Source organism: Neiella litorisoli, from assembly GCF_014773395.1.
GTDB classification, from domain to species: domain Bacteria; phylum Pseudomonadota; class Gammaproteobacteria; order Enterobacterales; family Neiellaceae; genus Neiella; species Neiella litorisoli.
This window is the reverse complement of sequence record NZ_JACXAF010000004.1, coordinates 57,402-228,831: the sequence shown is the minus strand read 5'-3', so window position 1 is coordinate 228,831 and position 171,430 is coordinate 57,402. Positions and strand designations below refer to the sequence as shown.

The 171,430-nt window shown below is 49.8% G+C and carries 103 protein-coding genes and 3 tRNA genes (1 of these 106 running past the window's edge); 50 read left to right on the top strand and 56 right to left on the bottom strand.

From position 1 onward, the window contains the following. Window positions 1-125 precede the first annotated feature (125 nt). The 5 genes from fur to IC617_RS04680 form a co-directional block, all read right to left on the bottom strand. On the bottom strand, window positions 126-560 hold the full coding sequence (gene fur, locus IC617_RS04700) for a ferric iron uptake transcriptional regulator (RefSeq protein WP_191143832.1): 435 nt from the start codon (window positions 558-560) through the stop codon (window positions 126-128). A 154-nt stretch (window positions 561-714) separates the two neighbouring features. Beyond that, window positions 715-1,239, bottom strand: a complete 525-nt coding sequence (gene fldA, locus IC617_RS04695) for a flavodoxin FldA (protein ID WP_191143813.1) — start codon at window positions 1,237-1,239, stop codon at window positions 715-717. 31 nt (window positions 1,240-1,270) lie between these two features. Beyond that, window positions 1,271-1,561 (bottom strand): LexA regulated protein, encoded by a 291-nt coding sequence (ybfE, locus tag IC617_RS04690; RefSeq protein WP_191143812.1) that lies wholly within the window; start codon window positions 1,559-1,561, stop codon window positions 1,271-1,273. 4 nt (window positions 1,562-1,565) lie between these two features. Further along, the gene (locus tag IC617_RS04685; RefSeq protein WP_087505267.1) at window positions 1,566-1,802 is read right to left on the bottom strand and encodes a DUF2788 domain-containing protein; all 237 of its coding nucleotides are present in this window, start codon (window positions 1,800-1,802) and stop codon (window positions 1,566-1,568) included. Window positions 1,803-1,854: 52 nt separating this feature from the next. Next, a complete protein-coding gene (locus IC617_RS04680) occupies window positions 1,855-2,622 on the bottom strand; it encodes an alpha/beta fold hydrolase (protein WP_224745781.1) in 768 nt (255 codons plus the stop codon). A gap of 170 nt (window positions 2,623-2,792) precedes the next feature. On the opposite strand from IC617_RS04680, the gene seqA reads away from it, so the two are divergent. From seqA to IC617_RS04660, 4 genes are all read left to right on the top strand, one after another. Beyond that, entirely contained in the window at window positions 2,793-3,302 is a 510-nt protein-coding gene (gene seqA, locus IC617_RS04675; protein ID WP_191143811.1) for a replication initiation negative regulator SeqA, read from the top strand. Window positions 3,303-3,321: 19 nt separating this feature from the next. After that, entirely contained in the window at window positions 3,322-4,974 is a 1,653-nt protein-coding gene (gene pgm / locus IC617_RS04670; RefSeq protein WP_191143810.1) for a phosphoglucomutase (alpha-D-glucose-1,6-bisphosphate-dependent), read from the top strand. Window positions 4,975-5,191: 217 nt separating this feature from the next. Then, the gene (locus tag IC617_RS04665) at window positions 5,192-7,747 is read left to right on the top strand and encodes a glycogen/starch/alpha-glucan phosphorylase (protein ID WP_191143809.1); all 2,556 of its coding nucleotides are present in this window, start codon (window positions 5,192-5,194) and stop codon (window positions 7,745-7,747) included. A gap of 213 nt (window positions 7,748-7,960) precedes the next feature. Further along, the gene (locus IC617_RS04660) at window positions 7,961-9,523 is read left to right on the top strand and encodes a sensor histidine kinase (protein WP_191143808.1); all 1,563 of its coding nucleotides are present in this window, start codon (window positions 7,961-7,963) and stop codon (window positions 9,521-9,523) included. A gap of 58 nt (window positions 9,524-9,581) precedes the next feature. Here IC617_RS04660 and IC617_RS04655 read toward each other — a convergent pair whose 3' ends face one another. Continuing rightward, a complete protein-coding gene (locus tag IC617_RS04655; RefSeq protein ID WP_191143807.1) occupies window positions 9,582-11,516 on the bottom strand; it encodes an exoribonuclease II in 1,935 nt (644 codons plus the stop codon). 242 nt (window positions 11,517-11,758) lie between these two features. Here IC617_RS04655 and astE point away from each other — a divergent pair, with 242 nt between their 5' ends. The 3 genes from astE to IC617_RS04640 all read left to right on the top strand — a co-directional run bounded on the left by astE (window position 11,759) and on the right by IC617_RS04640 (window position 16,421). Further along, window positions 11,759-12,778 (top strand): succinylglutamate desuccinylase, encoded by a 1,020-nt coding sequence (astE, locus tag IC617_RS04650; RefSeq protein ID WP_191143806.1) that lies wholly within the window; start codon window positions 11,759-11,761, stop codon window positions 12,776-12,778. Between the two features lie 147 nt (window positions 12,779-12,925). Further along, window positions 12,926-15,997 (top strand): D-2-hydroxyglutarate dehydrogenase YdiJ, encoded by a 3,072-nt coding sequence (ydiJ, locus tag IC617_RS04645; protein WP_369410362.1) that lies wholly within the window; start codon window positions 12,926-12,928, stop codon window positions 15,995-15,997. A 25-nt stretch (window positions 15,998-16,022) separates the two neighbouring features. After that, on the top strand, window positions 16,023-16,421 hold the full coding sequence (locus IC617_RS04640) for a GFA family protein (protein WP_191143805.1): 399 nt from the start codon (window positions 16,023-16,025) through the stop codon (window positions 16,419-16,421). Here IC617_RS04640 and IC617_RS04635 read toward each other — a convergent pair. The 4 genes from IC617_RS04635 to ubiT all read right to left on the bottom strand — a co-directional run bounded on the left by IC617_RS04635 (window position 16,418) and on the right by ubiT (window position 22,317). Then, on the bottom strand, window positions 16,418-18,364 hold the full coding sequence (locus IC617_RS04635) for a YfiR/HmsC family protein (RefSeq protein ID WP_191143804.1): 1,947 nt from the start codon (window positions 18,362-18,364) through the stop codon (window positions 16,418-16,420). The two genes, IC617_RS04640 and IC617_RS04635, sit on opposite strands and share 4 nt — an antisense overlap. A gap of 13 nt (window positions 18,365-18,377) precedes the next feature. After that, window positions 18,378-20,399 carry a TonB-dependent receptor plug domain-containing protein gene (locus IC617_RS04630; protein ID WP_191143803.1) on the bottom strand — a complete coding sequence of 674 codons (2,022 nt, stop codon included), beginning with the start codon at window positions 20,397-20,399 and terminating at the stop codon, window positions 18,378-18,380. A gap of 184 nt (window positions 20,400-20,583) precedes the next feature. Next, window positions 20,584-21,693, bottom strand: a complete 1,110-nt coding sequence (locus tag IC617_RS04625) for a PLP-dependent cysteine synthase family protein (protein WP_191143829.1) — start codon at window positions 21,691-21,693, stop codon at window positions 20,584-20,586. A 96-nt stretch (window positions 21,694-21,789) separates the two neighbouring features. Beyond that, on the bottom strand, window positions 21,790-22,317 hold the full coding sequence (ubiT, locus tag IC617_RS04620; RefSeq protein WP_191143802.1) for a ubiquinone anaerobic biosynthesis accessory factor UbiT: 528 nt from the start codon (window positions 22,315-22,317) through the stop codon (window positions 21,790-21,792). Window positions 22,318-22,451: 134 nt separating this feature from the next. Between ubiT and ubiU the strand changes: the two genes are divergently transcribed. The 8 genes from ubiU (at window position 22,452) to IC617_RS04580 (ending at window position 28,113) form a co-directional block, all read left to right on the top strand. Beyond that, window positions 22,452-23,450 carry a ubiquinone anaerobic biosynthesis protein UbiU gene (gene ubiU, locus IC617_RS04615; protein WP_191143828.1) on the top strand — a complete coding sequence of 333 codons (999 nt, stop codon included), beginning with the start codon at window positions 22,452-22,454 and terminating at the stop codon, window positions 23,448-23,450. Window positions 23,451-23,460: 10 nt separating this feature from the next. Next, window positions 23,461-24,354: a U32 family peptidase gene (locus IC617_RS04610; protein WP_224745780.1), complete on the top strand. Its 894-nt coding sequence runs from the start codon at window positions 23,461-23,463 to the stop codon at window positions 24,352-24,354. Between the two features lie 211 nt (window positions 24,355-24,565). Then, complete coding sequence (uvrY, locus tag IC617_RS04605) at window positions 24,566-25,219, top strand: UvrY/SirA/GacA family response regulator transcription factor (protein WP_191143801.1); 654 nt, start codon at window positions 24,566-24,568, stop codon at window positions 25,217-25,219. A 3-nt stretch (window positions 25,220-25,222) separates the two neighbouring features. Next, a complete protein-coding gene (gene uvrC / locus IC617_RS04600; protein WP_191143800.1) occupies window positions 25,223-27,079 on the top strand; it encodes an excinuclease ABC subunit UvrC in 1,857 nt (618 codons plus the stop codon). A 61-nt stretch (window positions 27,080-27,140) separates the two neighbouring features. Beyond that, complete coding sequence (gene pgsA / locus IC617_RS04595) at window positions 27,141-27,689, top strand: CDP-diacylglycerol--glycerol-3-phosphate 3-phosphatidyltransferase (RefSeq protein WP_191143799.1); 549 nt, start codon at window positions 27,141-27,143, stop codon at window positions 27,687-27,689. Window positions 27,690-27,823: 134 nt separating this feature from the next. Continuing rightward, window positions 27,824-27,899 (top strand) — tRNA-Gly (locus IC617_RS04590). Window positions 27,900-27,936: 37 nt separating this feature from the next. Beyond that, window positions 27,937-28,010, top strand: a tRNA-Cys gene (locus IC617_RS04585). A 16-nt stretch (window positions 28,011-28,026) separates the two neighbouring features. Then, window positions 28,027-28,113, top strand: a tRNA-Leu gene (locus tag IC617_RS04580). Between the two features lie 284 nt (window positions 28,114-28,397). On the opposite strand, the gene IC617_RS04575 is transcribed toward IC617_RS04580, so the two are convergent. Further along, window positions 28,398-29,111, bottom strand: a complete 714-nt coding sequence (locus IC617_RS04575; protein WP_191143798.1) for a phospholipase D-like domain-containing protein — start codon at window positions 29,109-29,111, stop codon at window positions 28,398-28,400. A 557-nt stretch (window positions 29,112-29,668) separates the two neighbouring features. Beyond that, complete coding sequence (locus IC617_RS04570) at window positions 29,669-32,770, bottom strand: FG-GAP-like repeat-containing protein (RefSeq protein WP_191143797.1); 3,102 nt, start codon at window positions 32,768-32,770, stop codon at window positions 29,669-29,671. 347 nt (window positions 32,771-33,117) lie between these two features. On the opposite strand from IC617_RS04570, the gene IC617_RS04565 reads away from it, so the two are divergent. The 5 genes from IC617_RS04565 (at window position 33,118) to IC617_RS04545 (ending at window position 42,387) form a co-directional block, all read left to right on the top strand. Further along, window positions 33,118-34,578: a circularly permuted type 2 ATP-grasp protein gene (locus tag IC617_RS04565; protein ID WP_191143796.1), complete on the top strand. Its 1,461-nt coding sequence runs from the start codon at window positions 33,118-33,120 to the stop codon at window positions 34,576-34,578. Continuing rightward, complete coding sequence (locus tag IC617_RS04560; RefSeq protein ID WP_224745779.1) at window positions 34,575-35,513, top strand: alpha-E domain-containing protein; 939 nt, start codon at window positions 34,575-34,577, stop codon at window positions 35,511-35,513. Before IC617_RS04565 ends, IC617_RS04560 begins: the two co-directional genes overlap by 4 nt. An 18-nt stretch (window positions 35,514-35,531) precedes the next feature. Continuing rightward, complete coding sequence (locus IC617_RS04555) at window positions 35,532-38,846, top strand: transglutaminase family protein (protein WP_191143795.1); 3,315 nt, start codon at window positions 35,532-35,534, stop codon at window positions 38,844-38,846. A 122-nt stretch (window positions 38,847-38,968) separates the two neighbouring features. Continuing rightward, on the top strand, window positions 38,969-41,506 hold the full coding sequence (locus IC617_RS04550; RefSeq protein WP_191143794.1) for a circularly permuted type 2 ATP-grasp protein: 2,538 nt from the start codon (window positions 38,969-38,971) through the stop codon (window positions 41,504-41,506). Continuing rightward, the gene (locus IC617_RS04545; protein ID WP_191143793.1) at window positions 41,503-42,387 is read left to right on the top strand and encodes a transglutaminase family protein; all 885 of its coding nucleotides are present in this window, start codon (window positions 41,503-41,505) and stop codon (window positions 42,385-42,387) included. Before IC617_RS04550 ends, IC617_RS04545 begins: the two co-directional genes overlap by 4 nt. Before the next feature lie 61 nt (window positions 42,388-42,448). Here IC617_RS04545 and IC617_RS04540 read toward each other — a convergent pair whose 3' ends face one another. The 9 genes from IC617_RS04540 to IC617_RS04500 form a co-directional block, all read right to left on the bottom strand. Next, entirely contained in the window at window positions 42,449-44,104 is a 1,656-nt protein-coding gene (locus tag IC617_RS04540; protein ID WP_191143792.1) for a SulP family inorganic anion transporter, read from the bottom strand. A 179-nt stretch (window positions 44,105-44,283) separates the two neighbouring features. Continuing rightward, window positions 44,284-47,466, bottom strand: coding sequence for a TonB-dependent receptor (locus IC617_RS04535; RefSeq protein ID WP_224745777.1), 3,183 nt, complete (start codon window positions 47,464-47,466; stop codon window positions 44,284-44,286). Window positions 47,467-48,388: 922 nt separating this feature from the next. Further along, the gene (locus IC617_RS04530) at window positions 48,389-50,746 is read right to left on the bottom strand and encodes an alpha-L-rhamnosidase-related protein (RefSeq protein ID WP_369410360.1); all 2,358 of its coding nucleotides are present in this window, start codon (window positions 50,744-50,746) and stop codon (window positions 48,389-48,391) included. A gap of 469 nt (window positions 50,747-51,215) precedes the next feature. Then, window positions 51,216-52,517, bottom strand: coding sequence for an alginate lyase family protein (locus IC617_RS04525; protein ID WP_191143791.1), 1,302 nt, complete (start codon window positions 52,515-52,517; stop codon window positions 51,216-51,218). Window positions 52,518-52,560: 43 nt separating this feature from the next. Next, complete coding sequence (locus IC617_RS04520; protein WP_191143790.1) at window positions 52,561-54,108, bottom strand: BNR-4 repeat-containing protein; 1,548 nt, start codon at window positions 54,106-54,108, stop codon at window positions 52,561-52,563. 89 nt (window positions 54,109-54,197) lie between these two features. Next, entirely contained in the window at window positions 54,198-57,896 is a 3,699-nt protein-coding gene (locus tag IC617_RS04515; RefSeq protein WP_224745776.1) for a glycosyl hydrolase, read from the bottom strand. 134 nt (window positions 57,897-58,030) lie between these two features. After that, window positions 58,031-61,291 (bottom strand): glycosyl hydrolase, encoded by a 3,261-nt coding sequence (locus tag IC617_RS04510; RefSeq protein ID WP_191143789.1) that lies wholly within the window; start codon window positions 61,289-61,291, stop codon window positions 58,031-58,033. A 375-nt stretch (window positions 61,292-61,666) separates the two neighbouring features. Beyond that, the gene (locus IC617_RS04505; protein WP_191143788.1) at window positions 61,667-63,391 is read right to left on the bottom strand and encodes a LamG-like jellyroll fold domain-containing protein; all 1,725 of its coding nucleotides are present in this window, start codon (window positions 63,389-63,391) and stop codon (window positions 61,667-61,669) included. After that, complete coding sequence (locus IC617_RS04500) at window positions 63,388-63,978, bottom strand: sigma-70 family RNA polymerase sigma factor (RefSeq protein ID WP_369410359.1); 591 nt, start codon at window positions 63,976-63,978, stop codon at window positions 63,388-63,390. Before IC617_RS04500 ends, IC617_RS04505 begins: the two co-directional genes overlap by 4 nt. Window positions 63,979-64,163: 185 nt before the next feature. On the opposite strand from IC617_RS04500, the gene IC617_RS04495 reads away from it, so the two are divergent. Beyond that, on the top strand, window positions 64,164-67,487 hold the full coding sequence (locus tag IC617_RS04495) for a glycosyl hydrolase (RefSeq protein ID WP_191143787.1): 3,324 nt from the start codon (window positions 64,164-64,166) through the stop codon (window positions 67,485-67,487). 75 nt (window positions 67,488-67,562) lie between these two features. Further along, on the top strand, window positions 67,563-68,975 hold the full coding sequence (locus tag IC617_RS04490; protein ID WP_191143786.1) for an L-fucose/L-arabinose isomerase family protein: 1,413 nt from the start codon (window positions 67,563-67,565) through the stop codon (window positions 68,973-68,975). Window positions 68,976-68,988: 13 nt separating this feature from the next. On the opposite strand, the gene IC617_RS19030 is transcribed toward IC617_RS04490, so the two are convergent. The 5 genes from IC617_RS19030 to IC617_RS04465 all read right to left on the bottom strand — a co-directional run bounded on the left by IC617_RS19030 (window position 68,989) and on the right by IC617_RS04465 (window position 75,020). Beyond that, complete coding sequence (locus tag IC617_RS19030) at window positions 68,989-70,689, bottom strand: LamG-like jellyroll fold domain-containing protein (protein WP_191143785.1); 1,701 nt, start codon at window positions 70,687-70,689, stop codon at window positions 68,989-68,991. Continuing rightward, window positions 70,686-71,252, bottom strand: coding sequence for a sigma-70 family RNA polymerase sigma factor (locus tag IC617_RS04480; protein ID WP_191143784.1), 567 nt, complete (start codon window positions 71,250-71,252; stop codon window positions 70,686-70,688). The genes IC617_RS19030 and IC617_RS04480 overlap by 4 nt, the downstream gene beginning before the upstream one ends. A gap of 117 nt (window positions 71,253-71,369) precedes the next feature. Next, entirely contained in the window at window positions 71,370-73,109 is a 1,740-nt protein-coding gene (locus tag IC617_RS04475; RefSeq protein WP_191143783.1) for a hypothetical protein, read from the bottom strand. A gap of 84 nt (window positions 73,110-73,193) precedes the next feature. Then, on the bottom strand, window positions 73,194-73,817 hold the full coding sequence (locus IC617_RS04470; RefSeq protein WP_191143782.1) for a 3-keto-disaccharide hydrolase: 624 nt from the start codon (window positions 73,815-73,817) through the stop codon (window positions 73,194-73,196). Between the two features lie 186 nt (window positions 73,818-74,003). Beyond that, the gene (locus IC617_RS04465; RefSeq protein ID WP_191143781.1) at window positions 74,004-75,020 is read right to left on the bottom strand and encodes a LacI family DNA-binding transcriptional regulator; all 1,017 of its coding nucleotides are present in this window, start codon (window positions 75,018-75,020) and stop codon (window positions 74,004-74,006) included. Window positions 75,021-75,269: 249 nt separating this feature from the next. Here IC617_RS04465 and IC617_RS04460 point away from each other — a divergent pair, with 249 nt between their 5' ends. From IC617_RS04460 to IC617_RS04445, 4 genes are all read left to right on the top strand, one after another. Then, window positions 75,270-76,313 carry a UDP-glucose--hexose-1-phosphate uridylyltransferase gene (locus IC617_RS04460; protein WP_191143780.1) on the top strand — a complete coding sequence of 348 codons (1,044 nt, stop codon included), beginning with the start codon at window positions 75,270-75,272 and terminating at the stop codon, window positions 76,311-76,313. Window positions 76,314-76,320: 7 nt separating this feature from the next. Further along, the gene (gene galK, locus IC617_RS04455) at window positions 76,321-77,535 is read left to right on the top strand and encodes a galactokinase (protein ID WP_191143779.1); all 1,215 of its coding nucleotides are present in this window, start codon (window positions 76,321-76,323) and stop codon (window positions 77,533-77,535) included. A gap of 2 nt (window positions 77,536-77,537) precedes the next feature. Continuing rightward, window positions 77,538-79,100, top strand: coding sequence for a sodium/sugar symporter (locus IC617_RS04450; RefSeq protein WP_191143778.1), 1,563 nt, complete (start codon window positions 77,538-77,540; stop codon window positions 79,098-79,100). Window positions 79,101-79,353: 253 nt separating this feature from the next. Next, on the top strand, window positions 79,354-81,663 hold the full coding sequence (locus IC617_RS04445) for a BNR-4 repeat-containing protein (protein ID WP_191143777.1): 2,310 nt from the start codon (window positions 79,354-79,356) through the stop codon (window positions 81,661-81,663). 85 nt (window positions 81,664-81,748) lie between these two features. On the opposite strand, the gene IC617_RS04440 is transcribed toward IC617_RS04445, so the two are convergent. Beyond that, a complete protein-coding gene (locus tag IC617_RS04440) occupies window positions 81,749-82,525 on the bottom strand; it encodes an SDR family NAD(P)-dependent oxidoreductase (protein ID WP_191143776.1) in 777 nt (258 codons plus the stop codon). 236 nt (window positions 82,526-82,761) lie between these two features. On the opposite strand from IC617_RS04440, the gene IC617_RS04435 reads away from it, so the two are divergent. The 9 genes from IC617_RS04435 to IC617_RS04395 all read left to right on the top strand — a co-directional run bounded on the left by IC617_RS04435 (window position 82,762) and on the right by IC617_RS04395 (window position 102,471). After that, window positions 82,762-83,994 carry a glycoside hydrolase family 88 protein gene (locus IC617_RS04435; protein WP_224745775.1) on the top strand — a complete coding sequence of 411 codons (1,233 nt, stop codon included), beginning with the start codon at window positions 82,762-82,764 and terminating at the stop codon, window positions 83,992-83,994. A gap of 359 nt (window positions 83,995-84,353) precedes the next feature. Beyond that, window positions 84,354-85,367: a 2-keto-3-deoxygluconate transporter gene (kdgT, locus tag IC617_RS04430; protein WP_191143775.1), complete on the top strand. Its 1,014-nt coding sequence runs from the start codon at window positions 84,354-84,356 to the stop codon at window positions 85,365-85,367. Window positions 85,368-85,855: 488 nt separating this feature from the next. Further along, window positions 85,856-87,271: a sulfatase-like hydrolase/transferase gene (locus IC617_RS04425; protein WP_191143774.1), complete on the top strand. Its 1,416-nt coding sequence runs from the start codon at window positions 85,856-85,858 to the stop codon at window positions 87,269-87,271. Window positions 87,272-87,291: 20 nt separating this feature from the next. Further along, on the top strand, window positions 87,292-88,752 hold the full coding sequence (locus tag IC617_RS04420) for a BNR-4 repeat-containing protein (RefSeq protein WP_191143773.1): 1,461 nt from the start codon (window positions 87,292-87,294) through the stop codon (window positions 88,750-88,752). Between the two features lie 48 nt (window positions 88,753-88,800). After that, window positions 88,801-90,048, top strand: coding sequence for a glycoside hydrolase family 88/105 protein (locus IC617_RS04415; protein ID WP_191143772.1), 1,248 nt, complete (start codon window positions 88,801-88,803; stop codon window positions 90,046-90,048). A 614-nt stretch (window positions 90,049-90,662) separates the two neighbouring features. Next, entirely contained in the window at window positions 90,663-93,875 is a 3,213-nt protein-coding gene (locus tag IC617_RS04410) for a TonB-dependent receptor (protein WP_191143771.1), read from the top strand. Between the two features lie 743 nt (window positions 93,876-94,618). Then, window positions 94,619-97,831 (top strand): TonB-dependent receptor, encoded by a 3,213-nt coding sequence (locus tag IC617_RS04405; protein ID WP_224745774.1) that lies wholly within the window; start codon window positions 94,619-94,621, stop codon window positions 97,829-97,831. Window positions 97,832-98,135: 304 nt separating this feature from the next. Then, window positions 98,136-100,751, top strand: coding sequence for an endo-acting ulvan lysase-like protein (locus tag IC617_RS04400; protein ID WP_191143770.1), 2,616 nt, complete (start codon window positions 98,136-98,138; stop codon window positions 100,749-100,751). A 49-nt stretch (window positions 100,752-100,800) separates the two neighbouring features. Then, window positions 100,801-102,471, top strand: a complete 1,671-nt coding sequence (locus tag IC617_RS04395; protein ID WP_191143769.1) for a glycosyl hydrolase family 28-related protein — start codon at window positions 100,801-100,803, stop codon at window positions 102,469-102,471. 123 nt (window positions 102,472-102,594) lie between these two features. On the opposite strand, the gene IC617_RS04390 is transcribed toward IC617_RS04395, so the two are convergent. Genes IC617_RS04390 through IC617_RS04375 form a run of 4 tightly spaced genes read right to left on the bottom strand, consistent with a single transcriptional unit; the run spans window position 102,595 to window position 105,641 of the window. After that, window positions 102,595-103,149, bottom strand: coding sequence for a BMC domain-containing protein (locus IC617_RS04390; protein WP_191143768.1), 555 nt, complete (start codon window positions 103,147-103,149; stop codon window positions 102,595-102,597). Further along, entirely contained in the window at window positions 103,139-104,488 is a 1,350-nt protein-coding gene (locus IC617_RS04385) for a 4Fe-4S dicluster domain-containing protein (protein WP_191143767.1), read from the bottom strand. Before IC617_RS04385 ends, IC617_RS04390 begins: the two co-directional genes overlap by 11 nt. Window positions 104,489-104,535: 47 nt before the next feature. Continuing rightward, entirely contained in the window at window positions 104,536-105,087 is a 552-nt protein-coding gene (locus IC617_RS04380; RefSeq protein WP_191143766.1) for a BMC domain-containing protein, read from the bottom strand. A 20-nt stretch (window positions 105,088-105,107) separates the two neighbouring features. After that, a complete protein-coding gene (locus IC617_RS04375; RefSeq protein WP_191143765.1) occupies window positions 105,108-105,641 on the bottom strand; it encodes a hypothetical protein in 534 nt (177 codons plus the stop codon). Between IC617_RS04375 and IC617_RS04370 the strand changes: the two genes are divergently transcribed. The 3 genes from IC617_RS04370 (at window position 105,610) to IC617_RS04360 (ending at window position 110,952) form a co-directional block, all read left to right on the top strand. Next, window positions 105,610-106,380 carry a tetratricopeptide repeat protein gene (locus IC617_RS04370; protein ID WP_191143764.1) on the top strand — a complete coding sequence of 257 codons (771 nt, stop codon included), beginning with the start codon at window positions 105,610-105,612 and terminating at the stop codon, window positions 106,378-106,380. The genes IC617_RS04375 and IC617_RS04370 overlap by 32 nt on opposite strands. Before the next feature lie 53 nt (window positions 106,381-106,433). After that, on the top strand, window positions 106,434-109,226 hold the full coding sequence (locus IC617_RS04365) for an alpha-L-rhamnosidase (protein ID WP_191143763.1): 2,793 nt from the start codon (window positions 106,434-106,436) through the stop codon (window positions 109,224-109,226). 289 nt (window positions 109,227-109,515) lie between these two features. After that, the gene (locus IC617_RS04360) at window positions 109,516-110,952 is read left to right on the top strand and encodes a sugar porter family MFS transporter (RefSeq protein WP_191143762.1); all 1,437 of its coding nucleotides are present in this window, start codon (window positions 109,516-109,518) and stop codon (window positions 110,950-110,952) included. A 410-nt stretch (window positions 110,953-111,362) separates the two neighbouring features. On the opposite strand, the gene IC617_RS18940 is transcribed toward IC617_RS04360, so the two are convergent. The 3 genes from IC617_RS18940 to lldD form a co-directional block, all read right to left on the bottom strand. Next, window positions 111,363-111,494, bottom strand: a complete 132-nt coding sequence (locus IC617_RS18940) for a hypothetical protein (RefSeq protein WP_255522911.1) — start codon at window positions 111,492-111,494, stop codon at window positions 111,363-111,365. A 716-nt stretch (window positions 111,495-112,210) separates the two neighbouring features. Next, window positions 112,211-114,403 carry a bifunctional rhamnulose-1-phosphate aldolase/short-chain dehydrogenase gene (locus IC617_RS04355; protein WP_191143761.1) on the bottom strand — a complete coding sequence of 731 codons (2,193 nt, stop codon included), beginning with the start codon at window positions 114,401-114,403 and terminating at the stop codon, window positions 112,211-112,213. 371 nt (window positions 114,404-114,774) lie between these two features. Beyond that, a complete protein-coding gene (lldD, locus tag IC617_RS04350; RefSeq protein WP_191143760.1) occupies window positions 114,775-115,914 on the bottom strand; it encodes an FMN-dependent L-lactate dehydrogenase LldD in 1,140 nt (379 codons plus the stop codon). A gap of 104 nt (window positions 115,915-116,018) precedes the next feature. On the opposite strand from lldD, the gene IC617_RS04345 reads away from it, so the two are divergent. The 6 genes from IC617_RS04345 to IC617_RS04320 all read left to right on the top strand — a co-directional run bounded on the left by IC617_RS04345 (window position 116,019) and on the right by IC617_RS04320 (window position 126,880). Further along, window positions 116,019-116,945 carry a LysR family transcriptional regulator gene (locus IC617_RS04345; RefSeq protein ID WP_191143759.1) on the top strand — a complete coding sequence of 309 codons (927 nt, stop codon included), beginning with the start codon at window positions 116,019-116,021 and terminating at the stop codon, window positions 116,943-116,945. Between the two features lie 209 nt (window positions 116,946-117,154). Further along, window positions 117,155-120,415, top strand: coding sequence for a glycoside hydrolase family 2 TIM barrel-domain containing protein (locus tag IC617_RS04340; RefSeq protein ID WP_191143758.1), 3,261 nt, complete (start codon window positions 117,155-117,157; stop codon window positions 120,413-120,415). Window positions 120,416-120,547: 132 nt separating this feature from the next. Then, the gene (locus IC617_RS04335; RefSeq protein WP_191143757.1) at window positions 120,548-122,578 is read left to right on the top strand and encodes a methyl-accepting chemotaxis protein; all 2,031 of its coding nucleotides are present in this window, start codon (window positions 120,548-120,550) and stop codon (window positions 122,576-122,578) included. 42 nt (window positions 122,579-122,620) lie between these two features. Next, window positions 122,621-124,084, top strand: a complete 1,464-nt coding sequence (locus tag IC617_RS04330; RefSeq protein ID WP_369410358.1) for a sulfatase — start codon at window positions 122,621-122,623, stop codon at window positions 124,082-124,084. 36 nt (window positions 124,085-124,120) lie between these two features. After that, the gene (locus tag IC617_RS04325; protein ID WP_369410357.1) at window positions 124,121-125,701 is read left to right on the top strand and encodes an arylsulfatase; all 1,581 of its coding nucleotides are present in this window, start codon (window positions 124,121-124,123) and stop codon (window positions 125,699-125,701) included. Window positions 125,702-125,788: 87 nt separating this feature from the next. After that, on the top strand, window positions 125,789-126,880 hold the full coding sequence (locus tag IC617_RS04320; protein WP_191143755.1) for a TonB family protein: 1,092 nt from the start codon (window positions 125,789-125,791) through the stop codon (window positions 126,878-126,880). Between the two features lie 53 nt (window positions 126,881-126,933). Here the strand turns inward: IC617_RS04320 and IC617_RS04315 are convergent, their stop codons facing one another. The 11 genes from IC617_RS04315 to IC617_RS04265 all read right to left on the bottom strand — a co-directional run bounded on the left by IC617_RS04315 (window position 126,934) and on the right by IC617_RS04265 (window position 141,668). Beyond that, on the bottom strand, window positions 126,934-127,140 hold the full coding sequence (locus tag IC617_RS04315) for a PLDc N-terminal domain-containing protein (protein WP_191143754.1): 207 nt from the start codon (window positions 127,138-127,140) through the stop codon (window positions 126,934-126,936). Window positions 127,141-127,270: 130 nt separating this feature from the next. Further along, window positions 127,271-127,723 carry a hypothetical protein gene (locus IC617_RS04310; RefSeq protein WP_191143753.1) on the bottom strand — a complete coding sequence of 151 codons (453 nt, stop codon included), beginning with the start codon at window positions 127,721-127,723 and terminating at the stop codon, window positions 127,271-127,273. Window positions 127,724-127,772: 49 nt separating this feature from the next. Then, entirely contained in the window at window positions 127,773-128,045 is a 273-nt protein-coding gene (locus IC617_RS04305; protein ID WP_191143752.1) for a hypothetical protein, read from the bottom strand. 326 nt (window positions 128,046-128,371) lie between these two features. Beyond that, window positions 128,372-129,352: an alpha/beta hydrolase gene (locus IC617_RS04300; RefSeq protein ID WP_191143751.1), complete on the bottom strand. Its 981-nt coding sequence runs from the start codon at window positions 129,350-129,352 to the stop codon at window positions 128,372-128,374. Further along, window positions 129,330-131,363 (bottom strand): methyl-accepting chemotaxis protein, encoded by a 2,034-nt coding sequence (locus IC617_RS04295; RefSeq protein WP_191143750.1) that lies wholly within the window; start codon window positions 131,361-131,363, stop codon window positions 129,330-129,332. The genes IC617_RS04300 and IC617_RS04295 overlap by 23 nt, the downstream gene beginning before the upstream one ends. Window positions 131,364-131,593: 230 nt before the next feature. After that, window positions 131,594-133,093, bottom strand: coding sequence for a sulfatase-like hydrolase/transferase (locus tag IC617_RS04290; protein ID WP_191143749.1), 1,500 nt, complete (start codon window positions 133,091-133,093; stop codon window positions 131,594-131,596). A gap of 50 nt (window positions 133,094-133,143) precedes the next feature. Then, window positions 133,144-135,198: a methyl-accepting chemotaxis protein gene (locus IC617_RS04285; RefSeq protein ID WP_191143748.1), complete on the bottom strand. Its 2,055-nt coding sequence runs from the start codon at window positions 135,196-135,198 to the stop codon at window positions 133,144-133,146. Window positions 135,199-135,219: 21 nt separating this feature from the next. Next, window positions 135,220-137,010 (bottom strand): sulfatase family protein, encoded by a 1,791-nt coding sequence (locus IC617_RS04280; protein ID WP_224745772.1) that lies wholly within the window; start codon window positions 137,008-137,010, stop codon window positions 135,220-135,222. Window positions 137,011-137,144: 134 nt separating this feature from the next. Further along, on the bottom strand, window positions 137,145-138,929 hold the full coding sequence (locus IC617_RS04275) for a glycoside hydrolase family 43 protein (protein ID WP_191143747.1): 1,785 nt from the start codon (window positions 138,927-138,929) through the stop codon (window positions 137,145-137,147). A 57-nt stretch (window positions 138,930-138,986) separates the two neighbouring features. After that, complete coding sequence (locus IC617_RS04270) at window positions 138,987-140,429, bottom strand: sulfatase family protein (RefSeq protein WP_369410356.1); 1,443 nt, start codon at window positions 140,427-140,429, stop codon at window positions 138,987-138,989. 90 nt (window positions 140,430-140,519) lie between these two features. Continuing rightward, window positions 140,520-141,668, bottom strand: coding sequence for a hypothetical protein (locus tag IC617_RS04265; protein ID WP_191143746.1), 1,149 nt, complete (start codon window positions 141,666-141,668; stop codon window positions 140,520-140,522). A gap of 244 nt (window positions 141,669-141,912) precedes the next feature. Here IC617_RS04265 and IC617_RS04260 point away from each other — a divergent pair, with 244 nt between their 5' ends. Then, window positions 141,913-144,078 (top strand): hypothetical protein, encoded by a 2,166-nt coding sequence (locus IC617_RS04260; RefSeq protein WP_224745771.1) that lies wholly within the window; start codon window positions 141,913-141,915, stop codon window positions 144,076-144,078. A 76-nt stretch (window positions 144,079-144,154) separates the two neighbouring features. On the opposite strand, the gene aldA is transcribed toward IC617_RS04260, so the two are convergent. The 6 genes from aldA to IC617_RS04230 all read right to left on the bottom strand — a co-directional run bounded on the left by aldA (window position 144,155) and on the right by IC617_RS04230 (window position 151,267). Further along, window positions 144,155-145,588 (bottom strand): aldehyde dehydrogenase, encoded by a 1,434-nt coding sequence (gene aldA / locus IC617_RS04255; protein ID WP_191143745.1) that lies wholly within the window; start codon window positions 145,586-145,588, stop codon window positions 144,155-144,157. 210 nt (window positions 145,589-145,798) lie between these two features. Further along, a complete protein-coding gene (locus tag IC617_RS04250) occupies window positions 145,799-147,211 on the bottom strand; it encodes a BNR repeat-containing protein (RefSeq protein ID WP_191143744.1) in 1,413 nt (470 codons plus the stop codon). Window positions 147,212-147,298: 87 nt separating this feature from the next. Beyond that, window positions 147,299-148,420 carry a substrate-binding domain-containing protein gene (locus IC617_RS04245; protein ID WP_191143743.1) on the bottom strand — a complete coding sequence of 374 codons (1,122 nt, stop codon included), beginning with the start codon at window positions 148,418-148,420 and terminating at the stop codon, window positions 147,299-147,301. A gap of 39 nt (window positions 148,421-148,459) precedes the next feature. After that, window positions 148,460-149,677 carry an alginate lyase family protein gene (locus tag IC617_RS04240; RefSeq protein WP_191143742.1) on the bottom strand — a complete coding sequence of 406 codons (1,218 nt, stop codon included), beginning with the start codon at window positions 149,675-149,677 and terminating at the stop codon, window positions 148,460-148,462. Window positions 149,678-149,748: 71 nt separating this feature from the next. Then, window positions 149,749-150,408, bottom strand: a complete 660-nt coding sequence (locus IC617_RS04235) for an HAD-IA family hydrolase (RefSeq protein ID WP_191143741.1) — start codon at window positions 150,406-150,408, stop codon at window positions 149,749-149,751. Window positions 150,409-150,451: 43 nt separating this feature from the next. Continuing rightward, on the bottom strand, window positions 150,452-151,267 hold the full coding sequence (locus tag IC617_RS04230; protein ID WP_191143740.1) for a transporter substrate-binding domain-containing protein: 816 nt from the start codon (window positions 151,265-151,267) through the stop codon (window positions 150,452-150,454). 324 nt (window positions 151,268-151,591) lie between these two features. Between IC617_RS04230 and IC617_RS04225 the strand changes: the two genes are divergently transcribed. The 5 genes from IC617_RS04225 to IC617_RS04205 all read left to right on the top strand — a co-directional run bounded on the left by IC617_RS04225 (window position 151,592) and on the right by IC617_RS04205 (window position 165,119). After that, complete coding sequence (locus IC617_RS04225) at window positions 151,592-154,453, top strand: family 78 glycoside hydrolase catalytic domain (protein WP_224745770.1); 2,862 nt, start codon at window positions 151,592-151,594, stop codon at window positions 154,451-154,453. A 136-nt stretch (window positions 154,454-154,589) separates the two neighbouring features. Further along, entirely contained in the window at window positions 154,590-157,943 is a 3,354-nt protein-coding gene (gene recC / locus IC617_RS04220) for an exodeoxyribonuclease V subunit gamma (protein WP_191143739.1), read from the top strand. Further along, the gene (recB, locus tag IC617_RS04215; protein ID WP_191143738.1) at window positions 157,940-161,506 is read left to right on the top strand and encodes an exodeoxyribonuclease V subunit beta; all 3,567 of its coding nucleotides are present in this window, start codon (window positions 157,940-157,942) and stop codon (window positions 161,504-161,506) included. Before recC ends, recB begins: the two co-directional genes overlap by 4 nt. Then, the gene (gene recD / locus IC617_RS04210; RefSeq protein ID WP_191143737.1) at window positions 161,503-163,395 is read left to right on the top strand and encodes an exodeoxyribonuclease V subunit alpha; all 1,893 of its coding nucleotides are present in this window, start codon (window positions 161,503-161,505) and stop codon (window positions 163,393-163,395) included. The genes recB and recD overlap by 4 nt, the downstream gene beginning before the upstream one ends. 62 nt (window positions 163,396-163,457) lie before the next feature. Then, window positions 163,458-165,119 (top strand): L,D-transpeptidase family protein, encoded by a 1,662-nt coding sequence (locus tag IC617_RS04205; RefSeq protein WP_191143736.1) that lies wholly within the window; start codon window positions 163,458-163,460, stop codon window positions 165,117-165,119. 7 nt (window positions 165,120-165,126) lie between these two features. On the opposite strand, the gene IC617_RS04200 is transcribed toward IC617_RS04205, so the two are convergent. The 5 genes from IC617_RS04200 to metH all read right to left on the bottom strand — a co-directional run. Then, window positions 165,127-165,393: a PGPGW domain-containing protein gene (locus IC617_RS04200; protein ID WP_191143735.1), complete on the bottom strand. Its 267-nt coding sequence runs from the start codon at window positions 165,391-165,393 to the stop codon at window positions 165,127-165,129. A gap of 112 nt (window positions 165,394-165,505) precedes the next feature. Next, a complete protein-coding gene (gene hutC, locus IC617_RS04195; RefSeq protein WP_191143734.1) occupies window positions 165,506-166,192 on the bottom strand; it encodes a histidine utilization transcriptional repressor HutC in 687 nt (228 codons plus the stop codon). Window positions 166,193-166,296: 104 nt separating this feature from the next. Further along, a complete protein-coding gene (locus tag IC617_RS04190) occupies window positions 166,297-167,004 on the bottom strand; it encodes a substrate-binding periplasmic protein (RefSeq protein WP_191143733.1) in 708 nt (235 codons plus the stop codon). Continuing rightward, window positions 166,992-168,722 carry an ABC transporter substrate-binding protein gene (locus IC617_RS04185; RefSeq protein WP_191143732.1) on the bottom strand — a complete coding sequence of 577 codons (1,731 nt, stop codon included), beginning with the start codon at window positions 168,720-168,722 and terminating at the stop codon, window positions 166,992-166,994. Before IC617_RS04185 ends, IC617_RS04190 begins: the two co-directional genes overlap by 13 nt. Before the next feature lie 200 nt (window positions 168,723-168,922). Then, window positions 168,923-171,430, bottom strand: partial view of a methionine synthase gene (gene metH / locus IC617_RS04180; protein WP_191143731.1) — the 3' portion only. Its footprint extends 1,182 nt past the window's final position; only the last 2,508 of its 3,690 coding nucleotides appear in the window; its start codon lies off the right edge, out of view; the stop codon is at window positions 168,923-168,925.

Genomic DNA, 171,430 nt, shown 5'->3' with positions numbered 1-171,430 from the left:
AGAAAAAGGTCCTAACTGAAGAAGTTAAGACCTTTATATAGCCTGCGGAAGATCGGTCAACCGATCAGTTTGTCGTTAACTGATCGGCATTAGCCATATCGGCCGTTTTTTTATGTCTGACTCAGTTAGTCACAATCGCCATGCTCACAATGGCCATCGCTGCTGCGACCATACAAATAAAGGCTGTGGTTGGTCAGCGTGATATTATGCGCTTTGGCAATTTCGTGCTGTCGCTGCTCAATCACTTCATCAGAAAACTCGATGACTTTGCCACAATCTAAGCACACCAAGTGGTCGTGGTGTTCTTGGCTTGCCAGTTCAAACACTGATTTGCCGCCTTCGAAGTGGTGGCGAGTGACAATGCCGGCATCATCAAATTGGTTCAGAACGCGGTAAACCGTGGCTAAGCCAATTTCCTCTCCTTGATCAATCAACTTTTTATAAACATCTTCTGCGCTGATGTGCTGATTGTCAGGATCCTGCAGCATTTCTAAGATTTTAATGCGTGGCAGTGTTACTTTCAGGCCCGCTTTTTTAAGGGCCAGATTTTCATCTGTCATCATGTAGTCTTTGTAGGGTTTTTATAGTTCGGCTCATTATAGACACTACGGAGCCAAAATAAACCTACAACCTTTGTGTTTTCTGATTCAAAGCAAATAAAAAATTCTGAATTAGTGCAATAACTTGCGAACAAAATGAAACATATTCAGGTGATTACTGTAATTCTTCCAAGCACATTTCTTGGTAGATTTGCGCGGCCCATGCTTTAACGCGCTCGTCGGTCAGTTCAGGCTGACGATCTTCATCAATGCCCAGACCGACGAAGTGATCATCATCGGCTAAACCTTTTGACGCTTCAAAGTCATAGCCTTCGGTTGGCCACAGACCCACTAGGGTAGCGCCGCGAGCTTCGACGATATCGCGGATCATGCCCATCGCATCAAGGAAGTATTCGGCGTAGTCTTCTTGATCGCCACAACCGAAAATACCGACCAGCTTGTCTTCAAATGACAAGGATTCCAGATCAGGGAAAAAGTCATCCCAGTCGCATTGCGCTTCGCCGTAATACCAAGTGGGGATGCCAAACAGCAAAAAGCTGTATTGATCAATGTCTTCTTTGGTTGCTTTGGCGATATCGTGAACATCGCAAATGTTTTTACCTAATTCTTTTTGCAACATATTGGCGACGTTTTCTGTATTACCGGTGTCGCTACCGAAAAAAATACCAACCAGTGACATGTGTTATTCCTGCTTTCTAATCTAGGTACCGTTAATTCTCTTTGTTTATCACGTCATCCATATTTTGACGCAATAACTGTTCAATATACGCAGCTCGACTCAAACCGATTGCTTTTGCTTGCTGGTCTAATTGCTCAACCATGTCAGCGTGAAGTTTGAGTTCAACGCGCTTCAGGCCGTTATTTTTATCTCGTCGCAACTGATTGCGCTTATTGATTTTAATTTGAACTTCGCGCGGTAGAGGATTTGTTTTTGGACGGCCAGGCCGCTTTTCTTCACTAAACAGATCTATTGTAGTGCGATCTGCCAATTGTTTTGCCAAGGCTTTAACCTCCAGTCCCAGTCGCGGTGAAAAAAGCCTTAATCACTCCTTTGGCGATAAAACCTGCGCAACCAAGAAACAACACCAGCCAAACAATAGCGCGACCGAACGCCGGTACCTCGCCACGTTTGAGGACATCATAGATGGCCATGCCAATAAAAAAGAACAACACCGCGAAAAATAGATACAGGCCTAAAGTTTCGATTTGTTGCCAGTGTTCGATTAGCCAGTTTGACTGCATAGTAAATGATTCAAAAATTTAGAGGCGCGACTATATCACAAGCGTTCGGCCATCATCCATTGGCTGACAAGAAAGTCGCAACAATTCGGTTAAAGGCGGCCGGTTTCTGGGCATGTAGCCAGTGACCTGCATCGCTGATTAACTTGGCTTTGCTATTGGCAAAATACTGACTGATTGCCTCTCGGTGTTCGCTCAGAATGTAATCTGACTCGGTACCTTTAATAAATAAGGTGGGCCCGCTGTAGCTGCCATCAAATTGAGGCCAGTCAATCACATCATCATAGCCGGCTAACACCTGTTGCAAGCGCAGTTTCCACTGGCATTGACCGTCTCGCCAGTTGAGGTTTTTCAGCAGGAACTGACGCACACCGGACTCATCGACAAATTGACTCAGTAGTTGATCGGCTTGCTGGCGACTTGATGTCGGTTGCTGCCATAAGGCATTGAGACCAGCGATCACCTGTATGTGATGGCTCTGATAAGCCACAGGAGCTATATCGGCAACCACTAAGCGCCGTACCATTTGCGGTTCAGATAAGGCGTAGGCCATGGCGATTTTTCCGCCCATGGAATGGCCTACTAAATCGACCTGTTGCAGCTCAAGCTCAGCGATTAGCTCAGCCAAATCTTGCGCTTGTTGGCGATAGCTCATGCCATCAATGGTTGGTGATGATCCATGATTGCGGGTATCTATCTGGATCACTCGATAGCCTTGTTCGAGCAAATCGCGGGCAAGATTACCTAAGTTATTCAAGTCACCAAACAAGCCGTGAATAAGGATGACGGCGGGGCCTGAGCCTGACTCTTTATAATGCAGCATGGAAAACGATGATTGACATATTTGGCCGCTATTATGACTAATTCTCATTTGCCAGCAATGATAAATAGCGAGATAAAGCGACCTCAAGTGTCTTCATGGATTGGCATCAGGCATCTATGTATAATCGGGAGCCATTCGACCGAACCCATTCGTAATTCAGAGTCTAACCTATGAAAACCATTGAAGTTGATGATGATTTGTATCAGTACATTGCCAGCCAAACCCAACAAATTGGCGAGAGCGCTTCGGATATTTTACGCCGCCTACTGATGCCGACGACTTCGACTGAAACGACTCCGCAACCGCCGGTAGTAGAAACAGAGCAAGCAGAAAAAGCTGCGGCTACATTTGATTGTGCCGATCTTGATGAGCAAACACTGGCCAATCAGAAAGGTGTGGTCGGCCGCTTTTTGATCATTTTGTCGCATTTGTATCATCAATCGCCGCAGGCATTTGCGGCGGTTTTATCGATTCGCGGACGCGACCGGCTATATTTTGCAGCCAGTAAAAATGAATTATTGGCAGCGGGCAGTAGTACCAACCCTAAAGCGATTGAAGGCTCGCCGTACTGGGTGGTGACCAACAACAATACTGATAAGAAAAAAGCGATTCTTTCAGAGGTGTGTCAAGTGCTTGGCCTGGACGCGGCGCGACAATCACAGCTGATTAACTATTTGTAAGAAAATCCAAGGAAACCTCATGGCTATTCATCCAAGAGCTGGGCAAAAAGCTCAAACTCAAGACTTGTGTAGTATTCCTCGTCTGTTAACGGACTACTACCTGACTAAACCTGATCCAAGAAATGGCGAACATAAGGTTGCCTTTGGTACCTCGGGCCACCGTGGTACAAGCTTGAAGCAATCGTTTACTGAAACGCATATCCTTGCCATCAGCCAAGCGATTGTTGACTACCGCAATGAACAAGGCACCAAAGGCCCGTTGTATTTGGGAATGGATACGCACGCTTTGTCTGAAGCAGCGTTCTGTACTGCCATTGAAGTGTTTGTTGGCAATGGTGTTGAAGTCAGAGTGCAAGAAGGCCGTGGCTACACCCCAACGCCGGTGATCTCTCATGCCATTCTGACCTACAACGCGAACAAGCCGGCGGCATTAGCTGATGGAGTCGTGATCACGCCATCGCATAACCCGCCACAAGACGGTGGTTTTAAATACAATCCACCAAATGGTGGCCCAGCTGACAGCACCGCAACCAAGTGGATTCAAGATCGCGCCAATGAATTAATTGCCGCCGATCTTGAAGGCATTGGTTACACCCCATTTGATGAAGCATGGGAGTCACTGCAGTGCGTCGAGTACGATTATGTCACGCCTTATGTTGATGATTTGAAAAATGTCATCGATATGGATGCGATTAAAAACGCGGGCGTCAAAATTGGCGTTGACCCAATGGGTGGCTCAGGTATTGCCTTCTGGCCTGCGATTGCCAAGACCTATGGTCTCGATATTGAGGTCGTGAACGATCGAGTTGATCCGACCTTCAGCTTTATGACGCTCGATAAAGACGGCAAGATCCGGATGGATTGTTCATCGCCTTACGCCATGGCCAGCCTGATTGATTTGAAAGATGATTTTGATGTTGCAGTGTCGAATGATCCAGATTACGACCGTCATGGCATTGTGACCAAATCAGTTGGTTTGATGAACCCCAACCATTATCTAGCAGTTGCCATTCAATATCTCTGCACCAATCGTCCACAGTGGGCTGATGATTTAGCCATTGGCAAGACATTAGTGTCTAGCTCGATGATTGATTACGTGGCCAATGCACTCAACAAAAACCTCAAAGAAGTACCGGTTGGCTTTAAGTGGTTTGTTGATGGCCTCTACACTGGCGAGTTTGGTTTTGGTGGTGAAGAGAGTGCCGGTGCCTCGTTCTTGCGCAAAGATGGTAGCGTTTGGAGTACCGATAAGGATGGTATTATTTTGGCCTTGCTAGCGGCTGAAATTACCGCTGTGACTGGTAAAGATCCCGGTCAGCATTATCTTGATTTGGTAGAGAAATTTGGCGCACCTGTGTACAAACGCATTGATGCACCAGCAAGCTCTGCACAAAAAGATGTGCTGTCGAATTTGTCCGCTGACATGGTCGAAGCAGATAGCCTTGCAGGTGATGCGATTACGGCTAAGCTTACCCATGCTCCTGGCAATGGCGCAGCGATTGGTGGCTTAAAAGTTGTGACAGAAAAAGGCTGGTTTGCCGCCCGTCCATCCGGCACCGAAGAAATCTATAAAATTTATGCCGAAAGTTTCGTTGGCGAAGAGCACCTCGCTCAAATCCAACAGGAAGCCCAAGAGATTGTGGCGGCCGCTTTCGCGAAAGCAGGGTTGTAATCAATTACATCCTTTTAATAAACCAAAAGTAACCACTGCAGAATTCAAGGTGGTTGCTTTTGGTTGTGTCAAGCTGACTTTTGAGTGATGAAGGTCACTTGCCTGTCCGGATATGCCGTCTATTATGTTGCCAGCAGTATTTAGATTGGAACTCGAACTGATGTTCCTCCTCTAAATCCCCAGTTTTAGGTAATCATCTATTAGGACGGTAATTGGTATGGCAACGAAAAAGGCTACTGGCACAACTACTGCCAGCAAGAAAACTACTACCACCAAAAAAACAACCACTGCAAAAAAAGCTGCTCCAGCACCAACTGCTGAAGGCTTTGCTGTAGATGTATCTGTTGAACAATTTAAAGAAAGCATTGTTCGTAACCTCAACACCACTTTGGGTACCGATGTTGAAAAAGCATCTGACAAAGCATGGTGGGGCGCAACTGCAGCAGCGGTGAACGAACTTGTCTTTTCTCGTCTGAGCCAAACTCAAAAAACTCACCTGAACAAAGATACTCGTGCGGTTCACTACCTGTCACTTGAGTTCTTGATGGGTCGTTTGATGGGTAACAACCTGCAAAGCTTGGGCTTGTTTGAAAATGCTGCGCAAGCATTGAAAGAACTGGGTCACGAAATCACTGATTTGGCCGAAGAAGAGCCAGATATGGCGCTGGGTAACGGTGGCTTGGGCCGTTTGGCTGCTTGTTTCATCGACTCATTGGCGAGCTTGAACTACCCAGCAATCGGTTATGGTATTCACTACGAGCACGGCTTGTTCCGCCAAACAATTCAACAAGGCCGTCAAATCGAGCGTCCAGATTCATGGCGTGAATACGGCAACCCTTGGGAAATCTGCCGTCCAGAATCAACGCAAGAAGTGCCACTATTCGGTTATGTTGAAACCGTATTTGAAAACGATGGTAGCCTGCGCAAAGTATGGCACCCAGGTAGCGTCATTAAAGGTGTGCCATGGGATATTCCAATCGTTGGCTACAAAGGCACAACGGTTAACATTCTGCGCTTGTGGGAAAGCCGCGCGTCAGAATTCTTTGACTGGGATGCATTTAATGCCGGTGCATACAAAGATGCCCAAGGCGAGCAAAACCTGGCTGAAACAGTTTCTAAAGTACTTTACCCGAACGACGAAACCGAAGCTGGTAAGCAGCTGCGTTTGGTTCAACAGTACTTCTTCTGTGCCTGTTCACTAAAAGACATCATGCGTCGCTACAAGCGCGCTCACGGTAACGATTTCAGCAAGTATGCTGAGCAAATCGTTATCCAGTTGAACGATACTCACCCAACAGTGGCGATCCCAGAACTGATGCGCGTCTTTATGGACGAGGAAGGTTTGAACTGGGAAGACGCGTGGGCAATTTGTCAGAACGCCTTTGCATACACCAACCACACCTTGTTGCCTGAAGCACTAGAGAAGTGGCCTGTGTACTTGTTCGAGCGCGTGTTGCCACGTCACTTGGAAATCATTTATGAAATCAACCGTCGTTTCCTCGACGAAGTTGAAGCGCAATGGCCTGGCGATGACGCTAAGAAGATCAAGCTGTCACTGATCGAAGAAGGCGCTCAGCGCATGATCCGCATGGGTAACCTGTGTGTGGTTGGTTCATACAAAGTTAACGGCGTTGCCGCAGTTCACTCTGAGCTGGTTAAATCTGACCTGTTCCCAGAGTTCTACGAAATGTGGCCTGAGAAATTCGTTAACGTCACCAATGGTGTCACGCCACGCCGCTGGTTGAAAGCATGTAACCCACGCCTGTCATCGCTGATCAGTGAAACGATCGGTAGCGACTGGCCAGGTCAGCTCGACAAACTGGTTGCGCTGAAGCCATACGCTGACAAGCCTGCGTTCCAGAAAAAGTACATGCAAGCGAAGCGTGAGAACAAATTGGAGTTGGTCAACACCATTCGTGAACTGACTGGTGTCGAAGTTTCTCCAGACGCAATCTTTGACGTCCTGATCAAGCGTTTGCACGAGTACAAGCGTCAGCACTTGAACTTGCTGCACATCTTGGCTCTGTACCGCCGCTTGTTGGAAAATCCAAACATGGACTTCCACCCAATGGTCTTCCTGTTTGGTGCCAAAGCTGCGCCTGGTTACAAACTGGCGAAAGAAATTATCTACGCTATTAACAAAGTAGCTGACCGCATCAACAACGATCCGCGCATCAAAGACAAACTGAAAGTGGTGTTCCTGCCGAACTACCGCGTCAGCTTGGCCGAAAAACTGATCCCTGCGGCAGACTTGTCTGAGCAAATCTCAACGGCCGGTTACGAAGCCTCTGGTACTGGTAACATGAAGATGGCGCTGAACGGTGCCTTGACCATGGGTACAATGGACGGTGCGAACATCGAAATCGCCGAAGAAGCTGGCGAAGAGAACATGTTCATCTTCGGTCTGTCAGTTGATGAAGTGAAAGAAACCAAAGCCAAGGGCTACAACCCATGGGATTACTACTACGGTAACCCAGAGATCAAAGCGGTTCTGGACTGGTTGGATACGGACTACTTCACCCCAGGTGAGCCAGGTGCATTGTCTGCGATTAAGCGCAGCTTGCTAGACGGCGGCGACCCATACTTAGTATTGGCTGACTTTGAAAGCTACTCAGAAGCACACAAACGCGCTAATGAGATGTACAAAGATCAGAAAGCTTGGGCCAAGAGTGCCATTCTGAATACTGCTCAAATGGGCAAATTCACTTCAGACCGTTCAATCGAAGATTATGTTGAGCGCATCTGGAGCCTGAAAAAGTGTGATGTGAAATAACACACGCTGAGTTGAAAAAAGCCACCGTCGGTGGCTTTTTTTATGTCTGTTGGTTAGGTAATGGGATCACTCAGGCATTGTGAGCAGTTCATTGGGCAACTGGTGTGACCTGCTTCTATAATAGAGCGCTAGATAAGCTGGAAAGTTGTTTTCGCCAGCTGAACATGGCAATTTCACCTATTGAATTGTTTTCATAACAGCAGCTCAGGCCCAATGGAATTGAAAAACAGCGCGCCTCATCGAAGTAGTAACAAGCTTGGACGCAAGGTTCTCATCTACATCATTATCTGCAGCTCAATATTGTCGCTGTTCTCCACTGCTGCGCAGATTTACCGCGATTATGTTCATGATCTTGAAAACATTAAATTACGCTTTGAATCGATTGAGTCGAGTCAGCTCGAATCGCTGATCCTTAACCTGTGGGATTTTAACGATGATATCGTGGCGCAGCATCTGATTGGTATCGTCAACCTACCTGATATTAGCTACGCCAAAATTACCTCGCCGTTGGGGCAAGTCTATGAAGCGGGCGATGGCACGTTGCGCACCGATGTCGCCAAATCCTTTGAATTGTTGTACGAAGGCCAGCACATTGGCACCTTGTTGGTTGAGGCCCATTACGGCGACATCTACAAGCAGTTGAAAACCAAAGCCGGCTTTATCCTGTTAAGTCAGTTCAGTACGACACTGATTGTCGCTCTGTTTATTGGTGCTTTGGTCTACTACTTGATCACGCGCCACGTCTATCGAATTGCCAGTTACAGCAGAGAGTTGAGTATTGATAACCTCAGCAAACCGCTGACATTGGATCGCCGCCGCATCGGCACCGACGAACTGGACGAGTTGGCCCAGTCAATCAACCAGATGCGTGAAACCCTGCGACGCGACGTGGTCCGGCGTCAGCAAGCCGAAGCGCAAGTGCAGCAGATGAACGTGCGACTGGAGGCCAAAGTGCAAGAGCGTACCCGCCTACTTGAAGCCTCCATTGAAGAATTAAAAATGGCGCAAGATAGCCTCATCCAGTCAGAGAAAATGGCCTCGCTTGGTAGTCTGGTTGCTGGCGTATCGCACGAAATCAATACCCCGCTTGGGGTTTGTGTGACAGCCAACTCGAACGTCACGGCGCGGCTCAAGAGCATCGTTGAAGAAATGGAGCAGGGCACTCTAACCAAAGGCAAGTTAGGTAGCTTTTTGGCCTTGCAAACTGAGTCGTGCGACATGATTGATAATAGTTTGCGGCGCGCGGTCGAGCTGATTAGTAACTTTAAGTCCGTAGCCGTCAATCAGTCCAATGACACCTTGCTTGAATGCAACATGAAGGAATTGCTGTTGGAGAGTGTCGCCACGATTCGAACCGTGTTTAAGCGAGAGAACTACCACATCAGCGTGGATGTCGCCGATGATATTGAACTGACCACGTACCCTGGCGTTTGGCATCAAATCCTGACCAACCTCATGGTCAATTCCCACAAACATGCCTTTGAGGGACTCGATGATGGCGAGATTAGTATGGCGCTGGTCGAAAATGATGACGGCATGTGTTTTACCTATCGCGATAATGGCCACGGTATTGCTGCGGAGATCATTGACCGGGTGTTTGATCCATTTGTCACTTCGAAGCGGGGGCAGGGGGGCTCTGGGTTAGGGATGAATATCCTATTCAATTTGGTTCATGCCAAACTCAATGGCAGAGTGTCGGTGAGTAATCTCGACAAGGGCTGCCAATTTGTTATTCAATTCCCCGCGAAACATCGCGCGATTGATGAAGATAGCTAAAACCAAAAAGGCGCGACAGCGCCTTTTGGGTCAAATCTGAAAATAAAGCTTGGCTAAGTTAAATAACTTCTGCCACCAGGCTGCGGCTCACCGTTTTGATTTCACTTAGGCGAACTTTGATTGAATCGGCGAGGCGATATTTCACTTCCCCTTCGATTGAAATCAAACCATCATCAGCGTTGGCTTGCACTTGCTTCTTGTCTGAATGCAATGTTGGCGCTGGGATAAACACCATCGCGCCATTAGCAATCAAGCGCGCTCTCATACCACCTCGGTTGATATCAAAGATCTCGGCATCAAACTCGGTTTTTTCGCTCAGCGCGGTTTGCAAATATTGGGTGTAGAGGAAGTCCGATAAATCGCGCTCTGCGAACCGGTTGCGTTTGCGGCGCTCGGTCAGGTGCTCGGCATCGGCCTTGCTTGGCAACGCCAGTTCAGCATCTTGTCGCAGTACCGCTTTTATCAAACGGTGATTGATCATGTCACCGTACTTTCGAATTGGCGAAGTCCAGGTGCCATAACAGTCAAGGCCCATACCGAAATGCGGTCCGGCTTGAACATCCACTTCGCTGAAACTCTGGAATTTACGTAAGCGCGAATCCAAATAGCCAGTTTCTTGTGCGTTTAACCAACGGCGCAACTGGCAAAATCCAGATAATGACTTCAACGATTCTGCGGTCGCCTCGCCGCCATGTTCGCTAATGAGGGCAACTGCGGTCTCCAATTGTTCATCTTCAAAACCAAGGTGAACGTTATAAATGCCGCCTTCGGCTTTTTGTTGTAACCAAGTTGACACGGCAATGTTGGCAACAATCATCGACTCTTCAATCATGCTATTGGCGATGCGCCGATAATCGGCATGGATTGCTTTGACGCTGGCATCGTCATTTAATTCAAAGCGGTAATCGGGGCGGTCAGGGAAGGTTATCGCGTGCTCATTGCGCCACGCCACTCGTGCTTGTGTCATGGCGTGAAGCGCGTGCAATTGCGTTGCAATGACGTCATCAGCCGGCTGCCAGCTACCACTTTGCTCAAGCCAATCCGAGACATCATCATAGGCCAATTTGTAATGGGAGCGGACTGTCGCCAAGCGGATTTCCGGAGTGCCAACAAGCGCGCCATCGTTGCCTATATCGAGTGTCGCAACCACGGCCGGACGGTCTTCATTTTCAACTAATGAGCACAATTGTTCACTTAAACGCGAGGGGATCATGCTGACATTGCGCGCCGGCAAATAAACGGTAAAAGCGCGATCTTTGGCGGCCTCATCGAGTGCCGATCCTGCGGCGATGTATGCTGTTGGATCGGCGATGGCGACGGTCAATCGCCAGCCCTTGTCGGTGGTTTCGATCGCCAGCGCATCGTCCATGTCTCGGGTTGACGCGCCATCGATGGTAAACATAGCTACATCAGTCAGGTCTTGGCGTGGCAAGCCCTCATCAATGATGTCCAATTGCTCGGGTAGTTCAGGTTCAACAACAGGCAAGTCATGGCGTGCTAGTGTGCATTGCCAAGCTGCATAAGGGTCATCTTTGTCGGCCACTTTATGAATAATGTGCGCATAAAAGCCGTTATCACCTTTAAGAGGGTGGCGTTTTAACTCTGCTAACACCCAATCGCCATCGGCCAATTTTGCCGGCGCTTTAAGGTCGGCTTTGGCATTGATGTTGAGGTTAATGTTGTGATTTTCTGGCGTCACAAACCATTTACCATTGCGGCTTCCCAGAGTAGCGACAAAGCGGGTCACCGCTTGTTGAATCAGCTTCTCCGGCTCGGCTTGGGTTTTGCCGTTTTCACTGCGCACGACGGCACTGACTTTATCGCCATGAATGACCTTTTTCATGAAAGGCGGGGCGATAAAGTGACTGGTTTTTCGGTCGACTTCCAAAAAGCCATAGCCTTTTGCAGTTGCTTTGATGGTTCCTTCTGCGGTTGGCAGAGTTTCACGTATTTCTTGTTTCAACTGCGCGAGCAGCGGATTGTCTTTAAACATGTGGCTACAGCTTTGTTGCTATTGGTTTCGGTCAAAGGCGCAACTATACCGTTATGCGGGCGGGGCTGAAAGCATCGGCAGATGAATTTTGCTTGTCATTGGCGCGTTACAGGCAAATCGCCAATCATTTAGCAAGATGCCATCGCCATGGTGACTTTGGTGTAACATACATAGGGCTTGCTTAAACGAATCAGCAACGATGGATCAATATCTGCCCACCCAAGTGAGAGGATGAACAAATCATGAAGGCATTTGATTTGTTGGAAGCCACGTTAGGCCATGAGATGACTCCAGGCGAATCGTGGCAGGATGACATGAATCTTTGGCAGTGGCTGGATGACGGTATTTTGCGGGTAGAGCCGTTAAAACCTGCCGACAGCCGTAACTGCGATCGCGCCATTGTGTTGTCTTGTGGTATTCATGGCAATGAAACGGCACCGATTGAATTATTGGTTGCCATGGCCAAGCAGTTGTCGGAAACACCGCGCCGGCTACAGGCGAGGGTACTATTTATTCTTGGTAACCCGAAAGCGGTGGTGAATGGCAGTCGATTCGTTGATGAAAACTTGAATCGTTTATTCAGCCCGCAATACAAACAAGCCAAACCGCAAAACCCTGAACAACGCCGAGCTAGCGACTTAATGCGGGCTATCGATGAGTTCTTTAGCTTAGCGGCGCCCCATCAACGCCGCGTCCATTACGACTTGCACACCGCCATTCGTGACTCAAAGCATCCATTTTTCGCTGTTTATCCTCATAGCCCCGAAGGCTTTAGCCGTAACGCTGTCGCCCGCTTACAAGCAGCCGATGTTGATACCGTGCTGTTATCCCATGCCCCTGCCAGCACGTTTAGCCACTACAGTCACTGTTATCATCAGGCCGAAGCCTTTACCGTGGAGTTGGGCAAAGTGAAGCCGTTTGGTGGCAATGACATGAGCAAGCTTGAGCCGCTGAAGCGCTTGCTCGAAGCAATGCTCTATGGCCTGTGGCCAACGCCACAGTTGGATGAGCAGCGCATTAAACTTTTCCGCGTTACCCGCGCCATTCATCGGCAACATCAGGAGTTCTCCTTATCATTTGCCGACGATTTGGCCAATTTCAGCCGTTTCAAAAAAGGTCAGCAACTTGCTCAAGATGGCAATGAAGAGATTGTTGCCGAACATGATGGCGAAGCTATCGTGTTTCCAAACCGTAAAGTCGCAGTCGGCCAACGGGCACTGCTAACCGTGATCCAGTCTGCGCCATCTATCTTGACTGACTAGAGCCTGTTGATCTACTCCGGCCTGTGGCCGTAACACTGGTGAAAAAGCAGCGTATTTGCTAGATTGTGCGCCTGATTTTTCGCCGGTGTTGGCCTGCGCCAATACCGCAATTGAACATGTTTCCAACATGACTGCTGGAGTGCCTTCGTGTCCGATCAAACCACCATCCCTTATTTGCCGCCTCAGGCATCTGTTGAGCCTATCTATATTCGTTATCTCGACGAATTGAAAAAGGCCGGATTTAGTGGCGACATAGAAACTAGTTTTGGTGCCCGTCTGAGTTTGGCGACGGACAACAGTGTCTATCAACAGCTGCCACAAGCGGCTGTATTCCCGCGCTCAACCGCTGACGTGCAATTGGTCGGAAAAGTCGCTTCTCGAGCGGAGTTTGATGCCGTTCGTTTTGGTCCTCGTGGAGGCGGTACTGGCACTAATGGACAATCGCTGACGCCCGGATTGGTAGTCGATTTATCGCGGCACATGAATCAAGTGATTGAAGTGAACCCAGAGCAGAGTTGGGTGACCGTCCAAGGTGGCTTGGTCAAAGATAAGCTCAATGATGCTTTGCGGCCTCATGGCTTCTTCTTTGCGCCCGATTTATCAACGTCAAACCGCGCCACCGTTGGTGGCATGATTAACACCGATGCATCCGGCCAGGGCTCGTTGGTTTACGGCAAAACAAGTGATCATTTGCTGGCGGTGAAAGCCGTACTTGCTGATGGCTCACTGCTTGAAACTCACGCCATGTCGCTTGCTGAAGCGCGGCAAAAAGCGGCTGGCGAGGGCTCCGAAGCGCAGGTTTATCGGCAAGTGCTGGCAAGCTGCGAGCAGCAACGAGAGCTAATCGATCAGACCTTTCCGCCACTCAATCGCTTCTTAACTGGCTATGATCTCAAACACGCCATTGATTGGGAGCAAGAGCTGGTTGATGTTGGGCGCCTGATTGCAGGCTCCGAAGGTTCGCTGGCATTTGTTTGTGAAGCCAAGTTCAACATCACACCGTTACCCAAAATCCGCACCCTAGTGAACGTCAAATATTCAGACTTTGAAGCTGCGCTGCGCAATGCACCGGCTATGGTCGAAGCCAACGCGACTAGCGTTGAGACCGTCGATTCAAAAGTGTTAAATCTGGCGCGGCAAGACGTGGTGTGGCATTCGGTCAGTGATCTGATTGAAGATGTCCCTGGTCATGATATGCAGGGGCTCAACATGGTCGAGTATGCCGACCAAGACGAGCAAGCCCATCAACAGAAAGTTGCCGCACTGACAGCCAAGCTTGATGACATGATCGCCAAACAAGAAGCGGGCGTGATTGGTTATCAGCTCACCTGTGATTTGGCGAGCATTAACCGCATTTATGGCATGCGCAAAAAGGCCGTGGGATTGCTGGGCAAAGCCAAAGGCAGTCGCAAGCCAATTGCTTTTGCCGAAGATACCTGTGTGCCGCCGGAAAATTTAGCCGACTTCATTATGGAGTTTCGTGCCTTGCTCGATTCTCATGATCTGCAATACGGCATGTTTGGTCACGTTGATGCGGGCGTACTGCATGTTCGCCCAGCAATGGATATGTGCGATCCAGAGCAAGAAGTGCTGCTGCGCCAGATTTCTGATCAAGTTGTCGCATTGACCGCCAAGTATCGCGGTTTGATGTGGGGCGAGCACGGCAAAGGGTATCGCTCAGAATACGGCCCTGAGTTTTTTGGCGAGCAGTTGTTTAGCGAGCTGCGCAAAATCAAAGGCGCGTTCGATCCCCTGAACCGAATGAACCCAGGCAAAATTGCGACACCGTTTGACTCCGATGAACAGCTAGTGTCGGTTGATGCCAAGAAACGCGGTGGTTATGACCGACAGATCCCAGTGAATGTCCGCGATAGCTTTACCCAAAGCGTCGATTGTAACGGCAATGGCTTGTGCTTTAACTATGATGTCACTTCGCCAATGTGCCCGTCATACAAGGTCACCGCTGATCGCCGTCATAGCCCCAAAGGGCGCGCTGGGTTGATGCGCGAATGGCTGCGACAAGTGACCGAACTCGGAGCTGATCCTACAACCTTAGAGCAGCAAGCCAGCTCTTTAACGGCACAAGCGAAAGCGACATTCGCCAAGTGGAAGCGGAGCTTTTTCGAGCCTGCCAGCGATGACTTTAACCATGAAGTCATGGATGCCATGAAGGGCTGCTTGGCTTGTAAGGCCTGTACCACGGCGTGCCCAATTAACGTTGATGTGCCAACCTTCCGCGCGCGCTTCATGAATCTTTACTATCAGCGCTATCAGAGGCCGATGCGGGATTACGTGATTGCCACCTCAGAGTGGTACACGCCACTGATGGCCAAAGCGCCTCGATTAGCCAACGCAGTGGTTGGCAATTCGCTCACCAGCTGGCTGAGTGAAAAGACCATCGGGATGGTGGATTTACCATTACTGTCAGTACCGACGTTGAAACAGCGTTTGCATCACAACGCCGCGCTGGCGTTTGAACTTGATGAAATCAAATCATTGTCAGCTGAGGTTCGCAAAGAGCTGGTATTAATCGTTCAAGATCCGTTTACCACTTATTACGATGCCCAAGTGGTCGAAGCGCTGGTGCAGTTTATTTCCGCGATGGGTAAGCAGCCGGTGTTGTTGCCATTCAAACCCAATGGTAAACCGCAGCATATCAAAGGCTTCTTGTCGGCGTTTGCGAAAACAGCTGCCGACGCCGCGGCGTTTCTCAATGAACTCCACGCACTCGATTTACCCATGATTGGCCTCGATCCAGCTTTGGTGATGACCTATCGCGATGAATACAAGCATGCGTTGGGTGATGCCCGTGGCGAGTTTAACGTCATGCTGTTGCAAGAGTGGTTGCTACCACAATTGTCTGCTTTGCCAGCGCAAGCGCCATCGAACAAAAGCTATACCTTGTTCGCCCACTGTACTGAAAAATCTTATCTGCCGACCACCCATGGCGATTGGCAAAAAATCTTCAGCCACTTTGGCGGTGAGGTGAAAAATCAGCCGGTTGGTTGTTGTGGCATGGCCGGTACCTATGGCCACGAAGCGCCAAATCAGCAAAACAGCAAAGAGTTGTATGCCATGAGCTGGGCCGAACCGATGGCGCAAACGCCGCAACATCAAGTGTTGTCGACCGGCTATAGCTGTCGCTCACAAGTGAAGCGGATGGAAGGCTTTAAACCCAAGCACCCAGTCGAAGCGTTACTCGAATTAGTCCAAGTGTAACGACTGAATAACCAAGGAAGATCAAATGAAAGGCGAATGTAATTGCGGCACCGTCAGTTTCGAAATAACCGCTGAAACTAACGATGTCTACATTTGTCACTGCTCTATCTGTCGCAAAGCCACCGGCAGCGGTGGCATTGCGGTGATTGTAGTTGCCAATGACGATTTCCATTGGCTCAGCGGCCAAACTGCCATCAAAACTTGGCACAAACCGGAGCACGATTGGCAAACCAGCTTTTGTTGTCACTGTGGTTCGTCGTTACCTGGTGCCAATGATAGTAAGCGAATGTACGTGCCGGTCGGTTTGCTGTCAGAAGGGGCTGATGATCTCAACGTCGCCCATCATATTTGGGTTGATTCAAAAGCCAGCTGGGAGCAAATAGCGGATTCAGGACAACAACATCCGCAAGCATTTAACGGCTAGTTAGCGGTTTGAGCTGGTAGCTCCTGACTCTCGCTAATTGTATGGGGCAGGTGTATTGCAAATAGCGCACCTTGATCGCTCGATAAACAGTTGATCGTGCCTTGCATTTTGTGGGTGACTAAATTGAAGCAAATATGCAGCCCTAAGCCAGTGCTGCCGGCTTGTCGATTCGTGGTGAAAAACGGCTCGAAGATTTCCCCGTGAATTTCCTGAGCAATACCTGAACCATTATCGGCATAGTGAATGTGAACCCCCAAGTCGTCGCTGCTGACAGAAATCGTGATCTCTGGGTCTTGGGTCTGCTCGAAGCCATGAATAGCTGAATTGCTCGCTAAGCTAGTGAGCACTTGCGAGAGCAACCCAGGATAACTCACCAATTCAATGTCGTTGGTGTCGCAGCAAACCTTGACTGCCACCCGTTGTTGTTTAAATTCACGATGAAATTGCTTAACGGTCTGCTCGATAAATGGCAGCAATGCAAACTGTTTGGGCGTTTCTTTGATTTGCGCCAGTGATACTTGTTTGAAGGTGTTGACGAGTTCCGCAGCTCTATTGAGACTATTCGTTGCCATTTCGGCCGCCGATAGTTGGCCGTCTAATGACGCTTGCAAGGAAGAACGCTTTAATGCATTGGATTGGAAATCTTTTAGCAGCTTTTCGGTAGTTTGAGATAAATAGGTTGTCGCAGTAATGGCCACGCCGAGTGGTGTATTGATCTCATGGGCGATACCCGCGACGAGTTTCGCCAGGGAGGCCATTTTTTGCGCTTCGACTAACTGTTGTTGGGCCGTCAAAAGCTCGGTGTTGACCTCTGCTAATTGAGCATTCTTTTGCTCCAACAATCGATTCATCACTTGCTTTCGCTTTGCTAATCGCCATAGCAGAGCAGCAAACGATGCAATCATAAGTAGTCCCACGATAGCTAGCACCAGAGCGGTCGACTGCCTTTCTAACAAATCGCTTTGGACGTCTAATGCCGTGGTCGATTCAACCACTGTTTGTTCTAGCTCTGCTAGTACCGATTGTTGTTGCTCAATGAGAGTCTGATTGGCTTCGATTTGTTCAGTGAGTGCCGTTTTGTCGATTGATATCTGCGCCAGTTCGCTTTGTTTTCGTTCCAGCTCCTGTCGTTTATCGCCAAGTAACAGAGCCGTTTCATCGAGCTGTTGGCGCTCATGGTTTAGTGCTTGGTTGAGATCGCCAACGGTTGTTTCTAGTTGCAGAAGCTTGCTAGACGCTTTGTCAAAATCCTTATTGATTTGTTGAAGCTGTTGGTTTTTCTCGGTCAGCAGGCGTTCCTTATTGTTTAATGCGCTTTGGCGTTGAGCGACCGATTCATCGAGTTGCTGTACCCGTTGATTGAGTTTTGCAATCAAGTCGCTCGATTCGGACAACCTAAGCGCCATTTCTCGTACCATGGTCGCTACATCAATTTCTGAGCCGCCAAGTAGAACAATCTGTTGGTTGACTGATAACCCCTGATACACCAAGTTGTAGCGGTTGAGGTTAAACGAAATGGTGTTCTGCTCCGTGGTGGTGAAATTAATCCCTATCTGGGTTTGGTCAACCAAGTCTTCCGTGATCAGCAAGGTTGGTGATTGGCTGATTTTTCGGTTGATTCGGGCCACGTCATTGTTGTGGCTGCTGGCGACAACGAGTATATGGGGCGAATGAATATCATTAATGCTGCGTAGCCGGTTGAGGCTAAATTGTTGCTGGCGAGATGATTTGTTGGCCAATTTATCCAAACTCAGCCAAAGCGCTTCATCGTCGCCAAGATAGCCAATTACAAGCGGTTGCGGGTTGCCCGGCCAGCTAACAAATTCAGTAAACTTTGCGACCAGCGCTGCCTTGACATCCGACTCATTGATCGCACCATGAACGTCTCGGACCGCCAACTGCATTAACGCTATCAGTACTACTTGAAAAAAAACTCGCTTCATAACTGTTTGCTAACTAATCAAACGATCGTGTGACTTCAACGACCCAGTGACGCCCTTTGTTGTGCACACCGTTTAAGTCATCGGCAATGGATGGGTTGATGTGCTGTTTGTTCTCAAGATTATTTATAGTCAAGCTTAGTCCCCATTGAGAAGAGAACAGGTACCGAAGCTGAGCGTTCCATAACCAATAGCCGTCAATATTGATAAAGTCACCGCTACTCGTTAGTGATTGGCGATCTGAACGATAAGTACCGCTGAGCCCAAGTTGAAAATCGCTGATTTGTTGGTTGAGTTGCACACTCGCCAAGGTGTCTGATTCGCGAAATGCTGAATCTGGCAAGTCATAGAAATGAGTTGCTGACAGACGCATTCGACTATTACGCCAGCCACTCCAAATGAATTCCGCCTCAACGCCCTTACTTTGTTCGTCATCACCGTTGATTAGGCTGGTGCGTCCATCTATTTCGGCACTGACGATGGGATCTGAGTAACGATTGTAAAAACCATTAATGGTGATCATCATTGATGTGTCGACGTACTGACCGATTAGATCAAAGGTCTTTATTTTCTCACTATCCAGATCTTGGTTGCCAGCGCGGCTGATGCCAGAAAACAGCCCTGTTTCACTCAATTCCGGCGCTCTGAATGCTTCGCCGTAGAGCGCTTTGAACTGCCATGTTGATGACGGTACGTAGACTGCGCCAACACGCGGTGAAAATTGGCTACCGAAATCGCGATAGTGATCTAATCGTCCTCCCGCTATCCAGTTAAAATCGCCAGTAGTGGTTTGCAGTTGAACATAGGCACCATAGAGCGTTGCAGAATCCTCTGCGCCCACTTTGACCATACTGTCTCGGCCCGGATACGAACGGATAGGAATGTTCTGATTCAACACATCATTAACGCTGAAGTTGGTATAGCCCTCGGCACGAGTTTCTTCGCTGCGCTGCCAATCAATGCCGAATTGGGCATTGCTGTGCTCGGTGATTTGCCAGTTGTTATGCCAACCCAGTTTGAATCGATTTGATTCGAGATAACCTGTGCCGTGAAGAGGATCCTCGCTGGCTGGTTCACTAATTGCTGCAAACGCACCTTCTGGAGTGCTTTGATTGCTGTTTTCGATATCCGTGTAAATCGCATCGAAGATAAGGGTCGATTGCAACGTATCGAACAACACTAATTCGTGTTCGGCTAGCAAAAACATCGACTCATATCGGGATTGGTTGTAACGATTGCTAATTCGGCTGGAGTGATAAAAGTCGTCCATATCCAATCGGCGGTGATGCCAGAGCAGTGAAGACGAGCCAGCGGTGAACTTGAGCTGATAGGAAAACTGCGAGTAAGGATCGGATGTGGCGATTTGCTCCGGTGAGAAGGTATCGTCGAGGCGGTAGCTATCGCCATCAGCATCGATAATGTTGGCTTGGAAATCGATAGAGAAATTGTCTTGCTCGATGCGGTGCATGGCGAACAAATCGCCATTGAGTTCATTGCCTGTGGCTAGCGATACCTGTGGCGTTGATTGGCGGGTAATGAGGTTGATGACGCCAGTAAATGCATTACTACCGTAGATTGACGAACCGGGGCCACGGATCACTTCAATGCGCTCAATATGGTGTAACGAGAAGTTCGCTAAGTTAACGGAGTTACCAGAGCGAGGATCGTTGACTGCGTGGCCGTCAAGCAGAAACAGTATCTTTTTTGATGAAGAACCATCGCTTAAAGCCCTTGCGCTTGCTGAGTATTCGTAAGGATGAACGGTATAACGAGCGACCTGATAACCGGGCACGTATGCCAGTACTTCATGAAGATATCGAGCGCCCAATGAGTCAATGTCGCTGCGAGTGAACACAGTGATAGGGGCAGGGATGGTCTGAACGCTTTTTTCGTCTAGGGTGTTGGTGGTGATTTTTACTTGCAGCAGCTCATCAAGCGACAGCTCAAACACATCAACGTCATCGGCACTTACTGAAAAAGGACAGCAAACGCTTAATAGACAACCATTGATAGCAAAGTGTTTTATGGCATCACGCATGTTCCAAGGCCGATCGCAGCAAAGCAGGAATTGATTTCAATCGCTGTCGCAACACGGCAGTGGCGATTCAGCAAATTACACTCTAATCAAATAACTATAGCTGGTCGGCAAGTCTTCGTAGCGACTCGTTCTGGTGTTGAGTTCACAAAGCTTGCTGCAATCTAGCATTCACGTCGATAGCGGATTATGACTCAGTTGATTGCGATGCAAATGCGTCGGGCGCCGCAAAATGACTCGGGAACACACCGTCTAGCAAAATAGACTCAACGATTTGTTGATAGTCGGCAATATCGATTTGCTGGGCCGCCCGCCATTCGGGGTTGTAGTAAGTATCTAGGTAACGATCACCGGCATCACAAATCATGCTCAACATGCTGATCGGCTCGGACCGCTGCGGCATGCTCGCTAACAGCTGCAATGTGGCATACACGTTAGTGCCCGTCGAAGCGCCAACCTTGCGGTTGAGCAACTTCTCCAACACATGAATGGTAGCGATGGATGCGGCATCTGGCACTCGAATCATTTCATCGACCACGGTTGGAATGAATGATGGTTCAACGCGAGGTCTGCCAATTCCTTCAATGCGTGGCTGTTTGTTGGTGGTGATTGAATCATCGCCATTGATGAAGTAATCGAAGAACATCGAATTCTCCGGATCGGCAACACACAAGCGGCTATTAATTTGTTGATAGCGAATATGGCGTCCAATCGTTGCTGCGGTGCCGCCGGTTCCTGCACTGACCACCACCCAATCTGGCACTGGGCTTGGCTCTAGGCTTAGTTGGCGGAACATGGATTCGGCAACATTATTATTGCCGCGCCAGTCTGTGGCGCGCTCGGCATAAGTAAATTGATCAATGTAATGGCCGTCAAGTTTGGCGGCTAAATCGCGCGAAGCCTGATAGACATCGCTGTGCTCAATTAAGTGACAAATGCCGCCATAGTGCTCAATTTGCTGGATCTTTTGTTTTGATGTGCAAGCCGGCATCACGGCGTAAAACGGCAGTCCCAACAAACGCGCAAAGTAAGCTTCTGAGACCGCGGTACTGCCCGAAGAACTTTCAATCACGGGCCGATCTTGACGGATCCAGCCATTGACCAAACCATACAAAAACAATGACCGAGCTAGCCGGTGTTTGAGGCTGCCTGTGGGGTGAGTCGACTCATCTTTCAGGTATAACGTGGCGTTAAGTGCTGGTGGTAAATCGAGTTTGATCAGGTGGGTATCGGCAGAGCGTTGATAATCGGCTTCGATCAACTGAATGGCTTGCTGGGTCCAACGATTTGACTGCATCACAAATTTGGTCCGTCTGTGTATTTCAATGGCCAAGGTTGCAGCACTGGATTGAGTGCTGCAACTTGCTCGGGTAGTGGGTAAATAACCCGAGTATTATGCCTGAGCAGACTGGGCTTGGCTTGTTGAACTTTGCTCCGCTAGCTGGGCTTGCTCGACTAGCGCGGCGGTTTTATCCAGCATAGTGATCAAGAGTTTTGGCAGTTGCTCCCAATCCACCGCATCTAACATGTTTTTCGCTGCCAGGCCCAGCTCTGTGTCACCCGATATCGACAGTTTACGGCGGAAAAACAAGGTGTCTGGGTCGGTTCGGCGCGCAGCAACTAACAACAAATCGGCACTTTCGCCGGCAAATACCACATCGGCATCCACTGATGGTGGCAACACCTGCAGCTGTTCATCAGTCAGGGTGATAATAAACGACAGGGACAAATCCGAGACATCCACTTGTAAGGTGCGCTGCTCTAAGAAATCGAGCTCACCGTCTGCCAGTTGCTCTTGCAACAGTTGCTGCAAAGCGAGTTGCAAAGGGCGGCTGTACCAGTGAAAAGGAAGCGTTTGAATCGGTAATCGAAGAACTTTCGGCGCTTGCATAACGGCGCGGTGGAGTATGGATTTGAGCATAGTTTTTAGGGCTGACAAAAACGATGGGCCATTATAGGCATGAACCGGCCACCTCCTGACGGGGTCAAATCAAAAAACAACAGCTGAGCTGCCGTTACAATCGGGCCTCTTTATGAGTTTTGGAACCTGACATGATGGAACTGCTGAGTCCAGCTGGCTCACTTCCCGCGCTAAAGGCTGCGGTTGACCACGGTGCCGATGCCGTTTATCTCGGCCTCAAAGATGACACCAATGCGCGCCATTTCGCCGGCCTTAATTTCAATGAAAAACGCCTGCAGCAGGCCGTTGAGTACACCGCCAGACATGGCCGCCAACTCCACATCGCGATTAACACCTTTGCCCATCCCGGTCAGGAGCAACGATGGCAATATGCCGCTGACATCGCGGTCAATAGCGGGGCGAATGCACTGATTGTGGCTGATATTGGTGTGCTTGACTACATCGCCAATAAGTATCCGCAAACAGAGCTTCATTTATCCGTGCAAGCCAGCGCCACCAGTAGTGCGGCGATTCGGTATTATCAGAGTGAATTTAACGTCAAACGGGTGGTGTTACCGCGGGTGCTGTCGATGAAGCAGGTGGAGCAGTTGGCAGCGAGCACCGATGTTGAATTGGAAGTGTTTGCCTTTGGTAGCTTGTGCATTATGTCCGAGGGCCGTTGTTACTTGTCCTCGTATCTGACTGGCGAATCACCAAACACCGTGGGCGCTTGCTCACCGGCTAAGTTTGTTCGCTGGCAACCGATGGCCAATGGCGGCATGCAAACGCGATTGAACGATTTGTTAATTGACCAGTTTGGGCCGGATGAACAGGCTGGTTATCCAACCTTGTGTAAAGGCCGTTTCGATGTGGACGGCGAGGTTTATCACGCCCTTGAAGAGCCAACCAGCCTCAATACGATGGCGTTGCTGCCCAAGCTAATTGCGGCCGGTATTGCCGCCGTTAAAATTGAAGGCCGCCAGCGCAGCCCCGCCTATGTGGCCGAAGTGACCAAGGCATGGCGCGCGGCAATCGACCAATGCAAGGCCGATCCGAGCAATTATCAATTGGACCCTGTGCTGGAATCATCCATGGCACAGTTGAGTGAAGGTTGCCAGACTACCCTTGGTGCCTACCACAGAACATGGAAGTAATGGATTAACTATGACGATGCAATTATCTCTGGGCGCGAATCAGTATTACTGGCCCAAACAGACTATTGAACAATTTTATCGTGACATCGCAGATAGCCCAGTACAGCGGGTGTACCTAGGTGAAGCCGTTTGCAGTAAACGCAAAGAGCTCCGTTTATCCGACTGGTTGGCCATTGCCAAAGAGTTGGTGCAAGCGGGCAAACAGGTAAGATTATCGACGCTGGCACTAATCGAAGCACCGCAAGAATTAGACATGATTGTGCCGTACCTTGAGCAAGGTGAGTTGGTGGTCGAAGCCAACGATATTGCCGTGGTGCAATTGGCAAAAGAGCACAAACTGCCATTCGTTGCCGGTTCGGCACTCAATATCTACAACATGACGGCGTTAAAGCGAATGCTCGATGCGGGGATGGTCAGCTGGGTGATGCCCGTTGAATTATCGCGAGACTGGCTCAAAGGAATGCTAGAGCAAGCCACAGCCGAAGGGCTCCGTCAGCGCTTTGATGTCGAGGTGCTGGGTTATGGCCATTTACCTTTGGCTTACTCGGCGCGTTGCTTTACGGCCCGTTCGCTCGATCGGCCAAAAGATCAGTGCAAAAAATGCTGCATTGATTACCCCGATGGTCGCTTGGTTAAAAACCTTGAAGACAAAGCCATGTTTGTATTGAACGGTATCCAAACTCAGTCAGGTTATTGCTACGACCTGAGTAACGATATTGCGTCAATGCAGGGACTGGTTGATTGGTTTCGGATCAGCCCCCAATCGCAGCAGATGAAACAGGTTATTGATCACATCTGGTCGCAATTGGCGAGTCCACAGCAACAAACTCTGGCGCCAGATCATTGTAATGGCTATTGGTGGTCGGTTGCCGGCAAAGAATTAGTGGCATCAAGTAACTGCTAATGCTTTGAGATACGAATAAATTGTTATCAAAATGCTACCTGGCGCTTTATTTTTTGCTTGCGTCAGGAAGCGATGCGCTATACCTTGGCAGGGTTGTTTGTGCTGGCAGTAGGGGCTGCTGGTTATGGCAACATCCCTCTCGCGTTAGGATACGCAGTCCATCAATGTAACGGATACGAACAATAAGCAAAACCGTCTCAGAGGTGTTAGTTTGATCAATGTATTTCTGGTAGACGACCACGAGCTCGTCAGAACAGGAATTAAGCGTATTCTGGAAGAAGTTCGCGGCATAAAAGTTATTGGAGAAGCAGAATCTGGCGAGACCGCCGTTAAGTGGTGTCGGGAGCACGAGCCTGATGTCATTTTAATGGACATGGACATGGACATGCCAGGTATCGGTGGTATTGAAGCCACCAAAAAGATTCTTCGCTACAACCCAGATATCAAAATCATGGTGTTGACCATTCATACCGAAGATCCATTGCCGAGTAAGGTGATGCAAGCCGGTGCGTTTGGCTACCTGTCAAAAAATGCATGCCCAGATGAAGTGATTAATGCCATTCGTCAGGTTCATACTGGCCAACGCTATATCGCGCCTGAAATCGCCCAACAAATCGCGTTATATCGAATCCAACCAGGGGCAAGTGATAATCCGTTTCATGACTTATCAGACCGAGAGCTGCAAATCATGATGATGATCACCCGAGGGGAAAAGGTTCAGGATATTTCTGAGCAATTAAACCTCAGCCCAAAAACCGTCAACAGTTACCGTTATCGCTTGTTCAGCAAGCTTGAGATTAATGGCGATGTTGAGTTGACTCATTTGGCGATTCGCCATGGTATGCTCGACAGCACCAAGCTCTAATCAATGTCGGCGCAAGACCAACAGCCAGTTCAATTTGACGCAAAATCTTTCCTACGCCGGGTGACTCAGTCGCCCGGCGTTTATCGTATGTACGATAGCGAACGTGAAATTATTTACGTTGGCAAAGCACGCAATCTAAAAAATCGCCTCAGCAGTTACTTTCGAACGCAGCAGCTCAACCGCAAAACGCGCGCATTGGTGGCGCAAATTGCCGCTATTGAAGTGACCGTCACGCTGAGTGAAGCCGATGCGCTGATCTTGGAAAATAACCTGATCAAAGCTCATCGACCGCGCTATAACGTGTTGATGCGCGATGACAAATCGTATCCGTATATTCTGTTGAGCGATCATCGCCATCCACGGCTCGCGTTTCATCGAGGCCCTAAGCGCCACAAAGGCAGCTACTTTGGTCCGTTTCCGTCCGGTGGTGCAGTGCGCCACAGCCTCAAATTGCTGCAAAAAGTATTCGCCGTGCGCCAGTGTGAAGATTCTTACTACGCCAATCGCTCGCGGCCTTGTCTGCAGTACCAGCTAAAACGATGCTCCGGTCCTTGTGTCGAGGGCTTGGTGAGTGATGCCGATTACAGCAAACAAGTGGAACACACCCAGCTGTTCTTGCAAGGCAAGCATCAACAATTGATCGAGCAGTTGATGAGTGCCATGGAGCAAGCGTCGATGGCGCTAGAATTTGAGCGGGCGGCGCAGATCCGAGATCAAATTCAATCGCTAAGAACCATTCAAGAACAACAAGGCGTGAGTGGCGAAACTGAAGAAATTGATGTCTTTGCCACTGCCTATGAACACGGCCTGTGCTGTATTCAAGTGCTGTCTATTCGTAATGGTCAGTTATTGGGAAGCCGCAGTTACTTTCCCAAAATTCCGGCTGAAACTGAACGCGACGAGATTGTTGAAAGCTTCATCATGCAGTATTACTTAAGCCACAATAGCGAGCGCCATGTGCCAGCCATTGTGGTTATTGAGTTGCCATCTGAGCGCGCTAGCGTCATTGCCGAGGCGCTGGCAACCGTTACCGAACGCTCAATTCAATTGCGCCAAGGGCAGCGCGGTGAAACTAAAAAATATCTCGAATTAGCGCAAACCAATGCTAATACCACCTTGGCTAACAAGCTTGCCGATCGAACAACCGCAGAGCAGCGTTTCAGTCAGCTGCAGCAGTTACTTGAGCTGGATAAACCCATCCATCGAATGGAATGTTTTGATATCAGCCACACCCAAGGCGATCAGACGGTGGCCTCGTGCGTGGTGTTTAATGGCCAAGGCCCAGCCAATGGCGAATATCGACGCTACAACATTTCTGGCATAACCGCAGGTGATGACTACGCGGCGATGGCGCAGGTGCTCACCCGCCGCTTCAAAAAGCTCGATGATCCCAGCAAAGTGCCGGATTTGTTGATTGTCGATGGCGGCAAGGGCCAGCTTGGTAAAGCACAAGAAGTACTTGAGCAAGTCAACTGGCCAGCAGATTGCGAAGCGCCTTTGCTCATCGGTATTAAAAAGGGCGATAAGCGCAAAGCCCAGTTTGATTCGTTATTGTTATCCGAAACTTGGGAAACCATCGCCGTTGATGCCACCGAGCCGGCAATGCACCTAGTGCAGCATATTCGCGATGAGGCACACCGCTTTGCCATTAGCGGTCATCGCCAACAACGAGGCAAAGCCAAGCGCACCTCAACCCTCGAACAAATTGCCGGTGTTGGCGACAAAAGGCGTCAGGCTTTGTTAAAAAACTTTGGCGGTTTACAAGGAATTAAAGCCGCCAGCGTTGAAACTTTGAGTAAGGTGCCGGGGATATCAAAAGCGCTGGCCCAGCAAATTTACGATCATTTTCATCCGGAATAGGGCGTGTCACAACGCCGCCGTTAGTGTATAAAGGGGGCTGCTGAAACTCGTTATATGCATTATGTTTACGCTTCCGAATATTCTGACTCTTTTTCGTATTTTTCTAATCCCCGTTTTCGTGGTGATGTTCTATCTGCCGGTAGCCGATCAGAACTTCTACGCCATGTTGGTGTTCCTGATTGCTTCTCTGACTGACTATGCCGATGGCTACCTAGCCAGAAAGCTACAGCAAACATCGCCTTTTGGCGCATTCCTCGATCCGGTTGCTGACAAACTCATGGTGGTGGTCGCGCTGGTGCTGGTCGCCGTTGACTTCAACAGCCTGTGGATCACCATTCCGGCGATCATCATGATTGGTCGAGAGATTGTCATTTCGGCGCTGCGAGAATGGATGGCCGAGCTTGGCGAGCGAGCAGCCGTCGCAGTCGGCAATATTGGTAAATGGAAAACCATGGTACAGATGCTGTCGCTGGGCGGCTTGGTATGGCAACAGTCCGAATATATGGTTTATCTGGCAATTGCATTGTTTTATGTCGCGGCGCTACTGACCCTGTGGTCTATGATGATCTATTTGGCGAGCGCATGGCGCTTTATGAAGAAAAGGACATAAAACAGCCAGTTTGTTCAGTTTCTGACTAAACGCCCCAAAAACATAAAAAACTTAAACTGGAGTGGTTGACTGCAAGGTAAATACGGGTAGAATGCCCTCCACGTTTTGAGCACACCACCGCTCAAAAATGTAACGCGGCACTAGCTCAGTTGGTAGAGCGCGACCTTGCCAAGGTCGAGGTCATCGGTTCGAACCCGATGTGCCGCTCCAAACTTTCCTCTTAAGTTTGGTTCTGAACGTCTGTGATGGCGGGTTGGCAGAGTGGCTATGCAGCGGATTGCAAATCCGTGGACCTCGGTTCGACTCCGGGACCCGCCTCCATCACAACTTCCTTGATGCCCGGGTGGTGAAATTGGTAGACACAAGGGATTTAAAATCCCTCGATCGTAAGATCGTGCCGGTTCAAGTCCGGCCCCGGGCACCATTTAAAATCAATCAGTTACAACTTATATGATATCTATTCTCAGTTCCAAGACTGGGATGATAAGCCCGTTTTTGTGTCTTTGTGTCTCGCTAGGATCTTTTTAGCAGCCAGACGTATGAAGATTATTGTCCCTATGAACTCCCTTGCTATCTTCTTCGGTAGTAATTAATTCGTCCCACCTCCGGAAGTAACAGGTAAGGAAATCGATATCTTTCACTGAAAATCAACGAAATTTCTAAGTGGATTTTGTGCTTGGTTTTAGAGGGAAGCTCCCGGCAATGGGACTAAAGAACTTCCTTTGATTCGTCCCATATGAGGTTATATTCGTCTAGCTTCGCCTGAACGACATCTGGAGGAAGCGGGGCTATGTAAGTGGGCTTGGCTTGTGCTGCGTCTTTCAATGATTGCCCTACTACCCAACACTCAAAGTTATCAATGAAAATCACACGGTCATGAATTTTCTTTGTTCTGCGGACCTCAAAGACGTCCCCATATTGCTGATTATATTTGGCCGCTGCATCGATCAACTTTTCTGGAAACTTGTTGCTTAGTAACCGGACATCAACTTGAGTAGCTCTAGAGTTTAGGTATTGGTGGAGGATAGTGTCATCTAAATATGGATCAATTAAAAAAATCGATTTTTCAGCAGCAGATATAATAGCGTTGAGCTTGCGAAATACATCATAAACTTCCCCTGAGCCATAAGCTGCGGCTGTTGCTTGCTCCGTTTCTAAAGGGACATCTAGTTCTAGATCTGATATTGCCCTCTGGACAATGCCAATTATTGTAGAAATATTCTTTGCCCTTGTGGCCGAAAAACTAAGAAAGTCAGCAGATGTTTTTAAGCTTGATGCTTCCAGTACGTCCCATCTGTTTATCAGGGCATGCGCTTGGCCTAACCAAGAGTGATGCTCAATGGATGTCGGAGAATACTCGTTAAAATCCGGGGTACGTTCGTGGAGAGCGCGGAGTTTAGCTAACAGGATGTCCTTATTCATGCGAAAAATCCCTTTTCATAAATATGGATATAGTACATGGTCGAGTGGGAGGCACAAACAAGGAAGATCAATGCTGGTACTTTGTGTCCTGTGTCTTTTTTTGTGTCTTTTGGGCCCGAATGTGGGAGTTGAGCCCTAATGGAACCCTTATAGAATGCGGCCTACAGAAACAAAAGAGGATTTAAAATCCCTCGCTGGTAACAGCGTGCCGGTTCAAGTCCGGCCCCGGCACCATTTCTTGTTTTTCCTCTATTTTTCCCTGTCTCAAAAAGTATCACTTTTCTATTTGAAACAATTAGTTATATTCTTTTGATGTCTCAAGTTGTGTTTTTCAAAGCCACAATATCTCACTCCACTTCAAGGGTTCGCTGCCAATAACTAAACAGTTCGATTTAGCCTTAAGTGACTAAAAACCGCCAATTAGCCATAAACGGCGAAATTGTTATCTGGTTACTAAGCGCAGTGCGAATGCGTTGTAGGTATGTTTGCAGTAAATGAATGATAAAAAGCCCGCTACCGAATAACCGATAGCGGGCTTTGTCGCATTAACAGACCTGTTAATCTGGTTTTGCTATCACTTGCACATTATCGATTGCCGCATCGACCATTTGGCCATCACTGTTGGCAAAGGTCACTCGGAGTTGATAGAAGTGGCCTGTGGGTAACTGATCACTTGGCGTTAAATCATCAAGCGCAAAGTCCATTGACGATTGACCGGCTGTTGTTTTTAGCACCGACGCATCGGTTTTCACCACATCTTTTGCTGGGATCCACTTGTACTTAAAGTGCCGTAACCAGAAGCGCATGCCGCCTTCATCTGAAGCAATCACCGTGTTGCCGCTGCCAGCGTGATAATCAACATCAACATGGATGTTGTCGCCAACAGTGAGCACTTTAAGAGCATCGGCATTTTTAATGGTGACGTACGGCTCTATGTAAGGCTCGACATTAATGGTAAGCGTTTGCGCAAGATCGGCATTTGCTTGCGGGGCAACGCTAATGACCGTTTGTCCGCTGGCGATGGCGTTGATCACGCCTTGTTGGTCGACTGTGGCGACCTCTGGGTTGCTGGAGCGCCAAATCAAGTGACTGTCGTCGGCGTCTTCTGGCTCCAGATTAGCTTCAATTTGGATTTGATCGTCAACGACTAAGTTGGATTTTGGGTAGCTAATGGCCAATGCTTGCAACGGATTTGGATACCATTGCTCGATAGCTAAGGTGATATTGGCTGACAATTGATTGGCGGCGCTGGTGGCTGTGATGGTTGCTTGTTCATTTGCCTGACCAACGGCGGTGACGTGGCCTTGTTGATCGACGGCTAACACCGACTCATCACTCGAGTGCCAAGATAGGCTTGGGTCGGCATTGGCTGGCAACATAGTGATGGCCAGCGCTTTGCTAACGCCTTGGCGAATTTTGTCGTTAGCCTCGCTAAATTGCAGCGATTGCGGATCTAATCGATTGGTGTCAAACACTTGGTTGACTGCTTTGTCGGTTAACTCTGTGGTTTCACCATTGCGCCAGCGCACGGTAATGCGCGATATAGTCTCAGCATCGCCAAGACCAAAGTGAACGATGTTTAGCAAACTTTGCGAGAATACTGAGCCGGCTGAACCAACACGTTTGCGGTATGTTGCATGATTTGTTTCGACAATCACTTCAGCAGAGATGGCATCGACATTTGCTTGGGGTGAATAGCCCACTCGAACCAAGGCATAGTTGCCAGCAAGGTCAGTGTTATTTTGATAGAGATACCATTCTCCATTTTCGCTGCCGCTGAGTAGGTCAACTCGGCCATCAAGATCAAAATCGAAAGCTTGGCCCATATCTCCGTTACCTGGGCCACCGACATCAGCGGCGCCATGCATGGTGACCGTATCGAACCCGCCTTGGCCATTATTCAGCAGTAAGTAGTCAGAAATACGATGACTGATCAGTCCCCAACGATACACCAACAAGTCTTGATGGCTGTCGTTGTTAAAGTCACCTGCAGTCACGCCAAGTGAGTTGCCAACGGGCATGACACCCCATTGTTCAGTGACATCAACAAATTTATCGCCGTCATTGCGGAGCAAGTAATCGGCTTCATTGCGGTTTTGTAATTCAAACTGAGGTTGAAATTCAGTGACTCCCGAGAGACTGAATTTGAAACCCCAGAATTTCATTTCATCGCGCACCAGCGCCGCGCGCCATTTTCCGTTACCTAAGTAACCGAAATAGACGCCATCTTCGGAGATGTCATCTGGCCAGCCGGTAGCGGTTGCTGGATCGATCAACATATCTCCGCCGGAGGGCAGGGCCGTGCGCAGTTTGTCGCGACCAACAAAAATTGGGTACTCGCGGTCGCGATACATCCCAAGAGGCAAGAAGTAGTAGTTGCCAAACTCAATCGAGCCGTTGGCAGTAAAATCAAATTGGTCAACGCCTTTAAAGCCGCGGGTCTTGTATGACATCACCTGATTGATGGGATCAAAATCGGCCCATGGCTTTTCGCCTCGGCCATTTTCAAACTCTTTGCCACGCGCTAAGTAAAGATCTAAATCGCCATCATTGTCGATGTCGATATCGACAATGCCAGAGATCTGCCCTTTATTGGCCAGTTCGCTGGGCACACGATGGGAGACATTGGTAAAGGTAAAATCGCCGTTGCCTTGCCATAGTTCAAGTGGCCCGTACATCACTAAATCGTCAATATGATCGCCGTTGAAATCAGTGATAAGCACCCGAGACTGATGAATGTCTTGAATGCCTTCGACCGACTTGAATCGAAAGTTACTATTGCCGATGTTTTCGTAAAAGAAGTGCTGAGGTTTGCTTTGCGCCAGACTTGTTTCGTTGATGAGCAGCAGATCTAAGTCGCCATCTAAATCCATATCCAACCATTTAGCGCCGCGTCCGCGCCCACCACGGTCAATGCCAACGTCGCCGGTAGTTAACACCAGAGTGCCATCTTTATTGGTGTAGAAGTTGGTTTTTGATGGGTTGGTACCATTGCCGCCACCTTGGGTCACGATCAGATCGAGGTCGCCATCATTGTCGTAATCGCCAGCCGCGGTACCGTGAAGATCATGCATAAACCAACGCGCTAAATCATAGTCGTGACGAGTGACGGTACCATCGCCATTATTCCAATACAGCTTGCTACTCTCGGCATTATGGTTGTTGACGATAAAGTCATAGTCACCGTCATTATCCATATCGGCAATGGTGGGGCCGCCATATTTAATCGAAGTGACCTTATCAATGCCTGCTTGCTCGGATATGTCAGAAAACGTTGGCAGCACAACGCCATCGGCAGGCTCTAAGCTGAGCCGAGTGATGGTCAGATCGGCGTTGTTACTGCGGACTTCCAACTTAGCCAACCCATTGCTTTCAAATACGACCAGGGCGCTGATCGTTTGCTGGCCTTGCTTAGGGATATCCAAGTTATCGATAAGCAAACGATCACCGTGATACACGCTGATATTGGCGTAATCGGCAGGGTTATCGAGTTCGATAACGACGCGTTTGGTCAACTCCCCAGCGATCGGGTAGTCAAAGAATGCGGGCTGAGCAGGTGTGACCTTAGTGGCTTCGGTTGGCGCTTCAGCGTCAATACAACCACTGATGAGCGCCGAAGAAGCGAAAGTGAGCGTTACTAGTTTAAGTAAGTTATTCATTTTATTTGATTAACCATGGCGTGCGAAAACAACAACGAATATAAAAGCGAAAGCCCCAAATCGAGTTAGGGGGTTGTAGTTTACAGACTTAAAAAGTTGTTTATTGTTAACAATGTTTGATTTTACGCGATGATGTGCAACCAGAAGTTATCCAGATAGGTATCATTCCCGCCAGTGACGAACAGGTCGAGGCGGTCGCCGCTCGATAGTTCACAAAGTCTCACTCTTGGTTCGAATTATGCTTAATTAAAATTTTTGCGTTTATCCAATAGTTTGCCCGCGATGACATAAAAACTTGGCTAAAGTGTACGTGCGACGCTTTAGGATTGCCGAGGTAAAGGAAGCCAATGACGATAGCCTGGAACCAGTACGACCCCGCGAAATTTTTTGATGAACTCTACGCCTCAAAGGGCACCCCACGAGACTCCTCAAAACCTTTGATTGATTACCTGCAACAGCTTTCTGTGGACGAAGTGGCCAGCCGCAAAGCGGCGGCAGACCTTACCATTCGTGAAATGGGAGTGTCGTTTACCGTCTACACCGAAGAGGGCAACATCGACCGTGCTTGGCCTTTTGACATCATTCCCCGAACCATCGATAAGAAGCAGTGGGATGTGATTTCTCAGGGGTTAGAGCAGCGTTTGCAGGCGCTCAACCTATTCATTGATGATTTGTACCATGACCAGAAAATCATTAAAGACGGCATTATTCCTGAGTTTGTGCTGAAGCAGTCGAAAAATTACCGCAAAGAATGCGAAGGATTTTCGCCCGCTTTTGGCGTCTGGGCCCATATCTGTGGCACCGATTTGGTGCGTGATACCGATGGTGAGTTTTATGTCCTCGAAGACAACTTGCGAGTGCCATCTGGTGTGTCTTATATGCTGGAAAATCGCTCCATCATGAAGCGCGTACTACCTGAAGTATTTGAAACCATCGACATCGTTCCGGTGAATGATTACCCCGAACAACTGCAAAAAATGCTCAGTTCGTTGTCGCCTCGAAAAGATGTGCGGCCGACTGTGGTGGTGCTGACTCCCGGCATTTTTAATTCGGCTTACTTTGAGCATGCGTTTTTGGCCCAGCAGATGGGCGCTGAGTTGGTCGAAGGCAGCGATTTGGTGGTGCAGGACGATGATTGTGTCTACATGAAAACCATCGCCGGTCTTGAGCGGGTGGATGTGGTTTACCGCCGCATTGATGATCTATTCCTCGATCCGGAGGTGTTTAACGCCGATTCGGTATTGGGCGTGCCCGGACTAATGCGAGCATGGCGCGCCGGCAATGTCGCACTGGCCAATGCGCCAGGAGCAGGGGTCGCCGATGACAAGGTGGTGTATGCCTATGTGCCTGAAGTAATTAAATATTACCTTGACCAAGAGCCCATCATTCCCAACGTCGAAACCTACCTCTGTTATGAGCCTAAACAATGCGACTATGTATTGGCCAATCTCGATAAGCTGGTGGTTAAACCGGCCAATGAGTCGGGAGGCTACGGCATGTTGGTGGGGCCCCATAGTACCAAAAAAGAACGCGAAGCCTTTGCCCAGTTAATTAAGAAAGACCCAAGAAACTACATTGCCCAGCCAACCTTGGGGCTATCAACGGCACCCACGCTGGTCGGCAAAGAAGACTTGGAGCCGCGCCATTTAGATCTGCGCCCGTTTATTCTGCAAGGGCAGAACAGCTACGTCACCAAAGGTGGCCTAACCCGAGTAGCAATGAACAAAGGCTCGCTGGTAGTGAACTCCTCGCAAGGCGGCGGTAGTAAAGATACTTGGATTGTTGATTTTGAAGGAGCGACGAAATGATGCTCTCGCGTGTTGCCGAACGAATTTATTGGAGCTCTCGCTACATTGAGCGAGTCGAGTGTACGGTCAGAATGCTGAGCATTTACGACAACCTGCTGTTCGATCTCCCCAGAAACGTGGTGTTGAGCTGGTACAACCTAATTAAAATCAACAGCCTAGAAAAAGACTTCGCCGAGCGCTATACGGTTCAGGACGAGCGTAATGTGGTCAAATTTATGTTGGGGGATGATACCAATCCATCGTCGGTGATCTCATCGCTGCATTGGCTGCGTGAAAACATCCGCACCACCCGCGACATGATGCTCGAAGAAACATGGGAGCTCACCAATGAGCTGTCGATTTATGTTCAGGAAAACCTGAAAAAGGGCATCAATCGCAGCCAACGTCATGAATTTTTAAATGAGATCATCAAAGGCTGCCTACAAATTCAGGGCTTGCTCTACAGCAATATGCCAACGGATGCGCCTTGGTTATTCCTTAAATTAGGCCGCTATTTGGAGCGAGCTGACATGACCACCCGTAATCTGGATGCCGGTGTCGCGGCAATTATGGAAACCAAGGAAGATGAATTTGCTGTTAACTCAAGGCAGATCATTCTTGGTAATGTTTTGCGCTCGCTTAATGCTGATCAGGCCTACCGACGTCTAACCAAAGCCGCTGTTCACAGCCGCGATGTGATGGATTTTTTGGTTGAGAGCCCAGTATTGCCGCGTGCGTTGAACCACTGCTTAGCCAATATGATTGACAGCGCTGAACAGTTGCCATGTTCAGAACCCTTGCTGCAAGAGCTGTACGCTACTCGTGAACAAGTACTGAACAATGCCAATTATGACCGAATTGACAACCAGTTTCGGGATTACCTGAATGACGTTCAGCTTGCTTTAAATCACCTTCACCTGACCATTTCAGCAACCTGGTTCCCACAGCCAGAATAAGTTCTAAAGGAAGTTGCTATGACAATACGGGTTGCTATTCAGCACGCGACGGCTTACGAGTTTGATAAAGCGGTTGCGCTCTCTCCCCATGTAATTCGGCTCAAACCGGCCCCCCACAGCAGGACGCCGATTCAAGCGTATAGCTTGAAGATCGAGCCACAAGAGCATTTTATTAATTGGCAGCAAGATGCATTTGGCAACTATCTGGCCAGAGTGGTGTTTCCCAACAAGGCCAAGCGGTTGGCTATCGAAGTGGAGGTGATCGCCGAAATGACGGTGATTAACCCGTTCGACTTTTTCTTAGAGGAATATGCCGAGCAGTTCCCGTTTGCCTACCCCGAACAACTGAAAAAAGATCTCGCACCTTATCTGCAATGTCAGCCTCAGGGCAAGCTGTTTGACCAGTTACTGGCAGGTATTGATCGCAGCCCGACTAAGAGCATTGATTTTCTGGTTGCGATGAACCAATTGCTGGAACGTAAAATCAATTACTGCATCCGGATGGAGCCTGGCGTTCAAAGCCCAGAACAAACCTTGGAGCTGGCCAGTGGATCGTGTCGTGATAGCGGTTGGCTGCTGGTGCAGCTGTTTCGTCATTTGGGTTTAGCGGCGCGGTTTGTCTCTGGCTACTTGGTCCAGCTTACTGCTGATGAAAAGTCGCTCGATGGTCCCTCTGGGCCAGAGCAAGACTTTACCGATCTTCACGCGTGGTGCGAGGTATATATTCCCGGCGCTGGTTGGGTCGGGCTGGATCCAACCTCTGGTTTGTTTGCTGGAGAAGGCCACATTCCGCTGGCGTGTACCCCAGATCCTATTTCGGCAGCGCCGATTGAAGGGCTGCTCGACCCGTGTGAAGTCACCTTTGAACACAGCAATAAGGTGACTCGGATCCATGAAGATCCGCGAGTCACCAAACCCTACAGTGACGCGCAGTGGCAACGAATTGATGCGTTAGGCCAGTCGGTCGATGAGCAACTGACTGAGGAGGATGTCCGCTTGACCATGGGCGGCGAGCCAACGTTTGTGTCCATTGATGACATGGAATCTGCACAATGGAATACCGAAGCGCTTGGCGCCGATAAACTCCGTTTAGCGAAAACCCTGTTGCTGAAACTCAGGGATCAGTTCGCTCCGCAAGGCTTGTTGCATTACGGTCAGGGCAAATGGTATCCGGGCGAACCAGTGCCGCGCTGGGCCTTGGGCCTGTTTTGGCGCAAAGACGGCGAGCCCATCTGGCACAATCCACAATGGTTGGCGCGAATCGATCAAGATTATCAGCATACTTTGGCAACGGCGCGTCAGTTTGCTCAGCATTTGGCTGAGTCGTTGGCGCTTGATCCGCGGTTTGTGATCAGTGCTTATGAAGATGCGCTGCACTATTTGCTCGAAGAGCAGAAACTACCGCCAGATATTGATAGTCAGGTCGCCACAGCCAAAGACTCTGCCGACCGCAAGCGCTTGGCAAACGTATTAAGCCAAGGGCTTAACACTGAAGCTGGCTTTGTCCTGCCGTTGGCCTGGGATTGGTCGTCACCATGCTGGCGCAGCGCGCCATGGGCATTTCGCCGTGACAAGCTGTTTTTAACGCCGGGCGACTCGCCGTTAGGGCTGCGCTTGCCGTTAGATCAGCTTAAAACGCCAGAACCAACGGCCCAGCGCGACCCAATGGAACCTCGCGAGTCCCTCGCGCAACAGGCAGCAGGTAGTTATAAGCCGTATCAAGACGACGGCGGCCCAACGATTGGTACCGCCCTTTGTTTGCAAGTCAGAGATGGTAAGTTACATCTGTTTTTACCGCCGCTGACTCACTTAGATCATTATGTTGCGCTGATTCAGACCATTGAGCAGGTTTGCGTTAATTTGGCCTGTCCGGTGGTCATTGAGGGGTATGAGCCGCCGAGTGATCCGCGCTTGCAAAAATTATTGGTGACACCAGATCCCGGTGTCATCGAAGTCAACGTTCACCCGACAGCAAGCTGGCCAGAGCAGGTCGATGTGATGACCCGACTTTATGAAGCTGCGCGTCAGTCTCGGCTGAGCGCCGAGAAGTTTATGCTTGATGGTCGCCATACTGGCACCGGAGGTGGCAATCACATTACGTTAGGCGGTGCCACACCGGTTGACAGCCCGCTACTCAGGCGGCCGCAATTACTGCAAAGTCTGATCACGTTTTGGCAGCATCATCCAAGTTTAAGCTACTTGTTTTCTGGCACATTTATCGGCCCCACCAGTCAGGCGCCGCGAGTCGATGAGGGACGAGATGAAATTCTCTATGAGCTGGAAATTGCATTCTCGCAACTGCCCAGTGGCGACTCGGAGCAACCTTGGCTGATTGACCGAGTGTTGCGCAATTTGCTGATTGATATTACCGGCAATACCCATCGGGCTGAATTTTGTATCGATAAACTGTACGCGCCCGGCAGTGCCAGCGGCCGTTTGGGTTTGTTGGAGTTACGTGGCTTTGAAATGCCGCCGCACAGTCGTATGGCGCTGGTCCAAGCTCTGCTGATCCGAGCATTGTTATTGCGTTTCTGGCGGCAGCCTTATTGCAAGCCGCTAGTGCGCTGGGGCACCTTGCTGCATGACAAGTTCATGTTGCCGCATTTCGTTTGGCAAGACATGGCCGAAGTGGTGGCCGATCTCAATGACCATGGTATTCCGTTCGAACTGGATTGGTTGCGGCCGTTTGAAGAGTTCCGCTTTCCTCATTATGGTCGAGTGAGACGCCAAGGCATTGAAATTGAGTTGCGCTGGGCGATTGAGCCTTGGCATGTCCTCGGAGAAGAAGTCAGCAGCTTTGGCACCGCTCGTTATGTTGACTCCTCGGTCGAGCGAGTGCAGGTCAAAGTATCTGGCCTAACCGATGGTCGTTATCAGCTGTTGTGTAATGGTCATCGAGTGCCCCTTGAGCCAACTGGAAAACAAGGTGAAGCGGTCGCCGGCGTGCGGTATCGTGCTTGGGCGCCGCCGTCGGCGTTGCATCCGACCATTGGTGTCCACACGCCGCTAACCTTTGATTTGTATGATAGCTGGAACAACCGTGCGATTGGCGGCTGTACCTACCATGTCTCGCACCCCGGTGGCCGCAACTATGACACCTTTCCGGTCAATGCCTTCGAAGCCGAAGCGAGACGAGTCAATCGCTACCATGATGTTGGCCACTCACAGGGGGAATATCTGGGGCCGTTCACGCCGCGGCCTGAAGTGGATGCGGTTCGGGAAGTTCGTCAAACCAGTGAAGCGGCAAGCTTCTCGGTCTATCCTGATGACGATCAGTTATTGGATTATCCTCACACCCTCGATTTGCGAATGGTGCCGCCGCACAATGGTTAATGGCATCTACAATGGGGCATGTCATAATGGCGCCGCTATGGTGTCACTGAGGCGCCATTATGGTGCCGTAAGGGCGCTAGTACAGGCACTGACAAACTGGGTTATCAATGCGAGGAGCATAAGTGTCAGACTCTTTTATTACCCCACCGACTGATCCCGCAGCGACGGTTGAGTTCGACGCGAAATTAGGTACGGTGAAGCCGCATTGGCGCTACTTGCTCGATGGTCTGGCTAATTTGGGCGAGGCAGGGCTGGCCGACCGCCAGTTCAAAGCCTACCGAATGCTCCGTGATGATGGCGCCACCTACAACATCTACGACGAGGAAGCTGCGCCATATCGGACCTGGCAACTGGATCTTGTACCGTCCCTGATTGATAGTGATAGCTGGCAGCCCATTGAAGCTGGTTTGCTTGAGCGAGCCGAGCTGTTTAACCTCATATTCAAAGATATCTACGGCGCTAAGCAACTTATTAAACAAGGGGTTATTCCGCCAGAAGTGATTTTTGGCCACCCCGGTTTTATCCGCGCCTGCCATGGCTTAGCGCTGCCCGGCGAGCATGACTTGATCTTACACAGTGCCGATTTGAGCCTGTCGGCCAATGGCCAATGCTGTGTTCTTGCCGATCGCACGCAAGCGCCCAGTGGTGCCGGATATGCGCTGGAAAACCGCACCGTGATGACGCGGGTGCTGCCCAGCTTATTTCGTGACAGTCACGTGCATCGTTTGGCCGGTTTCTTTCAGCGATTACGCACCAAGTTAACCAATCTAGCGCCATCGCAAGAGCAGCCCTGTATCGTACTGATGACGCCTGGGGCACATAATGAAACCTACTTCGAGCATGCTTACTTAGCCAATTACCTGGGCTTTCATTTGGTTCAAAGTGGCGATTTGGTGGTGCGTAACGGCTACGTCTGGATGAAGTCGCTGAGCGGTTTGAAACGAGTCGATGTGATTTGGCGACGGGTCGATGATTGGTATTGCGATCCGGTCGAGTTAAAAGGTGATTCGCAGCTCGGCGTAGCCAGCTTGTTGGAAGTTGCCAGAGCAGGGCGGGTAGCGATCGTCAATCCGCTTGGCAGCGGTGTTTTAGAAAATGCCGCCTTGCTGAGATTTTTGCCCGATATTGGCCGAGCGTTGTTAGGACGCGACCTGCGGCTCAATACCGTGCCAACCTACTGGTGTGGTGACGCTAAAGAGCAGTCTTACGTCCTGGCAAACCTCAGTAATTTGGTGATTAAACGCACTTACCAAAGTAACAGTGAAAGCAGCGTCTGGGGTGGAAATTTAACGGTCAATGAACAACAAGAGTTGGCCGCCAAAATTAAGGCGAACCCAATTTACTATGTTGGCCAGCCGTTGGTGGATGCCCAACAGATCCCAGCATTAACCGCCGCTGGTTTGGAAAATCGACCCTCTATTCTGCGCTCCTTTGCGGTGGCCAGCGATAGCTCGTATACCTTAATGCCGGGCGGTTTAACCCGATTTGCTTCGGCTCCGGAGGCTTCTGCTGGTTTTCGAATTACCAGTCAATCGGGCTCCCACAGTAAAGACACTTGGGTGCTGGCTTCGGAGCAAGAGCGCAAAAGTGATGTTGATCAGCAACTGGCGCGCTCTATTAATCAGGCTGATTTGGAAAGTTTGCCAAGTCGGGTGGTGGAAAACCTGTTTTGGATGGGCCGCTACGCAGAGCGGGCCGAAGCATCGTTGCGTTATTTACGCACTGTGTTTATCACCATTAACGGCGATGAAGAATTATCGCTGACTTGTCGCCGCAATTTACTAGCTGCGGTGACCTTGCAGACCGGCACCGCTCCGGGTTTCATCGATTGCGACGACAGTCTATTGCTCGATCCAGAGCAGGAGCTGCTGAATTTGGTGGCTAATGGCTATATCACCGGTAGTGTCCGCGCCAACTTAAATGCCATGTTGATCTGTGCTGATAATTCCAAGGAGCTGCTGTCCTCGGATATGTTGCGAGTGGTTAATGACATCCATGATGGCGTCAGTGAACTCGACGCCATTCTCAGTCAGAATGCCGTGGCAGGGCCAGAAGAGCTGCTTGATCCGTTAGTCACTACCTTATTGGCACTGTCCGGCTTAGTGCAAGAGAGCATGATCCGCGGGGTTGGCTGGCGCTTCTTGGAAATTGGTCGGCGGCTTGAGCGCACCATACAAACCAGCCAACTGATCCAAGGTTTGGTGGTACCAGAAATGCCCGAAGCGGATCAGAGTGTCGCCATTCAAAGTTTGCTGCTTAGCCATGAAGTATTAATCAGCTATCGCCGCTTGTATGGCGCGCGGATGGGGGTGCAATCGTCGCTCGATCTATTGATGCTGGATATGAGCAATCCACGCTCGCTCAGCTTCCAGTTAGAAAAATTACAAGAGCACCTGCAAGCCTTGCCACGCCAGCATGATACCCGTCATGAATTACCAGCGGAGCAGCGCGCGGCACTCGATGCCAGCATGCAGATCAAAATGACCACCCTCACTGCGCTTAGTGCGCGTGAAAACGGTCGCCGGCAACAGCTGGAAAAAACGTTAAGCCGACTGAACCAATTGCTCGATTCGGTGAGTAACTTTATGAGTGACAAATACTTTGACCACCGCGAGCCATCACAGCAATTGGTTCGTAGTGTTTGGGAGAATCGAGAGTGAAATACAAGATTCGACACATCACCGAATACCTTTATGCCGAGCCGGTCTCCCACTGTTACAACCTCGCTCACCTGATCCCGCGAACCACTCAGCGCCAGCGCTGCCTGTGGTCGCAAGTGCAGGTTCATCCGGTGACAGCAGCATCGGCGAAGCGCGAAGACTACTTTGGCAATCATTGCTATCACTTTGAGATTCAACGGCCCCATGAAAAGCTGATTATTGAATCGTCAAGTGAGGTTGAAACGTCGGCGCAACTGACCGCCAATGAGCTGGATTTTAGCTTCAGTTGTCAGCAAGTCCGTGAACGGATGCAAACTAGCAAGGATCCAGAGTTATTATTGGCGCGGGAATTTATGCTCGACTCGCCGATGATCAAAGCCAGCGATGAACTGCGCGCTTATGCTGAGCCATCGTTTGCCCCTGACCGGCCTTTGCTGTCGGCGGTCATGGAGTTGACCCAGCGTATTTATCGCGAGTTTGATTACTGTCCTGAGGCGACCACGGTGGCAACGCCGTTGTCAGAAGTTCTGGCTCTGAAAAAGGGCGTTTGCCAAGACTTTGCTCACCTACAAATTGGTTGCTTACGCGCTTTAGGATATGCCGCAAAATACGTCTCGGGCTACATTGAGACGCTGCCGCCGCCGGGCCAAGAAAAACTCGTGGGATCAGATGCCAGCCACGCCTGGATCTCGGTGTATTCGCCGGGAGAAGGCTGGATTGAGTTTGACCCCACCAATAACTGTATGGCCCATGAGCAACACATCATTACCGCGTGGGGCAGGGATTATTTTGATGTCACGCCGCTACAAGGGGTGATCTTTGGGGGGGGGGAAAAGCCGGTATTGAATGTCTCGGTTGATGTTGCCCGACTAACCGGCTAAGTGACCGCTGAGCCAACTCAGCGGCGCTGATATGGCTAAATGGCAGCAGACGCCAGCTCGATCAGCTGGCCGTCGCTTGTTCGACTTTTTCCAGCCCTTTTTGCAAGCCCTCGTAGCGTGAACTCACGACGTGGTAATCGTCAATCCAGTCTCGGATCTTCATTTTTTCCAGTTGCTCCATGGTTTGTTCATTTGGACTAAACAAGAACACCTCACAACCGGCTTCTAGGGCATCACGCATGGCATTTTCCAGAGCCAGCGCGACGGTCATATCAATCATAGGCACGGCGCTTAAATCTAAGACCATGACCTTATATTGGTCGATCGCCGCATGTTGTCGCGCAATGGCTTTGGATACGCCAAAGATCATTGGCCCTGACAGATAAAACAGCAGCAATTGGCCTTTGGCTTTATCAAGCAGTTGGCGCTCTTCGGTACTCAGTGGTACCCCATCATCGGCATCGGAAATGGCTTTGACGTTCTTTTCCTGAACTCGGCTTAGCTTCTCAATGGTGATCACGTTCGCCAGAAATACGCCAATCCCGACGGCGTAAATCAGATCGACAAACACGGTTAGAAAAAGCACCCCGTACATAATGCAGGTCGGCACCAGTGATACCGTGTGTGCCCGTTTGATAAAGCTCCAGTCGAGGATGTTAAGGCCAACAAACAAGGCTATACCTGCCAGCACAGCCAGCGGAATGGGTTCGATCAATGGCGCAAACCACAGCACCACAAGCAGTAAGATCACCGCTCGGACAATGCCTGACAAGGGTGAGCGAGCGCCGACCTGCACGTTAACAACGGTGCCCATGGTGGCGCCTGCGCCGGGTAAGCCGCCAAACAAACCCGATACCGTGTTGGCAATCCCTTGTCCCATTAGTTCGCGGTTTGAATCGTGTTCCTGCCGCGTCAAGCTATCAGCAATCACCGCAGTGAGTAGGGTATCGATACAGCCCAAGGTACCGAGAACCAGCGCGTCAACCAGCATTTCGCTGATCAAACTCCACGAAAAGGTCGGCCAGACAATGGATGGCAAACCGCTTGGGATCTCGCCGATACGACGAATGCCGTCGGTGCTAAACAATAGCATTGAGATCAAGGTAACGGCGACCAGTGCGACCAGTTGCGGAGGGATTTGTTTTTTGAATTTTTTCGGCATAAACAACAACACACTGAGTGTCATCAAACCGAGCATGAATTCGCCAAAATGCATGTTGCGGATCAGATCCGGCAATGCCTGAATGGTACCAATGGCACCGCCAGCAGGCGTTGGTTGACCAAGGAACGGGCCGAGTTGCAAGATCACCAAAATGACGCCAACCCCCGACATAAAGCCGGAGATCACGCTATAGGGCATCAGTGTGATGTACTTGCCGAGTTTGAGTGCACCCAGTGCGATTTGGAATACCCCAGCCATCATCACTACGGTGAAGGCCATCGCCAAACCGCCTTCGGGATGTTTGGCCATCATCGAGGTTAATACCGCGGCCATCACCACGGTCATTGGCCCGGTGGGCTCAGAAATTAGGGTTCGGGAGCCACCGAACAACGCGGCGAATAAGCCGACTAAAATTGCGCCCCACAGGCCCGCTTCGGCGCCGGCACCCGATGCAACACCAAAAGCCAGTGCCATTGGCAAGGACACAATTGCCGTGGTCACGCCGCCAAATAGATCGCCCTTTACCTGTACTTGTTCAAACTTTCCTGCAAACAAGGGGACAGCTCCTTATCAAAATTTGGTTTGAATATATCGATAGTGCGCTTGATAACAACCTACAGACTATAGGGTTTATTTTGTCGCGGATGGAGGATTATACCAATCGGCAGTGGTCAAACCATAAAAAAACTCCGGCATGGCGCCGGAGTTTCCAGTGGTCAAAAGGCCAAGAACCTTTAGAACTTACCAGCCAAACTGGCGGTAATTCGGCGGTCCGTCAGACTTTGTTCACACAGCAAGGTGTCTTCGTTGAAACACCATCGAGTGCGGTCTTCCTTGGTTAAGTTAACCCCTTCAATACCAACGGTGAAATTCTCGTTGAGCTGATAGTTGACGCTGGCATTTAACTGGCCACGCGAGCCAACAATGACCGGGATATTGAACCGCATACGGTTCAGCTCTTCGGTAAATTCACTGCGGTAGGTGTAACGCATACGCGCGCTTATATCATACTTCTCGTAGAACAAGGTGAAGTTGTATGAGTGCTTCGACAGCTTGTGCAGCGTGACTCGTTTGGTTACCGGATCATCGGCGGTCGTTTCGGTCTGATGGAAATAATCATCACGGCCAAGGATCTGGTCAATGGCATTCGGGTTGACCGAATCACCCGGCTGTTTGCCCGCTAAACCGGTGGCGTAATAATAGTCATCTAAGCCTTCACCTGAATCCTGATAGGTGTAGTTGGCAATAATACCGAAGCCCGATGCCCAACCCAGCTGATCTTCAAATTCAGAAAAATCATACTGTGCGGCCACTTCGACACCGCTTTGGGTTTCAGTACCGCTGGCATTAAAGCGGCTCTTCTTGGCGACACAAATACCAAAGGTGTCTTCACGAGACGAGAACACATTGTAGTTTTCTGGTGGCACATTGGGGTTGAAAATACCGCCGTTTTCACAAGGTGCTTCAACATCACGCTCGATTTGACCGCCAGCGCCGATTGGCTCATCAGGTGATTCCTCCTGCAACACAATCAAGTTGGTGCGCTCTTTATGGAAGAAACCAATACTCATGAACGCCGACGGCGCAAAGTAGTATTCCAGCGACAAGTCATAGGACCAAATTTCTTCCGGCTCAAGATCTGGGTTACCCACTGTCACCGCAGCAGAAGCCGAGGCACCAAATGAGGTAGAGGTTGATAACCAGTCGAAGTCAGGACGACGAATGTCTTTGCCGATACCGGCTTTCATGTAAAGCCCTTCGCTTAGCTCGGCTGCAATATTGAAACGTGGCAGCACGTAGGAGTAGCTCGAGGACTCCTTCGATGGCGTCACCAGCTCTGTACCATTGATGGTAGACACCTGATTACCATAAGAGTCTAAGTCGGTCTCAATATAGCGTGCTCCGATATTACCGGTAATTGGCACGGTACCCGCTTCAAAGTCGAGGTTCGCTTGCAGGTATAGCGCCCAGGTCTTTTCTTCAATGTCAAAGAATGAAGTTTCGTTGACCGTCGGCTCGGTTAACAGGGTATTCCAACCCCGAGCTTCAGCTGCTGATTTAAAACCACTTGGATCATCGGCGTATTGGGCTTGCAACTCATTGTAAGCATCCATCGAAAAATCAGGATCATTGAGCGCATTGTTGGCGATAATCGCGTTGTTAAAGGTTTCAAACACATAGTCAGGGTTGTTGCGTGAAATGCCATTAGAAACAATCAAATAATCTTTGATGTACAAGTCACGGCTGTCGCCCTTGTTAAAGTTATTGGCTCCGGGTTTGACGATGTCGGCAAACAGATTGGCTCTTGGGCGATTCCAGTTACCAAAGCTGAAGCTTGAGCGCTCGCTACCTTGCTCGTTGGTTGTCTTGTTCCAGCGTACGCCAGCAAGGACGTCAACAAACCATGGGTTGGTGTCAGATATGTCGTAGCTGAAATCGACACGAGCGGCGGTTTCTTTACCTTCTGCGTGCGCCTTACCCTGACCGGTACTGCGCAAAGCATAGTTCGCCGGATCTAACAGCTCTGCCGAAGAGGGGGTTTCCGGCAGACCTTGGGCAATACCAAACTGGAAGGTATCGTTTTTAATTTTGAATTCGGCAGGAGTACCGTTGTCATTTCTGGTATCAGCAGTGACTTGTGGTCCGTTCGGGTTGATAAAGTCCAGCGTGGTGTTAAACGATGGGCTGTTGGTTTCCGAATCGGAGTAGGACACTTCCGCCGCCAAGGTATAGTCTTCGGTGCTGTATTCGCCACCAAAGGCAAACACGCTACTGTCCGTTTCTCGGGCAGAGTTGGAGTTACCGGTCCGCAGGTTCGGGTCGATGGTTTTGCCATCGCCTGATACCCCAACACCCAAGATGCCGCTGGTCACAACGGTTACTTCACCCAGATCGATTTTGCCAGTGACGCCATCAATTTTGCCCAAATCAATGGTTTCAAATCCGGTGTTCGTGGTGTTGTTAATGACTGGTGTGCCACCTGTTCCAGAGAAGAATGCCCGAGAATTATCGTCGGTTGCATCCTGATCATTGAGCGTGGCATCGAAGTACAGGTTGAGGTGCTCAGTTGCTTGCAGCTCAAGGGACGTGGTTAAGTTTTTGGTTTTGTATTCTTTACCACTGAGCGGTTGATCCAAAAACTGGGTGCGCAAGAAATTGAATTCTTCGGCACTGGCCAAGCCTGAATCGGACATCACTGCGCGGTCTCGGTCAAAGCGCGGGTTGGCGGAAGCAACATCCTGCTTGGCATAGCTTGCGGTTGCGACAAAACCCAATTTACCGATTGAGGTTTCCCAGTTATCACCATAGGTGCCGGAAATTTTGGGTTGTGTGGAGTCGGCTAAATCGCTGTGCTCGGCTTGAATTCGGAATTGGATTAAGCGGTCTTTTAAGCTATTACCGCGCAAAGTACGAAGGTTAACAGTACCACCTACTGAACCTTCAATTGTTTTGGCGGTGGATGACTTGGTCACTTCGAGTGACGCAATTAGTGCTGCTGGTAAGTCTTCAAATCGAATACCGGTCCGATCACTACCTGCGCTGACGGTTGAGACGCCATTGATTTCTACTCGGTTAGCGCCAGTACCACGAATTTGAACGCCGGTGCCAACACCATTGGTTCGGTCTATTTGAACGCCGGTGACGTTCTCAAGTACTTCCGCTAAGTTGTTATCTGGTAATTTACCAATATCTTCTGCGTTAATGATTTCAGTAATATTCGCGTTTTCGCGCTTTTCTGATAAGGCCGTGATCAGAGCGCCGCGAATGCCACTGACTTCAATCACTTCAACATCTTCGTTTTGGTTGTTTTCCCCGTTTGGTTCCGCTGCGTGTGCTAATCCTCCTATCACCATTGAGCCCAGTACAGAGGCTACAGCAACACTTAACTTCTTTTTGGTTATTTTACTTTGTTGCATTGATATCGTCCTGTTGTGTAAGGGTAACCTTGTTGGAATTTCCTAAATCCCAATATTTAACCTAAGGGAAAATAAAAATGTTTCAAAAGTTGTTGTTAAAAACTCGTTACGGATCAAATTAAATCATCTGGTCGCACCAGAGGTGTTTTCTTATGTATTCGCTGAAAGCCCTGTTGCACGGGGTTTTTAGGTGATTCATCGCTTTTGTTATCAGCCTAAAATACCCGCCAAGCATTCTTTTATTTAATTTTGTTAACAATAAAAATCCATTTTATATCATCTGTTTAGGTGTTCTTTTGTTGGGGTGTTGGTTTCTTGTTTTGTAAATAAAACATTGTTTCATAAAGATTTATCTATTGGTTTATAACTTGGGTTCTAGTGTTTTATTTATAAGTGGTAGCAGTTGGTTTCTCGGCGGGATAACTACTAATTTGATTTGATGAGATTGAATATGACTAAAAAAGATAAGTAATGGCTTATTGTGATTTTTATATGGAGTGGCGTTGTTTTAATTTTCTACTTGCTTCGTTTGATTCACCTGTTTTCATTTTCATAGATAGCTGATCGCTATTTAAATAATGGGTTATAGGGTTTTTGTTATTTTATTCTGGAGTGAAAATTATTATTTGTTTGGTTGGTAAAATAATTATTTTGGTTGATTTCAACTGTATGAATGCCGACTTTTTAGAATCGTTTTGGGCTTTCTAAACTCCCAAAATGTGATTTTTATACTGTTTTTAGTGATTGAAAGTGATTGTTTTGGGGTTTGTCGAGGTGTGAGTCGCTATGGTGCCACTTTCCTCATCAGGTTCAAATTGTTGAGCGGAGTGGTCAGCAGTATTGTTTGGAATATATATGTTTGGACGTCAATCGATAAGCGCTTACCCCTAATTGGGTAAGCGCTCATACTGGTCAACTCTATTTATTTGGCGACGATAGACCAAACGCCGGGGCTTAGTGTGAATTTAAGGTATTTGTCGTCTTCTCCAACAAACTCAACACCGTCGGTTGATCTGGCGGGCTTGTCTTGTTGCCACGCGACTTTGCCATTGAAGGCGACGCTGTTCAGTTTGAAGTAAGCTTTTGGAATGCCCACAGTCGCTACAGTGCCACTTGGTGAGGTTAGCTCAATTTGCATGCGGTCATCGCTTCGACTGATTTCAAAATCAATATCGCCTTGAACACTCGGCACTTTCTGCTGAACGCGTTTCATGTGCGCCATATTCGGCATGACTTGGTAGGTTTGCCATGCCACTGCAGTAGGCTCGATACCGGCGATGTATTGACTGAGTACCGTGCTTGGCGCATTCCAAGCGTGGTTTTCAGTACCTTTACCTGTCATGTATTCGGTGAGCGTTGAGCGCTCGATATTATCGACCTGAGCGCCATAACGGGCTTTCATTCGAGCAAGGGCGTCATCATAGCGGCCCGCAATAGCCATGGCGTTGTAGACCATCCACTCAAAGTGAGGGCTGGCAAAGTGGTTCGGCACCAGCACGTTATCAACGATTTGTTGATATTGTTCAGGCTCCGCTAAGCCAAACAAAATGGCGATGGCATTTGCGCGATCATCTTTGAATTTGGCGCTGTTACTGCTGAAGTAGCCGTCTTGCCAGTAATGGCGCTGATAGGCCTTTTTAATCGACTTGATTCGCTCATCATAGAACGCCATGTGAGTCTCATCATCGAGTGCCTGAGCCATTTTACGGGCCGACACCAAGGCGCTGTAGTAAAGCGCATTTTGAATGGCGTCGTAGTCAATGGTGTCTTGTGGACCCCAATCGGTCCAATTCCAGGCGCCGTTTCGTTTGGTAGCCAGACCGTTGTCCTTCATCCCCCAAAGTTCAAGGTATTTGTGGACATAGGGATAGGCGAAGGCGAGGGTGTCGAGATCACCCGTGTTGTAGTAATAGTGCCAGATGGCTTGTTCGATGAACTGCAAACTTTGCGCGGGTAACTCACGGAATCGGCCAGGCCCCAATCCGGCGAAGATGCCCGATTCGGAATCGCTGAAGGCCAGCGTTACTTTGATCGCTTTTTTCAGCAAGTCGCGGCCGGGCTTGTCCATCGAGTAGAACAAATAGCTGGCCTGATCGGCGACATCGCCAATCCACAAGCCACGCTCGCGGTCTGGTGTGTCCATGAAGTTATCGCGGGCACAAATGTACAAGGTGTTTTCAGCCATTTGCCAAATACGGGTCATCCAAGGATCGTCGGATTCAAAATGACCCGGTGTCGAGCCAACGCCCGTCCAGCGATACTTTAAACCATGTACTTTGACGCCTTTGGGAATGGTGTACTCGATAATGCGACCATTTAGCCAAGAATAGGACTCAAACTGCTGACGACCGGCCTTGGTGGTGTAGAAGGTCTCAATGGTATTGAGGCGCATGTTCGACTTGATGTGGATCTGCTGACCGGCTTGCGCTTCGATATCAAAGTACGGAGTGAAGTTCTTATTGAAGTCCAGTTTGCACTGAATTGTTTTGCCATCGGCGATAAACGGGAACTTGCTGTCCGGATAGTTGGTGCAGTTGGCCAATCCGTAGTTGTTTAAGATTGGGATTTCACTCGGATATAGACCGTAGTATGGCGCTTTAGGTGGCGTCTTACCTGCTTTGGCTGGCTGCCAATCGGAGTCATCAAAACCCGGCATATACCAAGCATCTTTGCTCCAATCATTCATGTCATTTTGAGCATCGTATTTGATGCTCCAAGCCGCAACGCGGTAAGGGTTTTTCTTGATGACTTTTTTGTCATAAGCCGGGTGGGGCTGCACTTTCCAACTGCTGTCGGTAATGATTTGACGATCACCGACATCGGCCTGAAAGATGAAGCCACCTTTGTTGGAGGAAATGTGGGTGCCTTTTTGGCCATTGTCGCCGTAATACCAAGTGAGGGCGGCAATGGTGTTTTTGCCTTTTTTCAAATAGCGGCCGATGTCGACTTGGTCATAGTATTTGTTCGAGGCGATAGGGAAGAAATCAACCCGCGGAGATGGCTTAACTGGGCTCGGACCGCCGGTATAGCTGCCTTCAAACACGACCAACTCGCCGTTGATCCAAAGCCAGTATTTGGTATCGGCGCTGATGTAGGCGGTGACGTCTGAGCTGACGTCATTCAGTGTGACTTCTTTGCGAAACGCCATCCATGAGTTGGCATCGGTGAATCGTTGCTTTAACCAAATCCATTCGGCATTCCATTCAACAGCCAGACTTTTAAAGCTCATCGACAATAAGATTGTCGTTAGCAAAGCTGGCAACAGTGGTACTTTTTTCACTTAGTGCTCCTAACAGGCTAAATCAATGCTCAGTGACGGCATTGGATTATTTCGTGCTGTTAGGAAAAGGACGGTTAGCAAGAAATTGCTACCCCAAGGGGAATGCTTTTTACTTATGCATAATTCTGCAAGTTTGAAGCAGGACTATCGCTGTCGGATTAACTCCTCTTCCGCGTAGTTACTTCAGTGACGTGCCGGTGCTGACCGGCAACAGTTTAAGGAGCTTCCTTGTCGAAGCCCCTTAAAAATCCCCCCGACATCCCGGCGTTCTCGCCCGCTACGCGGGTTCGTTGCGTTGCTCTTGCACAAAAGCGCCTGCGGAACTCGCCTTATGAAAAGCTAAGGCTCAAACAGTCCTCGGCTTTACCTTTTGCCCAATGCGCTACTCACCGTTCTCAACGGGAAATATAAAAACTGAGCAACTTTAGGCCCAGACAAGAGCAGTCTTCGCTAAGGTGTGCTTGCTAAATTATTGTTCGGTTGTTGGTTGTGGCGCGTAGGTCAAAATGTCTTGTGGGCTGAATTTGTCATAGCCATTCAAACCCTCGGGGAGCACGGTTTCACCCAACAGCAATTCGCTTTTACTGAACATCGGCAGAGCCAGCTTGACCAGTTGGGCATCCGCGCCGCCGCCGGTGATCTGTTGCCATTGCCATTTGTTTTCGCCAGTTAAGTAGGGCACCACAAAGTCATAGCCGGTTTTTAAGCTGACGCCATCTTTGCTGGTATGCGACCACAGATCGATATTGGTGTGACGGCGGCTCAAGTCGGCAATTCGTGCTAACGCCCATAAGTTATTGACGGTGTAGTTCACCGACTTAGTTCTGGCCAATTCCAATGGTTGACTGCCATCCGCGGCAATTTGGGCTGCAATTCGGGTTTCTTTGGTGGCTTCAATTTTTGCTTTCGCCTGCTCCAGTTTGCCCAGATAGATCATTAAGCCAATGGCTTGATAGTCATAGTTGGTGCCATGGTTATTGTGCCGAGTGCTTTCTTGAATGCCGAACTCGCTGGTGGTCAGCCAGGTGTAATAATCATCTAACCATTTGTCCATGACGGCCTTGTCAGCCTTGCTCCACTGGTTGTTACTTTCCAGCAGCTGCACTGTGGTAATCACTTGACCAATATCGGTCCAGTCAATAATGGCGAAGTTAGTGCCGTCCGCTTTGCCCGGAATCGCCTTACCGTGATTGATGTTGGGATTCATTCGGGTTTGTGGATCAACAAACCAGGCTTTAACAATTCGCTTGGCTTTATCGAGGTACTGTTGATCGGCAGAAAAATAGTAGGCCAAGTTGAGTGTGTTCAACGACTTCAACATTTTTAAGCGGCGATTCCAATCGGTTTCTGGGCCTTTGCTGATGGGGTTAAACTGACCATCTTTGTATACCCACGGCAAACCGTCTGGTTTGCTTGGATCAGGCCAATAATAAGAGCCAAGGGTGTAGTAGTCATGAATATCGCCACTTGCCGGTAGCATGGTTTTGTTGGTGACCGGATCGATTGGCTTGTTGAGTTCTTTGTTGGCGAGGGCAATGAGTTTGTTATAAGCCGCTGTATAGCGCTTGTCCTTTGCTGCCAGCGCTTGTTTGGCTAGCTTTAAACGCTGTTCATTCAAATACACCAAGCCAGAGGCTTCAATGTGGGAGGCGGCTGGTGCTGCGGCTGCTTGGCTATTGCCATCGTTTGCCGGCGCCAGACTGAAAGAGTCGGTTTGGCTGCAAGCTGATAGGCCAATTGCTAGAGCTAGTGCGGTGAGTGTTGTTTTCATTGTGTGATGATCTCGTGATGCGTTGAGGTCCATATATCAGCAATTACTGATCGCCGAATAAATTGATGATTTGCAAATAGGTGGTGCGCTGGTCACCTTCACCTTCTGCCAACAGGTAGTAATAGAGCTTGCCGTCGGCAATATAGACTTCACCTTTTTTGTAATTGGCAGCGAGTTTTTTACCTTGATAAACCCGCTTAAAGTCATTAGTGCCGCCTTTGGCTTGCTCGATGTAAGGTTGGCCATTTTCCAAACCGATGATGTAGATGTTGCCGCCAGAGGTGTAAATGTCGTTGGCACCAACAAAATCAGTGGTGGTGATGAACTCATTTTGTCCAGCTGGTTTGTAATGGTGTAAGTGGACGGTGACTTTGTTTTCGGCGTCTTTTACTCGGCTAATGATGTGCACATCGCCATTTTCGGTGATGGTCCAGTCAAAGCCGCCGGTGATCACCACTTTGTTTTTGGCTTGGGTTGTGACCAAATCGCCAGGCTCTGTGACAAAGGCGGGGGCGGCAGCAATCAGCGGTAACTCAATGGGCTCACCCTTATAGTTTTTCCATTCTGACTGGCCCAACGGATCGTCCGAATACATGAAGTAAACGCCGTTCTGATAGCGATATCTGTCCTCTTTATTGTTGAGGCGACGTTGAAAGCCAAACCCGAGTTTGCCGTTAGCAAACTTCATGCGGCCATAGTTGCTCCAGTTGTAGTCCAGACCATTTTCTTTGACGTTGAGCTTATTAATACTTTGAAACGGCTGCCAAATGCCGTTGCCCTTGTAACTGTTGAAAATGCCCTTGCCATCATGAGATGTGCCTTGGCGAATATAGAAAAACAGGTCGCCTTGGTCATTGAGGAAAAATTTCGGGTAGGTCAGTTTGGCGTGAGCATCGTGATCTTCTGCCCCTGTCATCGACAAGTGCTTGTAATCATCCGGCCCTTCGCTGTGGCTGCTGGTGTCTTTAACAAACAAATCTAAATTAAAGTCATCGTCGCTGACGGTGGCTGCACCATCAATGCTGTAGCTATAGCGAAAATAGTCTTTTTCGAAACTGCCATTGCCGCCGGTATCCGAGTGACGGTTGTAAGCATGCAGGTCAAACACCAAGTGGATGGTTTCATCTTTCGGGCTGATCCCCACGGCAATGGTATTGTGGGTTTCGCCAATCCACCAACGACCCACCAAACCAGTGTGTTGATGCGGAAATTCAATGTGTTTCAGTTGCCCAGTTTTTAAGTTCAAGCGCGATAGCATCATGTGGCGGTCGTACTTACCGCCGCGATACCAAGTCATAAACACATAGTGTTTGTAGGTTTTGATGGCATCGCCATGGGGCGAGATGGCCGGACCATATTGGTAGTCATATTTGCCGTTGGGATCATTCTTGGTGTTGAGGGTTTGATGGACATTACCCATTTTCTTGCCATCAAAAAACAACGCGCGGTCGGTAATTTTGGTTTCGCTTTCAAGGTAAATGTTGTCCTTGTTAGCGGCAGCTTGGTTACTTGTCGTGGCGCAGCCGACCATTAGCGCGCTGACGGTGCCAATGGTGACAAATTGCTTCACCGTTTGGATGACTTTAAGCATGTGTTGGTTTTCCCCTAACTATTTCTGTTCGCTTGATGACTGCGCGGTTGCGGTGAACTTGGCTCGAACAGTGAGCCAAGCTCAGGCCATCAATGTGACAATGTTATTGTTCTAATTGGTTTTAGTTGCACAGGACCGATTAACCCCGACGGTTGTAGCGGCGTCTGTTTGTTGATCTTGGTGGCAAAGGTAATTTGGCTTTGAAACTGTTTTGGCTGCGCACTATCGGGCCACTGCTCGGGGTATTTTTGATCGCCCACTAAACGGTTTAGCCACGTCGTTGCTACTTCAATATGCAGTTGGTTGTGGCCCGCTTTCAGGGCGTTGGTAATATCCACTTGTAGCGGTCGGCTCCATAGTTCGCCGAAATCTTTGCCATTGACTTGCACGCGAGCAATCACTCCTACTTCACCTAAATCAAGTAACCAGCGTTGATCTGAGCGCAACAGCTGAGCGTCCAGTTGAAACTCATTGCGGTAGCTCACTACGCCGGAATAATGCTGCAACGCCAACGGCTGTAACTCGGTTAACGACACCAGTTGCGCAAGCTCAAGCTCGGTTGCAACATCTCGGTTTTGTTGCAAAGTGAGCTGCCATGGCTGTTCGAGAACCTTCGGTGAAGGTAAATCATTGACCGATATTTGTTGCTTTTGATTGCTTGTGAATTCTATCTGATAGTTGCCGTTGGCGGCTACATCAAGGATCACATTGCCGCTCGAATCCAAAGCGCTGGACAACCAAGTTGGTATTGCTAGCGACTCGTCAAGCTTGCTAATCGCCTTAATGACAGGCTGTTGCATACTGTTTGCGCTGTTGATAGCGGGCGTGTCGGCCGTCCGGGCAAAAACCACAAAGGTGGACTCCAAACCTTTTAGCGTCATTGGCACTGTGACGCGGCCCTGCTGCTGCAGAAATTGGCCGACTTGTTGGATTTGGCCGGTAACCGCATCCCAACGCTGGGGCGGGCGCAAGTCAGCCTGCGAGCGAAAACTTGGCGCGATGGAGATGTCGGACTCGGACTGGTTGGCAATAAAGTAAATGTCGTGACTGTCGCTTTGGCGATGACTCCAAATCACTGATTCGGGCAAGCCACTGAGGTCTTCAGGGCGCTTTAGTTGTGCCATGATGGTCGCCAAGTCGACCTTGGCTTCCGTGGAATAAAACACCTGACCGTTGCCAAACTGAGCTTGTTTGATCTGATACCCATCTATTTGTTGCCATAACGCATTGGCCAGTTGCGTAACTTTTTTGTCGGCTGCAGGATAGTTTTGCAAGCTCGGTGAGTGGCTCGGCTTCGGGCCATAAATAGCACCGCCATCGGCCACCAGTTGGCTGAGCTTAGTGAGCACTTGAGGCCTCATGGTGGCAAGGTTGGGCAGCACCAACAACTTGAAACGCATGCCGTTGGGTAAGACAAACTCGCCATCTTGTACTGTTAGGCGGTTGAGAATGACTTCGGCGTTAATGAAATCATAGGAATAACCGGCTGGCACCGCAGGTTTTAGCTCACCGGTCATTTTCGGCACATCTTCGCCGATAAAATACATGATGTCGGCGACATAGTTGCCTTGCTGCATCATATAGTTAGCGCGCTTGATGTAATCGAGCCAACTGCCCATGAAATCAAACCATGGGTTATGACGGTTAAACTCAGAGCCAAACCAAGCATTCACACCGGGAAATCGGTCGTCGTAAGCTTGCTGAATATAAACGTGGAGCAGGGTGTGATTAATACCCTCAACAAATGACCAGTCGCCACGCTTTTTAAAGTGCCATGGATGGTTTTTAAATGAGTCGCTGCGGCCGGCGGTGAAGGATTCAGACATCACGGTTTTGTGACCGTAAATGTGCGCCGCAGACGATGCCGCTTTGAGTTCGATTGCGCCTAAGTTGCCCGACGCCCAGAATTCACCACTGACAATATCGGCTTGCCCACCATACTGTAAAAACTCGCCCGGAAAGCCCCAGTGACCGTAGTTTTCCAACCATAATTTTAAGCCATGCTGATGGGCGCGCTCTCGCAGTCCGGCGGTGTATTGGTAAGACACTTTGTCGGCCACCAGTCGGCGCATATCCCATAAGAACCGCTCGCTTTGCTGAGCACTGTTGACGATGCGTCCGGTATAAACGGGCAGGAAGGGGATCGGATCATAACCAAACTGTTGCTGGAACTTATCGGCAAATCCATCGGTCCAGTTTTGTGCGCCTTGCTCGTAGCTATCAACCACGGCGTACTTGAGCGCTCGCCGTTGCTCGGGTTTCATGGTGGTGAGGATCTGGCCGATGTAGGCATCGAAGTGAAATTGAGCGATGGATTTGCTCAGCTTGTCAATTTCCGGCCCTCTGGCATTGGCGCTGGATGGGCCATTGGTGGTGCCGGTCGGTCGCATAAAGTAATGGACCACCGTCCATTGACCTTCGGGCGGATGCCAATTGAGCTGGCCGTTGCTGACAAATTCAGTGACATCTAACACCTGACTGGCGTCAATGGCCATTGCTGGCTCAGACGCGGTTAATGGCGCCGGCCAGATATAACTATCATGTTTCGGCTGCGGGGTTGGGTGAACCTTGGCAAGCTTCTTCTCGACATAGCGCTCAAGCTTGTAGCCAGCCGACAACACCACTTCTTTAAGGCCCGGTACTTGCTCGCTGTTTACCTTGGTTTGTTTGATTGCAGTCAGTGACAGTCGGAACTGTTGCGATTCAACCGGCGCAAAGTTGATGACTATCGGAGCGTCATGATCAGGACCAATCGCCGCTTTATCGCGCGGCCGCTGCAGCGAAAATTCGCGGATCACCTGAAACTCACCGCTGGCAGTTTTGGCCGATAAGGTGGCCTGCGCGGAGAATGGCTGGTGCGGATAAATCGCTAGTGTTTGTGCCCGTAACGGCTGCTGATGGTTAAAATCAATCTGCAGTTCAGCGGCGCTGTTGGCCTCGCTTTTTTGATTGACCAGTTCGCTCGGGAATAGGTAAACCGATTGCGGATCGCCGTCTATCAATGCCTTGCTATCCGACACATCGATAGGGTTCGACAAACCGTGCGATTCAATGCTCATCGTTGTTTGTTGTTGATTCAGTCGCTCCGCTTCACCGGCGGGCGTTTTAAAGGCAATGACTTTAACGCTTTGAGTAAAACCGTCAGGCTCGCTTAGGGTGATTGGCTGATGACTCGGTCCACTGACTTGGTATTCGGTTGAATCCAAATAACGCATGGATTGGTCAAGATTAACCCAAGGACCACCAGATTGGCTCCAGCCTGGCGAGTTGAACAGGCCAATATCAATATCGCAATCGGCCGCTTTTTCGATCGCGAAGCGCAGGTGATCCCACCATTCGTCGCTCAGCGCTGCGACTGAACCATAACCGCCAATACTTGGCTTTAGGTGAATAATGCCGATCAGTGCGGTGCTGATGCCGGCTTTTTGCATTGCCGCTAAATCATTTTCGATGCCGCTTTTGGAAATATGATCGTTCACCCAATACCAATACACCCAAGGTTTAACCGCATCCGGAGGGTTTTGAAAATTGCGTTTGAGTTCGGCTGTTGACGCCTGATAGAAGGATTCCGGCATCGGACTAGAGGGCTGATGGAGCTTGCTAGTTGGCTGCTGCTCAGTTGATTGCTGAAACGTTGCGGGGGCAACTGCTGAATCAGGTGCTGGTTGATGTGGCGCTTCGCCGCAGCTGGCAACTAGCGCCGATATGAAACAAACACCGGCGATGTGAAGTAATCGATGGGCTTTATTGGCGCCCGCGGCGGCGCTCATCAGGTTGTGGCTTGGCATGAATCATTCCAGTCTCCGCTTGCGATTTGCAGCGGACATTGCACTAACAATTAACAAGAAAAGTGGGGCAGAGTGGAATTTGCTACCCCTTTGGATGATTTAATTTGGGGATGATTTAATTTTTGCTCCTTGAATTAGGGCGCGATCAAACGAACTGGGCCGAGTAAGCCGGACGTTTGTAATTCTTTCGGTTGTTTGATGAAGAAGTTAAAGCCGGTGAAGGTGACCCGTTCACTCGCTGGTGGCGGCTCATTGTTGTTTAACCACGCAACTGTATCGCCGGTCATGCTATAGCCGCTGGTATCAGGCAGTGCTTCATCACCAATCAGGCGATTGACCCAAGTGTTGGTGATCGCCACCGTTAACTGGTTTTCGCCAGCTTGAACGGCGCTGCGAATATCAACGGCAAATGGCGGCTTCCATAGCGTCGCCAACGGCTTGCCATTAATACTGACTTGGGCAATTTGCTGGACATCGCCTAAATCCAGATATAGCGGTTGATCACTGTTGGCCTGCTGCTCGCTTAGCGCAAAAGTTTTGTGGTAATTGGCGGTGCCGGAATAGTATTTGATGCCCTCAATGGCGCTATCGGTCCAATCCATTAATTGCTCAAAGCTGACTTTGCTGGGGCCTGCCCATTTGCGATCAAACTCGACCGACCAAGCGCCAGTGAGTTCGCTGATCTGCGCTTCATTGCCACTTTGGTAAACGTCTTTCACCAACTGCGAGTGATTGCCGTTGTAACTTGGTGCATGGTCATCGCGGCGGATGTAAACAAAGCGGCCAGCATAGGGCTCTAACGCCAACTCGGTGATCAGTCGTTTGCCTTGGCGACGATAGCTATTGATTTGTTCAATGCTGCCATCATCAATGTTCCAAATTTCCGGAGTGCCATCGCCATCGCGCAAATCAACGGTCAGCTGTTGAAACGTCGGTTGATCGTTATAGAAGTAATACAAATCGTTGTTGCCAATACGGCGCTGGGCAAAGAACTTCGCCGGAGAGTTGTTGATTAGTAAGTCCGGCTGGTAATCCAACTCAACAATGCTTTGTTCAAGATTAAAGCTGCTGACGATGCCTTTACCATAGCGATTAATGGTGTTGGCGGTATCGCCCCAAAGCTCATCGGCAATGCGATTGAATTCTGCTTGTTGCGGCCATTCGCTGTAGCCAATGACCTGCTTGGGTTTATCGCCAATCACTGTGGCGCCGGCAGCGACCAACTGCTGCACCCGCTTTAGGGTTTTCAGATGTAGGTAGTCGGTTTTATACAGTTGCAGGGCGCGGTAGCGGGTGCCTTCAGGCAATACCAGCCAGCCGTCTTTGACGCTAATTCGATTGAGCAATACATCGGTATTGGTGTAGTCATAGCCAAAACCATCGGGTACGCCCGTATTGTTGCCGTTACCAACTCGCAGTGGTGCTAAGTCGCCCAAGTGGATGAGAAAATCGGCATCTGGTACGCCTTGTTGCAGCAGATAAGAGCCGCGAGCTAAGTAGTCAAACCACGCCGCGCCACCATTGCCCCACCAAGTTTGGGTACGGTCAATGTGAGAGCCAATGGAGTCCATGGTCATGCCGGGCTTGATATGATTGTTGGGCTGGTGAGCAAAGCGATGGAACATGGTTTCGTTAATGCCACGGGCCCACATCTTGTCGCCATAATGCTTGTAAAAGTAGGGGTGACCGTACCAATTGACGGTTCGAATCGAAGTAAAGGATTCAGCCGAAATAATGTTTTTGCCGTAAATGTGGCCAGAAGAAATGGCCGCAGACACTCGGCCATTGTAAACCTGATCGCGAACCCAGAATTCTCCCATCAAACGATCGGCCTGACCGCCTGAGGCCAGTTCATCAAAAGGCCCCCAACCATAAGGTTCGATATAAGATTCCAGACCATATTGCTTGGCCAGCCGAGTAAACTCGCCAAAATAGTTTTCCACCATTAAATCAGACTGGTGCTGACGAAACTCCTGCAAAATGCCGCCGGCGTGCTCAGGGGATTCGATCACGCGGCCGGTCATCAATGGCAGCCAAGGGATGAAGTCGTAGCCAAACTTTGCCTGAAAGCTCTTATCAATGTCTTTAGTCCAGTTTTGGCCGCCGACTTCATAACTGTCAATTTCAGTAGCTTTAAGTGACTGAATGCCTTGCGCTTTGACTTTTTTGACCAGCTTGCCCACGTATTGATCAAAGTGATGGCGCAACGCTTCGGCATCAAATTTATCGACTTCTAAGCCTTCTCCCTCGACCGTTGCGGGGACATTAAAAGCACCGGTGCTGGTGTAGCCAAATCGGAGCACTCGCCAGCTGCCAGCAGGCAATGTAACGCCATTGCTGGGCAGATCACCACGGTTTAGCACTAACACCTCGTCGGCTTTGGTGATAGCTTGCGGATTGATTTGTGGCGCAAGGCTGAGCTTGCCGCGCTCCATTGAATTCATCGACAACCAATCATTGATTCGCGGTACAGACCACAAGTCAAAGCGTTTTAGCGCAATTGGTTTGGTAAACACTAAACGGAAGTATTTAGCGGTGTAGCCATCTTGCTGCTCGCTGACCAACTGTGGGCTAAAGGTCCACATTCGGGCACCGGTTCTTGGTCGGCGCAGTTTCTCAACCACGGTGGTGAAATGAACGCCATCATCGGAAATTTGCAAGGCCGCGTCGCCATGTCGGTTGGGCGTTTCGATTTGCAAACTGCGCAGCGCGGTTGGTTGGTCGAGTTCCACTTGGACCCAGTATTGGTCATCAGCGGTTTTATTAAATGCTAACTCCGTATCCCAATCCTGATCGGCGAGGACGCTGGCATCCAAATTTGGATCGGAAACACTGAGCTTAGCCTTGGCAAAGGCGTTACTTTGATTAAATGGGTTGGCAGGCAGCGCAATCACCGCCACGTCTTGATACAAACCTTCGGCGTAACCCGGCTGCGGTGGCATCACGGTTTGGCCACCTTTGATCGCCAGTTCAGACCAAGTGATGCGTTTCATTGACATCTCAGGTGTGACCCAAGGGCCGCCGCTGGAGGTCCAGCCATCGGCATTGTGAATGCCAAACTCAATGTCATTTTTGTCGGCTTCTGCTGCTGCGTGAACTAGGTGGTCAAAAAAAGCCTCGCTGCCAAAGCGCACTGGGCCACGGGATGAGTAGGGCCAGTTGCGGCGATGGACATGAAAGAATATGGCGCCGCCAATACCGGCATCTTTCATCGCTTTGAAGTCTTCGCTGAACCCCGGTTTGCTGAGGTTGCCGTTCATGGCATGCATCCAGGTTTTCGGCAGGTAAGGTTTCGCTGGGTCTTTAAAGTCTTGCGCCGAGAGTTGTTCGGCGTTGCTGGAAGCACACAGTAAATGGAATGTGACACCGGCAATTAACAGAGCTTTCAAGTTCATGGGGTGTATGGCCTTTAGCGCCCAAAGGGCGGGCAACGATTAGCTTTGCTAAGAAAAGGCCGCAGGCGACAAAATTGCTACCCCTGTATTGAGAAAACAGGGGGAGTTATACCAATCCATGTAGACATTTGCCCACTCAGCGTAACGAGAAAGGCTAGCAATCAAGGCAATGACCGTGTGGCATAGTCATTCTCTGGGATATGGGCATTAACGAAGAGTGCTAGCCTTTATCGAACGCCTGAAAGGAGCGTTCCAGAGCCGCTATTTTGTCGTTATTCTCAGCCAGAATAGAGGCACTATTCATGACTGAAAATGCCTAAAACTATCCGCTCTGGACTCGCTCTGAGTTGAGCAAATGTCTACATGGATTGGTATTTATTTGGTGTCAATGATCTGATGTGGAAGACCGGTGAGCGGATCGAGCTCGATGCGACGATTGGCCGGTAACTGCAAATTGATTTGCTGAGGTAACGGTGTTGAGCTTGGCTCGAATCCGAAGTAACTAAGGCCTTGTTGGCTGTGCTGAAAATGACGCTCAACCATCAATGGCGGCAGGGCGTAATCATAAAATGCCACTTCATCGATTAGGCCGGTAAACGCTTCATTAAACACCCGATCTTTGTCTGGTGGGTTTCTAAATCGCTCAGTTAAGTTTGGCGAATTACCAATGTTGGCGGCACCCGTACCGCCGCTTAGCATTTTCAGACCAGGGGGATATTGGTAATAGGCGAGCATTTCCCCGTTGATATAAATCGCTTTTAGTCCCGAGCTGACATCGTAAGTTGCCACCACATGGAATGTTTTGCCGCTATTAATCTCGGCAAGGGAAGGGCGGCCGTCTACACCGTCCAGCGCCAGTTTCAGTTCGTGATAGCCTTGGCCGACCAAATACAGGCCAAAACTCAGGCTTTCGGCGTAGTCGCCTTGGGGCCGTACAAAGCTTTTATTGGTGTGGTTATGCTGAAAGCTCAGCAACATCCGCAACTCTTTATCGGCTTGATCTTTGCGGAAGATTTCATCCATGTCGCCTTTTTCCGCAGAATAATTGGGCGCAACTAAGGCTTCGATAGTGACGCCGTCAGTCGCCGCAAATGAGCCCGTTGCCGGAGCAATGCCACCGCCGCTACCGACATTAATGCGAGCGTCATAACTATTATCAAATGAATAGCTGTACTTGCCGACCAAGCCGGGCGCTTTGGTCGCGCCTGACGACACGATACCATCCGAGCTGCCAGCCGAATCGATAGCGCGGTCGGTTTGGCCTTCAAATGGCCAATAGTGAGTCGGGCGCCAGCGCTGCGGCAGCAGTACCGTTTGCTTGCCGCTGGTCACGACCGGTTTGAGCGGCCTTAAATCCAATGAGACCGTCGATTCGGAGCCATAGAGACTAAATGTCGGCCCATGCAATATCAGCTTGTGCTGATTGGCGTGGGTAATTGAAATGGCCCCTTGTTTTAACTCCAACTCATGATTGTTGAGAAATTTGACCCGGCTATGGGGCGCCAATTCAATGGTTTCACCGGTCGCCAGTTGCAGGGTCGCTTGATGGTCGGTGTGATACTCGCCAGCGTACAGAGTATGACCATCGATATGACCCAAATTCACAATCGATAAGTTGCCCGAGACAATAGCGGCGCTAAATTCTCGCGGCGTGTGCTGCTCGCCCATTTCATCCAGCCAAAACAGCATGGCGATGAGTAAGCTCGCTAGCATGATAACCAGAGCCACGAATTTGAGGCGAGTGGGGCGCTTGGCGGTTTGTTGGGGTTCTTGTTGGCCGTGTGTTTGCTCTGCGGCTATCGGCTCAGAAACAATCTGCTCCGAAACGCCTGTGAGCGTTGGTGGCTCGATGTCGTTGGCGCTTGAGTTTGGCCGCACGATAAATTCTTCGGTCATCCTCCGATAAACGAATTCCATGGGCGCATCCGCCGCTGATGATAAGCGCACATGCATGCCAAGGTATTTGAGGTAATAGGCTTTGGCCGCAGGGTTGTTGTGTAACAGTTGTTCTAATTGCTGCAGCTGAGATGGTGAGACGGTGTCATCGCAAATCGCATCGGCAATTTCGCGGACCTGTTGGTAGCGATCGTCGAGGCTCATTGGCAATCTCCATCAAGCTTGGGCTCGATGCAGTCAAACAGCTTTTTGCGCAGCTTGTGGATCGCTTTGCGAATGGCATGGATCGAGCGGCCGGTATCATCGGCAATCTGCTGGGCTTTTAGGTTATTGACATAAAACCGAGTGTAAATCTGCTTTAAGGTACTTGGCAGCAAGGCGCAGCAATGTTCTAACCGGTGCCATTGTTGTTCTTGTTGGTGGACGTCCGAATCCATTGTTTCCGAATCCATTGCTGCGACATCTTGTTGCAGCTCATCAAGAAAGCTATCGCTTAACCCCAACGTCAGGCGCTTGTGCTTGCGGCGATAATCACACACTCGATTAAATGCGATGCCGTTGGCCCATTTGGAAAAGTTGGTGCCAAGCTCAAATTTGGCGAAATCTTTCCACAGCGCCATGCTGGTTTCTTGAAAAATATCATCCGCCGCCGCGCGGTTGGTGACAAATGCATAGATGTAGGTGTAGAGCCGGTTTTTGTCGGCATTGAACAAAGCCATAAAGGCAGCTTCTTGGCTGTCAGCCTTTGAAACCTGCCCGCAATTCTGGGCTGCCACGACTTGCTTCGACACTACTACACACCACGTCTCTGTGAAAAAACGAAGCACAGACTATACGACAAAGCGCTCTGCTCGGTAAAAAAAATTACGCCGCTTTCGCCGATGTCACATTTTTTTCTGAAACAGGGTATCAACCTGAAAAATCCCGGCCTTTTCTAACTAGAAGCTCAGAACCATTAACCAAGTGCGCATCCACAATGAATCGATATTTAGTCACCCTTGCCTTAGTTTTTTCAATATTCACCGCTTCGGCCAACTCGCTGGTGGATACCTTTGAATCGCCCAAAGAGACCGATAAACCTTGGGCATTTTGGTATTGGATCAATGGCAATATGACCCAGGAGGGCATCTACGCCGATCTCAAATCGATGGCGGACGCCGGTTTGGGCGGCGTCTTGCTGATGCATATTAACGAGCATGGCATGGTGCCACAGGGACCGGTGCGCTTTCTTTCCGATGACTACCAGCAATTGTTGCAGTTCACCTTTAAAACCGCCGCTGAGCTGAACCTGCAAGTCAATCTCTACAACGGCGAGGGCTGGTCTGTTGCCGGTGGCCCTTGGATTTCACCCGAGCTGGGAATGAAGGAATTGGCGTGGAGCGAGGTGAATATCAGCGATCGCAATCAAGCCATTAAATTTGCCAAATCACATGCCCCGCTTGGCTACTATCAGGACATTGCCACGCTCGCTTTTCCTACGCCAAAAGGCTTTGTTGAGCCCAACTTCCAACAGTTGCTTGATGAGGTGAGGGTTTCTGGCGAAAAGTGGTACCAGCCAAGTGCGGCGAACAAGGCGGTCGACGGTGACTGGAATACCCAAGTGTCGCCAACGCTTGATGAAAAGACCGGCGAAATCTATATCGAACTTGATTTCGAGGAGCCTTACACCTTTCGCAACGCGTTCGTTAAATTTGCCGCCTACGGCATGATGGGGCGCAACTATCTGTTGGTGTCCGATGATGGTGACAATTATCGCGAAGTCGCTTCTGCTCATCGCGGTCAGATTTATGACGACATTGGTTGCTTCCAATTTGAGCCGGTCACAACCCGTCATGCCAAATTGGTGTTCAAGCCAACGGACAACAAACTGCTCTACACGGCAATGCCAAAAGTGCAGGTGTCAGTGCGCGAAATTGCTTTAGATAACCGCCCTCGCATTGATGATTGGTGCAAAAAAGCGGCGCACTCATTCCCGTTCTTCGATCCGAAAGCTGAGCGCCAACAATTCAGTCAGCAAATCGATTCAGCCAATAGTATTGCTCTTGATTCGATTATCGATGTCTCGCATCACCTAGCGACCGATGGCACTCTCAACTGGACCCCACCAAGCGACGAGTGGACCATTATCCGCTTTGGCATGTCGTCGACTGAAGCCATTAATCGACCGGCTTCGCCAGGCGGCGAAGGGCTTGAAGTGGATAAAATGAACGTCCGCGCGTTGGATGTTCACTTTGACAACTACTTAGCAACGGCTAAAAAGCTGGCTGGTGATCAGGTCGGTAAAGCATTCGCCAGCACCCATGCTGATAGCTGGGAAGTCGGGCGCCAAAACTGGACGCAGGATTTTGCTGATACCTTTGAAGCGATGCGCGGTTATTCGCCGATCCGCTATCTGCCAGCAACCTTGGGGTATGTCATTCACCATGACGATCATACCGAGCGCTTTTTATGGGATATGCGCAAAACCATCGCTGATTTAATTGCCGAACGGTTTTATGGCGGCATGACAGAGCGTGCCAATGCCATGGGCATCAAGTTTAGTGCTCAGTCGATGAAGCCCTTTATCGACAACCTCTATGCGTTGGGCCAAACCGATATTATTTATGCCAACAGCAGCTTTGCCGGTATCGAACCTGAGAACAACAAAAAGAATCAGGAGTTTACTTATCTGACGGCAAAAATGACCGCTTCCGCGGGCTCTATCTATGGCCGTCCGGTGCGCTCTGAATCATTCACCGCTAAGCCCGAAGCCAACCGTTGGCTCAATCATCCACAGTATTACAAATCGCAGGCTGATACCGATTTAGCCGCCGGCGTCACCAACATTACGCACCACCTATTTACCCATCAGCCTTGGACCAACTTAGCGCCGGGCATGACTTTGGGATATTGGGGCCTGCATTTTGAACGGACCCAAACCTGGTGGCATGAAATCAATGATTGGAATCAGTACCTGACACGCTCCCAGGGCATGTTAAAGCAGGGCCAGCCGGTGTTTGATATTTTGCATTTGCTCGGCGATGACTCCTCAACCAAATTCGACCGCAGTTTTGTCTATGAAACACTGCCGAAAGGTTATGACTTCGAATTTATTAGCAGTCACGGTTTACTCAACAAGCTCTACGTCAACAGCGATAAAAATTTGGCCTACGCCACTGGGCGCCAGTTCCGTATCTTATCGCTAGCCGATGATGTCTCGATGCGCCCAGAAGTGTTGCTGAAACTCAAGCACTTGCTGAAACAAGGGGCAGTGATTGTTGGTAAAGCGCCAAAACAATCGCCGAGTTTAGCCGGTGGTCTGGCAGCAGAGCGCTCCGTTGCCCAGCTGCGTGATGAGATTTGGGGAGAGCAATTCAGCAGTCAGGTATTCGATTCGATTGAAGCGGCGCTATCGGCGCTCAATATCAAGCCGGATGTGAGCATTTCTGGGACCGATAATCGCATTGTCTGGCGTCACCATCATGTCGCGGAGCAGCAGCTCGATTTCTATTTTGTCAGCAATCTCGATATGAAGCCGACTACTGCCAGCATTGAGTTTCGCGTCACTGGCAAAACGCCCGAGCTGTGGGACCCGATGACGGGTAAACGTCAGCGCATCCGCGACTTTCAACAGCAAGATGGTCGCACTCAAATGGAGCTGAACTTTGAGCAGGTCCAATCCTACTTCGTGGTATTTAGCGAGCAAGCGACAACCGAAAACACGGTCGATCACCGAGATTACCAGCTGACACAAACCATTGATCGCCCTTGGCAGATCGACTTCATCAAAGGGGTGAAAAAGCCGCAGCCGATTGCCATGCCGAGCTTGGTTGATTTGAAAGATCATGCGGTCGCTGACGTCAAATATTTTGCCGGTACCGCTCGCTATCAAACCAGTTTCGAGTTTAGCGGAAGCGCTGAACAGACTGGTAGCAAAGAGTTTGTCCTCGATTTAGGTCAAGTGCATCAGTTCGCTCGGGTTTATCTCAACGGCCACGATTTGGGCTTGAAAATGTGGGCGCCATACCGTTTTGAGGCCAGTCAGCACTTACGCGCAGGCAGCAATCAATTGGTTGTCGAAGTCACTAATTTATGGCCCAACCGATTAATTGGTGACGAACGTCAGTACGCCGATACCGCTAGCTGGAAGGTCAACGGTTATCAAGGCTCGCAATTGGTTGAGTTTCCTGACTGGCTGACTGGCCCATCGCCAAACCAACCGGGCGATCGCAGCACCTTTGCTACTTGGAAACATTGGAGCAAGGACGACGCCTTGATCCCATCTGGTCTGATAGGCCCCGTGAAATTACTTGAGCGATAGCGCCACCAATCGGTTTCGTGCGCTGCGAAATGGCATGTATTAGTGAAAGTGTCGGAAAGCACTAAGGATTGAACAATGAAAACAGGTTTATTTTCGATTGGTTTGGATACCTATTGGCCACAGTTTGATGGCCTTTTAGATAACCTAACCGGCTATCACAATCAGATCCGTGATCAGCTCAATGCCATGGGCACAGATTTGGTTGATGCGGGCATGGTCGATAACCCAGAAAAAGCCCGACAAGCGGCCCAGCTATTTAAGACGGAAGATGTCGATATCATCTTTTTGTTTATCTCCACCTATGCGCTGTCATCAACGGTATTGCCGGTGGTGCAAAAAGCCAAAGTGCCGGTGGTGATGCTTAATATTCAGCCGGTGGCGCAGCTCGATTATGAAACATTTAATGCCATGGGTGATCGCGGCAAAATGACCGGCTTGTGGCTTGAACATTGCCAGTCCTGCTCTTTGCCAGAGCTGGCGTGCGTGTTTAATCGCTCCGGCGTCGATTACCATGTGGTGTCGGGTTATCTGCAAGAAGATTATGTCTGGCAAGAAATCAAAGACTGGGTTGATGCCGCCAAAGTGGCCCACGGTATGCGCGAAAATCGGGTCGGCATCTTAGGCCATTACTACAACGGTATGCTCGATGTTTACAGCGACTTAACCCAACAATCGGCAACTTTTGGTAACCATTTCGAAATCCTTGAAATGTGCGAGTTGTTCGATTTGCGGCAAGCGGTGAGCGATGATGAAGTCAATGCCAAACTGGCCGAGTTTGCAGACAAGTTTGATGTCTCCGCCGAGTGTGAGCAAAGTGAGTTGCAGCGGGCGGCTAAAACCTCCGTGGCGCTCGATAAGCTTATCGCCAAACATCAGCTAGGCTCGATGGCGTATTACTACGAAGGCTCGGGCGAGTATGAAAACATCGTTACCTCTGTCATTGCTGGCAATACCTTGTTGACTGGCAGCAACACGCCGATTGCCGGTGAGTGTGAAATCAAGAACGTGCAAGCGATGAAGATCATGGATCTGTTTGGCGTCGGCGGCTCATTTTCTGAATTCTACCTCTCTGACTTCAAGGATGATGTGGTTTATTTGGGCCATGATGGTCCGGCGCACTTTGCCATTGCTGAAGGGCGGGTCGGACTGGTGCCACTGCCGGTCTATCACGGCAAACCGGGTAAAGGGCTGTCAATTCAAATGACCGTCAAACATGGCCCCGTGACCGTGATGTCAGTTGTGACGCGGCGCGATGGTTCGGTGTTTTTGCAAGTCTGTGAGGGCGAGTCTGTCGCCGGCCCGACGTTGCACATTGGCAACACCAATAGCCGTTATAAGTTCCCAATGGGGGCGCGTGAGTTTATGAATGACTGGTCACGCGGTGGTCCGTCGCACCATTGTGCGATTGGTGTCGGTCATATCGCTTCAAAGATTGAGAAATTTGCCGCCATTGTTGGCATTGAAGTGCGCAAATTGACGGCAGGCTAACGGTCTTCGTTCATTACTCGCTAGCCGGCTTCACATCGCTCACTAAACCAGTCACTGGATCAATAGTGATTCGATGGTGAGCCGGCAGTGGAATAATGAGCGCTTGGGGCAGGCTGGATTGGTTCGGCGTGACATTGAAATAGTTGGCCTGCTGCTGGGTCGATTGATAGTGCTGGCGAACCATATGGGCCGGCAGGGCGAAATCGTAAAAGGCGACTTCATCAATGACGCCCGAATAAGATTCCCTATCGGAATTGGGCGTATTGGGCGAGTTGCCGATGTTGGCCATGCCAGAGCCGCCGCTGAGCATTTTCGAGCCGGCAGGGTAGCGATACCAAGCACCGATTTCACCGTTAATGTAGATAGCCTTGAGGCCCGTTCTGACATCATAGGTGGCAACAATATGATGAGCCTGACCGTCTTTTAAATCGGCCAGTGTTGGCCTGCCATCTTTGCCATCGAGTGGCATGCGTAAGGTGTGGTAGCCCTGACCGACTAAGTACATACCAAAGCCAATGGCTTCGCCGGTAATTCCCTCGGGTTTGATCTGTGCCGTGTCTTTGCTGTTTTGAAAGCTCAGCAACATGCGATGCTCTTGGTCGTGCTGATCTTTTCGGAAGATCTGGTCAATTTCGCCGTGGAGTAACTCGGCTTTTAACTGGCTGTCGTAATGGGGTACCACTAGCGCTTCGATGGTCACACCATCGGTTACCGAAAAACTGCCGGTTGCTGGCGCAGTGCCACCGCCGCTGCCAACGTTGATGCGCGCTTCGGCGCTGTTATCAAACAGAAAGGCTCCATTGCCGATAATGCCGCTAACTTTGCTGGCGCCACTGCCGACAATTCCAGAAGCTTCGCCGGCATAATCGACAACGCGATCACTGCGGCTGTCAAACGGCCAATAATGATTGGGCCGCCACCGCTTGGGTACTAAATGCGCTTCTTGCGCCGTGGTGACTACCGCCGGATCGGCGCCGGTCAGATCGATGGTTACATCACCGCCGCCAGAGTGAAGTTGGAACTGGGGGCCAGCAAAGATGATGTTGTTGCCGGTTGCGTGCTGAAGTGCTAATTGGCCTTGAATCAGTTCAATTTCTGCGGTGTTGTAGAGCTTTAGTTGGGTATCTTTGGCCAGCGCTAAACGCTCGCCAGTTTGCAGCGCTAAGGTCGTGGCTTGTTGGGCGTGATAGAGACCAGGGTAAAGGCGGTTTGCCTCTATCTTGCCAAATCCTTCGATTCGTAAGGTGCCGTTATCCAGTATTTCTGCGAGGTGGTCATCTGAGTTACCTTGCAGCAAAATCAAGGTCACCATGGTCGCCAACAGACCGATAAAAACCCCGAGTAACAACAGCCACTTGTTAAAATGGCGAGCGGCTAATTGTGACAGTGAGGGGGATTCGATGGTTTCTGTCGCCGGCTGGCTCTGGCCAAGCTCGCTTGGTTGAGCGCAGTGCTGGTTTCGACCTTGATGACCAAAGTTCGGGCGGATCACCACTTCATCGACTTGTAGACGACGCCGCACCACCTCCATTGATGGGCCAACATCGGCCAGCATGTGAACGTGCATTTCAATGTATTGGTAGTAAAACTGCTGGGCTTGCTGATCACCGGCCAGCAGTTGTTCAAGCGTAGCGACTTGTTCTGGCGTCGCCTCCTGCGAACAAATGGCGTCGGCGATCATACGGATCTGTTCAAATTGATCGGTGCGATTCACAACAGGCCCTCGCGCTTTTTCTGATCAATGCAATCAAACAGTTTTTTGCGCAATTTTTGCACTGATTTGCGAATAGCAAATACTGAGCGGCCAGTGCGCTCGGCCACAACTGGGGCGCTGGCATTTTCGATATAAAAATCGCAATACAATTGTTGCAAGGTATTTGGAAGTAACGCGCGGCAGGCTTGCAGGGCACGCCAGCGCTTTTCACTTTCGTGACCGAGCGGATCGCTTTGGGCGATGGTAGCAGCGACTTGCTCAGCGAGATCATCGCTTAACCCCAGTTTGAATCGCTTATCGAGACGGCGATAGCTGCGAACTCGGTTAAAGACGATACCATTTGCCCACTTTGAGAAATTGCTGTCGGCTTCAAACTTGTCGAAGTCGCGCCACAGCAGCACGCTGGTCTCCTGAAAAATCTCATCGGCGGCGTCTTTGTCATGGACGAATGCGTAGATGTAGGCGTAAATGCGCCTTTTGTCGGCTTCAAATAGCTGAATAAAGCTATCTGAACGACTGGGCAGCTGAGCGCTATTGCTTGTTAAGGCACCTTTGGCTGACATTCAGGTCACTATCGTTCGGTTCGCGGTCGTTTGGGATATTAAATTGATGCACCTTAAGAACGCGGTGCCAGCTTAGCCGTGAAGACAAGAGGCACCGCGGATGTAGCCAGAGACAAGTTAGCCTTTGGGCTGGAACTTGCCGTCTTGCCACAGATACAAGCGTTGAGCCGCACCTTTGCGAACATTCAAGATCACAGCAACTGTATCCCCTGTTTCATTACGCACCGGACTCATCTCCATGCGCGCTTTAGCGACGCTCAGGTGGTCTTCAACGATGCGCCAGTCTTGGCTGTTAGCATTGGCTCGGCTTGCCGAGGCAAACACCGCATCGCCCTTGCTAGTTTTGTACAGCACCATGGCTTGATTACTAGAGCTATTACCGCCCACCAGTTCGAGGTTGATCATGTTGGCCACTGGTTTACCGGTACTATCGGTCAGGGTGCGATTTTCTGTTCCCGGCAGGGGCTGGCTATGAGTCCACTTGCCATCTGCAAAGGAAGTCATCCGCCACTCTCTAATACCCGGCGCGCGAACCTGATAAGCCACCGCCGCTTGGCCGTTTTCGAGTACTAACGGCGTGGTACTAAAGCTGGTCTCACCATGTTTTTCAGAATCATAAGCCAGCGTCATCTGGTTTGACGCAGCAATGGTGATTGGCAGCGTTAGCTTCTCGTTATTGGCGTTGTAAAAGGTATCGTCAGTGGTGTCGAGCTTCATGTAGTAAGCATTGAGACGACCGTAGTTTTGCTTGTTGTGGATTTCTTTGAAGTTACAGGCATGCCACAAATAGCTAATTGCAATTTCGGTATCTGACACCTTTTCCGGCTTGATGTAATGGGTATCAACGGTAATCGGATCGCCAATTTGCGGCGTTGGCCAAGTGATTTCTACCGGCGGCTCAAAGGTCTTGTTGCCACTTTTCATCTTGTAATAAACCCAAGGTGATTTGTGGGTGCCTGCGCGGGTAAACAAGTAAATATCGCCATTGGCCATTTTGTGGCTGGCGGTGTAAGACGCAAACGGCGTGATGTCGTTGACTTGTTTAAACGAGCTAATGTCGTTGGGCTTTTCTGACACCACATGCAACATCCGGCCGCCGGCGTGTGGCGTGTCGAATGACATTGGATTCAAGCCATCTTCGCGTTCACCACCGTGGCCGCCATAAATGATATGGAAGTGGCCAAGGCTGTCTTGCTCAATGACCGGGCGACCATGGCTGTCGATTTTACGATCGCCTTTGGACAGCGTGCTTTCAGCGGCTTTGTATGGGCCATCCCATTGCTGGGTGGTGAGATCATAACTGGCGATGTAAGGGTCGGTTAACTTGCCCTGATAAACAATGTAGACCTTATTGTTACTGAAATCGTGCCAGCCAGTGTGCGGATTACCCTGTAAATTGTCGCTAAAGTGGCCTGCCGGTAACGCCGGTAATTTGCTTGGTAGCTTTTTCTTTGGCCCCAGATTTTCTTCCGGTAAGGCATAGATTTCACGGAAGCTTTTGCCGGCCGTGTAGGCATCATAAATCGGCTGGTACTCAGGGTATTGGCCATACAGGTACTGGTCAATGCGCCAGCGCCAGTATTCTGCGCTTTCAGGATCTTGTGGGTTAACCAGACCTTGTAGTGCAGCAAAGGTACCGTCGTGGTGAGAATGCTTGATAATCAGTGCGGTTCTTTGCTCGAAAAATGCTTGTTCGGTTAGGGCGCTGGCTGATGTTTCGGTCGCAGCGGTTACCGCACTTTGCGGTGATGAACAGGCCGTTGTTAAGGTGAGTGCTGATGAGCACAGCAGGGCAGGGATGAGTGCTTTGTTTAATTGCAATAGGGTCGCGAGTTTATTGCTTGTTGAATGGTGCATCGCATGGACCTTTGTCAGTCGGTTGATGACGTTACCTCTGGGTGCTAGATCGACCCAGAGGCATCAGCAGGTGCGGGCTGATAATTACAGCTCAAGCACTTCAATTTTGCGGAATTCCAGCAAGCCAAATTCGCCTTGAATACCAATGTGGCCGTCAAGGTTTTTGATACTGGTCGCAGTAGAAATTACTTCACCGTTTAGCTTCACTTCCAGCGTTTCGCCTTTGGCAGTGATCTCATAGGTGTGCCATTGACCGTAAGGCTTGTAGGCGCGCTTCAGTGCTTCTAAATCAAAAGTGTGTTGAAACTCTGGCGCGCCATAAGGCAGCAATTTACCTAAAGCGTTGCCTTCCATGGTGTCCATGGCTTGGACTTGGTAGCCATTGTTGGGATAGCCTTTTTCGTCCTGATGCATGGTTTCTTGAGTGCGCACAAAAATGCCGCTGTTGGCGCGGTCTTCCATGAAACGAAACTCGATGGTCAGCACGTAATCGGAGAATTTTTCATTCGAGCGCAGCCAGCCGGTGCCTCGATTTAACTTGATGACACCATTTGATACCGAAAATTGGCCATTGCTTTCGATGGTCCAGTTGCTTAAATCTGAGCCGTTAAACAGTTCGATCGGCTGATTGTCAGTGGTCGAGCTTGTTGATTGGCAACCGGTTAATGCGATCGTTGCTGCTAGCGCTAAAGTGGAAAGTAGTTTCATCATGAGTCCTTGTTATTTGGGGGCATGACGAATTGCCCCAAAGCGAATTACTAGCGCTAAAATAGCAAGAAGAAAAATCACCAACAATCATGATAAATCAAAATCACTCACAAAAGGTCGTTTTTGTGATCTGGCAAAGATGCGCTGTTCCAGAGATGATTCTCATTTAGCAAAACGCAAGGAAATTCAGCTTGATGACGGCAGCGGTTTGACGGAGTCTCGTTGAATCAGTTCCGGCACATAAGATTGGCTGGCTGCCGTTGACAGCGGCTGACCAAGAGCCATCGCTCGGGCAAGCTGAGCTGCGTGTTTGGCCATTTGTTGAATGGGGTAGCGCAGGGTGGTTAATTTCGGTCTGGAGTATTGAGACAACATGACATCATCAAACCCCAACACTGAAACATCCTGCGGCACCCGATAACCATTTGCCTCGAGTACTGAAATCGCGCCAATGGCCATGGCATCGTTGTAGGCGAATATCGCGCTAAATGGCTTGCCGCTGGCGATTAGTGCTTGGGCGGCGAGCTCGCCACCTCTAAGGCTCGGCTCATGCTTGACGATCAGCGGCTCGTTTGAAGCCTCAATACCACTGTGCTCAACCTCCTCGCGAAAGCCCTGCAAACGCAAATAGGGATCTTCAATTTCATAGTGGCTATTAATCACTGCCAGTTGTTGATGCCCCAGCGACAGTAAATGTCGGGCTGCAATGCGACCCCCTTCGATATTGTCCAGCCAAATGCATTTGTCTTTTACCGCCTCAATGTGGCGGTCAATCAGCACGAATCCGGGAATTTGCTGGCACAGCTCAACCAAAGTGTCATCGGCAATTAATTTTGAGTGGGCGATGATGATATCGCAGCGCTGTTCAATGAGGAGTTGAATGGCTTCTAACTCGGTTTGAGCCGAAATTTTACCGGTACTCAATAGCAGCTGATTGCTGGTTTCTCTGGCCACTTGCTCAACGCCGGTGGCTAACGACGCGAAAAACGGATCGCTGATCTCAGGGATCACCACGCCAATGGTTTTTGATTTGCGCGTGACCAAGGCGCGAGCATTGGCATTGGGGGTGTAACCCAGCTCATGCATGATCTGAATGATTTTGTCTCGGGTTTTGGGGCCAACCTTGGGGCCGTTGTTAACCACGCGCGAAACGGTCGCCGTTGAAACGCCCGCAACCTTCGCTATGTCCTTGATTGTCGTCATCTTATCGTCATTGAGTAAAGCCGTGATGGTGGCTTTTGTTGATCATTCGGCCGAACGCTCAGCGACTTTCGTTGGCTGGCACAAAGCATGATCAACAACATATTTTTAATTAAATTACATCAAATTTAATCATTAGTAATCGTTATTGATCGTTTTTGTTTGTATATTGCGCGTAATTAGTCAATTTAATGGGTTAAACGTTTAACCCAAGTTGACGGAACAAACCAAAAAAGGAAGAAAGCGACCACTATGAGCAGTGTTTTTGACCCGACTGAGCACCCGCATCGTCGATTCAATCCGTTGATCAACGAATGGGTACTGGTGTCGCCGCACAGGGCCAAGCGGCCGTGGCAAGGACAAGTCGAGACTCTTGAGCAAGGGCAAAAGCCCGCGTACGACGAATCGTGTTATTTGTGTCCGGGCAACACGCGTATCAATGGCGAGGTGAACGACAACTACACCACCACCTTTGTGTTTAATAACGATTTTGCTGCACTGAAGCCGGACACACCGAATGCAGCAAGTGATGACCCGTTATTTCGGATGCAAACCGAGCAGGGTGAGAGTCGAGTCATTTGTTTTTCGCCCGATCACAGCAAAACCATACCGCAACTCAGCTGTGATGAGATTGCCAATGTCGTTGCTACCTGGGTCGACCAATGTGCTGAGTTAGGGCAACAGTACCAGTGGGTGCAAGTGTTTGAAAATAAGGGGGCGATGATGGGCTGCTCCAACCCACACCCCCACGGCCAAATCTGGGCACAACAACATTTGCCGACTTTGATAGAAAAGAAACAAAGCAGCCAGCAGCAGTATTTTGAGCGCCAACAAGCGCCGCTATTGGCCGATTACGTGCGCCGAGAATTGGCCAATCAAGAACGCGTTGTAGTAGCCAATGACGACTGGGTCGTGGTGGTGCCCTATTGGGCAGCATGGCCATTTGAAACCCTGCTACTGCCTAAATTCAATGTTGCCCGAATGGTCGATTTAAGTGAGTCGCAGCAATCATCATTGGCTGACATCTTAAAGCAGATCACCATTCGCTATGACAACTTGTTCAATTGCTCATTCCCTTATTCGATGGGCTGGCATGGTGCGCCTTATGACGGTCAAGAACACCCTGAATGGACCCTTCATGCGAGCTTTTTCCCGCCGTTGTTGCGCTCTGCAACGGTCCGCAAGTTCATGGTCGGTTACGAAATGTTGGCCGATATCCAACGTGATTTGACCGCAGAACAAGCCGCAGAGCGCTTGCGTAGTGTGTCGGAAACTCACTTTAGTGAAACAAGGTAAAGGATTTATGTCTCAATTAGTTCAACTGGTGACGAGCGAGTTTGCCAACAAATTTGGCGCCGCTCCGAGTTATCTTCTGCAAGCGCCGGGCCGCGTTAACCTGATTGGTGAGCATACCGATTACAACGATGGTTTTGTGCTGCCCTGCGCCATTAACTTCAAAACGTTGGCTGCTGCTAATAAGCGCGATGATAATGTCGTGCGCGTGTTAGCGCTGGATTGCGACGGCCAAGTGGATGAGTTTTCAGTGAGCCAGCCGATTAGTGAGAGCCCTCAGTTGTGGGCCAACTACATTCGTGGCGTGGTGAAATACTTGCTTGAGCGCGGTTTCCAGCTTGGTGGCGCTGATATTGCCATTGCTGGTGACGTGCCGCGCGGTGCCGGTTTGAGTTCATCTGCTTCATTGGAAGTGGTCATCGGCCAGACCTTTAAGGCTTTGTATCAACTGGATATTAGCCAGCAGGACATTGCCCTAGTCGGTCAGCAAGCCGAGAACCTATTCGTTGGTTGTAATTGCGGCATTATGGATCAGCTGATCTCCGCCAAAGCAGAGCAACAGCACGCGTCACTAATCGATTGCCGAACCCTAGAAACCAAAGCTGTGCCGCTGCCGAGCGGTCATTCCATTGTCATTGTTAATTCCAACAAAAAGCGGGGCTTGGTTGATAGCGAATATAACCTGCGCCGCGAACAGTGCGAGCAAGCCTCGGCAATCCTTGGCGTGAAGGCGCTGCGCGATGTTGACTGGCAGCAATTTGAAGCCAAACAACACTTGTTACCGCCCGTTACTTTGCAGCGTGCTCGTCATGTGGTCAGTGAAAACGAACGCACCCAGCAGGCCGCAATCGCCATGGCCAACAATGACATGAGCCGCTTGCAAGCGCTGATGGCGGAATCTCATCAGTCGATGCGCGACGACTTTGAAATCACGGTGCCAGAAATTGATCTGCTGGTTGCCATCATCAAAGCCGAGATTGGCCAGCGTGGTGGTGTGCGCATGACCGGCGGTGGTTTTGGTGGCTGCGTGGTTGCGATTGTGCCTGATGACATGGTGCAACAGGTCAAGCAAGTGGTGCTGCGCGAGTATCCCAAACGCACCGGATTAACCCCCGATGTGTTCATTTGTTCTGCCGAAATTGGCGCAGGACAACACGATATGCAATTAACTGACTCTGTTATCTCCGCCGAATGTGCCGAAGTAGCAAGTTGTAGCGAGGAATAAAAATGAAACTCCATATGCTGGATACCAGCGTTTTTATCGCCTACGTCATTGGTTTGCTGTTTATTGCGCTGTGGATCTCCCGCGGTAGTAAAAACCATGAACGCAATACCGAAGACTACTTTTTGGCGAGTAAGGCTCTGCCTTGGTGGGCTATCGGTGCGTCACTCATTGCGTCGAATATTTCTGCCGAGCAGATCATCGGTATGTCGGGCTCAGGTTACGCGCTGGGCTTGGCGATTGCATCCTATGAATGGATGTCGGCCATTACCTTGATTTTGGTGGGTAAATATCTGCTACCGATCTTCTTGAAGAATCAAATCTACACCATGCCTCAGTACTTGGAGCAGCGTTTTGATAGCCGAGTTAAGACCGTGCTGGCACTGTTCTGGTTGGCTGTTTACGTGTTCGTGAACCTCACTGCGGTGCTGTGGCTTGGTGGTTTGGCAATCGAAACCGTAGCCGGCGTCGATTGGATGTTCGGGATGATCTTCCTCGCCGTGTTTGCTATTGCCTATTCACTCTATGGTGGTTTGAAGGCGGTTGCTTACACCGATATTTTGCAGGTGGTGCTGCTGGTGTTTGGCGGTCTGTTGCTGTCCTACCTGGCCCTTGATGCGGTCTCTGATGGTCAAGGTGTGATTGCAGGTTTTGGCGTATTGACCGACAAAGTGCCGGGCCATTTCGACATGATCCTCAGCCAAGACAACCCTAACTACATGAACTTGCCGGGGATCTCGGTATTGGTTGGTGGTATGTGGGTGATGAATATTAGTTATTGGGGCTTTAACCAGTACATTATTCAGCGCGCATTAGCGGCCAAAAACACCCAAGAGGCGCAAAAAGGTATTGCTTTTGCGGCGTACTTAAAACTGCTGATGCCAATTATTGTGGTGTTGCCGGGTATTGCTGCGGTGTTGTTGTACCCAGATTTGAGCAAGCCCGATGAAGCTTATCCGTCAATGATGAACTTGATGCCAGTCGGTCTCAAAGGATTGGTGTTCGCCGCCTTAGTGGCTGCAATTGTGTCGAGCTTGGCGTCAATGACCAACAGTATTTCGACCATTTTCACCATGGACATTTACAAGCCATTGCGACCAAATCGCAGCCAAACTCACTACGTCCACGTTGGCCGTATCGCCACCTTGTTGTCGCTGTGTATTGCCTTGTTCACAGCCCAGCCGCTGCTTGGCCAATTTGATCAAGCGTTCCAGTACATCCAAGAATTCACGGGTTTGTTTACCCCAGGCATTGTGGTGATCTTCGTGATGGGTATGTTCTGGAGCAAAACCACGTCGCAGGGCGCTTTGGCGGCAGCATTGGGCTCGGCCGTGTTCTCTGTCGGCTTTAAAGTGCTTTGGCCAGAATTGCCGTTCATGGACCGCATTGGTCTTGTCTTCCTGCTTTGCTTGGCCGCGTCGGTTGTTGTTTCCTTGATGGGCAAACGCACCTGCACAGACAACTCGGTGAGCTTGAGCGAAGTGAGTTTCGACACTGGCAAGTCGTTTAATATCGCTGCCGTTGGCTGTGTCATTATTCTGACCTGCTTCTATGTCACCTGGTGGTAATGAAATTAGCCATCGTTAACTCATAACCGCATTCCGACGACGCCTTAATTCCAGCGATGGAGTTAGGGCGTTTTTTTTGTCGGCTGTGATCAAACACTCAAATGCAAGGGTAAAACAAGCAAATTCGGTCATTACTGGTGAGCAAGCGGGTAGCAATTTGCCGTTTAGCTGCCTGATCTTTCTAAGTAACAAATTAATAACAAAACAGATAACGAAAATTCCACACTCAAAACCAGGAAAGGGTATTCACACAATGAATAACAAGAGTTACCCAATACAGGGCGTAACCAAGCTAGCTGCGGGCTGCTGTGCAAGCTTGCTGCTAATGGCATCAACCGGCGCCAATGCCGCAGTGACATTAGAGTCAACCACCAAAATTGCCGATAATGCGTTGCATTTTGATGGTTACGATATCGACTCCAGCACCTTTAAAAACCAAAACCTGAGCACCCAAGAGCAACAAGATGACAGCCGGTATCACTACAAATTTGGTGGCAGCATTTCTGCCCATGGTGATGCGGTCAAAATCTATAAGCATTATGTGTTCATGACTTGGTATCGTGGTGGTAAAGACGACCGTCACGTCATGCTGTCTCGTCTCAATACCAAAACAGGCAGCGTCAAAACCATTGAGTTTCCCCATCAACATACCGGCTATCAAGGTCGTTGGTGGATTGGTGAATCGCACAACACCATCGGTCTGGCGGTGAGTCCGATTAATGGCACCATCCACATGGTGTACGACATGCACGCCTACGGCGACAAATCAGTGCCGGATAACAAATATGGTGATTTGGAAAAATATCCGGATGAACCGTTTTTAAATGACTATTTCCGTTACAGCTATAGCCTCGCTGGTGCGGCAGAAGTAGCGGATGAAGACTTCACCCTAGTCAAACAGTTTGTGCCTGATACTAGTGAAGTCAGCGAGGGGCCGGATGATTATAAACATCTAGTGATGACTGGCGACCTCGACGATAAGCTCAATTTTTCTGCCTTCACATATCCTAAGTTCTTTGAAACGACCGAAGATGATTTACTGCTCTACATGCGCTGGGGTGGCAACAACAACGGTGCTTATTACTACAACAAGTACGATGCGTCTGCCGAAACGTGGAGCCGCTTTGATCCGTTTAACCATAAAGATCAGAAAAGTCATGGCTTAGACCATAACTGGGGTCTTTACGGCAATATGAAGTATTTTAACGGCAAACTTCGGGTCGGTTTCCAGCGGCGTAGTAGCAACAACAATGATAAGTACATCTACCAAAATGGTATTTATTACGCCTACTTGGATGATCCGGCGACGAACTTATGGCGCGATCACACCGGCAAGCAAATCACTTGGCCGTTGGTCGATGCCGATGAAATCAAGGTTTTCGAGCCGGGCGATTTGGTCAAAACCGAAGACACCTCAGCGAATGGCGCTGGCACACCGCCGGGCAAAGTCTACATTGTTGGTGGTTTTGATTGGGCGATGACCGACAAAGGTGACTTGCACTTTATTCATAAAGTACAAGACCGAGAATTCAACCAAACGGTGTATGGCCACCTCTATAAACCGGCTGGCGCCACTGAATTTATTCACGCTGATGGTATTCCGGGCGCAGAGAGCATTTACGCCGCCGGTGACGATATTTACATCATCGGCTTGCGCGACAAGAAACCCTATGTGCAAAAAGCAGTGGGCGGCACCACCAAGTTTGAAGAAGTGTACAGTGACACCACTACCACAATTAACTTCCAGCACGGCACGGCTTACATTAAAGATGGCAAAGTCTATTACTACTTAATGGAAGCAAAATCAGGTACCGCACGACCACTTCATTTACAAGTGATCGATCTGGGTATTGCAAAGGCGACTGTCAGCCTTGATCTGAGTGAGCCAACTATAGTGCAAGGCTATGACGCCCTGTCAGTAACCGCTGAGGTATCAACGCTAAGCAACAATACCAGTATTGAAAGCGTTGCTTTGTATATTGGTGATACCTTGGTTTCGACGCTCGATGCAGCGCCTTATCAGTGGTCACAAGCCGATGCGGCATTGCAGAACTTAGCACCGGGCAGCTATCAGCTAAAAGTAGTGGCGACCGATGATGGCAACACCAGCAGTGAAGCACTCGCGACTTTGACTGTACTGGATCCAACGCCAACTATTGCGGTGACCGAAGCTCCGGCATCGCTTACCGAAGGCTATCAAAACCTGTCATTTGGCGTTGAGGCAAGCTCACCGATCGCGGGTCGAGCGATTGCCGAGGTGACCTTGTTTGTCAACGGTTCAGAAGTAAGTAGCAAAACTGCAGCGCCATATCAATGGACGCAGGCAGAGTCGTTGTTGGCAACACTGGCGGTTGGCGCGCACACCTTCAAAGCGGTCGTCACCGATAGTGAAGGTGATAGTGCTGAAGCGACCATGACCATCCGAGTGACAGCCAAACCCGCCGAAGGTGGCTCGCCAAGTGCTGGAGGTTCGGGTGGCGGCGGTGGCTCAATGAACCCGTTTGGGCTGCTAATGTTAGCACTGCTTGGTTTGCGCCGAGTAGGGCAGAACAAGGCGGAATAGAGTGTAACTAACGCACTAGCTCTTAACCATAAAAAGCCCGATAGGCACTGATACCATCGGGCTTTTTTTGATCTAAACGCGGCGTTTAGGGCGCGTACTGACCGCCGTTGATATCCAATATCTGGCCGGTGATGTAGCTGCTAGCGGTGTGAGATGCAAAGAATAGGAAAGCCGGCGCACAGTCTTCGCCGGTGCCTAAGCGATTCATTGGAATACCGCTGGCGATGCGCTGGCGCGCCGCTTGATCTTTGTCTGCATGGAAGTTGGTGTCGATAACGCCAGGAGAGACGATGTTGAAGCGAATATTATCGGCGGTAAATTCTTTCACCCAAGCTCGATGAATGTTGTGCAACCAAGCTTTTGCCGCCGCATAAAGGCTCGCGCCTGGGCCGCCGCCTTGTCGCGCGGCAATCGAGCCGGTGCTAATGACCGCTGCTGAGGTGCCACTTTGTTGCGCTGATTGGCGCAAATGAGGAATCGCATATTTGGTGACCATCAACACCGATCGGGTATTAATGTGAGTGACATCGGCAAAGAAAGCATCATCAATCTCCTCGAGACCACGTCGCCCGCCGAGCGCACCGCCATTGTTAACCAGCACATCGATACCGCCAAAATGGCTGACAAAATCATTGACCAACCGCTGGCAGTCATCAGTGTTGCTCAGGTCGGCTTTGAAAAAGGCGATATTGCTGGAATATTGCTGCAGTTCTAACAGTGCTTGCTCGGCATGAACACCATCGCGGTAACTATTAATACCAACGCAAGCGCCCGCCTTGGCAAAGGCTTTTGCAGCGGATAAGCCGATACCTCGGGTTGAGCCGGTGATCAGTACGCGCTTGCCTTTGAGATCGTCAAACATGAGAAGTCCTTGAATAAGTCAATTGGTTGATACAACAGAGTGATATTAGCAGGGTAAGTTCCAAAAATAGTCCATTTACAATTGTCTTACATCACAATTCTTGTTGATATAGTCATAATCGGTCATTAGTGGTCTTTTTCTTTCTTCGGTGTTTTGTTACTTTCACCATTAAATTTCCAGCTTTAACTGACAGCGTCTGCGACAGCTGAAAAGCAACTCCATAACGAAGGTTTCAAATGAACACAAAAATGACTCTTTTGGCATCATCAGTCACCCTGATGTTATCTGCCTGTTCGGCGACTCAAACCGCATCGACTGGTGCTGATAGTAGTGCCGCGCCAATTGCCTGGCCTGAGCAAAATGTCGCTTTTTGTAGCGCCGCGTTAGACAAAGCGACAGAGCAATACGAAGGTTTTCGCACTGCCTATACCGATCCATTGAATATTCCGCGTTCGTTCACCGATGGCAAAACCCGCCAAGATGGCCCAATGGGTTGGACTGCCGGTTTTGTCGGTGGCAGCTTCTGGTACCTGTACGAGCACAACAAACAGGATAGCTGGTTGCAAACGGCAACGACATGGACCGAAGCACTTGAGCCTCAGCAATTTAACCGTAAAACCCATGACATTGGTTTTGTCATGAACAGCACCTTTGGTAATGGTCTGCGCTTGACGGGTAACGAAGCCTATTCGCCGATTCTGCTGAACTCAGCCAAAACCCTGATGGAGCGCTACAACCCTGAGCTGGGTTTAACCTTCTCGTGGAGTTGGGGCAACTGGGAATTCCCTGTGATCATCGACAACATGATGAATCTCGAGTTGTTATTTGAGGCATCGAAAGCCAGCGGTGATCCACGCTATTACGATGCTGCTGTGAGCCACGCAACCGTCACCATGAAGAACCACTTCAGAGAAGATTACAGCTCTTATCATTTGGTCAACTACAGCCGTACGCCGGGCAAGATTAACTGGAAGCAAACCTTCCAGGGCATTGCCGATGATTCATCGTGGGCACGCGGTCAGGGCTGGGGCGCATATGGTTACACCATGGTGTATCGTTACACCAAAGATGAGAAATTCCTCAACCATGCTCGCAACATCGTCAATTACATTTTGACCCACAAGAACATGCCAGAAGATTTGGTGCCGTACTTCGATTATGACGCGCCGGATCGTGACGACATTCGCAACGTGCGTGATTCATCAGCGGCTTCGCTGGTGGCAAGTGCACTGCTTGAGCTCGCGCTGTATGTCGATGAGGCCGAAGCGAAACGCTATCGTGAAGCCGCAATGACGATGCTGCGCAGCCTGTCATCGCCTGAGTACCTCGCCAGCAAAGGTGAAAATGGCCATTTCTTGTTGAAGCAAGCCACCGGTAACTATCCGGCAGATGAAGAGATTAATGGCGCCTTGAACTATGGCGACTACTACTACTTGGAAGCGTTACATCGTTGTAAAGCGACCCTGTAATCGCTTTAAATCAACAGAACCTAGTCATTAATAAGCGGGCAGCCCAGTGGTGGCTGCCCGTTGTCATTTTGGCGGCCCTTAATGCATTCCACGCATGAGTGACGCACTCAATCGCAAGCCAGTGAATCGTGTTCTATGTCGAGACGGATTGGCATCAGACCAAACCCAAATCACATTTTTTACCAAAAACATGATCTGACGATTGGTTTTAGTTATTGGTGAGCGGAAATGACTGGAAATTGTTAAAAGTGCGTGAGAGCATTGGTGCAACCGATTTAATCATTGTTAACGCGCAACGGGGCGCAAACGGTTATCTGTGTGTCGCCCGCGGTTAATTCACATTCAGACGAGAAAACACGATGAAGATAAAGCAAGCTGTTGAACGCGTACCAGGCGGTATGATGTTGGTCCCTCTGTTCTTGGGGGCGGTGATCAATACGCTGGCACCTGATTCTGCGGAATATTTTGGTGGCTTTACCAAAGGTATTATGACCGGGATCCTGCCAATCCTTGCGGTTTGGTTCTTTTGTATCGGGGCAAGTATTGATCTGAGCTCAACCGGTACCGTGTTGAGAAAGTCCGGTACGTTGGTTGTTACCAAGATCGCAACAGCTTGGGTGGTCGCGATTATCGCCGCTAACTTGCTACCAGAGCACGGCATCGAAGCCGGCTTGTTTGCAGGCCTATCAACGCTGGCCATTGTCTCTGCAATGGACATGACCAACGGCGGCCTCTACGCCAGTTTGATGAACCAGTACGGTACTCGTGAAGAGTCCGGCGCATTCATTTTGATGTCATTGGAATCTGGCCCATTGATGACCATGCTGATCCTTGGCTCAGTTGGTGCTGCATCATTCGAACTGCATCACTTCATCGGTGCGGTATTGCCATTCTTGGCCGGCTTTATTCTCGGTAACCTTGATATCAGCTTGCGCGAATTCTTCAGCCGTGCCAGCTCGATTATGATTCCATTTGTTGGCTTTGCATTGGGTAACACCATTAACCTTGGTGTGATCTTCGAGACTGGTTTGCTGGGTATTTTGTTAGGTATTTCAGTTATCGTGATTACGGGTATTCCACTTATCTTTGCTGACCGTTGGATTGGTAAAGGTAACGGTACCGCTGGTGTTGCCGCCTCTTCAACAGCCGGTGCAGCGATTGCCAACCCTGCTGCGATTGCCGCCATTGAACCTAAATTTGCGATTGCCGCTCAAAGCGCCACCGCATTGATTGCGACCAGCGTCATTGTGACCTCCATCATCGTTCCGATTATCACCGCGATGTACAACAAGCGCTACGGCGATCCTGAACAATCGGGTGTTGACGCCATGTCCGATGTTGACGGGCAAACAGCCGAAGTTCACCACCACTAAATCTCCAATAAGTGTTTTGGGCGGGTCACCATGGACGGTACCTGCCCAATATATTCTGACTCCCTTCAATCCCAGCTCTCGATTTTCCTTCACTCGCTTTACCAAGAAACGTCCGCATTCCTAAACATTTCTCTAAGTGCTCCTCTAAATATTCCTCTGATTTTAATTACCGAATAATCAACGCCTCTAGCGATTCTGACTTCACTCTGAGCAGAACAAATGTCTGCATGGTTTGGTATTCACTGACTATTAAAGGTGGTCTGGCAATGGGCGCTGTACTGTTCGATGAAAGGGCAGGATTGCGAAAGCATGATCAATAACATACTTTCAGTCAAAACACGTCACAAATTATCAATAGGAGTCTTTTTCGGTCTGTTGCTTTTGTGTAATATTCCAGTCTAATTACAACAGATTACACAAGTTGATTATTGAGCTGCGAAGCGGGTCAAACAACAACGGTTAATTGAGCCAGTAAAGTAGGGGAAGAAATGAAATTCAGCAACTCTAAGTTGTTAAAAAGCATCCTGGCCGGTGCGATTTTAGCGGGTGCCTCAACGTTATCTCTAGCGGCTGAAAAGCCCAATATTATTTTCATCCTGACCGATGACTTAGGTTTTAATCAGGTTGGTGCTTATGGCGATACGCCAATCAAAACACCAAACCTCGATGCAATGGCTGCCAACGGTATTCGTTTTGACCAAGCTTACGCGGGTAACACCGTGTGTTCACCATCGCGGGTGTCATTGTTTACCGGCCGTGACGGTCGTTACATGAGCAACAACTCCAACACCGTTGAGTTGACCCACAAAGACATCACCTTCGCGCACGTGTTAAAGCACGCAGACTACGACACGGCGCTATTTGGCAAGTACTCGATTGGTCAACAAATGGGCGTCACCGACCCGTTGGCAATGGGCTTTGACACTTGGTACGGCTTGTACTCCATTCTGGAAGGCCACCGTCAGTACCCATTGCATGTTTGGCGTGACAACCAAAAAATTCGGGTGAAAGAAAACGAAGGTGGTCGCAAGGGTGCTTACGCCCAAGAGTTATTCACCAAAGAAGCAATCAAGTTCTTGGAACAAGAACGCGAAAATCCATTCTTTGTGGTGATGACTTATACCGCACCACACGCGGAGTTGGCGGTACCTGAAGAATTCAGCAAGCCTTATCTGGACATGGACGAAACGCCTTATCTCGGCATGAAAGCCGACAAGGCCAACCGTGATAAGTATGCCACTTATTACCCTGAGCCAGTTGAGAAGCCGTTTGCCACCCTAGCGGGCATGGTTTCGTCACTCGACTTTTATGTCGGTAAGCTGCTCGATACGTTAGAGAAGACCGGTGAGCTGGACAACACCATTATTATCTTCACTTCCGACAACGGTCCACACGATGAAGGTGGTGCCGATCCTGTCGCGATGGAAGCTGCAGTGCCATACAAAGGTCAGAAGCGTGACCTGTATGACGGTGGTATCCACGTACCTATGATTGTTCAGTGGCCAGCGCAAATTAAGAAAGGCCGCGTCGATAGCACCCCTTGGTTGTTCGCCGATGTGTTGCCGACCTTGGCTGACCTTGCTGGTGTTGATTTAGACCTGATCCCGCGCGTTCACACCAATGGTGTTTCTATTAAAGGTTTGTTGACTGACTCGCCGGTTGAGATGGAAGAGCGCACCTTGTATTGGGAGTTCTCTAAGCAAGTCGGCGATCCAAACTCGGGCATTATCGGCGATACCTATCAAGCGGCTCGTCGCGGCGCGTGGAAAGCAGTTCGTTATGGTTTCGATCAAAAAGTTGAGCTGTACGATATTGTTCGCGATCCGGGTGAAGCAAACGATTTGTCTGCGAAAAAGCCTGAGCTGACCAAAGAATTCTTCGAACTGTTTGAGCAGTACAAATAGAGCGGAGCGCGAGTTTAACTATGTTGCAGTTAAAACCAATCAAAACGGCGTTTGCCAAACGCTTGGTATTGGCCAGCAGTTTAGTGCTCGCCAGCGCAGCCCTGTCGGGCTGTGCTGGTAGTCTTGATGCACTCACCAGCAGCAATACAGCTGATTACTTTGCCGATAATGGCACTGGTAATCCGTTGGCTGTGGTGCAGCATCCAGCCGGTGAGCATCATAATGGCATTACCTATGTCTCGTATCAGGGGCCGTTTGAAGATCCGTACGTAGCGGCATACAACCATGACACTCAAGAGTGGTTGGGACCGTTTCGTGCTGGCACCAGCGAGCTGGGCCGCCGATTGGGGCGGACTAAGTTTGATAACCATGGTAAGCCGACATTAATTATCGACAATGAAGGCTACATCCATATTTTTTATGGTGGTCATGGTGGCGACAAGCATCATGGTGAGAACCCGTTAGGCAATGTGCACCACGGCGCTAACAAGCATTCTATTTCCAAGCGTCCCTATGATATTTCCGAGTGGGATGAGGTCGATAACATCTCTGTATTCGGCACCTACAATCAGGCGCTGAAAATGGATAACGGTGATATTTACTTGTTCTATCGTCATGGTGCCCACCGCAGTGATTGGGTGTATCAAAAGTCAACCGACAACGGTCGTAGCTTTGATGCGCCGGTTTCGTTCTTGAAACACAAGCGCCGCGATGATCTGAAAGCCGTCGATAGCTGGTATGCCTGGGTTGGTCATGGTGAAGGCGATGATTTGATTGTCAGCTTTGACTATCACTTGTGCTGGGATGTTGATGCCACTAAACGAGGCCACACCACTGAGCGTCACGATGCTCACTTTATGGTGTTTGATACCCAAACCGACACTTGGACTAATGTCGCTGGCCAACAGCTGACGATGCCGCTCACGCGCGAGGCCGCCGAGCAGCAAACTCTTGCGATGGATACTGGTGATCAGTGGACCTTTAACGGTAGCACTTATCTGGACCATCAAGGTCACCCGCATTTAGCAATGAATGTCGGCGTTGATCTTGGGCAAAAAACTGGTGGTCCAAAACAGACCCGTCATATTCGTTGGGATGGCGAAACTTGGCAGGGTGGCAATTCGGTCAATGGCAAAGTGACCGGCATGTCGCGCGGTGATTTCGTCCTTGATCCGAACGATGGCATTACTTACTTCCTAGCGGATGCCGAAGGTAAGCAAGGTGTCATTGCCAAGTGGAACAGCAAAGACGGTGGCAAAACCTTCAGCAAGCAAAAAGAGTTGCTGCGCTCCAGCAACGGTGAGTTTTCAATCACGTCGATTATCAAAAATGCCCATCCAGATGGCCAGGTGTTGGTTGCGGAAAAGCTACGCGGCAATCCAGACCGACGCATTTACCTAGTTGGTGACAATGGTCCCATTGCGCGGCCATTAGCTGATGCGACGTTAGAAAAAGACAAATCCAAATTTAAAAAGAAATAACGACAAGACTCGTGTGCTACGAGTTGGGATCTCAATAAGGTGTATTTTATGCGGAAAACCTTTACTAAATGTGCGGCCTTGCCGCTCGCCATTGGCCTGGCCCTAACGGGCTGTAACAAGCAAGTCGCAGAGGCACCAGCGTCACAGCCTGTCGCAGAATCTGCTCCGGTAGAGGTGGTGGAAACTGCGGCAAGCAATGCCGAAAGTATTCGTCAGTCTGCCTACGATATTGCCACTCGGGCAGGGCAGTGGCAGATCGAGCAATTCGGTAATCTGCACTATATTCCTGAGTCGCACCGCGCCAAGTCGGAAAATCCAAAGTTCTGGATCCAAGCAGCGTTTTACATTGGCCTGACTAAATGGACCGAAACGGTTGGCAATCAAGACTTCCTCGCTTACATGGATAAAATGGCCAAAGAGCAGGAATACGGCTTGCTAACGGAGCGTCCGTACCATGCCGATGACCACACCATTGCTCAGACTTACGTTTGGTTGGCAGAGCAAACCGGTAATAAAGAAGCATACAAACCAACCCAACAACACTTTGATTGGATCTTGGCTAATAAGCCAAATGTTGGTCTAGAGATGTTGGACTCAACGGCCAGTGGTCATGGTGAAGTTCACCAAGAAGGTAACTGTCAGTTGCGTTGGTGTTGGGCCGATGCGCTGTACATGGCGCCACGCAGTTGGTTGATGCTCAGTAACGCAACTGGCGATCCAAAGTACTTTGAATATGCTGATAGTGAATTCTGGGCTGCTGCTGATTACTTGTTCTCTGATGAGTATGGTTTGTTCTTCCGAGACAGCCGCTACTTTGATATGAAGAGTGATAATGGTGAGCCGGTATTCTGGGGCCGTGGTAACGGCTGGGTGTTTGCTGCGATTCCATTGATCATTGATGAACTGCCAGAAGGTCACCCATCGCGCGATCGTTATATTGAGCTTTACAAGAAGAACGCGGCTGGTTTGTTGAAACTACAAACTGCAGAAGGCTACTGGCCTGCTTCATTGATGGACCCTGAAAAAGTGAAGACGCCAGAGGTCAGTGGCACAGGCTTTATCACTTACGGTTTGGCCTGGGGTGTCAACAACGGCATCTTGACTGACGACCATGCGAAAGAAGTGGTTGAAAAAGGTTGGGCAGCGCTTGAGCGTGCAGTTGAGCCAAGTGGTCGTGTTAACTGGGTGCAGCATGTGGGTAAATCACCCGATCCAGTGAAAAAGACCGACTCGCAGCTGTATGGCGTCGGCGCAGTATTGCTCGCTGCTTCAGAAATGTACAAATGGGATAAATAATTCCCTAGTAATGACAGTTAAAAGGCTAACTTCGGTTAGCCTTTTTTGTTTTAACATTTGAGCAAATGTGATTATGTGTGACCAAATCAGTATTTTGTGATTGTTTTTCTTCTTTCAGTTCCCTCTAACAAATTTGCCTTCAAAATACTCCTTAACGATAAAAATCATATAGTCAATAAACACATAAGATATTTAGTGTTGTCTAAATTACTCTGGAAGCCTTATTTTTACTGGTTTATTTAATTCTTTCCTGGTTGTTAATTGAGCAGTGCTAAGCGTTGTGCTCAACCTTGAAACCTTCTCGCTGTAGCGCCGTTCGAAAACTATTCAATTGTTCATTATTGTGATCTGAATGTGATTATATTGGTTGAAAACTGATTGTATTGATGGGTTGGGTGATTACTTGTGATTAAGTTTGTGTGTCGAATGTAATAAGTTCAAAAAATATGTGGTTATTTTTGTGACGCATGACGGAATATGACCAATTGTGCTTGATGGTGTTCATGGCGGTGATACCATGCTTGTTAATGCGGCGTTACCGAATTAACGAAACGGTGCAGGCGGCATAACTACATATAGAAGATAAAAGACGAGATTAAGTGAAGGGGGATGACATGGTCATCACACACAAGGTTTCAGCGAAACGGCGTAACGGCGCCGTTCTGACCGGCGTTGCTAGCTTACTGCTGACAGTAAGTGCTCCCAGCGTTCTTGCTGACGAAGTGAACAAAGCGTTACAAAACGAAGATGTAGAAGTAATTGAAGTAAGTGGTGTTCGTAGCTCGTTAGAGAACGCCCTGAACGTTAAGCGTGGCGCTTCTTCAATTGTTGATGCGATTTCCGCAACCGATATGGATGCATTGCCAGCACTTGACTTGGGTGATGCATTGCAAGCCCTGCCAGGTATTCAGCTGAACTCGAACGACGAAGGTCGCCAGTCAACCATTAGTTTGCGTGGTTTGAGCAGCGGCTTTGTGAAAACAACAGCGTTCGGCCAGTCAATCGCGACACCATCTGCTGCAAGTAACGTATCGCAAGTTGGTGCCGGTAACCCATTTGCTGCCTATGAAGGTGGTGTATTTGACGGTGTTACCGTTATCAAGTCGCCAACAGCAGATCTGCAAGAAGGTGGCGTTGCTGGTGTGGTTGATAAGCAACTGCAACAAGCACTGAGTAAAAAAGATGGCACAGCCGGTGTCACCTTGGGTATGCGCTACGAAGAATTAGCGGAGACCTACAACCCAGAAATCAAAATCAATGCGGTTAAGCACTTAATTGAAGACAAGCTGGCTGTTGCCTTCAAATTTGCAGCATCGAAGCAAGAATTCCGTCGCGATACCTTTGACGTGGTTGACTATGTCTCGGTTGAAGATTGGTACGATGCGGGCAAAGACACCCTTCATACCCGTGCGACTAACTTAGCCGAGTACAAAGAAAAGTACGCCCACCTGCTTGAAGAAGGCGATGAAATTCGCGTACCACTGCGTGGCCGTAATGTAAGCCAGTACAGTGATGGTGATCGTAAGTCATTTACCGGTAACGTCGAGTACCGCATCAATGACGACTTCAAAGTTGGCGCCCACATTTTGTACTCTAAGCGTGACTTGGACGACGGTACTAAAGAAACCACTAACTACGAAGCGGGTATCAACAAAACTAAGTGGACTTCAGACTACTATGAAGGCGAAGTCACGCTAGATATGGACTCTGCGCCATTTGCGTATACCGAGCTGACTGAAGATGGTTCAGGTGGTAAAGCCTTTATTGCCCCAGGTTACGATTTCAAAAATGGTAAGTACCAAATTGAAAACCGTAAGACCACCTTCGAAGAAGAGTCGCGCGCTGCCATTTTGTACGGTGATTACGCCATTGGTAACTGGGTGTTGGACGGTAAAGTCACATTCTCTGATGCGGAAAACAACTTCGAGAACATCGGCCTGAACTTTGTTCATGTTGGTCACCAATCAGCTAGCCGAGCGCAAACGGGCTTTAACGGCACCATTAACCAAGGTGGCGGTAACCTCAGCAAAATCGTTGTGTCTGGTGGCTTTGAAACCCCTTATGTGTACGATGGCTTGGATTGGTCATCGGCCCATGCGACTGCATCTTCAGTCAATACCCGTGATGCCAAAAACCAAGGTCGTCAGTTAAACGCCGGCGTAAATGGTCGTATTCGTGACTTAGAAAAAGACTACGATGCAGCCGAATTTAATGTTCAGCATTACACTGAATTTGGTTTGGGTGATGTGCTGCGTTTTGATTCCTTCAAAACTGGTGTTCGTTATTCTAAAGAAGATTTGGATAGCATCGACCAACTGCAACGTATTTCAGGTGTCGATACCGCCCAAATTAGCAGCTCTTACCTGACTACTAAAACTGTGGCTTCACGAGGCGATGATTATTTTGGCGGCAAGATCAAAAATACCTTTGATAACACTCAAAGCGTGATTGATCCGGCGACCGGTCAATTGATTGTCAACGGTGGTTGGGTAACTTTTGATAACGCCGCGGCGATTAAAGCCCTGCAAACCAACATTGTCACCGAGCGCGATAAGCTGCCGTTGCCAACCGATTCTCGTAATCGTCCAGAGCGTCTACTTGAGTATGGTGTGCATGAGTTCATCGAGCGTAACCGTTCTGGTTTCTGGGATGGTATGAACTCGACCACTGATTTGCCATCGAACATTGGTTATAACTTCAGCGCCGAGCAGGAGATCAAGGCAACTTACTTAACCACTGATATTTCAGGTGAATTACCATTCGACATTACCTATACCGGTAACCTGGGTGTTCGTTACATTGAAACAGACAACACCTTCCACGGTTATAAATTAGGTCGTCAGTCCACTGGTGAGCCAATTGCTCAATTGTCCAAGTTTGAGGATGATTACAATAACACCTTGCCAATGGCGAACATCGCTTTTGAGCTGCATGAAGATGTGATTTTCCGTGCTGCTTATTACGAAGGTATTGTTCGTCCAAACCTATTAGCCCAGCGCCCAACTGCTAACCTGAACGAGACTAACTCAACGGTTAAGCTTGAGTTGCCAAGCTCAACAGTTCGTCCGTACGAAGCTGATAACTATGACTTGTCATTGGAATGGTACAACCGTGATGGTAGTGCGATTTCGATCGGTTACTTCAGAAAGGACATTACCAACCTGTTCGAATTTGAAGAAGGTTACTGTCCAGACGATGGTTCCGATCCGTTGGTTAACGAGCTGATTGGTGATATTGAGCGTGTAGCGATTTCTGAAACTGAATTCCGCTGTCAGGAGCCTGAGCCGTACTTGGTGTACGACGATGAAGGTAACTTGATTAGTGATGATTACCGTGAAGTGAGAATTAAAACAGCGGTCAATAACAGTGACGAGCTGAAAGTGGATGGTTATGAAATTGCCATTCAGCAGAAACTCGACTTCCTGCCATACCCTTATGATGGTTTCGGTGGTGTGTTCAACTACACCAAGATCGATCAGTCTGGTAGTGAATTGCTGTTGACCCGTGTTTCGCCGAAGTCGTACAACTTGATTGGTTACTGGGAAAACAACGGTTTCAGTGCTCGCTTCATCTACAACTGGCGTGATAAGCAAACCCTGAAAGGTGCTAACTCATTCCTTGGTACCGGTGAGCGTACTCGTGATGAGCGTGGTCGCCTCGACTTCTCTGGTTCTTACAAGATTAACAAGAACCTGAAAGTTATCTTGCAGGCGTTCAACCTGACGGACGAAGAAGTTAAGGATTACTACGGCAGCAACAAGAAAGCGATCCACAGCATTAGCAATTCAGGCCGCATCTATAAAGCAGCTCTTAGCTACCGCTTCTAAGCTGGTACTCGCTTAGTTAGCTCAAGCTAACCCGCGAAGTGATAAAAGCCTAATCATCGTCTCGATGATTAGGCTTTTTTAATGCCTGTATCAGTCAGAGCCACCATCCACCATCCTCGATAATCCTATGCGGCTAATCGCCTGGTAAGCGGCAATTTTTAGCTCACATCCGGCATTGCTCATGCATTGTTGACACACAGCGCCAGTCATATTTCTGCCGTCTTGTTATCGCCATGGAAACAACCATGTCCCTGATGAAGCACCTCATTGACGTTACAGAATGAGGCTAAAAATGGCGTTAAAGACAAGCGCAGAAGGGGAAGTGACCAAAGTTAGCCAATGATTAAATAAGATCTGATATGACTAATTTATGACTTATTTGGCATTTTGAGCTGATTTGACGCCAATTAGGCTAGTTATACGCCTTGAGCTAATGGGTCTTATATCGACGCATAGGCTCGCTCTCGCTAGCTTAAAACAAAAAATAAAGGGGCCCCTTAGGTAAAGCGAAATTAATGGCTCAAATCAGCTTATATGGCTTTTGAGGGGGGGATATGTTGGTTGTTTTGTTTTTGAATGCTGAAATTGAGTGGTTTTAGTAATATTTTTGTGACGCATGATTGAAATTGATTAAATTTGTTTAATGTTGTTTTCAAAACGAGGAGTAATATCGTCTCGCCCAGACATAGGGCAGGCTTTTAAAAAAACGAATTGCTTATCAATTTTTTTTGGAAGGGGATGACATGGTCATCACACACAACGTACCTAAAACACAACGCAACGTTGTTATGCTGTCAAGCGTTGCAAGTCTGTTACTAGCAGTTAGCGCCCCAAGCGTCATTGCCGAAGAAGTAAATAAAGCGTTACAAAATCAAGATGTAGAAGTAATTGAAGTCAGTGGTGTTCGTAGCTCGTTAGAGAACGCCCTGAACGTCAAGCGCGGCGCTTCTTCAATTGTTGATGCGATTTCCGCAACCGATATGGATGCATTGCCAGCACTTGACTTGGGTGATGCACTGCAAGCCCTGCCAGGTATTCAGCTGAACTCGAACGACGAAGGTCGCCAGTCAACCATTAGTTTGCGTGGTTTGAGCAGCGGCTTTGTGAAAACCACGGCGATGGGGCAATCCATTGCCACACCATCTTCAGCAACCAATATCACCCAGGTTGGCGCCGGTAACCCATTCGCCGCCTATGAAGGCGGTGTCTTTGATGGTGTGACCGTTGTGAAGTCGCCAACAGCTGATCTGCAAGAAGGTGGCGTTGCTGGTGTGGTTGACCAACAGTTGCAACAAGCGCTGAGTAAAAAAGATGGCACGGCTGGTGTCACCTTGGGGATGCGTTATGAAGATCTGGCGGAGACCTACAACCCTGAAATTAAAATCAATGCAGTTAAACACTTAATTGAAGACAAGCTGGCTGTTGCCTTCAAATTTGCGGCATCAAAGCAAGAATTCCGTCGCGATACCTTTGACGTGGTTGACTATGTCTCGGTTGAAGATTGGTACGATGCGAAAAAAGACACCCTTCATACTCGTGCAACCAACTTAGCCGAGTACAAAGAAAAGTACGCCCACTTGCTTGAAGAGGGTGACGAAATTCGCGTACCACTGCGTGGCCGTAACGTCAGCCAGTACAGTGATGGTGACCGTAAGTCATTCACCGGTAACGTTGAGTATCGCATCAATGACGACCTCAAAGTCGGCGCCCACCTGATGTACTCCAAGCGTAATTTGGATGATGGCACCAAAGAAACCACCAACTACGAAGCAGGCCTGCACAAAACCAACTGGGCTTCAGACTACTATGAAGGCGAAGTCACGCTGGATATGGATTCTTCGCCATTTGCCTACACCAGCCTGACTGAAGATGGCACCGGTGGCCGCGCCTTTATTGCCCCAGGTTACGATTTCAAAAATGGTAAGTACCAAATTGAGAACCGTAAAACCACCTTCGAAGAAGAGTCGCGCGCTGCCATTTTGTACGCCGATTACGCCGTTGATAATTGGGTGATGGACGCTAAAGTCACGCTTTCTGATGCGGAAAACAACTTCGAAAACGTTGGCTTGAACTTTGTTCACGTCGGCCATCAATTGGCCAGCCGAGCACAAACTGGTTTTAACGGCACCATTAACCAAGGTGGCGGTAACCTCAGTAAAATCGTTGTGTCTGGTGGTTTTGAAACCCCTTATGTCTATGATGATTTGGCATGGTCATCGGCCCACGCGACTGCATCTTCAGTCAATAGCCGAGATGCCAAAAACCAAGGCCGTCAGTTGAATGCTGGTATCAATGGTCGCGTCCAGGATTTAGAAAAAGACTACGATGCAGCCGAATTCAATGTTCAGCATTACACTGAATTTGGTTTGGGTGATGTGCTGCGTTTTGACGCCTTCAAAACTGGCCTTCGTTATTCTCAAGAAGATTTGGACAGCGTTGATCAATTGCAGCGTATCTCTGGTGTTGATACCGCCCAAATTAGCAGCTCTTACCTGACCACCAAAACTGTGGCTTCACGTGGTGATGACTACTTTGGCGGCAAGATCAAAAACACTTTTGATAACACCCAAAGTGTGGTGGATCCGGTAACTGGCCAATTGATTGTCAACGGCGGTTGGGTAACCTTTGATAACGCCGCGGCAATTAAAGCTCTGCAAACCAACATTGTCACCGAGCGCGATCAGTTGGAATTACCTACTGATTCACAAAATCGTCCTGAGCGTATTCTTGAATACGGTGTGCATGAGTTCATCGAGCGTAACCGCACTGGTTTCTGGGATGGTATGAACTCGACCACTGATTTGCCATCGAACATTGGTTATAACTTCAGTGCCGAGCAAGAGATTAAGGCAACTTACTTAACCACTGATATTTCAGGTGAATTACCATTCGACATTACCTACACAGGTAACCTGGGTGTTCGTTATGTGGAAACGGACAACACCTTCCACGGCTACAAGCTGGGCCGTTTATCCACGGGGGAACCTGTCGCGCAATTGTCCAAGTTTGAGGATGATTACAACAACACCTTGCCAATGGCGAACATTGCTTTTGAGCTGCATGAAGATGTCGTGTTACGTGCCGCTTATTACGAAGGTCTTGTGCGTCCAAACCTGTTGACTCAGCGCCCAACCGCTAACCTGAACGAGACTAACTCAACGGTTAAGCTTGAGTTACCAAGCTCTACGGTTCGCCCGTATGAAGCTGATAACTATGACTTATCGTTGGAATGGTACAACCGTGACGGTAGTGCGATTTCGGTCGGTTACTTCAGAAAAGACATTACCAACCTATTCGAATTTGAAGAGGGTTACTGTCCAGACGATGGCTCTGATCCGTTGGTCAACGAGTTAATTGGCGATATTGAGCGAGTTGCTATTTCTGAGACTGAATTCCGCTGTCAGGAGCCAGAACCGTACTTGGTTTACGACGATGATGGTAACTTGATCAGTGATGAATACCGTGAAGTGAGCATTAAAACGGCGGTAAACAGCAACGATGAGCTGAAGGTTGATGGCTACGAAATTGCCATTCAGCAGAAACTCGACTTCCTGCCATACCCTTATGATGGTTTCGGTGGTGTGTTCAACTACACCAAGATCAACCAGTCTGGTAGTGAACTGTTACTGACCCGCGTTTCGCCGAAGTCGTACAACTTGATTGGCTACTGGGAAAACAACGGTTTCAGTGCTCGCTTTATCTACAACTGGCGTGATAAGCAAACCCTACAAGGTGCGAACTCATTCCTTGGCACCGGTGAGCGCACCCGTGATGAGACCGGTCGTTTGGACTTCTCTGGCTCTTATAAAATTAATAAGAACCTGAAATTCATCGTGCAGGCATTCAACCTGACGGACGAAGAAGTTAAGGATTATTACGGCAGCAACAAGAAAGCGATCCACAGCATTAGCCGCCAAGGCCGCATCTATAAAGCAGCGCTTAGCTACCGCTTCTAAGTTGGTCTAGCTTAGCTAACTCGCTAAGTGATAAAAGCCTAATCATCGTCTCGATGGTTAGGCTTTTTTAATGTCACATTAAAACGCGGTAACGGCCGCTGACAATGGCGTGATTGTATGTTGTCTCGACTGCGCGCCGTCATCTCTAGTCCACTTCATTCATCTTTGATTTGTTTATTATTTATTTGCACTGTCATGTCATTGTTTTTGTGATTGGTGATTCATATTGATTGATTGTGACTGTATTGAGTAATTGCCCCCCTGTATGCTGACACTATTGCACTAACTGTGGGAATGACCCGAAATGAACAAGGCAGTTTTGAGTCACTTAGCTGCTGTGACTCTTATTTTTACCGCAGCATGTACGCCAAACGAGGCGCCACCAAACCCAGCTAAAGCGGCGCCAAGCGAGACAGAGGCTGCGGTAGAAATGGAGCGACCATTTATCTGGGTGAAAGCAGATGAGCGGCAGCAGATCCTGAATAAAATTGAGCAGCAAGATTGGGCCCAGCAACTATTTACGCAATTAAAATCACGGGCAGATAAGGCCGCAGCCAAGGACTTGGCTGAGCGCAAAGACAAGTTGTTGGCGCTACCGCTTGAATGGCCTGATGGTGAAAACAGTGCGCCGACCTTAGTCACCTATGCCAAGTCTAAAGGCAATCACAGTAGTGACAAGTTGCGCTGGGGTAACCCCAGAGAGCCGCAGCTGGCGATGCTCAATGGCGTCCAAAACGGCGTTGATTGTGGCGTCATGTTTTACTTAACCGAGCAGCAACAATATGCCCAGTGTGCGGCAGACATGTTGTCGCTGTTTGTTAACGCGTTGGCTAAAACCAAATTGGGGCCAGAGTCGAGTAAAGACGGCGCACGCAATAGTGGCTGGCTGTATCAGGATAACCACTTGCTCGAAGCACGAGTACTCGGTGCTCAGTTGCCGATCATCTACGATTTTGTTTATAACTGGCTAAATAGTGGTGGTAAAGTTGTCGATCTTGCTAGTGATCAGCTGGTGTCGTTTGACTTTGATGCCGCCCAGCAGGTGTTCAATACCTATGTTGAATTAGCGCTCAATCGCGGTCTGTTAGATTCCAACTGGCCGGTGCTTGAATCATCTAGCCTGGTTCACAACATTCACGCCCTTGATGATCCGGCTGCCATCGAGCGGTTACTACCGTTTTATCTCGACACCAACACCGAGCATCAGGCATCGCTAAAAATGGTGGCTGAAATGTTCCCTCAAGCTGGCGATATTTGGCCAGAATCCTTGAGCTATTCGCGTCATGTCACCAGCTTGTCGATTTACTTAATGACATTGATGGATCGCATCTATCCCGAACTAAAACTCGGTCAGCGCTACCCGAATATTCCGCAGTCGCTGACGGCCATGTACAACTTGCAGTTTCCGAATGATGCCTATCCCTACAATGGAGATACCCATCGTCATATGGCGATTGAATATCAAACCTACGAGATGGCCTTAGTGCTTGCTCGACTCAATGACAATCAGCAGCAAGCTGAGCAATTTGGTCAGTTCCTTGCGGCGAGTGTTGCCAATGGCAATTATCATCGCGATGAGCTGGAGCCAAGGCATTATGCCCCAAGCCCTTATGTGTTGCCGCTGCAATTACTCTGGTCGAGCTCGCAATTGGTCGAGCCCGGTGGTGAGCAGGTTGCGCCCATGCGGCCGCGCACTAATCATTTGCCCTACGCTGGAATGACAGTGCAGCGCAACATTGCCAAAACAGGCGTTGCTAAAGATGGCCTGATGGCTGTTGTGTCTGGTGGCAGCTATATCCATGGTCATGCCACGGGTATGGATCTGGAGCTTTATGGCCAGGGGTATGTGCTCGGTATTGACGGTGGCAAGTGGACCTATGGCACCGATATTCACGAAAATTACTATCGTTTATTTGCCGCCCACAATAGCGTCATCAGTAATGGTGCATCGGCATCGAAGGGGGGGTGGATCAACCTCGGAATTGAGCAGGTTCAAACCGAAGCGATTGAGCCTGATTATGAGCAACCGGCGGTATCCGAGCTCTATTCATTTGCTACCACATCGTTCAACGATGGTTATAACTTAGTGGCCCCAGCTGAACATCAGCGGACGTTGGCATTAATTCGCCTGTCCGATACTCAAGGCTACTATTTGGATGTGTTCCGCGCTCGCTCGGATACGCCAGAGCAGTTCCATGACTATGTGTATCACAATGTCGCTGATCAATTATCGCTGACCTCAGATAACAGCCCGCTGCCGCTGCAAGACGATAGCGAGCGCTACCAGCAATCAGCAAGCTTGCATTGGCAATATCATAAGGTTTACCGGCATCCAGGCTGGCATTTCTTTGAGCAGGTTAAGTCCGGCGCGCCGACCACTCAGTCGATGACGGCGACATTCCGTGCCAACAAGTTGGCCGAGCAGCCTATCGTCATGCGGGCGATTTTTCCGGCTGGACCGGAAGCTCAGTTAACCCAGGTATTAGCGCCGCAGTCGAAATCGGCACCGCGCCCATATGACAAAAAGCCACTGCCAACTGTGCTGATGCGCCGCCATGGCGAAGCGTGGACAAATCCATTTGTCACCGTTTACGAATCTCATACCGAGCAAGCAGGCGAGCAGCCAGCAGTGCAGGCGGCTGAGCGATTGCTGGTCAATGGTGAGTTTAAAGGGGTGAAAGTGAGCGTTCGTGTTGCTGGTCAAGCCAAGACCCAATACATCTTGCTGCAGCAGGATCTTAATGACGAGTACATCAATGACGCCCTGGGGATCCGCTTCCGTGGCCGCTTTGCGGTGATCACGGTTGATGCCGAGCAAACGCTTGAACACTTGTACATCGGTAGTGGCCGCAGCCTGCAATTCCAGCGTCATGAATTGCGACCACAATGGGATAGCACGGCAGCGTTTAAACGCTTTTAAATTGCACTGATTAAGTCCAGTGGATAAGTAAACAACAAGGTTAATTAGTATGAAATTGAATGTGACGTTACGCTCCTTGCTGATGGCTGCGGTGTGTACCTCGGTCGGTTTGCCTGCGATGGCCAAGGAGCCTGGCGCGTTAAGTAACATTTATCTGCCGGATTTTTCCTATGCCGGTTATGAATATGGCGAAAAGCAACCCGACACAAAGGGTTGGAAGGTTATTCATGTCAACGATCATGGTCTTCTTCCGAACGACAATGAAGATGATACCGTTGCGTTATTGGCGTTGCTCGATTCCCTGAAAAAGCAGTCTCAGCCGGTGATTGTGCAGTTTGGCAAGGGCCGCTACATTCTCAGTGAAATCATTCGAATCCAACGCAGCAACATAGTGCTGCGCGGTAGCGGACAGTCGACTACCGAATTGTATTTCCCGCGGCCTCTGGAATTAGTCAAGTTCCCAGAAGAATTGCGAGAATTATCTGAATATCTGGTTAAGCAGAACAAGTACGAAAGACGGCCGAAAGACAACATGCACATGTTGTTCAGTAACTGGTCTTGGAGCGGTGGTTTTTTATGGACCGGTGTTGAAGGCGAGCGCATCAAGTCCTACTTGAAAGAATACGACCGCAAGGTCAAGCCGTTGGCCAAATTAACCAGTGGCGGCAAAGATGATTTTACCTTCACCGTCGATAGCGCCAAGCAGCTCAAGGTTGGCGATATTGTTCGGATCAATTGGTACAACCGCGAAGGCAAGGGCGGCTCTTTAATTCCTGAGCTTTACGGTGATCCCACTGATATTGAAATCGGCTCTCACCATTGGAATTTCCCGGATATGGCGCTGATCCGCCAGCACACCAAAATCACTGGCATCTCAGGGAACAAAGTCACCATTAAAACACCACTGCTGCATGCTGCCGATCCGCGTTGGCAACCGGACATTACCGAGTGGAAACATATCAGCAATGTTGGTTTTGAGCACTTTACCATTAACTTTCCCATTCACCCTTGGGTTGCTCACCACGTGGAGCCCGGCTTTAATGGCATGTTCTTAACTCGCACTCACAATGGTTGGGTTAAAGACATTACCATTCATAACGCCGATAGCGGGATCCTCACTGAGAATGCCGCCAACCTGACTATTGAGAATGTTACGACAACGGCTCACGAAGAGAATGCGCTAGCCCATTACTCGGTGCAAACCGGTGGCGTCAGTCTGGTGTTGGTAAAGAATTTAACAGTGGCCAACCCAATGTGGCACTCAATTAGCGCGAACACCTTTGGCAACAAGAATGTCTATGTCAATTCTCGCATTCTGGTTGACCCATACATTGATCAGCATGGTGGCGCCAACCACGAGAACTTGTTCGATAATACCGAGGCGTACATCACTCTTGACGAAGATTTGGCGGACCAGCAAGGCTATTACAGCTACCCCTTATTTACGGCCGGCGGTGCGCCATACTGGCGACCACAACACGGCAAGTACAACACGCTGTGGAATACCAAGTTGTACTTCTCTAATGGCGCTGGCTCAGATAAGCCGGTGGTCATTGATGGCATGAAGTCGACCTCTGAAGGGCGCATTATTGGTCTATCAGGCAATTTACCGATCAAGCTTAAGTACAACGATATCACCTACAAAGAGTTAATTAATGGCGAAGTGACCGGTGTTCCGTCTTTGTATCACTACCAGCTCAATAAGCGATTGAAGAACTAATCTCATTAGCTCCGCCTATGACAACAACGCCTCAGCAATTGAGGCGTTTTTTTGCGCAAAAAAAAGAGCATCAACCATGATGCTCTTTCATCAACAACGGAACTGACAGCGACGTCATGGCGGTTAAATATATGGCTTTAACTCCGCGGACAAGCTTGCAATCACGCTCTTTCTCACCAGCATACCGTTGTTGGCGACTACCTCAGCTGCATTGTTGATCGCGGCTTCAACATTGGATAAGTCCCCCGTTAGGGTGAAGAATGCTTTGCCGCCAAGGCCCATCGCAATGCGCACTTCAATCAAATCAACGTCTGAGTTCTTCACGGCGCTATCGGCCGCCAAAATCGCCGAGGTGACCGAGAAGGTTTCAATAATACCGAGCGTCGAGGTGATCTCGCTGGCGTTGGTGCCTGACATGGCGGATACAACCGCAGGCTCAATATTGGGGATCACTAAATAATCCACCATGGCGCTTTGGGCTAGCTCTAGGCCAGCATCTACTGCTGATTGCACCGACGACACGTCACCGTGAACCGCAACCAAGTATTTACCGGGGCAGATTGTTTTCATCATCAGCGGATTAACACTGGCCGATTTCAGCATATGGTCAGCCGTTTCAATGCCCATTGCAATGCTATTAAATTCAATCATGCCGACGGCTTGCAGATTAGTGTTCACGGCGAGCTCCTTGAATGGTGATGGATGTGCCCACGGCAGTGATTTTGCCGCTCATTGAGGCGTGGATCATGGCGCCCAATGCGCCCTCTGGGGTGACGCCAATGCAATCTCCTTCATTGACTTCATCACCCACTTGGACCGTGGCAATGGACGGCGCGCCAATATGTTGTTGCAGCGGGATTGAGACGGTTGCAGGGCTGATGTCGCCTACAAATTCCGGATGTAACGCCATGTAGTGATGTATGCCCAGCTTCATCGCTAAGCGCGAGGTTGGGATCTTGCGGAAGTCGCGAAATTGGCTTTGCTCGGCAACAATCTCTCGAGAGCCGTCATACTGAATTCGGTGCTCGCGGAATTTTTGCTTGAGCAAGCCATTGATCCGTCGTGGTGATAAGCCCATCGGGCAACTAAAGGCTTCACAGGCACCGCACTCGCTGCACAACTGGGCTTGTTTGATGCTTTCCGGTTTGCTTCCACCTGCGCCCAGGGCTCGCATTACTTCATGAGGCTTGAATTCCTGACCAATCAAATAGCGCGGGCATAATTCGGTACAAGCACGGCATTGGATGCACGAAGTGGCTGCCCTTTTTTGAATAATTGCTTCGGGTAAAGTTGCTGCTTGATGGATAACATGACCCCGCGGCAGCACAATAATGGCGCCGCTGGTTTTGCTGATCACCGTCTCATCAAACACCTGTTGATCATCAATGACTTTACCCATCATTGGACCGCCCATGACATACACAGGATCATCAACGGTTTCATTGCCACAGGCTGCAACGCAAGCTCTGACTGAAGTGCCAATAGGGACACGGATCACCGATGGTTTGGCTACAGAGCCTGTGACGGTGACAATTTTATGGGTCACAGGTTGGCCATTAATGGCATTGTTGACCGCCAGCAAGGTGGCAACGTTGGCCACCACTGCGCCGACATCTTTGGGTAAGCCCAGCGGCGGGATACTTTGGCCGGTGACTTCGTGAACTAAAATTTGTTCATCGCCAGCAGGGTAGAAGTTATCCATCCGAAAGACATCAATATTACTGTCTTGCGTTGCCGCTTCGAACAGCTGACCAATTTGCGAATACTTGGCTTTAATGCCAATAGCACCGCGTGAAGCACCAGTCGCCTTGATGATGGCTTTCATGGCACTGACAATTTCGGCGGCATGATTGGCCATAATATGCTGATCTGAATACAACAAAGGTTCACACTCGCAGCCATTGGCGATCACGGTGTCAACCTGAGCATCATATTTCACATGCGCCGGAAAGCCGGCGCCACCCTCACCAACGACGCCACCTTGGCGCACTAAATCTAATAGTTGCTGTTGTTCCATGTTGGAACCACTCCACATTGTTGATGTTGTTTGCTAGAGCTGGCCGCTCACAGCCGCTTACGAGCCAGCAGCTGCTCACTCGGATTAGGGATAAACGCCGAGTGAATGGTGCAGCCGCGTGTTGCAGCGTACTTGTCAGCAATCTCGATGGCTGATGACACCGACGCGGTGTCACCACAAAACATCACCACGCCTTTACCAGCAATGCCAATAGAGGCATTGAAGTTGATGATATTGACGCTGCTGGACTTGGCGATGCTATCGGCCACTTGAATCGCCGATGATAAAGTCAGTGCCTCAACCACGCCCAATGCCTCGGCGGCTTTCGCCGCTTTACGTTTACGAATGGCGGCGAGGACATCGGGGTGGACGCGCGATAACACCAGCGAATCAACCACTCTTGCGCGGCCTTTGCTGGCGCCAACTTCAATGGCGGCATGAACCGAGGCGGTGTCGCCAAGGATCATCAGCATCAGCCGACCGGGGCATTGAATCTCATTCCAAATGATGTCAATGCTGGCCGCCTTGACCATGGCATCGGCAACTGCGTAGCCAACGGCAATGGAGCTCAGTTCGATGCAGCCAATTGAGTTTGTCATGGGATTGCTCCGAAATTGAATTAAGACGCCAACCGATAGGAGTCGCGGGCAATCATTAACTCTTCATCGGTGTTTATGACTTTGACCACAACTCGGCTTTGCTCGGTGCTGATCCGGCCGACTTTTTGCGCGCTGTCAGCAACTAACTCAACCCCGAGGTAAGTTAAGTTTTCGCACACGGTGCGGCGTAAGTAATCGGAGTTCTCACCAATACCGCCGGTAAAGGTAATGACATCGACACCGTTTAATGTGGCGGCGTAGGAGCCGATGGTGGCGATCACCCGATTGGCAAACATTTTCAGTGCCAGTTTGGCTTGCTCACACCCTTGCTCTGATAGCTCGTGGACAGCACGGAAGTCATTCGATGCTTTGGAAATACCAAGGAAACCAGACTCTTTGTTCATCATGGTGACAACTTCCTGGGTACTTTGGCCGGTGGCTTTTTCTAAGTAGCTCGGCAGGGCAGGGTCAATGTCGCCACAGCGGGTGCCCATCATCAAACCGGCGAGCGGGGTAAAGCCCATGGAGGTGTCGACTGATTTACCATCGACCATGGCGCAGATGCTGGCGCCGTTTGTGAGTAGTGATGAAGCGCTAATTCGGATCGCCGTGAGTGAGGCGAGCAAAGCCATAGAGCCTGCCGCTCGGGCCAAACTGATTGCGCCATTGTTAACCGATGAACTCAGAGCGGTCCGAGTCGCCGCTGCTGATGCGCTGGCTGATGCGCCTGTTGATGCCGCCCTATCTGCGGCCTTTAACCGCGCTTTTGCTGAGCTGATTAAAGCCAATGAACTGTCATCTTGGCGCGGCGAAGGGCGGGCCAATCAGGGCTTGCTGCACATGCGCCGCGGCGAACTGGACAAGGCTGAGCAGCAATACATCACTGCTATCAGCATTGATCCCTATTTCTCCGCGTCCTACATCAATCTGACCGACATTTATCGCGCCACCATGCAGCCGCAAAAAGCGCAGCAATTCTATGAGCTGGCGGTGCGGAATCTGCCCAAAGACGCCACTATTCGCTATTCCTATGGCCTCCATTTAATCCGTCAGGGCAAAACCAAAGAGGCAGCCGAGCAATTTGAGCTGTCGGTGCGCTATCAACCTGATGATGAACAAAATTTATATGTCTGGCTGCTCACGTTGGACTCCCTGAAGCAATGGGACAAAGGACTGCAGTTACTGCTGCAGCGCCAACAAAGCCGGCCGCTATCGGCCCGATTGCAGCAACTCGGTATGGACATGGCGCAAAAGGCGGGCAACCGCGAAGCCTATCAACGTCTGAAGTATTAACGGTGGTGCTGCAGCCTTGCTGCAGCACCTTTTTTTAACGGAATAAATTGAGTATGACATTGTCTTTTACTCGCGCCGCTGCGCTTGCTGTTGCATGCTCAGTGTCATTAGTCGGCGGCACCTTGTTAGCCAGTTGCAGCTCAGGTGGTGCATCGAAAGCAGACCAGCAACCCGCACCTGTTGTCCTTGAAGTCGGTGAGGGGTTTAGTAATCCCATTGGTTATTACGAGTCGACGCCGCGGTTTTCTTGGCAACTGGCGAGTGATGGCGCCGGCCATTATCAATCGGCTTATCAAATTCAGGTCGCGGCCAGCGCCGAAGGACTTGACCGAGAAACGCTGTGGGACAGTGGCAAGGTGGTTTCGGCACAAACCTCATGGATCCGTTATGGCGGGGCGCCATTCGATTCGCGGCAGCAAGCGGTTTGGCGAGTGCGAACCTGGGACGAAAACGGCCAGATGTCGCGTTGGAGTGAGGTTCAATCGATCGAGTTGGGCCTGCTCAGCAATGACGATTGGCAAGGGCAATGGATTGGCCACCCTGATACTGAATTAAGCCAGCAGCCATCGGTGCAAGTGCTCGCCACGCCGCAGTATTTAAGAACCGAGTTTGCGCTTGAATCAGCGATCAAAAAAGCCCGTTTGTATATCACCGCCAAAGGCTTATTCAAGCCCTTTATTAATGGTCAGCAAGTGGCGCCTGACGATGTCATGACACCGGGTTGGACACCTTATGATGAGCGCATTGAAACCCTGACCTATGATGTCACTTCATTGCTAAAAACCGGTGATAATGTGCTGGCGGCATCGCTTGCCGGCGGCTGGTATTCAGGCCGAGTTGCTGATTTGATGGCGTTGGACCATCAATTGCCGCCACGCTTGCTAGCTCAGCTTGAGGTGACGTTCAGCAATGGCGAGCGCCAGATCATTGGCTCGGATGCCTCGTGGAAAGCAAGCCAACAAGGTCCTATTCAATTTGCCAGCACTTACGATGGTGAGCGATACGAGCAGCGTCTGGAAATGGCGGGCTGGAGCGACAGCAACTTCGACGATAGTGACTGGCAGCAGGCGGTGGTAGAGCCCATTTTGCCGACTATCAAGCTGGCACCCAAGCGCCACGCGCCAATCCGCATCACCCAAGCAATACCGGCGATTGAAGTTTGGCAGCCAAGCGAAGGCGTCGCGGTGTTTGACTTAGGCCAGAACATGGTGGGCGTGCCGCGCCTGCAAATTCCGGTTCGCGCCGATCAACAGGTCACTATTCGCTATGCCGAAGCACTCCACAAAGGCGAGTTCTACACCGACAACTACCGCAGTGCCAAAGTGACTGATCACTATATTCCAAGCGTAACCGGCACCGCTGATTACACCCCGACCTTTACCTATCGCGGCTTTCGTTACGTTGAAATATCCGGTTTTGATGCCAGCCAAAAACCTAGCCAAGAATGGGTGACTGGTTTGGTCCAACACTCTGATTTTGAGATTCGGGCGAGCTTTGAAAGCTCCCACAGCAAACTCAACAAGTTAGCCGACAACATTGTGTGGGGCCTGCGCGGCAACTTCTATGACATTCCGCTTGATTGTCCGCAGCGTGACGAGCGCTTGGGCTGGACCGGCGATGCGCAGGTGTTTGTTACCCCCTCGATGTACATGGCTGATGTCTACGGTTTTTGGTCGGCGTGGTTACAAAGTGTCCGCGAAGAGCAGGGCGATGATGGCAAGATCCCCTTGTACATTCCATTTGTTGAATGGATCAATTTCGCCTCTTCAGGATGGGGCGATGCCGTCACCATTATTCCGTGGCAGCTTTATCAGTTGACGGGCGACGACACCATTTTGCGTGACAATTACGCCATGATGAAAGGTTGGCTGGACTACCACCAATCACAGATGAAAGACGACCGCTCAACCATGATGACCTTTGGCGATTGGCTGCAGCCATACCCCGTTGCCGAAGGCAAAAAAGCCAACCGTGGTGATACCGAGTTCGATCTGATCTCAACGGCGTTTTATGCCCACTCGCTGCAGCTGACCATTAATGCGGCTGAGGTGCTGGGATACCAGCAAGATATCGCGCCGATGAAGCAGACGCTTAGCAAACTTAAGGGCTTGGTGCGCAATACGTTTTACGACCAAGAGTTGAAACCGAAAACTGGCGTTGAAACGCAAACCAGCTACTTGTTGCCGCTGGCCTTTGATTTGTTCAATCCGGCCGTTCAGGAAGTGGCCTTTGCTCACCTGCTCGAGCAACTGGCCAAAGCCGACAACCATTTACGCACCGGCTTTTTAGGAACACCACTACTGATTCAGGTGCTGCACGAGCGTGGCCGCGATGACTTGGTATATGACTTGTTATTCAAAGAAAGCTACCCGTCGTGGTTCTACTCGGTGAATAACGGCGCGACGACAACATGGGAGCGGTGGAACTCATACACCCTCAAAGATGGCTTTAACCCGCAAGGAATGAACTCGCTCAACCACTATGCCTACGGCACTGTCTCGCGCTATTTCTATGAGGGCATTCTCGGCATTCAACCGTTGCAGCCGGGCTTTAAGGAAATCCTCATCGCACCGAAATTTGGTCAACAACTGGATCAGGCATCGGGTGATTATCAGACGCCCCATGGCGATGTGGCCGTCAGTTGGCAACGAACAGGGCGAGCTGTGGAGCTATCCGTGACGGTGCCGAAAAATACCCAAGCCACGATTGAATTGCCGCAATTGCAGCGCACTTCACTGCAAGTTAACGGCGAGGCTGTGGTCAATGAAAATCAATTGCAGGGACTCAAACCGGGTACTTATCGAGTCGTCGGCCAACTGCAGCCAGAACAATTTTTATCCAACTAATTCGCTCGGTCATTGCTGTGAAGTAATGGCTGGGGATTAAAACTGGGGACGGTGTCAATTGCGCACCAGAACCAATACTTGGGCCGTTTAGGGGGCCGTGAAGAAGCAAATTGTAGCAGTAACAGAAGCCAAAAGTAGAGCGCTTGCAGTGCTGAGGATTCAGTCAGTCTGAGCCACAGATAGCAATCTTTTGGGGGGAACTTTTGCCACTGTCGCAATTAAATTTTTATTCAACCAAGGATGCTTACGCGATTGAATCGGGTAACAAACTAGAGGTTTCAATATAACAATGAACGATCAAACAATAACAGCAGAGCAGGTAACAGAAGAGAATGAGAATAATGTCTCATTCATCGTCTTTATCAGCTTAATCGCAACCATAGGTGGGTTCTTATTTGGCTTTGACAGTGGCGTGATTAACGGCACCGTCGACGGTCTGCAAAAAGCATTTAACTCGGACAGTGTCGGCACCGGTTTTAATGTTGCCTCGATGCTGCTCGGTTGTGCGGTTGGTGCATTCTTAGCAGGTCGCATGGCCGATTTGCTTGGACGTCGAGTGATCCTAATTATCGCATCGGTGCTGTTCATCATCTCCGCGTGGGGCTCAGGTATTGCCACAGGCTCATTCGAATTCATTATCTATCGAATTTTGGGTGGTTTAGCCGTTGGTGCCGCCAGTGTGATTGCACCGGCTTATATCTCAGAGGTGGCGCCAGCCGAATACCGTGGCCGTCTGACCACGATTCAGCAAGTGGCCATTATTACCGGTTTATTTGTGTCATTCGTCAGTAACTACAATCTAGCCGGTGCGGCAGAGTCGTCGACTTCGGTCTTGTGGTTAGATTACGAAGCATGGCGCTGGATGTTCTGGGTTGAATTGATCCCAGCGTTTATCTTCTTTGCGGCGTTGCTGTTTATCCCAGAAAGCCCACGTTTTCTGGTGGCATCAGGCAAAATCGAAAAAGCCCGCGCGGTGTTAACGTCACTCTATGGCGAAACTGCTGGCAATAAGAAGGTTGCTGAAATTGAGCATTCTTTAGCATCTGATCACCACAAGCCGAAGATGTCGGACTTGCTCGATGCGAACACCAAAAAAGTACGGACCATCGTTTGGGTTGGTATTGGTCTGGCAGTATTCCAGCAACTCGTTGGTATCAACGTAGTGTACTACTACGGCGCAGTATTGTGGCAGTCAGTTGGCTTCTCTGAAAGCGACGCCTTGATGATTAACGTTATCTCAGGTGCGGTGAGCATCGGTGCCTGTCTGGTGACCATTTCGCTGGTTGATAAAATCGGTCGTAAACCACTGTTGTGGTCTGGCTCTGTAGTAATGGCGCTGGCTTTGGGCGTGATTGCATTTGTTTTTGCCACGGCCGACACCAATGCGGCAGGTGAAATCCAATTGACCGATAGCGCTGGTTTAACCGCATTGATTGCGGCTAACGTCTACGTGTTCTTCTTTAACACCTCGTGGGGCCCAGTGATGTGGGTGATGTTGGGCGAAATGTTCCCGAACCAAATTCGCGGCTCCGGTCTGGCCATCAGTGGCTTGTTCCAGTGGCTGGCTAACTTTGGTATCACCATGAGTTTCCCGTTAATGCTGGCAACCATCGGCGCCGGTGGTGCTTATGGTTTCTACGCCATTAGTGCGGCGGTTTCGGCAATCTTTGTGTTCGCTTTGGTTCACGAAACCAAGGGTGTCGAACTCGAAGACATGGAAGGTTAATCTTCCAGACAAGAGCGGCTCTCGCCGCTCTTTCTTTTTCTAGCTCCGACTCGTTTGCAGTCATCGCTTTGCTCGCTCTCCTGAAAAGTCCCGTCGACGGTTTGAAAAGCTAGCCATCGGCGAGTATCGGTGCGTCAGGCAGCAAGGAAGCTGCCTGCCGAGCGCCCCACGGATGGGCTTGCAGCGTCAGCGATAATTGCTGATGGCTGGCTTTGCCATCCATTGCAACAAGTACAACTAACTAGCAGGCTTTAACTCAAATTCGTGTGTCGTCGTCGAGCAACCAAAACGACGAAAACAAGACGCCGTGAACACTTCCTTGTGGGCTCTACTGCCGCTTCCCTGCGGCAGAAGCTTATGTTCGTCGCATTGGCTCCTCGCCTGATAAGCCCAGTGGACGGTTTGAAAAGCTAGCCATCGGCGAGTATCGGTGCGTCAGGCAGCAGGGAAACTGCCTGCCGAGCGCCCCAAGGATGGGCTTGCAGCGTCAGCGATAATTGCTGATGGCTGGCTTTGCCATCCATTGCAACAAGTACAACCAACTAGCAGCCTTTAACTCAAATTCGTCTGTCGTCGTCGAGCAACCAAAACGACGAAAACAAGACGCCGTGAATCCATCCATGGAGGCTCTGCTGCCGCGTCCTTGCGGCAGAAGCTTGTGTTCGTCGCTTTGCTCGCTCTCCTGAGAAGTCTCCTGGACGGTTTGAAAAGCTAGCCATCGGCGAGTATCGGTGCGTCAGGCAGCAGGGAAGCTGTCTACCGAGCGCTCCAAGGATGGGCTTGCAGCGTCAGCGATAATTGCTGATGGCTGGCTTTGCTGCTCTCTTCGCAAGATACAGCTACTTAGCCGTTTTTGATCTAGATTCGAGTGTAGTGGGAGAGCAACCAAGGCGACGAAAACAAGACGCCGTAAATCCATCCATGGAGGCTCTGCTGCCGCGTCCTTGCGGCAGAAGCTTGTGTTCGTCGCTTTGCTCGCTCTTTTGAAAAGTCCCGTGGACTGTTTGAAAAGCTAGCCATCGGCGAGTATCGGTGCGTCAGGCAGCAAGGATGCTGCCTGCCGAGCGCCCCAAGGATGGGCTTGCAGCGTCAGCGATAATTGTTGATGGCTGGCTTTACTAACTGATAACGGAGCTTTAAGGACGATCTAAAAACAAGAAACGGAGATGGAGAATTTGGGAACGAGTAGAGTGGTGCGTAGGAACAAGCAGAAAGCCGGCAGGCTGGGGAAACGGCCTGCCGGATTAACGAGCGGTGATTAACGCAAGAACGCTTCGTGTAGACCGCCGTCTACACTGATGATTTGACCTGTTGTTTTACTCAATTGGCCCGATACCAGCAGATAAGCTGCTTCAGCTTGGTCTGCAGGGGTAATTGGCTGCTTGGTCAGTGTCCGTTGGGCGTAAAACAGAGCAAGTTTTTCGCGCAACTCATCATCAGAGTCAGACTCACTGAACGCAACGTTGTACTTGCTCAACGAAGCAATAACTCGGTCGCGTGGGAACATGGTGCTGCCTTTAACAACAGTTGCCGGAGCCAGACCATTAACATTGATCAGTGGTGACAACTCGACGGCTAGCTCACGCACTAAGTGGTTGGCTGCTGACTTACTGGTGTCATAAGCCAAAGAACCTTTTTTGGCGACTGCGCCATTAACACTTGTAGTGAGAACCAAAGCGCCTGGCAAGCCTTGCTGTTGCCACACTTTATTGGCTTCAGTGCCAACGATGTAGCCACCTTTGACGTTGACGGCAAAGCTAATATCAAACATTTGATCGTCGCTCATGCCCGACTGACCTGGGGCGAGGAATACGCCTGCGGTGACAATCACTTTGTCGATGCCGCCATAGGCCAAGATCACTTGGTCGAACAGCGCTTTGACGGTATCGCGGTTGGTGATGTCAACTGGCTGAGCGATCGCTGGGCCGCAACCAGAAATACCAGAGCCAGCAACACCAATGCCCTGACCATAGATTTTAGTTAGTTCATCAGCAGTGGCTTGGGCTGCTTCGATACGCAGATCTGCACACACTACGTGAGCGCCTTCTTTGGCAACACGGAATGCGGTTTCTTTACCAATGCCATCGCCAGCACCAATGACCACGACAACGTCGCGCGCCAATGATTTTTCTTTTGGCATACGCTGCAGTTTGGCTTCTTCTAGCAACCAGTATTCGATATCGAATGCTTCTTGTTGCGGCAAAGCAGCGTATTCGTCGATGGCTTCGGCACCACGCATCACTTCCACGGCACAGTTGTAGAATTCAGCGGTAACCCGCGATTCACTCTTGTTTTTGCCCCAAGCAATCATACCAACGCCCGGAATCAAACAGATTGACGGCGATGATGCGCGCTGTGCAGGGGAATTGTCGTGCTTGCAGCTTTCGTAGTACTTGCTGTACTCAGTTTGATATTGCTTGATGCCATCGGCGAGCAATGCTTTCAACTCATCAATCGAGCCTGTTTGCGGATCCCATTCCACGTACAACGGCTTGATCTTGGTGCGCAAGAAGTGATCAGGACATGAAGTACCTAAATCGGCCAGACGTTTCGCGTCATGTGAGTTAACGAAGCGCAAAATGGTATCGTCGTGTTGGATGGTACCAATCAGCTTGCTCTCACCTGATACTAGGCCACGCAGGTAAGGGACGACGTCGACCAGCACTTTTTCGCGCGCCGCATCATCAAGACTGACATACTTCTGACCACCGAAGGTATCTTCACCTTTGTCGTGCTCTTCAATATAACGTGCCGCTTTTTCAATGATATCGAGGCTTAGCTCGTAGCATTCGCGGTTATCGTCAGCCCAGTTAATGACACCGTGACCAGCAAGAATGACGCCTTTGGCGTTCGGGTGTTGTTCACAGATTTCTTGAAGTTTCAGGCCAAGGTCAAAACCCGGACGCTGCCACTCAGTCCAAATCAACTCATCACCCCAAATCTTTTCAGTCAGGGCTTTTGAATTTTTACTGGCGGCAACCGCAATCACCGAGTTCGGGTGCATGTGGTCAACGTGCTTATAAGGAATAAAAGCGTGCAACGGGGTATCAATTGACGTTGCGCGTGGGTTGAGATTGAAGGTCGCATGTTTGTACATGGCAACCATGTCGTCTTCAATTTGGGTCTTCACACCGACTTCATCGGCGCTGTTATAAATGCCTTGCAGGGCAATCAGTTTACTCATGTAGAGTGACGAAAAGTTTTCCGCTTTTGAAGTGCGCAAATCGCCACCAGAGCCTTTTACCCAAAGGACTTCAACTTCTTGTCCGGTTAACGGATCAATTTCCATTGATTTCGCTGAGGTATTACCGCCACCAGTGTTGGTGATACGTTGGTCTGCACCCAAAATATTGGAACGATAAACCAACCCCTCAACTGGGCTGAGGCCACTGGCTTGTTGTTCACTCCAGGAATAGTTCACGTGTTTGAATTGTTCTTGTTTGTTTGGCATCGGAGGGCCAACTCCTAATTATTTAATGTCAATGATCTAGGTCAAATACAGTCACAATATTGCAAAATGACTCATCATGGTCAAGTTATAATAGTCAAAACCAATCACTGGCACGCAAAATTTCTATGATCTAGAGCAAATATTTGAAAATTCCCGCAAATAAATTCAGGTTTTTGAACGGTGGCGAGCTAATTTGACATCGGTCCAGGCTTGTTTAACCGATGCTGACAGATCGAATATCAGTATTGATTGGGGAGCCAAGAGAGGGGACACAAGTGAGGGGAAGGCACCAACAAAAACGCCTTCTCAATTGGCCAAAGGTTGACCGCTCAAGAAGGCGCTTTAGCGTCGGGCGTTATCGCCCCGCAGCGTTACGGATTGCTGATCAGCGAATCCTGACTCAAATCTGCAATTGATTTCGCACCGGTTAAGGTCATCGCAACGCGCATTTCTTTTTCGTATAAGTCGACCAAGTTAGCAACGCCACGCTGTCCATCCGCCGCCAGTGCATAAATGTACGAGCGGCCAATCATGGTGCAGTCGGCACCCATGGCAATCATACGCACCACATCGAGACCGTTACGGATCCCTGAATCAACCAATATCTTCAAGTCGCCTTTGACGGCATCGGCGATTGCCGGCAGCGCCTTGGTGGTGGACAGGGTGCCATCGAGTTGGCGGCCGCCGTGGTTGGATACAACAATGCCATCGGCACCAAAACGCACCGCGTCTTTGGCGTCATCGGCATCCAAAATGCCTTTGATGATCATTGGGCCATCCCAGAAATCGCGGATCCACTCCAGATCTTGCCAACAAATAGAAGGGTCAAAGTTGGCACCGAGCCAGCCAATGTAATCATCCAAACTGGTTGGGTGACCGCGATACGCAGAAATGTTACCCAAGTCGTGAGGCTTACCCAGCAAGCCAACATCGAGCGCCCACTGCGGGTGAGTCATGGCTTGAACGACACGACGAAGCGGTGCGTATGGGCCGCTCATGCCTGAGTGCATGTCACGATAGCGAGCGCCGGGAACTGGCATATCCACGGTGAAGACCAAGGTCGTAACGCCAGCTGCTTTCGCTCGCTCCAAGACATTTTTCATAAAACCACGGTCTTTAAGGACATACAGTTGGAACCACATCGGCCGTTCAATCGCTGGCGCGACTTCTTCAATTGGGCATAGTGATACCGTCGACATGGTAAAAGGCAGGCCGCGACTCTCGGCCGCTTTGGCTGCTTGCACTTCGCCGCGGCGTGCGTACATACCGGTGATCCCAACTGGCGCCAAGGTAATTGGCATGTTGAGCTGCTCGCCAAAGAGTTCAATACCCAAGGACAACTCTGACATGTTATTCAGCACTTTCTGCTTGAGCGCCACTTGCTGTAAATCGGCTGTGTTGTTTTTCAGCGTGGTTTCAGCATAAGAGCCGCCATCGACATAGTGGAATAAAAACGGCGGCAGTTTCGATTTTGCAGCTGCACGATAATCAGTAGACGCGGAGATAATCATCAGGGTAGGCCTTTATAGTTGTGATGGCGTCATAGTAAACCTTTCTTTTTTGTCTATATATAGAAATAATGAAATTGATTATTTCCTAAATAAAGGTAATTGATGTGCTGGCCGATGATTTGATTTTGTTTGCGCAAGTGGTGGAGTTTGGCAGTTTTAGCAAAGCAGCTGAGCACAATAACCTAACTAATTCAGTGGTCAGCAAGCGTATCTCGCGGCTTGAGCAACAGCTCAATGCGCAACTATTGCTGCGCACCACGCGCAAATTGTCGCTCACCGAAGCGGGCCGAAAACTGGCGATTGGCGCCAATAGTATTCGCCAAGCAACCACCGAAGCCATCGCCCAAGTTGCCAACGATAATGAGAAATTGACCGGTCATATCAAAATGTCGGTGCCGACCATTTCTGGCGACTTGTTATTGGCAGGGGCGGTGACGGAGTTTTGCAGCATGCACCCAGACTTATCGGTCGATATGTCGCTCGACAACCGTTTTGTTGATGCCGTCGAAGAAGGTTTTGACTTGGTGATCCGAACCGGTCAGTTAGAAGACTCCAGCCTGATCGCCCGCCACATTATCAATTCGCAATGGATTGTTTGTGCCTCGCCGCGGTATATCGCTGCGCATGGCCTGCCGGCGCAACCGAGCGACTTAGTGACCCACAATTGTTTCTCCTATGTTCGGCAGGCATCGGGGGGCAATAATTGGCAGTTTTTATCGGGGCAAGATAGTTACACGGTGAAGATCTCAGGTTCATTCTCCACCGATAATGCCACCGCACTGCGCAAGGCAGCGCTGAGTGGTCATGGTATTGTCTATGTGCCCAAGTGCTTAGTTTATGAAGATCTGCAGCGCGGCCAGTTGGTCGAGCTATTTGCCAATGAAGTTGCAAAAAGGTTAGGCGTGTATGCCATTCACCCGTTTGTTAAAAAAACACCGAACAAGATCCGCTTGCTGATTGAGCATATCCGCAACGCCTACCTCGAAAAAGCCCATTATTTTGATAACCGATCGTCGGAGCGACGGTCTTAACTAACTCTGCTGTTGGTCACGCTTTGAAGAAATATCATGGCTGATATTTTGATTGCCAATTGATTGTTATAGCTTTGTTATGATTTCATTTGATTTTATATTGTTGGTTTTTGGTCGTGTGATGGTTGGATCGACACTTAACGTGCAACTCTTGGTTAAACGTTTTCCCTTCCGACTAACCCATACGACAGCAAATGATGAGAGTAACAATGGCACAGATAACAAAAGCTGGCGCGCTGCTATGCCTGCTAACTGGATTGGTCGGCTGCGGCGACAAAAGTGAACCGCCAGTCGAAACGGCTTACCCAGTGGAGTGGGAAACAACCGACATCATCGGTTTAAACAAGCTACCGGCAAGAGCAACGTCGTACTCTTATCAATCTGTCGATCAGGCATTGAGCCTTGATCGAACCCAATCGCATTTTGTCGATTTATCAGGTAGCTGGCAATTTAACTACCACGCGGATAGCAACAATCTTAATGATGCTTTTACCGCAACCTCGTTTGACGCCAGTGCCTGGAAGCGTATTCCAGTACCGTCGAATGTTGAATTACATGGCTATGGCATTCCCATGTATGCCAATGTCTGGCTGCACTTTTACTCCACACCAACCACGGTCTTCCCTGATACCAGCCCGAAAGTCAGCAGTGCCAATCCGGTATCTGAATACATCAAAGAATTCGACTTGCCAGATGGCTGGGGCGAGCAACAGGTATTGCTCCACTTTGGTGGTGTGTCATCGGCATTTTATGTCTGGGTGAACGGCGTTCAGGTTGGCTATAGCCAGGGCAGTGCGTTACCCGCCGAGTTCGACATCAGCCAACAGATCAAACCGGGCAAAAACAAGATTGCTGTCCGAGTGATGCGCTGGAGTGATGGCAGTTACCTCGAAGGCCAGGATATGTGGAAAATGAGCGGCATCCATCGTGAGGTGCTGTTGCTTGCTAGGCCGAAAGTGCATGTATCCGATTACTTCGTCAAAACTCGCCTCAACAGCAACTATGATGCCGGTGAATTACAAGTGCGGCCATTTATTGGCAACTTAACTCACCAAGATATCGCTGGCTGGCAGCTCGAAGGTCATTTGTACGATCAGCAATCCCAGCCATCGCCATTGGCCTCCATTAGTATTCCCGCCGATAAGATCATGGTGCGCTACCCGCAGCGCGAGACGGTTCGTTTTGACTTAATTAAACTACCGATCAACAAGCCTAAATTATGGTCGGCTGAAACTCCTAACCTCTACACCTTGGTGTTGAATCTGGTTAATGCCGAGGGCAAAACCGTTGAAGCGCTGAGCACTCGAGTTGGTTTCCGAGAGTTCAAAACCAATAACGAAACCGGCGAAATACTGGTCAACGGTGTGCCTATCAAATTGATGGGGGTGAATCGTCATGATCACAGTGCGGTGAATGGCAAGGCCATGACCCGCGAAGAAATTGAGCAGGACATCCGCTCAATGAAGCAGTTCAACATTAACGCCATTCGTACCTCTCACTATCCCAATGACCCTTATGTCTACGACTTAGCTGATGAGTATGGCTTGTACGTAATGGACGAGGCCAATATTGAAAGCCACTTGTTTGGTGGCCAAATGTCCAATCAGATGCAGTGGGCGAATTCGATGCTCGATCGCGTCATGCGGATGGTTCATCGCGATAAAAATCATCCGTCGATCTTTTCTTGGTCGTTGGGTAACGAGTCCGGTACCGGCCCCGGTCATGCCGCAGCAGGGCAATGGGCAAAAGAGTTCGATGACACCCGCTTTGTGCATTATGAAGGGGCGCAAGGCTTGCCGACGCATCCTGAGTTCATCCCGCCGCGAGAGGAATGGCACGCTGAAATTTATAATGAGCCTGAACGCCAGCGGCCCATCGAAATCGCTAATCCTGATGATGCGCCATGGGTTGATTTGGTGAGTCGTTTTTACCCGACTTTGAAAAAGCTCAAAGACATTTCAGAGAGCCCAATTATCAAGCGGCCAATCATTATGTCCGAGTACGCCCATGCCATGGGTAATTCACTGGGGCATTTTGACGATTATTGGCAATTGATCCGCTCCAAGCCCAATCTCGGTGGCGGCTTTATCTGGGATTGGAAAGATCAGGGAATTGAACACACCACAGCCGATGGCCAAACCTTCCTCGCGTACGGCGGTGATTTTGGTGAAACGCCACACGATGGCGAGTTCTGCCAAAACGGTATTGTCGATTCCTACGGCAATCCAACACCAGAAACTTGGGAAGTGAAAAAGGTATTCCAGCCGCTGGTGTTTGCCGAAGAAGATTTATCGCAAGGCGTCATTCGCATTATTAATCGCCACCATTTTGCCAGTACTAACCAATACCGCTTTCAGTGGCAAATTAGCCGAGACAATGACGTCATCGACAGTGGTGAGTTTGACGCCGATATTGCGGCAGGATCGAGTCAGCTTGAGGAGCTGGCATGGCCGCCGATTTCAGGCGAAGCCGGCGCCCGTTATTGGTTGCGCGTTAGTGCCCATTTGAAGCAGGCAACACCATGGGCAGATGCCGGCCATGAAGTGGCCAAGCAACAGTTTGAGCTGGCTGTTGCTGCGCCGGCAATTCAACCTGAGCCGACACCTGTGGCGCTGACGGTGTCTGAAACAGAGCAAACGTTGAGCTTTGTTAGTGATGCCATGACGGCCGAATTTGACAAACAAACGGGTCGACTGGCATCGCTGAGTCAGGCAAACCAAGCCATCATTGTGCAACCAATGGCAATGAACTTCTGGCGCGCCCTCAATGGTAATGACCGCATGGGCTGGCGCCCTGATCAAGTTTCGGCCATCTGGAAAGACATGCCGGATAAACTCGCGGTGACCTCATTGAGTTGGAATCAGCTGAGTCCTAGCAGTGCTGAAGTCTTGGTGAGCAAGGCCTATGAGCAACAAGTATTTGTCTCCCATCGCTTCACGGTTCATGGCGATGGCACCGTGCAGGTCGAAATGTCGTTTGATGCCGATGAGCAGTTGCCTGAAATGCTTCGCATGGGGATGCAACTGGGCGTCAGCAAGACCCTTGATGGGATGCGTTTTTATGGCCTCGGCCCTTGGGAAAATTACAGCGATCGCCACACGGCAGCCGAGATGGCAATTTACAGCGGCCATTACAGCGACTTTCTCATGTCGTACATGGTGCCGCAGGAAAATGGCAACCGCACCAACGTTGACTGGCTGGAGCTGACGAACAGCAGCAAAACTGGCGTGCTGTTTGATGGCGAGAAACCGCTGAGCGTATCGGTGTGGCCGTGGTCGCAGCAACAACTCAATGCTGCCCGTCATCCCCATGAGTTAGTGGAAGACGATTACCTGACCGTCAATATCGATCTCAAGCAAGCGGGGCTGGGGGGTACCACTTCGTGGCGTGCCGATGCCGCCCCAGAGCAGCCTTATAAAGTGTTGCCGGGTAAGCATGAGTATCGCTTTGCGATTCGGCCGGTGCGCTAGCCGGTTGTCGTTCACACCATTCAATAACCGAACCGGGGTAGGCCAAGCCTGCCGCTGGTTTGCGTTATGTGTAGTTAGCTCAGGCGCAGAAGTTGTTTGAGTACTGTTGTTGGAACTGATTAGTCGATTTATATGAATGCAATCAACCAAGTAAGAATTAAAACGCGCATCATCATTTTGGTGTTGATCCCACTGATAGCGACCTTGTTTTTTGCGCTAGAGCGCTATCAGCGCGCGAATGAAAAGGTCGCCAGTGCTGAGCAACTGACCATATTGCATGATTATATTTCGCTGGCAACGCCGTTGATCTCGGCAATCCAGCAAGAGCACATGTACACCAAGATGTATGTCGGCTCAAAACTCGATTTTAAACGGCAGATGCAAAACAGCCGCATTGCCGTTGATAAAGCGTTACATGCGTTCAACGCCTATGTCTTGAATACCGAGAAATTCAACGCTTTTCCAACCCTGTTAACGAATGTCATCGATATCAAATCATCGATCAAAATATTGCCGTCCATTCGTCGCAAGGCTGATCAGCGGATCCGCAATTTCCCTAATCCGCAGAAACCTTCAGAAAAGATTTACACCATTAATGTCGTGCGCACCATCGGCTTTGATTTGCTGGCGAGTACCCATGAAGTGGTGTTACTTGCTGGCGGCGATCGGCGCTTATCGCAATTGGCCAATGCCTATGAAAACTTAATGCATGCCAAGCACTATGCGTTAATTCTCAATGCCGTGTCTTATGAAGCGGTGTACCAGCCGATGACGGTCAATGGCTTTGCCATTATCAGCAAGTTAATTCTGGCTGAGGAAATGTATACCGACGCATTTATGGGCTTTGCGCTTGAGCAAACCATCGACACCTACAAGCGCCAATTGGGCGATCAGTATTTCTACCAGCAAGCACGAGCCCTCTACAAAGACCTGGTCAAAAATGGCCACAGTAAGGTGGGTGAAAAATTACCGGTCGGCGAATCACATTGGCTGCAAACCGGCCAAGCGATTAACCACGGTTATGAAAAAATTGCCTTGGAAGTACTAGCTGAATTGGGGCGTTCGAAGAACGAAATTCTTGAACAAGCGCAGAATGAATCCTTCAACACCGTGGTTTCCATTGTCGTATTGCTATTGGTGTTGCTGGCAGTGAGTTCGAAAATTATCGCCAGTATTAACAAGCCACTGGACCAGTTAGTTGAAGTACTCAGCTCACTGGCGAGCACCAAAGACATGCGTTTGCGCAGCGATTTAAAGGGCAAAAACGAATTAACCGTGGTTGGCAGCGCCGTCAATTCCCTTATCGAAAGCTTTGAGCAAACCCTGTCAGCAGTGCGCAATAAAATCGTGTCAATGGACGGCACCACCATGAATGTGTCATCAGCGATGCAGGATTCAATGAAGCTGATTGATAGCCAAAAAGAAGCGACCAACACCATTTCGGTGGCGATTAACGAAATGACCTCAACCATCTATGAGGTCTCGAAAATGTCCCTTGCCACCTCTGACACAGTAAAAAAAGCTCATGATCTGTCGATCAGCAGTGAGCATGATGCCACTCAGTCGAAACAAGCCATGGATCAGTTGTTTGCCGAGCTTGGTGACACCAGCCAGATTGTTGCCAATCTCAATCAGGAAGCGAATCAGATCAGCAATATTTTGCAGGTGATTAAAGGCATTTCCGAGCAAACCAACCTGCTGGCCTTGAACGCGGCAATTGAAGCCGCCAGAGCCGGCGAGAAAGGCCGCGGATTCGCCGTGGTTGCCGATGAAGTGCGAGAGCTTTCGCAGCGCACCCAAGAATCAACCGAACAAATCCAACAGCAAATTGAAGCCTTGATTAGTGGTGCAGCAGCAGCGTCTGAGCGGATGGTTGAACTGCAGCAAAATGGTAATGATGCGGTGCAAGTGGTTGAAAAGAGCACCGAGGCTTTTGTCACTATTAAGAGTCAGCTCAGCCAAATTACTGATATGGCCGATCAAATTGCCGTCGCGGCGCAGCAGCAAACCAATGTGGCAGATGAAATTAATCAGCGCATTCACAGCATTAAAGACGATTCCAAAGGCATGTATGAGCAGGGGGCTAACACCTTAGGCTCCACGCGTACCTTGCTGGAAAGCGGCAAAGAGCTGCGCAGCAACATTGAAGAATTTAATTTTTAAAATAGTCCATTACCAACATAGCTAACCAAGGGAGGCAATTCAGTGCGAGTCGCCAACATCAAACGGCAGGTAAGCCGTCTATCGAGTTTATTGGTCACGACTTTGCTGACCAGTTATGCCATTGCCACAACCCAGCCGCCTAACGTGGTGCTGATTGTAGTGGATGATTTGGGCTGGGCCGATGTTGGCTACAACGATCACACGGGCGTTTTTCAAACTCCGAATATTGATGCCTTAGCCGCCAAGGGCATTGCCTTTACCGATGCTTATGCAGGGGCGGCCAACTGTGCGCCGAGTCGGGCGGTGTTGATGAGTGGTCAATATTCGCCTCGCCATGGTGTGTATACCGTGTCGCCGTCGGCGCGGGGCAATGACAAAACCCGCAAGCTGATCCCCGAGCCGAACACCGATATTCTTGCTGATGAGATTGTCACGCTAGCTGAAACCTTTAAGTCAGCAGGCTACACCACCGGCTCATTTGGTAAATGGCACTTGGGTGAAGATGCCAAAACACAGGGGTTTGACCACAACGTGGCAGGCCACTTAAAGGGCCATCCAAAGTCCTATTTCAGCCCATACGATCTGCCGTTTCTGGAAAATGGCCCAGAAGGCGAGTATCTACCCAACCGCATTACGTCCGAGTTGCTATCGTGGATTGGCAAGGTCAAGAGCCAGCCATTTTTTGCTTACGTGCCTTACTACACGGTGCACACGCCGTTGCAGGCAATCGACTCCGTGAAGCAAAAGTATTTGAGTCACCCGCGAGTTCGCAACGAGCGCCACGCAACTTACGCCGCCATGGTTGAGCTGATGGACATTAATATCGGCCGCATCGTGCGTCACCTCGATCAGCAAGCCTTATTGCAAAACACCTTAGTGATCTTTACGTCCGACAACGGTGGTATTCGATCGATTGCTTATCAGGATCCGCTTCGCGGTGGTAAAGGTGGCTATTACGAAGGCGGCACGCGGGTACCTCTTGTGGTGTCATGGCCGAAACAAGTGATGCCGCGCATCGATAATACGCCAGTAATCAATGCCGACTTTTATCCGACGCTTGCCAACCTCATCGGGGCTGATGTCAGCAACCAAGTGCTCGATGGCGTTGATTTATCGGGCTTATGGTTTGAGCAACAAGCCATCGCTGAGCGCAACCTGTATTGGCATTTCCCCATTTACTTACAGGCATACAACCCCAAAGCCGACCAAAGCAAAGATCCATTGTTCCGGACGCGCCCCGGCTCCACCATGCGACAGGGCAAATGGAAGCTACATCATTACTTTGAAGATGACAGCTACGAGCTGTATGACCTTGAAAACGACCTCGGTGAGCACGTTAATTTGGCCGGCCATTTACCGGATGTGGTAACACGGCTTAAAGCCGAATTGCAGCAGTGGCGCGAGGCCGTTGATGCGCCGGTGCCGACCCAGCTCAATCCTAAATATGATGCCGAGTTTACCGCCAAACTAACGGCGCAAAAACTGCTTAAACCGAGCCGCAAATAAGCGCATTTTGCCAGCTAACTCCCGGAGAATTTGACCGTGTTAAATAATGTTCAACAAAGCCTTGTCGCCAGCTTGGTTTCCGCCGCATGTCTGATCGGCCTCAGTGGTTGTGCAACGCAGCAAGGTGCTGACCAGCCAACTGCACAGGCAACCAGCAACAAACCCAATGTGATTTACATTATTGTCGATGACATGGGGATCGGAGACATCGAACCATACGGTCAGGAAAAGATTCGCACGCCCAATTTGCAGCAACTGGCGGATGAAGGGCTGACCTTTACTCAGCATTACGCAGGCAATACGGTTTGCGCCCCTTCGCGCGCCTCACTGATGACCGGGTTACATTCAGGTCATAGCCAAATTCGCGGTAATTATGAGTTGGGCGACTTTACCGATGAGGGCGAGTTTGGCCAGCTGCCATTAAAGCCGGGCACCACTACGCTAGCAACGGTCATGAAACAAGCCGGTTATCACACCGCGTTGATTGGCAAGTGGGGACTTGGCGGGCCGGGTTCTTATGGTATGCCGACCAAGCAAGGCTTTGACTACTTCTTTGGCTACATGGACCAAAAGCAAGCCCACAACCATTACCCAACGCACCTGTGGCGCAACGAAGAGTGGTTTGCACTCGATAACGAATGGCTCGACGTTCATCAGGCGTTGCCCGCGGGCGTTGATCCGCATGATCCGAAAAGCTACCAAGCCTACTTGCGAGAAGATTTTGCTCAGGAGCGCTTAACCCAAGATGCGCTGCGCTATGTCAAAGAGCATAAAGACCAACCGTTCTTTTTGTATTTGGCTTACGCTGCGCCGCACGCTGCACTGCAAGCGCCCGAAGATGAAATCGATCAGTATGAGTTTGAAGAAACACCGTATGGTGTGGACTCAAAATACCTGCCGCAACGGCGACCTCGGGCGGCTCGAGCTGCCATGATCACCCATATCGATAAAGGTATTGGCCAGTTGACGGCGTTACTGAAAGAACTCGATCTGGATGACAACACGCTAATCATCTTCACCAGTGACAATGGCCCAAGCCCAGAGGGTGGGGCCGATCTGGAGTTCTTCGACAGTAACGGCCAATTCAGAGGCGTTAAACGCGATTTGTATGAAGGCGGTATTCGTATGCCGACCATTGCCCGCTGGCCCGGAAAAGTCGCTCAAGGGCAACGCACCGATCATGTCTCTGCGTTTTGGGATGTGTTGCCAACTCTGGCCGATTTGGCCAACGTCGAACTAAGCGCAAAAACCAGCGGCATCTCGTTTTTGCCAACCCTGATGGGGCAAGGCGAGCAACCGCAGCACCAAAGCCTTTACTGGGAGTTTCATCGCCCCAATGGTTTTCACTCGCAAGCGGTGCGGATCAAAGACGAGCAGCATGGTGATTGGAAAGCCGTGCGGTTCTATCCGAAGAACAGCGACAAGGTGACAGCGATTGAACTGTACAACTTGAAAGATGATCCGTCTGAAAGCAACAACGTGGCCAGTCAATATCCGAAAATTGTTAAACAAGCGGCTCGGTTGATGGACCAGTCGCGCACGCGGTCATTTATGGACGAATGGAACTTCGATTTTCGCGGCAACAAAGTAAGTAGCAAAGGAACTAACAACAAATAGCGCCCAGAGCCGCAATGCGTGGTGCGCTAGTGCATTGATCTTGTTTGATTTTTAAAGCTGTGTGTACAGTATTTTCTAGGGATGGATATGAGAGTAATCATTTTATTTTTGACATTGTTGGCTAGTGTAAATGCCTATTCGCAATCGGATTTGACGTTTTCACAGGCCTACCAAAAATTCAATCAAGCCTATCAAGCGAACAATCTTTCTGAGCGCATCAAGTACGGAAAGATTGCTTATGAGCTAGGCATTGAAAAATATGGGGAAAAAGCGAAAACCAGCTATGTCTTGGCGCTCAATTGGGCGGTGTCTTTAGTTGAGGAAAACAATCGCAAAAGTGCCCGTAAACGAGTCGAGTTGTTTCAGTATGTCATTGAAGGCTATAAAACAATTTATGGCCAAGACAGCGAAAAGCTCATTGAACCTTATATTTACTATAAACAAGCCATCGTTGCGGCACGGCCCAAAGAGAAGCGCCAATACTTGCAGTCGGTGATCAGTGGCCTTGAAGTCATCAATAAAAAAGTTGAGCAGGGCTCTTTGACTCAGGCCTACATAGCGCAGGTGATAGCCGATACCTATGGCAAGATTGGCGATGCGCAAACGGCGGGTGAGTGGTATCAGTCAAGCTACGATATTTATAAGGAACAATTACCAGAAAATGACTATCGGCTTGGCATTGCCGCATTCAACATGGGCAAGTCATCGTTACGACAGCGCAGTTTCTATGAGGCCAAACAATATTTCGAGCAAGCGTTACTCGGTTTTATATCGGAGGATGGTCGCAATCATAAATATGAGCTCAGTACTCGGGCGTTTTTAGTGTCTACCTTAGAAAAAATGGGCGACTCTGATGAGGCCACTGAGCACGTTGTTGCGCTAGGAAAAATTACACCTTGGAAGCCAAACCAACGGCATCAACCTTTATACCGAGTCCAGCCGAGGTATCCGCGCAAGGCACTCGATAAGGGGATCGATGGTTGGGTGGCATTGAGCTTTACAATTTCTCCAACCGGCAATGTCGAGGATATTGACGTAGTTGAGAGCAGCAATCGACTGTTCGAGAAGCCATCGAAAGACGCGTTAGCAAAATGGCGTTATGCACCTAAGTTTGTTGATGGCAAAGCGGTTAAATCTGAAAAGCTTAATGTTCGATTAGACTTCAAAAGGCACAATTGACGAATAAAAATACCCGATGGTAGCTATTACCATCGGGTTTAATAATCAGATTTTCAGTGCTGCGTCTGCTTTTTTTGGTTGTCGATGGGTGCAAGAAACAAATAAAGCACCCACGCAAACCAAAACAAAAAGGCAGTGACAAGCACCCAAGCAATTTTTTCGACGCCTTCTGTTCTATCTGATTTGGCAATCCTCACTATTGGGTAAAGCCAAATACAGAACACAAGAATGCCTAAACAAACAATAAATAAAAATTCCATTTTATCTCTCTCCTTATTAGTGATCTTGGGAAGTTAATGTTAGTTGCTGTGAGGATGACGCGGCCAACACAGGCCTCGCGAAAGCGAGCCCCAGACCGCGTCTTTTTGCGTGCGATTGTGCTTGGCCTTGTTATGCATTTTTCTCTAGGAACCTAGCCATTTGTGCAGAAATTGGATGGGAGAGATTAAATTCACCAAATTTTTCTTTTAGTTTTGGCCAGTGTTTTCTGAGATTTCCTCTGTTTCTGGAGAATGGGTGAATCCAGATCCAATCTAGGGTATATCCACCAGACTGCTCCAAGAAGCCTGCACCGCCGATTACCCTGTTTGGGTAATGGTCGATTTCTTTTACTAAGTCCATCGCCTTTTCAAAAAACAATACACCAGTAAATTTTTGATGATGGCAGCTACTTTCATATTGCAGGTGATCATATTTGCACTCTCTACGAAAATACGTAGCCATAAGCTCTAGAGAATCTCGACACGATTTAGAACTTTCAGGATCAACATAAGAGAGGCTTTTATAGCCACCTAGATCTTCATGAATTGGTAGAGTTATTTCGTACTTCATATCTTGGCTCAAGATGCATAACGCCTTGCCCTCCGCAGTATGTGTCAGGTGCAGCAATTTGTTAAGTGCATGATTCGACACTGGCGGTGTGTTTTGCAAGCTCCCACACACCGGTTGGAGAAACATCTGCTGCTTTCATTTTTCCAGTGCGGCGCAATTGATTAGCAGCCCAGCGCATATCGTACTGCCACTTATAAAACAGATCTCCGGATGTCCTAAGCTCTGATTCGTGATACTCCCAAATATATTTGGCAACGTCTACTAGCCGAGCTCCCCCACCGTAGTGTTTTAGAGCAGCCTCTACCCAATCAGGTAAATCTTCTTTACTGGCCATATTTTTCCTTGTAGTACTCAAAAGTGTTATTTCTGCAAGTGCGGATTTCGCGGTTCAATCAGTGATTGATTTATTCCTGACTTTTCCATCAAGAACAAGGGGGGAAAGGAATGCCGGAGCGCAGCTTTCGAACCAGTCCTTGGTGTGGAAAGTGAGAATGACGATTTATCTGGATGTATTTAAACACACCGTTCTCTAAAAATCGTGCGTCAAATCATAAAGATAAAAATAAATTCGCACTTAAAAATCTACGTTTCCAATTCAGTGCCGGTTTGTCCCAATAAGGCCTGACCGATACAGACTTTGGCAGCGCTGAATCCAGCTACTTACTTTTTGAGGTGATGCAACAAAAACGCTGGAATATCATCGCCGAAGGTAGACCGTTTTTTAGGGTAATCGAGGTGAACCTCCACACCGTTGGCTTTGAGCTTGTTTTCAAGGGCGATGCCAAAATTGACATGGTGAGTCACCCAGCTTTTCAGCGCTTTAGGACTTTTGTTAGGAATTGGGTCATCTGGGTTTGATTTATAGATCAATAGCGTAGGGGGATCATCTGCGCTGATGAGGTTGATAACCGAAAGCTTATCAATTAGCTTGCGCGCTTGTGGCGTTGACATTGGACTTCCGCTGCGCCAATAGTCCTTGTGAAAAGACTTATCGTAACCAGGAAGGTTTTCAAGCCACCAATTCAGATCCATGGTCGATTGAACGCCCTTTGCGGCAACGGCTGTTAGACGTGTTGATTCTCGGGCGATTGGGTCATCGCTTTGCGGATTGGCTAAATCGTCATGCCAAGCCAGATATGTCACCAGTTGCCCCCCAGCCGAACCACCATAAGCGGCGATGCGACGTTTATCGATTCCCCACTCATTGGCCTTGCTGCGAATGAACTGCAGCGCACGCTGAACATCTTGATGGGGCGCAGGAAACTCAGCATGTCGCAGGAAACGATATTCGATAGAAATATGATGAACGCCGGCCTCAAGGAAACGCTTGACGTAATTGCCCCAGACCTTATCGTGAGACCCGCCTTTAAAACCGCCACCGTGAATATAAATGGCCAGCGGAGCGGGCTCGTTCACATCAGCCTTCCAGAAATCAAATATCTGGTTTTTATGGCCACCGTAACTCACATTCTCAAGGGTTATTGGCGGTGTCTGTGAAGACTCCTTTTTTGCGTGAACACTGAAGCTAATACAAGCAAGGGCAAACAAAACGCAGAACATGCTCGCGCTAAATCGTATCATTGTGACTCCGCATGAACTGGTTAAGTTGACGCCCAGACTACTTAAACGAGAATACTTCAATGTCTTGCTTTAATTCGGCGCCACTGGTGAGCAAATCATTGGTTGAGCGCAAGGTGCTTTGTCCTTTCGCCCTCATGTTATCTGCATCGTCTTTGATGGTATGAATGCGCGCATTGATCTCATCAGCAACATTGGTTTGCTCCTCCGATGCAACGGCAATTTGGTTGGCCATATCGGTGATTTGATCGAGCTCTTTTGTGATCGTCAAAAAAGCCTGCGTACTGTTTTGTACGTTTGCTGCGGTGTCATGGCCACTGGCTTGCAGCTCTTGCATTTTTTTCGATGCTAATGCGGCACCGTTAGTTAACGTCTCAATCTGAGCATGAATTTGCTCGGCTGAGTCTTGGGTACGCTTTGATAGTACACGGACTTCATCGGCAACTACGGCAAACCCTCTACCTGCGTCGCCCGCGCGTGCCGCTTCAATCGCAGCATTCAGCGCCAACAAGTTCGTTTGTTCAGAAATACCTTGAATGACCTGCAATATGTTGCTGATTTGGTCTGCTTCGTCGTTGAGATTTGCCACTAAGTTGCTGGTTTCTCCCAGCTCATGAAACAGCGCATCCATGCTTGCTTTACTGACTTGGGCATCCTTTTCACTGGACACCGATAAGTCATACGCTCTTTGTACTGTGTCAGAGGTGGAGGACGACATTCTGGAGACTTCATGGATGGTCGCGGTCATTTCATTAATCGCAACTGAAATGCTGTCAGTCGCTGATTTCTGGCTTTCAATCAGTTTCATTGACTCCGCCATCGCTGCGGAAACGTCCTCGCTCGATTGAGTGATCGAAACAATCTGATTGCGTACTTTTGATAAGGTCGACTCAAACGCTTCAGTTAATGAATTAAACGCTTTGCCGACTAGGGTGAGCTCGTTATTGCCCTCTAGGTTACTTCTCAGCGACATGTCTTTGGAGTTCGCCAGTAGGGTCAAATCGTTCATTAATTGCTGAATAGGCGTATTGATGCTGGTAATAATCTTAATGGAAATGAAAGCGAGCGCTGCAATTAGCCCGACAATTAATGCCAAGGTAAAATTGAGGGCTTGGTTGGCATCATTATGCAACTGATTTTTGGTGTGGTTGATCGTTGCTAATGTTTTCTGAACAACGTCTTCGAATGAAGCAATTAATTGATCACCATCTTGTAACCACTTTTCTGAGTTAAGGTCGATATTGACGCCAATGGCCTTGTCAGCTTTTTTTCGAACGGACTCTTGAATGTCATTCAGCTGCTTAAAATAAGATCTGCTCTGAAGTTGATTGGTATAGAACTCAACAAGTTCAGGCGGTGCGTAGGTGGTGAAATTGCCTAAAAAATTGCCGAGTTCAGTTTGGTATTTGACAATCTTGCCAAAATTACTGGCAACCATTGGTTTATCAATGGCAACGTAAATATTACTAATTTGCACGATTGACGTGTTTTTAGCGCTAATTAAATTTTGATAAGCGTTAGATAGCAAAGATAACTCTGCATTGGTACTCGACAAAACCACTACAGATTTAGACGTTTCGATAAGGTCGATAATCATCACCCGCAGGCTAGGGGCAGACCAGAGTTTACCGTCTCTCATCTGACCTTGATCAACAAGGCTACGAACGGCTGACAACCGAGAAAACCACTTTCTCAAATTATCAAAGCTATTAACCAGCTTGGGAAACTGTGTCAGCGCCTCAGTATTGTCAATGTAGTTGATATAATTTTTTAATGCTTGGTCGACGGGTAAGCGAGTTGGACGTAATTGTTGCTTTAGATATTGCGAAGTTTGCTGGTTGTCTTTGTCTGCATGGACATACAAGTAGCTATAGAGAAATTCGTTTTGCAAGCTAGAGACGAGGGGGGATAAATGTTGAACATACTCTTGAAGGAGTTCTAATTTCTCTACGTTATCGAGAACTTGTTGGGCATTTTTATAACGTTCAATGGCTAAACCTAATGTAACAATTAGGGGGATCACAACCAAAATTATAATTCTTGTTTTAATATTGATTTCGTTAATTATTTTCATGCTGCTCTCTTATTATTCTACGAATCACTATTGTTCATTGCGATATCAATGCCATTTTGAAATCGAGATAAACAGACTGCTCAGCCCTAAATGCTCCCTCATTTTGTCATCAACAGCGCTCCACACAGGGAGCGCTTGGATGTTATTGCTTCGTTAATCAATCCACCATCAAATACTGTCAGAACCGCTCAATTTTACAAACTGACAGACTGTGATTTGTGAACTCGTCTCTAATTTGCACTCATACGGCCGAGCAACGGGTCATTAGTCGCCACCATTTTGTCGTGGATGATCTGCTCAAATTGGCGGATCACAGCGACTAGTTTGGCGTCCTCGGTGTCGATGATATTGGTTGTTTCTTCTGGGTCATTGACCAAGTCAAACAGCTCATCGCGCTCCGGGTTTTTGAAGTCTTTAACCAGTTTGTACTGACCGTCGCTATACATCCGCATATCGGTGACTGATTGATGCTGAGTGGAGTAGGCGGCGTAATAATCAGTCGATAGCACTTGTTTCGGGTCGCGCAATACCGGCACATAGCTCTGACCACGGACAATGTTATCGGCCGATGCTTGGCCTTGGCCTAAATCCACTAACGTTGGGAACCAGTCAAGATTCGATAGGGTCGATGGGTTCACGGTGCCCGGCTTCACGACCGCAGGCCAGCGCACGATGGTGGGTACTTTAATGCTGTTGTCATACAGATTGGGGCGCTGGCCGCTTGGCACATTAGCGGTGCCTTTGGTTTTTTGATTGAGCAACCAAAAGCCGTTGCCTTTGTGCCAAATTCCGTTGTGGGCAATGTTGTAACCATGGTCTGAGGTGAACACCACCACGGTATTGTCGCTGAGGCCAAGTTGCTGCAACTCTGCCATCAAGATACCGACATTGCGGTCGATGCCGCGAACGCTCGATAGGTATTCGCGCATTAATTTGACTGCGCGAGTCTTGTTTAGATCGGGGTAGTCTGGATGGGGCAGTTTGATATCCATGGCCAAGTAGGGCGCTTCGTCTTCTGGCGCCACCGGCAAAAATTTATAGTGGGGCGCGCGGTAATGGAGTGACAGCACAAACTTGTCGTCTTGGTGGCGTCGGACAAAATCAACCGCGTAGCGGGTCAAAATATCAACCGTGAGGCCCTGCTCGTGTATTTCGGTGCCGTTAACATCCAAGTGCGGGTTATCGGGGCTGGTGCCACCGCCAACAAAACCGACGAATTCATCATAGCCATGATGTTTGGGGTGATGCCGCTCTTGATAGCCGATGTGCCATTTACCAATGAGTCCTGTGGTGTAACCGGCTTGCTGGAGGATTTCTGGCCAGGTTTCATATTCCGGCTCAATACCCAAATCAGGCTGATGGCCGGTCAGGGTTTTGGCTTTGGTATTAATCCAATCGTCGATGCCGTGTTCGTAGCCATACTGAGAGGTCAGCAAACCGGCGCGGGCAGGGCTACAGACTGGCGTGGTGGTGTACGAATTAGGAAAGTACATGCCTTGCTCGGCTAACTTATCAAGATTTGGTGTTAGCGCTTGTGGGTTGCCTGAATAGCCCAGCGCCCATGGCGCCTGATCATCGGTGTAGATAAAAACGATATTCGGTGCTTGTTGCTGTAATGGCTGCTGTGCTTGGTCATCTGCTGACGCCGATTGGTTTGACTGCGTGGCGCAGCCTGCTGCGGCGAGCACCGCCGCGACCAGCAAACCAAGCGTACTTACTTTGGTGTTCATCACTGTTCCCTGAATTTATAACTAATTTGTTATGCGCAATGGCAAGCGTATTAGAAGTTAAATACGCTGATTTTTTCTTTCAGCTCTTGGCCACCGCGAAGCAAATCTTTGGTTGCTTCTCCGGTTGCCGCGCCTTGCCGTTGCAGTGCATCGGAATCGTCTTTGATGCCGTGGATCCGTTGATTGATTTCATCTGCAACATTGGTTTGTTCTTCGGCGGCGACAGCGATTTGGCTGGCCATATCGGTGATCTGATTCAGTTCTGATTTGATGGTAATAAAGGCATCAGAGCTGGACTGCACCACATCAACCGTTTCCTGACAGTTGTTTTGCAGCACCGCCATTTTTTGCGAGGCGCGAGCCGCGCCACCGATTAAGGCTTCAATTTGCGCCTGAATTTGGTCGGTAGAATCATGGGTGCGTTTGGATAGTTCCCGCACTTCATCGGCAACCACGGCAAAACCGCGACCAGATTCGCCAGCACGAGCCGCTTCAATGGCGGCGTTTAATGCCAGCAGGTTGGTTTGCTCAGAGATGCCGCGGATCACCTGCAGAATATTACTGATTTGACTGGCTTCATTATTCAGTTTGTCGACTAACTGACTGGTATCGCCCAACTCTTGAAATAGTTGGTCCATCCGATCTTTCGACAGCATCGCGCCTTGTTCGCTATCGACCGATAAATCGTGGGCACGAACCACTGCATCGGAGGTATTGTTGGACATGGTCGCGACTTCATGAATCGTTGCAGTCATCTCGTTCACCGCAACGGAAATGCTATTGGTTGACGCACGCTGGCTCTCAATGGATGCCATTGATTCACCGACTGAGATGGATACGTCGTGGGTGATGTCGTCCATCGCGTTGACTTTCTCGCGCACCGAAAACAAGGTCTGTTCGAAGGTCTCAATCAAGCCGTTAAAGGCTTCGCCAACTTGACTGAGTTCGTTACGGCCCTCGATTTTGCTACGCAGGGTCATGTCTTTGCTTTCAGCCAGTTGCGCTAAATCTCGGATCAGTTGTTTTAGCGGTCGGTTAATACTGTTGATGATCACCGTTGATACAGCCACCAGAATCAGCAACAGCACAACTAGCACAATAATGGTGTTCCACACCGCGCTATTGGCTGCACTATATAGGTCGTTTTTGGTCTGCTCGATTTGGCTCAGGGTTTCGTCGATGACTGCTTGATAGCCGTTGCTCATGTCGTGGCCGATGCCAAGCCATTCGCGTTCATCAAGGGGCAATTGTTTACCAATCAGCGAATTGATCTGCTTTCTAATTTCCTGATACTTGGCTTTAGAGAACTTGAATGATTCGGTTTGAGTCAATTGCTCGGAGACATATTGCTTTAAATCGGTTGGCGCGTAGATCCCAAAGTTATTGAGGTAAGTGTCTTCAAGCTGGCGATACTGCATGATGTCGCCAAAGGTGGTGGTGAGCAGGCCACGGGTAATTGCCGAATGCACAGCAAGGATCTGCAACATTACGGTATCTTGGCCTTGGGTGAGGTTTTTATAGGAGTTTGCCAATAGCGACAGTTTCGGATCGTTACTGGCGAGGATCACCACTTCATCAGAACTCTTGATCAGCGCTCCGACAATTTTGTTGAAGGTTAAAAAGGTCCAAAAATACTTGCCCGAAGCGCCTGGTTTAGCGGCTGATTTTTTCAGCCGGCGATCCACGTTCAAACGCATGTCACTGAAGTTGATCATGCTCTCGGCAACTTGGTCGATGTCATTGAGCAAACCTGGGAAAATACTGAGCAATTCACGCTGACCAACAAACTGCTGGTAATCAGCCAGCGCTTGATCAACCGCTTTTCTGCTTTGTAGCACATTAGGCAAAAACTCTTTGCCAATTGGGTCTTCTGGACCGCCAGGGCCCATATAGAGTTTTGAATACAAGCGCTCTTGTTGCAGTGCCGAGGTGAGTGGCGAGACAACACCAATATACTGTTGCAACACTTCTAAGTGCTGGACGTTTTGCAGCTCGGCGCTGGCATTTTGATAGCGTTCAATGGCAAAAAATAGCGTTGACACTAACGGTATGAATACCAAAAACATAATGCGTTTTTTCACGCTGATATGGTTGATGAAATTCATAACTACCTCTTGTTATTTAGTTTATTGCTTATTGGTATTGAGAGCATGGGTTGCTTTAGCGAGCTGAAGCGTGGCCAAATCAAAGGTGACAAGATCACTTTCGAGATAACCGATGCGATGGCTAATAACTTGTAACTGGCCTGACGCCGGGGCCTTAAACGGCGTCTGGTAAAGCTGCCAGTTTGCAGGGGACTGGCCATCAACATTAAATCGGTAGGCAATCGATGCGCCGTCAGTGGCACTCGATAAATGCAGCTTGTCGCCTTGCCTTTGTAGTTGTGCAGGAGCGGTCACCGGCTGTGCGTCGCGGTCTTGCCACAACTGTTGGATCAGGGCGCGCTCAGGTAATTCGGGTTGGTCATTAATGGCGTTTAGCCAACGATTGAGCTCGCCACGAAGTTCAGCAAGCTTGTCTTGATAGTCGGGATGATCAGCAAGATTGTTCAGTTCATGGCGATCGGTCGCGGTATTAAATAGTTCTTCAACCGGTTTTTGTTGGCGAAACCATTGGGCTTGCGCAGGCGTCAGCTTGCCTTGAGCTTTGAGTCGCAGCAGCTCTTGCATGGTTGGGATCCGCTCGCGATAGGCTAACGGCAAGTAGTAACCTTGCTCTGGGCGATAGTTGCGAATGTACTTAAAGCGTTGGTCTTTGACGGCGCGGATAACATCGGTGACTTCATCAAACCGATCCGCCGCTGCGTGAATGTATTCTCTGGGACTCGCTTGGGCTGATAAAAAGTTAATACCCTGCATATGCTCGGGCACCGCTAATCCAGCCAACGCCATGGTGGTTGGCGCAAAGTCGACAAAACTGATCAACTGGTCATCTCGTGAGCCAGCCAGTTGCGCCTGTGGGTAGCGAATAATCATCGGCACTTTTAGTCCGCTGTCGTAGATCAGCCGCTTTTGCCTTGGCAGCGGCCCGCCATGGTCAGCATAGAACACAATGATGGTGCTGTCGTACAAGCCATCGCCTTTCAGCTGTTGCAACACCGCCCCGATTTGACGGTCGGTTTCGGCCAGATTGTTGTACATCTTCCACATATCGCGCCGCACCAATGGGGTGTCGGGGAGGTAAGGTGGAATGTCAAATTCACTGTCTTTGGCGAGATGAACTGCCGTCTCACTTTCTTTCGTTTTAATCGAATGATGCTGCGGCAATTTGGCGATTCGTTCGGCATCATCAGAAAAATAATGGCGCGATTCAATCTTGCGGAAGCCATAAGGCTCGAATAGGCCCGACTCGTGCGTGGTGGTGAAGTTAACCACCGCGAAGAACGGTTGTCCTGCTGGGCGATGACGCCAATGGGCGTAGGGGCCATTCTCATGCCAGGCTGCTTTGGGCGCTTTGAATTGATAATCGGTTTTCAGGTTATTGGTGGTGTAATAACCTTGCTCGCGCATGTACTGACTGAGCATTTTGGCTGAGGCAGGCGGCACTGCTTCGTATTTCGGTAGGCCGGTTTGCTCGGTATTGGAAGTGGTGCGCATGTGATTGGCACCAAATGACGACGGGTACATGCCCATCGCTAGAGCAGCGCGGCTTGGCGCACAGACGCCGGAAGTGGAATAAACATTGGTATAGGTGACACCTTGCGATGCCAGTTGGCTAATGTTTGGGGTGGCGATGGTGTTATCACCGTAAGCAGCCAAAATTGGGCTCATGTCCTCAACCACAAGCCATAAAATGTTGGGCTTGGCGTCAAGTTGCAGCGGTTGCTCGGCAACCTTGATTTGCTGGGTCTGAGCACAACAACCGAGCATTGTGAAAAGGCTGATTAGCGCCGCTCTGATTCGACTGTTATTCGCCATGATGACCACTCGTTGCAGGCTGCTTGAACGCTAAGTTCAAATAGTTGGTTGCGGGCTTTTTTGATGAGTTGCTCACAGGCTCCGAACCAATAGGACGGATTCAGAGCCTGCGTTCATGGTTAGCCCACGTCGCGTTACTTAGCGACTACCGCGGCTTTCGGGCCGTCATAGTCGTAAGTGAACCAGTCGACATCAATGTAACCGGCGTTATCGTCCGTTTTCTCATTCCACGAGAAGAACCCTAAACGGTCACCGGTCCATTTACCGAAGGCAATGGTGAAGGTTGGACCAAAGGCCTTGAATACTTTGCCATCAAAGCTGTATTCGTAAGTGGCTTGGTCTCTGGCATTTGATGTGCGCACATACAAATCATCGCCAGTGATTTCTGGGCCAACGATTTTCTCGCTCATCTTGTTCATGTAGAACAAGTTTTTCTTGCCGTTATCGTCAACCTGGACACCCAGCAAGTTAAAGACGCCACCGTAGCGAACAAAACCGGCGAGTTGATTGGGTTGCATGCCAGAAATATCAAACTTAGCCACGGCGGTGCCGGTGGTAATACCCATCATGCGCTGGCTGAGGGTGTTTGGCGCGCGCCAGAAATCACCGTCGGAACCATCATTGTTGGTCCACTCGTTGATTTTCGGGCCATGGTTACTGTTGTTCGGTAATACCTTACTGGCTTTTAAGCGCAACCAGCCTGGGCGTTCGGTCAGCGACCAGTGGCTATCACGTGGGTTGTGGTTCCATTCCCACTGAGATCCGAGTTTGGTTGATGAAAAGTCATCGTCAGATCCCGGTGCAGTGATTGGGTAGCCGTTAATTGGCTTCTTGTAGCTCGCAACTGGCTCACCAATGCCATCATTGTCTTCGTCAACACCAATGATTGGCCAACCATCAACCCAAGTTACTGGCTCCAAACATTGCGGGCGACCTTGGAATGGAATGTCATCGTTTTGGATCAACTGGTGCATGTACCACCAAGAACCATCCGGCGCCGTCATGAGGCCACCTTGGCTGGCGCTTCGGTTGTTAAATACCGAGCCTTTTTCCAGCACAGTTTTCACTTCATAAGGGCCGTAAATACTGTCTTTGGAGCGCAGCACTAACTGCTTACGGTCGTTTTTAGGGTTCTTCACGCCCGGCTTGGTGGACATATCTCCCATGGTCCATTGCGCCATGAAGATGTACCAAGTGCCGTCAATCTTGTAGATTTTGGCTGCTTCAGCGCCCATGCCGGTGTAGACCAATTTGCCTTCATCAAGGATTTTGGTACCGTCCCAGCTCATTTCATAAATGCGGTTTTCGTTGCCAGGAATGGTGTTTTCTGGGCCTCGTTGCTTATTGCCGGTGTTGATGATGACGTAAGCTTTGCCGGTTTCTTTGTCCCAAAATACCGCCGGATCATCCAATACATCGGCTTTTGGCAACATCATGATAGGTTCACTCCACGGGCCGCGAATGTCGTCAGCCATGGTCACCATCAAGCCATGTTGGTAGTCAATTTGATAGATGTACCATTTGCCTTCGTGATAGGCGATATCACCCGCCCAAGTACCGAAGGAGTAACCATTCATCCGGTCCCAGTTGTACTCAGGTGCCCACGATAGCTTTGGAAAGGCGTGGCCCACATTGGTCCAGTTGACCATGTCTTTTGATTCGAGGATCGGCATGCCCGGTGACATGTGCTGTTTCGAGGTGATCATGTAATAGGTATCACCCACTTGCTCGATGTCTGAATCGGGGTAATCGGCATTTAAAATCGGGTTGATATAAGTGCCATCGCCCTGATCACCAAAACTACCCGTTTTGGCAGGCGCTATGATTTCCGCGCTTTGTTGCTCTTTTTCGGCCTGATTGGCACAGCCGGCTAAGCCGATTGCAACGGCTAAACAAGTCAATTGTGTGGTTAACTTCATAGTCACTGATCCTAACTGGAACCTTTTGTTGTCGTTGTCTGAGTTACTCGTCGTGCGCTATTGCGCAATCAATTCATTTTTATAGCGACCGCGGGCTTTGACCTCATCGCTACGCTGCGCTTCATAACGCTCGATGTAACTTAAGGTGCGCGCCGCGAGGTCGCTGACAACCTGCTGATAGGCCGGATCGGTCGCCAGATTGACAGCTTCTTCCGGATCGTTCTGCAAGTCATACAATTGCTGGTGGTCATGTTTGTAAAAGTGGATGTACTTCCACTTATCCGTGCGAACACCAACGATGGGTGGAATTAGGGCGCGCTTGGGCTGATACATGTGCTCAAAGAAAAATTCGCCGCGCCATTCGGTATCTTCATTGTCGAGTAGTGGCAGTAAGCTCTTGCCCTGATAAGTCTGGGGAATGTCGACGCCCGCGAGCGCCAAAATGGTTGGCGCAATATCAATATTGAGCGCCATCTGGGCAATTTCTTGATTGTCCTGAGGTTGGCGCGGATCGTAAATGATCAGCGGCACCCGAAGATCTTCCTCCCAACCAAACCACTTACCAGCAAGCTGCCGTTCGTTCATGGCATAACCGTTATCGCCGGTATAAATGATGATGGTGTTGTCAGCTTGACCGGTTTGTTCGAGCGCTTGATAGATCATACCGACTGCTCGGTCGACACTGCTGATTGCACGATAATGACGCTTGGTCATTTTTTGGTAGGTTGCCTCATTGCCAAACCGATATTGCCAACGGTCGCGCGCGATCGACTCGCGAAGGAATTGGGGCAGGTTGGCAAAACTGGCATCGTCAGATAATTTCGCCGCCGGAATGGTCACATCCTCATACCAGCTTTCAAACTCTGCTGGGTAGTGATACTGGTTTTGCTGATCACGATCGTGAGCATGGGGATTCCAAAAGTTGACCGACATGGTCCATGGCTGTTTGCCTTCTTTATTCTGTTCAATAAAGTCTTTGGCGAGTTCGGCAATGTAGTAGGTTTGTGGCAACTCTTGCCCTTCATATTGCTCGGTTTTGGCTTGCAGCAGCGGTTTAAAGAAGTCAAACCGATCACTGTCATCGCCGGACATTTTGATTTCGTATTTGCCCACAAATGCGCTGCGGTAGCCTGCTTGTTTCAGCATTGCAGGATACATAGCGGCCGACTCTTGAACGCCGGTGGCCGGTTGCTGGAAGGTGTAGTCATGGGTGCGCTCAGTCAGCCCAGTCAAAATACTAATGCGGCTAGAGGCACAAATTGGGGTGGTGACGAAGGTGTTCTTGAATACCGTACCTTTGCTGGCAAGGGTATCTAGGTTAGGCGTCTTAATAATGGGATGGTACTTACCCACTAAATCCCAACGATGATCGTCGGCCAGAATAAACAAAATATTAGGGCGCTCGGGCGCCACTTGGTTCACCGTTTCAACCTTGGAATCGGTCGGTTTGCAGGCAGATAACATGCCGGTAAAGAGCACCGCTGCGATAACGGCTGTCACCGGCTTTACCATCTTGGTCAGTCTGCAAGCATCTAATTGATTTGAGTTAGCTGTCATTATTAAAGTCTAAGTAACAAGTTCGAAAAAGAATTAATGCGGCACGACAACCAATGCGCGCCACCGTCCCTGACTGGCTGAAGGTTGGTCGGAGCGGGCCATTGATGCCACCTCTAGACGATCCCCTTCGTTAAGCGTTACAGCCGGTATATGGAAGTACAATTCGGCGCCAACTGATGCCGTTTTCGGATTGGTAAACTCACCAATGACGGTGTCGTTTAGTTTGACCAGATAGCGTGATTGCGCTTGGCCTTCGCTCAGGGTTACTAAAGTCAGTGGATAGTGACCGGTGTCTTTGCGGCCGATTTGCAGGCTGACAGAGTGAAATTTATCTAAGTTGCTGGCGCTTGTGGTATCGACGGCAATCTGTTGCTTGTCGCTATTGCTAATCAGCTGCGACGCAACTTGATCAAAATCCGAGCTGGCAAACAGCGCACGTTTGTAGCTATCAATCGCTCGTAATAATTGCTTCTTAGGCAGGGCAGGTCGAACCGATAAGGTTTCGGCTGTTGCCACACCCTCGGGGGTGAAATTGGCATCATTACTGAGTATGAGTTTGTCGAGTTCAAAGCCATCTTCTCGCATCGACAGCATGACATTGTGAACACCAGCAGTTTCTATCTGAACGCTAATGGTGTGTGGTTCGCCACAATGATTATCGGGCACCCGCTGGGCCGATGACCAAGTCCACTGATCTTTGCCATCGCATAATTGCAGTCGTTGGCCTGACTCGGGCCACTGACCATTCAGGCCAATATGGAGCCCGTTATCTTCGCTACCAGTACTAAAGGCGCGAGCCCAAACGTAGTATTTACCTGGGTTGGCAAAGTAAACCGGATAACTGAGCACGGCCACTTGGCCTGGCTCGGCAGAGAAGTTTTCACCAAGAATTAAGGTTTCGTGGTGATTGACGCGGGTATCGGGCAATAATTCAATATAAGCACCATTGCTCGCTTGCTCCGAATGGATTGGATCGGCATCGGCATAGGGATGCGGGATTGATTGATGATCAAACACTAACCAGCGGCGTTTCGCATCGAGATGCTGACTGGCGAAATGTTCTGCTTCAATGACAACGGAGCCATTTTGTTCAATATGATGGGTTGGCGCTGCGACAACTGCACTCGACATTGCGACGCCTGATAAAGCCATACTCAGCGCATGGATTGACAACTTAGCCATCAACTCCGTTTCCCTTTGCAAACTAAAAGAAATTTCGAATGATGGCGATTATGTAACAAACGGGTTAATCCAACAATCAACACCGGTCACAAATAGTCAATAATGTTATTTATATTTGGTTTTTTACGCCATAAGATGGATTTTATGTGATTGGTTGTGATTGATTTGCGCGCAATAAATGGTAGTGGCAGCCGTTTAAATCCAAGCAACCTGTTTTAGCCAGACCGATGAAGTAACCACCGAGATGATGAATAAATATATTTCCACTTTGATATGCGCAGCGTTGCCGTTAAGCGTTGCTGTCCAAGCGGCGCAAACTGCCGCAGATCCCACCCTGGTCTGGGATGCAACTGCTGACTTTACTGTGATTGATGCTGGGCAGGTGCCGTACTATGTCGATCAGCGCAATGATGCGTTGGGCATCGATGCCAGAAAGCTCGATTACCGCAATATGTATGCTCAGGCTTGGCGTGAGTTTGATGGTGAAACCGGGCTCTACGACATCACCATTACGGTGTTAACCGAAGAAGATGGCGAGCCCAATTACCGCCTGATGCACAATGGTAAAGCGATCAAGATTTACCGTGCCTCATATATTGGCCCCGGCTCAAAACAAGATTTAAAACCAGAAACCCATACCTGGCATCGGGTTGCATTGAGCAAAGGCGATAAGATTGGCATTGAATCGATGGCCAAAACAAATCGGCAAATTCCCGAAGGCGAGGGCACCGCATGGGCGCGGGGCCGATGGCAGCAACTGGAATTCAAGCTGAGTGCCAACCAAGGGCCAGAGCGTGCAAGCTTCGATCGCAGCAATGATTTGTTACTCGCGCAGTTTGATTCGAAGCCTGATGCTGATGATATTCACACCATTGCTGCGCTGGGCTCGCTGCTAGCGGCGCCACAATTTAGCGACATCAAGAGTTACGCAGTCGCCGGTACGGTGGGTGTTCAGCAAGGCCAATATATTAATCCGAATCCGTTACTCAAATTAGCTTTTGCTGCAGAAAACAAAGGCTGGACTGATGCCAAACAAGATTGGCAGGCATCGGTGAAGCGTACCGCCAAACAAGTCAGTTCAGTATTGGCTAAAGGTGGCAAAGTGTGGGTTCAGGAGGCCGGTCAGTCGGACTTTACTTATGACTGGCTGCAGTTGTTAGCTGCCCAAGGTGTCGATGCGGCTTTGATCAAAACCAATGTCATTGTGATTCAGCACAGCGCTTGGAACGAACAAAAGTCAACGGCTAGCAAACTTGATTACGTCAAGGCCAACACGGATTACCGCGCCATTGAAGATGGTAATAAGCCGAAGCGCAAGTTTGATCGCAATAATCGTCGTGGGCCACTGACGCCAATGTTCGTCGATCAGGACACTAAATGGTTAGCTGCGGCAACGAGTCCGAATAATTCCAAAGCGAAGGCCCGTGAATTATGGCAAACCGCCGAGCAAATCGTCGCCCAAAGCAATTTCGGTAAAGGCGACCACAAAGCAAAGTATTCATCGATACCAGCCGGTGGCGTTGATTTTTCGGATTTGGTTGAGACTTGGTGGACATTGGAGTTGAATCATCAGGCCAATTCAGTGCACGCCTTTTGGGATAACTATGTCACGGATGTGGCGCTCGATGTGGTGAATGCGCCAGCTGGCCGGTTGGCTGTGGTTGCCGATGGTAACTCGCCAGATCCCGATGATATCGGCGCAACGCCAATCATGTTTGCCATGCTGCAAAAGGCCAAGTTAAGCGACCGACTGGTTCATTTGTCGCATTCGTGTGATTTGGACCCGTCGCAAAACAAGGGTAAACAACAAATTGACGCGGTCAGTGAGGTGACCCGCCAACAAGTGCTTGATGAACTGAGCGGTAAGAGCATTGAGTATTTTGGCCCGTTCAAAAATCTGCGCGATTACTACAACTGCCGCACCCAGCAACAGCAAGCCACGCAAGATCTAGTCGATGCCATTGATGCCTCAACGGCTGACGATCCGCTGTGGATTATTGAAGCCGGTGAGCCGGATCTGATCGGTTATGCGCTGCAGCAGGCCAACCCAAAGGCGATCCCTCATGTGCATGTGGTCTCACACCACCCAGCCAATGACGATAGCGGCTATTTCTTTACCTGGCAGCAAATCTTGGACTTTGGCGTGACCGAGCATCAAATTGGCGATCAGAACGTTGGCTTGCAAACACCAATGTCGGATTGGGATTGGGCTGAAAACCACGAATTACCGGGAATTGCCTATATTTGGGAAATGCTGGCTTACGCCGAGCGCGATGGCATGGTTGATTTTCAAACCAACAAGTTTGATTGCTCCGATGCGGGCATGGTGTATTGGTGGATCACTGGCGCCGATCAGGGCGGCAATAACAATGCAACGCCGCAAGATATAAAGCGCTTGTTACCGCTTTAGCATGTAGCGAAACCACCGTTTCCTCAAACAAAAAAGCTTGGCCATATGGCCAAGCTTTTTTATTGCAACCAATTCGTTATGACTGCAAGTAAACCACTTGCGTGCTGAGGAATTCGTACAGGCCGTGCTTACCATCGGCACCACCGATACCTGATTTACGCACACCAGCGTGGAAACCTTGCATCGCTTCGAAGTTTTCACGGTTGATGTAGGTTTCGCCGAACTCCAGCATTTTCACCGCGTGAAGTGCTTTTGACAGATCTTTGGTGTAAATCGAAGAGGTCAGGCCGTATTCACAGGCGTTTGAGTAACGAATGGCTTCGTCGAGTGAATCAACCACCTGAATTGGCAATACCGGACCAAAGGTTTCTTGCTTCATAATGTCCATGGTGTGGTCACAACCGCTGAGAACCGTTGGCAAGAAGTAGTGACCAACATCAACGTCAGCCGGCTTACCACCACACTCGAGTTTGGCACCTTGGGCAATGGCTTTTTCAACCGATGCATGCACCTTGTCCAAACCTTGTTTGTTGACCAATGGGCCCATTTCAATGTCGCTGTCGACCAACGGGTTACCATAACGAGTGGCTTCCATTTCTTTGGTGATCCGAGCGATAAATTCTTCTGCGACGCCGCGCTGAACATAAACGCGCTCGGCACAGTTACACACCTGACCCGAGTTAATCACGCGCGAGTCGCGAATCGCTTTAACCGCGAGGCCAAGATCGGCATCGTCCAATACGATAGCTGGCGCCTTACCACCCAACTCTAAGTTTAGTTTGGTGATGTTTGGTGCCGCTGTCGCCATGATGTTTTCACCCGTTTTGACGCTACCAGTGAAGCTGATCATGTCGACCTTCGGGCTACCAGAAAGTGCAGCACCGATGTCGCCGCGACCAGAAACAACGTTAAATACGCCGTCAGGCAAATCTGTCTCAGCAACCAGTTTGGCAAACTCAAAACAGTTATTTGGTGTTTCTTCACTTGGCTTGATAACAATGGTGTTACCGGTAACTAATGCAGGCGCCATTTTTCGGGCGATCAAGAAGAACGGGAAGTTCCATGGCAAGATGCCTGCAACCACACCAATCGGCTTGCGGAACAACAAGATGTTCTCGCCTTTACGGTCACTGGTGATGATTTCACCTTCAATGCGACGCGCCCACTCTGACATGTAATCGATGTAATCGGCGGTGAATTGCACTTCAACCGTGGCCAAATCGAGGGTTTTACCTTGCTCTTCACTAATGATTCGGGCTAGGCGATCTTTGTTGTCACGCACCTTGTTGGCAATTGCGCGCAGGTACTGGGCACGCTCGATGGCCGGAGTCGCTGCCCATTCGCGTTTCGCTAATGTGGCGGCTTCTAAGGCATTGTCCAAATCATCGCTGGTTGATTCTGGAATCGTTGAAATCAGCGTTTCAGTTGCTGGGTTAAACACTTCAATTCGTTTCGGGCTTTCAGTAAAAGATCCATTAATAAAATTACTGTAGTGCTGGATGTCGCTCACGTATTACTCTCCTGTTTAGGGTTTGCAAAATGGTCAGTTAGTTAATTGAATTGTCCCAATTTGCTGTTTGTTAATAATTATTAATTTGATGTTCTGTAAATTCTTTCTGCCGCTATTTATTTTATGATGCGGCCGTTAATTGAGTTGCCTGAACGATATTCTGTCGGTTTCAGGCAACTCTTTCGTTATATTTGATTTAAAAATTGGCGTTTATTTCACTTCGTGAAGAAGTAAAACGCTCGGCTCGGTGATTTTGGCGTGTGCCCGGTCTCGGTTACCCGGCTGGCTTTGCCATGACAAATAGTAAGATTGTCCCTGCAGTCCTTTGTCGCCTTGGCCTTTGAACACATGATGTTCAAGTTTGGTATCGGCGGCTTTGCTGATGTAGTGATTGGCTGCAGCCGTTTTTGCTTCGAGCTGCGGCGGGTAGAGATCGGCCTTTTCAACGCGCAGGGTGGCGAGCGTTTCACTATCTAAAACAAAACGCATGACATCATCATGGCGTCTCACCAGTACACCGATGTTGCCGTCTGCAAGCACTTCAGGTGCTTCGGGTTTTACCGCAAATCGGCCAAGTGAACCGCCACCGGAAAAGTCCCAGCGGAAGCCTTGCCAATCACTGATCTGAACACCATGCCAGCCATTCTCTTCACGTCGAATAACGTGCATTTGAGTATTACCGTCGGCGTCATACTTGTGGTACGAGATGATTGGTTTTTGGTCTTGATCGAAGCCAATTTTAACGTTGCCATTAATCATGCCGCCTTTCGGTGGCACCGGATCAACGACTTCAGTCGTAGCCAGCGTTAACGGCAGCGCCAGCGGTTTGCCATTGGAATCTTGCCACGAGACCAAGTCAGCGCTGCGGGCATAAGACAGGCTGTGATTGGTGTCAGCACTTGGCGTGTTGCGCCATACCCAAATCAAATGGAAATAGCCGTCAGGTCCAAGGGTAGGGCCTTCAAAATAGCCACTCATTTTGCCTTCACCATCGAGAAATTGGTTACTGTGCAAGCGCGACCAGCTCTTCGTATTGGTGTCGTAAATGTTGTAAATCTCGTTACCGTTGCCACTGCCACCATCACGATATTTCACCAGCAACTCGCCATTTTTGTTGACCATGAAAATCGGGTAGGTCATGCGTTGCTCAAGCGTTTCATCGACCATTACGGATACACGCTCTAGGGTGCGAACATCGTATGGTTTGCGGCTGCGGAAGTATTCCATCGGATCGGCATGCATGTTGCCCATGACGTGAATGTGGCCGGCGGAATCAATTTCTAGCGTGACATAGTTGTGACTATCCCAGCCTAACCAACTGTCGACTTTGTAGTAACGCCAAGGCGCCGAACCAATTCGGTGGGCAATGGTCATTTGTCGATTGGCATCGAAGTAGCTGACAAATTGATGTTCGCCGCGGGTTAGTAAATGCGGTTTGATGCGGTGTCCTGACCACACATGGTCAATGGCAATGGTTTTAATGGCATCGGCTGGTTGCTCGGCCTGAGAAGCATTTGCCTGTGGTGTTTGCGTTGCACAGGCTTGCAACGCAAGAACCAACCCGGAAAGACATAAGGCGCGGGCTAATAAGCGTGGCTGAAAAATACTATTGTTAGATGTCACTTCTAAATTCCTATGAAGTTTTAATTAGCAAGTTAAATTGTTCGTTGTTCTTGTATTTTTATTTATCTGACTTTTATTTAAATAAACTTAATTTGTTGACGACTGGCTCTGATTAATTAGTTGAGAAAAGTCGAAATTATATTGCTGAATATCAGGGTTGTGCTTACGTGAAAATTGTTTGATATCGACTTGTTTCCATGCTGCTTGCTGAAAAAAGGGCATGATGTCGTCAATATTTTGTTTTGTTGCTTTGAAAAACGGGATTTGAACAATATTGTTCTCGGCAATGTCGGCTAATTCATAGCCGTTGGCCATGTCGTACAAAACCACTAATGACCAAGCACCGATAAATTGGTTGCCGCCCAAGCTAAAGGCGATATCTTCATTGGTGATGGCTTGAAAAACGTCCTGATTCCAGCCAAAGCTTGCAATGAGTGGCTTATCATCAGGTTCAAAGTTCATGGCATGTATTTGATCGACCGCACCAAGCGCAATGGCGGTGTTGGCGGCCCAAAATAAATCAATGGATTGGTAACGACTGAACAGTTGTTGCACTTTGCGTTGGGAGTCGACGCGGCCCCAGTTATTGATGAACACCACCTGTAGCAACTCAACCAACTTCTCTTGCTCTGCGGTGCTGCGCATCGCTGATGTTTTCAGCAGGGTGGCGGCAACCCGCTTACTACCGGCAAGGCCCACTAACCGTAGCACCTGCTGTTGATCAGCTTTGAATTGATCGGTTTTTAACTGAATTAAGTCATTCACTAGGCTGCGGCCGCCCGAGTACTCATCACTCACCACTTCCGCCATCCATTGCTGGTATCGCTGCTGTGGATAGCCGATTCGAGCTTTAACCTGTTCAAATAATCCGCTAGTGATATCGATTGACTTGATCTGTTGCTGCTCAAGAACATCAAGGATCTGCTCGGTTGCTAAGCGGCGCTGTGACCAAATTAGCCAGTCGGGTTTGTTGGGCCCAGTCACCTGCTCAATGATGGATTGTTCATAGTCAAAGTCTTTGGTTTTGATCGGCATTATGGTCAGGTTAATGCCGAGCTGTTCAGCCACCGCAGGCATGGGAATGGTGGTGTCATGCCAGTAGCCCGATGTGCCTGGAGGCATATAGAGGACATTAATCGGCTTGGCCCACGCAGGTAGAGCCAGTGCCCATATTGCCAAGCCAATTGCTATCCAATGCGTCATTCTCATGACTAACTCCACCAGCCGTTTTCGGCAAGCCAATAATGGTTAATCATAGGCCCCTGTGACATGTTTGGGACGATAAAGCAGGCGATATTCCGCACTAATCGTTTGGTCTACTTGCGCTTCAATTGATGCAGGTAAGTTAAGACTCGGCATGAACGCTTGGGCGACATACAACATCGGATGAGTTTTGGCGACAAACGCTTTATCAATGGTTCGCCAAATTTGCCGGTGTGGCCACTGCTGCGCGCCAGTTAAATAAGGATAAAAGTAGCCAACAGCGGCCGATAAACTCTGCCCCTGTTCGCCTTTAAAGCGCCATAAATCAACACCTAATTGCTCTGCCATAAAGGCGATTTTTATTAACCCTTCGGCGTTCATCGAGGCATAGTTAATGGACTTGGTGCGGCCTAACTCATGGGGTTGGGCACCATCGCCAGCAATTTGCTCGGCAATACGTTGTTGGCTGATATTGAGGTGTGCCTTGGCCTCCTGTTCTTTGCCTAAATAGGTCATCAGCCCGATCACCTGATAATCGTACCAAGTACCGTGATTATTGGCTTTGCTCGATTCCTGCTGACCTAATTCGCTAGTCAGTAACCAGTTCAAGTACTGGCTGAGCCATTGATCAACTTTGCTGGCAAAGTCGCTATCGATCTTATTATTGGCTTTCAGTAGCTGCATGGCCGAAACGATATGGCTGACTTTGCTCCATTCAATAATGCCAAACGGCCTGCCGTCGTTGATTCCTGGGATGCCCTGAGCAAAGTTCAGGTTTGGGTTCATGCGGGTTTGATCATTAATCAGCCAAGCGTCAAGCAGAACCTTCATGTGATCCGCATATTGGTCTTTAGAGGTGTAGGTGTATGCGAGCCACAATGAGCCCAGCCCTCTGAGAAAAGTCTCTGCTCGCTTTTGATCGGTATAAACCCCACGAGTTTTGGGGTTGAGCTGACCATCTTTGCGGATCCAAGGCAGGCCGTCTTCAGTCTCTGGGTTCGGCCACCAGTAGGGCGCAAGGCTGACGTAGTCGTGCTTATCGCCACTTGGGCCGGCATTGGGTTTATTGACCACACTATCAATGGTTAGCTTGAGTACTTTGTCTGCTTTGGCGGAGACTTGCTCAAGGGCCTTCACATACTGCTCATGGCCTGCGTCAATATCGTCCTGAATAGCCTCAAGTTGTTGTCGATCGTAATAAACCAAATCGGGCACTGTTGCCGCATGTAACGGCGTACTGGTCAGGATGATTACTGACGACACAATGCCTCCACAGAGGCTGGTTAGGTTGAATCGGCGAGGACTAATTTTGACTGCGTTCACTATGGCTCCGGTTAATCGATTCGATTTGCTAAATCAACAGAATGCGCCGCAAGGGCAAGTCCGAGTTGACTCATGCTGGCAATGGTCAGCACATCTGCTAGTTTTGGATGAATGTTGTGGGGGTCGTAGAGGATCGGGCTCATACCAGCGGCTTGGGCTGCTTGAATGCCAACCACACTATCTTCGACAACCGCACACTGCGCGGGGGCGAACCCCATGGTTTGAGCAGCGTGAAGAAACAATGTTGGATCGGGTTTCCAGCTGCCAATTTCATAGGCGCTGAAAATGTTGTTGCCAAAAAATGAAGCCAATTGGGTCAATTCAAGGGCGTGTTTGATTTTTGCGACCGGCCCTGACGATGCCACGCAAATCGGCAGTGACAGTTGCTCAAGCGCTTGCTCAATACCGTCACACGGCTTCAGGTAGCGGTCGAACAACTGAGCAACATGGCGCCGATAGGTGACAATAAACTCCTCGTTTAATGTCACTTCATAGTGGCGCTCGATGTCGCTCAAGATATGGTCAAGTTTAACCCCACGATATTGCGCAACCAGTTGCTCGGCACTGATGGCTACGCCGTAGTCTGAAAGCTCATGGGAGAGCGCCATGTTACACAGCAGTTCGCTGTCGACTAAGGTGCCGTCACAATCGAAAATTACGCACTTAATCATGTTATTCAACCATTGCCGTTTTACATGGCGCCTGCATCACTGGTTACAGTGATGCCAAGATATCCATGACTTTGACGTCGTCACTCTGATAGAACTGCTGGGCGGCCTGATAGCCAGGCGAGCTTTTCAGCAACTTGTCAAAATCACCGGATTCAATCGCTTTGTGCAAAGCGCTCTCAATCACATTAGCTAACTGAACATTGCCTTTTTCCACATAAAAGTAGGAATTAAGCGGAAGTTTGAGTAGCAAATCAGGGTAGACCATCAGATCCAGCTGTTCGCTCTGCGCCCAATTGGAGGCGAGGCTGTAGGCGTTTGATGCCGCAACCGGGAAATAGTCAAAGCGTTCGCCATCGAGCATGTAGCCGTAGTGACCGCGCAAGGTCGATACCAAACCAAAGGAGTGCTGCTCTAAGATCTGCCGGGTTACCGTGTCTTTGCGAACGCCTGCCTGCATTGCTTTGAGTTGTCGCAACTCGTTTACCGCACTGAACTTAGCTAAATCTTGCTTTCTGATGATGATCGCCACCGAGCCAACGATATCTTTATCGAGCGGCACTTTGACTGCATGCAATTGGCTTTCGAGATCTGCCGTTTTCGGTGCCCACATCACGTTCAACTGCTGGGTATTGAGCATGTTGATTTCTTGAATGCGGTTCGATGTTTCTTTTTGCACAACAGTGATCGGCTGGTCGGCATGCTTGGCAATGAGCTTGAGCAGTTCAATTTTGTGCTGGCCAGACGCGCCTTTCGGCTTGGGCACAACAAGCTCCACTGCCGACGCATTGTGCAGATTAAGCGCTAGCAGTGAACACATGGCTAGTTTTAAAAAAGGGCGACGAATAGAGTATTTGTTCATGGACTACCTACCTCAGTGACAAACCAGTCTGTGCGTCCGCTGCTGCTGATGAGTTTTGTTGTAATTGTTCGTTGATGTCATGCATCGGTGTGATGAATAATGACTCTACATGATTGAATGTGCAATTATGTAACTTCATTTGATTGATATTTGTCACAGCATTGCTAATTTTGTGATCGTATCGTTACGACCAACCATTAATGACACTGTTACTTGCTTCCCGGCTTTAACTGGGAAAACGGGGATCTGCGAAGGCAATGTTTCGAAGGCAATGTGATGATGTGTCCACAACCTAATCAAAAATAAATAAACGGGAATTGTTCTATGTTTCGGCCCCTAGCTATTTGCTCATTGGTGCTGTCGATTATGGCCTGCGAACCCAGCGCCAGCGATCCGCAACCGAGTGAGCCCATCAATCACCAAGCTCCTGCCAATCTGTTGGTGGAAGGTACGGCAACGCCGCTTAATGTTCACAGCCAAACGCCACGGTTGTCATGGCATGCTAATGCCAAAACCCAGAGCGCCTACCAAGTTCAAGTTGCCAGCAGTGCCGAGCGACTCGCCAATAGCAATCCCGACCTATGGGACAGCGGCAAGGTGGCGGCTCAACAATCGGTCAACATTGCCTATGCTGGGCAACCACTAAGCGCACAAGATACAGCGTTTTGGCGAGTACGCGTTTGGGCTGAGAACCAACAGCAACCGGGCCCTTGGAGCCAAGTAGGGCAATGGGAAATGGGCTTAATTGAGCAGGCCGATTGGCAGGCACAGTGGCTTCAGGTTGAACAACGTGTCGTTGCCGATAGTTCCGAGGCACGCATGCCTTGGATCCTTTATGCGGCCAATGTTCACCCTGATATCACCGAAGCACTGCCAGCCAGCAAGAAAGAAAAGCAATTGGAAGTGGTTGAGCAACTCAAAAAACAACCGACAGCCAGTTTATTCCGCCATGACTTTGCTATTGATGCTGATAAAACCATTGTCAAAGCGCGCTTGCACAGCACTGCCGCTGGCTATTATGAGGTGTTCATTAATGGCCAAAAGGTCGATGACCGACTGATGGACCCAGGCCAAACTGATTTTGATCAGCGTATTTTGTACAACACTGATGATGTTGCCGCGCTGTTGAATCAGGGCGCCAATACCATTGCGGTTCACTTAGGCAGCGGTTGGTACGATGAAAACATCGCGTTTAGCAAGTGGAAGAACCCCGATGAAAAGGTGGGCCCACAAGCGAAGAAAACCCTCTCTTATGGTCAGCCTAAGTTTATTGCCCAACTTGAGTTGACCTATGCCGATGGTAGCCAAGCGGTGGTGGCAAGTAATGAACAGTGGCGCAGCCATCCATCTCCGGTGTTAAAAGACGGGCTGTTCTCGGGTGAGCTGTTTGATGCCAATGAAGTTGTTGCTAATTGGAATCAACAACTTTCTGCCAACGAACTAGCAAATTGGCAGCCAGTACAAGCACTTGAACAATGGCCGACGGGGCGTTTAGAGCCTCAGCGTCTGCCGCCGATCCGTGCCATTAAGAAAATGACGCCAGTCAAGATTTATCAGCCTCGCGAGGGCGTTTGGACTTTTGATTTTGGCCAAAACTTTACTGGTGTACCGACCATTGATTTAGCCAAATTAGGACTTGCTGCGGGCCAGACCATTAATCTGCGCTATGCCGAATGGGCTGATGTTGAAGGAAATATCAGCCAGAAAAGTGGCGGCGGAGCACCATTGCTTAAACAAGTAGATAGCTACATTGCCTCTGGCAACGATGGGGCGACTTGGACGCCAGTGTTCACGTGGCATGGTTTCCGTTATGTCGAAATGACTGGCTTAACTGAAGCGCCGACGCTTGATGTGTTGAGCGCTCACTTGGTACGTAGTGATGTCGGAGTGGCGGGGCAATTTTCCAGCTCCAACGAGTTGTTGAATCGCATTCATGACATGGCCCTTTGGAGTTACGAGAGTAACCTGATGGCGGTGCCGATGGATTGTCCAATCCGTGAACGTGCAGGCTGGACTGGTGACGCCCATGCTGCGCTGATCACGGGTAACTACAACTTCAATATGGAAAACCTGTGGCAGAAATATCTCGGTGATTTTGCTACCTCGAGCCACATCGCGCCGGCCGTGGTGCCGGGCAAGCGCTCTCACGGTGGCACTTACGATTGGGCGGTTGCTGAGATCATGATTGCTTGGGAGCATTATCGCCATCATGGTGATCTGCAAATCTTCAGCGATCAGTATGACAGCATGGTGGAGTACATGGACGCCGCTGAATCCAAACTCGACAACGGCTTGTTGCGCATTGGCTATGGCGACTGGTGTGATCCCGTGCTGAAACCCGGTATGGGACGTAAACGTTGCAATCCGCAACATACCAGCCCAACGATCACCAGTTCGGCACTGTTGGCCCATGGCGCTAATCTGATGTCGAAAATTGCCGCATTGCTTGGTAAAGATGCCGATGCGGCGCGCTATCAGTCGTTGTTTGGCGCTATTAGTGAGCAATTCCACAACGAGTTTTATAACCCTGAAACTGGCCATTATGGCAGTCAAACTGCTGATGCCATGGCGTTGCGCTTTGGCATTGCGCCTATAACGTTGCGGCAGTCAATTGCTGATGCGCTGAATAAAGATGTTGTTGAAACATGGCAAGGCCATGGCTCTATCGGTGCCCTTGGCCAGACCTATGTCTATCGCGCGCTCAGCGATTATGGTTATGGCGATACCGCATATAACATCTTCACTGCAGAAGGCTATCCGGGCTATGCGTGGCAGTTTGATAAATTACAGGCAACCACGTTGTGGGAGCGTAAAGGTGTGTATGTGCCAGACGCCGATCCGATGCGCAAGAACGCGCCGGGCCGTTCCTTGAATCACCCGTTCCACAGTGGGTATGACGGTTGGTTCTATGAAGGCTTGGGTGGCATTCGACCGCTTGGTGATAACCCAGGCTTTCAGCATTTTGCTCTGCAACCTGTGTTTCCAGCTGACTTAGACCACGTCAATGTTAGCTATCAGACCGGTTATGGCACCATTGTCAGTCGTTGGCAGCGCCAAGGCGATGTCATCCATTGGCAATTCGAAGTTCCGAATAACTCAACCGCTAAGGTGACGTTACCGGGGCAGGCCAGTGCCATTTACCAGCCAGGCCAATACCAACTGACCGTCGCGACGACCGCGTTGTAATCAATTCATTTCGGATTCAGTTAGCAGGCGCCTTGATGGCGCCTGTTTTGTTAGTTTGTGCTGCTAGGCTCGTTTTTACGGCCAAATCTGAGTACCCTTGGAGCATCGGATTTCCGCACCAGCTCAAGGACCATTAGTGCTCACCCTGTACCCCTCCAATCGTCTTGAAATACTCTCTCAGCTGTTACAAGCGGTACTCAAATATCGGCGCAGCGATGTCTTGGCTGCTGATGTCATTCTGGTTGAAAGTCAGGGCATGCAGCATTGGCTCAATATGGAGTTGGCCAAGCAGCAAGGAGTGGCGATGAACTTGGAGTTTCCGATGCCGTCGCGGTTTATTTGGGACACCGCTCGGATCTTGCTGGGGGACTCCGTGCCACGGCAATCACCATTTCGTCGAGAAGTCATGGTCTGGAAGCTGGATCAGTTACTGGCGGCAGAGGCAACCATCGCAGCGCCGGAATGTGCGCCGTTGCAGAGTTATTGGCTAGAAGGCAACAGCGCTCAGGGCCATCTCAAGCGTTATCAGTTGGCGGCTAAAATTGCTGACTTGTTTGAGCAGTACTTAATCTACCGCAGCGACTGGCTTGAGCAATGGCAACAGGGTGCGCAAGGCGAGAGTGCCGATGAGCAATGGCAGGCCTATTTGTGGCGCGCCTTGTTGGCTGATAGCCCAGAGCATCCTGCATCATTACAGCAACGGGCAATCGCTGAGATTGAAAATAATTTTGAGCGCTATGCAGCCCGATTACCAAAACAAATCAGCTTGTTTGCCATTAACGCCATGGCACCGCAGTCGTTAGCTTTTTTCCAAGCGCTAGCGCAACACATTGATGTTCACCTGTTTCACCTTAATCCATGTGTCGATTTTTGGGGCGAACTGCAATCAGACAAAGCGCAGGCGAAAGCGCTCCGCCAGCAGCAATATCAGCAATGGCTCAGTGATGGCCAGAGCAACCCGCTACTGGCCAATTTAGGTCAGCAGGGCAAGGACTTGTTTAATGGCTTGCAACAGCTCGGCGTACAAGAAATTGCCGCGTTTAATGAAGCCGATACAGTTGCTAGCGATCACACCAGTGGCCAGCCGCATCATTCGTTATTGGCGTCGATACAGCGCGATATTCTCAATTTAACCGACGCCAGATCGCAGCCGGCAACTGAGCCTGTGATTGACGATTCCATCGTCTTTCATTCGTGCCATAGTGCCCTTCGCGAGATTCAGGCGCTGCATGATCAGCTGCTCCATTTGTTTAACGCGGATCCGGCATTGCAACCCAGTGATGTATTGGTGATGTGCCCGCGCATTGAAGATTATGCGCCGTATGTCGATGCAGTATTTCGCAAACCTTGGGAACATCAAGAACCGGGGCAAGTCCCGCGTTTACCTTGCTCGATTGCCGATCGGACCTTGTTGGATTCAGAGCCGGTGATCAACGCGTTGCTGAACTTGTTGCAATTGCCCGATAGCCGCTTTGAAGTCAGCCAAATTATTGAGTATCTGCGGGTGCCATCGCTGCAGCGGCGCTTTGGTTTGGTTGATAGTGAGCTGGCCACCATTGAGTCGTGGTTAGAGCAAGCCTGTATCCATTGGGGCATTGATCAGCAGCATCAGCAGCAGATTGCCGGCGCCAGTTACGACTTGGGCACCTATAGTTGGCAGTGGGGTCTGACTCGATTATTGCAAGGCTTTGCTTCCGGCCAGCAGACGATTGTTGATGGTATTCAGTGGCTGCCGGTGGTGGATGGTCAGCAAGGCGTGCTTCTGGGCCGATTGATGCAAATCTTAGAACAATTGCAATGGCTTAGTGCGGCCTTACAAACACCGCGAAGTGCTGAGCAATGGCGCCAATTTATTGAGCAAAGTCTGAGCCAGCTGTTTGACGATCATGATGATGATCAGTATGTCATTGAACACATTCATCAGGTGCTCGGCGAGTTTGTGGTGTCCTGTGAGCAGGCCGATTATGGCTGTGACATTGAACTTAGCGTGATGCGACATTACCTCAGTCATCACTTCTCGCAACCCGATACCGGCAACCACTTTATGACCGGGCAGGTGACCTTCTGCTCAATGGTGCCGATGCGTAGCATACCGTTTAAAGTGATCGCCATTCTTGGCCTTAACGATGGCGTGTTTCCGCGCCAAAGTAACCCGCTGAGTTTCGATTTAATGGCGCGCCATGGCCGGAGGCAGGGCGACCGCTCGCGCCGAGGCGATGACCGTTATTTGTTTCTCGAAGCATTAATTTCCGCGCGCCAGCATTTAATTCTGAGTTATCAGGGTCGCGATTCGAAAGATAACAATGAACGCCAACCGAGCTTGGTTCTGGCCGAGTTGATGGATTATTTAGCTCAGGGCTATGGTTGGTGCTTTAGCGGTCCGCAAAGTCATGTTAAACAGCAGCCGTTACACCCATTTAGTGCGCGGTTGTATCAAGCGCAAGCTAATGATGATAGTAGTTTTGAAGCTGGTTGGATGCGCCTTGCGCAACCTGTACCTGCGCCTCAGCGACAGGTTGCAATTGCAGCGGATGTTGACACTAACCAAGCTGCTATTCCACCGGAAAAAGACCCTGTCAGCGCCAGCGAATTGATTCAGTGTTTAGTCCACCCGTTGCGCCAATTTGGCCGTCAGCGGTTGCAGTTATATCTTGATATCGAGCAACAGCCGTTGACCGATGCCGAACCTTTTGCCAGCGATACCTTGATGCGCTTTGATGCCACCCAGCGTTTGGTTCAGGCCCAGCTCAGCGGTGAGTCGGCTGCCACGGTCAAGCAGGCACTACTCGCCTCAGGGCAATTGCCAAAGACGCCAATGATTGACGCTGAGATCGAGCAGTGGAGCGAGCGAGCCAGTAATCTGGCGGATGCCATCGAGCAGATTGGCGTTGCACCTGCGCAGCAATATGCAGTTAGCCTCGGCGCTTGCGAAATCAGCGCTGATTTGCAGTGGCAAGCCGACCAACAGGGCATTGTTTGTTATCACCCAGGTAGCGATAGCGCCAATCAATTAGTCAAGTTATGGATTCATCATTTAATTGCCACTTTGCAGGCCGAGCGGCCGCTATCCAGCGTTGGGCTTTACCTTGATTCAAAAACTGGCCAGGTCATTTGTCATCAGCTTGCGGCGTCGATTGAAGCCAACTTGGCCGAGCGCTTGTTACAGCAACTGCTCGATACGCGCCAGCAGATCTTGAGCCAACCACTACCGCTGTTTAGTCGTTTGGCTCAGGCTATCTGGCAGGCCGAGCCTTGGCAGTCGCTAACCGATAAGCTGGCCGAAGGCAGTATTGCCAAAGCATGGCGCGATTGTGTCGAATCGAAACCTTTTGCGCCGCTGCCGGGGCTCGACCAAGACCCATATTTTCAGTGGTTTTATCAGCATGAAGATAATTATCCGGTGCCGTCAGATGAGCTACTTGAGCTAATGGCTGCGACTTATCAACCCATGTATCAAGCTTTGTTTGGCGATAAGGAGCAAACCGCATGACCGATCATCTGCAAGTGGCAAAGCCCGATGCCGCATCGGCGCCACTGCTCGCTCAGGACTTGCCTTTATTTGGTCGCCACCTGATTGAAGCCAGCGCCGGTACCGGCAAAACCTATAACATCACCCGCTTGTATTTGCGCCTGTTGTTGGAGCGGGAATTGCCGGTGCAACAAATTCTAGTGATGACCTTTACCCGCGCGGCGACCGAAGAGCTGCGCGGCCGCATCGCCGAAACGTTGCGGGCAACGCTCAGTCAGTGGCAGCAATTAGCAAAACAGGATCCGTTTTTTAGCGCGTTAGCGCAGCGTTGCGATGGCGACAAAGCCCGCTCGCTGCTGCAAGCGGCTTTATTAGAAATGGATGAAGCCGCTATTTACACCATTCACGGTTTTTGTAATCGGGTGTTGTCGCAACAGGCATTTGAAAGTGCCTTGCCGTTTGAAGTGACCATGGAAGCGGATGTCAGCCAGTTGCAACAGCAAGCCGTACAAGATTGGCTTCGCCAAATCAGTCGCCAGCAAAGCGACTATGCGGTGTTAGCACAACATGGCTGGCATCAGCCAGAGCAGTTTATTCAGGCATTTGGCCGTGAACTGGCTGGCGATCATCAACTGATCAATGGCTTCGCTGCGTACTTAAGTGATGATTCGATCGCATTATTAACTGCCGAGTATCAGCAACAGCAAGCGGCCATGCTGACGCTGTTAGCACAACAGCAACAGCAGATTTTATCGGACTTACTTGAGCCGCATGCGCCGCTGGCATCATCGTGGCCCGACTTGCTAGCCGGTATCGCCGGCGAAGCTAAACACTATCCGGTGAAGCTGGCGACGGCATTCGCCACTTTTAATAAATATCGCGCCAAAGCGGCGGCGGTAAAGCCTGTCCTGCAACAACTCAAGCAACTAACCAGCTTGGCAAAAGAGCTCGTGACATCGCAACAGCGGCAGCAGCAAGCGCGCGCTTATCAGCTCGTGATTGATGGCATTCACGACATCCGCCAAGCCATGGCTGCGGCTAAGCAACGGCTGGCATTACTTGACTATGATGATCTGATCCATCGCCTTCACAACAGTCTGGCGTCAGCGCCCGATGGTGCGCTAAGCCAGCAATTGCAACAACAGTATCCGGTGGCCTTGGTCGACGAATTTCAGGACACGGATGCGGCGCAATATCGAATTTTCGATGTATTGTACCCAGCAGCCCGTGATGATGCGCTGCTGTTGATGATTGGCGATCCCAAGCAGGCCATTTACGGTTTTCGTGGCGGCGATATTTTTACCTACCTGCAGGCACGGCAGGCTGCCAACTATCGCTGGCACATGGATACCAACTGGCGCTCGGTCAGTGCCATGGTGACCAGCTACAACCGTTTGTTCTGGGGCGCGGACTTAGCCGAAAGCGCAGCGGATGTGTTTGGTTTTGGCATTCATTACGAGCAGATCGGCTCGACTCCACATGCTGCTGCATGCAAACGACCTTTGCGCGATCCACAACGCGATGCGGCAATGCAATATGTTTGGCTGGCTGAAGATGATGCCCCGGCAGCTGGTGCAGATGGCTTCCACCTAGGATTGGCTGCGTGGTGCGCTAACGAAGCCAAACGCCTGCTGGCGCAAGCTCAATTAGGCGGCGAGGCGATACAACCTCAGGATATCGCGCTGTTGGTGCGGTCAGGCCGAGAGGCAACTTTCGTCCGTCAGGCATTGGCCGATGTTGGGCTAGATGCGGTGTTTGTCAGCAATCGAGAGCGCTTGTTCGATAGCCCCGAGGCGACCGAACTGTGTCATGCCTTGCAGGGCATTTGGCACTGTCACAATAATCGCCAATTAATCCGCGCATTGGCGTCGCCGCTATTGGCCTTTGACGCGCAGGATTTAATCAATTTTCAGCAGGTTGAATTTGAATCTGAGTTCGAGCAAGCACGAACCTTGGTGTTGGAGTTGCGTCAAACGTGGCAGCAAAAAGGCATCATGGCGTTGATGTTGCGGTTATTGCAGGACCACTTTCAGCCCTCGTCGAGCCGCCATGAACGGGCTACCACTAACATGCTCCATTTAGCAGAAATCCTTCAGCAGCGCAGTCGCCAATACAAGCAACCGCAGCAGTTGCTGAATTGGTTGCAACGTCAGCTCACCTTGGACAGTGCAGAGGACGACTACCTGCTGCGGCTCGAAAGCGACAATGCCCTTATTCGTATTGTGACCCAGCACGGCTCCAAGGGGCTGGAATACCCCATTGTATTTGTACCGTTTGCCGCCAAGTACCAAGATCCGGCGAAATTTGGTAGTCGTTACATTGAGGTGTATCGCTATCAAGATCCCGAATCAAACGCTGCAGTTTGCCAACTTGGCCAGTCTGATCTGGCGTTAAAGCAGGTTCGCTTGGAAGGTCATGCCGAAGCCATGCGGCTGCTTTATGTCGCAGTCACCCGCGCCGAGCATCGCTGTTATTTGGGGGTTGCGCCGTTTAAAGACAGCCACAAATCCGCACTCGGACAGGCATTGGCAATGCCCAACAAAGGCGACTGGCCGAGTGAAATCAGCCAGTTAACCGCCGTTGATAGTAATCACAGCGCGATCATTAGCGCCGCAGACTCGCTGGACTTAGCCATGTCCGCACCACAGCCAACGGCGCCACAGCAACTGCAAGCGGCCAGCTTTAAAGGCACCATTGCTGATGATTGGCGATTGACGTCGTTTTCGGCGCTAACTCGCAATGCCCACCAAGTCCGGCTCGACCAAAAAGAACACAGCGATCCGCAAAGCGAATTAGCGCTCGACGCTGGTCATGATGAAGCGCCGAGCGAACTGCGCTTTACCCTAAAAAAAGGTGCCGCGGCCGGTAATTTACTCCACGATATTCTTGAACATGTCGATTTCAGTGATGCCAATTGGCATGCCGCCTTGAACGGTCCAGTGCAACGTTTTGGCCAGCTTGAACCAGAGCAATGTGAGGATCTAATTGATTGGCTAGAGGCAGTGCTAAAGACGCCTCTGCCTGACTTGTATGACTCTCAGCGCAGCTTTTGTTTGGCACAATTACCTTGGTCAGCCACCTTGCGCGAAAGTGAGTTTTACTTCCCGATTGCATCGCTACAAAAACGTCAACTGGCGAAACTATTAGGCCAGCATAGAGCGCAAAAAGAAGCGGTGATCTTACCCGGTGATGAGCAATTATCGGGGATGATGCATGGCTTTATCGATTTGATTTTTGAGTATCAGGGTCGTTACTACGTGGCCGACTATAAAAGCACTCACATGGGCAACCGGCTGGCCGATTACCAATGGCAGGCGCTGAACCTGAATAATCAATCTCATTATTACGATTTGCAGTATCTGCTCTACAGTCTTGCGCTTCACCGTTATTTGCAAGTGCGCTTAGCGGATTACCAGCCAGAGCAACATTTAGGCGGCGTTTACTATTTCTATTTGCGCGGGATGAGCGATCAGCACAACGAGGAGGAGGCAAATTACCCTGGCGTTTACCATCGTCGTTTGGACATTGATTTGTTGCTAGCGCTTGACGATTTATTTGCCGAAGCGGCTGAGGTGGTTCAGTGAGCTATTCCAATTCAATCCGCTGCCAGCAGCAGTTAGCAGGCATTGAGGCGATCGATTATTTCTTGGTGCAGCAATGGCAGCAGCAGTTAGCCGGCGATGTCGATGAGTTAATTTGGCATTTATTGCTTGCTACTTGCTGGTCGCAGCGCCAAGGCCATAACTGCCTTGAGGTGAACTGGTTGGCGCAACAAAGGTTGTGGCAGCACAGCGATCAGCCCGACAGCGGCTATCTGTTTCCGTCGCCGCCAACGTTACACGATGCTTTAGCGAAGTTAGCCAGCCTATTAACGCCGTCAATTCCTGTGGTGATCGCCGAGCAGCGCATTTATCTGCAGCGGTTATGGCTGCACGAACAAGCGATTGCCGAACAGTTAGCCAATCGAATGCAACGCCAAACGGTGTCAGCCGCTGCATGTCAGCGCTTGACGAGTCAGTGGCCGACGTTATTTAGCAACACCAGCAGTGATGAGACGGACTGGCAGCAAGTGGCTGTTGCCAATGCTATAGGGCGTCCGCTGACAGTGATTTGTGGTGGGCCCGGCACCGGCAAAACCTACACAGTGACGCGGTTGCTGGCGGCGTTATTGATTGCCGCGGACGAGCCGCAACGGATCATGATGACAGCGCCAACCGGCAAGGCTGCCCAGCGTCTAAGTGAATCGATTGCCGGAGCTAAATCGCAATTGCTCGAACAAGGCGTGAGCGGTGATCTGCTTGCTGCCATTCCAGAGCAGGCTGCAACCTTGCATCGACTGCTCGGTTACCGTCCGGATCGGATGGCGTTGAACTATCATGCCGAACATCCGCTGCCCTGCGATATTTTATTGGTTGATGAAGTGTCCATGGTCGACACCGCAATGATGGCTAAATTGCTCGATGCGTTGCCAGCAGCCAGCAAACTTATTTTGCTGGGCGATGTCGATCAGTTGCCATCGGTTGACGCTGGCTGTGTGCTGGCCGATATCACGGAGCGCGATTGTGGTTACTCGGCCCAAGCTGCCGAACTGATTGCAACGCTGAGTCAGCAAGTGGTGCCTGTGGCTGCCAATAGCGCGTTTGATTACCAAACCATGCTGCGAAAAAGTCATCGCTTTGCCGGTGCCATCGGCCAGGTAGCGCAATTGGTGATCCAATGTCAGGCCAAAGCCAGCTGGCAATTGTTGAGTCATCATCAAGGGCACAGCGGTCAGCAGACGCTGGCGTTTGACCATGAAGTGCAATTAGTTGCCGATGATCAGTGGCAGATCTGGCTGAGCCGCGCCGTGGTGGCGGAGTACCGTGGGATATTTAAAGCCCAATCACTCAGTGATGGCTTTGCTGCGCTGGCAGCATTCCGCTTGTTGGTGGCAACGCGAGTTGGTGAACGTGGCGTCGAGCCGCTAAACCAGCGGATTGAACAATTGCTGGCGCAACAGTTGAATCAAGCCAATATGCCACCAGAATTGCTAATCAAGCCTAGTCAGATGTATCGCGGTAAGCCAATCATGGTGACTGAGAACGATTATGCCACTGAGCTTTTCAATGGCGATGTCGGTTTAATTTGGCCCGATGAACAGGGGCGTTTGATGGCTTGGTTTGAGGGGCAAGAGCAGGGCCAGCCGACATTTCGTCGGGTCAGCTTATCACGATTGCCACCGGTAGAGCCGGTATACGCCATGACGATTCACAAGACCCAAGGTTCAGAATTTGGTCATGTCGCGGTGTTGCTGCCGCAGCAACGTCATGAGCTATTAAGTCCAGAGTTACTTTACACTGGCATTACCCGTGCCAAACAGCGGCTGACCCTTTGTGCCAGCGAGTCGGTTTGGCATCATGCGCTGAGTCAGCGAATTGTGCGTTTTTCTGGATTAAAACAACGAATTGCTGAGCGACTGAACCTCCAAAAATAAGCCTGCACTGGCTGATTTCTCGACTAGGCTTTATAGCCAAAACGATTTGCCAAGGAAGCGATATGTTACGCCGATTACTCGCCGTTGTTTGTTTACTGCCAGCGATTGCCGTTGCCAGTATCAGTGATTACATTGCCCAGAATCTTAATGACGAATTACCTGCCGAAACCTTGCAACTGCCACGTTTCAGCGAGCACTACAGTCACTTGGTGAGTTTTTACGAATTCAGAGACTATCAGCCAATCTGGTATATCGATGGCCAGCCAACCGAACAAGCCAAAGCGTTATTTGAGGTGTTAAAACAAGCTCACTACAACGGCTTGCGGCCAGCCGATTATTTTGTCGATACCATCGATATGATTGCCTCGGAGCATACCTTTGGCGAGTTATCAAAATCTCGGGCAGAGCTGCTGCTCAGCCTTGGCTTTTTACAATACGCAGCGGATGTCAAGGTTGGCCGAACGTCGCCCACTGCCCACCATCAAGGTTTTCCTGAAGTGGTTGAGGCAGACGACCCGGGCCACTTGCTACAACGGATCTCCGATGGTGCCGATCCAGTTGCTATTCTAGCCGAAGCCGAGCCACCATCGTTGCTGTATCAGCGTCTCAAGCAGGCGATGATTCATATTGTCGATAAGCGCCTTGCCGGTGAGCCGTGGCAAACCATTGCTGAGGGCAAAACCCTGCACCCGGGGGACGCTATTGCGGAGTCTCTATACCAAGCCATTGCTGATCGTGTTGTTGAGCTGGTACCAGCGGCTGAGCCGATGAATTATGCAGGCAGTTACGATCCGGCGTTGGTTGCTAACATCAAACGTTTTCAGTTTCTCAACGGTCTCGGTCAGGATGGCATCATCGGTAAGCGGACCTACCAAGCGCTGAATAAAGACTGGTCGATGCGCGAGCAGCAAATGATCGCCACCATGGAGCGACTGCGCTGGTTGCCCCGAAAAATTGTTGATACCCGCTACATTCTGGTCAACGTGCCATCGTTCACCATGTACGGCATTGAAGCAGACTCGCAAGGCCAGCAACACATGACGTTCAGCTCCGATGTCATTGTTGGCAAAAGCTACCGCCGTTATCGCACGCCGCTGTTTGTTGCCGACATGACCTACATGGTGTTTAACCCTTATTGGAATGTGCCCAACAGTATTTTGCGTCGCGAATACATTCCCCACGTTGATGAGCCGGGCTTTTTTGAGCAGCACAATTTTCAGTTGGTGAAACATTTCTCAAAAACTGCAGAGGTCTTCCCGCCAACCCCTGAGAACATCGCTGCACTCAAGCGCGGCGAATTTTTGTTGCGTCAATCCAACGGCCCCCATAACGCGTTGGGCGAAGCTAAATTCATCTTCCCTAACGCCAACAACGTTTATCTTCACGGCACGCCGGCTAAAAGCCTGTTTGCTAAAGAGCGCCGCGATTTCAGCCATGGCTGTATTCGGGTTGGCGATGTGCCGGGCTTAGCCAATTGGGTGCTTAACCCTGAAGGTTGGGATGAACAAGCCATTAATCAGGAGTTTGATGAGGACGCGGCGAAAGTGGTGCCGCTCAAGACCGCGATTACCGTGGGTATTATTTATCTCACCGCCGTTGTCGATGATGACGATCACCTGATTGTCCATGACGACATTTATGGCCATGACGCCCGTTTACTGAAAGAGCTGGGCATGACTGCAGAACAAATCATGCAACCGGCCGTAGAGCGGGCGTTGTACTAAGGGCCGCTTATTTACTGCGCTGTTGCACTGGAGGCTTGGTGCGACTGACGATGCGGCGCAACGGTTTTGGCAGCGCGGCACCGGCTCGTCGCAGTTTGTCATTGATGGCGGGGTAACGCTGGCGCCAGCGGCGGATTAGCTGGCGTACCGCCTCGTTATTGTGGATCAGCAGCGCCAATCCAGTAATGGCAATCGCCAGACCAATAGGCACTGGCATTGGGATCAACACCAACCCGATCACTAACAGTAACGCACCGGTTACTGACAACATCATGCGCTTCATATTTAGCGGCAGTTACTCACAATGGTTCGACTCTAAAGTGTCTAATTAACCATGAGTTAATGACAGTTCCATGGCATTGCTGCCAACTAATTTGTTGCTGGTATTAGCCGAGTCGAAAGTGTTGGCCGGGATGAGTGAGACGGGTGTAGCTGACCACGCCCAAGGCGGTCCAACTGCGACAAGTTAATTGCAGACAAGCCTGTGGTGGATTGAGCTTTAAATAGTGCAATGTCTGACGGTCGGCCAATACGGCTTCAACCAAATGGTCAGCTTCGGTTAAGGGCAGTATTTTACTCAAGTAGTCATGGGGGGTGATTTGGCTGAAATCCTGTTCAATAAAGCCAGGCACCAGTCTGGCATTGACATAACGCGCCTCAAGTTGAATTGGCAAGTCGTCCTGATAGTGAACGATGGCGGCAAAAAATACCGGGCTGGCAATGGGCAAGCTCAGCGCAATGGAGACTTCCTGATCCGACTCGCGCGACTCTAGCGTAATGAGTTCAGTATGGTGGCGTTGGCCCCGTTGGGTAATTTCATGTTCAATGTTCTGGACCTGCACCAGCGAGCTTTGGCTTTTAAATGGTGCAACAAAACTACCCAAGCCTTTCGTGCGTAGCAGCACTCCCTCATCAGCTAGTTCCTGCAACGCTCGTCTGGCGGTCATCCGGCTGACCTGAAATTGATTAGCCAACTCATTTTCCGATGGCACGCGGTGATGTTCCGGCCACCGCCCCGAGGCGATCTCATTAAATAAAAATTGTTTAATACTGTTATACTTAGCAGCAGGCATTGATGTGGCATTTAGTGCTCAAGGGCAAAGGTATGGGCAATGGTGGCACAGAATGTTAATGACTGCCAGAGCGAGCCAGCACGAACCAAGTTGTGATTTTAGCGCTAAAAGCTTAAGTGGAGCAGTTGTTGTGCCTGGCCGGTCAGGTACATGGTTTTCAACTGGGCTTCCAGGGCATCTAAATCCTGTGCATCGCTGCTCAAGTTACACGCCATAAAACTCATGCTGGTGTAAAAACTTAGGCTCGGCGTCAACTGTTGTTCGCCGACTAAACTCGAAGCTTGCTGTATCGATTGGATGTCTGCTACCCAAAATTCAATGCGACCATGTTTCAACATCTGCAAGCCTTGGGCGATGCTGCTGGTTTCGTAGGTGCTGAAGCCGTTGTCAGTAAGATAGTTGGCCACTGCAGAGCCAGCATAGACACCAATTTTATGGGCTTTGGCGTCATTTAAAGTAACTAGCTGGTGGTTGTTTTCAGCGAGCGAATAGAGCCCAAAACGATTCACTGATATGGGGCCAATCCAACGAAAATCTGCTTCGCGCCGCTGGGTTCGGAACACCGGAAACGTGCAGGTGTTTTTGTGCTGCGCCGCTTGTTGAATCGCTCGCTTGAGCGGCAATTTGACGAATTGGTATTGGACGCCAGCTTGCAAAAACAGCGGTGTAACCAAGTCAATAGCATGGCCAGTTGGTTTAGCTTGCCGATTAATTTGTACCAATGGCGGGTAGTCATACACCAATAACTTGATGGTGGCCGACGCTGGTGTAACGAGCAACAGGCAGAGAATGAGTGGCACTAGTCTTGCCATAGCTGTAGCGCCTGTTGATAGGGTAAGGTTGCTGGTTTATCCGGTGCCTGTTGCTGCGGCCACGGGGCGCCCGGTTGACTGAGCCAGTAGCTCTCGGGCTTTGCTTCCCTTAGTGTTGGTGCGCAGCGCAAATCATCTGTTTTGCTGATTGCAAGCAGGCGCTGCTCAACAGTGTTGGCAAGTTGTTTCATGCTGTCGGTGACGGTTTGTTTACCTTGAACGGCAGGCCCGATATGACGCCACCAAGCATCGGATAAGGCCGCATAATTGGCCACGCTTAGCCCTGTTGGGGTCCAATAATGACGCGCCTTACTTTGATAGAACTCCAGCAGCCCGCCCCACTTATCTGAATTGGCCGTCAAATAGCGGGAGTGTATGTCGGATTGGCGGATCGGCGTAAAGCCGTTGAGAAATTTGGTCATGGAGACGGTTTTAGATACAACAAACTGCGCGTATAGCCAAGCCGCTGCGGCGCGATGCTTTGGGGTTGAGCGTAAAAAGGTCCAGCCGCTGACGTCTTGATAACCCGACTTCATGCCTTTTTGCCAATATTTACCACGAGGGCTGGGCGCGACCCGCCATTTCGGATTGCCGTCGCTATCGAGCAGTTGGTCGGTCAGTAGGTCGGGTAAAAATGCGGTGTACCAAAAGATCTGCTGGGCAATATTGCCGCGGCCCAAATAGGCCGAAGATGTTGAAAAAGTCAGATCGCGGGCTTCTGGTGGCGCATACTGGTTAAGCCAACTGATGTAACTTTCTACTGCATAAATAGCTGCAGGACTATCCAGCGCGCCCCCGCGGCTAACAGAAGCGCCAACAGGGTGACAATGCTCTACTCGAATGCCCCAATCGCCGACACCTTGTTGCTCGGCGTAGGGTTGGCCATTGTCCGGCAGGATGTCATTGGCACCAGCGAGGCTTAACCAAGAATCAGAGATCCGCCAACCTAAGGATGGATCAAAGTGACCGTAATCCATATGGCCCCAAACCCGCTGGCCATCGATTGTCTTGACGATATTGGTGAAAAAGTTGGCAATATCCTGATAGGCCGCCCAGTTTTGTGGTACGCCTAAGGGGTAACCGTAGTGCGCTTGAAATCGCTGTTGCAGCTGCGGATCGCTAAACCAGTCATGGCGGTACCAGTACAGGTTGGCAAATTGCTGGGTGGGGAGTTGGTAAAGTTGGCCGTCGATACCAGTGGCAAACTGCAGGCCAATGAAATCATCTAAATCAAGCGTTGGCAGTGAAATGTGCTGCCACTCGTTTTGCATCATTGCTGAAATCGCAAGGGTTTCTGGGTAGCGCGAATGGGTGCCAATAAAATCGGTATCGTTGACATATGCATCATAAATCGGCAAAGCCAATTCCATTTGCACCTGTAGTTTGCGCACCACATCGTCTTCTTTGGTGACTTCGTGAATGACATGAATGCCAGTCAGATCATAAAAGGCCCGCGCCAACACTTGTGACTCGTACCTGTGGGTTGGAATGTCCTCGGATACCACGTGAATAGTGAGATCGCGATAAGGCGCAGCAGCTTGATGAAACCACTTTAACTCCGCTTGCTGTTGCTCTTTGCTGAGGGTGGAATGAACGAAGTGCTGTGTTAGCCAGTACTCAATCGCCTGGGTTGAGGATGGCGTTGCTTCGGCGGCTTGCAGCACGATCAGAGTAATGATTGGCAACAACAGTAAACGCTTCGCGCGCCGTCTGTTCATTGAAACGTCCCTCTGATCAACTGCCATTCCTTTAACTTAGCCTAAGTTGCAAAAATCCATATCGATTAGTTGCGCATAGTGGCCAGTTAATTGCTCAGAGTTTGAGTTAGCACAATAGGCGAGGTCAGTGATGGCCCTAATACGCCTGGAAGTGCAGCAAACTGCGTTGCGCTAGCGATGGGCAACGCAGTCAGCTAGACTTAGCTGTCAGTGTCGTAGGCGATATTAGGCGCCAGCCAGCGTTCAGCTGTGGCCATGTCCCAGCCTTTCTTGGCAGCGTATTGTTCCACTTGATCACGCTGAATACCGGCTACAGCAAAGTACTTGGCATCCGGGTGACTAAAGTAGAAACCAGACACCGAGGCGCCCGGCCACATGGCGTAGCTTTCCGTAAGCTTCATGCCAATCTTGCCCTCAACATCCAGCATCTGCCAGATTTTGCCTTTCTCAGTATGCTCAGGACAAGCGGCATAACCCGGCGCAGGGCGGATGCCCTGATACTTCTCTCGGATCAGATCATCGTTTGCTAAATCTTCATCTGCCGCATAGCCCCAATGAAGCTTGCGCACCTGCTCGTGAAGGTACTCGGCAAAGGCTTCGGCCAAGCGGTCACAAACGGCCTGCACCATGATAGCGTTGTAATCGTCACCAGCAGCTTTAAACGCTTCGGCGATTTGTTCTTCGCCAACGCCACCAGTGACGGCAAACGCGCCGATGTAATCAGCTTTTCCAGATTTAGCAACATAGTCGGCCAAACAGTGGTTGAGCTTACCTTTTGGCTTGCGAGTTTGCTGACGTAAATGGTGCAGGGTGGTCAGCACTTCGGTGCGTGATTCATCACGGTAGACAATGGTGTCATCACCATCTCGGTTGGCAGGGAACAATCCAAACACACCTTTTGCTGTAATTGAGCCTTGCTCCTTGATGCGAGCAAGCATGTCATTGGCTTCGGCAAATAGCTTCTTCGCTTCTTCACCGACGGTGGCGTTGTCAAAGATCCGAGGATAAGAGCCTTTAAGCTGCCAGGTCATGAAAAACGGGGTCCAGTCGATGTACTTTTCAAGCACACTGATGTCCATTTCTTCAATCACCTGCACACCGAGCTGCTGCGGCACCGGCGGTATGTAGTCATCGGCGATCACATAGCCATTGCCGCGGGCTTCGGTCATATCGATGGCTTGCCCGCGCGGCACTTTGCGGGCGTGTTGATCGCGGGCAACCTGATATTCATGATTGAGCCGTTCCACAAACGCCGGACGTTGTTCATCAGATAGCAGCGCCGCGGTCACGCCAACGGCGCGCGACGCGTTGGGCACGTAAACCACTGGCTGATCGTAATTCTGCTCTATTTTCACTGCGGTATGAGCTTTTGAGGTGGTGGCACCACCAATCATTAGCGGCAATGTGAAGCCTTGGCGCTGCATTTCTTTAGCGACATGGACCATTTCGTCGAGTGACGGCGTGATTAAACCGGACAAGCCAATGATGTCGACTTTTTCTTCCCGAGCAACCTGCAGAATCTTCTCGCAAGGGACCATCACACCGAGATCAACGATCTCGTAGTTGTTGCATTGCAACACCACGCCAACAATGTTCTTACCGATATCGTGAACATCGCCTTTTACCGTCGCCATTAACACTTTACCGTTGCTGGTACCGGCTTGTTTTTCTGCCTCAATGTAAGGCTCAAGGTAGGCCACCGCGCGTTTCATTACCCGTGCGGACTTGACGACCTGTGGTAGGAACATTTTGCCGGCGCCGAATAGATCACCAACCACGTTCATGCCATCCATCAATGGCCCTTCAATGACATGAAGAGGTCGATCTGCTGCTTGTCGCGCCGCTTCAGTATCTTCTTCAATAAAGTCGGTAATGCCTTTGACTAGTGCATGTTCGAGGCGCTTGTTGACGTCCCAACTGCGCCATTCGGCATCTTGGGCATCGTCTTGGGCGGCGCCGCTGTCACGGTATTTATCGGCAATTGCCAATAAGGTTTCAGTGGCCTCATCATTGCTATTCAGGACGACCGCCTCAACGGCGTCGCGTAACTCTTGCGGAATATCTTCGTAAATGGCCAGCTGACCGGCGTTAACGATGCCCATGTCCATGCCATTTTGAATGGCGTAGTAGAGGAATACGCAGTGAATGGCTTCACGCACCGGATTGTTACCGCGGAACGAGAACGACACATTCGACACACCGCCTGAGATCATGGCATGGGGCAGGTGCTGTTTGATGTCTTTGACCGCTTCAATAAAGTCCACAGCATAATTGTTGTGTTCATCAATGCCGGTGGCAACAGCAAAGATGTTGGGGTCAAAAATAATGTCTTCTGGCGGGAAGCCGACCTTGTTGACGAGCACATCGTAGGAGCGCTTACAGATCTCAAACTTGCGCTCACGGGTATCCGCTTGGCCGGTTTCGTCAAAGGCCATAACAATAACGGCAGCGCCATAGCGACGAATGGTCTCCGCTTGTTTGATGAAGTTCTCTTCGCCTTCTTTCAGCGAAATGGAGTTGACCACACCTTTGCCCTGAATGCACTTCAAGCCAGCTTCAAGGACTTCCCATTTGGAGGAATCAATCATGATGGGAACGCGGGAAATATCAGGCTCGGCAGCAATTAAGTTGAGAAAACGAACCATGGCCTTTTTGGCATCGAGCATGCCTTCGTCCATGTTGATGTCGATGATTTGGGCGCCGTTATC

Excerpts from the sequence above, each read along its gene's own strand:
- IC617_RS04480 (WP_191143784.1), bottom strand. The coding sequence starts at position 71,252 with ATGTCAGCCAAAGGTGCCTTAACAAGCAATAGCGCTCAGCTGCCCAGT.
- IC617_RS04460 (WP_191143780.1), top strand. The coding sequence starts at position 75,270 with ATGAGCAGTGTTTTTGACCCGACTGAGCACCCGCATCGTCGATTCAAT.
- IC617_RS04290 (WP_191143749.1), bottom strand. The coding sequence starts at position 133,093 with ATGAACACCAAAGTAAGTACGCTTGGTTTGCTGGTCGCGGCGGTGCTC.
- IC617_RS04230 (WP_191143740.1), bottom strand. The coding sequence starts at position 151,267 with ATGAACAAATACTCTATTCGTCGCCCTTTTTTAAAACTAGCCATGTGT.
- ubiT (WP_191143802.1), bottom strand. The coding sequence starts at position 22,317 with ATGCTCAAATCCATACTCCACCGCGCCGTTATGCAAGCGCCGAAAGTT.
- IC617_RS04685 (WP_087505267.1), bottom strand. The coding sequence starts at position 1,802 with ATGCAGTCAAACTGGCTAATCGAACACTGGCAACAAATCGAAACTTTA.
- IC617_RS04625 (WP_191143829.1), bottom strand. The coding sequence starts at position 21,693 with ATGCAGTCAAATCGTTGGACCCAGCAAGCCATTCAGTTGATCGAAGCC.
- IC617_RS04385 (WP_191143767.1), bottom strand. The coding sequence starts at position 104,488 with ATGGAACAACAGCAACTATTAGATTTAGTGCGCCAAGGTGGCGTCGTT.
- IC617_RS04560 (WP_224745779.1), top strand. The coding sequence starts at position 34,575 with ATGATGCTCTCGCGTGTTGCCGAACGAATTTATTGGAGCTCTCGCTAC.
- IC617_RS04275 (WP_191143747.1), bottom strand. The coding sequence starts at position 138,929 with ATGAAGTTAACCACACAATTGACTTGTTTAGCCGTTGCAATCGGCTTA.
- IC617_RS04465 (WP_191143781.1), bottom strand. The coding sequence starts at position 75,020 with ATGACGACAATCAAGGACATAGCGAAGGTTGCGGGCGTTTCAACGGCG.
- IC617_RS04610 (WP_224745780.1), top strand. The coding sequence starts at position 23,461 with ATGACGATGCAATTATCTCTGGGCGCGAATCAGTATTACTGGCCCAAA.
- IC617_RS04340 (WP_191143758.1), top strand. The coding sequence starts at position 117,155 with ATGGCACAGATAACAAAAGCTGGCGCGCTGCTATGCCTGCTAACTGGA.
- IC617_RS04665 (WP_191143809.1), top strand. The coding sequence starts at position 5,192 with ATGGCAACGAAAAAGGCTACTGGCACAACTACTGCCAGCAAGAAAACT.
- galK (WP_191143779.1), top strand. The coding sequence starts at position 76,321 with ATGTCTCAATTAGTTCAACTGGTGACGAGCGAGTTTGCCAACAAATTT.
- IC617_RS04245 (WP_191143743.1), bottom strand. The coding sequence starts at position 148,420 with ATGAGAATGACGCATTGGATAGCAATTGGCTTGGCAATATGGGCACTG.
- IC617_RS04515 (WP_224745776.1), bottom strand. The coding sequence starts at position 57,896 with ATGCCAAGCCACAACCTGATGAGCGCCGCCGCGGGCGCCAATAAAGCC.
- IC617_RS04470 (WP_191143782.1), bottom strand. The coding sequence starts at position 73,817 with ATGAAACTACTTTCCACTTTAGCGCTAGCAGCAACGATCGCATTAACC.
- IC617_RS04680 (WP_224745781.1), bottom strand. The coding sequence starts at position 2,622 with ATGCTGCATTATAAAGAGTCAGGCTCAGGCCCCGCCGTCATCCTTATT.
- IC617_RS04235 (WP_191143741.1), bottom strand. The coding sequence starts at position 150,408 with ATGATTAAGTGCGTAATTTTCGATTGTGACGGCACCTTAGTCGACAGC.
- IC617_RS04225 (WP_224745770.1), top strand. The coding sequence starts at position 151,592 with ATGTTTCGGCCCCTAGCTATTTGCTCATTGGTGCTGTCGATTATGGCC.
- IC617_RS04495 (WP_191143787.1), top strand. The coding sequence starts at position 64,164 with ATGAATCGATATTTAGTCACCCTTGCCTTAGTTTTTTCAATATTCACC.
- IC617_RS04440 (WP_191143776.1), bottom strand. The coding sequence starts at position 82,525 with ATGTTTGACGATCTCAAAGGCAAGCGCGTACTGATCACCGGCTCAACC.
- IC617_RS04205 (WP_191143736.1), top strand. The coding sequence starts at position 163,458 with ATGTTACGCCGATTACTCGCCGTTGTTTGTTTACTGCCAGCGATTGCC.
- astE (WP_191143806.1), top strand. The coding sequence starts at position 11,759 with ATGAAGGCATTTGATTTGTTGGAAGCCACGTTAGGCCATGAGATGACT.
- IC617_RS04190 (WP_191143733.1), bottom strand. The coding sequence starts at position 167,004 with ATGGCAAGACTAGTGCCACTCATTCTCTGCCTGTTGCTCGTTACACCA.
- hutC (WP_191143734.1), bottom strand. The coding sequence starts at position 166,192 with ATGCCTGCTGCTAAGTATAACAGTATTAAACAATTTTTATTTAATGAG.
- lldD (WP_191143760.1), bottom strand. The coding sequence starts at position 115,914 with ATGATTATCTCCGCGTCTACTGATTATCGTGCAGCTGCAAAATCGAAA.
- IC617_RS04555 (WP_191143795.1), top strand. The coding sequence starts at position 35,532 with ATGACAATACGGGTTGCTATTCAGCACGCGACGGCTTACGAGTTTGAT.
- IC617_RS04655 (WP_191143807.1), bottom strand. The coding sequence starts at position 11,516 with ATGTTTAAAGACAATCCGCTGCTCGCGCAGTTGAAACAAGAAATACGT.
- IC617_RS04410 (WP_191143771.1), top strand. The coding sequence starts at position 90,663 with ATGGTCATCACACACAAGGTTTCAGCGAAACGGCGTAACGGCGCCGTT.
- recB (WP_191143738.1), top strand. The coding sequence starts at position 157,940 with ATGACCGATCATCTGCAAGTGGCAAAGCCCGATGCCGCATCGGCGCCA.
- IC617_RS04505 (WP_191143788.1), bottom strand. The coding sequence starts at position 63,391 with ATGAGCCTCGACGATCGCTACCAACAGGTCCGCGAAATTGCCGATGCG.
- IC617_RS04375 (WP_191143765.1), bottom strand. The coding sequence starts at position 105,641 with ATGGTCGATGGTAAATCAGTCGACACCTCCATGGGCTTTACCCCGCTC.
- IC617_RS04450 (WP_191143778.1), top strand. The coding sequence starts at position 77,538 with ATGAAACTCCATATGCTGGATACCAGCGTTTTTATCGCCTACGTCATT.
- fldA (WP_191143813.1), bottom strand. The coding sequence starts at position 1,239 with ATGTCACTGGTTGGTATTTTTTTCGGTAGCGACACCGGTAATACAGAA.
- IC617_RS04370 (WP_191143764.1), top strand. The coding sequence starts at position 105,610 with ATGGAGGTGTCGACTGATTTACCATCGACCATGGCGCAGATGCTGGCG.
- seqA (WP_191143811.1), top strand. The coding sequence starts at position 2,793 with ATGAAAACCATTGAAGTTGATGATGATTTGTATCAGTACATTGCCAGC.
- fur (WP_191143832.1), bottom strand. The coding sequence starts at position 560 with ATGACAGATGAAAATCTGGCCCTTAAAAAAGCGGGCCTGAAAGTAACA.
- kdgT (WP_191143775.1), top strand. The coding sequence starts at position 84,354 with ATGAAGATAAAGCAAGCTGTTGAACGCGTACCAGGCGGTATGATGTTG.
- IC617_RS04635 (WP_191143804.1), bottom strand. The coding sequence starts at position 18,364 with ATGAAGCGAGTTTTTTTTCAAGTAGTACTGATAGCGTTAATGCAGTTG.
- IC617_RS04570 (WP_191143797.1), bottom strand. The coding sequence starts at position 32,770 with ATGAATAACTTACTTAAACTAGTAACGCTCACTTTCGCTTCTTCGGCG.
- IC617_RS04575 (WP_191143798.1), bottom strand. The coding sequence starts at position 29,111 with ATGAATAAGGACATCCTGTTAGCTAAACTCCGCGCTCTCCACGAACGT.
- IC617_RS04395 (WP_191143769.1), top strand. The coding sequence starts at position 100,801 with ATGAAATTGAATGTGACGTTACGCTCCTTGCTGATGGCTGCGGTGTGT.
- IC617_RS04420 (WP_191143773.1), top strand. The coding sequence starts at position 87,292 with ATGTTGCAGTTAAAACCAATCAAAACGGCGTTTGCCAAACGCTTGGTA.
- IC617_RS04405 (WP_224745774.1), top strand. The coding sequence starts at position 94,619 with ATGGTCATCACACACAACGTACCTAAAACACAACGCAACGTTGTTATG.
- IC617_RS04510 (WP_191143789.1), bottom strand. The coding sequence starts at position 61,291 with ATGAACTTGAAAGCTCTGTTAATTGCCGGTGTCACATTCCATTTACTG.
- IC617_RS04400 (WP_191143770.1), top strand. The coding sequence starts at position 98,136 with ATGAACAAGGCAGTTTTGAGTCACTTAGCTGCTGTGACTCTTATTTTT.
- IC617_RS04630 (WP_191143803.1), bottom strand. The coding sequence starts at position 20,399 with ATGCGTGATGCCATAAAACACTTTGCTATCAATGGTTGTCTATTAAGC.
- IC617_RS04295 (WP_191143750.1), bottom strand. The coding sequence starts at position 131,363 with ATGAAAATAATTAACGAAATCAATATTAAAACAAGAATTATAATTTTG.
- IC617_RS04280 (WP_224745772.1), bottom strand. The coding sequence starts at position 137,010 with ATGGCGAATAACAGTCGAATCAGAGCGGCGCTAATCAGCCTTTTCACA.
- IC617_RS04520 (WP_191143790.1), bottom strand. The coding sequence starts at position 54,108 with ATGCTTAAAGTCATCCAAACGGTGAAGCAATTTGTCACCATTGGCACC.
- pgm (WP_191143810.1), top strand. The coding sequence starts at position 3,322 with ATGGCTATTCATCCAAGAGCTGGGCAAAAAGCTCAAACTCAAGACTTG.
- IC617_RS04380 (WP_191143766.1), bottom strand. The coding sequence starts at position 105,087 with ATGACAAACTCAATTGGCTGCATCGAACTGAGCTCCATTGCCGTTGGC.
- ubiU (WP_191143828.1), top strand. The coding sequence starts at position 22,452 with ATGGAACTGCTGAGTCCAGCTGGCTCACTTCCCGCGCTAAAGGCTGCG.
- IC617_RS04305 (WP_191143752.1), bottom strand. The coding sequence starts at position 128,045 with ATGGCCAGTAAAGAAGATTTACCTGATTGGGTAGAGGCTGCTCTAAAA.
- IC617_RS04185 (WP_191143732.1), bottom strand. The coding sequence starts at position 168,722 with ATGAACAGACGGCGCGCGAAGCGTTTACTGTTGTTGCCAATCATTACT.
- IC617_RS04565 (WP_191143796.1), top strand. The coding sequence starts at position 33,118 with ATGACGATAGCCTGGAACCAGTACGACCCCGCGAAATTTTTTGATGAA.
- IC617_RS04525 (WP_191143791.1), bottom strand. The coding sequence starts at position 52,517 with ATGAAAACAACACTCACCGCACTAGCTCTAGCAATTGGCCTATCAGCT.
- IC617_RS04535 (WP_224745777.1), bottom strand. The coding sequence starts at position 47,466 with ATGCAACAAAGTAAAATAACCAAAAAGAAGTTAAGTGTTGCTGTAGCC.
- IC617_RS04415 (WP_191143772.1), top strand. The coding sequence starts at position 88,801 with ATGCGGAAAACCTTTACTAAATGTGCGGCCTTGCCGCTCGCCATTGGC.
- IC617_RS04425 (WP_191143774.1), top strand. The coding sequence starts at position 85,856 with ATGAAATTCAGCAACTCTAAGTTGTTAAAAAGCATCCTGGCCGGTGCG.
- IC617_RS04285 (WP_191143748.1), bottom strand. The coding sequence starts at position 135,198 with ATGAATTTCATCAACCATATCAGCGTGAAAAAACGCATTATGTTTTTG.
- IC617_RS04200 (WP_191143735.1), bottom strand. The coding sequence starts at position 165,393 with ATGATGTTGTCAGTAACCGGTGCGTTACTGTTAGTGATCGGGTTGGTG.
- IC617_RS04365 (WP_191143763.1), top strand. The coding sequence starts at position 106,434 with ATGACATTGTCTTTTACTCGCGCCGCTGCGCTTGCTGTTGCATGCTCA.
- IC617_RS04490 (WP_191143786.1), top strand. The coding sequence starts at position 67,563 with ATGAAAACAGGTTTATTTTCGATTGGTTTGGATACCTATTGGCCACAG.
- IC617_RS04335 (WP_191143757.1), top strand. The coding sequence starts at position 120,548 with ATGAATGCAATCAACCAAGTAAGAATTAAAACGCGCATCATCATTTTG.
- IC617_RS04660 (WP_191143808.1), top strand. The coding sequence starts at position 7,961 with ATGGAATTGAAAAACAGCGCGCCTCATCGAAGTAGTAACAAGCTTGGA.
- IC617_RS04260 (WP_224745771.1), top strand. The coding sequence starts at position 141,913 with ATGATGAATAAATATATTTCCACTTTGATATGCGCAGCGTTGCCGTTA.
- pgsA (WP_191143799.1), top strand. The coding sequence starts at position 27,141 with ATGTTTACGCTTCCGAATATTCTGACTCTTTTTCGTATTTTTCTAATC.
- IC617_RS04475 (WP_191143783.1), bottom strand. The coding sequence starts at position 73,109 with ATGCACCATTCAACAAGCAATAAACTCGCGACCCTATTGCAATTAAAC.
- IC617_RS04640 (WP_191143805.1), top strand. The coding sequence starts at position 16,023 with ATGAAAGGCGAATGTAATTGCGGCACCGTCAGTTTCGAAATAACCGCT.
- uvrC (WP_191143800.1), top strand. The coding sequence starts at position 25,223 with ATGTCGGCGCAAGACCAACAGCCAGTTCAATTTGACGCAAAATCTTTC.
- IC617_RS04445 (WP_191143777.1), top strand. The coding sequence starts at position 79,354 with ATGAATAACAAGAGTTACCCAATACAGGGCGTAACCAAGCTAGCTGCG.
- IC617_RS04315 (WP_191143754.1), bottom strand. The coding sequence starts at position 127,140 with ATGGAATTTTTATTTATTGTTTGTTTAGGCATTCTTGTGTTCTGTATT.
- IC617_RS04265 (WP_191143746.1), bottom strand. The coding sequence starts at position 141,668 with ATGGCTAAGTTGTCAATCCATGCGCTGAGTATGGCTTTATCAGGCGTC.
- IC617_RS04355 (WP_191143761.1), bottom strand. The coding sequence starts at position 114,403 with ATGCCAAACAAACAAGAACAATTCAAACACGTGAACTATTCCTGGAGT.
- IC617_RS04435 (WP_224745775.1), top strand. The coding sequence starts at position 82,762 with ATGAACACAAAAATGACTCTTTTGGCATCATCAGTCACCCTGATGTTA.
- IC617_RS04360 (WP_191143762.1), top strand. The coding sequence starts at position 109,516 with ATGAACGATCAAACAATAACAGCAGAGCAGGTAACAGAAGAGAATGAG.
- IC617_RS04320 (WP_191143755.1), top strand. The coding sequence starts at position 125,789 with ATGAGAGTAATCATTTTATTTTTGACATTGTTGGCTAGTGTAAATGCC.